The sequence below is a fragment of the Rhodospirillales bacterium genome (genome assembly GCA_014323865.1).
Taxonomy (GTDB): domain Bacteria; phylum Pseudomonadota; class Alphaproteobacteria; order SP197; family SP197; genus SP197.
The window spans coordinates 698,077-905,541 of record JACONG010000016.1 but is presented as its reverse complement, the minus strand read 5'-3'; the positions used below and the strand labels follow the sequence as shown (position 1 = coordinate 905,541).

The window sequence follows — 207,465 nt, the reverse complement described above, 5'->3', positions numbered from 1 at the left end:
AAAGACTGAGAGCATATCCCGTTCAGATTGAAGCAATCTGAACGGGATATGCTCCAGGGCCATTGAGCGCGGCGGACCGGGGAAGCGTGTCCGGTGGTGGAGGCCACGACCGGATACAGGTAAAGCGTTGCGCGACGTTACAAGATGTGCTATCGGAGACCATGAAGCGATAGCCACTCTATCCAAGGAGGAAACCAATATGGACATAGAGAAGAAATTCACGATGCGGGACAAGGACGGATTGACTCCACTGCACGTGGCGGCGCGTTACGGCAACATGAAAGAAATCAAGGCCCTTATCGAGGCTGAAGCCAACATCAAGGCTGAGTACGGCGACGGATATACACCGCTGCACGAGGCGGCGAGTAACGGCACAGCGGAGACCGTGAAGGCCCTGATCGACGCCGGAGCCAACATCAAGGCGCAGGACGGAAGCGGATGGACACCACTTCACTGGGCGGCGCATGACGGCACAGCGGAGACCGTGGAGGCCCTGATCGACAGAGGGGCCGAAATGCGGGCGCGGACCAAAGACGGCAAGCTCCCCGCCGGTCTTGCCGAAGACAACGAAGCGGTGCACAACCATCCCGTGTTCCAGAAGCTGAACGCCCAGAGATACGAATGAACCGGGACTCCATCGCCGTTCACGACTTGTGAACTGACCGTTACGACATAACGTCTGCCATCCGGTTCGTGTTCCGCATGGGTGCCCTGCTGTGCTAGTCAGGGCCGAAGCCCGACCACAAGGACAGACCATGGCCGAGACCCGTATCGAGACCGATTCGCTGGGTGCGATGGAGGTACCCGCCGACCGCTACTGGGGAGCACAGACCCAGCGGTCGCTGCACAATTTCAGGATCGGCGGCGAGCGTATGCCCGATCCGCTCATCCGGGCCTATGGCTACGTCAAGAAGGCAGCCGCGCGGGTCAACGAGAGCGCGGGCCGGCTCGACGGCGGGCTCTCCGAAGCGATCCAGAAGGCCGCCGGCGAGGTCATCAACGGCGCGCTGGCCGATCACTTCCCGCTGGTCGTCTGGCAGACCGGCTCGGGCACGCAGACCAACATGAACACCAATGAGGTGATCGCCAACCGGGCGATCGAGATCCTGGGCGGCGCGATCGGCTCGAAAGCGCCGGTCCATCCCAACGATCACGTCAACATGAGCCAGTCGTCGAACGACAGTTTCCCGACGGCCATGCACATCGCCGTCGCGCTGGAGGCCAACCAGGCGCTTCTGCCCGCGCTCGAACACCTGCACACCGCCCTCGACGCCAGGGCCGAAGCCTTTGCCGACATCATCAAGATCGGCCGCACCCACCTGCAGGACGCCACGCCCCTGACCCTGGGCCAGGAGTTTTCGGGCTACGCCAAGCAGGTCGAGCTCGGCATCGCGCGGGTGAAGGACACCCTGCCCCGGCTCTATCGCCTGGCCATGGGCGGGACGGCGGTGGGCACCGGGCTCAACAGCCCGGCGGGTTTCGATACCGGTTTCGCGGGCGAGGTCGCCGATCTGACGGGCCTTCCCTTCGTCACCGCCGACAACAAGTTCGAGGCGCTAGCGGCGCATGACGCGATGGTCGAGGTTTCGGGCGCGCTCAACGTGATCGCGGTGAGCCTCAACAAGATTGCCAATGACATACGCCTGCTGGGTTCGGGCCCGCGCAGCGGCATCGGCGAACTGGTGCTGCCGGCCAACGAACCGGGAAGCTCGATCATGCCGGGCAAGGTGAACCCGACCCAGTGCGAGGCCATGACCATGGTCTGCGCCGAGGTCATGGGCAACCACACCGCCGTCACCGTGGCCGGTGCCCAGGGCCATTTCGAGCTCAATGTCTTCAAGCCCGTCATGGTCTTCAACGTGCTGCGCTCGATCCGCCTGATCGCGGACGCTTCGGTGAGCTTCACCGACAACTGCGTGGTGGGGATCGAGGCGAACAACGACCAGATCGACCGGCTCATGCAGCGTTCGCTGATGCTGGTGACGGCGCTCAATCCGCATGTCGGCTATGACAATGCCGCCAGGATCGCCAAGAAGGCCCACGCCGAAGGCACCACGCTGAAGGAAGCCGCACTGGCGCTGGAGCTGATGACCGCAGACGCGTTCGACGCCTGGGTCCGGCCCGAGAACATGGTCAGGCCCGCGGGCTGACCGGAGCCGCTTGAGCGTCCGGACCGACACAGTGCCGGCCCGCCGCCCGACACGCGGTGGCGGGATGCTGCTGACTGCGGGCACGCTGCTGGTCGCGGCACTTGTCGCACTGCCCATTCTGGCGGTCGCCACAAACCTCCTCGCCGACTCCGGCGGCCTGTGGAACCGGCTCGCCGAGCGTGTGCTGTCGACCTATCTGATCAACACGGTGGCACTGCTCTTCGGCGTCGGCCTGCTCGCCGGTGCGATGGGGACCGGTGCGGCATGGCTGGTCACGATGTGCGCGTTCCCCGGCCGGCGGATCATGGAATGGGCACTGCTGCTGCCGTTTGCCGTGCCCGCCTATGTTCTGGCGTATGTCTACACCGACCTTCTGGAGTTCGCCGGGCCCGTGCAGACCTTCCTGCGCGACCTCTTCGACTGGACCCGGCACGACTACCGGTTCCCGCAGATCCGCTCCACGCCCGGTGCCGTCGTGATGCTCTCGCTGGTGCTCTACCCCTATGTCTATCTGTTGGGCCGGGCGGCGTTCCTGTCGCAGTCGGTCGCGGCGCTCGAGGTCTTACGGACACTCGGCCACGGCCCGTGGTCGAGCTTCTTCCGCGTTGCGCTTCCGATGGCACGGCCGGGGATTGCGGCGGGTCTCGCCCTGGCACTGATGGAAACGCTGGCCGACTTCGGGACCGTGGAGTTCTTCGGCGTCCAGACCTTCACCACCGGCATCTATCGCACCTGGTTCCTGCGCGGGTCGCCGGAGGTGGCAGCACAGCTCGCCAGCATTCTCATGCTCTTCGTGATCGCCGTGCTGGCGTTCGAACGCGCCACCCGGGGCAAGGCGCGCTTCGCCAGCAGCACCGGCCGTTTTCTTCCGCTGCCGCGCCACCCGCTCTCGGGCTTCAAGGCCGCCGCAGCGATCGCGGCCTGTGGCCTGCCCATCGTGTTCGGCTTCCTTCTGCCGGGTGCGGTCCTGCTCACGTTGAGCATCACGTCAGGCGATCCACTCTTCGGCAGCGCGTTCTTCCGCTTTGCCTTCAACACGATCATGGCGGCCAGCCTCGCCGCGTTCCTGGCCGTGGCCGCCGCGATGGTGCTGGGATACGGCTCGCGCATGGCCCACAGCCCCGTTCCGCGCTACGCCGCGCGCTTCGCCTCGACGGGCTACGCCATTCCCGGTTCGGTGATCGCTGTCGGCATCCTGATTCCGCTCGCCTGGTTCGACAACACGCTCGATGCCTTCATACGCGAGACCTTCGGCGTTTCGACAGGGCTTGTGCTGACGGGATCGATTGCAGCCCTGCTCTTTGCCTATGTCGTGCGCTTCCTCGCGGTCGCCTACAACGCGGTCGATGCCGGGCTGACCAGGATCACGCCGTCCATGGACGGCGCTTCGCGCACACTGGGCCACGGGCCGGGTTCGACCCTGCGTCGGGTTCACGCCCCCCTGCTCCGGGGCAGCCTGTTTTCGGGTGCTCTGCTCGTCTTCGTCGATGTCATGAAGGAACTGCCCGCCACACTCCTGGTGCGCCCCTTCAACTTCGAGACCCTGGCGACACGCGTCTACCGGCTGGCAGCCGACGAGCGCCTCGCCGAAGCCTCAACCGCCGCGCTCACCATCGTCGTGGTCGGAGTCGTGCCGGTCATCCTGCTCTCCAGGGCAATCGCGCGGTCCCGACCCGGAACCGCGCGATCGTCAACAGACTGAATTCAGGCTGTGGCTACTACTTCCAGCCGTTGTCTTCCATCAGGTCCTGAGCGGTCCCGCGGTTGGCACCGAAGATGGCCGTGCTGATGTCGTCCTGCCTGAAGTCGCCATAGAGGTCATCGAGCACCGTCGCGTGCGCGATCCCCGCGACCGCCGGCCATTCGTTGTTGCCCTCGGCGAATGCTGCCTGGGCCTTGTCGCTGGCGAGGAACTCGAGAAAGAGAACCGCATTCCCGGGATTCGGCGCATGGGCCGCGACACCGGCGCCGCTGATGTTCACATGGGTCCCGCGATCGTCCTGATTGGGCATGATCGGCACGATCATCCCGGCGACAGCGCGGTCGGCGGGATCGTCGGAGCGCGTGAGGCGGGCGAGGTAGTAGGTGTTGGCAACCGCGATGTCGCATTCGCCGGCAGCCACCGCCTTGATCTGGCCGGTGTCGTTGGACTCGGGCTCGCGCGCCATGTTGGCGACCAGACCCTGAACCCAGTTCGCAGTGGCCTCTTCGCCATGAGCGTCGAGCAACGAACCGACAAGAGACTGGTTGTAGATGTTGCCCGACGAGCGAATGCAGATCATGTCGTCATAGGCCGGGTCCGCGAGCTCTTCGTAAGTGTCGAGGCCGCCGATGTCGACGCCGTCACGAACCATGATGATACGGGCGCGCTTGGTGAAGGCGAACCAGTCGCCATCGGGATGGCGCAGGTTCTCAGGGATGCGGCTCTCCAGCAGGTCCGAGGACGTCGACTGCAACAGTCCTTCGGATGCTGCCATCATCAGGTTGCTCGCGTCGACGGTCATGAAGATGTCGACAGGGCTGTTCGCACCTTCGGCCTTCATGCGCTCCATAAGGGCGCCGGCCTTGTCTTCAATGACGTTGACCGTGATGCCGGTCTGCTCCGTGAACGCTTCATAGAGCGCCATGTCAGTGTCGTAGTGGCGGGACGTGTAGAGGTTGACCTCGCCTTCAGCGAAGGCAGGCAGAGTCAGCCCGCAAACCGCAGATGCGGCAAGCAGGCGAAGAGAGGTTGATCGGGTCATGTGTCGTCCTTTCGTTGCAATTGCGAATAATTTGCAATCGTGATTGCGTTGCGGACTTTAGGGGGTCCAGATTGCGAATGCAAGAGATTTGCAATGTCAATCTTGCCTCAGATCAACAGCCGGCAAATTCGGACGAGACGCTAGTTCCCAAAGCCCTCGATCAGGTCGTCGAGCAGCTGATCGGTGTCGAGACCACCACCGGACGGCTGGCGCGGCTCGGGCTCATTGCCCTGCCCACCGTCACCGCCACCCGACGATCCGCCGAGCAAATCCAGCAGGCTGCCTGAGCTGTTCCCCGACGATGTGCTTTCAGGTTCGACCGGCTGCGGGCCGGTCAGGACCTCAGGAAACTGCTGCATTACGCCGCCCGGCTCCGGCTCGCCATCGGTCGCAGCGTCAGGCGTTTCGAGCAGGGCGTCCGCCTCGTTCTTCGCTTCGGCCTCGTCACCCGTCGCATCACCGGACGAGGACACGCCCAAGGCACCGGGCAGCGCGCTGTCGTCACTGTCGGGCACCGCCCCGGACGACTCTGTCTGCGTGCCCGTAACGATACCGATCACGGCCTGCCGTGGCGCATTGCTTGGCACATTGCTCTGGGACCCCTTGTCTGACGTCCCGTCCGTATCGTCCGTGATGCCGCCGGTCAACGCATCGGCGTTGCCGCCGCGCCCGGTATCCTCAAGGGCGTCTGTCCCAGGCTTGCGAAGGACTGTCTCTGCAGCACGCTGAATCAGGAAGGCCTCCAGGGGCCGCGTGTCGACGACTTGCCGGGGATCGTCGATCGGCCCGTCGAGCGCGATCGGGATGGTCGGCGCGGAGGCGTGATCGGTGAGTCCGACCTCGCCCGCCATGTCGATCCACCAGCGCGGCAGATCGATGGTTGCGACAAGGTCGCTACGGCCGCCGTCGAGCACGACCGCAAGATCATCCGAACGAGCCACGCCCCGATTGATGTCGAAGCTTCCATCGGCCGCAACGATGGCGGTCTGACCGCCCGTGCCTGCATCGGCCAGCAGAGCGGCAATGGCGATGTCGTCGTCCGGATCGCCCAGGCGGTCGCTGAGCGCGCGCAGATCGAAGCCATGCACCACCCCGTCACGCAGATTGAGCGTTGCCTCGCCGTTGAGCGACTGCACGAGGTCGCGTTGGCTGAGCCCCGCTCCCGCAATGGCAAGATCCGCAAACAGCCGACCTGTCACGGCATCGCTCTCGGCAAGGTGCCGCATCAGCAGCGCCATATCGGCATCGGCCAGCGCGACATCGACGTCGAGTGTGTGCGGCAAACCCTTCGTCACGGTTCCGCTCAACGCCAGCTTGCCGTCAAAAAGGTCGCCATCGAGGCGCTCGATCGACAGTGTTCCGTCCTCGACCTCGGCGACGACGACGGGATCAAGTACGGCCATGTGCTGCACCGAGACGCTGCCGGCGACGAGCTCCAGACGGCCGTCGAAACGGTCGAGGACATCGAGGCCGATCTCTTCACGCGACCAGCGCTGGCCCCCGTCTGCACCGTCGTTGCCGAGCGTTCCGCCGGACGTTGCGGCGAGGAACGGATCGAGTGCGAGCGAATCGGCCTCGAGCCGGGCATTGATCTGCGGCTTCACCCCGGCCAGGGCGAGGCTGACCGATCCCTGCAACGTGGACGGACCGATCGTCGACGGGGCCAAAGCCACATCGACAAGGTCGGCCGTACCCGTTGCCGTCAGATGCAGCGCAACGGTGCCGAGTTCGGGGGCACCATCGACGCCGAGGTCACGCAGCAGGGTGGCAAGATCGCCGTGCCGGGTCTGCAACCTGACATCGAATCCGGGATCGCCATCCAGCCCGTCGGCTTCGCCGCTGGCACGCGCCACCAGGCCCAGAAACTCAAGAACGGCATCAAACTCCGCCTGTGTCGCATCGGTCGCGATATCGGTGGCGAAGGCAATCCCGGAATCCTCGGTATCGGGCAGATCGATATCGAATGCGGCGGCGAGTGTGCGGTAACTCGTGCTGCGCAGACCGAACCGGCCGTCAAACGACGGTGCGCCGAAGGGGTCGATCAGCGTGCCGTCGATGCTGGCCGCGCCCAGTGCGGTCTCCACCCGCTGGCGGACCACAGCCTGCCCTTCGTCGCCCGTCACATCACCGATCAGGGCAACGCGCCCGAGTGCGGCCGGGTCGATCGGCAGCCCGATCCCCATCAGGCGCAAGAGACCGCCGGCATCGTCGGCCTCGACGCCGAGCCGCAAGGCGACGGCTCCCTCGGCCAGGTCAATTGTCCCGGATGTCCGCAGGGCAGCGCCGGCCACATCCGACGCGCCGAGTGACGCGATGTCGAGACGGCCATCCAGGAGCGTACCGTTTGCCACGAAGCCGCTGACGGCGACGCCGTTCCAGGTCAGCGCATCAATCCGAGCGTTGAGATCGACGTTCACCGGAGACAGGAACATCGCCGCCGCACCCAGAACGTCATCGTTGCCGTCCCCGGTGTCCGTGGCGTCCGCGAGGTAGGCATCGAGGTTGAGCTGGTCGAGCACGAACCCGGCGGTGATCGTCGGCACCTGCCCGATTTTCGCCGCGACGTCGCCGGTCAAACGCGACGAATCGACGCTCAGATCCAGTCCGGTCAGCGCGGCGGTGTTTTCGGACAGGACGACGTCGGCAAAGACATCGACGCGACGCAGGCGATCCCGGGGAATGCTGTCGAGGTCGATGCCGAGCCACTGCAGCGTCGCCCGCAGGTTGTCGGATGTCGCCTCGATCGGCCCGCGGAAGATGGCGGTGTCCTCCTCGATACCGAGTGTCCCGTTCAGCGCGACCTGTGTGCCGCCGGGCAAGCGGGCCTGCAGCCGTTCGATGTCCCAGCGGCCCTCCTGCAGGGCGACATCGGCCTGAAACTGCCGGATGCGTTCACCGCGATAGTCTGCGGCATCCACGTTCAACGCCGCGGTCAGCGTCAGATCGTCGGGCCAAGGAGCCGCGTCGGCGGCCTGGCCCTCATCCGGGCGCGCGCCGGCCAGCAGGGCATCGAGATCGAGACGTGTGGACGCCAGTGTCAGATCGACGACACGCTCGTGGCCGAGCGAGGCAAAGGCTGAGCCCGTGGCCTGGCTGGAGCCGAGACCCAGGACGAGATCGCTGAGACGGACCGCCTGCGTCGAGAACGAGACGCCTGTGTCGAGCGTGAACGGCATGTCACCAAGGGCAGGCGGCACAGGTGCCGGATCGACAAGCTGCGTGAGAAGCCCCAGCCTAGCCGCCCTGGCCTCGATCTGACCGGAGAACGCAACGGGGTCGGCACCGGTGGCGATCGTGCCTGCAACCTTGAACCATAGGTCGTCGCCGGACGAGAGCGTGGCATTGAGCGGGAGCTGGGGCCGCGAGATACGGCCGACATCGGTCTCCAATGTCCACTCCCGGCCGCCGAGCAGGAAAACACCGCGGATTTCGAGGGGACCATCCGCCCCGAGTGCATCGATCCACAGGTCGACCTCGTCGAAGCGACGCCTGTCCGCGCCGTCGCGCCATTCGATCCGCGCGTCCTGAATGTCGACAAGTTCGATACTGGCCGCAGGCGCACCGCCGCCTGGGTGTTCGTCCGATGGCACGGGTTCGAGTGCCCAGCTTGCCGGGCCATTCTCCTGCTGTTCGAGAACGATGACGGGCTCGATCAGACGGATGCGCTCGACCACCACCTCGAGCGAGGCGAGCGGTGCCAGGGAGACAACGGCAAGGACGTCCGGCAGTTCAAGAAACGGGTCACCCGATCCACCCGGTGCGCCCGCCACGGTGATGTCACCGACAGAGACTGCGAGGCTGGGGATGAAGGTGACGCGCACGTCGCCCGCGATCGTGACCTCGCGGCCGGTCACGGCTTCGAGTTCGGCCTCAATCTGCGGCCTGTACGCGTTGAAGTCCAGCGTCAGCAGCACCACCACGGCACCAGCGACGGCCAGGATCGCAATGCCGAGCAGGATCAGAACGAATTTGTGCACCACAAGCCTCCGCACCGGGTCGTGGCGACCGCCCCCGCTCCTTGTCGTCGCCGAACCTTGCGTTAATCTAGTGGCGTTATCGCAACAGCGAAAACGCCGTCTGATGCAAATTGCATCCCGGCCAAGCCAAACTCAACGTTGCACGCAAGAAAACGCCCATGGCCGACATCATCGACCTCAATGAATACCGCAAACAGCACGCCGACGACGCCGACAAGCTGCGGCGACGGCGCCAAACACCCGGTGGACGGGGATTCGGCGACATGAGCCATCATCTGTCGACCGCTGTGCCGTCCGATCCGGGCGACGGCGCGGACGACAGCAACGATCCCCCCGAAGCGGGCTGATCGCAGCCGCGCGCGAGAGGCGGCATGGTGGCGATCTCCGATCGGCTGACCGGACTTGCAAAACACGAGCAGCTGCAGCTCGCCCTTCTTGCGATCCTGATCGGGGCGGCAGCCTCCGTCGGAGGCATCCTGTTCCGGGATGCCGTTGCGGAAATCCAGTTCGCCACCTTCGGCGCGGCAACCGAACGTCTCGCGAGCCGGGTCGCCAACCTGCCCTGGTGGCTGATTCTGATCGTCCCGACGCTTGGCGGCCTCGTGGTCGGCTTGTTGCGCCGTTATGTGGCGCGGGATCAGCGTTTCCACGGCGTGGCCGATGTCATGGAGGCCTCTGCACTTCGCGGCGGGCGCATCACGCTGCGCGACGGTCTGGTGGCGGCAACCGGATCAGCGCTGTCGTTGGGTGTCGGCGGCTCGGCGGGCCGCGAGGGGCCCGTGGTGCACCTCGGCGCGATGCTGGCTTCGCTCGCCGCCCGCAATCTGGGCCTGCGCCGCAGCGCCGTGATGACGCTGCTGGGCTGCGGCGTCGCCTCGGCCGTGTCGTCCTCGTTCAATGCACCGATCGCCGGCGTTTTCTTCGCGCTGGAGGTCGTCGTCGGCCACTACGGGCTCTCGGCCTTCGCCCCGGTGGTCCTCGCCTCGATCATCGGCACGATCATCACGCGCATTCACTATGGCGACTTTCCCGCCTTCATCATCGAAAGCCATGCCATCGTCTCGTTTTGGGAGATGCCGGCCTTCGCGATCCTGGGCCTGCTGTCGGCCGCGGTGGCGCTGGTCTTCATGCGCAGCATCTTCGCCGTTCAGGACATCGTCACGCACCTGCGGATCCCGGTAGCGCTGGCTCCCATGGGCGGCGGCCTGCTGGTCGGCATCATCGCGCTCTTCCTGCCCGAGATCCTGGGCGTGGGCTACGAGGCCACCGACCTCGCGCTCCACAACGCCATGGCGCTGCACCTGCTCATCGCTCTCGCCTTCGCCAAGACCATGGCAACGGCGATCACGATCGGTTCGGGCTTCGGCGGCGGCGTTTTCAGTCCATCGCTGTTTGTCGGCGCCATGGTGGGCGGTGCCTATGGCATCATCGCGACCAGCATGGGACCGGAGATATCGAGCCATGATTCCGTCTACGCCATCGTCGGCATGGCAGCGGTGGCCGGTGCGGTGCTCGGTGCCCCGATCTCGACCATCCTGATCGTCTTCGAACTCACGGCCAACTTCGGGCTCACCATCGCCGTCATGATCGGTGCGACTGCCGCATCCCTGGTGACCAATCATGTCTTCGGACGGTCGTTCTTCCGCCGGTCCCTGGAACGGCGCGGCATCGACATATCCGGCAGCCGGTCGATGCAGCTCCTGCAAACACGCACCGTCGACAGTATCATGTCGCATGCCTTCGAATCGCTGCGTGCCAACGATCCTCTCGCCACCGTGCGGCACAGCGTGCGAACCAACCCGATGGGCGACTTTGTCGTGGTCGACGAGACAGGGTGCCTGAGCGGCATCATCACCATTGAGGACCTGCATCCCTGGCTGCTCGGCGACCGGAAGATGCACGACGATGCTGCCAGGGCGCTCGCCCGAACCGCTGCGCGTACACTCTATCCATCCGACAGTCTCAGGAAGGCGCTTGATGTCATGGCCTCGACCGACGACGGGTTCGTCCCGGTCGTCCGCGGCGAGAACGACAGGATGGTGGTGGGCGTGCTGCGGCGCCACACGTTGATACTCGCGCACAACCGGGCTCTTGCCGAAGCAGCCCGGGAGCGCACCTGACCGGTCTGTCCACACGTCCCGTCGAACCCGCTCACGAACCGCTCGTCGGTGCCCGTGCCTATGTTAGGTTCGCGCCGGCATGGCGACAGTTTCCGAACACTCCGTTCCGCCCTCACCGGCCGGGCACCTGCTGGATCGGCTGAACGAGGCCCAGCGCGAAGCCGTCGAGGCGGTCGACGGACCCGTTCTTGTGCTCGCAGGGGCAGGCACCGGCAAAACGCGTGTCCTGACCGTGCGCCTGGCTCATATTCTGGCAACACGCCGCGCTGCCCCGGGTCAGATCCTTGCCGCCACCTTCACCAACAAGGCCGCCCGCGAGATGTCCGAGCGGGTCGCCGGCCTGATCGGCCGACCGACCGAGGGCATGTGGCTCGGAACCTTCCATGCCATCGGCGCGCGCATCCTGCGCCGCCATGCCGAGATGGTCGGCCTGCGTTCGAACTTCACGATCATCGACACCGACGATCAGCATCGCCTGATGAAGCAGGTGATCGAGGCCAGCCAGATCGACGAGAAACGCTGGCCGGGCCGGGTGCTGGCCGCAATCGTCTCGCGCTGGAAGGACAAGGGCTGGACGCCCGATCAGGTTCCGGCCGGAGACGTCGGGGACTTTGCCCATGGCAAGGGCGTCGAACTCTACCGCGACTACCAGCAGCGCCTGGGTGCGCTGAACGCCGTGGATTTCGGCGATCTCCTGCTACTCTGCCTCGATCTCTTCCTCAGGCACCCGGACGTTCTGGCCGACTATCACCGACGCTTCCGTTACATCCTGGTCGACGAGTACCAGGATACGAACGTGTCGCAGTATCTCTGGCTGCGCCTGCTGGCCCAGGGCTCGAACAACATCTGCTGTGTCGGCGATGACGACCAGTCGATTTACGGCTGGCGCGGCGCCGAGGTCGGCAACATCCTGCGGTTCGAACAGGATTTCCCCGGCGCGACGGTAGTCCGGCTCGAACGCAACTACCGTTCGACGCCTCACATTCTGGGCGCGGCATCAGGCCTGATTGCGAACAACCGGGGCCGGCTTGGCAAGACGCTGTGGACCGAGGCGCCCGACAACGAGATGGGTGAGCCTGTCAAGATCCGGGGCGTGTGGGACGAGGCCGAGGAAGCCCGCACCGTGGGCGAAACGATCGAGGATCTGCAGCGCACCGGTGACAGCCTCGACGAGATGGCGATCCTCGTGCGCGCCGGCTACCAGACACGCGCCTTCGAGGAACGGCTGATCACGATCGGCGTGCCCTACCGCGTGATCGGCGGTTTGCGATTCTACGAACGCCAGGAGATCCGCGACGCAAACGCCTACTTCCGGCTGATCCGCCAGGGTGACGACGATCTCGCCTTCCAGCGCATCGTCAATACGCCCAAGCGCGGCCTGGGCGACAAGTCGATCCAGACGCTCTACGCCATTGCACGGGGTCGGGGGCAATCGCTGCTTTCGGCTTCCGAGGGGGTCGTCACGACCGACGAGCTGCCGCCCCAGCGCCGCACGGCCCTGCGCGAATTCGTCGAGGCGATTGGCCGCTGGCGCGCCGAGGCGAGCCGCCTGCCGCCCTCGGAGCTGGCCAGAATCGTGCTCGACGAATCCGGCTACACGGCGATGTGGATGGCCGACAAGTCGGTCCATGCGCCCGGACGGCTTGAGAATCTCAAGGAGCTCGTGCGCGCCATGGCCGAATTCGAGAACCTCGAGGAGTTTCTCGACCACGTCAGCCTGGTGATGGACACCGACAACACGGCGGCCGATGCGATGGTCAACATCATGACGCTGCACGGCGCCAAGGGGCTGGAGTTCGACACGGTCTTCCTGCCGGGCTGGGAGGAAGGGGTCTTCCCCAACCAGATGGCGATCGACGAGAACGGCTACGCCGGCCTCGAGGAGGAGCGCCGTCTGGCCTATGTCGGCCTTACCCGCGCCAGGAAACGCGCCATCGTGCTCTACGCCGCCAACCGCACCGTGCACGGACAGTGGCAGTCCAACATCCCGTCGCGCTTCGTCGACGAGCTGCCCGAAGATCACACCGAACGAGCCGAGGCTGCGGGATACGGCTTCGTGCAGGATGATGGCACCCTGTGGCAGATCGCCATGAACAGGCCGGCCTACGGCGGACGCCAGAGCAACTATCACCGCGTGATCGCAGCGCGCAGCCAGCGGTTCGACGACGGCGGGGAGATCTTCGTGCCGGTCGGCAAGGGCCAGTCGATTCCGGAGATCGGAAGCCGCGTGTTCCACCAGAAGTTCGGCTACGGCGTGGTCAAGAGGATCGACGGCAGCAAGCTCGACATCGCCTTCGACAAGTCGGGACAAAAGAAGGTCATGGCCGATTTCGTGGAACCGGCGTGACCGGCACCTCCACCTGGCAGGTCTCCGTGACGTTGGCCAAGGAGATGGTCGCCGCGACCGACACGGCGTTCGAGGAGGCCGGTGCGCTGGCCCTGACGACCTTCGAGCTGGCGCCCGACGGCGACTGGACGGTGACCGCGCTGTTCGACAGCGAACCCACAACCGAAGGCTTGCAGGCCCAGATCGCCCAGGCGCTGGGGGCGACGGCGGCAATCATGCCGATTGCCATCGAGGAGGTCGCCGAGCGGGACTGGATTGCCGAGACGGTTGAGGCCTTTCCGCCCATTGCGATCGGTCCCTTCTGGGTCCATGGCAGCCATGCCGAACCGCCCGATCCCGATCGTGTACCGATCATGATGGACGCCGGCATCGCCTTCGGGTCCGGCGAGCACGCCACCACGGAGGGCTGCATGCTGGCGCTCGCCGCCCTGCGGGACCGGGGTTTTCAGCCGTCCAATGCGCTCGACATGGGGTGCGGCTCAGGCATTCTCGCAATCGCCGCGGTGAAGCTCCATGACTGCTTCGTGCTGGCCGTCGATATCGATCCGGCCTCCGCCGATTTCGCGGCCGACGCCGCCCGGGCCAACGGCGCATGGCAGCGCATCACCGCGATGACGGGCGACGGCTACACCATCGCCGAGGTAGGTGCCCGCGCGCCCTATGACCTGGTGCTGGCCAACATTCTCGCCAACCCGTTGATCGCCATGGCACCGGACCTTGCCGCGGTGCTGAAACCCGGCGGGGTCGCGATTCTCTCGGGCATGCTGGCAACCCAGGCCGATGACGTGCAGGCCGCCCATCAGCAGGTCGGCCTGACGCTGCTGGAGCGCATCGATCTGCGCGACTGGGCAACGCTCTCCATGATGAAGCCGTGAAACAGGCGCTGCTCGTGAACGGTATCTCCGGAACCGGCAAGGGCTGAGCATCACGTGTTCGGGCCGATGACATTCAGTAACGCCGTCAGGCCACAAGCGCTTCGGGCACCCAGACGACCTCCGTGTCGATGCTGCCGTCGTCATCGAGCCGCAGGCGGCGACAGGCAGGCGGTTCATCGGTGATCGTGAAGCCCATCTCCGGGCGCGAATCGAACTGCACGCAGGTCGACGGCGAGCCGATCAGGCGGACGCCGTTGCGTTCGCTCTCGTGGATATGGTGGATGTGCCCCCACAGCAGGCCGCGCACGCTGTCGTGGCGGTCAAGGACATCGTAGAGCGCATCGGCGTTGTCGAGCCCCATGCTATCGAGCGGGCTGCCGATGGGCGCGGGCTGGTGGTGCATGACGACCAGCGCATGTTCCTCTTCGGCATCCTGGAGGGCACGGTCCAGAGCATCGAGCCTGTCCTGCCCGAAATGGCCGTGGTGTTCGCCTTCCACCGTGCTGTCGAGCATGTGGATCGACCAGTTGCCGATGGTATGGACCGGGGCAAGCGAGATCGTCTCATCGGCCAGGTGTTCGGTCATCACGCCGATCAGATCGTGGTTGCCCGGGATCGCCGCCACGGGCCGCTCCAGGTCGTGCAGGACAGGCCGGAGGCGCCCATAGGCCACCGGGTTGCCATCGTCGACGAGATCGCCCGTGGCCAGCACCAGGTCCGGCGTCCAGGCACGAACGCGATCAACCACCGTCTTCAGCGTGGCAAGCGTATCCCGGCCCCCGGCACGCTTCTCGGGATCGGTGTAGATGTGGAGATCGGTGATCTGAATCAGCTGGACGGCGGTCATCGGCGTTCCTGTTGGTCTGTTGCCACGGCCCTGCTGCCGTCGCACTCTTGACCGCAAACGATAGGACGACACCATGACAAGCCCAACACCCGCTCCCGACTGTGCCTATCTCGGCGATGCCCGCCTTGCCGAATTGCTGGCCGAGGCGCGGACGGGCAAGTCGGTGGCCGATGTGCGCACCATCGTCGGCGGGGTGCTGGCAGCACCTGAGGGCTACGATCCCGACGCTTGGATGGTCATGGTCGCCGCACGTCCCGACGAGGCGCTGCGCGGCCAGCTCACTGCTCTCAGGCAGGCGATGGCGTCCGAAGCGGCCGACGGCCTCAATGCAGGCCCCCCTGCTCCAGCCTGGCGCCTGAAGGCGCTGCGGCGCGAGCTCAAGGCGCAGGGACTCCATGGCTTCATCGTGCCACGAGCCGACGAGCACCAGGGCGAGGCCGTACCCGCCGGTCGCGACCGGCTGCGCTGGTTGACCGGATTCAACGGCTCGGCGGGCGTCGCCGTCGTGCTGGCGGAGAAAGCCGCCATCTTCGTCGACGGGCGCTACACGCTTCAGGTCGAGGACCAGGTGCGCACCGACGACTGGGAGTGCAGACATCTCATGCAGAATCCGCCGCACGACTGGATCGCGGCCCACCTCGACGGCGGACGGCTGGGCTACGACCCCTGGCTCCATACGGCGAGCGGTCTCGCGACGATCGGGGCGGCCGTCGAGAAGGCCGGTGGCGAACTGGTCGCCTGCGACAACAATCCGCTGGATGCGGTCTGGTCGAACCGACCCGCCCAGCCACTCGCGCCGATGCGGGTTCAGACGCTGGAACATGCCGGTCGGCCCGCCGAGGAGAAGATTGCCGAGATTGTCACTGCCTTGCAGGAGAGTGGCCAGACCGCGGCGGTGCTGAGCGATCCGGCCTCCATCGCATGGCTGCTCAATGTTCGGGGTGGCGATGTGCCGGACACGCCCGTGAGCCTTTGCTTCGTGCTGATTGAGGCGACCGGTGCGGTCACGCTCTTCGTCGACCGGCGCAAGGTCACCGCCGCCGTTCGCGGCTGGCTCCCCGCCAATGTGACGATCAGGGAACCCGGCGCACTCGGAGCGGCAATCGACGCGGTCGCCGGCGAGGGCAACCGAATCCAGGTCGATTCGGAGACCGGATCGTCGTGGTTCCTCAACAGGATCAGCGCGGCCGGCGGCGAGCCGATCGTTGCCGCCGATCCCTGCACCCTGCCCAAGGCCTGCAAGACCGAGGCGGAGATCGCCGGCACCCGCGCCGCCCATATGCGCGACGGTGCTGCGCTTGCCACCTTCCTTGCCTGGCTCGATCACGCCACCCGACCGGGCAACAACATCGAGGTCGATGAACGCTCCGCCAGCGCTAGGCTGCGCGCATGCCGCGAGACAGCCGAGGACTTCCGGGGCGGCAGTTTCGAGACGATCTCCGGCTTCGGGCCCAACGGCGCGGTGGTGCACTACCGCGTCAGCGAACGAACGAACCGGCGGTTCGAGCCGGGCTCGCTCTATCTCGTGGATTCGGGCGGCCAGTACCCCGACGGGACCACGGACGTGACCAGAACCATCGCCATCGGCGAACCCGACGCCGACCAGAAGAAGTACTTCACCGCCGTTCTGAAGGGTCACATCGCGCTTGCGACGGCACGGTTCCCGGAGAATGCCACCGGCGCACAGCTCGACACCCTGGCCCGCGCACCGCTCTGGGCTCTGGGAGCCGACTTCGACCATGGCACAGGCCATGGCGTGGGAAGCCATCTCGGCGTCCACGAGGGCCCGCAACGCATTTCGAAGACAGGCTCACACCCGCTGAAGCCGGGCATGATCGTCTCCAACGAACCGGGCTACTACCGCACCGACGCCTGGGGCATCCGCATCGAGAACCTCGCGGTCGTCGAGGAGGATCGGCGCGACACGGAACGCCCCATGATGCGCCTGTCGACCATCACCAAAGCGCCGATCGACCGGCGCCTGGTCGAGGTCAACGACCTGACCGACGCCGAGGAACGCTGGCTTGATGCCTATCACGCCGACGTCCGGGAGACCCTGACACCCCTGGTCGATGCCGAGACCTCGACATGGCTGGCCAAGGCCACCCGCCCCATCCGCGAAGGAGCGTGACGACCCGACCCACCGTGTCATACCGGCAGACTGGGGCTGGCGGACCAGGGCAGCGGCCGGGGTGACACAAGGGACTGGGTGGCGCGATGAAACACGCCATGCCGGAGGCGCTCGACGCACCGGTCGCAAACCTTGCCGACAATCTCGAACGCCACACCTGACGGAGACCGCCATGCCGATCAATCCGCTCCTCGAAACGCCTTCGGGCAAACCGCGCGCCCGTGCGCTCGGCATCCCCTTCGAGGGCAACCCGGGCAGCTTCAACGCCATCACCGACGTGCCGGGCGTCGAGGTCGGCTATTGCACGCTGATCGAGGGCGAAGGGGGACCGTTGGAGGTCGGCAAGGGCCCGATCCGCACGGGCGTGACGGCCATTCTGCCCTGCGGCAAGGCGCGGCCAGCCGCGCCCGTCTGGGCCGGCCAGCACAGTCTGAACGGCAACGGCGAGCTGACGGGGAGCTGGTGGATCGAGGAAGCAGGCAAGGCCGACGGACCGATCACGATCACCAACACGCACTCCTGCGGCGTGACCCGCGACGCCACGATCGAGTGGCTTTACAAGAACGCCGACAGCTATGGCGACGGACCGAGCTGGGGCCTGCCGGTGGCGGGCGAGACCTATGACGGCTGGCTCAACGACATCAACGGCTTCCACGTGACCCGCGAGCACACCTTCCAGGCAATCGAGGGCGCGACATCCGGGCCGCTCGAGGAGGGCAGCGTCGGTGGCGGCACGGGCATGATGCTCTATGGCCACAAGGGTGGATCGGGCACCGCCTCGCGCCGGGTCGCCTGCAACGGCGCAACCTACACCGTGGGCAGCTTCGTGCAGGCCAACTTCGGTCTCAGGAGCCAGCTTACAATTGCCGGCATTCCCATGGCCGAGCACCTGCCGGGGCCGGAGCCCTATGGCTCGGACACCGGCTCGATCATCGCCGTCATCGGCACCGATGCGCCGCTGGTCGCGCACCAGTGCAAGCGTCTGGCCCGTCGTATTTCGCTTGGGGTCGGCAAGGGCGGCTCAATCTCGGGCCATGGCTCAGGCGACATCTTCATGGCATTCTCGACCGCCGGCTCCGAAGCACTCGACACCGACACGCCCTACACCGCGCTCGAGATCATCCCGGACCACCGGCTCGACCGCTTTTTCGAGGCGGTCATCCAGGCGACCGACGAAGCGATCATGAACGTGCTCGCCGTGAGCGAACGCATGGTCGGGGTCGACGGCAACACCGCCGAACCGCTCGACCGCGAGAAGGTCACCGCGGTCCTGAAACGGTTCGGCCGCTATCGCGAACCGCCGGGTATCTGATCCTCATCAAGTGTGTCGTTCCGGGCTCGGGAGCGAAGCGACACCGATCCCGGATCCCGACAGGCTGGTGCCGGTTGCTCGCGGTCCCGGCACCCCGCCCTTCAGGCTGCGACCAGGATGCAGGCATCAGGACGCCGCAACCCCGATGTGCTCCAGCCATTCCTCCTCGGTCATGGTAGTGACCCCGAGTTCGGTGGCCTTTCTGAGTTTGGAGCCGGCGCCGGGGCCGGCGACGACAATGTCGGTCCTGGCGGAGACGGAACCTGCGACCCTGGCGCCGAGCGCCTCGGCGCGAGCCTTGGCTTCCTGCCGTGTCATGGCTTCGAGCGAGCCTGTGAAGACGACCGTCTTGCCCGAGACCGGGGAGTCGCCGGCAGCCTGCTCGATCGCCGCGATGGTCAGCCGCTCCGCAAGCCCGTCGACGACGTCGCGGTTGTGGGGTTCATCAAAGAACGCGACGATCGCCTCGGCCACGGTTTCACCGATACCGTCAACATTGACCAGGTTCTCCCAGGCTGTCCCCTCACCGACCTCGGCCTCGCCCAGGTCCGTGCGGAACTCCGCGTAGGTCCCGTAGTGACGCGCCAGCGTGCGGGCAGTCGTTTCGCCGACGTGCCGAATGCCGAGCGCGTTGATGAAGCGGTCGAGACCGATCGTACGCCGCTCGTCGATGGCGTCGTAGAGATTGCGGACAGAAGTCTCGCCCCAGCCGTCGAACTCGGCGATCGCGGCGCCGGCCTTCTGTTCGAGATCGAAGATGTCGAGCGGACTGCGAATCAGCTCCCGCTCCCAGAAGAAGGTGATCTGCTTGTCGCCCAGGCCCTCGATGTCGAAAGCCAGCCGGCTGACGAAGTGACGGAGGCGTTCGACCGCCTGGGCCGGGCAGATCAGGCCACCTGTGCAGCGGCGCACCGCATCGGGATTGCCGGTCTTCGGGTTCATCTCGCGCACGGCATGACTGTCGCAGACCGGGCAGACCTCCGGAAAGACGAAGGGTTTGGCATCCTTCGGCCGCTTCGCGGGGATGTGGCCCAGGATCTGCGGGATGACATCGCCTGCACGCTGGACGATCACCGTATCGCCGATGCGCACATCCTTGCGCGCGATCTCTTCCTCGTGGTGGAGCGTGGCGTTCTGCACGACAACACCGCCCACCGTGACCGGTTCCAGCATGGCAACCGGTGTCAGACTGCCCGTGCGACCGACCTGAATGCGGATATCCTTGAGCACGGTCTGGGCCTTCTCGGCCGGGAACTTGTGGGCGATCGCCCAGCGCGGTGCGCGACTGACGAAACCGAGGCGCTCCTGCCAGTCGAGCCGGTCGACCTTGTAGACGACGCCGTCGATGTCATAGGGCAGATCCGCCCGCATGGTGCCAATGGCAGCGTAGCGCTCCAGAAGCCCGCTGAGATCGTCACACAGCCGGATTTCCTTGTTGACCGGGAGACCCCAGCGCTCGAACGCCTCCAGCACACCGTGGTGACTGTCGGACGGCAGGCTTGAGGCTTCGCCCCAGGCATAGAGGAAGATGCGCAGGGGACGTGATGCCGTCACCGTGACGTCGAGTTGACGCAGGGATCCTGCCGCCGCATTGCGCGGATTGGCGAAGCGCGCCTCGCCGGCGGCTTCCCGGGTCTCGTTCAGCGTGAAGAAATCGTCGCGCCGCAAGTAGATCTCACCCCTCACCTCGATCACGTCGGGCACGTTGTCACCGGCGAGCCATTCGGGCACCTCGGCAATGGTCGCGACATTCGCCGTGATATCCTCACCGGTCTGACCGTCGCCGCGAGTCGCAGCCCGGATGAAACGACCGTTCTCGTAACGGATAGAAACCGCAAGCCCGTCGATCTTCGGTTCGGCAACGACCGCAACCTGATGATCCTCGTTCAACCCGAGAAAACGCCTGATGCGTTCGATGAAATCACCGACGTCGTCGTCATCGAACGCGTTGCCGAGCGACAGCATCGGCACGCTGTGGCGTACTTGGGAGAACGCTTGAGCAGGCCGCGCCCCAACCGATCGGCTGGGGCTGTCGGCCCGAACCAGGTCGGGAAACCGGGTCTCGATGGCATCGTTGCGGCGGCGAAGCGCATCATAGTCGGCATCGCTGATCTCGGGCGTGTCCTTGCCGTGGTAGAGCTCATCGTGATGGGCGATATCAGCGGCCAGGGCCTCGAGCTCGGCAGATGCCTCCTCGATCGTCAGCGCGTCGACGTCACGTTCGCGCAGGCGGGCCTCGCTCATCAGCTACCCGTCTTCAGAAGGCTCTCGGCCGCCGCACGGGCGGCCTCCGTGATCTCCGCACCCGCCAGCATGCGCGCAAGCTCCTCGCGTCGCGCGTCGGCGTCGAGCAGCCTGGCGCTCGTCGAGACCGATATGTCGTCGCCCTGCTTGAGGAGGCGGATGTGGCTGTCGGCCCGGGCGGCAACCTGGGGCGCATGCGTGACGACAAGAACCTGACCGTCGGCAGCAAGGCGGTGGAGACGTTCACCCACAGCATCGGAGACCGCCCCGCCGATGCCCGCGTCGATTTCGTCGAAGATCAGCGTCCCGCCGGTCTGGCGCTTCTGTGCGGCCACCTTGAGCGCCAGCATGAATCGTGACAGCTCACCGCCCGAGGCGATCTTGCTGAGCGGACCCGGCGGCGCACCGGGATTGGTCACGACCTGGAACACCACGCGCTCGGCACCCATGGCCGAATGGTCCTCGGAATCAACCGGCTGCAGGCTGGTGGTGAAACGCGCCCGCGCCATGCGCAGCGGTTCCAGCTCGTCCGCGACCGCCCTGTCGAGCTCCTTCGCAGCCCGTGCCCGCCGTTTCGAAAGTCCAACACAGGCCTTGTCGAACGCCGACCGCGCCGCCTGTTCTGCAGCACGCAGGCGCTCCAGCGATCCCTCACCGTCCTGCATGTCCGCCAGTTCGCCAGCGAGCCGCGCCTGGAGATCGGGCAGTTCGTCGACGGTAACCTTGTGACGTCGCGCTGCCGCGCGCAGTGCGAAAAGGCGTTCCTCGATCCGCTCGAGCTCACCCGCATCCGCGTCGAGGTCATGGCCGGCGCGCGTCATGCACTCAAGCGCCTCGTTGGCTTCAAGCAAGGCGCGATCGAGAGCCGCCAGCGGCTCGTCGGCAGCGCCCGCCGCAACATCGCGAACCCGTTCCAGCTCGCCGGCCGCCCGACGCAGGCGTGCATCGACACCGTCGTCGTCGCCCAGTGCGTCCATCGCCGCTGTAAGGGCCTCGGCAATCTTCTGGGCATTGGCAAGTCGCATACGCTGGGCGGCCAGCCCCTCATCTTCCCCCGCGACGGGCACCAGTTCGTTGAGCTCGCCGACTTCACGGGCGAGCATCTCGCGCCGTTCACGGAGTGTCTCCTCGTCGGCGGTCAGACGGTCGAGGGCCGCCGCGGCATCCTGCCAGCCAAGGTAGGTTTGCGCGACAAGATCCAGTTCCGACACATGCCCGCCGAACGCATCCAACATGTTGCGATGAAACTCGGGCCGCAGAAGACCACGCTGGTCATGCTGTCCGTGCACCTCGACGAGCAGTTCGCCCAGGTCGGAGAGCAGGGCGACTCCGACAGGCTCGTCATTGACGAAGGCCTTGCTGCGACCGTCGGCATGAATCTCGCGCCGCACGATGATCTCGTCGGTCACGTCGATGCCTCGGTCGGCAAGAAGGAATTTTGCCTTGCTGTCGGGTGTGACGGAGAAGGTCGCGGCCACGGAGGCGCGATCGCGGCCCGGCCTGACAAGAGAGGCTTCGGCCCGCCTGCCCGTGGCCAGACCGAGCGCATCGAGCAGGATCGATTTACCCGCGCCGGTCTCGCCGGTCAGGACCGTGAGGCCCGCCGAGAGGTCGAGGTCGACCTGCTCGATAACCGCCAGATCGCGAATGCTGAGCGACAGCAGCATCGCGCGGTCTCCCTAGCCCTCCGCCTCTCCGACAATCAGGTCGGTGCCTTCGGAGCGTCGGGGAATCAGATTGTGCTTTCCAAGAAGAGCATAGGCATCCTCGTACCAGTCACTGCCCGGGAAGTTGTAGCCCAGCACAGCCGCGGCATTCTGGGCCTCACCGACGACGCCAAGCGCCAGATAGGACTCGACCAGACGCAGCAGCGCCTCGGGCACGTGAGAGGTGGTCTGGTAGGCGGTCACAACAGAGCGGAACCGATTGATGGCCGCGACATACTCCTCGCGGCTCTGGTACCAGCGGCCAATATCCATCTCCTTGCCCGCCAGATGATCCTCGGTCAGTTCCAGCTTCAGCTGGGCGTCGCGGCCGTACTCTGAATCCGGGAACAGCCGCAGGACCTCGCGAAAGGAAGCCTGGGCCAGTTCGGTCATGCGCTGGTCGCGTTTCACATCCGAGATGCGCTCGTAATAGGACTGACCGATCAGATAGTAGGCATAGACCACATCCTTGTGGCCCGGGTGAAGCTGGATGAAGCGGTCGGCGGCGAAGATCGCCTCGTCGTAGCTGGAGTTCTGGTAGTAGGCATAGGCGGCCATGATCTGGGCACGAGTCGCCCACTGCGAGTAGGGATGCTGGCGCTCGACTTCGTCAAACTCGCGCGCGGCCTCCTCGTAGTTGCCCGTCTGCAGCTGATCGACGGCATTGTTGTAAATGTCCTCGACCGAGCGTTCGACGTAAGGCTCCGGCTCGCTGCTGCAGGCTGCCAGCAGGACCATCGCAGTCACGGCCATCGCTTGCGCGACAGATCGCACCATAGTTTTCGCTCCGCAGGGAGAAACCACTCGAATCAGGCGCAGGATAACACTGCGGTCAGCCGAGTGCACCGACCAGTGAGGGTCGTTCACGCATCGCATCGAAGACGTGATGGGCACCCTGCGCCTTCAGGCGATCACCGTTGTGCACGAGATGATCTCGCTCTCCAGAATGACACCGTCGCAATCGAAAATGATGGGACCGGGCACCCGGGTCGCTCAGGCAATAGCGGCGAGACGCTCGCTCTCGGGCCCAGCCGTTTCCCAACACCAGGCGTCATCGTCTTCGAACAAGGCCTTGAGTAGCCGGTTGTTGAGCGCGTGGCCGGAGCAATAGCCCTCGAAGGCGCCCAGGATGGGCGCATCGGCCAGCGCCAGATCGCCGATGGCGTCGAGAACCTTGTGGCGCGCGAATTCGTTGTCATAGCGCAGGCCGCCCTCGTTGAGCACCTTGTCGCCATCGACGACCACGGCGTTGTCGAGCGATCCGCCCAGCGCCAGACCTTTGGCACGCAGACCTTCGACCTCTTCCATCAGGCCGAAAGTGCGGGCGCGGGCGACACCCGACTTGAAGGTCTCGCGATCAAGGTCGAGCGAGGCGCTCTGACGGTCAATCCGCGGGTTGTCGTAGACGATCTCACAGCGATAACTGCGACTCTCCGACGGGATGAGACGGGCGGTCTTGCCGCCATCGGTCACCGACACCTCGCGCAGCACCCGAACGACGCGGCGCGGCGTCCCGAGCAGCTTAACGCCGGCATACTCAATCAAGAGAACGAATGCTTCCGAGCTGCCGTCCATGATCGGGAGTTCGGGGCCGTTGACCTCGATGAGGGCATTGTCGATGCCACAGCCGGCAAGGGCCGCCATCACATGCTCCACCATCGACAGCGTCGCACCGGACGCGTTGCGAAGGGTCGTGCATAGAAAGGTGTCGGAGACGAAGTCGAAGCGGGCGGGGAAATGCCGCGCACCGTTGCTCAAATCGGTCCGCTCGAACACGATGCCGGTTCCGGCATCAGCCGGCTTCATCGTCATCAAGACCTTCTCACCCGAGTGGAGGCCAATGCCCTTGCAGGGGATCTGCGACTTGAGTGTGGTCTGATACACGTAACCCTCACCTCGTTCTTCTTGCGGGTCGCCCGATCCGGCACCGCATACGCCACTTGGTCGAAACAGGACCTGAAACCACAGCACCCCGTGCGGGCGAGCGTCCCGAGGACGTCTGTCTATGGGCAGCCCTCGGAACGCTCAAGTCACTCTTTGTTGCAGGATGTTTCAGGCCAAAAAACGCAGTAAATCAAAGGCTTGAGACATCCCAACAGAGACCTCCCTCAGTTCTGGCTTCAGTTCTGGCGACGGCGCAGGAAGGACGGAATATCCAACACGTCGTCCTCGACGTTCGAGGCCTCCGTGACGCTGTCCTGCGGCGGTGCCAGGAACGTCGGCTCGGGCCGAACCTCGGCCTTTTCGACGATTGGCGCGGACGCGGGAGCCGGGGCCTGAACCTCGACCGGCCTGGTCTCAACGGGCTCGGGCAAGACGGCCTTGGCTTCGACCGGTTTTGGGATCGTCGATTCGATCGCGGGCTCCTGCCTTGCGGTCTCGCGATGGCCCCTGGCGGCACCGGTTATCCGCTTGAAGAGCGACGGACGACGCTGCTCCTTCGGCGCATTGTTGGCCAGAGCGGCCGAACCGAAGGCGCTGGGCTGGGAGACAGGCTCAGCGGACTTCTTCGACACCTCGACCGGCGCGGGCGCGATGAAGGCATCGTTGCGCCCAGACCCGGCCGGCGGCGGTGTCGCCTCTTCAGCCGCGTCACCACGGCCCGGAAAGGAGAACGCACGGGACGGCTGCGCCTGCGGCGCGGGCTCCTGCTCCACCGTCACGGGCTCGGGCGCGAGGTCCTCGACCGGTTCGGACACAACGGCTCCCTCGGTCTGAGCTTGGGCATGGGTGTCGAGGGCCAGTGCATGCTGACCGGCCGAACGGGCCATCACAGGCGTTCCCGCCGGCACCTGCTGCCGTACGGACTGACCACCTTCGATCGCGGTGAGCGCCGGGCGACCCGACGGATTCGCCGCCGTGCCTTCGGCCTCGATGCCGGTCGCCACCAGCGAAACACGCATGCTGCCGCTCATGCTCTCGTCGAACGCCGCACCGAAGATGATATTGGCATCGGAGTCGACCTCATCGCGGATGCGGTTCGCGGCCTGGTCGACCTCGAACAGCGTCATATCGCTGCCACCGGTGATGTTGATGAGCACGCCGCGGGCACCCTTCATCGAGACCTCGTCGAGCAACGGGTTGGCTATGGCAGCCTCGGCAGATTCCACCGCCCGGCATTCGCCGTCCGCTTCGCCGGTGCCCATCATGGCCTTGCCCATCTCACTCATCACCGTACGGACGTCGGCGAAGTCGAGATTGATCAGGCCGGGCTGAACCATCAGGTCGGTCACGCCACGCACACCGGCATGCAGAACGTCATCGGCCATCTTGAAGGCCTCCGTGAAGGTCGTCTTGTCGTTGGCCACCCGGAACAGATTCTGGTTCGGGATCATGATAAGCGTGTCGACATACTGTTGCAGCTCGGCCATGCCCTCTTCGGCCAGACGCATGCGCTGCTGGCCTTCGAAGTGGAACGGCTTGGTCACGACGCCGACCGTAAGCATGCCCTGCTCACGCGCAGCGCGCGCCACCACGGACGTTGCACCCGTACCGGTGCCGCCGCCCATACCGGCGGTGATGAAGACCATGTGCGAGCCGATCAGCTGCTCCATGATCTGTTCCATGGCCTCTTCGGCCGCGGCCTTGCCGATGTCCGGGCGCGAACCGGCACCAAGACCCTGCGTGATCGAGACACCGAGCTGAATGCGACGCTCGGCCTGGGACTGTTCGAGAGCCTGCGCGTCCGTGTTGGCGACGACGAAGTCAACGCCCTGCAGTCCGCTCAGGATCATGTTGTTAACGGCGTTTCCGCCGGCGCCACCGACACCAATGACGGTGATGCGCGGCTTCAAGCATTGGTTTTCGGGCAACCCGAGTTGAATCGTCATAGAGAAGCCTCCAGAGCTAGAGTGACACCCGTATCCAGCAGCACATCTGCCGCCGGCACCTCAGGTCAGCCCGCCGGGTCGTGCGGGCTCCCATTACAAATTATCCCTCAACCAGTGACCGAGCCTGCCGAAGCGGCCCAGGAGGCCGCCTGACATCTGCCAGCCGCTGAATTCCAGTTCATTGCTGTCGTGGCCGCGCGCGCCGTAGCTCAGCAGGCCGGCACAGGCAGTGAATGCCGGCCCAGCCGTGGCCTGGGCCAGGCCCTTGAGCCAGAGCGGATGCCCCTGGCGAACCTGATTGCCGAGTACGTGACCGGCTATGTCGCGCACGCCGTGAAGCTGCGAGGCGCCGCCGGTGAGCACGAGGCGGCGGCCGCCGAGCTTATCGAGACCGGCCGTGGCGAGCTGGGTGCGAACCATTTCGAGCGTTTCCTCGAGCCGGGCACGTATGATGCTTGTCAGCATCGATCGTGGCACCTGGGTCACGTCGTTTTCGCCCTCACCAATGATCGGCACATTGATCAGTTCGCGGTCGTCGTCGGTGCAGCTGACGGCGCTGCCATAGAGCGTCTTGATGCGCTCGGCCTTCTCGGCCGGCGTAGAGAGCACCCGAGCAATGTCGTTGGTGACGTGCTGGCCGCCGACGGGCACCTGATCGACGTGGATGCAATCACCGTCGAAGAAGACCGCGACACTGGTGGTGCCGCCGCCCATGTCGACGACGGTGACGCCAAGATCCATTTCGTCCTTGACCAGGGCGGCCAACGCCGATGCGTAAGGCGTGCTCGCCCGGCCCGCAATGTCGAGATGACAGCGCGAAATGCATGTTTCCAGGTTCGCAAGCGGTCCGTCGGCGACCGTGACGAAATGGACGTTGACGCCCAGCCGCTCGCCGACCATGCCGCGCGGGTCGCGGATACCGCGGTGGCCGTCAATACTGCAGCCGACGGGCATGGCATGAAGAACCGCGCGATCATCGGTCTCGATCGCTTGGCGACTCTGCTGCATCATCCGGCGCAGGTCGGCATCGCCAACCTCGTGACCCGCGATGGTCACGTCGACGGCAACCTGGCGCGAACGCGGCTGTCCGCCCGAGACGTTGACCCAGGCGTGGCGCAGGATCTCACCCGCCATCTGTTCGGCGCCGTTGACCGCAGCGGCGATCGACTGCTCGGCCGCCTCCATGTTGACGATCGTGCCCGCCTGTACGCCGCGCGACGCCTGGCAACCGATACCGACGACACGAAGACCCCCGCCGTCGTCGCTGCGCGCGACGAAACAGACCGTCTTGGTGCTGCCGACATCGACGGCGGCGATCAGACCTGTACGCGGCGCCGTCATGTGTCTTCACCTTCACTGTCGTCGATATCCATGCGCGACCGGGCATCCGGCGTCAGACGGACGACAAGTCGGTCGGGAAAGCGCAGATCGACGGCCTGAACGTCGCGTGCCAGAAGCTGTTCGGTCCGATCCATGTCGGCCAGTGCGAACCAGGCCTCCTCAAGCCCGTCCTCGGGTAGCTGGACCTCGATGCCGTCGTCCAGCTTCAGGTTCCAGCGGCGCTCGCCGATGCGGACGGCCGCGGCCACCCGTGAACGAAGTCCGGGCTCGCCACCCATAACGTCGAGCAGCGCCGCGGCATGAATGGACGCGTCGGGACCAACGACGAGAAGGAGTTCGGTGAACTCGGCAGGCTTGGCACCGGCGATCTCACGGCCCTCGGCATCGACCACCGAAAGGCGCCCCTCGTTCTGCCACAACGCTAGGGGCCGGCGTTCGACCAGCGTCATGACCAGAGTTTCGGGCAGCATGCGCTTGATCGCGACGTTGCGAACCCAAGGCAGCACCGAAACGCGCTCGCGTGCGACCTCGAGATCAAGCGCCAGCATGGGATCGCCGATCTTGATCCCGAGCGCGTCCATCAGGGTCTGCCAGTCGGTCCGCTCGCGGCCGTCGACCGTGACGGTCTGGACCGAAAGGCCCATGCGTGCGGTGTAGTCGACGAAGTCGCCGCTCGTCTGGTGCCAGTTCTTCTCCGCCACACCGGTCACAACGATGAACACGACCAGCCCGGTGGCCAGCACAAGAGGAATGCCGAGCGGCAGGCAGCGCAGGACGATCTGCTTCCAGACCGGCCGCGGCTGGCGTTCGCGTTTCGTTGCGCACTGGGGAATCAGGCGTCGCACCGCGCCTCCTCCACCATCCAGGCAACCAGATCCCCGAACGAAATGCCGACATGGGCCGCCTGCTCGGGCACCAGCGACAGCGGTGTCATGCCCGGCTGCGTGTTGACCTCAAGCATGAAGAGCGCGCCGGGTTCGCCCCCGGTGTCGTCATAGCGGAAATCCGCACGGGTCACGCCACGGCAACCCAGCGCACGGTGCGCGCGCAGCGCCATGTCCTGGACCCTGGCGTAGGTCTCGTCATGCACCGGTGCCGGCACGATGTGCCGCGAACCGCCCTCGGTGTACTTGTTGTGGTAGTCGTAGAAGCCTTCCGTGATGCGGATCTCCGTCACGCCGAGCGGACGTTCGCCCATCACCGCTACGGTCAGTTCACGGCCGGGAATGAACGTTTCGACCAGAACTTCGTCGCCGTATCGGAAATCGTCCTTGATCAGGCGATCGTCGTTGTCGTTCTCCTCGACAATGCGAACGCCAACACTGGAACCTTCCTGGTTGGGTTTCACGACAAAGGGCCGGTCCATCCGTGCCGGCAGACCGATCTCGTCGCGTGTGGCGATACGGCCCTCGGGACAGCGAATACCGGCACCGGCGTAAAGGAGCTTCGCCGCATCCTTGTTCATGGCGAGCGCAGAGGCGAGCGGACCGGAGTGCGTGTAGGGCAGGCCGAGGATCTCGAGCAGGCCCTGGATGCAGCCATCCTCGCCGAAGCGGCCATGAAGCGCGTTGAACACAACATTCGGGCGCTCAGGCATCTCCGCCAGAACCTGGGCGATGTCGCGACCCGCATCGATACGGCTGACGCGATATCCCTTCTCCTCCAGCGCATCAGCGCAGTCGCGGCCAGAGACCAGCGAAACCTCACGCTCGGAGTTCCAGCCACCCATGAGAACAGCGACGTGCTTCGTCATGCCGTCCTCCCCGGTCGCCGGCCGATGCGGCGGATTTCCCATTCAAGCCGAACGCCCTGGCTTTCGAACACGCGCCGACGGACGTCTTCGCCGAGCTCCTCCAGTTCGGTCGCCGAGGCGTTGCCGGTGTTGATCAGGAAGTTGCAGTGCTGCTCGGACACCATGGCGGCACCGCGGCGCAGGCCACGGCAACCCGCGGCGTCGATCAGCTCCCAAGCCTTGCGGCCCATGGGGTTCCTAAACGTGCTGCCGCCCGTGCGCTCACGGATCGGCTGGCTTGCGGCCCGACTGCGCTGGATTGCCTCCATGCGCGCCGTGATCTCACCTGGCGCTCCGTCCGTGCCGCGTATCGAGCAGGCCGTGAAGACCCAGCCTTCCGGCACGCTGCTGTGACGATAGTTGTGCCCCAGATGATCGGGCCCCAGTTCGTGCACGACACCGCGAGGATCGACGGCACGCGCGCCGACAAGCACATCCTTCAGCTCGTGTTCGTAGGCACCGGCGTTCATGCGGACCGCACCGCCGATCGTGCCGGGAACACCGACGAGGAACTCAAGCCCGGCGACACCGGCCTGCGCGGCAACCTTGGCAACATTGAGGTCGAGCGCACCGGTACCTGCCGTGACGTCGCAGGCTTTCACGGCGATGTCGGTGAAGCCGCGCCCCAGACGGATCGTGACACCGGGAATTCCCCCGTCGCGGACCAGAAGGTTGGATCCGACGCCCAGCACCGTGACAGGCATATCGAGCGGCCGGTTCGTCATGAAGAACGCGAGATCGTCCTCGTCGGCGGGACGAAACAGGACGTCGGCGCGGCCGCCGGCGCGGAACCACGTGGTCTTCGCCAGGTCCGCTTCGAACCTGTAGCTGCCCCTGATCCTGGGCAGTCCGATCATCGGATCGGTCGCCACTACCGCCATCAGCCGACCTCCGGCATGTCGGCCTCGGCCAAAACGGCGCGGAGCTCTTCGGGCAGTGCGTTGGCCCAACGGGTGATCGTCCCGGCACCGAGACAGATCACGCCATCGCCAGGCTGCGTGACGCGGGCGACAAGAGCAGCAAGATCGGACGGGTCGTCGAGCGCCTCGACGTGCCGATGACCGCACTTGCGCAGGCCTTCGACCAGGTGGTCGCGATCCGCACCCTCGATCGGGTTCTCACCGGCAGGATAGACGTCTGAGACGACGACCACGTCAGCGTCGATAAAGCAGGAGCAGAAGTCCTCGAACAGGCCCGCCAGACGCGAGTAACGATGTGGCTGAATGACGGCGACGATCCGGCCCTGGAAGGCCTCGCGCGAGGCCTTCAGCACCGCCGCAATCTCGACCGGGTGGTGGCCGTAGTCGTCGATCACCGTGATGCCGCCTGCCTCGCCCGTGCGGGTGAAGCGGCGCTTGACGCCGGCGAAGCTGCCGAGCGCCTCGATCAGAGCATGATCGGGGATGCCGAGCTCCTGGGCGACAACCACACATGACAGCGCGTTGGTGACGTTGTGTTCGCCCCACATCGGCAGATACACGCCGCGAATGGTGCGCGCGGCGCGTGTCACGCGATCGGTCAGGACAACATCGAACCGATAGCCGCCGTTGCAGAGGCGCAAGTTCGTGCCGCGCACATCGGCTTGGGCACCGAGGCCATAGGTCACGATGCGGCGGTCGGTGACCCGGCCCACGAGCGCCTGCACCTCCGGATGGTCAATGCAGAGCGCCGCGAAACCGTAAAACGGGATGTTGCTGACGAAGGTTTCGTAGGCGTCGCGGACCTCGTCGAAGGACTCGTAGTTCTCCAAGTGCTCGGGATCGATGTTGGTAACGATCACCGATGTCGCCGGCAGGCGCAGGAAGCTTCCGTCAGACTCGTCGGCCTCCACGACCATCCAGTCGCCGTCACCGAGGCGCGTGTTCGTGCCGTAGGCATTGACGATACCGCCGTTGATCACGGTCGGATTCAGCTCGGCACATTCCAGAAGCCAGCCGATCATCGACGTCGTCGTGGTCTTGCCGTGCGTTCCACCGGCGGCGATCGCCTTTTTCAGGCGCATCAGTTCACCCAGCATCTCGGCGCGCCGCACAACGGGAATCCAGCGCCGGCGGGCTTCCTCGACCTCGGGGTTGTCGGCCTTGACCGCAGACGAGGTCACGACAACCGCAACGTCACCGACATGCCTTGCGTCATGGCCGATCTCGACGGCGATACCGAGTTCGCGAAGACGCAGCACGTTTGGGCTTTCGGCGATGTCACTGCCCTGCACGCGGTAGCCCTGGCTGTGCAGGATTTCGGCGATGCCGCTCATCCCGATGCCGCCGATGCCGACAAAGTGGATGGGTCCGAGGCTTGTAGGGGACTGTTTCATGCCGCCTGCTCCCTGATGACGGGACCATGGCCATTGCTGCCGCCGAGACGGTCGATGGCGTCGGCCAGTCGCATCGCCGCGTCCGCGCGTACCGATGCACGGGCCGCGGCTGCGCAATCGATCAGCGCCGACGGACAGGTCAGGAATGCCTCGAGGCGCGCCGCGACGGACTCGGGCGTGAAGGCCTCTTCTTGAATGAGCCATCCCGCCCCGGCCGCTTCAACGGCACGGGCGTTGGCGGTCTGATGATCATCAGTGGCATGGGTATAGGGGACCAGGATCGACGGGCGACCCGCGGCGGCAAGCTCCGCCACGGTCGATGCGCCTGCGCGACAGACCACGAGGTGGGCGTCACCGAACCGGCGATCCATGTCGTCAAAGAATGTTGCGACATCGGCCTCGATGCCGATGTCCCGATAGACCGCTCGGACACGGTCGAGGTCCTCACCGCGGCACTGCTGAGCAATGCGAAGACGCGACCGCACGCCTGCCGCCAAGGCGTGGATGGCTGCAGGCAGGACATCACTCATGACACGAGCGCCCTGGCTGCCGCCGAAGACCAGAAGTCGAAACGCGCCGTCCCGCCCCGGTGCGTCATAGTCCGCATCCGACAGCGCCGCGATCGCCGACCGCACGGGATTGCCCGTCACAAGGGCGTCAGCGGCGGCAAGCCCCTCGGTCTGCGCGAAGGAGGTCGCGACAGCGCTGACCCGCGGTGCCAAGAGCCGATTGGCTCGTCCGAGGATCGCATTCTGCTCATGGATCAGGGCGGGAAGCCCAAGCTGATAGGCAGCAAACAACGGCGGCACTGTGGGATAGCCGCCAAAGCCGACGACCGCTGACGGCGCGAGGCGACGCAGCAGACGACGGGCCTCAAATGTACCGCGCAACAGGTCAACCGCGCCACCGATCTTGCCTGCAAGCCCACGCCCACTGATCGCAGACGCGCGAAGACGATGAACCGGAACACCCTCCATCCGCTGCGCCAGATCACCGCCACGCCGATCGGTCACGGCGACAACGTCGCGGCCACGGCAGAGCAGTTCCTCGGCAACGGCAAGTGCGGGGAAGAGATGCCCGCCCGTGCCACCGGCAGCGATGACGACGGGGCCGGTCATGCCGACCTCCCGTGTTCGGGCCTTCGCCGGGTCAACGCCAGCATCATGCCCATGCCGATCGCCATGCCGAGAAGGGACGAACCGCCGTAGGAAACAAACGGCAGTGTCATGCCGGTGGACGGCAGCAGATGGAGCGACACGCCCATGTTGACGATCGCCTGCATCGTGAACTGGATGAGCAGGCCGGCCACCGCGAGCATGACAAAGAGGTCACGTTCGTTGGCCATGCGATAGAAACCGCGCAGCGCAACAAACGCGAAAAACGCGAGAAGCAGCAAACAGGCAAGCAAACCGAATTCCTCGCCCGCCACGGCAAAGATGAAATCGGAATGGGCGTCGGGCAGGACGTCCTTGACGACGCCCTCACCGGGACCACGCCCCAGGACACCACCAGACTCGAAGGCCCGCATGGCGGTATCGATCTGGTAACTGTCACCCGATGCCGGATCGAGGAAGCGATCAATCCGGTCGCGGACATGGGGCATGAAGCTGTAGCCGGCGACAAAACCCGCCACGACCATGGCAATAATGGCAAAGACAAAGATCCAGGGCAGGCCGGCCAGAAAGAGTTGGCCGCTCCAGATGGTCACCACTGTCGCGGCCATGCCGAAGTCGGGCTGCCAGACCAGCACTCCGACAACCAGGGCGGCGAGACCGGCCGAGACCCAATAACCGGGAAACCCGGGATTGCTCTTGGCTTCAGCAAAAAGCCAGGCCACCACGACGGCCAGCGCAGGCTTCACGAACTCGGAGGCCTGCAGCGAGAACATTCCCAGGGAAATCCACCGGCGCGCACCCTTGATCTCCGCGCCCACGAGCGGGGTGATCATGAGAAGGCCGATGGAAACAGCAAGCATGAGAACAGCAACACGGCGCACGCCCCTTGGCCCCAACAGCGACATCGCGAACATCGCAATGACCGCAAGCGCCAGGAACAAGAAGTGGCGACGGACGAAGTGGAACGCATCGGCTCCGATGCGGTCCGCAACCGGCGGGCTGGCGGCCATGATCAACATCACTCCGGAAAGGAGCAATGCGATCAGGACTGCCAAGGTCCATCGGTCGATGGTCCACCACCACCGCCCCAGAACACTTCGGTCTGTTCGGGCAAAGGACGTCATGCGTTACCGTCTCTCCCGCCTCAGCGCTTCTTGGCCGATGCCTTCTTCGGCGCGGCCTTCTTCTTGGCTGGTGCCTTCTTCACGGCAACCTTCTTCGGCACGGCCTTCTTCCTGGCTGGTGCCTTCTTCGCGGCAACCTTCTTCGGCGCGGCCTTCTTCTTGGCTGGTGCCTTCTTCGCGACAGCCTTCTTCGGCACGGCCTTCTTCTTGGCTGGTGCCTTCTTCGCGACAGCCTTCTTCGGCACGGCCTTCTTCTTGGCTGGTGTCTTCTTCACGGCAGCCTTCTTCGGCGCGGCCTTCTTCTTGGCTGGTGCCTTCTTCACGGCAGCCTTCTTCGGCGCGGCCTTCTTCTTGGCTGGTGTCTTCTTCACGGCAGCCTTCTTCGGCACGGCCTTCTTCTTGGCTGGTGCCTTCTTCGCGACAGCCTTCTTCGGCGCGGCCTTCTTCTTGGCTGGTGCCTTCTTCGCGGCAACCTTCTTCGGCACGGCCTTCTTCTTGGCTGGTGCCTTCTTCACGGCAGCCTTCTTCGGCACGGCCTTCTTCTTGGCTGGTGCCTTCTTCGCGGCAGACTTCTTAGGAGCAGGCTTTTTCATGTCTGCACCCCTCTTACCTTTCTTAGGTTGGACTTGGGTGGTGCTCTTGGTGTTCTCCGTGTCCCACCGTTTTTTCTCGGCTTGGACCAGATCTTTGAACCGGTTGCCCCGGTCTTCGAAGTCGTTGAACTGGTCAAATGAGGCGCAGGCCGGCGAGAGCAGGACGACCGGATGGGGTCGGCGCTCGGTCAGCGCTTTCTCGGCGGCTGCAGCGACCGCCTTGTCCATGTCACCGCAGACCGTGTAGCGCACACGGCCATCAAGGGTCTGAGCAAACGCGCCGGCGGCCTCTCCGATCAGAAAGACATGGGCCATGCGCGGGAAGTGCGGCGAGAGCGTCGCAATACCACCTTCCTTCGCGCGGCCACCGGCGATCCAGTAGATGTTGTCGTAGCAGGCCAGACCGCGCGCTGCCGCGGCAGCGTTCGTCGCCTTGCTGTCGTTGACGAAAATCACCTTGCCAATCCTGGCGATGACTTCCTGCCGATGCACCAGACCCGGGAACGACTTGAAGGCCTTCATGACCGACTGGCCGTCGAAACCCAGCGCACGAACGGCCGCGTAGGCGGCAGCGGCGTTTTGCCAGTTGTGCACGCCGAGCAGCGACTTGACCTTGCTGAGATCGGCCACCTCGAAAGGCTTCTTCGCAGTTTCGTCGATCAGAACGCCATCAAGCACATACACACCACCGGCGACCCGGCGCTGCACGGAGACCGGAATGATCGAACGGCCACGACGTCCTGCCAGTTCGGCGTGGATGCGGCGGCAGACATCGTCGTCGATTCCTATCACCGATGTCTGGGTCGATGCACGGCGCGAAAAGATGCGCGTCTTCGAGGCGATGTAGCTCGAGAAATCGCCATGACGTTCGATGTGGTCCGGCGACACGTTCAGGAGGACGGCCACATCGCTGACCAGCGAGCGGATGAGGTCGAGTTGGAAGGAGGAGAGCTCGAGCACATAGATGCCGTCGTCCTCCATCGGATCGAGATCGAGCACCGGCGTGCCGATGTTGCCGCCAAGCTGGACGTCCAGTCCGGCCGCACGCAGAAGATGCGTGATCAGCGCCGCCGTCGTGGACTTGCCGTTCGTGCCGGTCACACCGACGACACGGCCCTGCGGCCGCGAGCGCGCGAACAACTCCATGTCTCCAAGTATCTCGATCTTCGCCGCCAGCGCGCGGGCCACCAGCGGATGCGGCGCCGGATGGGTGAGCGGAACGCCGGGACTGAGAACAAGGCTGCGGAAGCCTTCCCATTCGATCCTGTAGAGATCGTTGAGCGTAACGCCCAGCTCGGCCGCATGCCGTCGCTGCGCTGGATCGTCGTCCCAGGCGCTGACTTCGCCCCCACCGGCCGCAAGCGCTAATGAAGCGGAAATGCCGGACCGTCCCAAACCAAAGACAGCCATCGAGCTTCCAGCGTGACGTGAGAGATCGATCATCGCTCTACCTCAGCTTCAGTGTGGCAAGGCCGATGAGCGCCAGGACGATCGCAATGATCCAGAAGCGGATCACGATCGTCGGCTCGGCCCAGCCCTTCTTTTCGAAGTGGTGATGGATCGGCGCCATGCGGAACACGCGGCGGCCCGTGAGTTTGAAGGAGGCGATCTGAACGATGACCGACACCGTCTCGAGCACGAAGAGCCCGCCGACAATCGCCAGCACCAGCTCGTGTTTCGTGACGACACTGATCGCGCCGAGCGCCGCACCGGCAGCGAGGCTTCCGGTGTCACCCATGAAGACCATCGCGGGCGGCGCGTTGAACCAGAGGAAGCCGAGACCGGCGCCCACCAGCGCGCCGCAGAAGACCGCAAGCTCACCCGCGCCACTGACGGCCGGGAGATGGAGGTACTCCGCATACACCACATGGCCGCTGAGATAGGCAACGATGCCGAAGGTCATCGCACAGACGATGATGGGAACGATCGCGAGGCCATCGAGACCATCGGTCAGGTTGACCGCGTTCGAGGCGCCGACAATGACAAGCACCGAAAACGCCATGAAGAACCAGCCGAGATCGATCAGCAGGTCTTTGAAGAACGGCAGGGCAAGCGAGGTTCCGATCTCCGGGCCCGAGAGTGTCGCGATGGCAAAGGCAGCCGCGAGCGCCAGCACAATCTCGACGACGATCCGGACGCGGCTCGAAAGGCCGCCACTTGTGTGCTGCGAGACCTTGATGTAGTCGTCGACAAGGCCGAGTGCTCCAAATCCAAGCGTCACCAGAAGCACGACCCAGACGAAGCCGTTGCCGAGGTCCGACCACAGAAGAGTGCTGAGCGTGACCGAGGTGAGAATGAGCAGGCCGCCCATGGTAGGCGTGCCCGCTTTGCTGACGATGTGGGACTCGGGACCGTCCTCGCGGATCGGCTGGCAGGCACCCTGGATCGATTTGAGCCAGTTGATCATCTGCCTGCCGAACACCAGGCAGATGAAGAGCGCGGTGAGGAGCGCACCGCCTGTGCGGAACGTGATGAACGAGAACAGGCGAAGAGCGCCGAATTCATCGGAGAGCGGCGGAAGCAGATAAAAGAGCATCGCCTACCTCCCCTCAGCCGCTTTCGCGGGCCCATCGTTGGCCAGCAGGGACTCGACAACGGCTTCCAGACCGATCCGGCGGGACCCCTTGACGAGGATGACGTCGCCGGGTCGAATGACCTGCTTGAGCAATATCGCCATGGTGCGGGCATCGCCGGCCGCTCCACCGCGACGGGACGGCGACATTTCGCCGTAGAGCCGGTTCATGAGGGGACCAACGGCAAAGAGCAGATCGACCTGGGCCGAGATGACATCGCTGGCGAGCCCGGCATGGGCATCACCCTCGGTCGGACCGAGTTCCAGCATGTCACCCAGAACGGCGAGGCGACGGCCTTCCGAGCCAAGCGGCATGTCGGCCAGCACCTTGAGCGCGGCCCGCACGGCCACCGGACTCGCATTGTAGCTTTCGTCGATCACGATCGCCGCGCCGGCAGGCAGGGCAACGCGATAGCGACGGCCACGGCCGGGCGATGGTTCGATCGCCGCGAGCGACCGAGACGCTTCAGCCACATCTGCACCGAGATGATGTACGACGGCAAGGATGGCCACGCTGTTGAGCGCGTGGTGATGGCCCGACAGGACGAGACGATAGGTGTGGAGCACGCCGTCGATGGCGGCCGTGACCGTCCCGCCCTCGACATCGGGCGCCCAGTCGATCAGGCGATGATCGCAGTCCTCGCCACTACCGAAGGTCGCGATCCGGCCGGCCGACGAAGCCATGGCACGGGCCGTCAGTCGATCCGCATGCCGGTTGTCAGCGTTGATCAGCGCGGTTCCGCCCTCTTCCAGCGCGTCGAAGATGGCCGCCTTCTCCTCGGCGACCGCGGTCTCGTCGGCGAAGTTGCCGAGGTGCACCGCCTCGACCGTCGTCACCAGCGCGACGTGCGGCGACACGAGACCCGAGAGGGGTGCAATCTCGCCCGGCGCATTGGTGCCGACCTCGAAGATACCGAACGACGTTTCGATCGGCATACGCGCCAGGCTCAGCGGCGTGCCGACATGGTTGTTGAAGCTCTTCTCGCTGACATGGGTGGCGCCCTGGGCGGCCAGCACGTGATGCAGGGCATCCTTGGTTCCCGTCTTGCCGACGCTGCCTGTGACGGCAGCGATGCGCGCCCTGGTCCTGCGCCGCGCCGCCCGGGCGAGGTCGCCGAGCCCGCGCGCGGTATCGACGACCAGAAGCAGAGGTCCCGTCGGTTCATCCGGCTGGCGCTCGACCATGGCCGCGGCCGCGCCCTTCTCGAAGGCCCGCGTCACGTAGTTGTGGCCGTCCGACTGCTCGCCCTTCAGTGCGACGAAGAGATCCCGATCGGCGACCTGGCGGCTGTCGAAGGCCACGCCATCGGCCTCGAAGGCTTCGGTCGCCTCACCGCTGGTCGCATCGGCGGCGGACTTGTCGGTCCAGAGCGTGTTCCGCGTCATACCCCGGCCTCCAGATTCGCAAGGACCCGACGTGCTTCCTCCGCATCGTCGAACGGCAGGGTCGTCCCCCCCACGGTTTGACCCGGTTCGTGGCCCTTGCCCGCAATCACCAGGACATCCCCCTGTCTCAGCGATGCGATGGCTGTCTCGATGGCCGCGCGCCGGTCACCGATGTCACGAGCATCCGGAACGGCGGCAAGAATCTCGCGACGGATCAATGCCGGATCCTCACCGCGCGGGTTGTCGTCGGTCACGACGATCGAATCCGCGAGGCGCCCTGCGATCTCACCCATGAGCGGCCGCTTCACCCTGTCGCGGTCGCCACCGCAACCGAAGACAACCACAAGGCGGCCCTCGACATCGTCGCGCAGCGTCGCGAGGACATTCTCCAAGGCATCGGGTGTGTGGGCATAGTCAACATACACCTGCGCGCCCGCGGGGTGACCGGGGACCGCCTCCAGACGGCCGCGCACACCACGCAGACCGGGCGCATGCTTGAGCACGTCGGCGACGGCACATTTCTCGACAGCAGCAACCATCGCCGCAGCACACAGTATGTTCATGGCCTGGAAACGTCCGGCGAGAGGCAAATCGACGTCGATTTCACGACTATCCGCGGCGATCGTCAGCGCCTGTCGTCCATCGGCTGCGCTCGCCTGGCGCAGCAGCCGCAGATGGGTGCCGGTGCGGCCATAGGACGCGATCGCGAGATCGCGCTGACGGCAGCGCTCGGCCAGCATGGCGAACTCGAGGATATCGGCGTTCAGAACCGCCGTACCGCCGGGCAGGACGAGATCGAAGAGATGCGCCTTGGCCTCGAGATAGGCTTCGACCGTGGGGTGATAGTCGAAGTGATCTTGGGTGAGGTTGGTGAAGCCGGCCGCCTTGAAGGCCATGCCGTCGAGCCGGCTCTGATCGAGGCCGTGGCTCGATGCCTCAATCGCCAGGCGGTCAATGCCGCGGTCGGCGAGCGCCTGCAGACTGGCGTGCAGCGTAACCGGATCGGGGGTCGTGTGAGCGAGCGACTCGGCACCGTCAGGTCCAACCACGCCCAGCGTCCCGACGGTCGCACTGTCGTGGCCGAGAAGCTGCCAGAACTGACGGCAAAATTCGGTGACTGAACTCTTGCCGTTGGTCCCGGTGACGGCGATCGATGTCCTAGGCTGACGTTCGTAGTACCGAGCGCATGCCAGCGCGAAGCTGCGACGCGGTTCCGTCGATGCCACAAGGGCGAGGCCTTCGGCGCTGATTTGATCCAAGCCGGATTCGTCGGTCAGCACCGCGACCGAGCCGCGCGCCGCCGCATCGGCAATGAAGCGGCGTCCGTCGACCTGCGTACCCGAAAGTGCGGCGAACAGATAACCGGCCTCGCAGGCACGCGAATCGGCGGAAAGGCCCTGGATATCGAGATCCTCGGGTCCGCTCACGATGCGCGTCTCCGCGGCGTCAACGAGAACTGAAAGCTGCAAGGATCGCCTCCAGTTGTTCGTCTGCGTTACCTTTGGCCTCGGGAAGGTCGGGAAACAGGCCTTCGCGCGGCGCGATACCAGCAAGCGGACCGATGCGGGAAATGATGCGACCCACGGTGGGCGCCGCGGTCCAGCCGCCGGTGGCGTAGCCGAAACTCTCTTCGATGCCCTGCGGCTCGTCGATCGAGACGAGGATCACGTATTCGGGGTTGTCGATCGGAAAAGCCGCCGCGAACGACGAGAGCAGAAGGTCTTCCGCGTAGCCGCCGGCAGAATCGAGTTTCTCGGCCGTGCCGGTCTTGCCGCCGATCAGATAGCCATCGACCTGTGCCTTCCGGCCACTGCCGTACTGCACCACGAGATGGGTCAGAAGCTTGAGCGTGTCGGAGGTTTCTTCGTCGATCACCTGCGTTCCGGACGGCGGAAGCTCCGACTGCCGGCGCAGGATAGTCGGCTGGTAAAGCGTACCGCCGTTGACCATAGACGCAAACGCTGCCGCGGCCTGCACCGGCGTCACCGCGATGCCGTGACCGAAGCCGATCGTCATCGTGTTGATCTCGCGCCAGGTCGACGGATACATGGGATCGCCGACTTCCGGCAGCTCTATTGCCACGGGATCCATGAGGCCGATCCTGCGCAGGAAGTGCTGCTGGCCCTCGGCGCCGACGTCGAGCGCCATGCGTGCCGAACCGATGTTGGACGAGTAGACGAGAATTTCGGGCAGAGAGAGCCAGCGCTTCTCGGGCTTGTAGTCACTTATGGTGAAACTCGCGACACTCAGCGGCTCGGATGCGTCATAGCCACTTGCGAGATCCACAAGACCGGAGTCGAGCGCCATTCCCGCAGTGAACACCTTGAAGATGGATCCGAGCTCATAGACACCCAGCGTGGTCCGGTTAAAGCGCATGTCGGCGTCAAAGTCTCCGGCATGATTGGGATCGAAATCGGGCAGCGAGACCATGGCCATGACCTCGCCGGTGTTGGCGTCGAGCACGATAGCCGATCCACCCAGGGCCTCGAACTTCTCGATGGTCGCAGCCAGTTCCTCGCGCACGATCTGCTGGAAACGGACATCGATCGAAAGCGCCAGCGGCAATCCGTCGCCGGCTACGCGTGCCTGCAGCTCACCCTCGAGCGCCATTTCGGCACCGGCGAGGCCGTGACGGTCGATGTCGGTGAAGCCGACGAGATGCGACGTGAGCTGACCCTGCGGATAGACCCGACGCTCCTCCCGCATGAAGCCCAGACCGGGAAGGCCCAGAGCGTGGATCTCAGCCTGCTGAACGGGTGTGATGCTGCGCTGAACCCAGACGAAGCCGCGATCGCTGGCAAGGTCTTCCTCGACCTCGGCGGCATCGATCTCGGGCAGAATTCCTGCGAGCGCTCGTGCCGCCTCGCCCGCATCGAGCACACGCCGAGGCTCGGCATAGAGCGACGCCGTCGGCAGGTTCGTCGCGAGCAGGACACCATTGCGGTCGACAAGATCGGCGCGACCAACCGGCACGGCCAAGCCGCCGTCCGCCAGCACCGCATCCGGCGACAACGGCACCGCCATGACCTCGACGAGCCGGCCACCGACAACAACGAAGGCCGCCAGGAAACACATCGCCAGAATGAACATGCGGGAGCGGCATACGTCAGCCGCCTGCTTGACCGCCCCCTCGAGACGGAGGGTGGCTGCAGCACCCTCGCCCGCGGGACGCACGCCGATCTGTGAAGGATACTGCGCGATGTCCGTCACGGCTGCTCAAACTCCAAGCTCACGCGCGAGCCTTCACGCAATAGCGTCGAGAAATCGTCCAGCGCCGGCTCGGGACGCAGCGGCACCTCCGCGAGTAGTCCTATCTGACCAGCAATCATGTGCTCGAGATCGAGATGGCGGTGGGCCAGCTCGGCCAACCGCTCGGGCCTGCTGAGATAGGCCCATTCGGCCCGCAGGACATGCGCGGTTTCGCGGCTCTCGACGATCTCGGTCTCGAGATGGGCCAGCTCGTCCTTGAGGTCGCGCATCTCGTACTGGATGGTGAACGACGCCACGGCCGAGGCCAAGGCAAGTCCTATCCAGATTGCTCCACCGCGCGCCATCATGCCGCATCCCTCCAGGCCGGCGCATCTGTCCGCACCGCCACACGAAGACGCGCGGAGCGCGCCCGTGGATTGTCCGCAATCTCATCGTCCGTCGGCCCCAGGGGCTTCCGGGAGACAACACGGAAGGTCGGTGCGGGACCCGATGTCGCGACCGGCATATGACGGCTGGGATTGGCCGCCGCACCACTGCGTTCGGTCAGAAAGCGTTTTACGATCCGGTCCTCCAGGGAATGGAAGGCAACGACGACAAGGCGCCCGCCCTCGCGCAGCACCGCCTCGGCCGCGACGAGGCCCTGCTCGAGCTCGCCGAGCTCGTCGTTGACCCACAGGCGCAGCGCCTGGAACGTCCGGGTTGCGGGATCAATCCCATCGGGGGAGCGCCGCACGACACCACGCACGATCTCCGCCAGCTCGGATGTCCGCGCGACCGGCGCGGCACGGCGCGCCGCGACGATGGCACGCGCAACGGCACGAGCCCGACGCTCCTCGCCAAGACGGCCGATCAGATCGGCAAGCTCGACTTCCGTCAGATGGTTGACGGCATCCGCGGCGCTTCGGCCGTCGCCGCCCATGCGCATGTCGAGCGGGCCGTCGTGACGGAACGAAAAACCGCGCTCCAGTTCGTCAAGCTGGAACGACGACACGCCGAGATCGAAGACGACACCGTCGACCGTACCCGCAACGTAACGGCTGACCGCATCGCCGAGGCCGGAAAACCGGCCTTCGACCACCGTCAGACGTCCGGGATAACGCGCCGCGATATCGCGACCCCGAACCACCGCCTCGGGATCGCGATCAAGCGCGAGGACACAGCAATCGGCCGCATCGAGCAGGCCGGCGCTATAGCCGCCACCGCCAAAGGTGGCATCGACCAAGGTCTCGCCAGCCCGAGGGCCCAAGGCGGCGATCACCTGATCGAGGAGAACGGAAACATGGCCGGGCGCGGTCATGCAGCCCCCCCCCCATTGACGGAGAGACGGAGCCGGATGGCACCACGGTTCTGAATGGCGCGCTCGAAAGCCTCCTCCTGCTGCGCCAGCCCGGCCTGCGGCTCCCACATCTGGAAGTAATTGCCACGTCCGATGAAGCAGACCTGGTCGGTAACACCGGCGAAGGCGCGGAACACGTCGGGAAGCATGGTACGACCCTCGGCATCGAAACTCAGGTGCTGCGATGCGCCGAAGATCGCGTTGGTGAAATCCTCATGCTCCTCAGCGAAGGGATTCTCGATCGAGGCGGCAAGCTGGGCGAAGGCATCAGGCGTGAAGACGTCCAGGGCTTGAGCGCCGCTGATCGAGCGCATGGCAAACGCGCCGGCGCTGATCGCCTCGCCGAACGACGCGCGAAACTGCGCCGGAACGGACACGCGGCCCTTCCTGTCGATCTTGTTGATATGCGTACCGACAAATACCGGCACGGTGCCACCTCTCTGGCTTATCCACGCCCCGTGGGATGACGATCTGGCAGGCGCGCCAGAGGATCAGCCCTATTTGGGATGGCGTGGGATAACATGGGTCAAATTGGGTGTCAATGGATATGATGTGTAAGTGTCCGGGATAACGACAAAATTCCGTCTGAGGTGTGGAAGACACCGACTTAACCAATCCTTAAGCCACAACATGTTGTAGTAGAAAACGAGCTTCATACCATATGAAGAGTATTGACAGATGTTCTTGTTTTGTTTTACAACTAGTCGCTGTCAATGTGTCAGCCAGACTGAATCCTTGGGTGCGGATGGGATCAGGCGGCCTGTAAGCCGGGTTCTGTGACCGACCACACGGGCCGGACGATGACCATTCATCTGGGACGCCCGTTGCCGGACGCCTCACGCGATCAACCCGGGCGGCTGGGCCGGGAACGGACCTGCCTGAGGCGCGCCACCCCTACTCGATCTTGCTCCCGGTGGGGTTTGCCCTGCCGCGACCGTTACCGGCCGCGCGGTGCGCTCTTGCCGCACCCTTTCACCCTTACCGTCCCACGCCGAGACGCAGGATGGCGGTTTGTTTTCTGTGGCACTTTCCCTGGGGTCGCCCCCGCCGGGTGTTACCCGGCACCGTGTTCCCGTGGAGCCCGGACTTTCCTCCAGCCGACGCAAGCGCCAGCCAGCGGCCATCCGGCCGCCTGATCCTCAGGGTTAGGTAGTCGGTTGCTCAGCCCGGGTCAACGCACTGGGCAAGCACGCCCGCCAGACGCGCGCGCGTCTGAGCGTCGGCGATGCCGTCGACCCGCTCCGGCCGAAAGTGCTGCTGGAATGCGACAACGACATCCTGCGTGGCCTGGCCGAAGCGGCCATCGGCCACAAGACCGTAGCCAAACGTAGCAAATGCCGCCTGCAGGCGCCCCACATCCTTACCCTCATCGCCACGGCGATAGTTACGGCCGTGGAAGCCGCCCTCCTGTCGGGCAAGGCCGATGCCGCTGCGAGCCAGGAGCTCCCAGTCGAACAGTTCACCCGGGTCGCTCTTCCTTCCCGGTGCGACATCGGAGTGCCCGAGAACATGGCGCGACGGGATCGCCTGACGCTCGAGGATATCGAGGCAGAGATCCCGCACGGCCGCCATCTGCTCCATGGGGAACGGCCGGTAGCCGAACTCGTGGCCCGGATTGACGATCTCGATGCCGATTGAAGCACTGTTGATGTCGGTGCGGCCGCGCCACGAGGCGACACCGGCATGCCAGGCCCGCCGCTCCTCCGGCACCAGGCGCACGACCGTGCCGTCTTCGTCGACCAGATAATGGGCGCTGACCTCGGCTGCAGGGTCGCACAGCTGCACGAGCGCGACTTCGGCGCTCGCCATGCCGGTGTAATGCAGGATCAGCATGTCGACGGGCGCACCGCCACAGCGCTCGCCATGATTGGGTGAAGGATGGTCCGTCAGGTCGAGGTCGGTCATCAAAGCTCCGCAAAGGCGTTGCAGGCCGCCTTCCATCACACTACCGTCACAAGGATACAAGAGGCGCCCGCCCCGCAGGCGCGCTCGCTTGCGGAGGTGGCGCAATCATGCGTGCGGGAGGACTCATGCCAAACGTTAGAAATGTTGCCATTGTGGGACCGTCGCTCAGCGGCAAGACGACGCTCCTGGAAAGCCTCTTGTTTGCGTCGGGGGCGATCGGCCGCAAGGGTTCGGTGAAGGAAGGAAACTCGGTCGGCGATTCCGCACCGGAGGCGCGCGAGCGCAACATGTCGACCGAGGTCAGTGCGGCCAACGCCGACTTCGAAGGCACGATCATCAACTTCCTCGATTGTCCGGGCTCCATCGAGTTCCTGGCCGAATCGCGCAACGCGCTAATGGGGGCCGATGCGGCGATCGTCGTTTACGAGCCCGTCGTCGAGCGCGCCTCGACCCTGGCCCCGATCTTTCGCTTCCTCGAAGACAACGCCATTCCGCATATGGTCTTCATCAACAAGATAGACCGCACGGCAACGCTGATGCGCGAACTGCTGCCCGAGATGCAGGAGGTGTCGCAGACGCCGCTGCTGATCACGCAGGTCCCCATCCGCAACGGCGAGGATGTCACGGGCTACGTCGACCTCATCACTGAGAAGTCCTACGAATACAACTCCGGCGCGGCCGCCGACACGATCGAGATGCCCGACAACGTCAAGGACCGCGAGGAAGAAGCGCGGCAGATGATGCTCGAGGCGCTCGCCGACTTCGACGACAACCTCATGATGAAGCTTCTGGAAGACGAGATTCCCTCGATCGAGGAGGTCGTCAGCGACCTGCGCGATGCTTTCGCAGAAGGCAAGATCGCCCCTGTTCTGATCGGTGCCGCCGAACAGGAGAACGGCGTTCGCCGCCTGTTGCAGGAGATCGTCGAGTGGACGCCAGAGCCTTCGGTGCGCGCCAATCTCCACGATCTCGATGGCCCGCCGGCTGCCCAGGTGCTCAAGACCTTCAACACCCAGCATGGCGGCAAGCTCTCGCTGGTGCGCATCTGGCGCGGCACAATCAAGGACGGCGAGACTGTCAATGGCGAGCGTATCGGCGGCATGTACCGCATGCAGGGTGCCGACCAGGTCAGGATTGATCATGCCGATACCGGTGACATCGTGGCCTTCGCACGTCTCGAGAACGCGCACACGGGCGACACGCTGATCGTGGGCGGCGATGCTCCGGAAGCCGATGCCGCCTATCCGTCGGCCAAGCCGATGCCACGCCTCTATGGCCTCTCGATCCATGCCGCACGGCGTGATGACGAGGTCAAGATGGCGACCGCCCTGCAACGCATCCACGAGGAAGATCCCTCGATCGAGCCCGAGCAGGACCAGGACCTGCACCAGCTCGTTCTGTGGGGCCAGGGCGACATGCATCTGCAGATCGCCTTCGCCAAGCTGCGCGGCCGCTACGGTGTCGAGGTGTCCTCGGGACGGCCGCGTGTGCCCTATCGCGAGGCGATCCGTAAACCGACCACCCAGCATGGCCGCTTCAAGCGCCAGACCGGCGGCAGCGGGATGTTCGGGGACGTTCAAATCAACATCAAACCCCTGCCCCGCGGCACCGGCTTCGAGTTCACCAACTCGGTGACCGGTGGCAATATTCCCAAGCAGTACATTCCGGCTGTCGAAGCGGGAGCGAAGGAGTACCTGGAGCAGGGACCGCTGGGCTTCCCGGTCGTCGACGTCGCGGTTGAGGTGTTCGACGGCAAGTATCATGACGTCGACTCGAACGAGATGGCCTTCAAGCTCGCCGCCAAGGTCGCCATGTCGGAAGGCATGCCGAGCTGCGGTCCGGTGCTGCTGGAGCCCATCATGCAGGTCAACATCCACGCCCCCAACACGGCGACGGCGCGGGTGCAGCAGCTTGTTACCGGTCGCCGCGGCCAGCTTCTGGGCTTCGAGGCCCGCGAAGGCTGGAAGGGCTGGGACACGGTGACAGCCAACATGCCTCAGGGTGAAATCCAGGACCTGATCAGCGAACTGCGCTCGCTGACCCAGGGCGTGGGTTACTTCAGCGCCGAGTTCGACCATCTGCAGGAACTCACCGGTCGCGAGGCCGACATCATCGTCGAGGATCGCAAGGGCGAGCTTGAGGCGGCCTAGAGACCAGCAAAGAGAGTGCGAGAGAAGGTCTCGCGTCCTTTCAAGGTCAAGTCAGCTGACGTTGTCGCGGTTGGTTCGGGTGCATCCTCAAGAAGATGAGAGCCCGGCCCTGCGGAATGGCGGGGCCGGCATCACTCAAATCAGGATGTAGAAGGCCCGGTCGCCGCGGCGGATGTGAAGCGCCACACGACCGGAGTTGTCGCCTTCGACCGCGGCCGTGAACTCTTCGGGCGTGGTCACCTTGTTGCGCGCGGCCTCGGTAACAATGTCGCCGGGACGCAGTCCCGCGACCCAGGCCGGGCTGTTGGGCAAGACATCGATCACCTCGACACCGTCGACCTTGCCGGCCATCCCGGAGTCGGGGGCGATGGCACCGAGCACCGCACCGGCGAATTTCACATCGTCGGTCCGAACCTGCTGCTGCTCGGTGTCGAGCGACGCAGTTTTCACCTGGTCGGGGCGGGCTGCGATAACAGCGTCGATGATCAGCGGCGAGCCGTTGCGCACGATCTCGAGGCTGGCCTTCTCGCCGACCCGCATGAGGCCAACGGCGTTGCGCAGATCGCTTGCATCAAGCACGGGATTGCCATTGATCGACATCACGATGTCACCGCCGAGCACGCCAGCTTCGTGCGCCGCCGAGCCCTCGAAGACATTCGAGACCAGGGCGCCTTCGGCGACCGGCAGGCCGAGCGCGTCGGCGAGGTCCGGCGTGAGGTCCTGGATGTTGATGCCGAGCAGGCCGCGCTGCACCGAACCGTGCTCGATGATCTGGTCCATGATCGCGCTCGCCATGTTGATCGGGATGGCAAAGCCGATGCCGATGTTGCCCTGGTTGCCCAAGATGGCGGTGTTGATGCCGATCACGTCACCGGACAGCGAGATGAGTGCGCCGCCGGAGTTGCCGGGGTTGATCGAAGCGTCGGTCTGGATGAAGTCCTCATAGCCCTCGATACCCAGTCCGCTGCGTCCCTTGGCGCTGACGATGCCGAGCGTCACGGTCTGACCGAGCCCGAAGGGATTGCCTATCGCGACAACGAAGTCGCCGACCTCAAGCGCGTCCGAATTGCCGCGGTCGATCGCGACCAGATTGTCGGCCTGGACCTGCAGAACCGCGACATCGGCCTCGGGATCGGAGCCGATCAGCGTCGCCGGCAGCTGACGGCGATCGGTCAGCGTGACCAGGATCTCTTCGGCATGCGCGATGACGTGATGATTGGTGATGATGTAGCCGTTCCCGGCGTCGACGATCACGCCGGAACCGACGCTGTGGGACGGCTGGCCGTTGCCGTCAGGCATCTGGGGCAGCAGATCGCCGAAGAGTGGATTATCGAACAGCGGATTGTCGCCGCCGTTCACGGTGCCGCGGGTCGCGATGTTGACGACGGCGGGACCGACCTCCCTGATGACAGGAGCGAGTGTCGCCTCGCCTTCTTCATTAACGAAGAAGGCTCCTGTGGCGGCCTGGGCCATGTGTGCAGCCGCAATCGCCGTGGCAAACACCATAGCAGCAATGGATGACTTGAATCTCAATCGAACCTCCTCATGGTCCTGCTCCGGAACCGGTCATATCTCCGACCGTCTGAATCCGGAAGCAAATGACACCTTGATGAGAAGGAATTTTGGCCCGCAAGATGGCCAGACTTGGGCAAGCATGTTCACAAACCCGTGTCGCCGCAATGCCAGGTTTGCGCACTGTCGCGGCCGGAGGATTCCGTCACCTGACGAACTCCACTAGATTGCGCCGGTGAGCACATCCGATCCCCCCAAAGCCGACTGGTTGGCCGGGCTGGCGGTCTATGTCCAGCCCCGCGTTCTGGCCGTCCTGTTCCTAGGCTTTTCCAGCGGCCTGCCGCTCGCGCTGACCGGCGCAACCCTGTCGGCCTGGATGACCGACGTCGGCGTCGACCTGACGGTGATCGGCTTCTTTGCACTGGCGGGCCTGCCCTACACCTTCAAGTACGTCTGGGCTCCGCTGATCGACCGGCTCCGTGTGCCAATCCTCGCGAACCGGATGGGCCACAGGCGCGCCTGGCTGATCACGATTCAGGTGCTTCTTGCGGGCGCGATCCTGCTGCTCTCGGGCCTCGATCCGCTGGCGCAGCCGGCGGCAACAGCCGTCCTGGCCGTGCTGGTGACCTTTCTTTCGGCCAGCCAGGACATCGTGATCGATGCGTTCCGAATCGAGTCGCTGGGAGAGAACCAACAGGGTGCGGGTGCCGCCGTCTACATCGGCGGCTACCGGGTCGCCATGCTGATATCAGGCGCCGGGGCACTTTATCTCGCCGAGTTCTATGGCTGGAGCATCAGCTACATCGGCATGGCCGCGCTGATGGCCGTCGGCATCGCAACCGTGATCATCTCGCGCGAACCCGAACAAGCCGCCGAACGCGACCGGGAAGAAAAGCGCCGCAGGGCCCAGTTCGAGAAGCTGACCGGTAGCGAGGCAAAGGGTGGACTCGGTGTGGCAGGCGCCTGGCTCTACACCGCGATCGTCGCGCCGTTCCTGGAGTTCTTTACCCGCAGGTTCGCCATCCCGATCCTGCTTTTCGCCCTGCTCTACAAGCTGGGCGATGCGCTCGCAGGCAACATGACCACACCGTTCATCCTGAAGACAGGCTTCAGCAAGGTCGAGCTGGCCGAGGTTGCCAAACTCTACGGTTTCGCAGCCACCATGATCGGTGTGGCGCTGGGCGGCCTTCTGATCCGTGCGGTCGGGCTTCTGCGCGGCCTGTGGATTGCCGGCCTTCTCCAACTCGCCAGCAACCTGATGTTCGCGGTGCAAGCCTGGTACGGCTACGACTACACCGTCCTGGTGCTGACGATCTCCGCCGAGAACCTGGCTGGCGGGATGGGGACGGCCGCCTTCGTGGCCTATCTCTCGTCGCTCTGCAACGCGGCCTACACGGCGACACAGTACGCCTTGCTGAGCTCGTTCATGGCAGGAGGCCGGACACTTCTGTCCTCGCCAGCCGGCTGGCTGGTCGAACATGTCAACTGGGCAGGTGCCTGGACCTGGGTCACAGGCACGGCGCCCCCCCAGGCCGTGGCCCTGCAGGTCAACTGGATCGGATTTTTCGTGCTCACAACCCTTGCCGCCATACCGGGCCTTGTGGTTCTAGTGTGGTTGATGCGGCGGAAAACCATGACGGACACCGGATAGGCACCCGCCACCTAAAATATCCGCCCAGGAGCCGGAGAGCTTGGCGGAACCAGACAATTGCGACGGCGTCCCTGGCAGGCGCCGCAGCAGGGGGAACCAGGACCATGACATCCAACGCGCTCGTTTCAGTGATCTGTCAGGATCACACTGGCCTTGTGGCCGATGTCGCAGGGCTTCTGTTCGATCTCAACATCAACCTGGGCGACACGACCTTCGCCGTGCTGGGCGAAGCCGCCGAGCTGACCTGTCTGGCGGAGGTGCCCGACGATCTCTCGCTCGATCGCGTGAGTGACGAAATCGAGAAGCTCCTGGTCATGGATGACGCCCAGGTCTCGGTGACGCCGTTCGAGATGGCGCCGATCCACGACGAGAGCGCTCATATCACGCATCGCATCGAGCTCGACGGGCGCGACCGTCCGGGCGTGATCGCCCGACTTGCCGAAGTTTTCGGTCAGCACGGAGCGAACATTGTTCGGATGAACTGCGAACGTGTTCCCGAGAAGGGGCACGATCGTTATGTCACCCGTTTCTCGCTGTACATCCCGGAACGGCGGGTCGAAAGCTGCCTGGCCACCGTGGCCAACACGGCCGGCGAGATGCAGATGAGCTTCGAGTACATTGCCGTCGACGACTGATCCCGGGGCCGACCACCCCAGGCCCGTTGCAGATCCTCCAACCCCGCCATAGTGGTGGCACGGTAACGTTCGCTTGCGGCGGGATCGGCGGCCGTCAGCGCTGATCTGGCATGCCGCCGCGGCGACGCCACCGTGGTGAGCGGTCATGCACGCTTTGCGCTCCAGGCGATCGGACGAGTAATGAAGTAGGAGAACGTGGCGCACCCCGGAGGATTCGAACCCCCAACCTCCTGATCCGTAGTCAGGTGCTCTATCCAGTTGAGCTAGGGGTGCGCACTGCCATCGGAGAACCCCGAAAGGGGCTGTCCGATGTGAGGCGCGGAACCTAGTCGATAGGGCAAGGGACCGCAAGACCCTGAACCCGCCTGCGAATCGTCCAGATTTCGACCTTGTGACAGTGAGGGCCGTCGCGTACTATCTATCCTCGCCGCTGGCAAGGGGGCTTCCTTACCAGTTGGGGGGGCTTCTCGCGGGCTGCGAGACCGTGGACGATATTCTGTAGCCGCCGCTTTCCGGCGGAGCCGCCGCAAGCGAGAGTTCAGCCGCCCAAGTCGAGGTCGCCTCCGTCATGGTGTCGTCGCTCAACGACAGCCTCAGCCTGCCGACGATCAATGCCCAGTCCTATGGCAACACCGGCACCGCGGTCAGCGAGACGGTGCGCGATGTCGCTGGTGAGGCGCAGGTCCTCCAGCGGGCGGTGCAGCAGAACGAAGCGGCCTACGCCAACCAGCGCGCACGCACCGAGCAGAACGCCCAGCGCTACTAAGCCACGAGCGCGTCGAATGCAGCGACATCGGCCTGCATATCGGATGCCATCGACGCCACGCTTCGCCTCACGGGCGCGGTCGAGGAAGACCATGGCCAGCTCCATGAGCTGCGGGATGTGAACAACCGCACCGCGGTCAACGAGGTCTGCATCTTCGTCCGCTGATCGGTCACGCCGCTTCCGACGTATCAGGTTGTCAGGCTGGACTTACCAGAGGCTTGGGATGCACTCATGCGTCATATTCTTTTCGCTCTTGTTCTCGCAATCTCGTCCGCGGCGCTCGCCCAAGGCGACGTGTCCGACGGAGACTCTGCCGCGATCAAGGCGGTCATCCTCGACCAGCTCGATGCCTTCAATCGCGACGACGGCAATCGCGCCTTCAGCCACGCCTCACCCTCGATTCAGGACAAGTTCCGGAGCGTTGATGTCTTTATGACGATGGTGCGGCAGGCCTATCTGCCGGTCTATCGTTCGGCGGCCGCCAAGTTCGGCCAGGTGCACCTGGTCGACGGCATTCCCTACCAGCAGGTCTATGTGACCGGCCAGAACGGCGAAGCAGTCCTTGCGGTCTACACGATGGAGCAGCAGGACGACGGCTCCTGGCGGATCAACGGCTGCACCCTCTACCCGACACCCGACCTTAGCGCCTGACCGCTACCAAGGCAGTTCGCGACGATCGTGGTTGAAGAACCGGCCGCTCCGATCGGGTCCGCTGGCAGGAATCGTGGCCCGCATGGCGGCCACGCTGTCGGTCACCGTCACCATCGCGTACGGCCCCCCATATCGGTCTGCACCCGTCCCGGATGGAACGCGAGGACCGTGATGCCCCGGTTGGTGCCTGTGATCACGGCTGTGGCCATATCGATCTCCTTCCTCAAAAAAGGCCAGGCCAGGTCAGCAAACCAACCAATCCTTGTAGGCAACCAGTTCGCCGATGCTCTCTGCGGCGACCATCGCCCTGCCGACCGCACGGGTCATGCAGTCGGCTGCCAAGGCACCGATTCCACCCAGAATCGCAGGCTCGACCGGGTTCTCCAGAGTCCCCGTAGCGAGGCAGAAGACGGTATCGCCGTCGAACGGCGTATGAATCGGTCGGATCGCGCGAGCCAGTCCATCGTGCGCCATGATTGCGACCCGTCGCGCCTGGGCGCGATCCAGGGCAGCGTTCGTCGTAACCACGCCGATTGTCGTGTTCTCGGCAGGGAACCCCTTCACCGACGCATCAAGTTCCATATCGCCGGCCTGCAGATCGCGCGGTGGTGACCCCATTTCCTGTTGCTGCTCGAAGAGCGATGCCCAGAGCGTGCGGGTTCCGGGAATGATCGCAGAGCCGGCCGCGTTCACGGCAACCAGCGCACCAACCTGCAAGCCGTCGTCGGTTATTGCCGAAGCGCTTCCGAGCCCACCCTTCAGAGCGCCGGCGGTTGCACCGATACCGGCTCCGGCGTTGCCCAGTGCCACGTCCGAACCAGCGGACTGTGCCGCAGAACGGCCGAGTTCACGATAGGGCGGCGTATCGCGCCAGCTCTTGTCGCCGCCGTTGGCGAGATCGTACAGGATGGCCGCCGGCACGATGGGAACGATATGACCGCCAGCTGCGAAGCCGCGCTCCTGATCGACCAGCCAGGCCATCACGCCGCTCGCCGCGTCCAGACCGAAGGCCGAGCCGCCCGACAGCACGATGGCGTCAACCGCATCCACCAGACAGGTCGGGTCGAGCGCCTCGACATCGCGTGTTCCCGGTGCACCGCCACGCACATCCGCACCGGCGACACAGCGCCGCTCGGGGAGGACCACGGTGGTTCCGGTTCGCGCGGATCGGTCCTCGGCCTGGCCGACCAGAATGCCATCGACGTCCGTGATCAGGTTCCTCGGGCCGGGTGCGACAGCCATTGGCCGTTCCTTTGTTGCATGCGGGTTGCGGCCTCTGACGCCGCAATGAACAATAGCGCGACCGTCTCGGAGAACCAGACCATGCGCTGCCTTCTCTTGCCCGCTGTCGCGACCCTTCTGCTCTCGGGACCGGCCACAGCCGGCGAACCGGTCGTGTCCGAGGACTTCATGGTCTCGACCGCCAACCCGCATGCGACCATGGCGGCGCGCAACGTCATCCTGGCAGGTGGCAGTGCGGTCGATGCGGCAATTGCGGCTCAGCTCGTGCTGACACTGACGGAACCCCAGTCGTCCGGCATCGGCGGCGGCGCTTTCATGCTGTACTACGACGCGGCGACCGGCACCGTGACCTCCTACGACGGCCGCGAAACTGCCCCCGCGGCCGCGACCGGCGATCTCTTCCGCCATGGCGACGGCACGCTGATGGGTTGGACCGAAGCGGCCGAAGGCGGCCTGCCGGTCGGTGTTCCCGGCGTCGTGCGGATGATGGAGCTGGCCCACGGGAAGCACGGCAATCTGCCATGGGATCAGCTGTTCGCCGAACCGACCGCCCTGGCCGAGGGCGGCTTCGAGATCTCCCCGCGGCTGCATGAGGTCCTCAGCCGGGTCGAGGGCCCGGAGCGGTTTCCCGTGTTCTACGATCTCTACTTCACCGAATCAGGCGAACGCAAAGCCGTCGGCACCGTGCTGACCAATCCTGCTCTTGGCCTGAGCTTCCGCATGATCGCCCAGAGCGGCGCGGACGCCTTCTACGAGGGTCCGCTCGCCCAGGCGATCGTCGATGCCGTGACAACGACCGAGGTCAACACGGCCGCGATGACGGTCGATGATATCGCCGCCTATGAGGCCATTGAGCGCCCGGCCATCTGTGTCGAGTATCGCGTCTGGACGGTCTGCGGCATGGGGCCGCCTTCCAGTGGCGGTGTGACGGTTGCGCAGATTCTGCTTCTGCTCGAGGGGTTCGACATGGCGGCGGTCAAGCCGGGCTCCGTCGAGGCCGTGCACCTCATCTCGGAGGCCCAGCGCCTAGCCTATGCCGACCGCAATCTCTATCTCGCCGACAGCGACTTCGTCGCCATTCCGGTCGAGGCCTTGCTGGACGAGGACTACCTTGCCGAGCGCGCCTCGCTGATCGACCCGGAGGCGTCGATGGGCACGGCGGAGGCCGGAGCGATCGACGGCTGGGACCACGCCGCGCTCGCGCTGGACGACGGCCATCACGGCTATTCCACAAGCCACATCAGCATCGTCGACCGCGAGGGCAACGCCGTGTCGATGACCACCAGCATCGAACGCGGCTTCGGTAGCCGGCTGGTGGCGGGCGGATTCATGCTCAACAACGAACTGACCGATTTCTCGTTTGAAGCCGAGCGCGACGGGGTGCCGATCGCCAACCGCGTCGAACCCAACAAACGTCCGCGTTCGTCGATGGCACCCTCGCTCGTGTTCGATACCGAGGGCAACCTCGTCATGGCGGTCGGCACCGTCGGTGGCTCACGCATCATCTGCTACGTCACCAAGACCCTGATCGCGGTACTCGACTGGCAGCTCGACATTCAGGCCGCGCTCGAACTGCCCCATCACGTCAATCGCAACACCGCAACCGAGCTTGAGGACGGCACCGGGCTGACGGCGCATGTCGACGCTCTGGAAGAGCTCGGGCACAAGGTCACGACCCGGTCGATGACGACAGGCCTTGCCGGCTTTTACATCGAAGACGGAATCATCTATGGCGGCACCGATCCGAGGCGCGAGGGAACCGCGCTTGGCGAATAGCCCGGAGTACGTCAGTGTCCCAAGGTCTACCCGAGGTACGGCTGAAGCCCGGTGCCCACAAGCGTGCCGTTCAGGGGCACCCCTGGATCTTTTCCAACGAGATCGCCATGGATGCGACCGCCAGGGCGCTGGAACCGGGTAGACAGGTGCGGATTGCCGGTGCCAACGGCACAGGTTTCGGAACCGCCTTCTTCAACCCTCATTCGCTCATCGCCGCGCGCCTGGTTTCCCGCGACGCGGGGGTCATGCTCGATCGAAAGGAGCTGGAACGGCGTCTGGTCGCGGCCGCTGCCCTGCGCGACCGCCTGTTCGACGTGCCGCACTACCGTCTCGTCCACGCCGAGGCCGACGGCCTGCCCGGCTGCGCAATCGACCGTTATGGCGACATCGCGGTCTGCCAGATCAACAGCGCCGGGATGGATCGGCTGGCGGACGACCTCGCCCAGGCGCTGATGGCGGAGATCGGCGTGACCAGCGTCGTGCTGCGTGGTGACAGCCCGGTGCGCAAGCTCGAGGGTCTGGACGAGTCGTTCCGTGTCGTCGGGCCGGAGCCGGACGCCATCGTGAGCGTTCTTGAGAACGGCCTTGCCTATAACGCCGCACCGGTGAGCGGCCAGAAGACCGGCTGGTTCTTCGACCAGCGCGACAACCGGGCGTTCATGGCCCGGCTCGCCAAAGGCGCAACGGTGCTCGATGTCTACAGCCACACTGGCGGCTTCGGCATTGCCTGTGCCGCAGCCGGCGCGAGTCGCGCAACGATGGTGGATCGGTCGGAGTCAGGCCTCGAACTGGCGCGCGCGGCGGCCGAGGCCAACGGCGTTGCCGGGCGGTGCGACTTTGAAGCGGCCGATGCCTTTGCGGAGCTCGGCCTCTTGCGCGACCGGGGCAAACAGTTCGATATCGTGATTTGCGATCCTCCGGCCTTCGTCCGCACGAAGAAGGACCTGGGCGCTGGCCAGAAAGGCTATCGCAAACTCACCCGGCTGGCCGCGCGCCTCGTTGCACCCAGCGGTATTCTGGCGATGGCGAGTTGCTCCCACCACGTCGACACCCAGAGCTTCCTGTTTCAGGTGCACCGCGGTCTGCAGGATTCCGAACGCAGCGGCGCGATGCTCCGGGTTACGGGTGCAGGGCCCGATCACCCGATTCATCCCAGCCTGCCGCAATCGGCCTATCTGAAGTTCGCGGCCCTCAGCCTCGATCGGGAAGGCTGAGCCGGAAGCGCGTCCCCTCGGGACCGGTCGTCGCCAGTTCCAGATCGCCGCCATGGGCCCGGGTCAGTTCGCGCGCTATGGCCAGACCCAGCCCGGTGCCGCGAGAACCCTCGGCGAAGGCCTCGAACAGCTGGTTCTGTACCCGCTCGGGAATACCGGGCCCGGAGTCGGCGATGTCGATATTGGTGACGCCGTCGCCGCGCTCCACCGCAACCGTGATCGCGCCACCCTCGTCGCCCATGGCCTCGGCGGCGTTGCGTGTCAGATTCAGCAGCACACGAAACATCTGGTCGCGATCGGCGTTGACCACGACCGATGGGCTGACGCGGTTGTCCCACACGACCGCGCCCATGCCGCTGCCGGTCAACGCATTGGCGACGTCATCGACCAGCGGAGAGAATTCGAAGCGGCCTAAATGAAGGTCCGGCTCGTCGGCCCGGGCATAGCGCAAAGTGTCCTGGCAGAGCTTCACGGCACGATCGATCGAGGCCAGCACCACCGGCACCTGGCGCTGCACCTCGGGATCGCCCGACATGCTCAGCCGATCGGACACCAGCGCAGCGGTCGTCAGGATGTTGCGCAGGTCGTGGCTGATCTTGCTCACCGCCGAACCGACCGCTGCGAGCCGGGTGCGCTGCTGCAACGCCTGCCGCAGGCCGCGTTCCATCTCCGCCAGCTCACGCTGGGCAATACCGATCTCGTCGCTCCGGTTGCTGACCTTGATCGAGCGGGACATGTCCTCGGGCGCCTCCCGAAACGCGATCAGATTCTCGGTCATCCGCTGCACGGGCCGGACCATGATGCGCTGCAGGGCGAAGAAAACGAGGCCGGCCGTGATCACCGAAATCACGATCGAGAGGCCCAGAATGCGCCAGCCGAAGTCGATCATCGCGGTCTTGAGCGGATCGGCGGGAACGACGAGTTCAACAAGCGCGTCGCTATCGGTGCCGCGCGGCTTTCCGGTGACCAGAATGATCGCCTCGTCGCGCCCCAGCAGCATCGTGAAGGTATCGACAATGAGACGGGGAATGCTGCGCTGGGCAAGATCGTAGCTCGCGCCGACCTGCTCCGGGCGACCGAGCATGAGATAGGACGCCTCCTCCATTTTCAGTGCGATGGAGCTCACGCCGACATAACTCAGCAATTTGTCCTCGAGTTCCGGCGAGACCTGACCACCGGGTGCCGCACGCACCGTCAGCGTGGCCTGATAGGCGGCATCAATCTTCTCTTGCAGGTAGTCGACCCGGAAGCGTGAGACCGACGGCACGAAGATAAGCACCTCGGCGATCATCACGAACACGATGGTCAGCACGACAAGGCGCGCCGAAAGACCGCGCCAGAAATACGGCATCTCGATGGTTGCACCTGCCATGCCCGAAACTATACGGGCAACGGCCCCGCGCGCCCATCGCCTTCGGTGGCCGACTAGCCGAACCTGGCCAGCATCCGGACAACTCGCTTCATGCCGTCGCCGAACACCTTGGGCACGTAGTAGGAGCCCGCGGCACGCTTGTTGATCTCGCCCATGGTCGGATAGGGCACGATGATCGAGGTCATTGCACCGATCTTCATGCCCTGCGAGATCGCGAGAATCCAGGGCTGGAGCAACTCGCCCGCGTTGGCACCGACAATCGAGGCGCCCAGCACCTTGCCCTTCCTGGTCGTCACGACCTTGACCAGGCCCTCTGTCCGGCGCTCGGCAATCGCCCTGTCGTTGTCGTGATAGGGGTGACGCAGGACCGTAACGTCGCCATGCTCCTTGCGGGCCTGCTCCTCGGTCAAGCCGACATGGCCCATCTCGGGATCGGTGTAGGTCACCCAGGGCAGAGCCTTCAGGTTGACCTTCGAGGGCACACGCAGCAGCAGGTTCCGGATCACGATGCCGGCGTGATAGTTCGCGAGATGGGTGAACTGGAAGCCGCCGGCACAGTCGCCGATGGCGTAGATCCTGGCGTTGGACGAACGCAGGCGGTCATCGACCTTGATGCCACGGCGGTCGAAGTCGACACCGGCCTTGTCAAACCCCATGTCGTCGACATTGGGGATTCGTCCGGCAGCGATCAGAAGATGGCTGCCTTCCACCTCGCACCTTGCACCGTCGCTCTCGTAGGTGATCACGATCCGTCCGGCCTCACCCGCGATGCCCTCGAGCGCCACCTTCTCCAGAAGCTCGACGCCGTCGTCGACCAGGCTCTGTTTCACGACGGCAACCAGTTCCTGATCGTCCTTGGGCAGGATCGTACCCCTGTCGAGGATCGTGACCCGGCAGCCGAGCTGGCGATGGGCCTGGGCCATCTCGGAGCCGATCGGACCGCCACCGATCACCAACAGGTGCTCGGGCTTCTCGGTGTTCTCGAAGATCGTCTCGTTGGTGAAGAACGGCACCGTGTCGAGTCCGGGCACCGGCGGAACCGCCGCCCGGCTGCCGGTCGCCACGACGAATCGCCGTGCCCGGATCGTACGTCCGCCCGCCTCGACGGTATCGCGCCCCGTGAAGCGCCCGCGCGCCGAGACCACATCGACACCGAAACCGCTGTAGCGTTCAACCGAATCGTTAGGTTCGATGGTCGCGATGACATCGCGGATGTGCGCGTTGACCGCTGCGAAGTCGATCTCCGGCTCGACGGACTTCACGCCGAACTGTCCGGCGTGCCGCATGTTGTGCGCTGCATGGCCGGCGGCCAGCAGAGCCTTCGAGGGCACGCAGCCGAAGTTGAGGCAGTCGCCACCCATCTTGTGGCCTTCGATCAGCGCCACCCTGGCGCCCATGTGGCTGGCGGCGTAGGCCACCGACAATCCGCCGGAACCGGCACCTATGACGCAGACATCGAACCGCTCGTCGGCCATGGAACTCTCCTGGTCGTATGAAACAGAGTATAGGGGTGAAGGGTACGAACGGACAGCGCCTCAGGACCCCGTGGCGTTGCCCGCTCTGCCCTTGATCTTGCGCCACACAATGGGCGCCAGCGCCACGATCGCCAGACCTGCGAGACCGATGATGATCTCCCGGTTGACCGCGTTCTCCAGCGAGAACTCCTCGCCCGAGACGAGGATGTCGCCCAGTCCACTGCCGATGAAGTTGAAGACGGCGCTGCCGGGGATGATCCCGATGAAGGTCGTCATGATGAACAGCCGGGTCGACACACCGAGGAAGGCGGGAACCAGGTTGACCACGACGAAGGGGAAAACGGGCATCAGGCGGAGGAAGAGCAGATAGCTGAAGGCGTCGCGATGGAAACCTTCCTCCATGCGCCCGAGATAAGGCTTCACCTTTTCGCGCAGGGCCTCACCGAATGACGTGCGGGCGGCGATGAAGAGGATCGTTGCGCCCGTCGTGGCACCGATCACCGTAAACAGCGTCCCGAGCAGCCAGCCGAACAGAAAGCCACCGATCAGCGTCAGCAGCGATGCAACCGGCAGAGACGCCGCCGCCGCAATGGCGTAGACCACGACGAACAAGATGGCCGCCACGACAAAGTTGCTTTTGACGAAGGCCCGAAGCTCCTCATAGTTCTCCTGAAGTGTCGCGAATGTCGCGTGCTCCTGAGCACCCGAAGCGAAGAACGCCACCATGATCGCCGCAATTGCGGCGATCGGCAGCAGCCTCTTCATGAGGCTGTTCTTCGGCTTCGTTTCGACAGTCTCGTCCTGGGTCATGGATGGTCGCCCTGCTCGTTTCTCTCATCTACGATCCCGGCCCCGAGGGAAGAGATCGCCCCGTCACGCATGAGACTATGGGGAACGCCCGGCCCGACAAAAAGGCGGCGTCACCCGTTCGTGAAGACTGGTGACGGCACGGCGTTGACACCCTCGGGCCCGTCACCTATACAGCGCCGCTCGCGCAGTTTGACCTGTTGCGCGGCAAGAGTCATGGAGAATTGACGGTGAAGCGCACCTTTCAGCCCAGTCGGATCATCCGGAAGCGCCGACACGGCTTTCGCGCCCGCATGAAGACCGTAGGCGGCCGCCTCGTGCTTGCACGCCGGCGTGCCAAGGGTCGCAAGCGTCTGTCAGCCTGACGTTCATGCCCGAGGCCGTTGCGCGTCTGAAGCGGAGGCGTGACTACCTTCGCGTTGCGGCCGCACGGCGCAAGGCTGTGACGCCCGGCATGGTCGTTCAGGCCTGCGCGCGCAGCAACGACGACAACAACGAGATCCGGGCCGGATTCACGGCCAGCCGCAAGGTGGGTAACGCCGTCGTGCGCAACCGCGCCCGCCGGCGCCTGAAGGCCCTGGCCGACGAGCTCCTGCCCGAGGGCGGCCTTCCTGCGACCGATTACGTCCTGATCGCCCGCCAGGCCACGGCGCAGCGCGATTTCCCGGCCCTGCGCCACGATCTCGAATCGGCGCTTGGCCGACTTGCCAGGGGACGCTCATGAACCGGATCGCCGCAGCCCTCATGAACGCCCTGATCGCGGTTTACCGCTACGGCATTTCGCCGTTCACGCCGATGTCATGCCGCTACATGCCGACCTGCTCGGCCTATGCCGAGGAGGCGATTCGCCGGCACGGACCGTGGCGCGGCGGCGGGCTTGCGCTGCGTCGCGTATCGCGTTGCCACCCGCTGGGCGGACATGGCTACGATCCCGTCCCTGAAACCGCATCGGGCTCCGGGCCCGGACGTTTAAGGAGTCCCTGATGCAATCGGAACAGAGAAACGTCTGGCTCGCGATGGCGATCATCGTCCTGATGTTCGTCTGCTATCAGGTGTTCTACGAGATCCCGCGTATCGAACGGGAGCAGCGGGCGATCGAGCAGCAGCGCGAACTGGCCCGGCAGGAGCGCGACACGCTGCCCGAAGTCGCCTCGCCCGACGGGGTGAGTGTCACGGAACCCGAAGAGTTCGTTGCGGTTCAATTGACGCGTGGCGAAGCCCTGGCGCTTTCGGCCCGCGTGCCGATCGAGACGCCGAGCCTGCATGGTTCGGTCGCGCTGACGGGCGGCCACCTCGACGACCTCACGCTGGTCCGCTACCGCACCGGGATCGATCCCGAGTCGCCCGAGGTGATCCTGTTCTCCCCGGTCGGCGGTCCCTCTCCCTACTTTGCCGATTTCGGCTGGCTCTCCGAAACGGGCGCGCAGGTGACACTGCCCGACAAGGACACGGTCTGGCAGGCCTCAGGCAGCAAACTGACGCCCGAGACACCGGTGACGCTGACCTGGGACAACGGCGAGGGACTGGTCTTCACACGCACGTTCGCGATCGACGACAAGTACATGTTCACCGTCGAGCAGAGCGTTGCGAACAATGGCGGTACGCCCGTGACCCTGCTGCCCTACGGGCGGGTGAAGCGCTACAACACGCCCGAGACCCTGGGCTTCTACATCCTTCACGAAGGTCTGATCGGCGTCTTCAACGAGACCCTGGAAGAGGTCGACTATGACGACCTCTCCGATCCCGACGAGACCGCCGAGGTCGGATACCAGAGCCCAAACGGCTGGCTCGGCATTACCGACAAGTACTGGCTCACCGCGCTGATCCCCGACCAGTCCGATTCGTTCAACGGTCGTTTCCTGCAACATCTCCAGAGCGGACCGATTGACACCTACCAGGCCGACTTCTACCGCAGCGCGATCACCATCGAGCCGGGTCAGGCAACCACTGCGACCGATCGTCTGTTCGCCGGTGCCAAGGTCGTCACCGAGCTCGACACCTATGCGGAGCAGCTCGGCATTCCGCTGTTCGACCGCGCGGTCGACTTCGGCTGGTTCTACTTCATGACCAAGCCGATCTTCTTCGTCCTGCTCTGGCTGGCAAACCTCTGCGGCAACTTCGGGGTCGCCATCCTGCTTCTGACCGTCGCGATCAAGCTGATTTTCTTCCCGCTCGCCAACAAGTCCTACAAGGCGATGAGCAAGATGCGCAAGCTTGCGCCGGAAATGAAGGAGATGCGCGAGCGCTACAAGGAGGACAAGCAGAAGATGCAGCAGGAGATGATGGCCATGTACAAGCGGGAGAAGGTCAATCCCGCGTCGGGCTGTCTGCCGATCCTGATCCAGATTCCGGTCTTCTTCGCGCTCTACAAGGTGCTGTTCGTCACGATCGAGATGCGCCACGCGCCATTCTATGGCTGGATCGACGATCTCAGCGCGCCGGACCCGACCGTCATCTGGAACCTCTTCGGCCTGCTGCCGTTCGATCCGACCGCGTTCCTGCCCGGCTTCCTGCTGATCGGCGCATGGCCGTTCCTGATGGCCTGCACCATGTGGCTGCAACAGAAGATCAGCCCGCAGCCGCCCGATCCGATGCAGGCGCGCATCTTCATGTTCATGCCGCTGATCTTCCTCTTCATCTTCGCCACGTTCCCCGCGGGTCTGGTGATCTACTGGACCTGGAACAACCTGCTCTCGATCGTGCAGCAGTGGTTCATCATGAAGAAGGAAGGCGTCGATTAGCGTATCGTCCTCCAGCCCGTGAGGCAGCGGGTGCCCGCCACGCCATCGAAGCCGCCGATGCCGAGCTGCAACGTTCGCCTCCAATGGCGGTGCAGATCATCCCTGTCTCACGGTGCAGGTCGGGTGCCTCTGCATATCGGGTAACGTTCACAGCCCAGAAAGGGGTCGCCGGTTGATCTGTTCGTCCGCATCACCATCGGGCTTCCACAACGGGGACAGCCCGATGATCGCCGATGGGCTCCGGCCTGAACGTTTCGGAGATGTAAGCGTTCGGTCTCTCGACCAGGCTCTAGTCGCTGGGCTCTGATCTCAGCAATCACACGGAGAACTTCTTCTTGTGACATCACACGTTCAATCTTCGATCGTACGAACTGGCGAAGCTGTCGGATACCCGAAACGACATTCGTTGGCATCACAGTCTTGAATTTAGAGTTTCCGACAAATACAACGACATCATGTATCTGGTCAGATCGAAGTTTCAGTAGTCGCTTCACCGCTAACATGTGATGGTTATTTTGCCTTATGGGATTGAAGAATCTGTATTTTTTCTTGTGAAGGATCTGCGTCCAGTTCTGCTGATCTTCACGGCCGAAGATCCATCCAGACAGGTTCTTGGTCTCCACAACAAAGACCCCGTAGGGTGACACGATCAGATGGTCGATTTGGGTCGTCCCGGTCCTCGTCGGCAATGTCACGTTGTCGATGACCTGATATCCAGCGTTGCCAAACGAGCGGCTAATGCTTGTGCTGACCCTCCTCTCGGCACGATCGCCCTTGGCCTTGGCCGTAGGGGACGTGGCGAAACGGACAAGAAAAACCGCGGCCAAGACGAAAAAAGCGGCCAGAGATATGATGGGCGCGATTTCGATTTTTCTTGTCCCTGCTAAGTGGCGTGTGTTTCACGACTATTTGATTGCAATATGCCGATCAACCCCTGTCGAGCTGCGGTTGGTCGGCCCTGAGAAGATCGGGGCGGGCTCTCAAGACCGTCACCTCGTCGAGTCGATGCCTTCCGGGCCTCCTGCGGACAGCCGCTGAACAGAGTCGGGACCAGAACCGGGTCTGATCAAGATGTAGGTTGTATCAGAAAATCCACGAGCCACAGACCCAAGCCGCTGGCCAGTTGTTCTATGACGTGGTCGGTTGCTGTTCCGATCTGACGGGACTGGTTCAGTCTGGCCGGGTCAATACCGGTGCTGTCAACAATACGTGACGTCACCATGATCAAAACAACGACACAGAACTGCCGATAGCGGACCGATTCCCCCTAGCGTGCGTCCCCCCGATAGCCTCTGAGTCCGCGCACCATATGTGTGCTCGCCGAGTGTGAACAAACCGACAGACACGGCGCTACCAATGACGCCGAACCCTGTGTGGTATCGCGAACCAACCCGCCGACGAACAGCAATCATAAGTTGTTGAGACGGCCTATCGACGAATGTTCGTGACCTTGGGATGCCAGCCGCCTTTGCGCTGTTGTCGGAACGTGGGGACAGTCGAGCGGCGCGGGTTATCCTGCTTGCGATTGGCCTGCAGGCGTCGAGGTTCGCGCACCGTCACAAGGTCGGCGACCCGGCCCATGGCTTCTGGCAGTTTGAGTCGAGTGGCAGTACACGCGGTTTATGATGCGATTGAGCACGACAACACGCTGGCACACACCTCTCCCGCTTGCCACTCTGGACGCATCCGAGTATAGTGTCAATGGATTCTGAATCCCGCTTGGTCAAAGCAACCCCCGATTTCTTGCTTCGAGCGAAACCCAAGGAACGGGCACAAAGAAAAGGAGGGCTTACCCATGCGCAATCTGATCGTCAGTTGTGACGGCACATGGAACACACCGGATCAGATGAAGGACGGCGTACCCACGCCGACGAATGTGGTTCTTCTGCATAATGTACTGGCCGAGAACGATGCAGAAGGGCGTATGCAGCTCACTTACTATCATCCCGGTGTCGGCACCGACGGAACCTGGCATAACAAGGTCTTGGGCGGCGGGACCGGCGATGGCCTCAACAAGAACATCCAGAGCGCCTATAAGTGGCTGTGTGACAACTACCGGGCTGGAGACCGCATCTATCTGTTCGGTTACAGCCGCGGAGCCTATACCGTTCGCAGCCTGTCGGGCCTCGTCGTGTCCTGTGGTCTGCTGAACCCGAACGGGCTCAGCGACGGAGAAATCTGGCAAGGTGTCGAGAACGTATTCTCTAAAGCGTATCGTCGGCAGACGACACCCGATCAGGTTGCCTCAATAGCAGGCTACGCGTTCACGACAGGGGTAGATATCCACTTCCTGGGCGTCTGGGATACGGTTGGTGCCCTCGGGATCCCCGACAACCTTGTGATCCTGAACCTGCTTGAGGATCGTGACTCCCACACGTTCCACAATACGAGCCTGAGCGCGCACGTCCTGCACGCCCGCCATGCCGTCGCGCTCGACGAGATGCGTGCCAACTTCGTGCCGACACTCTGGACTGAGACGAACGACCACCCGGATGCGAAGCAGGTCTGGTTTCCCGGCGGTCACGGCGATGTCGGTGGTGGCTGGCCTGAGCGCGGTCTCTCTGATGGCGCACTCAGCTGGATGATTGACGAGGCGCAGAAACAGGGCCTTGGAATCCAGGAAGACCTGATCGGTCAGATCGAACCGGACCCGAGGGACGTTCTCCACAACACGCTTGATGGTATGTACGCCATGCTTCGTACCCAGCCGCGCCCGTCGCCGGAGATTCTGGAGGAACATGTGGGGGAGACCTTGCATGAATCGGCATGGGAGCGGCATGTGCGGCCGCCGATCACCCAAGCGCCCTATCGCAAGACGAAGCACCTCAAGATCAACGATTCCGTCACACTCGACATCTTCTCAAGGGACCCATGGAACGAAACTGGCGTCTTCCTGAACGCCGGAGCGACCTACACGTTCGAGGCACACGGTGAGTGGCTCGACGGCAACATTCCAAGTGGCCCCGGCGGGGCCGACGACGATCAGTTCTACCTAGGTGAATTCGTTACAGCGATCGGAACGCTTATTGGCAAGGTCGAAGGCATTTTAAAGGAGATCACCAAGAACGAGCAGGCTGACCTCAAAGGCTCGAAACGGTACGAGAAGGCTCCCTGGTTCTGCTTGATGGGGGCGATCGCGAATGCTGGTGACGAATCGCTGCATGAGGTGTTCAAGATCGGCACGGCAACCGAACTCGCCATTCCCTACAACGAAACGCATCGCGCCGGATACCTCTACTGCTTTGCGAACGATGCCTGGCACTTCTATGGCAACAATCGGGGTAAGGTGACGCTCAAGGTCACGCGGACAGCCTGACGCGGGGGGTCGGTCTGCGCTGGTGCCGGGGGGTAGGAGCGGGTGCTTCGTAAAAGGATGATGTTGTTGTTGGAGAGCAACGAACGCTGGACAAGTGGCTCGGGTGAGTCTCTACGCTCACGAGGCCAACGACGGCGCAAAGACCGAACGGCAGGCTGTCGACGACCCTTCATTTCCTTACGGTGGAATGGCTGTGGGTACCAAGGTATGCGCAGACATGACTTATGTTCTTTTTGGCCACCGGTGGTCCGGTTCCCTAACCGTAAAGATGGTGCTTGCGGAGATCGGCGCGCGCTATGAGGTCCGCGATGTGGACAGGGAGGACAAAGCACAGCGCGACGATGCCTATGCCATTGTCAATCTGCAGCGTAAGATTGCCGCTTTCCTCACTCCCGACGGAGCGACGCTCACGGAATCGGTTGCGATCCTGCTGACGCTTGTCGGACGCCATCCCGGGACGATGCTCTTGCCCGAGGACGCAGCGGAACGGGTGCGGAACCTTGCCCGTTCCATCCGGCACCGACGCTGGCTGCGTGTCGAACGCGCGATTGCAGGGAGAGAGGCACCCTAGGAGAAAAACACCCTGTACTTCTACCTTCAGGGCCCTGTCTCACCGACATCCATATCGCCGTGGCGAGCAGATGGGCGGAGCAGGATGCATGGCGACCGCAGACCGCCCCGGTTTGGTCCTGCCACTCTCCAAGGCCCCGAGGCCACAACGGATCGTTTGGGCCAGAGCGGTTTACTTCTCGGGCCGGGAACCCTTGAGGAACTCGCCCTTGCTGTCGTACTTGCCAGCCAGTGCATCGGCTTTTGTCCGGGACCACATCGGTACCCCTGCGAGGTAAGCCGCGCGACCAAGAAGATGCGCGCCGATCGGGGCGGTGATCATCAGGAAGACGATGCCTGAGAGGACCCAGGCGATGACCTCCAATTCCTGAGAGTGAACGCCGGCAGCCAGCAGCATCAGCCCGCTGCCCAGGGTGCCGGCCTTCGTCGCCGCATGCATCCGAAGGTAGACATCCGGCAGCCGGAACAAACCGATCCCGGCAACAAGAGAGAACAGGGCGCCGACCAGGATCAGGACGCCTGCAATCAGGTCGATCATGGCTCACCGCCCTGGCCCGAACGGCTTGCCGTTCGTATCCCGCCACTCGAATGCAGCGGAACCTCTTCCAGGTCTTCGTTCGGCTCGGCATCGGTGGCCCTCGCCCGTCGATGGATATAACGCGCAAACGCAACCGTTGCGAGGAAACCCACCAGAGCCATCGCGATCGCCACGTCGATATAGCTGAACTCGCTGGAAGCCAACGCCTTGACGGCGATGAAGCCGATGCCGATGAGCATCAGAAAGTCGAGAGACAGAACGCGGTCTGCGAAGCTGGGTCCACGCAACAAGCGGTAGACGGTAAACGCGAATGCGACCAACAGGGAGGCAAAGGCAACCGTCGTTGCAAACTCGAGAAAGGTCTGACCGAACGCGTCCATCATTCTACTCCATTGCATTCCTGATCAGGTTCTCGAACCCATCCTTGATCTCGCGGCAGAGTTCGTCCGGATCGTCCACATCCATGGCGTGAATGTAGAGAGTCGATCTGTCGCTCGACACATCGACGCTGAGGGTTCCGGGCGTCAAGCTGATCAGATTGGCCAGCAGCATGATTTCCGCGTCCTGCCTTAGGTGGAGCGGCACGGCGATGGTCGACGGTTGGAACGTCATCCGAGGGCTCAGCGTGTCCCGTGCCACCCGGACGGATGAAAGACAAAGCTCCTTCAGGAACTCCCAGATCAACAGCGCAACCCGTGCAGGGCGATAGAAATTCCGACGATCGACACGGTCGCGGACCAACCAAAGCGAGAGGAAACCCAGGATGAAGCCGAAAATCAGGTTGCCGGGAGCAAAACTTCCCGTCACGGCCCCCCAGACCAGGGCCAGAACAAGATTGAGCAGAAAGAGGTTCATTGCATCGCCTCCACCGCACCGGAAGGCGTGACTGTCGGCGTGCCGTCCATTCGGGCTGCCTCCGGCTGGCCAAGCACCGTAAAGATGTAAGGATCGGGGCTCAGGAGCTCTGCTGCGGAACGGCCTGACACCTCCACCAGCGGGGCGCAATAGAGGCCGAACGCGAAGGTCATCGCGGCAAGGGCACCGAGGCTGCCCTTCACAAGCAGTCCGGCGTCCTGCGCCGGCGTTTCATCGTCGCCCGGCCTCCAGAAGATCAGGCAAAAGGCCCGGCCGAACGCGACCAGCATCAGGAAACCGGACAGCAGAATACCGACCACCAGAACAGTCGAGTCGGCTTCGAGCCCCGCCTGCACGAGATAAACCTTCGGCCAGAACCCGGCGAGTGGCGGAACACCGGCCAGTGAGAGACCGACAACAAGGAAGGCGACAGCGAGAAAGGGCGCTCTCCTGTAGAGACCGGCCAGATCCTCAATTCCCGTCGCCTTGCTGGCCGTGGCGATCATGCCGACGGCGATAAAGAGGGCCGCTGAAATGACGATCGAGTGGACGAAGTAGAAGATCGTGCCGAGAAACGCCAACTCGGTGCCGATCGCGATGCCGCCCACCATCACACCAACGCCGCTCACCACGGTGAACGAGACGAAACGTCGGATGTCCGACTCTGCCAGTGTTCCCAGTGCACCGAGCACCATCGTCGCGACGGCGACCCAGATCATGGCGTCGCGGACCATATCGCTGTTCTCCGGGAAGACCAGTGAGAACACGCGGATCAGCGCGTAGACGCCCACCTTGGTCAACAGGGCCGCGAAGATGGCGGACACCGTCGGCAGCGGCGTGTGGTAAGCCGCCGGCAGCCAGAAATGGAGCGGGAACAGGGCCGCCTTCATTCCGAGCGACACGAGGAAGAGCAGGGCCACGGTCTCAAGCGTCGAGTCCTGCGGCAGCAACGCCACCTTGCCCGAGAGATCGGCTATGTTGAGGGTGCCCGTCAGGCCGTAGAGCAAGCCGATCGCGATCAGAAGCAACGTTGTCGCAATCAGATTGAGGAACGCGTACTTGACCGCACCGTCAATCTGCTCACGCCGGCCACCGAGAACCATGAGCCCGAAGGACGAAATCAGGGTGACCTCGAACCAAACGTAGAGATTGAAGATATCGCTGGTCAGGAACGCCCCGGCGACGCCGGCCATCAGCGCAAGCAGCAAGGGAAAGAACCCGGCCCGGCGATGCCCGGTATCCGTCGATCCGATGCTGTGCAGAGCGACGATGAGGCCGACAAGACTGCCCACCAGGGTGAAGCCAGCACCCAGCGTGTCCGCCGCCAGCGCGATACCGAAGGGAGCCTGCCAGCCGCCAATCGACATGGCGACCACGCCATGGCTCCAGACATGCTCGAACAGCGCGATGCTGGCGATGAACTGGGCACCGAGACCAGCGACCCCGATAACGGATTGTGCACGTTCATTGCCCCATGCGGCCGCAGCCAGCGCGGCACCCAGGATCGGAATGAGGACGGGCCAGACGATCAGCCAACCGGCACCCTCAAACATCGCGGCCCCTCAAGACATTCGGGGCGACTATGGGCTCGGCGTCCCGCATCTCGTCAGTGTTGACCGTGTCGAGGCACTGGTAGGCGCGATAGGCGAGCACCAGGAGGAAGGAGAACAAAGAGAAGCTGATCACGATGGCTGTCAGGATCAGGGCCTGTGGCAGAGGGTTGGCGATCACCGTGTCAGCAACCTCCAGACCGTCAGGGATCAACGGCGGCGCGTGTCGCACCAGGCGACCGGCGACAAAGATCAGCAGATGGGTCGCATTGCCGAGGACGAAGATTCCCAGTAGCAGGCGGATCAACGAACCCGACAGCAGCAGGTAGACGCTGATGGCAAACAGCGTCCCGACGACGATGGAGAACGCAGCTTCCATCAGCCGTTCTCCTCAAGGCCCATGATGATGGCAACGATGGCGCCGACAACGACGAGATAGACCCCGATATCGAACAGGACGACGGTCGACAGGTACTTCAGGTCCGGCGCGAAGTCGGGGAACCACCACTGTCCGGTCATGAAGGCGTCCCCGAAAAACAGGGAGGCAACGCCGCTCAGCCCGGCGATGAAAAGGCCGAACCCGGCAATCGCCACCGGGTGGGCAATCATCGCCCGGCGTGTCGCCGCAACGCCTTCGTTGATGGTGTAGATCGCGAATGCCGAGGCACCGACGAGACCACCGATAAAGCCGCCGCCCGGCACGTTGTGTCCGCGGAGCAGAACAAAGATCGAGAACAGAACCGTCAAACCAACCAGGAACGGCGTGGCCGTCCTCAGAATGAGGGAATTCATCGCGCGTCCTCCTCGTCGTTCGCACCTGGGCCCCTCCGGACCGAGGCGGCGGCGGGAGCGGTCGTCGTGGCGGTTCGGTCCGGTCGTCGCCCTCCCATCGCCAACAGGCTCAGAACGGCAACACCGGCAATCACCACCACGGCGATCTCTCCGAAGGTATCGAGAGCGCGGAAGTCCACCAGGATCACGTTGACGATGTTGCGGCCATAGGCCTCCGTGTAGCTGCGTGCGGCGAAGAACTCGCTGAGCACGGGATCGAGGGGCCGACCGGTGATCGTCAGCAGCAGAAGTGTGAACCCGACTCCGACGACCACGGCGATGGCCGAGTCGCGGATTGCCCTGGGCCACCCACGCCAATCAGATCGGTAGATCGGCAACCGTGTGATGACCAGCGCCAGGATCACGACGGATAGAGTCTCCACCATCAACTGCGTGAAAGCGAGATCCGGGGCGCTGAACAACACAAAGATCAGAGCAACGGCCATGCCGAGCACGCCCATGGACAGGATGGCGATCAGCCGCGAGCGCGCAATGGCAATGGCGAAGCCACCGGCCAGAGCCAGCAGGGCGATACCCCAGATGTAGAAGTCGGTTCGTGGCAGGGTGACGGAGACCGAAAGGTCGCCCATGGCGATCATCGGCGCGACCAGGATGGTGGCAACGACCGTCATCGTCACCAGAAGGTAGTGCCGCAGAGTGCCGGTCTGGAGCTTGGCCGTCACGGCCCGCGCGATCCCGATGAGAGCGTCGAGAAACTGATCATAGCCCTGATCAGGACCCCAGAGCCTGTCCAGGGCGGCCGCCATCGCACGGCTGAGCGCACGCGCTTTCCACAAGAGCAGCGCCCCGAGCGCGATGGTCACCATGCTGAGGAGGAGCGGAGTCTTGAAGCCCCCCCACAGGTAGAGATACACCGGAACCTGTGACCCTGCGACCGCCCAAACAGCCGGGCCGACCAGATAGGTCTCGGGCACGCCGGCGAACAGACCCGCCAGCAGTCCAAGCACCGCCAGGGTGAGCGGTCCGAGCCACAGGCCGGGACCGCCTTCATGGGCAGGCTTTGGCGATTGTAAGGGCGCACCCAGGAATGGTTTGAAGCCGACCAGGAAGGCGACCGCGAACATCAGGGCGTTGCCAACAATGGCGATGCCCGTGACAAGCAGCGGCCAGAATTCGCCCAGCGTGCCCTTGTAGACGAACTCCTTGGCAATGAAGCCGATGAAGGGCGGCAGGCCCGACATGGAGAGTGCCGCCAGTGCCGCCGCACCGAAGGTGATCGGCATCGCGCTTCGCAGGCCGGACAGCTTCCAGACGTCGCGTGTGCCAGTCCCGTGATCGATGCAGCCGGCAGCCATGAAGAGCGCACCTTTGAACATCGCGTGCGCAAAGAGGTAGACCATCGCCGCCTCCAGCGCCAGTTCATGGCCGAGGCCGATCAGGAAGACCAGGAGTCCCAGGCTCGCAACCGTGGTCTGGGCCAGCATCAGTTTCAGGTCGGTGTTGCGCAGGGCCAGGATCGCACCGATCAGGAAGGTCGTGGCTCCGAAGGCGACCAGGGTGATCTGCCAGACCTCCGTTCCCCCGAGGCCGGGATGAACACGGGCCAGAAGATAGACGCCCGCCTTCACCATGGTGGCGGAATGCAGATAGGCGCTGACCGGTGTCGGCGCTTCCATGGCATTCGGCAACCAGAAATGAAACGGCACCTGGGCCGACTTGGTGAAGGCCCCGATCAGCACAAGGATCAGGATGGAGATGTAGTGCGGGTGGTCGCGCAACAGGTCGCCGCTTTGCAGAAGGGTCGACAACTCCATCGCACCGCCCGCCTGCGCCATGAGCAACAGGCCCGCCAGCAGCGCAAGACCGCCGCCGCCGGTGACGACCAGCGCCTGCAGGGCCGCCCGCCGGGACCGTGCGCTCTTGTGGTTGAAGCCGATCAGCAGGAAGGAGGTGATCGAGGTCAGCTCCCAGAACACGAACAGGGTGACAACATTGTCGGCCAGCACGAGACCCAGCATCGAACCCATGAACATCAGGATGAACATGAGGAAACGGCCGAGATCGGCATGCCCGGAAAGATAGGTCGCCGCATAGAGGACGATGAAGGTGCCGATCCCGCTGATCAGCAGGGCGAACATCACGCTCAGCCCGTCCACGTGAAACGACAGATGAATGCCGAGCGTGGGAACCCAGGGGACCGAAAAACTTATCGGATCGCCCGCCGCGATCGGCCCCGGGAATCCGGCGAAGTAGACGGTCAGAGCCGCCGGCAGCAGCGCCAAAAGCCAGCCTGTCGCCGGCCCGGCGACACGCCGAACGGCCGGCGCGAAGACGGCAAGGACAAATGGTGCGAGCACAGCCGCAAGCAGCATTTCGCGAATTCCCCTGACGAACGGCCACGCAGGTTGGATGCAGACGCTCAAGGACGGAGTATGGACAAACGACCCCAGGCGGGATCAACCTCGATAAAACAGTCTCTGATATAGAGAAAATTACAAGAACTTCAATATGTAGACATAAACCGATATAAGCGATAAATGGCTCAACCTGCACCATCGTATCGTTGCGCCGGAGCCGATGATCATGCTGTCGAAACCCCTGCTGACCGTTCATGAGGTCGCCGAACTCCTGAAGATGCGCGAGAGCACCGTTCGTTCGTGGATCAACGACGGCCAACTCCGCGCCATCAAGTTCGGTCGCGATTGGCGTGTCTCGCAGCGTGACCTTGAGGCCTATCTGAATTCCCACGCGAACCGCGCGCCCGACGATATCGAAGATGACGATATCGAAGATCCGGTGAAGACGCCGCACCAGGCATCCGATGACGGCGGTTGAACGCAAGGAAGGAATGGCGGAGGGAACGGGACTGGTGTCGAACGTTCTCCGCTTCAAGTCATTGAATTAGCCCAGACCGATGAACTGTGCGAACAGGCTGACCCGTGCTTTCGCTCCGGGGCGACGTGGGAGAGCCCGGCGAAGACCTGCGCATCGTGCGGCTGTGGGGCGGTCAGCGAAACCTTGAGGGTCGTTCGTGAGCGGCTGGCTCTTTCTTGCCGCACGCGCTACCCGCAGGGATGTAGACGCTCAATGCGTAATGTATCATGAGGTTTCCACCTCGGCCCGAAGGTCGGCGACGGGCACCGACAGGCACCGACAAGCACCGACAGGCACCGACTCCGGGGCAGCATACAACACGGTCTTTCCGACGAGTCATGCCGATGCCACAGTTCATGCCGATGCCATAGTGGCTTTTTCGTTCAGCGAAACACAGTTGATGGTATCCCCCAGGGTAGACTTCGCGATTTCCACGAGATGACGATGGTGCGTGAAGAAGAGTACCTGGGTTTTCCTTGCCAACTGTCCCAACAACTCAAACCCAGCAGCCGCCCTGCTGTCATCGAAGTTGATGAACAGGTCGTCGGCCACAAACGGCAGCGCCTCCGCCCGCTCAAGATAGTCTTCAATCGAGGCAACCCGCAGCGCCAAGTATAGCTGATCGGCTGTGCCGGTGCTCATGCCGGACACCGGCACAACCTTCTCATCCGGTCGTACCCCGGTCAGGTGGGCGTTGTCCTGGTCATCAAAGTCCACGCGCAGGCTGGTGAACGAGCCCGCGGTCATGACCTGAAACAGCTGTCCCGCGCGTTTGAGCAGCGGCGCTTGCTTCTCCCGACGATAGCGGTCGATGGCCCATTGCAGCAGAATGGCGGATGTCTTCACCCGAACGTACCGCTCGGCCACTTCGCCCATTTCAGCCAGCGCCTCTGCCCGGGCTGCCCCAGCCTGTGCGGCCGCATCATCGCCGCCGATGGCCTGATACGCTTGGCGTGCCTGCGATCGGACATCGCCTGCCTCGCCCTGCTGCTTTCTCAAGTCCTCCAGTTCCGCCTGAAGCGACTCTTCCCGAGCCGCGACGTCATCGATGGCCAGCCCGTCGCACTCGGTTTCCAGTTCGTCATCAGTCTTGCCATCACCGTCCTGCTGAAGCTTTCCTATGATCTCGTCCCGTTCCTCCTGAAGCTCCCGCTGCTTGTCGGATCGCTCGATAGCGGCCTTCAGTTTGTCATTGTTATCGACGCCTGCGGTCTGCATAAGGTGGGTTATGGAGGCGGCCCACTCCCGCCGCTGACCTTCAAGCGTTTTGATCTGCTCTTTCAGGTCTTCAACGGCCTCGTCCTGATTCTCCCGCAGTCCCTGGATCCTCTCGGCCTCGTTAAGCCGCGTCTTCAGCGCCGCAACAGCGTCGTCCGCCGCCTTGTCAGAAAGGTCCGGTGCAACAACCCGCACAAGCTGACTGGCAACATTTTCGAAGTCAGCGAGGTCCCTTTGAATCTTCTCGATGCGGTCGTGTCGCAACGAGCTGATCCGACCGACCGCCTCCCGCATTTGATCGATAATGCCGATCTGAGCATCAACAGCCTCAGCGGCGGTATCTGCAGCAAGGCCAAAATCGTCAAGCGCAGCAGTCCATTTATCCCGCCATTCGGCCCGCGCCTTCTTTGCCGTCTCAAGGTCCCGCTGCCGACGCGCAACAAGCTTACTGGCTTCAGCGACATCCTTTTCGAGCTGAGACTTCCTCTCGGCTTTGGCCTCGCGAAGCCGTAGCTCTTCCGCCGCCCGTTCAACGACGATGGTCAGGCCGTCAGATTCCAGTGTGACAACATCGACACCCAGCGCAGCCAACTCACCAATCAACTGCTGCCTTGCCGCCTGCTCCTCGCCACGAACAGCCTCTAGCGCGCTGTCAGCTTCTTCCCGCGCTTCAATGGCCTCCAGCACCCCGTCGCGGGCTACAAGCCATTCCAGCATGGTCTCAGGCGCTTCCGGCTCAAACGGTGCCCCGGTCCACAGCGCGGCCCAATCGGCTTTCAGCTGCTTGCCTTCCTCCACGAGTTTCTGTTCGTTGTCCTGCAACTGGACGAAAAGCGTTTCCTGCTTCTCGATCTTGCGCTTGATCTCGGCGATGCGCCCAGCGGCTTCAGCATGGTCAAAGCGCCGATCAGCCAGCTTATCGGCCCTGACGACGGCAGGCTCAAAGGCACCTGCCAGATCCTCGATTTCGTCCTTGTACTGCGCGGCCTGGTCCGGCGGGATCTGCTGTCCCTCGACGTGCTTGAGCTTCACCAGCTGCCACACGACGTCGCGGCGACCACGAGCGTCCTTCAGTTTTTCGGCTGTGACCACTTGCTCATCGCGTATAACCCGCTCAAGGGCTTTAACGTCACTGTCCAGCTCCTGCTGAACGGATGTAGCCTGTCGCCGCGTTTCCGTCAGCCGCCGCTGCCAGTTATCTTGGGCTTTTCGTTGCGACTCTACTTTCGCCCTTGCCGGCACACTCATGCCGGTCAGTGCATCTTCATCTGCAACACCCGGGTCAAGTGCACCAAGCTGCAGGGCGACCCTGCTTCTGGCTTTCTTCAGCTCCTCTGCGGCAGAACGCACTCGACCGGCAATGTCACCCTGTTCGCGCACACTCTTCAACACGATGGCCATCCGTGATGCGTCAACAGGCTCACCGGCCTTGGCAAGCTTGTCCTTCAGTACGGCATGCTCTTCCTTCGCTTCTTCCAGTAACCGTGCCTTGCCGGAAACATCGATCTCGAGCTCGCCTTTTTGGTTGAGCAGCGATCGCACGACACTAACTTTCGGCCGCGGCGGAATGCGCTCGATCAGCGCGGCTGAGTTTCCATCCTGCCAGCCAAGCTCAGCGGCAGCGCCCTTCAGTTCCTTTTCGGCCGCTTGCAGCTCGGCCTCACGCTTGGGCAGGTCGGCTTTTTCACTGCGAACCTCGATGCGACGTTCGCAGGCTTGGTTTACATCCGCCGCTCTCTGGATAATCGTCTCGTCGTAAGTAAGCCTTTGCAGCCCCTCTTCGGCGCGCTGAAGCTGTTCTGTCAGCGTGCCGATACTCGCGGCCGCTGCAGCATCCCCGCGCTCAGACTCAGCAACAAGCTCGTCAGCTTCCGCGGGAAGAGCAATCACGTCGCCGAGTTCCTCCAGATGACTGTCCAGCTCTTGCTTTCGCCGCACATCCCGAAACACCCGCCGAATCCGGCTCAGACGGTTTCGGGTGGTTGTCGCCTTGCTGATCGCCTTGTCGATGGCACCATAGGCCTCTTCTGCATTTTCGTACGCATTCTTCAACTCCCGCCATTTTGCAGCGCTGAGGGTCTGCTCGCGCAGATCCCGCCGGGCGGTATCCAGCTTGTCTTTGGCGATGGAGAACTTGCGGCCCCGGGCGCGCCGCCCCGGGCTCCACAAGCTATCCGCCTCTTTGGAAAGCTGGGTCAACTGCTCCCGCAGACCTCCGATACCGGCACCGGCGGAGAACAGCATCTGACCGACGTCGTCCCTGGCCTCCAGGATTGCCCGGCCGCCAGCTTCAAGGCGAGTGTGGTCAAGGCTGAACATGCGCTCGAAAAAGGTTCGGTCCGCGCCGGCAAGGTAGGGGCTAAGTACCGCTTCCCCACCGGGCACCGGCAAAGCGTTCGGTCCCAGCAGCGTGTCCCTATTGCCTTTTCTCCGCAGCACCTCCAGCCCATCACTGCCGTTCTCAAGCACAGCACCGATACGCATGCTGCCGTAATCATGCAGAAACCCGTACCGCGTCTGCCCGTGAATGCCGAATAGAAGATCTTCGATAGCGGACAGCGCCGTGGACTTACCGGCCTCATTCGGGCCGAAGATGATGTGGAAGTCCGATGTGCCATCAGGCAGCTCAAGCGACACTTCGGTGAAGTGGCCGTAGCGCAGCAGATCGAGCCGTTTTATCCGCACACTCATCCCCCCTTCGCCGTGAGCCGTGCGGAGAGATAAGGCGAGACCTGGCCAATCAGCGCCGCAAAATTGCCGTCTACTGCGGCCTTCAGCATGCAATCTTCGATGTCGCCGCGCACCTCGTTAGGCAGCTGGCGCACCAACTTGCCGATATCTTCCTCGATTTGTGCCAGCAGTGAATCGTCCCCGGTGGCTTCCTGCAACAGGCGCCGAAGCTCTCCAATGGCGTCTTCGCGCTCGGCCAGCGTCTCTGCATCGACCTCAGGCTGGGTGTCAATGACCACCTTTTCCACCCAAGCGACTTCGTCGCCCAGTCCAAGTGCGCCGGCGCGGGCTTCAGCCAGAATCTGGTCCTCGGAAGCAATAAGCTGATCGTGAACAGCGGTGCGCCCTTGCAGGACAATGCGGCAGGCTAGTAGCCGCCCGTCAGCCTGAGCCACGGCCGCCTCCACGGCATCGTGGATACCATCAATCACGTTGCCGAAGAGCTCCGCATCGACCAACGATACGGGCAGCACTGCCCAGCGCACCACATCACAAGGGATCTTCGTCAATTCGACGACGTCACCTTCTTCTACGGTGACGAGGCTTGCGCCCTTGGGACCGGTCTCGCGGGCATGGCGGCCCTGAAGGTTGCCTGGGAAGACAATGTAAGGCTTTTCGTGCAGCACCTTTGCCTGGTGTACGTGGCCGAGCGCCCAGTAGTCGTAGCCTTTGTTGGTGAGGTCTTCGATGGCGCAAGGGGCGTAGTTCGCGTGGCCGCCCATGCCCCCGAGGCCTGTGTGCAGGACTCCGATGTTGAATGCACCAGAAACTGGCCTAGGGTAGCCGGGTACAAGATTGTCCGTTAAGGCACGCTGGCGAAAGCTCTGCCCGTGCAGTGCGACCTTCAGCTCATCAAGCGCAAACGTCTCTGGCCTGCGCGTGCCAAAGACATGGACGTTTTCGGGCAGTTCAAGTCGCCGGGTGATCTGGCTTTCAGAGTCGTGGTTGCCGTGGAGCAAATAGACCGGGATGCCCTCCTTGTTGAGCCGCCCCATCTGTGCTGCGAAGAAAAGCCCAGTGTTGTAGTCCCGCCAGTCGCCGTCATAAAGGTCTCCGGCGATAACAAGAAAATTGGCCTTCTCCTCCATGGCCAATCCGACCAGTGTATCAAGCGCCTCGCGAGTCGCGGTACGCACCCGCGCGACGGCGTTACCTTCCTGGCGTGCAAGGCCCCTTAGCGGGCTGTCGAGATGAATGTCGGCAGAATGGATAAAGCGAAAGGAAGTCATGGGGACCTGTCCGTAACCTGACTTCTCGAATTCCCAATCGAGCGCTGGCCATGAATGGTAAGTGCGCGGTGGGCAGCGAGTCCACCGGAAACATCGCCTTCAGAGGGCTGCAAGAAATTCACCAAAGCGGCGCAGTCATCAGCCTCACAGAACATCGCGCCGAAGAGAACGATTTTGGCCGTTTCACGACGAGTCCGGTGCTCAGCACCTCCTGCATAACCCTCGAAAACAACGCAGAAGTCCGGCCGCAGCCGGATCGTGGGAACTGTCTTTCCGGGACAAGTGGCGGAGAGGGAGGGATTCGAACCCTCGGTACGCAAGGCGCACAACGGTTTTCGAGACCGCCCCGTTCGACCACTCCGGCACCTCTCCGCAGGTCTGGCATTCCCTCGGGGGAACGGACAGTGGACCATACTCGCGGGCGCCGCGCTGGGCAAGGGGTACGCAGGTGACACGCGGGTCGTTCATGCTGCGCATCGAGTACAGCTCAATCCTGCACGGCGAGCCGATCCGGCGCATGGCGGAGCTCGGCGTGCAGCCGAGCTTTCTCAATCAACCACTGTGCACGACTGGGGTCACGTCATGCGCGACAAGGTCTTCGGGCCCGAAAAGGTGCAGCGGCTCGACCGTTGCGCCTCCGCCGAGCAGGCGATCCGTTCGGTCACGGCCAATGCGGCCTGGCAATGACATTCCGAGGATGAGACAAGCACCCTGGAAGCCGGCAAGTTCGCTGATCCGGTAATTCCGGGGAGGACCCCGGGGCGGTCGAGCCGACTCACATCTCCGATATCGCCGTCAGTGAGACATGATGGATGAACGGCATGTAAGGTCCATGACGCTTGGCCACGTCGGTTGACTCCCGCGCGGAAGGCTGACCCAATGTCTGCGGCGAGACGGAGAAGCGGCGAGAAAGCCGCGCGTCGGAGCGGTTGTCAGGGGAGCATATGCCCGAGTTTCTGAAGCGATACGTTTGCTTCGTGGAGGCGATCAGCCGTCGCGTCGGGCGAGCGGCGATGTATCTGATCTTTGTCCTGATGGCGATTCTGATCTACTCGAGCGTCTCCAAGGCGCTGGGCGACATCGTGCTCCTGCCTGCTCAGTGGACGCTTGAGATGGCCCAGTTCGTCATGGTTGCCTACTACATCCTCGGCGGTCCCTATTCGATGCAGCAGGGCGAACATGTCCGAATGGACCTCGTCTATGCCAACTGGTCGCCGCGCACCAAGGCGATTGTCGACTGCCTCACGGTCGGCTTCCTGCTTTTCTACCTCGGTGTGCTGCTCTACGGCGGCGTCGTCAGCACGACCTACGCCATCGAATACAACGAGCGCAGCTATTCGGCCTGGGCACCCTACATGGCACCGATCAAGATCATCATGTGCATCGGCGTCGTGCTGATGATCCTGCAGACCACTGCGGTCATGCTGAAGGACTTCGCCAGAGCGCGGGGGCTCGAAAGCTGATGGATTTCCCTGCGCTCTTCGACGACTACAACTTCATCGCGATTCTGATGTTCTCGTCGATGATGGTCATGCTGATCACGGGCAAGCGTGTGTTCGGCGCCATCGGGTTCGTCGCCGTCGCGTCATCCGTCCTGCTTTACGGTACGGGTGGCGGCGAGTTCGGCTTCAACGCTGCGATGAAGCTGATGAAATGGTACCCGCTTATTACGCTGCCGCTCTTCATCTACATGGGATTCATCCTCTCGGAATCCCGCATCGCCGACGACCTCTATTCCATGTTCCACGTCTGGATGGGTCCGGTCCGGGGCGGCTTGGCGATTGGCACCATCCTCCTGATGGTCGTGATCTCGGCCATGAACGGGCTGTCGGTCGCCGGTATGGCGATCGGCGCGACCATCGCGCTGCCCGAGCTTCTGCGCCGTGGTTACGACAAGATCATGGTGACCGGCGTGATCCAGGCGGGCTCATCGCTCGGCATCCTCGTGCCGCCCAGTGTCGTGCTCGTGCTCTACGGCATGATTGCGCGCCAGCCCGTGGGCCAGCTCTGGCTCGCCGGTGCCCTGCCGGGTCTGATGATGGCGACGCTGTTCATCGTCTACATCGCCATGCGCTGCCGGTTCCAGGCGCATCTCGGGCCCATCCTGCCCGCCGAGGAGCGACAGGTCACTTGGGCCGAGAAGCTGCGCCACCTGCGCGCGGGCATCCTGCCCTTCCTGATCTTCCTGTCGATGACGGGGCTTTTCCTCATGGGAGTGACCAGCCTCGTCGAGAGTTCGGCTGTGGGTGCGATCTCGGCCACCATCGCGGCCTGGTACCGCAAGCGGCTGACGCGTCAGGTCATGGAGACCACGCTCAGGAAGACGCTGGGCGTCACCTGCATGTTCATGTGGATCATCATGGCGGCTCTGGCCTTCGGTGCCGTGTTCGATGGGCTCGGTGCCAAGCGGGCGCTGGAGGGCTTCTTCCTCGATCAGCTCGGTCTGGGGCCCTGGGAGGTGCTGATCCTGATGCAGCTCAGCTTCATCCTGATGGGCACTTTCCTCGACGACACCGCCATGCTGGTGATCGTGGCGCCCCTCTACGTGCCGCTGGTCAAGGCGCTGGGCTTCGACCTCATCTGGTATGGCGTGCTCTACACCATCACCTGCCAGATCGCCTACATGACCCCGCCCTTTGGTTACAACCTCTTCCTGATGCGCGCGATGGCGCCGCCCGAGATCACCATCATCGACATCTACCGGTCGATCCTGCCCTTTGTCATGGTGATGGTGCTGGCGCTGGCGCTTGTGATGGCCTTCCCCGGCATCGCCCTGTGGCTGCCGGGCCTGGTCTACGGGAACTGACCGCCCATGACGTGACGGCCGGTTTCCGCCTTGTGTGTTCGTCAAAGCCAACAAAGAGGAGACACTTATGACGAAATCCAGACGTTCATTCCTGAAGAATGCCGGTGTGGCAACGGTCGGTGCGGGGGCATCGGCACTTGCGGCACCTGCTGTCCACGCGCAGTCGGCGATCCGCTGGCGCATGCAGACCTATGCGGGGCCTGCGCTCGCCGAGCACGTCGTCGTGCCGGCGGTCGAGGCTTTCAACCAGGCCGCCAATGGTGAGATGGAGATCGAGCTCTTCTTCGCCGATCAGTTGGTGCCCACGGGCGAACTCTTCCGCGCCATGCAGTCGGGCACGATCGATGCCGTGCAGTCCGACGACGATTCCATGGCGGCACCCACCGAGGTCACCCAGTTCGGCGGCTACTTCCCGCTCGCCCTGCGCTACAGCCTGGATGTGCCCGTGGTCTTCAACCAGTACGGCCTGGGCGAGATCTGGGAGCAGGCCTATGCCGATGTCGGCGTACAGTGGATCAGTGCGGGTGCCTGGGATCCCTGCCACTTCGCCACAAAGGACCCGATCTGGAGCCTTGAGGACCTCAAGGGCAAACGTGTCTTCACCTTCCCCACCGCTGGCCGCTTCCTGAGCCAGTTCGGCGTGGTGCCGGTAACGCTGCCGTGGGAGGACATCGAGGTCGCCGTGCAGACCGGCGAGCTCGACGGCATCGCCTGGTCGGGCATCACCGAGGATTACACGGTGGGCTGGGCCGACGTGACCAACTACTTCCTCACCAACAACATCTCGGGCGCCTGGATCGGCCATTTCTTCGCCAACCAGGATCGCTGGAACGAGCTGCCCGATCACCTCAAGACCCTGTTCCGTCTGGCGACCGACAGCTCCCACTACTATCGCCAGTGGTGGTACTGGGGCGGCGAGGCGCACCTGAGGACCCAGGGCACCAAGATGGAGCTCACCACCATCCCGGACGAGGAATGGGCCCAGGTCGAGGCAGCCGCCCTCACCTTCTGGGACGAAATCGCGGCCACCAGCGACACCGCCGCCAAGATCGTGTCGATCTTCCGCGAGTACAACAAGGTCATGGCGGCAGCGGGTAAACCCTACCGCTACTCCTGATCGCCTGACGTGCTCCCCGGCTTCGGCCGGGGAGCGTCGTCTTCCGTGTCTCCGGGCACCCTGCGTCGCGTATGGTCCGATTCTTTCGTGCGCCTGACCGGCGCCGATGATGAGATCAGGGGTTGGAGAGGCTCTCCAGGTTGCTGGCCATGATCGTTGCTCGTTTCGGCGGATCAGGTCCCGATCGCTTGGAGCCCGCGCAAAGTGACATCGAGCCCGAAGTTGAATTCGGTGTCGGGGTCGACATCGGTGATATGGTCGGCTACGGCGCTGACCTCTCCGAAGTTGCCGCAGGAGAGATGGTGGCACCTTGCGGCCGCATGAAACGTGAGCGCAAAGTCGCACACGCTGTCCTGCCATGGGCCGCCACGGTCGACGACCTCAATCCCATCCAGGAAGACCCGGACCATCTCCTGCATCAGTGCCGCCGTGGTACGTGGTGATAGAGCGCCATGGGATCCGCGCCGAGCTTGCACATGCTGAAGGCGTCGAGGCTCTCGCGGTCGACCATGACGACCGCGGCATCGACGATCTTTTCAACGGAAAGACTGCCACATTGAACCATGAGGAGGCCTCTATCCCAATCTGTGACGGCCTGTCCAACACCGAAACGACACGGCGTTGACTTGATTTCTCTGCGTCGTAGAGGGATAATGATGAGATGGATTCGCAACAGACCGAGGACTCCACCATGCTGCCCCATCATGCGATCGCCAATCTCAACCGCCGTCATTTCGTGGCGCTGATCGCTTCCGGGGTTGTCGCATCGGCTGGCGTGCGGTCGTCAGCCACCGCCGATTACTACGATGTGGTGATCATCGGTGCCGGTGCCGCCGGGCTCGGCGCGGCCAGGAAGCTGATGGCGGACGGCAAGTCCGTCATGGTGCTTGAGGCGAAAGACCGCATCGGTGGTCGCGCCTACACCGAAAGCGAGACCTTCGGCATCCCCTTCGACCACGGGTGCTCATGGCTTCAGACGGCCATGACCGACAAGTTCGTCGATGCGGCCGAAGCGTTCGGACTGCATCTGATGTCGCACGACAGTGCCGGCAAACTGCTCTACGTCGGCGACCGTGAGGCGAGTGATGTCGAGTACGGCCAGTACTGGGATGCCCATGCCGCGGTCAAGGGCGCGATCGCCGACGCAGGTCGGGCCGGCAAGGACGTCGCCGCCTCCACAGTGGTGCCCGACATGCCTTTTTCGGCCACGGCCCAGACCTGGATGACGATGGGCATGAGCGTCGATTTCGATCGGATGTCGACGCTCGACTGGCGGTCGGGTGCCTCGATGGGGCCGCGCTACATGGTCGAACAGGGCTACGGCACCCTGATCTCGATGATGGGCGCGGACGTGCCGGTGAGGCGGTCGTCGCCGGTGTCGAAGATTGCCTGGGGTGGCGACGGCGTTACGGTGACCACGCCGTCGGGTGATATCAGCGCGAAGACCTGCATCGTGACCGTCTCGACCGGCGTGCTGAACGCCGGCTCGATCGCCTTCGATCCGGTGCTGCCTGTCGAGAAGCAGCAGGCGATCGCCGACCTGCCGATGAGTCTGCTGGTGAAGGTCGGTCTGCAGTTCGACGACACGCGCCTGGGCTTCCGCCCCAACGAATGGCTGGTCTACCACGTGCCCGAGCAGATGCCCGCCGAAGCCTGCTACTTCCTGACATGGCCCTTCGGCCAGGACCTTATGGTCGGCTTCATGGGCGGTCAGTTCGCTTGGGAGATGTCGGCGGAAGGCACCGACGCTGCTGTCGACTTTGCGCTGGGCGAGGTCGTGGAGATGGTCGGCAGCAAGGCGCGCGATCACTTCGTCAAGGGCACGCTGAGCCCATGGGCGAGCGATCCCTACACGCTGGGTGCTTATGCCGGTCTGCGCCCTGGCGCCCATGGTGCGCGCCAGATCCTCGCCCAGCCGCTCGATGATCGTCTGTTCTTCGCGGGCGAAGCGGCGGCGGGCTCGTTCTATGCCACCTGCGGCGGTGCATGGTGGAGCGGTGAACGCGCGGCGCGCGAGGTCAGCAGCGCCCTGGGTTGAGCTGGATCAGCCGCCGGATCAACCTTAGCCCTTCGGCACGACCTCGTAACCCGGCTCCTCGGGTTCGTCGTCGATCATTTCGGCGGGAAAGCCGGGGGCGGTGATCGAGACGTCGCAGGCTTCTTCCAAGCGCTTGATGATGTCGTCGGACCAGGCGCGGGGACCGTAGCGTTCCTGGCCGTCCTCGAAGATCTCTATCATGAGCGGCGAGATCTCCAGCGGGACGTCGTTGTCCTCGGCGATCTTCTGGAAGAGGCCGATGTCCTTGAGCACCAGGTCCATGGTGAAGCTGATGTCGCGGCTGCCGTTGAGGATCACCTGACTCTCGGTCTCGTGCACGAAGCTGTTGCCCGAACTGATGCGGATTGCCTCGTAGGTTGTGTTGAGGTCGATGCCCGCCATCTTCATCGTCGTCAGCGCTTCGCAGAGCGTCAGCAGGTTGGCGGTCGCGAGATAGTTGGTCATCACCTTGAGCACGGAGGCGCTGCCGATGGGACCGGTATGGAGCACCCGGCGCCCCAGCGTGACGAGCACGGGCAGCATGCGGTCGAAGGTGGCGCGCTCGCAGCCTGCGAAGATCGAGATGTTGCCGGTCGCGGCGCGATGACAGCCGCCGGAAACCGGGCATTCGATCGCTTCGGCGCCGGTCGCAATGACAAGCTCCGAGAGACGCTTGATCACGCTTTCATCGTTCGTGCTCATCTCGGCCCAGATCTTGCCGGGCGTGAGGCCGGCGATCACGCCATCCTCGGCCTCCATCACCGCGGCACTGGCGGCGGGCGAAGGCAGGCAGGTGATGATGAGGTCGCAGGCCTCGGCCATCTCCTTCGGGCTCTCGGCCCAGTGGGCACCCTGATCCAGGAAACGCTGCGCCGCCTCCCTGTCGAGGTCGCGCACGGTGAGATCGAAGCCGTTGCGCAGGATGGAGCCTGCGAGTTTGCCGCCGACATTGCCGAGGCCGATGAAACCGATCTTCATGGTGGTTGTTCCGGTCAGGTGGAATGGGAACGGGCGCGGAGACGAAGCAGGGCATGGCGCTCGTGTGTGCTCCGCACCGGACATCATGGTGCCTTTTTGCGACGCTTGCCGCTCGGCCAGAACGCCTGGAACGCGACGGCGCCCAGCACGATCGTGCCGCCGTAGACCGTCAGCTCGGCCGGAATCTCGCCCAGGAAGACAAGAACCCACAACGGCGAAAGCACCGACTCCACCATCGAGAGGACCGTGAGCTCGGCCGCGGGAATGTGGCGGGCACAGAGCGTGAAGAGACCATTGCACAACGCGCTGACGAAGATACCCTGCAGCGCGCAGAGCATGAAGTCGTGCCAGGTGATTGTGAGCCGTTCGGCGAGTAATGCCGCGGCGGTCGCGGCAATCAGGCCAGAGACCGCAACGGTCGGGATCATGTCGCGGCCCCGGCCCAGACGCACACCCACCGTGTAGAACGCCGCAAGGAAGGCGCAGGCCAGGGCCAGAAGATTGCCGCTCAGGCTCCCGCCCGAAAGTCCCTCCCAAACCATCACGGCCACGCCCACCATGGCGATCATCGTGGCGATCATGGTGCGTTGCGACATCGGCTCCCGCATCACGAGCCAGGCCAGGCTGCCCGCCCAGAAGGGGCCGGATGCGATGAGAAAGCTGATGTTGGCGATTGTGGTGCGTTCGATCGCCATGACGAAGGTCACGCTGGCGAGCCCCAAGCCCGCCGCTGCCATCAGGCCCTCCCAGCCGATCGCGCGGAAGGCACGTGGTGTGTTGATGCGATAGCGCGAGAAGACGAACGTGCTGACGGCAAAGCTGAGGCAGAGGCCACGATAGAAGATGATCTCTTCGGCGCTCGCCTCTTCGATTTGGCGAAAGATCAGGCCCGAGGTGCTCCAGCCCGTGGCGAGCAGGAGAGCCGTGATCACCCAGGGCAGGCGGCTGTCTGAACGGAACCAGCGAAACACGACGACGGACACTCCACCACCGCGGGGTCGCTCCGCCGGTCCGGATCGTTCGCCCCTCCCGCCCGGGATGGGCGGTGAAGAACGTTGCGTCCGTTTTCATCGGCGTGTCCAGTCCGATTTGTGGCGCGCGAAAGGGTGCGTTCCGTGCGAACCGGGGCACACGCGTCCCGCGTGGCGGCGCTGCCCGTCAGCGCGATGACGGGGAGGCTGCGAGACAGGGGTCCTTCAGCGCGGCGGCCAGACTCCCGGATGCTGACTGAAGGCCGCCGGAGCCATGGGCGATGCCGAGTGCGGCAAGCCCGATTTCGATCACGCCCAGTGTGCCCAGCATCATCGGTGCGTTGACGTGGCCCATGTGGGCGATGCGGAAGGCCTTGCCGGAAAGCTGCGGGCCGATGCCGATACCGACGACAACACCGCACTCATTCTTGCAGAAGTCGAGCAGGCAGGCGGGATCGAACCCTTCGGCGAGAACCGTCGTCACCGAGTTGGACCGCTCGGCGGGTTCGGTGATGTTGAACGCGATCGCGCCGCCGTCGGCCCATCGAGCGACTGCTGCGCGGGTCGCGTCGGCCAGCAGGGCATGGCGGCGGATCGTGTTGTCGAGGCCTTCCTCGGTCATCATGTCGAGCGCTTCACGCAGACCGAACAGCAGATGCTCCGGACAGGTGCCGCAATACTTCATGTAGTGCTCGGGTCCCTCGCGCATGGTCCAGTCCCAATAGCGTGTCACCATGTCGGCCGACCGATGCCGCGCCCGTGCCTTGTCGCTGGCCGCCAGAAAACACAGCCCCGGCGGAACCATCAGGCCCTTCTGGGAACCCGCCACAGCCACATCGACCTTCCAGTCGTCCATCTCGAACGGCATGCAGGCCAGCGAGGCAATGGTGTCGACGAGGTAGAGGGCGTCGTGGCCCGCCGCATCAATCGCCTGGCGCAGGGCAGGCACGTCATTCACCACACCCGAGGCCGTGTCGATCTGCACCGTCATGACAGCCTTGATCTCTCCGGCCGAGTCCTGCCGCAGCCGATCTTCAAGAGCGCCAGGATCGACCGCCCGTCCCGGAAGACAGGGCAGGACCTCGACCTCGAGACCGAGCTTCGTTGCCATCTCGCCCCAGACGACGGCGAACAGGCCGCTTTCCAGCACCAGCACCTTCTCGCCGCGGCTCAGACAGTTGGTCAGGGCCGCTTCCCATGCGCCGTGGCCATTTGCGGCGTAGATGAAGGTCTCTCCGGAGGTCCGAAAGATTGCCTTGAGATCGCCCAGACAACTCATGGTCGTCTGGAACAGTGCATCGGCGTAGATGTCCCCGGCGGGCCGGTGCATGGCCGACAGCACACGGTCGGGCACATTGGTGGGACCGGGAATACTGAGGAACTCGCGCCCCTGACGAACAGTCATCTGCAAAAGTCCCTTGACATGAGTTGCCTGGCACGAATCCTGAGGGGTTTCGGGCGGAAGCCCATCGCGCTGGAATCAGTGTATCATTTTCGAGCCTCCGGTCATGCGCCTTGCACAACCTTCGTGCCTTGCACAGGATGGAGTGTCATGGCGCACCAGCTGGCCCGCCGTTTTTCTTTTCCGGGGTCGTGACAACCCTGTCGGACCGGCCTAGATGCAACCAGAGACCATTCAGGGAGTGAACGGCATGGCCCGGACGTGGGACGCCATTGTGATCGGGGCGGGCATCATCGGTGCGAGCGTGGCGCGCGAACTCGCTGCCAAAGGCTACAGGGCGCTGTCGGTCGACCGTCTTCCTGCCGCCAGTTACGGCTCGACCTCGAACTCCTGCGCCATCATCCGGCCGTACTATTCGACCGTTCACGGCTCGGCGATCGCCTACGAGGGCCATTTCTACTGGAAAGACTGGGACGCCTTCTGCGGCGTGACCGACGAACTCGGCATGGCGAGCTACAACAACTGTGGCTGCATGATCACCAAGACCGAGCACAATGGCTTCCTCAAGGGCATCCTTGAGATCATGGACGAGATCGGTTGCCCCTATGAGGAGCTGACCGCCGAGGAGATGCGCGAGCGTGTGCCGCCCATGGCGACCGATGCCTACGACAACCCCCGCACGACCGACGATCCGCTGTTCGGCCAGCCGACGGGTCAGCAGGTGGTCGGTGCCGCCTGCTTCCCCTGCGGCGGCTATATCTCCGATCCCCAGCTTGCCGGCCACAATGTGCAGCGAGCGGCCGAAGCCAGGGGGGCGACCTTCCGCTTCAACACCACGGTGACGGCGATCCGCCAGGAGGGTGGCCGCGTGATCGGCGTGACGCTTGATGACGGCGAGGAGCTTGACGCCCCGATCGTCGTCAATGTTGCGGGTCCGCACAGCTCGAAGATCAACGAGATGGCGGGCCTTACTGGCACGATGCGGATCACGACGCGCGCCCTGCGTCACGAGGTGGCGCATGTGCCGGCGCCCGAAGGCTTCGACATCGAGAAGCAGGGCTATGTCTTTTCCGACAGCCAGATCGGCGCCTACAGCCGGCCCGAGACCGGCAACCACATGCTGATCGGCAGCGAAGACCCGGCATGCGATGAAAAGGAGTGGGTCGATCCCGACGACTACCTCACCGAGTTCACCGGCATGTGGACCACGCTGGTGATGCGTCAGGCCCAGCGCTTCCCGGAGCTCAGGATCCCCAACACGGCCAAGGGTGCGGTCGATCTCTACGACGTCACCGAGGACTGGGGTCCGATCTACGACAAGTCCGATCTCGGCGGCTTCTATCTCGCCATCGGCACCAGCGGGAACCAGTTCAAGAACGCTCCGATTGCCGGTGAGATGATGGCCGACCTGATCGAGGCCTGCGAAAACGGTCGCGACCACGACACCGATCCGGTCAGCTATCGCCTGAGGAACATCGACCGCACCGTCGACATGGCCTTCTTCTCGCGCAACCGCGCGATCAACGAGAACAGCAGCTTCTCGGTGTTGGGTTAGTCAAGCCGTCGCTGAACGCTCATGCGGCGGCATGGATGCCCCGGTCGAACCGGGGCATGACGGGTCTGGTTGGCGTGTCCTTCCTTTTCCGTCATCGCCCGGCTTGACCGGGCGATCCATACCGTGAACGGAAAGGATTCGGACGATGGCGATGAAGTCGCATGTGAAGGTGGCAGTGATCGGCGGCGGGGTCGTCGGCTGCTCGGTGCTTTATCATCTGACCAGGGGCGGCTGGACCGACGTCGTTCTGATCGAGCGCTCGGAGCTGACCTCCGGCTCGACCTGGCATGCGGCGGGCGGTTTCCACACACTCAATGCCGACCCCAACATGGCCGCGTTGCAGGGCTACACGATCCGGCTCTATCGCGAACTCGAAGAGATCACCGGCATGTCCTGCGGGCTCCATCACGTTGGCGGCCTGACCATTGCCGACACGCCCGAGCGGCTCGATTTTCTGAAGGCCGAGCGCGCCAAGCATCGCCACATGGGTCTTCACACCGAGATCGTCGGGCCCGACGAGATCAGCGAGATCAGCCCGATCACCAACACCGACGGCCTGCTGGGCGCACTCTACGACCCGCTCGACGGTCATCTCGATCCCTCGGGCACGACACATGCCTACGCCAGGGCCGCACGCATGGCGGGTGCGGAGATCTATCTTCAGAACCGCGTGCTGGAGCTGAACCAGCGGCCCGACGACCACTGGGAGATCGTGACCGAGGAAGGCACGATGATCGCCGAGCACGTCGTCAACGCCGCCGGGCTCTGGGCCCGCGAGGTTGGTTGCATGGCGGGTGTCTATCTGCCGCTCCATCCGCTGGAGCATCAGTATCTCGTCACCGACGACATCCCCGAGGTTTATGAGCGCGGCGAGGAGCTGCCCCATGTGATGGACCCGACGGGCGAGAGTTATCTGCGCCAGGAGGGCCGCGGCATCGTCATCGGTATGTACGAGCAGAACTGCGAGCACTGGGGCGTCGACGGCACGCCCTGGGCGTTCGGCCACGAGTTGCTTCCCGACAAGCTGGATCGGGTCTCCGACAAGCTCGACATCGCCTTCAGGCGTTATCCGATCCTTGCCGAGGCCGGCATCAAGCGCATCATCAACGGCCCCTTCACCTTTGCCGGCGACGGCAACCCGCTGGTCGGCAGCCTCCCCGGTCTCAAGGGTTTCTGGGCGGCCTGCGGTGTGATGGCGGGCTTCAGCCAGGGCGGTGGTGTGGGCCTCGCACTGGCCCAGTGGATGATCGACGGCGAGCCCGACCGCGATCTCTTCGCCATGGATGTCGCGCGCTTCGGCGACTACTGCACGCCGGCCCTCACCCGCGCCAGGACGAAGGAGAACTACCAGCGCCGCTTCGCCATCGGCTACCCCAATGAGGAGCTGCCGGCGGGTCGGCCCTTCCACACCACCCCGGCCTACGCCATCTGGGACAGGCAGAACGCGGTGTTCGGTGCTGCCTTCGGCATGGAACACGTCAACTACTTCGCGCCCGAGGGCGAACCACGCCGGGAGACCCCGAGCTTCCGCCGCTCCAATGCCTTCGACGCGGTCGGCGAGGAGTGCCGCAACGTGCGCACGAACGTGGGCATCAACGAGGTCCACAACTTCTCGAAGTTCCTGATCGAGGGCCCCGGCGCCGAGGTCTGGCTGAGCCGCATCATGGCCGGACGCATGCCCAGGGAGGGGCGTCTCACGCTCGCGCCGATGCTGAACAGCCACGGCAAGCTGGTCGGCGACTTCACGCTCGCCAGGGTCGGGCCCGAGAGCTTCCGCGTGAACGCGAGTTACGCCTCGCAGGACTATCACATGCGGCTCTTCCTCGATCTCCTGCCCGAGAGCGGCGTCAGCGTGACGAACGTTTCGCGCAGCCAGATCGGCTTCCAGATCGCCGGGCCCAATGCGCGCAAGGTGCTGGAGAAGGTCACGCGCGAGGACGTCTCGACCGAGGCGTTGCCGTTCCGTGGCGTACGGCGCATGAACGTCGGCCTGACCGGCGCGCTGGTCTGCCGCGTCACCTACACCGGCGACCTGGGCTATGAGATATATGTCAGCCCGCACGAGCAGGCCGCGCTCTACCATGCGCTCGCCGAGGCCGGCGAGGAGTTCGGCATGCGACCCTTCGGCATGCGCGCGATGATGAGCCTCAGGCTCGAGAAGTCTTTCGGTTCCTGGCTGCGCGAGTACCGGCCCGACTACACCCCTGCCGAGACCGGCATGGACCGCTTCATCAGCTTCCGGAAGAACGACTTCATCGGCCGGGATGCCGCGCTGAAGGAGCGGGATGAAGGGCCGACGCGCCTGCTGTGCACGTTCAAGGTCGAGGCCGACGACGCCGACTGCGTCGCCGACGAGCCGATCTGGAAGGACGGCGAGGTCGTTGGGTTCGTCACCTCGGGCGGCTACGCCCACTTCTGCGAGACCTCCGTCGCGATCGGCTTCGTGCCCGTCGCGATGGTCGAAGAGGGCGCCGAGTTCGAGATCGAGATCCTCGGCGACATGCGCAAGGCCACCCTCTACACCGACCCGCTCTTCGATCCGCAAGGCGAACGCATGCGGATGTGACCGCCCCTCACCCTCACACGGCCCCGGACAAAGGTCTCCCCAAAGGTCCCCCCAAAGGTCCCCTCGCCCCGCCGGAAAGCGGGGAACCGCAACCGCCGGAAAGCGAGAGGGTCGATACGAGGGGGGAATGTCAATCGCGTCGCATGCATATCCTGGCCGTCAAGCCGGGCGACGAAGGGGATGCTTCCAAGCGCATCGCACTCAAATGCGATCCGCTCTGCATCTCAAGACCCAGAGCATCGTCACCCGTTCAGATCGATTCAATCTGAACGGGATATGCTCTAGGATGCCGCCGCGTTTCGTCGTCCCCGGGGGGTCCCATGGCCGCAGCACTCGACGGCATCGTCGTTCTCGATCTCTCACGCATTCTCGCCGGGCCCTGGTGCGGGCAGATCCTGGCCGATCTCGGTGCCACGGTGATCAAGGTCGAGCGGCCCGGCTCGGGTGACGACACGCGCAGCTGGGGCCCGCCGTTCCTCAAGGACGCGGACGGCAACGACACCACGGAGGCCGCCTATTACCTCGCCGCCAACCGGGGCAAGCAGTCGGTCACGCTCAACATCGCGAGCGAGGATGGGGCCCGGATCGCCCGTGAGCTTGCCGCCAGGGCCGATATCGTGATCGAGAACTACAAGCTTGGCGGTCTCGTGAAGTACGGCCTCGACTACGACAGCCTGAAGGCCGTGAACCCGTCGCTGATCTATTGTTCAATCACCGGCTTCGGCCAGACCGGGCCCTACGCCCACCGCGCGGGCTACGACTTCGTGCTGCAGGGCTTCTGCGGCTTCATGTCGATCACCGGTGAGCGCGACGACTACCCCGGCGGCGGGCCGCAGAAGGCGGGTGTGGCGATCACCGATCTCACCACCGGCCTCTACAGCACCATCGCGATCCTCGCCGCGCTCAACCATCGCAACATGACGGGCGAGGGCCAGTCCATCGACATGGCGCTGGCCGACAGCGCAATCGCGCTGATGGCCAACATGAACATGAACTACCTGACCAGCGGCACACCGCCCAGGCGCATGGGCAACGCGCATCCCAACCTGCTGCCCTACCAGGTGTTCGAGACCGCCGACGACCCCATCATCATCGCCATCGGCAACGACGGCCAGTTCCGCCGCTGGTGCGAACTCGCCGAGGTGCCCGAACTGGCCGACGACGAGCGCTTCCACACCAACCCCCAGCGCATCCGCAACCGCGAGGCGCTGATCGGGATCGTCATCGAACGCATGAAGGCGAAGCCGCGCAGCTTCTGGGTTGAGAACCTGGAGAAGCTCGGCGTGCCCTGTGGCGTGGTGAACAACTTCGAGCAGGTCTTCGCCGACCCCCAGGTCGAGGCCCGCGGCATGAAGTTCGAGCTGCCGCATCCCGCCGCCGGCACCATCCCGCTGGTCAGGAGCCCGGTGAACCTCCAGGGTTCGCCCCCGGTCTACAACCGCCCGCCGCCCATGCTCGGCGAGCATACCGACGAGATCCTGCGCGACATGCTGGGCAAGTCCGATGACGACATCGCCGCCCTGAAAGAGGCCGGGGTGGTGTAGTCGTGCGAGGCTTCTCCACCGTTGGCTGAGAGGTTCCGATAACCCTGGCGATGGGAGCATGCGACGCGTGACGCCGGGGCCTTGCGGATTGGCGACCCCGGCGTTCGGGACGACTGCGCCCGGGCGACCCCGGCGTTCGGGACGACTGCGCCCGGGCGACCCGATTCTATTCTGCTGGCTGGACTCGCAAGCGCCATCCGCATCGTCGCCTTTCTGATTCAGGTCACAGCGATCACGCTTGTCCATGAGAGCATCTGGTCCGGGACTGTGAAGATGCTGTCGCTGGCGTCTGTCGATGCTGCGGTCTGCGACTGACACCCCGTTCAGGTCCGGCTAACGTCCGATCGGGGCTTTGGGAACCGAGCAGGTCAGGCGGAGGCCAGCACAGCCATGAAGACGACGCAAAGCGCGCCGGGCGCAGGCGAGATGCTGCGCGAGGGGCTGCGCGCCACATTGGCCGACCGGCGCGGGCTGCTCATCTACGGCCTGCCGGCGGGCCTCCTTCTTGCGGGAACCTGGACGCTCTTCGCGCTCGACGGCACTGCGCGTTCGAGTGCGGTCAACTTCGGCCTCGAGTTCGTGTTGGCGATCGTCGCCTTCCGCTGGCAGCGCCGCTATCTGCTGGGGCCGGGCAGCGAGAACACGGCGGTCTCAAGCGATCAGCGGTCGATTGCCCGCCTGCTCTTCGCCTACGTCTTTCGCGCCGGCCTGCTCTACATCGTGCTGGCGATCGCGACGATGGGACTGACCATTCCGATCGTTCAGACCCTGGCCGCGAGTGACAACACGGGCCTCATCATGGCCGTTGCAATCGCCGCGTTGTCGGCCCTGACGCTGATTGCGGCGCGCTTCTTCCTCGTCTTCCCGTCGATCGCCGCGGGCCATGTCCTGCGCTGGACCGAGTCCGCGGCGCTGGCCAGCGACCGCCCGATGTCGCTCGCCTTCGCGATCATCGCCTCCTACCTGCCCATCCTGATTGTGGCGTTGATTTTCCTCGCCCTGCCTGAGGCCTTCCGGGACAGCACACCTGGCACGGTCCTGCTGAATGTGGTTCTTGCGGCCGCCCGCATCGGCGGCATGTTCGTGGCGCTGCTCGCGGTCGCTCACTGTTTCCGCTGTGTCGTCACGGCACCGGGCCGGGCCGCATTGGACTGAATCCCGCCCGAGTGCGTCTGGGGACAGGGCGGCGCATTCCTGCGCCGCCCCATGCTGTTCCCGGCCCAGGCGCTCTTGACACGGGGGCCGGGATCGTCTAACTGTTGGGGCGTCGGTCTTTCTCACCGCCGCTCCACAAAGCAGAATGGACCTGCACCAGTGACCAGGGATGTAGACCCCACCTCGCCGGATTGCAAGACGCAGGTCTTGACCTATCGCTACCGGTTGTTGCCCCGGCAGGTGCAACATCGGAAGTTTGAGGCGGCGGTCGCGCATACCTGCGAGCTTTGGAACGCTGCGCTCGAAGAGCGTGAGTCCTGCTTCAGGAAGACAGGCAAAGGGCTTAGCTGGCAAGACCAGTCCAAGTCTTTGACCGAACTCCGCAAAGATAAGGAATGGGCGCAGTATTCCGTCAGCTTGCAGCGCTGGCCGCTCAAGCGCCTCGACACTACATTCAAAATGTTCTTCAAGAAACAAGGCGGATACCCGAAATTCAAGAGTCGGTTTGTGGCGCAGTCGTTCGGGGTCGTGGACGCCGACGGCTGGAAAGTCACGGACAACAAGCTCTACATACAGAACATTGGCACCATCCGGTTCATCAAACATCGTGACTTGCCGTCCGCACCCAAGACATTCACCATCACCAAAGAGGGCGGCCAGTGGTATGTTGGCTTTTCGGTCGAATGCCCGTGTGCCGAGGCTGACGACACCCGCCTGGTGATTGGCCTTGACATGGGTGTTGCCAACCAAATCACGACATCGACCGGCGAGTTTATCAGCGTCCCCGCCGATCATTACGCCGAGAAGATACTGGACGCTGAACGCGCCCTGTCGCGGACCAGGAAGCGTTCAAAGCGACGCCGCAAGGTTCGGGATCGCATGGCGCGGCTCAAAGCCAAACGAGCGCGGGTTCGCAAGACCCACAACAATCAGGTCACGGCCAAGCTTGCGCGTGAGAACCGCGCGGTCGTGATCGAGGACTTGAAGATCAAGAACATGACCCGTTCGGCGAAGGGCACCGTCGAAGAGCCCGGCAAGAACGTGTCGGCCAAGTCTGGCTTGAACCGTGGCATCCTTGAGTCTTCCTGGGGTCAGATCAAAGAGATGCTGGCTTACAAAATGGTTAGGGAAGGCGGTCAACTGATCAAGGTTGACCCGCACCACACGTCGCAGACCTGCGCTGAGTGCGGCCACAGGCACAAAGACAACCGAGAGGATCAGGCCACCTTCATATGCCGCGCCTGCGGCCACACTGCGAACGCCGACGTGAACGCGGCAAAGAATATCAGAAACAAGGGTGTACGGACCCTTGGGGGCTCTGCCCCGGAAACCTCTGCTGGAAACGGCATGAGACCGTGTTCCTGCCCTGTTTCCAAATCGGGGTCAGGAAACAAAACCCAAGTAACTTCGTGGACTTACGGTGCCGTCGGTTCGTCCGCCCCCGGAAGCGGCGACTTGGGTGGACGGCTGGATCAAGGTCCATGCGGTGTTCTCCGTTCGTCCGCCCCCGGAAGCGGCGACTTGGGTGGACCGCAGGGTCTGGTGGTGGAGGACGTGGGCGGTTCGTCCGCCCCCGGAAGCGGCGACTTGGGTGGACGCCCAATCATCCTCGACGCCGACGGCAAGCGTTCGTCCGCCCCCGGAAGCGGCGACTTGGGTGGACCACCCCACTAGCTGGGACGGCCCCCACTACGGTTCGTCCGCCCCCGGAAGCGGCGACTTGGGTGGACCCCGACGGGCGAGCGCATCGTCGGCGATGTGTTCGTCCGCCCCCGGAAGCGGCGACTTGGGTGGACTTCCGGGACAGTTCGGGCGCTCATGACGCGGTTCTCCGGGCTCCGGAAACGGGTGCTTGGGTGGACTGCTAGGTCTCTTACAGCTCATGTTCATGCTGGAAGGCTCGGCGAGCTCCTCCGGCAGGTCTACATTCGATGATCTCGCCCAGGATCACGCCCTGCGCGCCTCGCGGAAGGTATTCGTGAGGAAACCGGCGGCCGCGTCCAGCGCGCCGGGATCGATGCCATGGCCGACGCCGGGACAGGTGTGCCACTGCGCCGGGACCTCGTGCCGGGCAAGGCCGGCCACCGCAGTATGGAGCGACTGGCAGGGCACCACCGGATCCTGATCGCCGTGGCAGAGCAGCACCGGCGGGCGGCTCCGGATATCCGCGCCAAGGTTCTCCTCGTCGATCAACATGCCGGAGAAACCGACCACGCCGGCAATCGGCTCGGGCCGCCGCAGCGCAACGTAGAGCGCCATCATGCAGCCCTGGCTGAACCCGACCAGCGCCAGCCGTTCGGGTCCAAGCCTGAGGCGTTCGAGCTCGGCGTCGACATAGCCGTTGATCAGGCCTGCCGCGCGCTCGAAGCCGGGCTTCATGACCTCGGGCCTGTCGTCCATGAAACTGTACCACTGCCGGCCCATTGGGTTCTGGTCGCACGGATCCGGCGCATTCGGGCTGGCGAAGCGGGCCTGCGGCAGGACGGACTGCAACGTCGGTGCAAGCCCGATCAGATCGTTGCCATCCGCACCCCAGCCGTGCAGCAGCACGACAAGCTGACGCGGATCGCCGCTTCGGGGCGGCACGACGGGACCGGACAACTGCATGGCCTGACTCATCTCTCGATTTCACGAATGTGCCACAAACACGGCCCTGTGACCCGTCTGCGGCCTTGATCACCGTACATGTCCCGGATCGTGTTGGCCTGTCCAGCGCCCGCAAGGGCCTTTGTTGCGGAGGGACCCGGTGTTGCGGTTTCCAGGGTGCCTTCGGGTGCCGCTCAGGTTGCCGATCCGGCACTGCCGCTCGTCTGGCCCGAGCCTGAGACGGTCGCCGGCGTCGAGGGCGAGGTTCTGACCATTCCCGGCAGCACCCCGCTCACGCTTTCGGATGTCGGCGATCCCGATGACGCGCCACCGCGGGATGCGCGGGTCTCGCTCTTCCTCAACGCGGCGTTGCACGCGGCGTGAGGCGGCTTGCGGCCTGCAGAGCCGGGGCGTAACAGGAGCGTATGGTCCTTCTGTTCCTCAAGAGTCTGGCGATCGGTCTGGCCGTCGCGCTGCCCATGGGGCCGATCGGCGTGCTGATCGTGCGGCGCACGCTCGTTCTCGGCCTTGCCCGGGGTCTTGAGGGCGGTGTGGGAGTCGCCGTCGCGGACGGTCTCCATGCGGCCATGGCTGCTTTCGGCGTGACCGCCGTGACGGCGCTCCTCGCCGAGCAGCAGACCTGGTTCCAGGCGATCGGCGGTGCGGCGCTTCTCTGGATCGGCGTCGCGATCATGCGTAAGCCCGCGCCGGTGCAGGACGGCGGGAAGCGTGGCGATGTCGGCGGCGGATTCGGCGTGATGTTCGGGCTGACGCTCGCCAACCCGGCGACCATCCTCTCCTTTGCGGCCATCTTCGCGAGTCTCGGGCCGATCGCGGACGGCGGGGTGGCGTCGGCCATCGCCATGACGCTGGGTGTCTTTCTGGGCTCGCTCGGCTGGTGGGTCGTGCTGACCGGCGCGGTCGGTGCGTTGCGAACGCATATCACGGCAAGCGTGATGCTCTGGCTCAGCCGGGGCGCGGGTGCGCTGATCGTCTGTTTCGGCCTTGCCGCACTCGCGGCTGCAGTATGGGCATGACAGTCGTCACCCGATTCGCGCCCAGCCCGACGGGTCTGCTGCACCTCGGCCACGCCTGTTCGGCGCTCGTGACGTGGCGTGTTGCGGGTGAGCATGGCGGTCGCGTCCTGCTCCGCCTCGAAGACATCGACACCGCCCGCTGCCGCCCGGAATTCGACGCGGCGATCCTCGATGACCTCCCATGGCTCGGTCTCGACTGGGATGGTCCGGTGCGCCGTCAGTCCGAACACTTCGACGATTACGCCGCGACCCTCGACCGGCTTCGCGAGGACGGCCTGGTCTACCCCTGCTTCTGCACACGCAGGCAGATCGAAGCCGAGATCGCCGCCGCCGGCTCGGCGCCGCATGGTCCCCTGGGCGCGATCTACCCCGGTACCTGCCGCAATCTCTCGATGTCGGAACGCGAAGACCGTATCGCCACAGGCGAGAACCATGCCTTGCGCCTCGATGTTGCGAAGGCGGCCAGGCGCACCGGCCCGCTGTCCTGGCACGAGGCGGATGAAGGCCGGTTGCCCGTCGATCCCATGATCGGCGGCGACGTCGTGCTCGCGCGCAAGGATACGCCGACCAGCTACCACCTCGCCGTCACCCACGACGATCATCTGCAGCGTGTTTCGCTCGTCACACGCGGCGAGGATCTCAAACCCTCGACCCACATTCACCGCCTGCTGCAGGCACTGCTCGACTGGGACGAACCCCGCTATGCCCATCACGGCCTGCTCGTGGGCGACGACGGCAAACGCTTCGCCAAGCGCGACAGGTCGCTGACACTGCGCGCGCTCAGGGAAGCGGGAAAGACACCCGACGAGGTGATCGCGATGGCGGAGGGGATGGCTCCCTAAATCCCGGTGTCAGCCCGGTGTCATCCCGGCTCTGCGGTCGCCCGCGCCCTTCGCCGCGATGAAACAAACGATGAGCCGAACGGGTCGCCCTGGGCTTTCGGCAGCGCCTTCTCCGGCTCCAGAACGGATCGCGTCGGGGACCGGGCACCATCCGGGAGCAGTCGGGTCTGGTGCGGCGCGCGCCGCCGGGGGCAAATGGCTTCTTGCGAGCGACCATCCGGCGTGGGACGATGTTCCCTGGCCGAGCGACGCCGAGCGACGCCGAAATCGTCGGAGAGAGCCGGTGGATGGCCAGGAGCCTGGGATGAGGGAGGAGAGAACCATGGTGCGCTCACGGCTGTTGGCATCTGCCGTTCTGGCGTTGGGTCTGATCGCGGGGCCCTCGGCCCGATTGTCCAGCAGCGCGAAGCGCACGGCATGAGCGCAAACTTTGCCAGCGGAACGGTCTGGACGGGCGATAACCTGCCCGTCCTCCGCGGCATGAACGATGCTTGCGTTGACCTGATTTATCTTGACCCGCCCTTCAACTCCAATCGGAACTACGAAGCGCCCATCGGCTCGAAAGCCGCCGGTGCTGCCTTCAAGGATGCCTGGACGCTGGATGACGTCGATGTCCATGAACACGGTGAACTGGCAGATCGGAATCCTGCAGCCTATGCGGTGATTGAAGCAGCACGTCAGGCACACGGCAAGGGGATGCAATCCTACCTTATCTTCATGGCCGTGCGGCTGATGGAGATGCGGCGCGTCCTGAAACCGACGGGCTCAATCTATCTGCACTGCGACCCGACGGCCAGCCACTATCTGAAATTGCTGATGGACGGTGTGTTTGGGCAATCCGCTTTTCGGTGTGAAATCACATGGAGGCGAACCAACACACATAATGACGCCAAGCACACTTTTCCCAATGTTGCTGACGTGATCCTGTTCTACGGTCCCGAGGATTCACGGTTCAACCCCATCTACGAACCGCATTCATCGGAGTACATTGCGAAATTCTACAGACATGACGACCAGGATGGACGAGGCCTGTACAGGCTTGATAATATGGCCAGCCCAAATCCGCGTCCAAACATGATGTATAAATGGAAAGGCTATCCGTGTCCTGAAAAAGGCTGGCGTTATCAGACTGAACGTATGCAGGAATTGCACGATCAAAAGCGCATCCATTATCCTGTGCACAAAGATGGTTCACCGGATTTCACAAGAAGGCCATGCCTGAAACGGTATTTGAAAGAACAAAAAGGTGCGGTGGTTGGCAATGTCTGGGACAACATCAAGCCAATCGGCACGCACGCCAAAGAGCGCACAGGCTACCCCACGCAAAAGCCCCTGGCCCTTCTGGAACGCATCATTCAAGCCAGTTCCAGCAAGGGCGATATGGTGTTTGACCCCTTCTGCGGCTGCGCCACATCTCTCGTTGCAGCCGATCGGTTGCAAAGGGGCTGGGCAGGCGTGGATTTGTCGCCGTTGGCCGTCAAACTGGTCAATGACCGGATTAAACAGGATCGAGGCTTATGGGGTGGCGTAACCGCCTTGACAGAACCCCCAAAGCGCACGGACCTTGGCAAGCTTCCAAACTATCGCACGCACAGACACAGGCTCTACGGCGAACAGGAAGGCGTATGCGTTGGGTGCGAGACGCATTTCCCGTTTCGCGTGATGGACGTGGATCATATCCTGCCGCGCTCAAAAGGCGGAACCGACCATCCCGACAACCTGCAACTGCTGTGTTCGGGGTGCAATCGCAGCAAGGGAGGAAGAACCATGGCAGAATGGAAAGCATCACAATGAGCGGCAGACCAGGCGTCGGTTTGCGGCCCGAAAAATCTGATTGACCTGCATGAGGCGAGCACGCACCGCAAACGACCAGCCGGTGTTGCCGGGACACCCGCCTGCAACAGCGGCGACGGCACGGGCGGCCAGCGAACCGGAAGCGTCGAGCGACCGGCCTGCTACTGCGCGGCCTCCGGCATCGGTAAACCCGCCACGTCGGCGATGTCACGGATGATACCGGTGATCCCGAAGTCCTTGGGCGTATAGACCCGCGCGACCCCGGCGGATTTCAGGGCGTCGATGTCCTCGGGCGGGATGATGCCACCGACCACGATCGGAATGTCGTCGCAGCCCTCCGAATCCATCAGGCGGCGAACCTCGGCAACCAGCCGGATATGCGCGCCCGACAGGATCGAGAGCCCGACCACATGCACGCTCTCCTCGAGCGCTGAGGCGGCGATCTGCTCGGGGCTGAGCCGGATGCCCTGGTAGACGACCTCCATGCCGCAGTCCCGGGCGCGAAGCGCGATCTGCTCGGCACCGTTGGAGTGACCGTCGAGACCGGGTTTGCCGACCAGCAGCTTCACGCGGCGGCCCAGCCGTGCCGTGGCGCTTTCGACATGCTGGCGGGCCTCGGCCATGGCCTCGGCCGGCGCGACGGCGCTGGCGGCGGCCAGCCCCGTCGGCGCGCGGTACTCGCCGAACGCCTCGCGCAGGGCGCGGCCCCATTCGCCTGTTGTCACGCCCGCCTTCGCACACGCGATGGAGGGCTCCATGATGTTGCGGCCCTCGCGCGCGGCCTGCTTCAGGACGGCGACCGCCTGTTCGGCGGCTGCGCCGTCGCGGGCCTCGCGCCAGGCCTTCAGATTGGCAATCTGCTCGTCCTCGGCGGCCGCATCGACCGTCATGAAGCCGCCGTCGGCACCTTCGGTCAGCGGCGAGGGTGCCGATTCGGTGAAGATGTTGACGCCGATGACGGGCTTTTCGCCGGCCTCGATGGCGGCGATGCGCGCGCTGTTCGACTCGACCAGGGCTTGCTTCATATAGCCTGTCTCGACCGCCTGGGTCGCGCCGCCAAGCCGCTCGATCGCCGCGAGTTCCGATTGCGCGGCGTCCTTGAGCTCTGCGACCTTGGACGCGATCTCGCTGCTGCCGTCGAAGATGTCGCCGAACTCCAGGAGGTCGGTCTCGTACGCCACGATCTGCTGCAGGCGCAGGCTCCACTGCTGGTCCCAGGGACGGGGCAGGCCGAGCGCCTCGTTCCAGGCCGGCAGCTGCACGGCCCGCGCCCGTGCGCCCTTCGAGAGCGTGACGGCCAGCATCTCGAGCAGGATGCGGTAGACATTGTTCTCGGGCTGCTGCTCGGTCAGGCCCAGGGAGTTCACCTGCACGCCATAACGAAAGCGGCGCAGCCTGGGATCGTCGACACCATAACGCTCGGCGCAGATCGCGTCCCACAGCTCGGTGAACGCGCGCATCTTGCACATCTCGGTCACGAACCGGATGCCGGCATTCACGAAGAAGCTGATACGGCCCACGATCCGGGCGAAACCTTCCTCGCTGACGGTCCCGGAGGCCTTCACGTCATCGAGGATCTGGATCGCGTTGGCGAGCGAGAAGGCGATCTCCTGCACCGGCGTCGCGCCGGCTTCCTGCAGATGATAGGGGCAGACGTTGATCGGGTTCCACTTCGGCACCTCGGCGACCGAGAAGACGATCGTGTCGGTCGTCAGCTTCAGCGAGGGCGACGGCGGGAAGATGTAGGTGCCGCGGCTGAGGTACTCCTTCACGATGTCGTTCTGGATCGTGCCCGAGAGTGCGCTCCTGTCGATGCCGCGCTTGTCGGCCAGCGCGATGTAGAGCGCGAAGAGCCAGGCCGCCGTCGCGTTGATCGTCATCGAGGTGTTCATCTTCTCGATGGGGATCCGGTCGAACAGCACCTCCATGTCGCCCAGATGGCTCACCGGCACGCCGACACGGCCGACCTCGCCCCTGGCGATCGCCTCGTCGGCGTCATAGCCGGTCTGGGTCGGCAGATCGAAGGCGATGGAGAGGCCGGTCTGCCCGCGCTCCAGGTTGGTGCGGTAAAGCGCATTGGACGCCCTGGCCGTGCTGTGGCCCGAATAGGTCCGCATCAGCCACGGGCGGTCCCTGATTGGTCCGGAATTGGTTGCGCCGCCGGTCATGACGTTATCCCGTCTGCATCCCGTTTGCTCAGTTCGATTTCCATGATGCTGCAATGCAAAAAAAGTTGCAAACGCCGTAAGGTGGAAAAACAATGGGGTTCAGGGCGGGAACCCGACCGCGGTGTTGCATCGCAACATCGGAATCTCACAACAGACGACGATTTCCGGAGACGAACAATGGCTCAGCCGGCCGAGGCGCTGCCTGTCGATTACGAAGCACCGGTGAAGGACCTTTACGAGATGGGCGAGATTCCGCCCCTCGGTCATGTACCGGCCAGGATGTACGCATGGGCGATTCGCCGGGAGCGCCATGGCGAGCCCGAGCAGGCCATGCAGGTCGAGGTGCTGCCGACCCACGAGATCGACAGCAACGAGGTTCTGGTGCTTGTGATGGCCGCGGGCGTGAACTACAACGGTGTCTGGGCCTCGCTTGGCATTCCGATCAGCCCGTTCGACGTCCACAAGGGCGATGTCCACATCGCCGGCTCCGATGCCTCGGGCATCGTCTGGGCCGTTGGCTCCAAAGTGAAGCGCTGGAAGGTCGGTGACGAGGTCGTCATCCACTGCAACCAGGACGACGGCGACGACGAGGAGTGCAACGGCGGCGACCCGATGTATTCGCCGACCCAGCGCATCTGGGGCTACGAGACCGGCGACGGCAGCTTCGCGCAGTTCTGCCGCGTCCAGGCCCAGCAGCTCATGCCGCGTCCCAGGCACCTGACCTGGGAAGAGTCGGCCTGCTACACGCTGACGCTGGCGACCACCTACCGCATGCTCTTCGGCCATCGCCCGCACGTTCTGCGGCCGGGCCACAACGTCCTTGTCTGGGGTGCCTCGGGCGGTCTGGGCAGCTTCGCGGTGCAGCTTGCCGCCACGGCGGGGGCCAACGCGATCGGCGTCATCAGCGAGGACGACAAGGCCGACTTCGTCATGTCCCTCGGCGCCAGGGGTGTCATCAACCGGCGCGACTTCGACTGCTGGGGCCGTCTGCCCGAGGTGAACGACGCCGAGGGTTATGCCGCCTACATGAAGAAGTGCCGCGCGTTCGGCAAGGCGATCTGGAACATCACCGGCAAGGGCAACGATGTCGACATCGTCTTCGAGCACCCCGGCGAGGCGACCTTCCCGGTCTCCTGCTTCGTCGTGAAGCGCGGGGGCATGGTCGTCTTCTGCGCCGGCACCACGGGCTACAACATCACCTTCGACGCCCGTTTCGTGTGGATGCGCCAGAAGCGCATCCAGGGCAGCCATTTCGCCAACCTCGCCCAGGCGAGCCAGGCCAACAAGCTGGTCATCGAGCGCCGCATCGATCCCTGCATGTCCGAGGTGTTCTCGTGGGAGGACATCCCGCGCGCCCATACCAAGATGCGCAACAACGAGCACAAGCCCGGCAACATGGCCGTGCTGGTGCAGTCGCCGCGCCCGGGCCTGCGCACGCTCGAGGACGTTCTGGAGGGCTGATCCGCGCGGCGAACCGCCACGTAGCCGACTCCGGAAAGTGAGGTGTCATGACCGTTCCTGACGACCTGTTGGAGCACTGTTCGGGCGCGCTTGCGGCCTCCGAGGGCCTTTATGATGCGGCGCGCCGGGGTGTGCGGGAGCTGGTGGTCGATGCCGACAAGGGTGTCGACGCCAGGCTGGTGGACCGGCATCAGCATGCCGCCCACGGTCTGGCCTGGCTTGCGACCTATGTCGAGGGCCTGCGCCAGATGCTGCGCTGGGCCCGTGCGCTCGATGAGACCGGCAAACTCGGCGAGGTCGAGACGCTGACCCTGCAGATCGGCACCGGCGAGTATCTCGCCCAGCTTGCAGGCGGCATCGCCATGAGCCAGGTCGAGGTCGTCCGCCCCCACGATCTCGGCATCTCCGACCACGACCTCCACGCCTTCTGGACCGGGGATGTTTCGGTCCTGATGAAAGCCTCGGGTGACGCCCCGCGCCAGCGACTGGCCGCGATCCTGGCGGCCGACTGGAAGAACAGCGGCTTCGGCGAAGACGGGCTGGACGAGGATCTCGTCATGGTGCGCGACCAGTTCCGCCGCTATGCCGAGGAGAAGGTCAGGCCGTTCGCCCACGAATGGCACCTGAAGGACGACGTCATCCCGCTTGAGGTGTTGCAGGAGCTGGCGGAACTCGGTGTCTTCGGCCTCTCGATCCCCGAGGAGCACGGCGGCCTCGGCATGACCAAGGTCGCCATGTGCGTGGTGACCGAGGCGTTGAGCCGCGGCTACATCGGTGTCGGTTCGCTCGGCACGCGGACCGAAATCGCCTCCGAACTCATCATCAACGGCGGCACCGAGGACCAGAAGAAACGCTTTCTGCCCGGCATCGTCTCGGGCAGGATCATCCCCACAGCCGTTTTCACCGAACCCGGCACCGGCTCCGACCTCGGCAGCCTGAAGACGCGCGCCGTGAAGAATGGCGGCTCCTATCATGTGACCGGGAACAAGACCTGGATCACGCACGCGGCGCGCGCCGACGTGATGACACTGCTGGCCCGCACCGATCCGGACGAGAAGGGCTACCGCGGTCTTTCCATGTTCCTGGCCGAAAAGCCGCGTGGCGACGATGCCAACCCGTTTCCTGCCGACGGCATGTCGGGCGGCGAGATCGCGGTGCTGGGCTACCGCGGCATGAAAGAATACGAGATCGGCTTCGACGGTTTCGAGGTGAAGGAAGAGAACCTGCTCGGCGGCGAAGAGGGCAAGGGCTTCAAGCAACTCATGGCGACCTTCGAATCGGCGCGCATCCAGACCGGCGCGCGCGCCGTGGGTGTCGCCCAGGCCGCCCTGGAGCTCGGCCTCAACTACGCCTGCGAGCGCCAGCAGTTCGGCCGCTCGATTGCCGAATTCCCGCGCGTCGCCAACAAGATCGCCTGGATGGCGGTCGAGACCATGATTGCCCGCCAGCTCTGCTGGTTCTCCGCCCGCGAGAAAGACGCTGGCCGCCGCTGCGACCTCGAGGCCGGCATGGCCAAGCTGCTCGGCGCACGTGTCGCCTGGGCCAATGCCGACAATGCGCTCCAGATCCACGGCGGCAACGGTTACGCTCAGGAGTACGAGATCAGTCGCGTCCTGTGCGACGCCCGTATCCTCAACATCTTCGAGGGTGCCGCCGAGATCCAGGCCCAAGTCATCGCCCGCCGGTTGTTGTCGGATACGAACTGAGGGAGCGTTCTCCCGCGAAGCGGGACGCCATGGCTGACTTGAGGATGCCGCCCTGCGGGCTGCCTGGAATCACGCATCCGATCATGCAGGCACCGGTCTCGGCCTGTTGCAGGCGACCGGGCTGGGCCGCGAGGGCAGGCACGGGAGGCTTGCGGCCTCCCGAACCCGATGAAAGTTCCTCTCTCATCTTCCGCATCAACACGAGAGCGGGGCCACTCGGTCTACTCTGTCCGGATTCCTGATACCTCACTGTTCGACCGGGGGACCGATACCCTGGTGCTTCCCCAAATTGTCGCCCATATAACTGCTCATGAAGGGCGGGAAACTGGTAGTGAGTGTGCTACATCCTTCCAGTTACTCCGAGATCAGGGTGATATTCACAGGGCTTTCGTACTTGTTGTCAGCGCCTGTAGCGGAATCGATGGCGCTGCTGAGGCCCGCCGTGAGCAGAACATCTACAGCAATTCCAACTGCACCAGTCCCGCTTTCCCAACCGCTTTGGTTCCAGTAAGTCGCTGTCTGGTAACCGGGCTTGTTACAAACAATCCTGATGTCGTCCCTGGTCTTGGTAACGGTAACCGTGGCAGGTGTTGAATCAATCGTTTCAATACGGTTGCCCAGTCGCTCCAGGTAGCAACTTGCACCTACCGGGTTCGTGTTTATAGTGATATTTTGCGTGACTCCCTGTGTGATGGTTGAGCAACCAGCAAGCACCAAGGCACAGGCAGGCAGGCAGGCAGGAAGGAAGGAAGGAAGGAAGGAAGAGAGAGACAAACTTGTTCATGGGTCGTTACCACTCCCTGGTTATTGGGTACACATGGGAAACTCGTGTATAGGCCGACTTATGTCAAAGGAAAAGTCATGGGTAAGCCTGATTTAACCAGCCGTTACGATTCTCCCGGATGGGCGCGGGCGAACACGCCGATTCTGACCATGTTCTGGCCTCAGGCGTGCCGGTGATCCCGACCTTCCGGGGCGAGGACTTCCGGGGCGAGGACTTCCGGGACTGGGGCCTCGAAGCCGGCTTCGCCCTCGACCTCCTCTTCGAAAGAGATCGGCAGGGTCTCGCGGTATCCCTGGCTCATGCCACATCTCCCGTGCGCAGCCCGCTCCGGGCGCTCTTGCCGCGATAGTACACGGCCGAGGCATCCTTCACGGGCTGAAAGTCCCATGCCGCGACGATGCCTTCGGCCAGGGGACCTCGGATCGCGAGACGACGCTGTTGGCTCGTCAGGATTCGACGGGTCAGCACGTCGAAGTCCCAACCCTCTGCCACCTCGGCCGCCAGGCTCGCCTCGACCTCCTCCACGGCGGCATCGCCGGCGCGGTTCACCAGTTCGTCGGGGTCGTTCGCGAGGTCGTAGAGGCGGGCGGGATAGGCGCTGGACGCGATGTACTTCCACCGGTCCCGCCGCAGCATCACGATCGGTCCGGCGGTGCCTTCCGACATCAGTTCGCTGGCGATCGTACGGTCCGGCACCGCAGGCGCGCCCCTGACGACCGGCATCAGGCTATCGCCGTCGACGCCGTCGGGCAGCGGATCGAGCGAGGCCCCGCCGATCTCGGCGAGGCTCGGCATCAGGTCGAGCAGGGAGACCGGTCCTGTGACCCGCCGCGGTGTCCCGCCGGGTTCGGCGATCACGAGCGGAACGCGCGCCGCGGGTTCGAAGAAGGTCTTCTTGTACCACTGTCCGCGCTCGCCCAGCATCTCGCCATGGTCGGCCGTGAAGACGATCGCCGTGGTCCCGGCCATGCCGCAGTCATCGAGTGCGCCAAGCAGCCGCCCGACCCATTCGTCCACCATCGTGATGTTGGCGTAGTAGGCGTGCCGTGTTCGGCGCAGGTCCTCCTCGGTCGGGCGGTAGAGGTCCATGCCGTGGTGGATACTGATGTCGCGGCTGTGCGGGTCGCGCGCGTCGATCTCGATGAAGGGCACCCGCGGCAGGTCGATGTCGGCGGGATCGTACCGATCCCAGGCGCGCTTGCGTGCGATATAGGGGTCGTGCGGGTGGGTGAACGACACGGTCAGGAAGAGCGGCCGGTCATCGCTGCTGCGCGCGTGGTCGAAGATCAGGCGCTCGGCCTCGAAGACGACCTCCTCGTCATAATCGATCTGGACCGAACGTTTGCACAGGCCGGATTCGCGAACCGGCGTGAGATCGATGAAGCGCTGGTCGACGCCCAGCCGCCAGTCCGGCGTCCAGAGGAAGTCGGCGGGGTAGATGTCCGTCGTCAGGCGTTCCTCGAAGCCGTGGAACTGGTCGGGGCCGACGAAGTGCATCTTGCCCGAGAGCGCCGTGCGGTAGCCGGCGCCGCGCAGCAGATGTGCGAAGGTCGGGATGCTGGCGGGAAACTCGCAGGCGTTGTCGAAGGCATCGATCGTCGAAGCCAGCCGGCCCGCCATCATCGAGAAGCGCGAGGGCGCGCAGAGCGGCACGTTGCAATAGGCCGACTCGAACACCGTGCCGCACGCGGCCAACGCTGCAAGATGCGGTGCCTGAACGACAGGGTGGCCATGGAACGGCAGACAGGCTGCGGCCATCTGATCGGCCTGGATCAGCAGAATGTGCGGCCTGGCGACCATCGGCACCCCCTTTCACGATCCCCGGCCCGTCTCCTGGCAGACATGCCCTGACATCGCGGCTTCAAGGATTGCAGCACGAACGACGCGGCGCAATGATGCACATCGACACGATGGTGAAGGACAGGGCCGGTTCCAGCCATGTGGCCCGGAATGGACTGGCGTCTTTGTCCGGCAATATGGCGGGCGGTCCGGCTTCTGGATTCCGGTTGGCGGGCACGGTCATCGCAATTTTTCACGAAACCCTGTTCAACCACGTTGCGAGAGTGCCTATAGTCGGAATTGGTCAGCATGGTATGTTTGGAGGAATGAATTGACCACTCTCCTGGTTCCAGCTTACGCGCTCACACTCTTTCTGGCGGTGGGCATCTCAGGCTATCTTTCCTATGGAGGCCTGTTGCGCACAGCAGGCGAGATTACATTGCCCCTGGTGGTTCTGCTGATGATGATCATCCTGATGATGGATGCCACGATCAGCTATTTCCGGTCCACCGAGCGGCGCTTCCTTCTGCCTCTGTTCATCTGGATGGTGGCGGCATTCTTCTCGATCGCGTCCAACTTCAACTTCCTCTATTCCAATTTCATGCGCGAAGACGTGACGGAGAGCACGGTCACCGAGAAACTCGCGGTCTTCCGGGACGACCTCGTCATGACACGGGCATCCCTCGATGGCATGGAAGAACTGTCTTTCGCCCGTGCTCTGGAAACGGATCTCCGGGTCGAGATCGAGAACCTCCGGGATCAAATCAACGATCCGCTACGCCCCGGCTGCGGCCAGGAATGTCGCTTGCATATGGAGCGAATTGAGCGCATTCTCGGGCGTGAGATCACCAATCTGGCCGTTCCGGGGATCGGATCAGACATGGCCTTGGTCAATGATTGGTATGCCCGTTACAGCGCGGCCGCTGAGGATATCCTGAGTGTTACGCTCGAAACGACCGCAGCCCCGGCAATCGAAAACCTTGTTCGCCTCATTGATGCGACACTTCTCGAATACGACAGCCCGGAGCGGGTTCTCTTGACAAAAGGCGGGCTGGATGCTCTCGGCGAGATATCCACGATTTCCCTTGACGTCGAGCGCGCGGCGAACGCCCTTCTGCCTGAAGATGAGGCCGTCTCCCATCAGAAGATTGATCCGGGCCTCGGTCGCTTGGGTGAAATTGTTTATGCCTTCCAGAATGGCTTCGGCGAAATGCCGAACCCGCTTGCGACATGGGTTTCCCTCGTCCTTGCTTCTGTCACCGACGTTCTGCCCCTGCTTCTGTCTTTTGCCCTCTTCGGCCGCGGTCGGCTCGAACGTGACGCAAAGCCCGCCACACCGCGTGGCGGCGGCAAGCGCCGCGTCATCGACGGCTAGGACAAGTGACGACCATGGACCAGAAAATGAACCAGGGCACCTCTTTCCCCAATCGTATCGATGAAATCAAGCGCTACCGTCCCAAGCAGAGGGATGGCCTTGCGATTGACGATATCAGAGCGAAGAAGTCCGGCAATTACATTTTCTCTTTCGGGTTCCCCGGTTCCGGAAAAACCACCTTTCAATGGATGTTGATGAACTACTTGATGAATGAAGGTCCCTTCCGGACGGAAATATCGGTTCCTGATGGGCCTGAAGGTCAGGACTGGGAAGGCAGGGCCATCATCAATATGTGGAAAGACCAGTGGATCGAAGGCCGGTTGCCGGACCCGAATGCCACTGGCGAAAACGCCGTGCGCGAGGTCATGATCGATACCCGTACAACAAACGGGAGGAAAATACATTCAAAGTTCGGCTTTCTCGAGATGTCGGGAGAGCTATTGCAGGAGGTTCTGGTAAAACCCGGCGCTCCGCCACCGGTCATGGCGCCTCTTCTGCACGCTTATCTGGACAATCCCAACCTCAGGTTTTGTGTCGTTCTGATGCTGAGCCCCGATATCGAGGAAAACGACAAGCTCTTCGCGTCCTTCATGACATACCTGAAAAAAAATTTCCGGGGCTTGCTGGACCGCATCTCGCTTGCGGTCGTCATCTCTAAACCGAAAGAGTCCCTTGAGCGTCTGCGGGAGTTTGGAGCAAGCGACGGGCAAACCGTCTATGACAAGCTTGACAAAGATGCGCTGCTGGACTACTTGAACAGATTCTGTGGTGAGACCTACCAGATCTGGGATCATTGGCCGGAGCCCAAAAAGACACTCCTGTCGCCCCTCCATCTTGGCGAGCTTGACATGAGCGGCGGAGAACTGCGACTCGTTAAGCCGTCTTTCAGGCATATTGAAGAGATATTGTTCTGGCTGATCGAACAATTCGAGGGCAAGCGGCCGGGGCCAACCCTGTTTCAGCGGATTCTGGGGCGTGTCAATCGTTGGAAATGATGGCCACCGAGACAACAATCCAGGGAGAAGTCATATTCGGGACGGAGCGTGGCCTCAAGGTGCAGGGCAACGGCATTCTCTCCAGGGTGCCTGTTCACTGTTATGAATTTGACCGTCAGCACGACGGCGTAATCCATCATCATATCCGCGAAGGTGAAACCGCGTTCTTCGCCCGCAGACTTCAGAACGTCCGGCTCCGCAAGGCAATCAATCTGTTCGGTGCCATCTCTCCGTGCCGTGATGTGCAGAGTCGACCAGGCTTTTTCGGCGTGGCGGTTGCGGTCCAGATTGATAATCCCCGCGACAGTGTCATCTGTACTGACTGGTCCAAGATCGAGGGGCCCGTCAACACCCTCATGGACCATGCGAGGGAACTCGTTACGGACAACAGGATTCTTGAATGGCGGAGCATCATCCAGCAGGATGTGCAGGAGCGCCCGGCACAATGGCAGGTCGTCGAAGGGCAGGTTCTGGAGTTTCACCTGTCCTGTGCCGAGCAGGAAGACGAGGTGCCGAAAATACTTCAGGCGCTTACGTTCGAGTATGCCGGCTCTCACGAAACGCTTCTGGTCTTCAAAGAACCGACCCCAAACTCGGTGCCTCTTGATGACGAAAGGGTGCTCCGGTCCATCTCCGCCTTCGATAAGGCGAGGAGTCAGGCATCATCCACCGCAAGCTCCCCAGCGAAAACACCGCAGGGATCCGGGACGGGGAACCTCCGGGACCGGATCAATGCATTGGAGGAGATAGTGGAGGACTTGGTGAAAGAGATCGACAACGTCAATGACCGACTTGATCACGTTGATCACGTCGATGGTCATCTTGATCGTTTCGCATACACATCAAGGCATGGCGATGTGACACCGGATGACGCGGATGAGCAAAATCAGCCCCATGTGTTCGACGAATTTTTGCGCTCATTCCGCAATTTTTGGCGAAAGAGAAAGAGAAAACCCTGGATGCGCGCCATTCTCATTTTTGCCATGGTAATGTTCGTCGTGGTGGGCATGATTCTTGTGGTGGACTGGGTATTGTAGTATGAGGGTAAAACGGTGCGGGCCCATGATCACCGTGCCGCCCCGCGTGTCTTGGAGCCGTCCGGCGTCGGTGACAGAACCGACCGGGCTCCATGACGATGCCAAGCGTTACCCCTGCACCGTCGAGCCCGACGACCACGACAAGCTCTCGGAGGCTTCGATCCACACCATGTCGCTTCAGGGAGGCATCATGGAGAAGGGCGAGGCGGAGCGGTTCGCCGCGCACCCCCACTGTGCCGACGCGGCGCAATGATGCCACACCAACCCGATGGGGAGAGACGCCATGGTCGGACTCGCCCGGTTTCACAACAACGGTGACCATCTGGACCTGCAGTGGGACGACGGACGTCGCGATCGCGTGTTCGCCATCTGGCTGCGCGACAATTCGCCGTCGCCAGAGGCGCGCCATGCCAACGGCCAGAAGCTGTTCGACATCACCGATCTGCCGTCCGACATCGCAATCGGCGAGGTCACCAGCGAATACGGCGCGCTCCAGGTGCGGTTCGTACCCGACGGCCACCATGCGGCCTACGGTCTCGAATGGCTGCGCGAGCACGCTGCAGGACAGAAAGGCTCGGAACGCCGATTGTGGGGCGCGGACCTTGCCGAGGCGATGCCGGTCCACGACTGGCCCGCGACCCTTGCCGACAGCGCGTCCAGGCGGGCCTGGCTGGTCGATCAGCGCGATCTCGGCTTCACCCTGCTGAAGAACGTTCCGACCGAGCCCGGCACGCTGCTGAAGGTCGTCCGCAGTTTCGGATACGTGCGCGAGACGAACTACGGGCCCTGCTTCGAGGTCCGCACGGAACCGCAGCCGATCAACCTCGCCTACACGCCGATGGGTCTCTCATGTCACACCGACAACCCCTATCGCGACCCGGTGCCGGGCATGCAGTTCTTGCATTGCCTGGTGAGCGAGAACGACGGCGGTGAATCGGTCGTGGTCGACGGTTTCCAGGCGGCGCGGCTGCTGGCCGAGGAAGCGCCCGCCGACTTCGCGCTGCTGACCGGCCATGCGGTGCCGTTCCGCTTCACAAGCGCCGACACCCATCTCGAAACCCGCGCCCGGCTTATCAGCCTCGACGACCGTGGCGACGTCCGCGAGGTTCGCTTCAACAACCGTTCGATTGGCACTTTCGACCTCGATCCCGGGATCATGCCGGCATTCTATCGCGCCTATCGGCGGTTCGCGGAGGTGCTGCAACGCCCGGCGCTCGAGGTGACGTTCAAGGCAGGTCCCGGCGATCTCTTCATCGTCGACAACCAGCGTGTGCTGCACGGCCGCAAGACCGTCGGCGGATCGGGCCGCCGCCACCTGCAGGGTTGCTACGCCGACAAGGACTCGTTGCTGAGCACGCTGCGCGTTCTGGAACGGGAAACGGCATGACCGGGGCGCTTCTTTCCGATCTCACCCGCGACAACGTGATCGATCGGCTCGGCGACCTCTTCGCGGCGATCATGGAGTCGAGCTATCTGGGCGAGAAGGTGACGATCGGCGAACACATGCTGCAGTGCGCTGCCTGCGCCCGGCGCGACGGCGCGCCCGATGCGCTGGTGGCCGCGGCGCTGCTCCACGACGTCGGTTACTACGTCGATCCCGATCCCGACAATCTCAACGAAACCGTCGCCGACAAGCGGCATGACCGTGCTGCCCCGCGTGCCCTGGAACCGTTTTTCCCGGCGGCGGTGACAGAACCGATCGGGCTCCATGTCGATGCCAAGCGCTATCTCTGCAGCGTCGAGCCCGACTACCGCGACAAGCTCTCGGAGGCCTCGATCCACACCATGTCGCTTCAGGGGGGCATGATGGAGAAGGACGAGGCGGAGCGGTTCGCCGCGCACCCCCACTGTGCCGACGCCGTGCGCGTGCGGCGCTGGGACGAAGAGGGCAAGGCCCCCGACGCCAATGTCCCCGGCTTCAATCGCTACCGCGCCATGCTTGCGGCGCTCGTGAACGCGCACACGCGATGAGCAAATGGCATGTGGCGCAGATCAACATCGGGCGCATGCGTGACGAGAGCCTCGAAACGGCGCAAGGCGTGGTTCGACGATCATGCGGGAATGCGCCTCGCCCTCCGGTGAATCCCGGCGGGTACGCTTCCGAGCGTTGAGGACAGCAAGGCCGCGCTGCAAGGCCTGGCTGACCATGGTCCGATCGCATCGGGATTCAACATTTGCGCAGATCGCCGATTCGCCGGATTGAGTCGCCCTCTGGTCTGGCGTAGGACAGCGAACGTACCTAATCTCTGCAACCATCGTCCTTCATGCCGGGTTCCCGGTCGGAAAGGCTCGCTCATGAGCTGGCTCTTCTTTGTCGTTCTGACCTTTGTCATCCTCACCGCCGCGGCGCTCTTCATGGGCATCGGCAGCTTCGTGAAGGGCGGCGCGTTCAACCGCAAGCACGGCAACAGGCTGATGCGCTTCCGCGTCATCTTCCAGTTCGCTGCGATCATCCTTCTCGCCCTGATGTTCCTGCTTGCGGATCGGCACTGACGCCATGGTGAAACTTGACAGGATCTACACGCGCGGCGGGGACAACGGCGAGACGTCGCTGGGTGACGGCAAGCGGGTGCCCAAGCACGACACCCGCGTGGCCGCCTATGGCACGGCCGACGAGGCCAATGCGATCCTGGGTCTCGCTCGGCTCCATACAGACAGCGATGACGACGCCATGCTGGCCCGCATCCAGAACGACCTGTTCGATCTCGGTGCCGACCTCTGCACGCCGCATGACGGTCGCCGCGCGTCGGGTGCGCTGCGTATCACGCCTGAACAGGTCCAGCGTCTGGAGGACGAGATCGACACCATGAACGGCGATCTGGCACCGCTTGCCTCGTTCATCCTGCCCGGCGGATCGCCGGCCTCGGCCCGGCTCCATCATGCCCGCACCGTGATCCGACGCGCCGAGCGCCTGATGACCGAGCTATCGGTCTCCGAGAAGGTCAATCCCGAGGCGGTGAAATACGCCAACCGGCTCTCCGACCACCTCTTCGTCATGGCCCGCTGGCTCAACGACAAGGGGGCCACCGATGTGCTCTGGGAACCCGGCGCAACGCGCCAGTCGGCCTGATTGATCGCCTTGATCGCTGCAGCCGCGAACATGGCCGGTTCTGACGCAAATGCGACGATTTTGCACACTTGGTGCGTTGACACGGACCTTGGCGCGGTCCTAGTTTTCGCACCTGCGAAATGGGCCGTCTTTCAGCGACCCGGTTCCCTGTAATCCCTGAAACAGCAGTCGCCTGGAGTCGGATGCGATGAAGGTACTCGTCCCGGTCAAGCGGGTCATCGACTACAACGTGAAGGTCCGCGTCAAACCGGACCGGAGCGGCGTCGATCTCGCCAACGTCAAGATGTCGATGAACCCCTTCGACGAAATCGCGGTCGAAGAGGCCGTGCGCATGAAGGAAGCCGGCACGGCCACGGAAGTCGTTGCGATCTCTCTCGGTCCGGACCAGAGCCAGGAAACTCTGCGTACCGCGCTGGCCATGGGTGCGGACCGCGCCATCCATGTCGTCCACGACGGCGACCTGGAGCCGCTCGCGGTCGCCAGAATGCTGGCCAGGGTGGTCGCTGAAGAGACCCCCGATATCGTCATCCTGGGCAAGCAGGCGATCGACGATGACGCCAACCAGACCGGCCAGATGCTGTCGGGCCTGCTGGGCTGGTCCCAAGGCACCTTCGTTTCCAGGATCGAGGCCGGCGGCGACAGCATCAAAGTGACCCGCGAGGTCGACGGCGGTCTCGAGACCGTGGCGCTCAGGATGCCGGCGATCCTGACGGTCGACCTGCGCCTGAACGAGCCGCGCTATGCGTCGCTGCCGAACATCATGAAGGCGCGCAAGAAGGAGATCGCCAGGAAGACGCCGGACGAGCTTGGCGTCGACACGACCCCGCGCCTCAACACGCTGAAGGTGGAAGAGCCACCGAAGCGTCAGGGTGGCATCAAGGTGGGTTCGGTCGCCGAACTCATCGACAAGCTTCACACCGATTCCGGAGTAATCTGACGATGGCGATCCTCGTTTATGCCGATCATGACAACAGCGAGCTCTCCTCGGCGACGCTGAATGCGGTCACGGCCGCGAACCGGATGGGTGGCGATGTCACCGTGCTCGTGGCCGGTTCCGGCTGCGGTGCCGTCGGTGAGGCCGCGGCCAGGATCCAGGGCGTCTCGAAGGTCCTTGTGGCCGACGATACCGCGCTGGGTGCCCAGCTTGCCGAGAATGTTGCGCCGCTGATCGCGGGCATGGCCTCGGGCTACAGCCACATCGTCGCCGCGGCGACCACCACCGGCAAGAACGTCATGCCGCGTGCCGCCGCCCTGATCGATACCCAGCAGGTCTCCGACATCACCGAGGTCGTCTCGGCCGACACCTTCGTGCGTCCGATCTACGCCGGCAACGCGATGGCGACCGTGCAGTCGACCGACGAGACGAAGATCGTCACCGTGCGCACCACGGCGTTCGAGCCGGCCGAGGCCGAGGGCGGATCCGCCGCCGTCGAAGCCGTCTCGGGTGCTGCCGATGCCGGCCTTTCGAGCTTCGAAGGTGCCGCACTCAGTGAAAACGAGCGTCCGGAGCTGACCACGGCGCGCGTCGTGATCTCCGGTGGTCGTGGCATGCAATCGGGCGAGAACTTCGCCATGCTCGAGGAGGTCGCCGATATCCTCGGCGCCGCCGTCGGTGCGTCGCGTGCGGCGGTTGATGCCGGCTACGTGCCGAACGACTACCAGGTCGGCCAGACCGGCAAGGTCGTCGCGCCCGAGCTCTACATCGCCGTCGGTATCTCCGGCGCGATTCAGCATCTGGCGGGCATGAAGGACAGCAAGGTCATCGCCTGCATCAACAAGGATGAAGAGGCGCCGATCTTCCAGGTCGCCGACTTCGGCCTCGTGGCCGACCTTTTCGCGGCTGTGCCGGAGTTGAAGACCGAGTTGCAGAACCAGGGCATTCAGGCCCGCTGATCAGGACAGGCAGCGGGTGCCCAGGCCTCCGCCGCAAGTCCAAACCTCCGCTGCAAGTCTTTGAAGGGAAGTGTTCCTCATGGAGATCAAGAGCATTGGCGTGATCGGTGCGGGCGCGATGGGATCGGGCATTGCCCATGTCTGCGCGCTGGCCGGTTATGACGTGTCTCTTGTCGATGTGAACCGGGCCTGTGCCGACGCCGCGCTCGAGGTGATCGGCGGCAACATGGAACGCCAGGTGCGCCGCGGCCGCATCTCGGACGAGGACATGACGGCGGGCCTCTCCCGCATTTCGGTCGTCGACGGCTATCACGACCTCAGGGATTGCGACTGCGTGATCGAGGCTGCCACGGAGAACGAGGCGGTCAAGAAGGATATCTTCGCCAGGCTCACGGAGACGCTGAAAGCCGACGCGATCATTTGCTCGAACACCTCCTCGATCCCGATCACCAGGCTCGCTGCCGCGACCGACCGGCCCGGGAAGTTCATGGGCATGCACTTCATGAACCCGGTGCCGGTCATGAAGCTGGTCGAGCTGATCCGCGGTCTGGCGACCGATGCCGAGACCTTCGACACGATCCGCGAGCTGACGCTGACGCTCGAGAAGGTGCCGGCGAACGCCGAGGACTTCCCCGCCTTCATCGTGAACCGCATCCTGCTGCCGATGATCAACGAGGCGGTCTATGCCCTCTACGAGGGCGTGGGCACGGTCGAATCGATCGATACGGCGATGAAGCTCGGTGCGAACCACCCGATGGGCCCGCTTGAGCTGGCCGATTTCATCGGACTCGATGTCTGCTATTCGGTGATGCAGGTGCTCTACGACGGTCTGGCCGACACGAAGTACCGGCCGTGTCCGTTGCTCGCCAAGTACGTCGAGGCGGGCTGGCTTGGTCGCAAGTCCGGTAAGGGCTTCTATGATTACGCCGGCGACGAGCCCGTCCCGACCCGCTAGGCCCGCCCTGGCCGTCGCCCGCAACAGCCGGGTTCTCGTTCTCGCGGCACTGCTCGTTGTCTGCTCCGCCTCGGCGTTGATCGTGTCGCGGATCGTGGTCGACGATCGTATGGTCGTTTCGGTCGGCTCGATCAAGGATGTCACCGCTCTCTTCAAACGCCTCGACTACAGCCGCGACAACTGGTCTGCGCCGAAGCCGGGCGTGCCCCGTCTCCTGCTCTCGGAGATATCGCCCTCCCTGGGGGCGGCGCTGGCCGACTCCATCACGGTCGACCAGAAGAAATCCGTCTTCCTTATGTTCATGGCCCCGCTGGGCCTGGTCGCCAACGAACATATCCTCAAGGACCGCGAACGACTGCTCGAACTCAGGAACCTGGCCCGGCTGAGCAGCGATGAGCAAAGCTGGCTCGCCGACCTTGCCGTGCGCTACCGCGTGTCCGACGACACCGATGCGCCCGTCACCGACGATGTGCTCGATGCGCTTGTCGACCGGGTCGACGCCCTGCCGCTCTCGCTCATCCTGGCCCAGGGGGCGGAGGAGAGCGGGTGGGGCACGTCGCGCTTTGCGACAGAGGGCAATGCACTCTTCGGCCAATGGACCTGGGGTCGTGACGGCATCACGCCCGGCGAGCAGCGCAGCAGCCTGGGCGACTACAAGATCGCCGCCTTCGACACGCCGCTCGATTCCGTCGAGGCCTATCTTCTGAACGTCAACAGCCACAACGCCTACAGCGCCCTGCGCGACCTTCGCAGCAAGGCACGCGAAAGTGGTGACCTGCCGTCGGGCACCAACCTCGCCGCCGGTCTCTCGTCCTATTCCGAACGCGGCGAGGGTTATGTCGAAAGCCTGCGCAGCATCATCCGCACCAACGATCTCCGTCCGATGGACGGCGCTGGGCTGCGCGAGGACAATCCGACGATCATCGTGAAGATATCGGAGGACCGGAGCATATCCCGTTGACACCGCCACAACAACACTCTGATCCCAACCCCGGCGCGGTGCTGAAACAATCAACACGTCCCTGAAAAACCCGGATAAACCCGGATCATCCCACCGTTTGCACAAAGAGTTTCGCATCACTCCGCATTGTCGGGAAGACGACGACAGAGCGCTGTTTGCGTACCAACCCACCGGCGACAATCTGGCCGGTTTCGCCCGTTTCATCCACGCACGATTGGATCGACGGCATGACACAGCCAACCCGCCAGCAGACGGAGACGATCATCCAGGCGGCGACGATTTCTTGCTGGGTGCGCTCGGCGTTTCGGGTGATGCGGGTCATCAGGATGAAGCCCTGGCGCTTCTGGGTATTGAGGCCGCCGGACTTGTGGCGCAGACGGAGTAGACCATGACCGACGAATCGCTTCTCTATCTGCGCCGGCTGAACGTTCAGGCGCTCGGCATCACGACCCACGACATCGTTGCGACGATCGGGAATCTTCTGCGGCAGGTCGATGCAGGAACCGCCTGGAACACCCCCAAGGCGCAGATCCTGCCGGGCCAGAGCCGGCTCTACATGTCGATGCTGGCATCCGCGACGGAGCCGCCGTTGATGGCGGTCAAGTCGCTTGGCAAGAACCCCGCCAACCCCGAGAAGGGGCAGGAGACCATCGGTGCGCTGATCACGGTGCCCGACAGCGAAAGCGGCCTGCCGCTCGGCATCATGGACAGCGACCGGACCACCGGTGTGCGTACGGCGGCCCTCTCGGCCACAGAGGCGCACCACTTGGGGCGCAAGAACGCCGAGACCATCGCGCGGACCGACCGTGTCGTGATCGACGATGCCAAGCAGGAAAAGACCATGGCCGACCTCATGGTCCCGCAAGAGCTGATCGCGGGCGATCTCAAGGGCCTGGCGACGGGCACCATCCCCGATCGGCAGAGCGATCAGGAATGCGGAGTCAGCGATGGGACCGGACGTCTCTGCGACGTCGGTCAGTTGATGGACTCAACCGCGTATATCAGGTCAGGAGCGCGCCTTGTCGAGATGACGTCGAACGGCGCGCAAGGACGGGAGCACGCTCCCCAGGTCATCCGATCCGATCACCGACCAGACGTCCGCAATTGGAGGGGCGACGGCCGCCACGGCCCGATCGTGCGCCTCGCGGCCCGCAGGTGTGATCCGAACCAGCTTACCCCGTCTGCCCTTCGAATCGGGTGGGACGGTTACGTAACCCCTTCCTTCCATGAGCCGGAGAGGCGACGACTCGGGATGCACCCTGATCAGGTTGTTGAGGACACCGAACTGGGACAGCGTCAGATCGTCCCCCATGGCATGTTCTAATATCCGGCTCGCGAGCAGGTTGATGATGGCGATCTCGTTGTTGAAGAAGACGAAGGCACCCGGCAGGTTGTCCCCGGACATCTCAGGCGAACAAACCTGGTGTGGCAGATCAGCTTCCGCACGAGCCGGAAGGGCGGCTGGGATCGCGGGCCGTCGTCGGCTGAACGCGATGGCCGTCACACGTCTCGAACACACTCTTCGGCGGTCAGGCGTTGCGCCGGGCCAGGAACCAGACGAAGCACACCGCCTGCACCAGCGCCCAGCCGCCAAACGCGACAAGGTAACCGGTGGACGTGTAACCGCCGCTGTCGGCCGGGAAGAAATCGAGCACCGCGCCCATGGCGAGCTGCAAGAGTCCAGCCAGCGTGAAGGTAAAGAGTGCCAGCGACGTGTTGACCCTCCCGGCCATGGCGACCGGGAACTTCTGGGTCAGGCCAGCGTAGAAGATCGTCGGGGCCCCGCCCGTGTACGCGAAGGCAGCCGTCAGCAGCCAGGCGGGCAGAAGGGTGCCCGTCGCCAGCAGGACCTGGACCGCGATGAACACGGCCGTCGCGACGCCGGCCACCATGCCGACACCGATGCCGATCCGGCTAAGCCGCTCGGTCAGCCAGCCGAGCGAGGCATAACCCAGAACCATGCCGACACCGCCGATGAAGAGCACCTCGGCGGCCGCCTGGGGCGAGAGTCCCGCCATGTCGCGCAGCCAGGGGCCGAACCACAGAGCCTGGGTCGACATCCAGGCGGCCTGGGCCGTCATCACCAGCGGTGCGATTGACCAGAACAGGCGCGAGCGGAAGATGAAGCCGAGACCGCTGAGCTGCTCCCGCAGGTTCCTCGGCTCCCCCTCGGCGCGCCGTTCGGGTACGACGAAGAAGATGATGCAAGCCACCGCCATGGTGATCGCCGCGATCAGCTGGAACATGCCGCGCCAGCCGATGGCCTCGACCGCCGCCTGGACCGGTGACGATGACGCCATCACACCCGCTCCGCCGCAGGCCATCAGAAGACCGTTGACCAGCGGCAGCTTCTGCTTGGGCATCCAGAGCGCGAAGATCTTGAACGAGGCTAGCAGGCAGCCCGAGACCCCGGCGCCGATGATGCCGCGCGCGATGGCGAGCGAGAGCGTGTCGTCGCCCAGCCCGAACAGGAAGGCGCCGATCGCTGCAACGGCCAGCAGCACAACCTGGGTCCGCCGTGGGCCGAACTTGTCGAGCGCCATGCCGAGCGGGATCTGCACCGCCGCAAAGGCGAAAAAGTAGGCACCGGTCAGCAGGCCGACCGCTGCCGCGTCGATCCCCAGCTCTTCGCCCAGAACCGGTCCCAGAACGGCGTTCACCGTGCGGTAGAGGTAGGACAGGAAGTAGCCCAGCGCGAACGGCAGGAAGATCCTGCCAGCGACGAAGACGAAACCCGGTGCGGGCATGGTGGAGGCCGATTGGGTCACGGGAAGATCGGACAATTGGAAAGTCGCCGCCTCTCTAGCCCCGATTGGCGGTGCGTCAAGGCTTCCATCCGGGCACGCTTTGCTCTAAGGCCCGCGCCATGACGTCATCGAACGACAGCAAGGCCGCTGCGAACCCGCTGTGGGGCGGGCGTTTCGTCGAGGGGCCATCGGAGATCATGGAACGCATCAACGCGTCCGTGACCTTCGACCATCGCCTGGCCCTGCACGATATCCGTGGCTCCAAGGCGCATGCCGCCATGCTCGCGGCGAGCGGCATCATCAGCGACGCCGACAACGCGGCGATCCAGGACGGACTCGACCGGATCGCGGGTGAAATCGAGGCCGGCAGCTTCACCTTCGATCCGGCGCTCGAGGACGTTCACATGAACGTCGAGGCACGCCTGAAGGCCTTGATCGGCGAGCCGGCCGGCAGGCTTCACACAGGGCGTTCGCGCAACGACCAGGTCGCGACTGACATGCGTCTCTGGCTGCGCGACACATTGGATGCGGTCGAGGTCGGTCTGCGCGACCTCCAGGAAGCGCTCATCGGACAGGCCGAACAGCATGCCGGCACGGTGATGCCGGGCTTCACACACCTTCAGCCCGCACAGCCGGTCACCTTCGGTCATCACCTGTTAGCCTATGTCGAGATGCTCGGCCGGGATCGCGGTCGCTTGGCCGATTGCCGCGCGCGCATGAACGAATCGCCGCTGGGTGCGGCTGCGCTGGCCGGAACGTCCTTCCCCATCGACCGGGCGATGACCGCTGAAGCGCTCGATTTCGACCGCCCCGCCGCGAACTCGATGGATGCCGTCTCCGATCGCGATTTCTGCCTGGAGTTCCTCTCCGCGGGTTCCATCACCGCGGTCCATCTCTCGCGTCTGGCCGAGGAACTCGTGCTCTGGACCAGTCCGGCCTATGGCCTGATGCGCCTGCCTGACGGGTTGACCACCGGTTCGTCGATCATGCCGCAGAAGCGCAATGCCGATGCCGCCGAACTGGTGCGCGGCAAGGCCGGTCGTGTCACCGGTGCACTGGTCGCACTGCTCACCATGCTGAAGGGTCTTCCGATGACCTATGGAAAGGACATGCAGGAGGACAAGGAACCGGTCTTCGATGCCGCTGAAACCCTGATGCTGGCAATCCCCGCCACGACCGCGATGATCGCGGGGCTCACGGTTGATGCCGCCGCCATGCGCGCCATGACGTCGAAGGGCTTCCTGACAGCAACCGATCTGGCCGACTGGCTGGTGCGCGAATTCGGCCTGCCGTTTCGGGAAGCCCATCATGTCTCCGGTAGCCTTGTGAAGGCGGCAGAGGATGCGGGTTGCGATCTCGCTGATCTGTCGCTCCAGGCCATGCAGGCGGTTGAGCCGCGCATGCACGCCGGCGTCTATGATGTGCTGGCCGTGGAGGCCTCGGTGTCCAGTCGCACGAGTTTCGGCGGGACCGCACCGGATCGAGTCGCCGAGGCGGCCGCCGAGGCGCGCAGGAGGTATCTGGGATGACACGCCGCGTGGTCCTGATGATGGCGCTGGCGGCCACCATGGCGGCCTGCGGACGCAAGGGCCCGCTTGAGTCGCCGTCGCAGGATGACGACGAGGACGAGGGGCGAAACTATTGAGCGCCTTCGATAATGAGAACGGACGGCTCCATTGTGAGAGTGTCTGCCTGACCGACCTTGCGCACGAGGTCGGCACGCCCTTCTATTGCTACAGCGCAGCGGCGCTCGAGGCGCGCTACAACCGGCTCGCCGATGCCATCGCCGCAAGCGGCACCGAGATCGCCTATGCCGTGAAGGCCAACAGCAATCTCGCCGTGATCGCACTCTTCCGTGCGCTCGGTGCCGGCGCCGACGTGGTCTCCGAAGGCGAGATTCGCCGCGCGCTCGCCGCCGGTGTGCCGGCCGATCGCATCGTCTTTTCCGGTGTCGGTAAGTCACCTGCCGAACTCGCCTTCGCGATCAAGGCGGGCCTGCACCAGATCAATATCGAGAGCGAAGCCGAACTTGGCCGTATCGCCGCGATCTCTTCGGAAATGGGCAGGAACGTCCGGGTTGCCTTCCGGGTCAATCCCGACGTCTCCGCCGGCGGGCACGAGAAGATCAGTACCGGGCGCAAAACCGACAAGTTCGGCCTCGCGCCCGATGAGGTCGAGCAACTCTACCACGCCGCTGCTGAGTCTTCGCATGTCGAGCCGGTCGGCCTGGCAGTTCACATCGGCTCCCAGATCAAGGATGTCAGCGCTTTCGCCGCGGCTTACGAACGGTTGATCGACCTCATGAACCGGTTACTCGCCGAGGGACGCGAGGTCAGCCGTCTCGATCTCGGCGGTGGCTTGGGTATCGCCTATCACGACAACGAACAGGAACTGCCCGTGGAGTCCTACGGCGACCTGCTGGCCGATATCGGCCGCCGCTCGGGTGCCGCACTCACCATCGAGCCGGGCCGCTGGCTGGTGGCAGGCGCGGGCGTGCTCGTCTGCGCCGTGAACACCGTCAAGCAGGCCGGTGATCGGCGAATCGTGATCGTCGATGCCGCCATGAACGATCTGATCCGCCCGACCCTCTACGATGCCCATCATCCGGTCTGGCCGGTTGTTTGTAGCAACGAGTCGTCGGTTCATCCGTCCACGGTGGCCGGTCCGATCTGCGAATCCGGCGATATCCTGGCGATCGATGCTCCGCTGCCCGATCTGGCGGCTGGCGATCTTGTGACCATCGGTCATGCCGGTGCCTATGGCGCGGTGATGTCGTCGGGCTACAATGGCAGGCTGCTGGTGCCCGAGGTGCTGGTGCGAGGTTCGCAACACGCCGTCATCCGCCGCAGGCCCAGCCACGGTGAAGCGATGGCGCTGGAGAGTCTTCCAACCTGGAGCTCAGCCGCCGACGCCGCATGAGGTTTCGGTACAGGTGCCGGAGCCTGGGAGCCCGAAGCATGGCCTTACCCGAGCCGGGACAGAACAAGCGGCCTGCCGCCATTGAGCGGCGCATCTCCCTCGCCCGTATGGCGATCTTCTGGGAAGACATGTTGACGCGCCTGTGGCGCGGCGTCTCCCTTATCGGTTTTTTTGTCGGCCTTACGCTGCTGGGCCTCTGGACCTGGCTGCCCGGTGTCCTGCACGTGGTGCTGCTGGTGGCCTTTGCAATTGCGATCCCGGTCATCTTGTGGCGCGATCTTCGCGGGCTCTCATGGCCCGACGAAGCGGCCGCCCAGCGCCGTCTGGAACTCAAGAGCGGCTTTGATCATCGTCCCCTGCTCGCAATCGACGATGATTTCGCGGGCGACCGCATGGACAGTGGTAGCCAGGCGCTCTTCGAGGCGCATCGCAAGCGCATGGTCGAGCGCATTCGTGCGGTTCGTGTCGGGCGGCCGCTGTCGGACGTTTCGCACCACGACCGGCTGGCGCTGCGCAGTATCGCGGTCCTGATCCTCGCCGCCGGTCTCGTTGTCGGCTGGTCCGTGGCACGCGAGAGCTTCGCGGCGATCCTGGCCCCCGATTTCTCTGTCGCCGCCGTCGAAGGCGAGACCGGTAAGCTAACGCTCTGGATCACGCCCCCGGCCTACACCGGCATTCCGCCGCTCTGGCTTGATGCCCTGCGCGAGAATACTGACGGCACGCCGATTGCGATCCCGGCTGGCAGCGAGCTTGTGGCGCAGGTCCGCGGCGGTACCGAGCCACCGGTTCTGGTGGTCGACGAGGACGCCATCGCCTTCGAGCCTGCCGGTCCGGGCAGCTACCAGATCGTGCACACCTTCAAGGCCGGTGACCATTTCGCCGTCGTGCAGTCCAGCCGCGAGATCGCCGGGTGGCCGATCGATGTCATCGGCGACAACGAACCCATCATCACGCTGACCGACGATCCCACAGAGACGCTCAGGACCAGCCTGCGGCTCGATGTGCTGGCGCAGGATGACTACGGCATCGCCACGATCACCGGCTCGATCAAGCGGACCGGCGATACCTCGGGCGAGTCGCTCGACATCAGCTTCCCGCTTGCGCAGAGCGGCGTGCGTGAGGTCAGGGCGCCGGCCTTCTACAACTTCATGGCACACCCTTGGGCCGGCATGGACGTCAGTCTCGTCCTGATGGCGACGGACGTAATCGGCCAGGAGACCGTGAGCCAGGAGTATTTCTTCAAGATGCCGGAGCGCTACTTCATGCATCCGGTGGCGCGCCATCTGAACGATCAGCGCAAGCTGCTCGTCCAGACCCCTGACATGGCCGAAATGACGGCTGTCATGCTTGAGGCGCTCACGCTCGATCCCTCGGCCTATCTTGATGATGCCGGCGTTCATCTGGCGCTGGTGAGCGGTGCCAAGCGGCTGTTCTACTCCCATGATCCCGAGCGGGCGCGGACCGACGTCGTCGAGCTGATGTGGGATACCGCGCTCGCCATTGAGGAAGGCCCACTCGCCTTTGCTGAACAGCGCGTCCGGGAACTGCAGGACGAGTTGCTGCAGGCTCTGTCGGACGGTGCCTCCGAGGAGGAGATCGAACGCCTGCTTGAGGAGCTGCGGGTCGCGATGGACGACTACATGCGCGCGCTCTCCAACCGGCTGCGCACCGATCCGGGCGACCTCTTCGACCCGACCGATGCGCTCAAGGCGGTCGGCAGCCGCGAGTTGACCAGTCTCGTCGAACAGATTCGAGAACTGGTCCGTACGGGTTCGACGGACCAGGCCCAGACCCTGCTGACACGTCTGCAGGAGATCATGGAGAACATCTCGGTCGGCAACCTCTCAGACCTGACCGGTAGCGTCAGCGCCGAGGCGGCCGAAGTGATCCACACGATCCGTCAGCTCATGGCCAACCAGCAGGAATTGCTCGACGAGACGTTCGAGATGCTGCGCGAGAACGACACCGGCGCATTCGAAACGGCCAAACAGGCGCTCAGCCAAGGTGAAATCCAGGGCGTCCTGCAGACCCTGATGGATCGCATGGAGGAGTTCGGCTTCGGCACCGTGCGCGCGTTCTCCCGCGCCGACCGTTCGATGGGACGGGCCGTGCGTCAGCTCGATGCGGATCGTCCGAGCCAGGCGGTCGACCACCAGACCGAGGCGATCGAGTATCTTCGCGCCGGCGCCGATTCGGTGATGCAGGAGATGCTGGAGCAGGCCGGCGAGGATGCGACGGCCGGGCAGAACTACTTCTCGGCGCCGCGTGATCCCATCGGTCGCCAGCTCGGTGGTCAGGGCGAGGTCGATAACACCGATTTCTCGCTGCCTGATCGCGGTGCGATCATCAAGGCGCGGGAGATCCTCGACGAGCTCTACAAGCGTGCCGGCGAACAGCACCGTCCGCTTGACGAACAGGAGTATCTGCAAAGGCTTCTGCGCCGCTTCTGAACCGGGCAAGGTGCCGATGTTGGTCAGGGATTCCACGCCGGATGACGTTCCGGCGATCACGACAATTTACGCCCACAGCGTGCTGCACGGCCTGGCCTCGTTCGAGGTCGAGCCGCCGACAAAGTCCGAAATGGCGGGGCGGCGCGAGGCCATCCTTGCCGCGGGCCTGCCGTATCTGGTTGCCGAAGCGGACGGCAAGATCGCCGGCTACGCCTATGCCGGCCCCTACCGGACCCGGCCCGCCTACCGCCACACGGTGGAGAACTCGGTCTACGTCGACGGGCGGTTTCAGGGCCGGGGTGCAGGCCGGCTTTTGCTCGCGGCCCTGATCGAGCGCTGCGAAGCCGCCGGGCGGCACGAGATGGTGGCCATCATCGGCGATTCCGGCAATCAGGCTTCGATCGCGCTTCACGCCGCGCTCGGTTTCGTGATGGTCGGCACCCTGCGGAATGTCGGATTCAAGCACGAACGCTGGCTCGACAGTGTCATCATGCAGCGTTCTCTGGACCCGCGCTGACGCGTCCTTCTCGCTACCGCTGATCCTCGAAGGTGAGGAACAGGTTGGTCGTATCGTGCGAAAGGGGCGGGTTCGGGTAGCTGTTCCGAAACAGCGTCCAGTCACCGGGGCCAAGCACGATCGCGTTGGCCAAAAACTCCAGTCTCGAAGGGTGCGATACGCGGGATCGAGGATCTCGGCGCGTAGCGACGGCATCCGAACGATCTCATCGCTGATGTTGACCACCTGTCCGCTGACGATGAACAACGTATGGCCGTTCTGCTGCTCGACCGAGAAGGCGACATCCCGATAGTCGAGTCTGGCCGAAGTCCGTGGCCCACGAGGCCCGCTGTCTCGTAGACCGGGATCATCCATGTCGCCATTTTCATGACCGCCGTTCGCCACTCGAACCCGGCAAAGAGGATGCTGCCGATGACAAGCAGCAGGAAGATCTTGAGACCCCAGCTTCCACCCGATTGCGGTTCAGGCTCTTCCGGCGCGGGTGCCTACGGCATGGGATAGGCCTCAAGGGGTTTATCAAGCGGTTCCTGGAACCAGACGTACTTGCACATGGCGCAACGCAGCTTGCGCCCCTTATCCCCCAATACTCCCCCAATACGCCCTCGGGCAGCCAGAATGTGGTTCCACAGGACGGACAATCGAGATTCATGCCCCTTCGCGTGGCGTCACGCGCCCTAGCTGTTATGTTCAACAGGCGGGGACGGTGAACGTGGCGAGGGAGGCCGGACCTGCCCGTCAGACTGCGCTGGAACGGGATCGGCAGGCGTGATTCGCTTCGAAAACGTCGGACTTCGCTATGGCAGCGGACCGGAGGTCCTGAAGGACGTCGGGCTGTTGCTTGAGTCGGGGTCGTATCATTTCCTGGTCGGGCAGAGCGGTGCCGGCAAGTCATCGCTTCTGAGCCTGCTCTATCTCGCACGGCGACCGACGCGCGGGTTGGTGACCATGTTCGGTGAGGACATCGTCAGCGCGCCGCGCAGCCGCTTTCCCGGTTTGCGGCGCAAGATCGGTGTCGTCTTCCAAGACTACCACCTGCTCGACCACCTCACCGCCTTCGACAATGTGGCCCTGCCGTTGCGCGTGGCCGGGGCGGGGCCCGGCCGGATTCGTTCCCACGTGCTGGAATTGCTCAACTGGGTCGGTCTCGGCGACAAGGTCGACGCCCAGCCGCCCTTCATGTCGGGTGGCGAAAAGCAGCGGGTTGCAGTCGCGCGTGCGGTGATAGGCCAGCCCGATCTGTTGCTCGCCGACGAACCCACCGGCAACCTCGACGAAGCGATGGCGGAACGTCTGATGCGGCTCTTCGAGGAGCTCAACCGTCAGGGCACGACGCTGATGATCGCCACCCACGACACCAGCCTGCCCCAGCGCTTTCCCCATTCTGTTCTGCGACTGGAAGAAGGACGGCTCTGGCCGGTGGCGTCGTCGTGAGGTTCTGGAGTGGATCGAACGATGTCCCGCTGGCATCCGATTCCTCGGCGCGGTTCGTGCCCTGGATCATCGGCACCATGGTGTTCCTCTCGGCGCTCGTGCTGGCGGTCGCCCTGGTGCTCGACAGTGCCATTGAGCACTGGCGCCTGAGTCACAGCGTGCGGTTGACCGTGGAGATACCCGCCGCCCGCAATCACGATGAAGCGGTCGATGCGGTGATCATGCGCCTGTCGGGCCTTTCCGGGGTCGTCTCCGTCGCACCGGTCGACGACGCACAGATGAACGCGTTGCTTGCGCCCTGGGTCGGCGACGATCTCGACCTTTCGGTGTTGCCGCTGCCGCGCCTGCTGGATGTGGAAATCGTCACGCCCGGCGCGCTCGATCCCGTGGCGACCGAACGCCTGCTGTACGAGATCGTGCCTGGCGTCCGGGTCGACGATGGCCGGCGCTGGCTCGAGCCGGTCCGTACGACCGCAGGATCGCTGCAGCTCATTGCCGGTGTGATCCTTATCCTGATCGGCCTGGCATCCATCGCGACCGTGATCTTCATGACGCGAACCGGCCTTGCGGTGCACAAGGACACGATCGCGGTCCTGCACCAGGTCGGCGCGCGCGACCGCTACGTCGCGAGCCTGTTCCAGAACCAGGCCTTTGTCCTAGCCCTGCTGGGCGGGGTCCCCGGCCTCGGGCTGGCGGCCATCTGTCTGACCATCGTGAGTTCGCTGGCGGCGCGGCTCGAAGCGCCGCTCCTGCCTCAGGTCGCGTTCGGTGCCGATGACTGGATTCCGCTTCTGATTCTGCCGCTGGTGGCGGCCGTCATCGCCATGCTGACCGCCCGCATCACGGTCCTCGCCACGCTGGCGCGCATGCCATGAAGCGGCGCAAACGCTCGACGATTCGCCGGCTCGGCGGGCTGCTCGGCCTGTTGTTCCTGGCCTGGGCGGCCGGGTTCCTGTGGTTCGTCGACCGCATTCCCGAGGCGGTTGAGGATGAAACGACGCGGACCGACGCCATCGTTGTCCTGACCGGCGGCAGCGAACGTCTGCCGGTCGGCCTGGCTCTGCTCGAAGCCGATCTTGCAGAGCGTCTGTTCGTCTCTGGCGTCTACTCCAGGGTCGATGTGGCGACGATCCTCGACGTCAACGACCAGGCGCGGACGACGCTGGCTTGCTGCATCGACCTCGGCCACGATGCCCGCCACACGATCGGCAATGCGCGCGAGACGGCGATCTGGATAGCCTCGGGCGACCGCACGTCGATGCGGCTCGTCACGGCCAACTACCACATGCCGCGCAGCCTGAACCTGTTTCGGCGTGCCATGCCGGAGATCGAGATCGTGCCCCACCCCGTCTTTCCGGATTCGGTCCGGATCGATTCGTGGTGGAGCCACCCCCGCACTTTCGCCCTGCTGGCCGACGAGTACACGAAGTACCTCGTCAGTCTGATCTGGCCGCCGCCATGATCCTGCTGCGCTCCCTGTTGTTCCTGGTCGCGTCCATCACCGCGCTCCTGGTGATCAGTATTCCCGGGTTGCCCCTCCTGCTTGTGGCGCGTGACCGGGCCGGTGATCTGACCCGCTGGTTCGCGGGCTTCCAGCTCCGCCTGCTCCGGGCGACGACGGGCCTTGATCACGAACTGCGCGGTCTCGATACCCTGCCTGACAAGCCGGTCATCCTTGCGGTAAAGCACCAGTCCTCGCTGGAGACCTATGCGCTCTGTTCGTGCCTTCCGATGGCGCGGTTCGTGCTAAAGTGCGAGCTTGTGCTGATCCCGATCGTCGGCTGGTACATCGCGGCGATGGGGCCGATCACCGTCGACCGTTCGGCCGGCGCCTCGGCCCTGAAGGACATGCTGAAACGGGCACAAGCCGCCGTCGCGCAGGGTCACTCCGTGGTGATCTTCCCGGAAGGTACCCGCACGTCGCCGGGCGAGCAGCGCCGCTATCACCCCGGTGTGGCCGCGCTCTATAGCGACCTCGGGCTGCCTGTGGTTCCGGTCGCGGTCAACACCGGCGTCTTCTGGCAGCGGCGCGGTCTGCGCAAGCGGCCCGGCACCGCGGTGATCGCGTTGCTGGAGCCGATCCCGCCGGGCATGAACCGCAAGGCGTTCATGGATGCGCTGTCGCAACGCATCGAAACGGCGTCCACAGCGTTGCTGGAAGAGGCCGGGAAAGCCTGAATTACGGGGATTTCCCGGCTGCCTACCACCTGTCCTTGCGAAACAAAATGGGAACAGGCGCTTTCGTCTCCAGGTCCGTTGCGGTAACATGATCCTTTCCCGAATGCAGGACCATTGGACGACCACCATGACCGAGTCGCCTTCTCCGGTTGCGCTTCAAATCTGGGATATGAAGTATCGCCTGAAGGACGCCGATAGGGCACCTGTGGATGGTGATGTCGAGGCGAGCCAGTAGCGTATTGCCGCTTTCCCTGGCCTCCGTGGAGGATGAGAGCGTCTGCCCTGAGCAGGAGGCGGCGTTCTTCGAGGCCATGTCGGGCCACAAATTCATCCCCGCAGGCCGCATCCTCGCAGGCGCGGGGACCGGACGGAACGTCACGCTCTTCAACTGCTTCGTCATGGGCACGATCCCCGATGACATGAGCGGCATCTTCGAGCACCTGAAGGAAGCCGCCCTCACCATGCAGGCGGGCGGTGGTATCGGTTATGACTTCTCGACGCTCCGCCCCAAGGGTGCCCCGGCCCGGGGCGTCGGTGCTGACGCCTCCGGCCCCCTGACCTTCATGGACGTGTGGGACAGCATGTGCCGCACGGTCATGAGTGCCGGCCACCGGCGCGGCGCGATGATGGCCACCATGCGCCGCTCCACCGACTATTTCGTCACCGCGCAAACGCTGCAACCTGCCGATCACGTTCGGATGCAGGCAGCCGCGCAGCCGGACAGCGACAGCGCCATATCGAAGACAATCAACGTGCCTGAGAACATCAACTTCGAGGCGTTCAAGGACGTGCACATGCAGGCCTGGAACATAGGCTGCACAACGTACCGCCTGAACGACGTGACCGGATCGGTGCTGTCGGTCGAGCCCGCGAAGCCCGCCGACACGGCAGCGCCAATCGACAGGCCAGAAGCCTTGCCCGGCCAGACATAACAAGCTACGCTGGCTCGAGAGCGCTCACGCGATTTACCTGACCGTGCACGACGGCCAGCGTCGGCCTCACGCGCATGATCAGCGCCGTGTTTCGGCGAGGCGGGGACGTGAGCTTCGTGGTCGAGCAACTGAAGGCCGTATTCGACCCGCGCGGCGGCCAGTGGATGGGCGGCCAGTACGTGCCATCCCTGCTTGCGGCCATCGGCGAGGTGCTGGAAGAGCATATGGTGTCGATTGGCTTTCTGGAGGCGCAGAGGCAAGAACGTCGAGGTCTTTGCCCGCGCCGGGGGCCGCGCGCCGGACAATTGCCCGCGCTGTGGTCAGCCCAGCCTGATCCACCAGGAGGGCTGCAACCTCCGCACATCCTGCGGCTTCTCCAAGTGCGCGTGATCGGGTAAACGCCTTTCAGCGCTGGAAACGAGGTCGCCATGGCCAACAACGACAACACCGGTATCGAGCCGCCCGAGGAGCTGCTCCGCCTGCGAGCCAGCATCGACAATCTCGATGCGGCGATCATTCATCTGCTCGCCGAGCGCTTCAAACTGACTCGTGAGGTCGGGCACTTGAAGGCCGAGCAGACCCTGCCGCCGTCGGACCCCGGACGTGAGGCGCGCCAGGTCGAGCGCATACGCAAGCTTGCCGCCGATGCGGGCCTGGAGCCCGAGTTCGCGGAGAAATTTCTCGCCTTCGTCATCGCCGAGGTCATCCGCCACCACGAGGCCATCGCGGAATCTAAGGCGGGGGGCGTCTGACCACCCGACCGATGTGGATCATGATTGCCGGTCCCTACACTTCCGGCAGTGCGGACTCTTCCCGACGTCAACGCAATCCCGACGCCATGAACAGCGCGGCGCTTGCCGTCTGGAGCAAAGGTCATATGCCCGTGATCGGTGTGAACATGACGTTGCCCATGATCGCGGCGGCGGGCACGGACAAGTTTGACGCCCTCATGAATGCCGGTCTCGTTGGCGCTTGCAGAATGCTGCGATGCCTTGCTCCGCATTGGTGGCCCATCGCCGATCGCGAGATTGCCACGTTCGCGCAGCGGGGCTGGCAGGTCTTCCGTTCGCTCGACGATACTCCCACCGCCGCAGGCTAGGCGCCCCCTCTGATCGCGCGCACCCGATCACGCAGCTCCAGGAGATGCGAATCGTGGATGCCTTCATCGAGCAGATGGGCGACGGTGTTTTCGAGGTACTCCCAGCCTTCACCCGAATTGCCCTTGCCGTGGGCCAGCAGTTGGGCGGCGGTCTCGGGAGGGAGCTTGCCGGCGAACTGTATGTGTCCCTTCGGTCCCGGAACGTAGGTTATGGCGGTGACCTCGCTGTCCTCGGTCCGGGCTGTCACCCAATGAGGGCTGTAGATATCGGTCACCCGCTCGCGAGCGTCGAGATAGTCGACCACGGCGCGGGCCTTGCCGGCGGCGATCCGATAGGCCGCCCCCCGGCACGAGCCACCGGGATGCAGGCCCAGCACAAGACCCGGCTCTTCGGGCGATCCCCTGTGCCAGTGGGAATAGACGCAGAAGGCGCGGTGAAAGCCGTGGATGCAGGCGGAACGGCGCTTCAGCACCGCGAAGCCGGGCTTCCACATGAGTGAACCGTAGCCGAAGACCCAGATGTCTCCATTGGCTTCGGTGTGCAGGATGGGGGAGGGCGGACCGACGGCCTTCATGGCTCCGTGATGTACGCACCCGCGCCAAGCGATTCAATGGTGCTGAACGCCATTTCCGCGCCCCGATTGGAGGGCTATAACCTCGGTCATGCGCCGCATCCTGATTGCCGCTATCGCCGTCTTCGTGCTCGTCGTCGCCTACTCGGCTTACTGGCACGTCATGGCCTCGCGCTCGGGAGAATGGGTCGCCTACTGGGCGGCACCGCAGCCGGGCAAGTCCTGGCACGGGTCCTTTGGCGAGAGCGAGGTCTCGGGGTTCCCTTTCTCGCTCGACATCCGCATCACCGACCCCACCGTGACCTGGCAGGGCAGCGCGGGTGCGGCCGTTTGGCGCGGACCCTGGCTGGTCGCCAGCTTCAAGCCCTGGACCTTCGCCTCGCTCGATTTCGATCTGCCGCCAGAGCAGACGGTGCTGATCGACGACGGCGTCCTGGTCCGCAGCATCGGTGTCAGCATGGCCTCGGGCACCGCAACGGTCACGATGGACGACGGGCAGGCGGACGGTCTCGCGGGCCTCTTCCGGCGCGTGGTCGTGCACTACGAAGACGGCCGGCCGCCGGTCACCGCCGACCAGCTCGATATCTCCGTCACCGCGCTCGACGACAGCAGTGCTTTCGAAGCCGGGGTCGTGATCCACAACCTCGGTCTCGCGGGCCAGGTTGTGCCGCCGTTCGACGCCGTGGTGCCCAGGGTCGAAACTTCGTTGCGCTGGAACGGCGCCCTGATGGGAAGCGGATCGCTGGCCCAGCGTCTGGAAGCGTGGCGCGTTGCGGGTGGCACCGTCGACGTCACCGCGTTCGCCGTCGATTGGCCACCGCTGGATGTCACGGCCGCCGGCACTCTGGCACTCGACGGCGAACTGCGGCCGATCGGTGCCTTTCGCACGGAGATCATCGGCTACAGAGATCTGCTCGATGCCATGGGAAAAGGCGGTGGTCTCGATCGCGGCCAAGCGACCGTCGCCGGCGCAGCGCTCGACTTCATGGCCGTACGCCAGGCGGACGGCCGCATGCAGCTGGCCGTCGATGTCTCGATCCAGCACGGCCTGTTGTCCGTGGGACCGATCCCGGTGATGCCGGTTGCCCCGGTGCTGCCCGCAGAAGCTGGGTTCTAGGCCTGACCGGCGTCGATGACGCCGCTGCGGACGTCGCGGCTGCGGCGGAAGAGATCCTCCAGCACCTCACCCTCGCCCCAGCGAATGGCCCGTTGCAGGCGGGTCAGGTCCTCGCTGAAGCGCTGCAGCATCTCCAGCACGGCTTCGCGGTTGTTGAGGTAGACGTCGCGCCACATGATCGGGTCCTGCGCGGCCAGCCGCGTCATGTCGCGGAAGCCGGTGGCCGAATACTTGATGACCTCCTGCCGAGTGCTGCTCTCGAGTTCGTCGACCGTGCCGACGATGTTGAAGGCGATCAGCGTGGGCAAGTGCGATGTGATCGCGAGGATCCAGTCGTGGTGCGCGGGATCGAGTACATCGACGGTCGAACCGGCCGCTTCCCAGAGCTTGGTCACCCGGGCAATCGCCGTCTCATCGGTGCCCTCGGGCGGCGTCAGGACGGTCCAGCGGTCCTCGAACAGCGTGTCGAATCCGTTCTCGGGACCGTTCTTCTCGGTACCAGCCAGCGGATGGGCCGGCACGAAATGGACGCCTTCGGGCATGTGCGGAACAACGGCATTGATCACAGCCTGCTTGACCGAGCCGACGTCCGTCACGATCTGGCCGGGCTTGAGCACGGGTGCGATAGCCTGAGCGATGGCGCCGTTGGTGCCGATCGGCGTGCAGATCAACGTGATATCGGCGCCGTCGGCGGTTTCTGCCGGATCCTTGGTAACGTGATCGGCGATCCCGAGATCCATCACGGTCTTGAGTGTCTCATCACGGCGGGCGCAGGCGACGACGCGTTCGGCAAGGTTGTCGCGCTTGATCACACGCGCCAGCGAGGAGCCGATGAGGCCGATGCCGATGAAGGCGATCGTGCCGAAGGGACGGTCTGTGCTCATGGCCGCCCCATGAACCGCGCCAGGCATTCGGTCAGCGCATCCATCTCGTGACCGAGTCCGATGTTGATGCGCAGACCGTCCAGAATGCCGTAGGCCTCGAGATTGCGCACGAAGATGCGGTTCTCGATGAGGAAGCGCTCGGCCGCCTTCGCCTGCTCCGCGCCACCCGGGAACCGCACCAGAAGGAAGTTCACCACGCTGTCGTGCACGGTGAGCCCCATGCTGCGCAGGGACTGGGTCAGGCGCGGTAGCCAGTGTTCGTTGTGCTCGCGTGCGCGGGCGACATGGTCGTCGTCCTCAATGGCTGCACCGGCCGCCGCGAGTGCGATGCTGTTGACGTTGAAAGGACCGCGCACCCGGTTGATCGCGTCGACCACGCCTTCGGGGCCGTAGAGCCAGCCCACCCGCAGACCCGCGAGCGAATAGATCTTCGAGAAGGTCCGCGTCATGACCGTGTTGTTACAGTCGTGGACCAGCTCCGCCCCGGCGCTGTAGTCGTCCCGGCTGACGAACTCGGCATAGGCGGAATCGATCACCAGCAGGACGTGCTTGGGCAGGCCCGCGCGCAGGCGCGCGATCTCCGAGGTCGGGATGTAGCTGCCGGTCGGGTTGTTCGGGTTGGCGACGAAGACCAGCTTGGTCCGCCCCGTCACGGCCGCAAGCAGGGCATCGACGTCCGTCCGGTAGGCAGCCTCGGGGGCGGTCACCGGTGTGGCGCCTGCCGCTCTGGTGGCGATGGGATAGATCGCGAAACCGTACTGGCTGTAGAGCACCTCATCGCCCTCTCCGCAGTAGAGCGAGGGCAGCATCTCCAGAAGCTCGTCCGAACCGTTGCCGCAGACAATGCGCGCGGGATCGATGCCCCAGCGCCGTCCGATCGCCTCGCGCAGGTCGCTGGCACTGCCGTCGGGATAGCGCACGACCGTCTCGGTCGCTGCCTTGGCCGCCGCGACGGCGAGCGAGCTGGGCCCGAGCGCCGACTCGTTCGACGACAGCTTGATGACCGGTCGGTCGCCGCCGTCGCTTGTCCCGTTCTTACCGGGCACATAGGGCTTGATATCGAGAATCCCCGAGCGGGGAACGGGCACGGTCATGGTCTGCTGCTGTCCGTGGAAAGCTCGGATGTTTAGGTGACGGGCCCGGGAAAGGCAAAGAAAACATTGACATAGAATGTCCCTTTCCCTACCCAAGGCGTGCTCCGCCTGAACAACGACCTTTAGAAAACCCAATTGCAGCGGGGCCCTTGCACGATGACGCTCGCGGGCAAGTCCGTACATGAGATGCAGGAGGCGCTTCCCGGGCCGCGGGAAGTGCTCGCCGGCGGTGCGCCGATCACGCTGGAATCGGGCGCGACGCTTGGCCCGGTCACCGTAGCCTACCAGACATGGGGCGAGCTCAACGCCGACCGGACCAATGCGGTGCTAATCTGCCATGCGTTGACCGGCGATCAGTACGCCTTGGGCAATCATCCGGTGACAGGCAAGCCGGGCTGGTGGGAGCGCATGGTCGGTCCCGGTAAGCCGCTCGACGCCGACCGTTTCTTCGTGATCTGCCCGAATTGCCTAGGCGGATGCATGGGGACAACCGGCCCGGCCGCTGTCGATCCCGAAACCGGCGAGCTCTACGGCACGTCGTTTCCGGTGATCACCATCCGCGACATGGTGGAGGTTCAGGCGCGTCTTCTCGATCAGCTCGGGATCGAGAAGATCATGTGCGTCGTGGGCGGTTCCATGGGCGGCATGCAGGTTCTGGAGTGGGCGGCCCGCCACAGCGATCGTGTCGTCAGCGCGGTTCCGATTGCGGGTGCTGCCCGTCACTCCGCCCAGAACATCGCGTTCCACGAGGTCGGACGCCAGGCGATCATGGCCGATCCCGACTGGTGCGGCGGCTTCTACTACAAGGAAGGCAAGAGGCCCGAGGCAGGGCTCTCGGTCGCCCGCATGGCGGCCCACATCACCTACCTCTCCGAACCTGCCCTGTGGCGCAAGTTCGGCCGTTCGCTGCAGGACCGCTACGCCAAGTCGTTCGGCTTCGAGGCCGATTTCCAGGTCGAGAGTTACCTTCGCTATCAGGGTGCCAGCTTCGTCGAGCGCTTTGATGCCAACGCTTACCTCTACATCACCCGGGCGATGGACTACTTCGACTTGGAGGCGGAGTACGACGGCGACCTCGCGAATGCCTGGAAGAACACGTCGACCCGCTTCCTCCTGGTCAGCTTCACAAGCGACTGGCTGTTCCCGACCTCCGAGAGCAAGGAGGTCGTGCGCTCGCTGAACCGTGCCGGCGCGAACGTGAGTTTCGTCGAAATCGAGAGCGACAAGGGCCACGACGCCTTCCTGCTCGAGGAACCCGATCTCTTCGCAACAACGGGCGGCTTCCTCGACAGCGTCGCGCGCGAGCAGGGAATATAGGCTCATGTCTCTGCTCTCCGGCGCCCGTGATCGCTTCAACCTCGGCGACAACGCCTTCGGCCTCCGACCCGATCTGGCGCTGGTCGCCAGCATGATCGAGCCGGGTTCGCGGCTGCTCGATATCGGCTGCGACGACGGCGCGCTGCTCGAATACCTCGACAAGGAGCAGGGCTGCGACGGGCGTGGCATGGAGATAAGTCAGGCCGGCGCGAACGCCTGCGTGGCCCGGGGCCTTCCGGTGGTCCAAGGCGATGCCGACCGCCATCTCGTGGACTACCCCGACGAAACCTTCGATTACGCGATTCTGAGCCATACGTTGCAGGCCGTGCACAAGCCGCAGGAGGTCCTGCACCAGATGTTGCGGATCGCCGATACGGCCATCGTCTCGATCCAGAACTACGGCCACTGGCGGGCACGCTGGTCGATGGTGACGCGCGGCCGGATGCCACATACGAGGACCCTCTCGCAGCCTTGGTTCCAGACCACCAGAATTCGACCCTGCACCGTGTGCGACTTTCTCGATCTTGTCCGTATCGAAGGCCTGAAGATTGATCGCGCCTACGGCATTGCCAAGGAGCGTGAGGTCACCGTCATCAAGTCGGGGTTCGAGGGCCAGGCGAACCTGTTCGCCGAGCAGGCGGTGTTCGAGCTCTACCGTCCCGCCGATCCGAAATTGCGTCGTCGTCGTCGTTCCTGAACGATTCGACGGCCGAAGGATGGCCGGGCACGAAAATCCGTTGTCGCAGGCTCCGTCGGCCGGCCGTGGGCAGGGCGCCATACATCTGCTTTGACGCTTCGACCAGCACCACGCCTGGAAGGGGCAGGCCCCAGCGCCGGCCGATGCGTTCCCATGCTGGCGCGGACCAGAGAGAAAGCCCGCGTTGGGTCGGCGGTACGTAGAGAGTGAACTCGGTGGCCAGCGGTGTGAACATGCTGTCGCGCAATAGCTTGTCGATCTGCCCTTCGTTGAAGGGATAGCCATGGCCGAACGGGGTGTGATCGGCGCGTGCCCACAGGCCGCGCCGATTGCCGACGGCGACGAGTAGCCGGCCGCGGGCGGCGAGAACGCGCCAGGCCTCGCGCAGCAGGGCCGAGCGCGTCTCGCTGTGCTCAAGGGCATGGACCATGAGAATGCGTTCGACCGACTCGTCGGGCAGCGGCAGGGCGAAATCGTCGGTCAGGCAGACCTGTGCCGGCTCGTCATCGGGCCAGCGGATCACGCCCTGCGGCGCCGGCGCAAACGACATCACGCGATCGGCCTCGTCCTGAAAGACCCTCAGATAGGGCGTGGCGTAACCGAGACCCATGATCCGCTGGCCCTTTACGTCTGGCCACATCGACCGGACGCGGGCGAGCATCACCCGGCGCGCAACCTGGCCCAGCCGGGTGCGATAAAACGCGTTGAGATCGGCGACATCCTGGTACATCAATCCCATCCTAACGATCTTACCCAAGGACCTGATAGACTCATGAAACTGCACCAGAGCCCGACCTCGCCCTTTGTCCGCAAGGTGCTGGTCGCCGCCCACGAACGCGGCCTTGCCAACCGGATCGAACTGCTGCCAACGTCGACGATGGCATCGGGCGAACTGGCGACCGACAATCCGCTGGCCAAGGTACCGGCGCTTGTCACCGACGACGGCGAAGCGATCTACGACAGCCTTGTGATCGTGACCCTGCTCGACACCATGGGCAGTGGCCCCCGCATGATGCCCGTTGATGCCGCAACCCGTGTCGCAGTCTTGCGTCGACACGCTCTGGCGGACGGCATGATGCAGGCTGCGGTCGCCAGCGTGATGGAGACGCGCCGCCCGGACGACAAGATCTGGAGCGATTTCATCCATAAGGAACATGGCCGGGTCAGCCGCGGTCTGGCGGTGATCGAAGGCGAGATCGATGTCATCGGCGGGCACGTCGATCTCGCGACGATCTCGATCGGTGTGGCCCTGGGCTACATTGACTTCCGTCTTGGCGATTTCGGTTGGCGTGAGACCTGCCCGAAGCTGGCCGCTTGGTATGCGGAGTTCTCGCAGCGGCCGTCGATGGTCGGCACTGCCCCGCCAGCCTGAGCACGCGCTTGCACTACAGCGACATCGAGACTGCGCTCGCATCCCACGGGTTGCTGGCGCGCGGCGCCTTCGCTGCCGATGCCGAAGACGGTCTCGGCGATGCGGCGCGGTGCTTGGTCATGGTGGGCAACGTCGGTTCCGGCCTCTGGCGTTTCTTTGCCGACCAGCGCCGCGACGAGCCAGACGCCATGAACCGCTGGAGCAGGCGGGTGATCGACCCGATCGCCGAGCGATTCGCCGCGCGCGCCATCTATCCCTTCGACGGACCGCCGTGGTTCCCGTTCCAGCGCTGGGCGCAACGCGCCGAGCCGGTGTATCCGTCGCCCATCGGCATGCTGATCCATCCGGACTATGGCCTCTGGCACGCCTATCGTGGCGCACTCGTGTTCGATCGTGCCGTCGAGGGACTGCCCCGACCCGACGACCGCCCGAGCCCCTGTGAGATATGCGCCGACAAGCCGTGTCTCGTGACCTGTCCCGTTAACGCCTTTTCAGGCGAGCGCTATGACGTTCCGACATGTGCCGATCACTTGAGCACACCGGAGGGGGCTGATTGCATGGCGCTCGGATGTCGCGCGCGCCGTTCCTGTCCCGCCGGACAGGACACGGACTATCTGCCGGAGCAGGCCGCGTTCCACATGACGGCGTTTCTCGGGTCGCGCTGACCGGTTTCAGCCAACGGGCGCAGGACCGCTTCAGATGCGCCGTTGCGGGGTGCCGTCGTTGAGAACCTGGTCGAATACCCGGTTGTTGAAGCGGTAGACCGCCTGTTCGTTGGCCGAAAACCGGCCCTGGCGGTGGAGCCGCGACGACAGGCCAGCCTGCTGCGCCTCGCAGATAGCTTTGTCCTCGTCGATCCCGGTGTCCCAACGGTGGAAGTAGGGCACCGCTCCGGTTTCGAAGTCGTCGCGTTCGGTGGTTGCGCGCGGGAAGCACTGGCCGACCTTGAGCACAGTGTGGTCGGACACGACCGGTCGGTAGGTCATCCACCACATGCAGTCCCGGACACAGGCGAGCTGAGTGTTGGGGTGCAGCGTGGTGAAGAAGGTGCCCGCACGAGCCTCCTCGCTCAGGCCCTTGACCGGAGCGAAGGGGATGGTCTCGCCCGGCAGCACGGCGATCGAGGTTTTCTGCAAAACCTGAATCGCATCCCAGTGACCCCGTATCGCGAGCTCGCGGGTAGCCTGCTGGCCCAGCGAAGCACCGTGCACGGTGCCGGTGTGGTAGGCCTCCATGGCATTTTCGGCGATCAGCTTCCAGTTCTCGGGAACTTGGCACTCGAGACGACGCACACAAACGAAATCCACGAAGCGGTGGCTAGCGAGCCGTTCGGTCAAGGTCGCCGAGACAGTCGGTGAGCGGCGGCGTTTCGTGGCTGTAGCAGATGAAGACGAATCCGGCCCAAGTCTCCATGCGAATCGGGATCAGTCCGTTCTCATCAGGTGAGAAGTCAGCTGTCGCCTCCATGCCGGGCGCACCGGCCAAGGCGTCGTCCAAGCGATAATTCCAAGCATGATAGGAGCAGACGATACGCGCGCAGGTGCAGGTTCCCGTGGCAAGGTGCGCACCGCGATGGCGGCAGGTGTTGGTGAAGGCACACGGGAAACCGTCGCGCGATTCCGGACCAGAAGAACTGGCCCTCCGACGCTCTCGACGGCATGGTAGCCGCCTTCTGGCATCTCTTCGACGCGGCCGACGAACTGCCAGCCTCGGGCGAAGATCGTTCCTTCTCGCGGGCGAAGAAGGCCCAGGCCGTGTAGCACCGCGCCGGCAGTGTCGCCGCCTCCATCACGGGACGGCGCACGGCCTCGTAGTGCCGGGGGTCGAACAGACCATCCATGGCGCGCGGGGGATGCGAGCTCGCACGCCTTGGCAAGGCGGCATGTTGCGTCTTATGATGTGATACGCAACACGTACTTTCGATGATTCGATCGTTCGCAGACCAGGATACAGAACGGCTGTTCAACCGGCAGTCCGTCCGACGCTACCGCGCGTCCGAGCGGCAGGCGCTAATCAAGCTGCGCTATCTCGACGCCGCAACGATGCTCCATGATCTGGCGTCACCACCGGGCAACCGGCTCGAAGCCCTCAGGGGAGACCGTCAAGGTAGCTGCTCGATTCGAGTCAACAGGCAGCGGCGTGTGTGTTTTCGGTGGCACGAGAACGAAGCATGGGACGTCGAGATCGTCGACTACCACGACTAGGAGAAGGACATGATGCTGGTTCCGATTCACCCAGGCGAGGTCCTGGAAGCCGAGTTCCTTGAACCGCTCGGATTGAGCGCGCGATCGCTGGCCCGGTCGCTGGGAGTCCCGGCCAATCGCATCAGCGATCTGGTGCGTGCACGCCGCGGCATGACAGGCGATACGGCGCTGCGGCTGGCACGTTACTTCGGGACGACGCCTGAACTGTGGCTGAACCTTCAGGCGCGCTATGAACTCGACCTGGCGCGCGATCGCGCTGGCGACGAGATCGAACGAATCACGCCACGTGCAGCGTGACCCTCACGCCATGTAGGCGCCGCCGTTGACCGAGAGGGTCGAGCCGGTGATGAAGCCGGCGTCATCGGCCGTCAGGAAGGTCACGCAGCGGGCGATTTCCTCGGGCTCGCCGATGCGGCCCACGGGGATACCCTTCACGATGCTGGCCATGACCTCGTCGCTGACGTGCGCGATAAGGTCGGTCTTCACGTAGCCTGGGCAGATTGCGTTGACGGTAATGCCCTTGAAGGCGTTCTCAAGCGCCAGCGCCTTGGTGAAGCCCAGCATGCCGGCCTTTGCGGCAGCATAGTTTACCACACCCATCATGCCGGCTTGGCCGTTGATCGAGCTGATGTTGACGATCCGCCCGAAGCCGCGGCCGCGCATGCCGTTCAGCACCGCATGGCTCATGTGGAAGCAGGAGTTGAGATCGACGTCGATCACCTGGTTCCAGTTCTCTTCGGACATCTTGTGCAGGAAGCCGTCGCGGCTGATGCCGGCGTTGTTGATCAGCACCTCGATCGGGCCGACCTTCTCTTCGACCTGGGCGACACCCGCGGCGCAGGCGGCGTGATCGGAGACGTCCCACTTGAACACAGGAATGCCGGTTTCCGCACTGAAGGCGCGGGCGGCCTCGTCGTTGCCGGCGTAGTTCGCGGCAACGTTATAGCCGGCATCCTTGAGGCCGGTTGAAATGGCGGCACCAATTCCACGGCTGCCTCCGGTGACAAGGGCGATACGACCCATAGTCTGATTCTCCGATCGAACGTAATGAAAGATGAGGCGACCGTTGTGCCGCTCCGTTTAACCGCTCCCCTATGTCGAGAAGGTCACGGGCGTGTATCGATTCGCGGACGACGAGTCCAGAGAGACTGGCCGAAAATCGGGCTCTGGCACCAAGAAAACCGATCCGATGGGACGATCAGCGCCTGCCGCCAGCCGGACGCTTTCGGGATGGGTACGCAGCCGCACCATAGGACGACACCGGCGATGGGGCCAAGCGTGAGCACGGAGAACGCCAGGGGCCAGCCGCGGCTTTCCACCAGCACAGACATAAGATGAATGGTCACCACGGTCAGCAGGAAACCCAGACAGGTCTGCAACGTCAGCATGGTGCCGACGGTGTTCTTTTCGGAGAGTTCGGTGATCGAGGCGGAGAACTGGGTAGAATCGGCAATGACCGTGATGCCCCAGATCGTGCAGAGCACAAGCAGCAACCATGGTACGCCGCCGAACAGGAACCCGGCCGCGACCGCATAGGTTCTGCTCGCCGCCATCGCGGTCATGGTTCAGTGTCGTGTGGCCCCACCGGTCGGCCAGCATTCCGCCCGCAAGACACCAGACGAAGCCGCACAGGCCCCATGGTCAGGAAGGTGCCGAAGCGCACCCAGAACCAAGCCTCGCTTCCGGTCATTGAGAGCCGGAGGCTGACATCCAGAAAGACCCCCAGCCGGTCCCACACGGACACTGGAAGACAACCATCTTCACCACCGGCACCTTCACCGCCGGTCTGCGGTTGGGCGGTATGGCCGCGCCGATGTTCCTCGACGGACCGATGAACGGCACCGCCTTGCGCACCTGTGTGGAGCAGGTCCCGGTGCCGGAGTTGAGCCCCGGCGATATCGTGGTGATGGACAATCTTCCGGCCCATGAGGCAGCGGGTGTCCGCCACGCCATCGAAGCCGCCTGTACCAGGCTGCTTGACCTGCCGCCCCAGAGCCCGGACTTGAACCCCATCGGGATGTCGTTCGGGATGTCGTTCTCCGGGCTCAAGGCCCTGCTCCGAAAGGTCGCTGCCAGAACCGTCGATGACCTCTGGGACGCCATCGCAACGATCATCGATAGCTTCACGCCAGAGTACTGCACGAACGTCTTCGCCGCCGCAGAATATCGTCCCGATGAAATTGATTACGCTCTAGCTGCCGGAACCACCCTTCCAGGGCCAGAGTTCGGTCTCCGGATGGAACTGCGACCAGGCGAACCAGAACGCCTGATGGCTGCCGAGATCGGAGCCGTCCGCATCGACCGCCCTGATTCCACCGGCATCGAGCTCCAGGCGCACGTTCTCGAAGTTGATCTCCTCGCCGTTCTGCAACGCAATGAAGGCCGTGCTTCGCTGGAACGCTATCGGCGTACCTGATGCCGTGATCACGCCGACGATGTCTTCGTGAACCGGCAGACGCGGATCGACATCGCCGACTGGAAAGATCGGGCCGTCGGCGTCCCGGTTGTTGCGAAAGTCGAAGTCACGGCCAAGCGCGAGGGCCTCCACCAGGACGGTTGTTTCGGGGTGCGCTTCCTTCCAGGAACCCCAGTCGGTGGTGATGACGCTGGCCTGATCGAGCTGAAAGTCGATGTCCGCCAGCGGTCCGGTCACGGCATGGCCCTTGAAGGTGTCGAAGACCGACAGGGTGGTGATGTCATACATCACCTTGTTGGAACGGATAAGCAGGCCGGAGGTGCGCAGGACCGGGCGCTCGACGCCTGCGGGCAGAACGTCGGTGTAGTAGGCCTGCGCAGCTCCGCAGAGCGTGCAGTAGGGAATGGCCAGGTCACGCCCGCCCAGCGTGTCGTTGACCATCTCGCGAACCTCCATGATGCGGCGCGGATAGGCACGCGCCTCGCCGTTGATCGCGATGCCGAAGACAATGTCGTCATCCTGAAGCCAGGTGGCATCTTCGATGCTGCTCACCTCCGGATTGTCTGCTGCCGGGATGCAATTGCACATGCGATCGGTCGTGTCGTAGGCGCGGTCGTCGACCAGCACGCCACCCCAGGACACCAGCCGCCAGTCGATGTCGCCCTCGACGAAAATGCCGTCCCAGCCGGGGATCACGCTGGTGAAGATGGCGCGTTTGGCCTCGAGGTAATCGGGTGGAGCGGGGATGTTCCAGGCGATGAGACGATTGGTGATCGTGCCCCAGTCGTTCTGTCCATTGGTCTCGATGCCAAGCAGAGTGGCGGCCACGTCGCCCAGTCTCAGATGGAGCTCCCATCCGGTCACGAACCGCATCATGTCGCTGATAATCCACGCGATGCGCGGATCGCCCGACGCTGCGATCTGTTCGAGCGCCGCCAGTTGTTCGTCTCCCCACTTGCTCTCAACCAAACTGTCGACCAGGGCCACCTGCACCGCCGTTGCGAGGTCCTCCGGGAGTGGTCCCTCGGAAATGGCCGGCGGTTCACCAAACTGGGCGATCGCGTAGTCGGAGAGGATCGGTGTCTCCTCGGCCGACAAGGGGCCGACCCACAGGAATGTCACCGAGACCAGCAGGGCGATCGCCAGATTGCGAGGGTTCAAGCTCTCGGCAGGCGCCATGGTGAAGCCTTTCGGTGCGTGACGATGTTGGGAAACGCAAAGGCCAGAGGAAACGGCACCCGAGCGAATCCACTGCCGCCAACGTGGCCTGTTCACGCAGTGATGCAAATCACGATGATCTCAGTGTTCGGTGAGGCCGGCTTGCGATCGGACGCAAAGTCCTCAGATGTAGATCCACGCCAGAAGGCCCAGTCCCAAGGCGATCCGGTAGATGACGAAGGGTGTGAACGTGGCGCGCTTGAGCCAGGCCATCATGAGCCAGATGGCCACGATGGCGGAGAGGAAGGCCAGGAAACCGGCGATCAGCATGGATCGCGACAGCTCGACATCACTGGCTTCGTAAACATCCAGTCCCTTGAGCAGAGTAGCCGCGGAGATCAGCGGGATGGAGAGCAGGAGCGAGAACCTCGCAGCCGCGTCGCGTTCGAAGCCCATGAAGCGTGCTGCGGTCATCGTGATGCCTGATCGGCTGGTGCCCGGGATCAAGGAGAGGATCTGAGCAAGCCCGATCATGATGGCCGCGGTCCAGGTCATGTGCTCGAGCCGCCGCAGCGTCATGCCGAAGAGATCCGCCACCAGAAGAAGCAAGCCGAAGCCGAGCGTGGCCCAGGCGATCACCGCGGGATCGCGGAACATGTTTTCGTCGATCGCGTGGAGCGCATAGCCGGCAGCGCCGGCCGGAATGGTGGCGACGACGATCATGCCGGCCAGCGGCCGTGTGCTCGCACTGCCGCTTTCGGTGAGTCCACCCAGGATCCGTATGATGTCGCGCCAGAAGTAGACGATGACGGCAAGCAGCGTGCCGGCATGGACCGCCACGTCGACGGCGAGACCCTGGTCGGGCCAGTCGAGAACCTGGGAGGTCAGGATGAGATGGCCGGAGGAACTGATGGGCAGAAACTCGGTGATGCCCTGAACCAGGGCCAGTACGGCCAGCTGCAACAGCGTCACGTGAACGATACTCCGGCGTGGTGTCGTGATATTACCACGGTCATCCGGTTAGCCCTTGCTAAATTTAGCCAAATTTAGGTCAAAAAAGCTTACATTGTTTTCCGTGACACACCGTCTGCAGACGCATGAATGATCGGTCTCAAAGCAACTTGATTCAAGATTGATCATGAATACTGACCTTTCGTGTCGATTTCGCTCGCCCTCACCGGGCCTTTCGGCTATGGGTCCTGCCCCCGCATGTGCGAGGTGGGTGGGAAACAGTCATGACAGCGAATCTTCTGACCTTCGTTGATGTGCCTCAGCGTCGTCCCGAGAAGCGGGCGGCTGACATGCGCAGTCAGGACTTCGAAGAGATTTTCAACGAGTACATCGCCGACCATGCGCGCGAGCAGGCCTCGCGCTGTTCGCAGTGCGGCATTCCGTTCTGCCAAGTCCATTGTCCGCTCCACAACAACATCCCGGATTGGCTGAAGCTGACGGCCGAAGGCCGCATGCAAGAGGCCTACGAACTCTCGTCGGCGACCAACACGTTCCCGGAAATCTGCGGGCGTATCTGTCCACAGGACCGGCTCTGCGAAGGCAACTGCGTGATCGAGAAGGGGTTCGAGTCCGTCACGATCGGGGCGGTCGAGCGCTACATCACCGAGACGGCATTCGAGAACGGCTGGGTCACCGGACCCAACCCGGCGATCGAACGGTCCCAGTCGATCGGCATCGTCGGCGGTGGACCGGCCGGCCTTGCGGCCGCCGATCTGCTGCGGCGCTACGGCTACAAGATTGAGGTCTATGACCGGCACGATCGGATCGGCGGTCTGTTGATCTACGGCATTCCCGGTTTCAAGCTCAAGAAGAGCATCGTCGAGCGGCGCTCCGAGCTCATGGTCGAGAGCGGTGTGGTCTTCCACACGTCGACGGACGTCGGTCGCGACATCTCCTTCGCGGACCTGCGTGCACGCCACGACGCCGTCCTGATTGCGACGGGCGTCTACGGAGTGCGTGACATTAAGGTGCCGGGCGTCGGCCTCGACGGCATCGTCCCCGCGCTCGATTACCTCATCGCCAGCAACCGCCACGGTCTCGGCGACCAGGTTCCCGCCTTTGAGTCCGGCGAACTCAATGCACACGACAAGCACGTCGTCGTGTTGGGCGGCGGTGACACGGCCATGGACTGCGTCCGCACCGCTGTGCGTCAGGGCGCGAAGGCCGTGACCTGCCTCTATCGCCGCGACCGCAACAACATGCCGGGTAGTCAACGTGAGGTCTCCTATGCCATGGAAGAGGGTGCCCGCTTCGAGTTCCTGTTGGCGCCCAAGGCGTTCCTCGGCGACGACCGTGTCGAGGCCGTCCGTTCGGTAAAGATGCGTCTCGGGGAACCTGATGGAACCGGCCGCCTGACGCCGCAGGTCGTGCCCGGCTCCGAGCACCGCATCAAGGCTGATCTCGTGCTCAAGGCGCTCGGCTTCGATCCCGAGCCGATTGCCGAGCACTTCGCGCTGTCCGACATCGCCATGACGCGCTGGGGCACGCTCAAGGCCGACATGCTGACCGGTCGCACCAACCTGCCCGGCATCTACGCAGCAGGCGACATCGTGCGCGGCGCATCGCTTGTCGTCTGGGCCATCCGTGATGGGCGCGACGCGGCCGAGGCGATCCACCGTGAGCTGGAAATCGGGGCGGTCGAACCGCTGCGGGCTGTGAGCTGAGGAGGGGACGATGACCGCACAGGACCTCCGCAACCGCATTGTCGACGCCCGCCGGCTCGACCGTGACGGTATGTACGATCCGGCCTTCGAGCACGATGCCTGCGGCGTCGGTCTTGTCGCTGCGCTCGATGGCCGTCCGCGCCGCGAGGTGGTTGTCGCCGGCGTCGATGCGCTGAAGGCGGTCTGGCACCGCGGCGCCGTCGATGCCGATGGCAAGACCGGTGACGGTGCGGGCATCCAGGTTCAGATTCCGCAGGACTTCTTCAAAAAGCACGTCGAGCGCACCGGCCACGAGCCGGACAGGGGGCGGCTGGCCGTGGGCATGATCTTCCTGCCGAAGACCGATCTCGGTGCGGCTGAGGTCTGCCGTGCGATCGTCGAGTCCGAGATCCTGAACTTCGGCTACAGAATCTTCGGCTGGCGCCAGGTGCCGATCGACAGCTCGATCATCGGCGAGAAGGCGAACGCGACCCGGCCCGAGATCGAGCAGATCATGATCGCCGACGAGCGCTCGGCCGACGAGCGCTTCGAATGCGATCTCTACATCATCCGACGCAAGATCGAGGCGCGGGTGCGAGAGGCCCAGGTCGCGGACTTCTTCATCTGCTCTCTGAGCTGCCGTTCGATCGTCTACAAGGGCATGTTTCTCGCAGAGCAGCTCTCGGCGTTCTATCCTGATCTGCTCGACGAGCGTTTCGTCTCGAGCTTCGCGATCTTCCATCAGCGTTATTCGACCAACACCTTCCCGACCTGGAAGCTGGCCCAGCCGTTCCGCATGCTCGCCCACAACGGCGAGATCAACACTGTGCGCGGCAACACGAACTGGATGAAAAGCCACGAGGCGCGCATCGACCACGATGCCTTTGCCGACCACCTCGACGTCATCAAGCCTGTTATTCCCTCGGGCAGTTCGGATTCGGCGGCGCTCGATGCGGTGTTCGAACTGCTCGTTCAGGGCAATCGTTCGGTGCCGCTGGTCAAGTGCATGCTGATCCCCGAGGCTTGGGGCGGCAATGCCGACCTCTCCGAGGAGGTGCGCGCGCTCTATCTCTATTGCAACACGGTGATGGAGCCGTGGGACGGGCCGGCCGCCATCGCGGCGTCCGACGGACGCTGGGTGCTCGCTGGTATGGACCGCAACGGCCTTCGCCCCATGCGCTACTCGGAGACCCGCGACGGCCTGCTCTTCGTTGGCTCGGAGACGGGCATGGTGCCCCTGTCCGAACAGAATCTGCGTCACAGCGGGCGGCTTGGTCCGGGCGAGATGATCGCCGTCGATCTCGCCGAGGGCCGTCTCTACAAGGACGTTGAGATCAAGGAGATGCTGGCCGCCGAACAGCCCTACAGCAACTGGGTCGGTAACATCACCCATCTCGACGATCTGGTCGAAGCGAACGACGGGGCCGACCGCATGTTCGAGCTCGCTGCGCTCAAGACGGCGCAGCGTGCCGCGAGCTATTCGATCGAGGACCTCGAACTGATCCTCCAGCCAATGGTCGAGGAGGCCAAGGAAGCGATCGGTTCGATGGGCGACGACACGCCGCTTGCCGTGCTGTCGAACCACTATCGCGGCCTGCATCACTTCTTCCGGCAGAACTTCAGCCAAGTCACGAACCCGCCGATCGACTCGCTGCGTGAGCGGCGGGTGATGACGCTCGCCACGCGCCTGGGCAACCTCTCGAACATTCTCGATCAGGACGAGAGCCAGACGCGCATTCTGCAGCTCCAGTCACCGGTGCTGACCAACGCCCAGTACGCCGCGATGCGGCGCTACCTCGGCACATCGGCAACCGAGATCGATTGCACCTATGCGGCGTCCGGTGCCGGTCCTGACGCCCTGAACGAGGCGATCACCCGGGTCAGGTGCGAGACCGAGGACGCTGTGCGTGGCGGCTGTGAGCACATCATCCTGACCGACGAGTCCCAGGGTCGGGGGCGTGTCGCGATCCCCATGATTCTGGCGGTCGGCGCGGTGCACAGCCATCTCGTGCGGCAGTCCCTGCGCACCTTCATCTCGCTCCATGCACGCACGGCCGAGTGCCTGGACGTGCACTTTTTCGCCGTTCTGGTCGGTGTCGGCGCAACGGCGATCAACGCCTATCTCGCCGAGGAGAGCATCGCCGAACGCCACCACAAGGGCCTGTTCGGCGACCGCCCGCTCACCGAATGTGTGGCGCGCTACAAGAAGGCAGTCGACGACGGCCTGCTCAAGATCATGTCCAAGATGGGCATCTCGGTGATCTCTTCCTATCGCGGCGGCTACAATTTCGAGACCATCGGACTCTCCCGCACGCTCGTCGCCGAGTTCTTCCCCGGGATGCCGTCGCGTATCTCAGGCATCGGCCTCACGGGTATCCAGCGCCGTTCGCTGAGTCTCCATGCCGAGGCCTTTGCCAAGGAGGTCATCGCGCTGCCGATCGGCGGCATCTACCGCTATCGCCGAGGCGGCGAGTCCCATGCCTACGAGGCGGGCCTGATCCATACGCTCCAGACCGCTGTGGCAACCGACAGCTATCAGCTCTACAAGCGGTACGCTCAGGGCATGGACAGGCGGCCGCCGTTCGACCTGCGCGATCTGCTCGACTTCACGCCACGCCACGAGCCCGTCGGCATCGACGAAGTCGAATCGATCACGGAGATCCGCAAGCGCTTCGTGACGCCGGGCATGTCGATGGGCGCACTCTCCCCCGAGGCTCATGAGACACTGACCATCGCCATGAACCGGATCGGCGCACTGTCGGATTCCGGCGAGGGCGGCGAGGACCCCGAGCGGTTCCAGCCCCGACCCAACGGCGATAATCCGAACTCGCCGATCAAGCAGGTCGCCTCGGGCCGCTTCGGCGTCACGGCGCAGTACCTGACCAACTGCCGCGAACTCGAGATCAAGATCGCCCAAGGCGCCAAGCCGGGCGAGGGCGGTCAGCTGCCGGGCTTCAAGGTGACCGAGATGATCGCGAAGCTACGCCACGCCACGCCGGGTGTGATGCTGATCTCGCCGCCGCCGCACCACGACATCTATTCCATTGAGGACCTGGCGCAGCTGATTTACGACCTCAAGCAGATCAATCCGACGGCGCGTGTCTGCGTCAAGCTGGTCAGCCAGGCCGGCGTCGGCACCGTGGCGGCTGGTGTCGCCAAGGCCAAGGCCGATGTGATCCTGATCTCCGGCCATGTCGGCGGCACGGGCGCCAGTCCGCAGACCAGCATCAAGTTCGCCGGGTCGCCGTGGGAGATGGGGCTCGCCGAAGCCAATCAGGTGCTCACGCTCAACCGCCTCCGCCATACCGTCCGTCTGCGCACCGACGGCGGCATCCGCACCGGTCGCGATGTCGTCATCGCCGCCATGATGGGTGCCGAGGAGTTCGGCGTCGGCACGGCCTCGCTGGTCGCGATGGGCTGCATCCTGGTGCGGCAGTGCCACTCCAACACCTGTCCGGTCGGGATTTGCACGCAGAAGGATTCGCTGCGCGCGAAGTTCGACGGCACGCCCGAGAAGGTCGTGAACCTGTTCTCCTTCATCGCCGAAGAGGTGCGCGAAATTCTGGCCTCGCTCGGCGTGCGTTCACTCAACGAGATCATCGGGCGCACCGACCTCCTGACCCAGATCAGTCGCGGCAGTGACGACCTCGACGATCTTGATCTCAACCCTTTGCTCGTCCAGGCCGATTCCGGGGATGCGCCGCGTTACTGCATCACCGAGGGGCGCAACGAGGTGCCCGATACGCTCGATGCCCGGATGATCGCCGATGCGCGTGCCGCGCTGGACGAGCGCGAGAAGATGCAGCTCGCCTACAACGTCCGGAACACGCACCGGGCTGTGGGCACACGGCTCTCGTCGGAGATCACCCGGCGTTTCGGCATGAAGGGGTTGGCGCCCGGTCACATCACGGTGCGTCTGCGCGGCTCGGCCGGACAGTCACTTGGTGCCTTCGCGGTTCAGGGCCTGAAACTCGAGGTCTTCGGTGACGCTAACGACTATGTCGGCAAGGGGCTCTCGGGCGGCTCCATCGTGATCCGTCCGCCAGCCTCGAGCGAACGCCAGTCGCAGCACAACACGATCATCGGCAACACTGTCCTTTACGGTGCGACGGCCGGGCAGCTCTTCGCCGCTGGTCAGGCAGGCGAGCGCTTCGCCGTGCGCAACTCGGGCGCCGACGTCGTTGTCGAGGGCTGCGGTTCCAACGGTTGCGAATACATGACCGGCGGCACTGCGGTGATCCTGGGCGGTGTCGGGGCGAACTTTGGTGCCGGCATGACTGGCGGCATGGCCTTCGTCATCGATCCCGATAACCTCCTGCCGGGTTACATCAACGCCGACAGCGTGATCCATCAGCGGCTCGCGAGCGCCTATTGGGAGAGTGTGGTGAACTCGCTGGTGGCGCTTCATGCACGCGAGACGCAATCGGCCTACGCCGCGCGCATTTTGCGCGAATGGGACCTGCAGGTCGGTCACGTCTGGCAGGTCTGCCCGAAGGAGATGATCGAGCGCCTGGCACACCCGCTCGACGACGGTCAGAGCCGAAAAACCGCCTGAGACCCGCCGTGTCGGCGATTCCGGCGCTCCCACCCGCGGAGTTGTCCCGCACCGTGCTGACCGTCACGTGCTTTGTTGTCCACATGCGATCATCTGGCCACGTCGAGCGCTGTGTCGCGCCCGGGACCTGGGCATAGGCGATCGCAGTGTTGAACTTGAGGACCGATTGCGTGGATGGTCCAGTTTCGCCGTGACGCTGACCAGGTCCGAACCCGACGAGCGCCTGAAGATGGTCGAGCTACCGGTGCGCGCCCGGCGGACCGTCATCGCCGATATGGCGCGGTGATCGTCTGTCATCGCGCTGAGCGATGCCGGCCACGACTTCGTTCTGCGGGACGAGTCCGGTGCCGCGGTGCCCTGCACCGTTGCACTCGGCGTCGGTGTCGATCGTGCCAGGGGGCACCCAGCGTCTGCGCCTCGACGTCGACCATATGGACCTCAAGGCGGTGCCGGCGGCCCACGACCGAGACACGCTCTGCATCGCCTTGGGGTCATGGCGTGAGGATTCGTGCATCCCGGATAAGGCCGTATGCGGTTCCATTCGGGTACGATCCGCTCTAAACGCGTCCCATGCGCGAGCTCTATCACGTCCCTCTCTCTCCCTTCTGTCGCAAGGTTCGCATCGTCCTCAAGGAGAAGGGGCTGCCCTTCGCGTTGACAGTCGAGAACGTGTGGGAGCGGCGTGAGGAGTTCCTGGCGATCAATCCGGCCGGAACTGTGCCGGTGCTGATCGAGGCCGACGGCACAGAGCTCGCCGACAGCCGCGCGATTGTTGAATATCTGCAGGAGATTCAGCCGCAGCCTGACTTGCTGGGCGGCACGCCCGCGCAGCGTGCGGAGACCCGTCGCCTGATGGCCTGGTTCGACGAGAAGATGTACCGCGAGGCGACGGTCAACATCTTCGGCGAGAAGGTTCGGAAGCGTTTCCTGGGCCTCGGCGAACCGGACTCGGCAACGGTGCGAGCGGGCCTCGCGAACGTCCGCGTTCACCTGAACTACATTGCCTGGCTTGTGGAACGGCGAACCTGGCTCGCCGGTGACCGCTTCGGCCTCGCCGACATCGCGGCGGCAGCGCAGTTCTCCTGCATCGACTACATTGGCGACGTACCCTGGTCCCACCAGGAGGGTGCGCGCGACTGGTACGCCCGGGTCAAGTCCCGGCCATCTTTCCAATCCATCCTGGACGACCGCTTGCCGGGCCTGCGCCCGGTCAGGCTCTACGACGACCTCGACTTCTGATCAACCGACGCAGACACCTACGGCAGCGGCTGGGGTTACGTCGGTGCGCAGTGTGCTGTCACCGACTCTGAATTCATTGTATTGAGATCGTTGACGACTGCCTCGTCGCTCCGCTTGCGGACCTCCTCGCAAGGCTCCGGCAGTGTGCTCTCGTCGCGGTCGACCCGGGAGAAAATCAGCCAGAGTGTGGAGCAGTCGCGGGCAACCTCCGGGGGCAGGCCGACGACGACCAAGCCTTGCGGATTCTTCGGTCCGAACCCGTCGGAACGGTCGATCTGACCGCAGGCGCAGGCCGACAGGACGAGGCAGGTCATGACAAGGCCTGTGATCCTGCGCAAGAGTGGCGACATGAGGGCTCCAACCGGCACATCCAACGCTTCTCATGACGGCGCGGCGACGTGACATCCACAACGCATACGAGCCCGCACCGAGAAGCTCTCACGTCCAATGGTCTCCATCAGAAGGCTGAGGAACTCGGCCTTTCGGCGCTTGGAGTCGTTTCGGCCGAGACCGATCCGGTGCTGCGGGCCCGTCTGGACCAATTCCTCGCCGCGGAGTTTCAGGGCGACATGGGCTGGCTCGCCGATCGTGTCGCGGCGCGCAGCAGCCCCAAGGACCTGTGGCCGGATGCGCGAAGCGCGATCGTCGCCGGAATGAGCTATGGCCCCGCGCACGATCCGCTCGACGATCTTGCACGATCCGACTGCGGCACGATCTCGGTCTACGCACGCGGCCGCGATTACCACGATGTCTTCAAGAAGCGCCTCAAGCAGCTGGCCCGCTGGCTGGTCGAGACCGCAAGCGGTGAGATGAAGGTCTTTGTCGACACCGCGCCTGTGATGGAAAAGCCGCTGGCCCAGCGTGCCGGGATCGGCTGGCAGGGGAAACACACCAACCTGGTGTCGCGTGACCACGGCTCCTGGCTCTTTCTCGGTGTGATCTACACCACGCTCGATCTGGAACCGTCCACGGCCGAGGTCGACCACTGTGGTTCCTGCCGGGCGTGCCAGGACATCTGCCCCACCGACGCGTTCCCGGAGTCCTACAGGCTCGATCCCCGGCGCTGCATCTCCTACCTCACGATCGAGCACAAGGGTCATATCGATCGCACGTTCCGGGTGCCGATGGGCAACCGCATCTACGGCTGCGACGATTGCCTCGCCGTCTGCCCGTGGAACAAGTTCGCCGCGGTAACGCGGGAAACCGCCTTTCTCCCGCGCGCTGAACTGACAGCCCCCCGCCTCGCCAACCTGGCTGAACTGGACGACGCGGCGTTCCGATCCTTCTTCAGCGGCAGCCCGATCAAGCGGACCGGGCGCGACCGCTTCGTCCGCAACGTCATGATCGCGCTCGGCAATAGCCATGGTGAGGTGGCACGCGAGGCCGTCGTCGCGCGTCTCGACGACACCTCGGCGCTTGTGCGCGCCATGGCGGTCTGGGCGCTTGACCGGCTGGTCGACGAATCGACCTTTGCGGCGCACCGTGCGAGGCATTATGACGGGGAAACCGACGCCGCCGTGCGGCGCGAATGGGACCGGGAGGCTGCGTGACGAGGTTGTTTTGTTTTGGACTGGGCTTCAGCGCGTTGGCGCTGGCCAGAACGCTCCAGAGCGAAGGCTGGGATGTCAGGGGCACGGTGCGCTCCGCCGACAAGGCCGACGCACTCCGCAAGGACGGCATACATACCGTCGTGTTCGATGGTGCGCAGGCCGGCGCCGAGGTTGCTGCCGCTCTTGATGGCGTGACCCATGTGATGGATTCGATCCCACCGCGCGATGAGAGCATCTGCCCGCCGCTCGACCATTTTGCCAGCGTTCTGTCGCGCTCCGAGAATCTGGAATGGGCCGGTTATCTTTCCACCACCGGCGTCTACGGCGATCACGGCGGTGCCTGGATCGACGAGTCGACACCGCTGGTGCCCAACCTGGAACGCAGCGCTCGCCGCGTGGCGGCCGAAGAGGCCTGGCTGGTCATGCACGAACGCTACGGCCTGCCGATCCACATCTTCCGCCTGGCAGGCATTTACGGACCCGGTCGTGGCGTGCTGGAGCAGGTGCGCGAGGGCCGCGCCCGGCGCATCGTCAAGCCGGGCCAGGTTTTCTCGCGTATCCATGTCGACGACATCGTCCAGGTCCTGCGCGCCTCGATGGACCGGCCCAATCCCGGTGCCGCCTACAACCTCTGCGACGACGAACCCGAAGCGCCCGACAAGGTGGTCGGTTATGCCTGCGAGCTGCTGGGTGTGAAACCGCCCGAGCCGATCCCGTTCGAGGAGGCCGAGCTGTCAGACATGGCGAAGAGCTTCTATGCCGACAGCAAGCGGGTGCGGAACGACCGCATCAAGGACGAGCTGGGCGTGGTGCTGAGGCATCCGAGCTACCGCTTGGGCATGGCCGCTGACCTGGCCGCTCAGGATTCTTGACGGTCGAGCGTTTCCGCGATCGTCCGTCCCAGCCGCGCCAGATCCTCATCCCTCGACAGACGGTGGTCGCCGTCCTTGACTAGATCGACGACGACATCGTCGGTCGTCAGGCAGCGGGCGATTGTGAGAGCGGTCTCCCACGGCACGGCGTCGTCCCGCATGCCCTGGAGCAGGCGGACAGGGGAATCGAGGGCGAGCGGGCCCTGCAGGCGCAGGTGGTCGCGGCCGTCCTCGAAGAAGGCGCGGCTGAAGCCGTAGTTGCTGCCGCCCTCATCGAGCGTGATTCCGCCCTCGCGCATGACGGTCTCACGCTGTTCGTCGCTGAGATTCCACCAGATACCCTGGCTGAAATCAGGGGCCGCGGCGATCCCGACCAGACCCGCGATACGCTCGGGCCGCTTCAGCGCCAGATTGAGCATGATCCATCCGCCCATGCTGGAGCCGACCAGCACCTGCGGCCCTTCGGTCATGGCATCGAACACGGCCAGTGCATCATCGGACCAGGCACCGATGGTGCCATCCTCGAAGGTGCCGTCGGACTGGCCGTGGCCGCGGTAGTCGAAACGCAGATAGGGGCAGCCGCGCTCCCGGCACCACTGATCGAGGAAGGTCGCCTTGGTGCCGGTCATGTCCGAGGCATAGCCGCCCAGAAATACCACGCCCGTTCCGCTGCCCGGAACGACATTGCAGGCGAGCCGGTAGCCCGAGGGGTGGTCGAACCATTGTGCGGTCGTGTCGGCCTGAGACATGGAGTATAGGGTCCATGAAGGTGGAAGGATGAACCTCTCATACCATGAATGACGAAGCGGAAGTCCGCGGTCCTGCGATCCTCCAGGTGATCCCACGTCTCGAGATGGGCGGTGCCGAACGCGCGGTGATCGATGTGTCACGTGCGATCATCGCTGCCGGCGGCCGCGCCCTTGCGGTTTCCGAGGGCGGCGATCTGGAACCGGAGTTGCTGCGCACCAAGGCGACCCACATTCCGATGGGTGTGGCCTCGAAGTCCCCGCTGACGATCCAACGCAACGCCAGTCGCCTCGCCGACATCATCCGGGACCAGGGCGTCGATCTGATCCATGTCCGCTCGCGCGCGCCCGCATGGTCGGCACTGAAGGCCGCGCGGCGCACCGGCATTCCCTTCGTCACGACCTTCCACGCGCCCTACAACATCTCGAACGGCATCAAGAAGGCCTACAACGCGGTCATGGCCAAGGGCGATCGTGTCATCGCGATCTCCGACTACGTCGCGACCCATGTGCGAGAGAACTATGGTATCGGCGACGATCGCCTGCGTCGCATCCATCGTGGCATTGATGTCGTGACCTTCAACCCCGCCGCGGTCAGTTCCGAGCGCATCGCGAGTCTCGCGGCGCGCTGGAACCTGCCCGACGGCGTGCCGATCGTCATGCTGCCGGGCCGTCTGGCACGCTGGAAGGGCCAGCACGTCATGATCGAGGCGATGGCGCTGCTGGAACGGGATGCGATCTGCCTTCTGGTGGGCGTCGGTGCCGGGCGCAAAGGCCTCCGGCGCCAGCTTGAGAAGGCGATCACCGAACGCGGGCTTGAGGGCCGTGTCGTCCTGATCGACGGCGCCCAGGACATGCCGGCGGCCTATCGTCTCGCAGATGTCGTCGTCTCCGCCTCGATCGAACCGGAGGGGTTCGGGCGCACCGTCGTCGAGGCCCAGGCCATGGGCGTTCCGGTGGTTGCGACCAATCACGGCGGTGCACAGGAAACCGTGGAGCCGGGCGCGACCGGCTGGCTCGTCCGGCCCAACGATCCCTCCGCACTCGCCCAGGCGGTTGCGGCCGGTCTCGATCTCGACGAGGAGGCCCGCGTCAAGCTGGCGGCCGTGGCGCGCGCCCGCGCGGTCGAACGCTTCAGCCGGACCGCCATGTGCGCGGCAACTCTCGATGTCTATCGGGAGTTGGTTGCCTGGCGATGATCGCCCGGGTGCTCGTGATCCGGCTCGGTGCGCTGGGCGACGTCGTCCTGTCCTCGGGCCCGTTTCGGGCGATCCGCGAGCACCACGGGGATGCCCATATCGTCCTCCTGACCACGGCACCCTATGAGAGCCTGGCGCGGGCGGGAGGTTGGTTCGATGAGATCTGGCTCGACGAGAAGCCGGGCTGGTGGCAGGTCGGCGCCGTTCGGGAGCTCGGCCGGCGGCTCAACGAGGGCCGCTTCGATCGCGTCTACGACCTGCAGACCTCGGACCGTTCATGCGCCTACCACCGCCTCTTCAAGCGGCCGCGACCGCAGTGGTCGGGCATCGCGCGGGGCTGTTCCCACCCCCAGGCCAACCCGAAGCGCGATGCCATGCACACGGTCGAGCGGCAGGCCGATCAGCTCCGCATGGCAGGCATCGATGACGTCCCGCCGCCCGATCTCTCGATGGTGACGGCCGATGTCTCCGGTTTCGACCTGCCGCAGGACCATGCGCTGGTCGTCCCCGGCAGCGCGCCGCACAGGACGGAAAAACGCTGGCCTGCCGAACGCTACGGCGAGTTGTGCCATCGCCTGAAGGGGCTGGGCCTTCGATCGGTCGTGATCGGAGGCCCCGCCGAGCGCGAGGTGGTCGAGGTGATCAAGACAATCTGCGGCGATGTCGTCGATCTCTGCGGCCAGACCGGCTTCGAGCAGATTGCGGAGCTCGCCCGGGGCGCGCGACTGGCCGTGGGTAATGACACCGGACCGATGCACCTCGCCGCCACGGCGGGATGTCCGTCGGTGGTGCTGTTCTCCCGCGTGTCCGACCCGGCGCTGAGCGCGCCTCGTGGTCGATCGGTCGCGGTGCTGCAACGTCACGACCTTGGCGACCTCAGCGTGGATGAGGTGGCACATGCCACACGGCAGGCGCTGGCTTGACACCGGACCACGCCTCACTAGGTTGCGCGCGCCCGAGACGGGCCTCTATCCAAACCCGACCCCAAACTGGAGTTGACCGATCATGAGCGCCGAAGCGCAAGCCGCCACTGTGGCGATCACACTGCCCGATGGCTCCGTGCGTGTGTTTCACGCCACGACCACCGGTGCGGATGTGGCTGCCTCGATCGGTGCCGGGCTCGCCAAGGCCGCGCTCGCGGTCAAGGTCGACGGCGAATTGTGGGATCTCGATCGCGAGATCGAACACGACGCCAACCTCGAAATCATCACGGCAAGGTCGGATGAAGCGCTGGAGCTCGTCCGGCACGATGCCGCCCATGTCCTGGCCCAGGCCACCAAGGAACTCTTTCCCGACGTTGAGATCACGATCGGCCCGGTAATCGAGGACGGCTTCTATTACGATTTCTCGCGTTCCAAGCCGTTCACGCCCGATGACCTCGAGGCTATGGAAAAGCGCATGGCCGAGATCGTCCAGCGCGACGAGCCGATCACGCGCGAGGTCTGGGACCGCGACGAGGCTGCAGCCTTCTTCGAGAGCATCGGCGAGCACTACAAGGCCGAGATCATCCGCGATCTGCCGGCGGGCGAGACGATCACGCTCTATCGCCAGGGCGACTGGATCGACCTCTGCCGCGGACCGCACCTGCCGTCCACGGGCAAGCTGCCTCAGGCCTTCAAACTCATGAAGCTGGCCGGTGCCTACTGGCGCGGCGACAGCCGCAACGAGATGCTGCAACGCGTCTACGGCACGGCCTGGCTCGACAAGAAGCAGTTGCAGGCCCACCTGACGCGGCTGGAGGAGGCCGAGAAGCGCGACCACCGCCGGCTCGGCCGCGAGATGGACCTGTTCCATTTCCAGGACGAGGCCGTCGGCTCGACGTTTTGGCACCCAAACGGCTGGCGTCTCTACCAGACGGTACAGAATTACATGCGCCGCCGGCTTGATGCGGCGGACTACAAGGAGGTCAACACGCCTCAGATGGTCGACCGCAGCCTTTGGGAGGCCTCGGGCCACTGGGAGAAGTTCCGCGAGAACATGTTTACGGCCCAGACCGAGGACGAGCGCATCTGGGCGATGAAGCCGATGAACTGTCCCTGCCACGTGCAGATCTTCCGGCAGGGTATCAAGAGCTACCGCGACCTGCCGCTACGCATGGCCGAGTTCGGTTCGTGCCTGCGCTACGAGCCCTCGGGCGCGCTCCACGGCCTGATGCGCGTGCGCTCGTTCACGCAGGACGATGCCCACATCTTCTGCACCGAGGAACAGATCACGTCGGAGACGATTCGTTTCTGCGAGCTTCTGGCCTCAATCTATCGCGATCTCGGTTTCGACGACTTTGTCGTGAAGTTTTCCGACCGGCCCGAGGTGCGCGCCGGCGACGATTCGGTTTGGGATCAGTCCGAAGGCGCACTCAAGGCGGCGGCCGATGCTGCGGGTCTCAATCTCGAGCTCAATCCGGGTGAGGGCGCCTTCTACGGGCCGAAGCTGGAGTTCGTACTGCGCGACGCGATCGGTCGTGACTGGCAGTGCGGCACCCTGCAGGTCGACTTCGTGCTGCCTGAGCGACTCGATGCGAGCTACGTCGCCGAGAGCGGCGACAGGAAGCGCCCGGTCATGCTGCATCGCGCGATCCTCGGCTCGTTCGAGCGGTTTCTGGCGGTGCTGATCGAGCATTACGCCGGAAACTTCCCGCTCTGGCTGGCACCGGTGCAGTTCGCCGTGGCGACGGTCACGAACGAGGCCGACGCCTATGCCACCGAAGTCCATGCAAAGCTGGCCAAGGCCGGATTGCATGGTGTCCTTGACACGAGCGCCGACAAGATTGGCTACAAGGTGCGTCTGCACTCGATGGCGAAGGTCCCCGTGATCATCGCCGTAGGGAAGAGAGAGGCCGAGGAAGAGACGGTGTCGATTCGCCGCCTCGGCAGCAAGGAACAGCAATCCCTTGCACTTGACGACGCCATTCATAGACTCGCAACCGAATCGCAGCCGCCGGCGTGATACGTCTCGGCTGCCAGCAAAAGGAGGTCAGTACATAGCCCGTCCAAGACAAAGCATGGCGCCGCCCGAGAAGACCGGGCCGCGCGCCAACGAGGACATCCATGTACCGCAGGTGCGCCTGATCGGCGCCGACGGTTCGCAGGTCGGAGTTGTCAACATCCAGGCCGCACTTCGCGCGGCCGAGGATTCGGGTCTCGATCTGGTCGAGGTCTCGCCCAACGCCGACCCGCCGGTCTGCAAGCTGCTTGATTACGGCAAGTACAAGTACGAGGCGCAGAAGAAGGCGAACGAGGCGCGCAAGCGCCAGAAGACCTTCGACGTCAAGGAGGTCAAGATGCGGCCGAGCATCGACGATCACGACTACGACGTGAAAATGCGTGCGATGAACAAGTTTCTGGGTGAGGGCGACAAGGTGAAGGTCACGATCCGCTTCCGCGGGCGCGAACTGGCCCATCCCGAGATAGGCCGGCGGCTCCTGGAGCGTATCCGGGACGATTCTGATGAGATCGCCAAGGTCGAATCGATGCCCAAGATGGAAGGCCGTCAGATGATCATGGTGATGGCACCGAAGTAGCCATGTCCGGTCGTACGCCCCCTTGCATAGCGGCCCTTGCATAACGGTTGGGGCACGGATATAACGCACGCCCTGTTCCGGGCGGTGACGCCCGGTGCCCATTCCTGGTGCCGATTTTTGTCAACAATGACGTTCGGATGGATCCATGCCGAAGCTGAAATCAAAGAGTTCGGTGAAGAAGCGCTTTTCCTTCACCGGCAGCGGCAAGCTGAAGCGCAACCATGCCGGCAAGCGCCACTTCATGCGCCGCCGCACCAAGCGTTTCATCCGCGGCACCCGTGGTACGACCACGGTGGCGGCAGTGGATACCCCGATGATCAAGCGTCTGCTGCCGAACGGCTGACGCCCCAAACGTGAGTTGAAACGATGGCGCGAGTGAAACGCGGGACCACGTCTCGAGCCCGTCACAAGAAGGTGCTGAAGCTGGCCAAGGGTTACCGCGGCCGTGCCAACAGCTGCTACACGATCGCCCTGGAGCGGGTCGAGAAGGCGCTTCAGTACGCCTATCGCGATCGCCGCACCCGCAAGCGCGACTTCCGCAGCCTGTGGATCCAGAGGATCAATGCCGGTGCACGCCTGAACGGCCTCACCTACTCCCAGTTCATGCATGGGATGAAGCTCGCGGAGGTTGGGCTCGATCGCAAGATCCTCGCGGATCTCGCGGCGCGCGAGCCCGCCACATTTGCGCAGCTTTGCGACCAGGCCCGCTCGGCTGTCGAGAAGGCTGCGTAAGACGTTTCCGTCGCGCCGCTGATCTCGACCGACTTTAAGACCGACGAGGGGGGCCTTGAGCCCCCCTTTGTCATGTTTGGACCCCTGAGATGCAGGAACAGATCAACACCATCAAGAACGACACGCTGGCCGCCGTGGCTGGCGCTGCCAACCTCGAGAGCCTCGACGACATCCGTGTCGGCGCGCTCGGCAAGAAGGGCGCGATCACCGGGCTGATGAAGCAGCTCGGCGGGCTCGATCCCGACCAGCGCCGCGACGTCGGTCAGAAACTCAACCTTGTGAAGGATGCCGTGCAGGCCGCGATCGAGGCGCGCAAGACGGACCTCGAACGCGCCGAGATGGAGCGCCGGCTTGAGGCGGAGCGGATCGATATCTCGCTGCCGCCGAGGCCTGAGATGCAGGGCACCGTGCATCCGGTCAGCCAGGTCATGGACGAGATCATCGCTGTCTTCTGCGAGATGGGCTTCGCCGTGGCCGAGGGGCCCGACATCGAGGACGACTGGTACAACTTCGGCGCTCTCAACATTCCCGACGAGCACCCGGCGCGCCAGGAGCATGACACCTTCTACCTGCCGGCCACGCGTGAGCAGAGCGGGCGACCGGTGCTGCGCACGCACACCTCGCCGGTGCAGATACGCCACATGCTGGATTCGGAACCGCCGCTGCGCATCATCGCACCGGGCCGAACCTATCGCTCCGACAGCGACATGACACATACGCCCATGTTCCATCAGGTCGAGGGCCTGGTGATCGACGAGACGACACACCTCGGCCACCTCAAGGGTTGCCTGCGCGACTTTGTCGAGGCCTTCTTCCAGGTCGACAACGTGCCGATGCGCTTCCGGCCGAGCTACTTCCCGTTCACGTCGCCGTCGATGGAGGTCGATATCGGCTGCTCCTTCGAAGGCGGTGAGCTGAAGATCGGTGCCGGCGACGAGTGGCTCGAGATTCTCGGCAGCGGCATGGTTCATCCCAATGTGCTCAGGAACGGCGGCATCGATCCCGACAGGTACCAGGGCTTCGCATTCGGTCTCGGTATCGACCGGGTCGCCATGCTGAAGTACGGCATCCCCGATCTCCGCAGCTTCTTCGACGCCGACCTGCGCTGGCTGCGTCACTACGGATTCCGCGCGCTTGATGTGCCGACGCTCTACGGAGGGCTGGCGCGATGAAGATCACGCTCGATTGGCTCAAGCGCCATCTGGAGACCGAGGCCTCACTCGGTGAGATCGTCGATGCGCTTAACCGTATCGGTCTCGAGGTCGAGGAGGTCGAGGACCGAAGCGAGGAGCTCGCGCCCTTCACGGTCGGCTACGTCGTGAAGGCCGAACAGCATCCCAATGCCGACCGCCTGCGCGTCTGCATGGTCGAGACCGGCTCCGGCGAGGTGCAGGTTGTCTGTGGTGCCCCCAACGCGCGGACCGGCATGAAGGGCGTCTTCGCACCGTCCGGAAGCCACATCCCGGGCACCGGGGTCGATCTCAAGGAGAGCGAGATTCGCGGCGTCGCCAGCCGCGGCATGCTCTGTTCCGAGCGTGAGATGGGTCTCTCCGACGATCATGAAGGCATCATCGACCTGCCCGCGGATGCTGAAGTCGGTTCGTCCTACGCCGCTCTGGCGGGGCTCGACGATCCCGTGCTCGATATGGGTATCACGCCCGATCGCGGGGACTGTTTCAGTATCCGTGGCATCGCGCGCGACCTTGCCGCGGCCGGTCTCGGCACGCTCAAGCCGCTTGACACGTCGCCTGTCAAGGGTGGCCACGAGAGCCCGATCACCATCGAGTTGCGCTTCGACGAGGCGCACGGGAATGCCTGTCCGGCGTTTCTCGGCCGCCACTTCAAGGGCCTCAGGAACGGTCCGAGCCCCGTCTGGATGCAACAGAAGCTGAAGGCGGTGGGCCTGCGGCCGATCTCGGCGCTGGTCGACATCACCAACTGGCTGACCATGGATCTCGGCCGTCCGGCGCACATCTATGACGCCGACAAGGTCAAGGGCACGATCGGTGCACGCATCGCCGAACCCGGCGAGACCTTCGATGCACTCAACGACAAGACCTACGAAACCGACGGCGAGATGACGGTTATCTTCGATGACTCCGGTATGCTGGGTCTGGGCGGCGTGATCGGCGGCGAGTCCACGGGTGCTGACGAGGGGACGACGAACGGTTTCCTCGAAATCGCGCTGTTCGATCCCATTCGCACCGCAGCCACGGGCCGCAAGCTGGAGCTTGTCACCGATGCGCGGCAGCGCTTCGAGCGCGGCATCGACAACGCCTTCGCACCCGAAGGCATGGAGATCGCCACTCGCCTGGTGCTGGAGATCTGCGGCGGTGAGGCGAGCGATGTCGTCGGCGACGGCGAGATCCCGACCGAGCGTCAGACCATGGCGGTGCGCCCCTCGCGAGTCGAGAGCCTCGGCGGCATTGCGATCGGGAAGGTGCGCGCCGAGGCCATTCTCGCCGACCTCGGTTACGAAACGTCGGACGCCGGTGACGACAGCTGGACCGTCACGGTGCCGACATGGCGCCACGACATGCAGTGCGAGGCTGACGTCATCGAGGAGGTCCTGCGCATCCACGGCTTCGACGCGGTGTCGATGGTTTCGTTGCCGCGCGAGATCGCGGTCACGCGCCCCGTCCTGACCACGCGGCAGAAGCGGTCGCGCTGGGCTCGTCGTACCCTGGCGGCGCGCGGTCTGAACGAAGCGGTCACGTACTCGTTCATTTCATCGGACGCCGCATGGGATTTCGGTGGCGGCAATCAGGGCCTCACGCTTGTCAATCCGATCTCGTCGGACATGGACATGATGCGTCCCTCGGGCCTTCCGTCACTGCTGCAGGCCGCTGCGCGCAACCAAGCGCGTGACATGGCCGACTTCGGACTGTTCGAGATCGGCCCGGTCTACGGCGGCATTGGGTCAGAGGACCAGAAGACGTCGGTTGCCGGGTTGCGGGTCGGCCGTTCCGGTCCGCGTCACTGGAACCAGGCAGACCGTCCGGCCGATGTCTTCGACGCCAAGGCCGATGCCCTGGCCGTGCTGGAAGCGATCGGAGCGCCGATCGACAACCTGCAGGCATTGCCGGATGCGCCGGGCTGGTACCACCCCGGCCGTTCGGGTGTTCTGTGTCTCGGGCCAAAGGTGCTCGCTACCTTCGGCGAACTGCACCCCCAGGTCGTCGCCGACATGGAAGCCCGGGGGCCGGTGGCGGCTTTCGAGATCCTGTTCGAGGACGTGCCTGAACCCAAGGCGAAGACCGTCGCGCGTCCGCGACTCGATGTCTCGCCCTACCAGCCGGTCCACCGCGATTTCGCCTTCGTGCTCGACGCCGATGTGCCTGCCGGGAAGCTGGTGCGCGCCGTGAAGGGTGCCGACAAGGCGCTGATCCGCGAGGTCAGCGTCTTCGACCTCTATGAAGGTGCCAACCTTGGCGAGAACCGCAAGTCGCTCGCCGTTGCGGTGACGTTGCAGCCGACCAGGGCGACCATGACCGACGAAGAACTCGAGGCTGTCTCCGCCAGGATCGTTGCCGCGGTCACGAAGCAGACGGGCGGCGAGCTCCGGGGCTGACCGCAAGTCATTGCTTGCAGGGGGCGCTCTCCATTAGGGTCCGGGTCCTGCTCCGAGAGGACCTGTTGACCGAGCCATGATCGCTCTTGATCACATTCGCAACGTCGCCATCGTTGCCCATATCGACCACGGCAAGTCGACCCTGGCCGACCGGCTGATCGAGCTGTGCGGCGGGCTCGATCAGCGCGAGATGCGCGGCCAGGTGCTCGATGCCATGGATATCGAGCGCGAGCGCGGCATCACGATCAAGGCGCAGACCGTGCGTCTGAACTTCATGGCCGGGGACGGTGAGACCTATCTGATCAACATCATCGACACGCCCGGCCATGTCGACTTCACCTACGAGGTCAGCCGCAGCCTGCGCGCCTGCGAGGGGTCGCTGCTGATTGTCGATGCGACCCAGGGTGTCGAGGCGCAAACCGTGGCCAACGCCTATCTCGCGGTCGAGGCCGATCACGAGATCCTGCCGGTGCTCAACAAGATCGATCTGGTCGCTGCCGAGGCCGACAAGGCGCGCGAGGACATTGAGGAATCGGTCGGCATCGATGCGACTGAGGCCATCGGCGTCTCCGCCAAGACCGGCGAGAATGTTCCGGCCGTGCTGCAGGGCATCGTTGACCTGCTGCCGCCGCCCGAGAGCAAGGGCGACGACGCACCGCTCAAGGCGCTACTCGTCGATTCCTGGTACGACCCCTATCTCGGTGTCGTGATTCTGATGCGTGTCATCGACGGGCGGATCCGCAAGGGCCAGCGCGTGCGCATGATGGGCACGGGCGCGGTGCGCGAGATCGACCGGGTCGGCATCATGACACCCAAGGCCGTGCTGGTGGACGAGCTGGGGCCGGGCGAGATCGGCTTCTTCACCGGCGCCATCAAGGACATTGCCGAGTGCCGTGTCGGCGACACGATCACCGATGACCGCAACCGCACTGAAGACGTGATGCCGGGCTTCAAGCCCAGCGTGCCAGTGGTCTTCTGTGGCCTCTATCCGACCGATGCGGCCGACTACAACGATCTGCGCGAGAGCCTCGGCAAGCTGCGCCTGAACGACGCCAGCTTCCACTTCGAGCCCGAGAACTCGGTAGCGCTGGGCCTCGGTTTCCGCTGCGGTTTCCTCGGTCTGCTGCATCTCGAGATCATCCAGGAGCGGCTCGAACGTGAGTTCAACCTCGATCTCCTGGCGACCGCACCCAGCGTGGTCTATCGCATCACGAAGAAGGGCGGCGAGCCATTCGAGCTCCACAATCCCGCCGATCTGCCCGATCCCAGCCAGATCGAGACGATCGAGGAGCCGTGGATCCGCGCGACCATCCTGGTGCCCGGCGAATATCTCGGCGCTGTGCTGCAGCTCTGTACCGACAAGCGCGGTGCGCAGATCGAGCTGACCTATGTCGGCGGGCGTGCCATGGTGGTCTACCGCCTGCCCCTTGCCGAGGTGGTGTTCGACTTTTATGACCGCCTGAAATCGGCCACCCGCGGCTACGCCAGCTTCGACTACCAGATGGATGGCTTCATGGCCGGCGATCTGGTGCGCCTCGACATCCTCGTGAACGCCGAGATGGTCGACGGCCTCAGCCTGATCGTCGAACGTTCGTTCTCCGAAAGCCGGGGCCGGGCGGTGTGCGAGAAGCTCAAGGATGCAATCCCGCGCCAGCTCTTCAAGATTCCGATCCAGGCCGCGATCGGCGGCAAGATCGTCGCCCGCGAGACGCTCTCGGCCCTGCGCAAGGACGTGCTCGCCAAGTGCTATGGCGGCGACGTCAGCCGCAAGCGCAAGCTGCTCGACAAGCAGAAGAAGGGCAAGAAACGCATGCGCCAGTTCGGCAATGTCGAGATTCCGCAGGACGCGTTTCTGGCCGCGCTGAAGCTTGGCGACTGACGCGGGCAAGGTTGCTTCCGTGCGATCCCGCCGTTAGGGTCTCGCCCTTCCGGAGGGATGGCCGAGCGGTTTAAGGCGCACGCTTGGAAAGCGTGTTGGGTGCAAGCCCTCGCGGGTTCGAATCCCGCTCCCTCCGCCATTCCGTTGTCCATCATTGTCTGGAGTTGTCCAGGAATCCCCTATGCTGTGAGAATTGTGCGCACGGTATTGTCCTCTGAGGCGCACTGTCATCCAGCACCATCCCGACTGTTTTGTGTGATGAATTGAGGGATGGCATGAAACCGCGCAACCAACGCCCCGATCAGGCGCTTTCGGCGGTCAAGGGCCGGAATCTCAAGAAGCCAGACCGATATACTGACGACAACGGGCTCCATCTCGTCGTCAATTCGTCCGGAGCAAGGCGCCGGGTGCTCAGAAGGGTCGTTCGGGGCAGGCACCGAGACACGGGGCTTGGCAGTGTAAAACTCGTCTCACTTGCAGACGCGCGGGAAAAGGCGGCGTCCGACCGGCGTGTTGCGCACAACGGTGGCGACCCTTTGGCGCAGCGTCGTGCCAAGCAGGCAAGGCCGACGTTTCGAGAAGCGGCCGAGCGCGTTCATGCAGGACACGGCAAGGGCTGGCGTTGTTCGTTCACTGGGAGCGGCTCGTTTCCGAACTGGAGTCAAAATGACCATCAGGACATCCTCGACTGACCCACTCCAGATTGCAGAGGTTCGGGCCTCTCCGTCCCATGGGAGAATCGGGATAACCTTCTGCCCGGGCAAGCATGACGACCACGCCTTGACTGGGGCATGGCATCGAGATCTTGCCATCGATCTTGATGCCATTTCCGATTGGGGTGCCTCGGCGGTCGTAACCCTCGTCGAACAGCATGAACTGGTAACCCTGCGGGTCGAGTCCCTTGGGGCGGAAGTGGCCCGACAGGGCATGACATGGTTCCACCTCCCGATCGTCGATGGCTCGGTGCCAGACGAGCGTTTCGAGGCCGAATGGCGATCGTCGGGCAGCACGTTGCACGCGATGTTGCATAACGGGAAGGACATCGTCGTCCACTGCAGGGGCGGCCTCGGCCGCGCCGGTATGATTGGAGCCCGACTCCTGATCGAACTCGGCACGGTTCCTGAAACCGCGATACGACAAGTGCGAGAGGCTCGAAGGAACGCGATCGAGACGATGGAGCAGGAGGAATACCTCCTCTCCATGACCGTCGGGCGGGGCTGAAGGGGGAGAATGTCATGGACTGGTTTGAACGGCTCACGGGGTTCCAGGAGACGACTTACGAGGCGACCCGCGCCAGGCTGGAGGTCTCTGGCAATCGCCTGTGCTCACGCGTGAACGGTGCGTCCTACGGAATAGGAACACTCGAACTGGTTTCGCTGTCGGAGTTGCGCGCCCGAGCCATGGAACAACCGGTTCCTTCCGGCCAGTTGCGCCTTGGCGTCGTATCGGGCGACGTCGGACAGATGCATCGGGATGTGGCAAACGCCGGCGCCATCTTCCAGGTCGCATCGCAGTTCAACCTGCTCGAGATGACATCGGACAGCATAACACCCGAGGACGGCGTGGCCCGTTACCAGTGGGATCACACAACAGAGTCCGGCCTGTGCCATCGCGGCGGGCACGGCGACGATCTACCGCAACCACTTTGCCGAGGTGAACGGCCAAACGGGACAGACCGCCACGTCCCAGCTGGACGGCCTTCGCGATCTCGGAACCGCATTGAGCAAGGCTCTCGACATGCAGGTCGGGGAACTCTGGTCAATGCGGAATGGCTACGCGATGTGCAGCCAGGCTGGTCTCGATGCCATATCGCGACACCTCAACGGCTTGCCGGAAGGGCAGGTTGACGCTCTTCGGGCACAGCTTCGCATCGGATTGCACTGGGACGTCGAGGTCACGCAAGCAGAGGAAGGCCAACGTCCGCATGTCTCTCAGGCGTTCTGTTCCGCGCTCCCCGTAAGCTACGTCCACGACGTTGCTCGTGATAGCTGGCAGGCGTTTGCAAGGCTCGTGCTGGAGGCTGCCTACGAGGCCACGCTCTGGGCGGCAGCGATCAACGCGCCGCGCGGCACCTCGAACCTGGTTTTTCTCACACTGCCGGGTGGTGGTGCTTTCGGCAACCGAGGCGATTGGATCCTAGATGCCTTGCGTCGAGCCCTGACGATCACATCCAGTTCCGATTTGGATGTTCGTGTTGTCAGCTACGGTGCCCCATCCAGAGGCCTTCTTGAACTCGCAGATTGCTGCAAGCAGATAGCCTTGGCGGCCAGCAGGTGAATTGTCGACTTTTCGCGCAAAGCCCGAGTTATTGACGATAAGAACTGGCTGAATTAGCATCAAATGATGACCCTATGTCGATTGCGAGACTTGTTTGATGCGACAATATCTTCATCAACGAGGAGATTGCCATGCACACCCCGATCAAATCTGACCCGATCAATCCTGAAACGCTCCAAACCCTGCGCAAGCGGCGCCGCCTTACCCAGCAGCAGCTCGCAGACCGTATCCGGTGCAGGAAAGACACCGTCAGCCGCTGGGAGCGCGGCGAAAGCGGCAACGTGCGGAGCCACCTTCGAGAGCCATTGGCCAGGGCACTCGGCGTTTCCTGGGACGACCTGACCCGACCGATGTCGGGGGACCCTGCACCCAGGGATCCTGGGACGACCAGGCTCAACGAACGCGTTTCGTCATCCACCAAGAACAATCTCGACCTTGTTTGCCAGCGATTTGATGTGGAGCGCTCTCAGGTCCTGGATATGGCACCGCTCCTGTTTTGGCTGCTTGCTGAAACAAGCTTGGCATCGCGGCAACGGCAGCTTGACAAGTTCGAAGAGGCGTTCGATCAGGCTGAGCAGACCGCCAGTTCTCAGCTCTCACATCTTGAGGTTGGGCTGAAGGTGATAGACTCCGACGGCGATCCACTGGTATGCGAATATGACTCCCTGGAGAAGCGCGACGTGTTCGGCCGGCTTCTGCCTGCAACGTATGCCGATCTCCCTGGTCCGTTTGTCACCTGGCTTCGCGAGTTCTGCATTCAGCTGCCCAAAGAACGAAGGCCAGCTTTGGCTGATTTTGGTCCCGGCGAGGTCTCCTATAGCCTGCCTGACGCCGCGCTCTGCGAGTTGACGGGGCTTGAGGAAGGGCACGATGCAATCAAGTGGATCCAGTCTGGCGATATCGACTTGGAGGAGTGTTGCCGAAAGCGCCGTGAACACGATGAGCCGACTTACAAAGCGTGGCTCTCGGATCGAGCCGCTGAGGTGATGCGCCTAGCTCGTATGGAGCTTGACCAGCTGCTTGGGCTTGGAGGCGATGATGATGGGGAGATCGACTGATGTCCAATCTCACCATCACCAATCACGCCTCCAGGCGACTGCAGCAGCGAGGCATGAAGCAGGCGGATATCGACTTCATTCTCACGCAAGGCACAGAGGTGGATGCCGAGAAGATCATGCTGACAGACCGGGACGCACGACGGGTGATCAAGGGACTCAAGGAGCCGCGCGCCGGGCTGGGGATCAAGAAACGCAAGCTCATGATCGCCACGGCCGAACGGCTGAGGGGCAAGGCGATCATCATTGCAGACGGGCGGGTCATTACCGCCTATCACAACACGAGGAGGCGTCCGATACGGCACCAGAGGTCGAGATAGACCAAAGGCGAAGGTCAAGTAACTGGCCCCCGTTCGGTTGCTGACCTGTGTGGTCCTACAGCCCAAGCAGTGCCAACGTGTTCAATCTGGAAGTCAATCATGGCCAACAAATCGAGCCTTAGCCGAGTCTTTGAACGGGCGGATCCCTGAGATCAATTGGGACGGCCCATCAAACTCCATCCCTGACTCAGTGTGGTACAAAATGTGGGATGAAAAATGTGTCGATCGGTGTTTCTAAATCTTGAAGCATCCAGTTGATATTCTTTGGCGACGGACGCTCACTCCGCCATCATTCCACCGATGCGCCTTGCAGCTTCACCCCGCCTTCCGTGCCGCATGTGTCCCGGGCGCAGTTCACGGTTGTCGATGACGGCGAGAAGCTGGCGCCAGTTTTCACGGTGTTTGTCAGTGGCGTCGGCGCCCGCGAGCGCGCGGAGATGGCGGCCCGGCGCTGATCGGCGTCGGCCACGGTCAGGGCGCTCCCGTGTCGGTGCGGACGGCGGACTCCAGGGTGACGAGGGCGTCGAGCAGGCCGCCGATGAGGCTGGTGGGGTGGCCGCGCAGGGCGGGGTCGGCGGGCGGCGCGATCGGTGCGGCGGCTGTGCCGGGGGTGAGGTCGTCGCCGGGGTCGCGGGCCATGTGGCGCTGGAGGTCGGTGAGGCGGGCACCGGCGCGCAGGGCGAGTGAGATCAGGACGGCGGCATCGTCGAGCATTCCGTCGCGGTCGGAGTTGGGCTTGCCGGAGCGGGCGAAGCACTCGCAGGCGCGACCGGTGCGCGGGTCGAAATTCAGCGTGGCGTAGATCGGCACCGGCTCGGCGCTGAGCGGCAGCGGGACCATGACGCGCTCGGTGATGCCGGGCCGACGGGTCGGCAGGCGGGCGGTCACTCCATCGCCTCGATCTGGTCGGCGGGCGGCGGGGTGAAGAGGTCGTGGCAGGCGGCGCGGGCGCGGGTGCGGGCGAGGATGCCGGCGCGGCGCATGGGTGCGTCGTAGCGGTTGTGGCAGCGCTGGCACAGCGCGGCCAGATTGTCGTCGCCGCAGTGCTCCGGCGTGTGGTCGAGATGGGCGACGGTGAGGACGACGCGCGAGCCGGTGACGGGGTGGGGCTCGCCATGGGCTGCGCCGCAGTGCTCGCAGCGACCGGCGGCGCGCTCGAAACGGATGCGGCGCGAGATGGCGGGCCAGTCGGGCGGGTAGCGGTGGCGGTTCTCGGGGCGGATCGGCATGGCGGGGCTGCTCGGGGGGGCGGGTCAGAACAGGCCGAAGCGGAGGCTGCGGCCGTCGGTCGTGAGCGATAGTCCGTCCTCGTCCTTTTCACCGGTCATGGTGAACTCGGAGCCCTGCGGGGCGCGGGTCCCCTTGCCGTTTTCGTAGACCCAAGTCGGCAAATGAGTTGTTTCCCCATCGGGCCAGGTGATCATGGCGCCGCCGGGGATGACGGGCGTGGGCTCGACGCCGTCGAACACCGGGGGGAGCTCGACGGTGAGGTCCAGATAGGTTTTGCCAGGCGGGTAGGCACCCTGCCAGATGAGCGTCAGGAGCCGGAGAAGGTCGGCGGGATCGTGGCCAGGGTCCTGAACCACGATGCTGCAATCGTCGAGGACGAAGGGTTCGGGTTCGGCCCGGCTGGCTTCCTTGTTGAGCCATGGCACGGCGCGGTGGTCGCCGGAGAAGGTTCCGGCGACATCGTCCCAGACGATGGACCTGAACGTGTCGTCCTGCGTGCTGGGCAGCATGATGGTGTGTGTGGCCATGTCAGGGATCGTAGCGGAACAGGACGCCGAGGACCAGATTGAGCATCTCCGGGTCCTTGCGGACGAGGGTGGCGATGTCGAGGGTTTTGTTCTTCAGTAGCCTGACGGACAGGATCGACACGACGACCGCAGGCGGGCGGCTGGTGTTTCACATCATGGGGGCGCTGGCCGGGTTCGAGCGCGACCTGATCCAGGAACGGACCAAGGCAGGTCTGCGCGCCGCGAGGAAGCGCGGTAAACGCCTGGGCAGGCCCCTTCCCTTGCCCTCACTGACGCCCAGATCGCTCATGCGAGGACCGACATCGAGGCTAAGCGCGAGACAGTTTCCGGTATGGCCGAAATCCCGGGTGTGAACCGCACCACGCTCCAGCGGGCGATGAATCGGAAAGCCGGAGTTTCGATCTGATGCCGGAAGCGATGCCGATCACGCCAGAAGTCATGACATGGGCGCGGGAGCATGCCGGGTTTTCCATCGATACTGCGGCAGCCGACTTCCCCAAGATCGCGCAGTGGGAAGCAGGTAAGGTCTTTCCCAGCTATCCCCAGCTCGAAAAAATGGCGAAGACATTCAAGGTTCCGGTTGCCGTGTTTTTCTTTCCGGAACCGGCTGACCTCCCCCATCGAAAAAACCTTCCGCACGCCTGGACCCGAACAGATCGCGGAGATACCGCCGCGCATACGCTTGGTTGCCGTCTTGCGGGAGTGGGCGAAGGGTCAACGCGCTCTGTTTCCAATGCCGAATGCGGTCGAGGGAGATTTTGTCAGACAGAGCCGCTCGACATGCCCGACCGCAGCCATGACGCCATGGTGTCGTCGGGCGTCTTCACCTGCGGCCATATCGGTCGCGAGCCCTTCGACGAGCTTGTCCGTGTGCCTCGGCCCAACGGGTTCTTCTCGTTCCCGATCCACGTTGACATCCGGGAGGCCCGGGGGTTTGAAGGCAGCTCTTGATCGTCTGCTCGAACACGGTCAGCCTGTACCGGTCGAAAAGGAGCGCGACAGGTTCTTCGAGCCGCTGGAACCCAGCGGCTGATTTCTCGTCTATCGCTGGATCCAGGAGGTCATCATCATGCAAGCCAACATGCGCGGCGCGCCCGGTCGCTACAACGCACCCTATCAGGGAGTACCGACCTTCCTGCGGCAGGACTATTGCGACGACATCTCCACCATGGATGCCGATATCGCGATCCTGGGCGTGCCGACAGACGAGGGTTCACCCTTCATGGGAGGGTCCCGCTTCGCACCGCGTTCGATCCGCGAGCACTCGCTGCGATTCGGCTCCGAGGGTTACTACAACGTCCGGACCGACAAGGATTACCTGAGGTGGGAGACCGCCAACCGGCGCATCGTGGATGTCGGTGACTCGGATGTGCTGGGTACGGGAATCGAGCAGACCTTCGGGAACATCACCGACGATGTCGCGGCCATCCTCGAGCGCGGTGCCATGCCCGTGACCATCGGCGGCGATCACGCCATCACCTATCCCGTCGTGCGCGCCTTCAGGGAGCCTATTCATGTGCTGCATTTCGATGCACACATGGACTATCAGCCCTTCGTCCACGGCCTGCAGTACACCAACGGCCACCCGTTCCGGCAGATCAAGCCGCTGGAGCATGTTCTGTCGCTGACCCAGATCGGCATCCGCAGCCTGAGGAGCGGAGCGCAGGAGTTCAGCGATGCGCGCGCCGATGGCAGCCGGATCGTCACCATGGGCGAGCTCGACCGGCTGGGCCCCGAAGGATTCGTGTTCGATACACTGCCCAGGGGCGAAAAGGCGTATGTGTCGATCGACGTCGATGTCTACGACATGACGCTGGTTCCGGGCTGTGTCTCGGCCGAACCCGGCGGGGTGACCTACCAGCAACTCCGCGACATGCTGCAAGCCGTCAGCCGGCACATGGAGATCGTGGGCTTCGACTTCGTCGAGGTGAACCCGCAGCTCGATGTCGGTACTGGCGTCACCAGCTACCTGGGCGCCCACACCGTCGTGGAGTTCCTCGGCGCGATCTGCGAACAACCCTGGTGGCACAAGCGCACAGGCCGGGGCTGACGCTCAACGGCCACAGGTCTCAACGGCCATGGGGCACGGCGGGTCTCACGCTCTCCATGTGCACTCCGGAAACGCCACGGGAGACAGGATATGCATACGCTCTACGGATAGTCGCGGCGCGGCCAGCTTCGTGCCGCATTGCCTGCTTGAGCAAGCCGGGGGCGACTACGAGATTCGTCGAGATCCTCATCGACTCCGGTGCAGACGATACCGCGTACCGCAAGCTGAATCCCCGTGGTCGCGTGCCGCCCCTGGTCATAGACGGTCGACCGATGTTCGAGTCCGTCGCCATATGCCTGCACCTTCTTGAGACCCATTCCGACATCGATCTTGCACCGGTGCCGGGCAATCCGGCACCGCCGGACTTTGCACGCGCCCAAGCCACAGGCGGCACAGTCGTAACACTTGAGGGCGGACCTCCCATCTGACACCAGCTTGTGCGTTAACTGTCTATTAGAACAAACTATGAACAAAAATCAGAAACAGGGTTCCCAAAGCCGCTGTGACGGATTATGACATGTTGTCAATAACAGACACAGAGCAGGGGCAGGCAGATGAACGCACATCCACGGACAGAATTTGCGGAACTGATGGAACGGGCCGGACTCGACATCAACACGGCAGCCGAGCTTTTGGACGTGAGTACCCGAACTGTCCGGCGCAACATGAAGGGCGAAGGGAAGCGGGTCGACCAGCTCCGGCTTGAGAAGCTGCGCGAGGCGGCCGATGCCCGCTGCACCGTCAAGCGACCCGACGGATTCCGCTTCATTGACCTCTTCGCAGGGATTGGCGGGCTTCGCCTGCCGTTCGAGGCCATCGGCGGGCAATGCGTGTTCACGGCCGAGTGGGACCGGTTCAGCCGGGAGACCTACAGCGCCAACTTTCCCGAGCCTGCCGATAGCGATCACGTCTTCGCCGAGGACGTGCGGCCCTACGCAGAAGCACCAGTGACGATCCCACCCCATGATCTGCTGCTGGCCGGGTTTCCCTGCCAGCCATTCTCGATTGCGGGGGTGAGCAAGAAGAACGCCCTTGGCCGCCCCCACGGTTTCCTGTGCAACACGCAGGGAACGCTCTTTTATGATCTGGCCAGGATCATCGACCATCACCGGCCCCCCGCCTTTCTGCTGGAGAACGTGAAAAACCTTGAGCGCCATGACGGCGGTAAGACATTCGTCACGATCATGCACGTTCTTGAAAACAAGCTAGGCTACCGGGTCTTCCACAGGGTCATTAGCTCGACACCTTGGGTGCCGCAGAAGCGCGAGCGCATCTTCATCGTTGGTTTCAAGGACCACAGCATGGAGTTCGACTTTGACCAACTCGCCGTGCCGGAGGGTGATGGCCCTGTCCTTGGCGCGATCCTCGATACCGAGGTCGATCCGAAGTACACGCTTACCGACCACATGTGGACCTATCTGAAGGGCTACAAGGAGAAGCACCGCAGCGCCGGGAACGGGTTCGGCTATTCGCTGTTCGGTCCCGGTGACGTGGCCCGAACCCTGTCCGCGCGCTATTACAAAGACGGTTCTGAAATCCTGATCGAGCAGAAGGGCAATCGCCCCCGCCGCCTGACGCCACGCGAATGCGCCCGGCTCATGGGGTTTGAGAAGCCCGGGCGGACCGACTGGAAAATTCCCGTCTCTGATACGCAGGCCTATCGCCAGTTCGGCAACGCCGTTGTCGTGCCGGTCGTGAAAGCGGTCGCGCGGCTCATGCAGATGCGGATCGCCGAGGCGATGGAGCTGGATGGCCGGGAGGTTTCTGCCGCTATCCAGCCGCAACTGCCACTGGACGAAAGACGCGCCTGCGCCACCAGAGAAATGCCCGCCGAATACCTTGAAATTCCGGAGACGGCACTAGCAGGAGCATAATGCCCGACGACATCGTTTCCGCCAGCATCCGAAGCCGGATGATGGCGGGCATCAGAGGCAAGAACACCGGACCCGAGATGGCAATCCGATCCGCGCTTCACAGGCGCGGATTCCGGTTTCGGCTTCATCGCAAAGACCTCCCCGGAAAGCCCGACCTCGTGTTCCCCGGTCGCAACGCCGTCCTCTTTGTGCATGGCTGCTTCTGGCACGGCCATGACTGCCATCTGTTCCGCTGGCCGAAAAGCCGCGAGGCCTTCTGGTGCGAGAAGATCGGCGCGAACACCGAGCGCGACCGGCAGCAACGCGCGGCACTGGCAGAGGCTGGCTGGCGTATCGGCACGGTCTGGGAATGCGCCCTGAAGGGCAAGACCCGCCTGCCCTTCGAGAGCGTTGTCGATCGGTGCGCCATATGGTTGAAATCGGACATAAAAACACTGGAGGTGAGCGGAGATGAAGCGCGGGCAACTGTCTGACTATTTCGAGGGTGTCGGGGTGAAACGCTTGTCAGCCGTAGATGCCGAACCAGAAACGTCGAACCAACACGAGGTCGGCACAACCGTGAAGATGCGCAAGGACTTCCTTGGTAAGACGCATCAGCAGAAGTTCTCCGCGATCTACATCTGGCTTGGCGGAGAACAGGAAGGCTTTATTGAGGAAGGCTGGGCTACGCACTACGACGCCCGGATCAACAAGCCTCGCGCTTCCGAATGGCGGCTCTACTATCCCTCGAACTCCGTCACTGAAGCCATGAAAGCCGGGGATACGCTGTTCCTTGCCAAAGACCGGGAGGATGTCCTGTGGTTCATCGTGGCACCTGAAGGATCGACCAGCGAGCAGCAGCTGTTCTGGCTGTTTGGCCTGCAGCCCAAGGGCAAATCCTTCGTGTCCCGCGAGTTCTCCGACGAGGAGCCGGAGCTGGATTTTGCAGCCCGCTTCATTCTGGACGAAATCGGCATAGAGTTCGAGGAGCCGGACGCCGACAAGCTGGACAGCATCATTGAGATATTCGGCACTACATTTCCGAAGACGGCCGAGTTCTCTGATCTGACTCGCCTCACCCTCCCCGAGGTTCGCGCCGAGGACGATCCCGACGCCGCGCTTATTGCATGGCTGGACCACGAAGAGGCCCTTTTCCGGCGGCTTGAGCGCCGGATCGTATCTTCGCGGATCGAAGCCGGGTTCACCAATGAGGAGGGCACGGACGTGGACGGGTTCATCAGCTTTGCCCTGAGCGTTCTGAACCGACGCAAGTCACGCATGGGGCATTCACTGGAAAACCACCTGGCCGCCGTTCTAAGGGCGCACAATATCCGACACGTCCGGGGAGCCGTGACCGAGCATAACCAAAGGCCCGATTTCCTCTTTCCCGATCTGGAAACCTACCGGGCAGCTCCGGCCGAAGGGGATTCGCGCCTGACGATGCTGGGGGTGAAGTCCACCTGCAAGGATCGCTGGCGGCAGGTTCTGGCAGAAGCCGGGAAGATCAACGATAAGCACCTTCTGACGCTCGAACCGGGGATTTCGGAGCCGCAGACGGACCAGATGGAAGCTTCCAGCCTTCAGCTCGTGGTGCCCTCTCCTGTTCACGGCAGCTACACCGCTGCGCAACGCGGCTGGCTCTGGTCTGTCGGCGATTTCATCGGAGACGTGCGCAGACGCCAAGGATAGTCGCGGCGTCGCGGGTATTGCTGTCTTCGGCGGTTTCGGTCTATGAGCGCCGCCAGGGTCGGCCCGCGATCGCGAGCGCCAGCCCGGGAACCAGCGGCACGAGCCATGCGGGCCACTGCAACGCCGGCAGGATGACGTCGACCCAGAGACCGGGATCGACCTGCTTCTCGATCAGCGCGCCGAAGCCGACAAGACTGTTGGGATGCAACGAGCGCCAGACCTCTCCGGCGACCTCGCCGGGCCGGAACACGGCCAGACCGAGCGCCGCCACCAAGAGCAGACCACCCAGCACAAGGACTGTCTTGCGCATCGCATATCTCCCGCCCCACATCTGTGGCGCAGGATAACGCGTTCGGGCCGCCGGGCAAGCCTCGATGGCGAACCCGCGATTGCCCACGGTTGCTTCCGATTCGGCGCCCACGGCCCTGGAACCGGTGTGAAAGAACCGGGAACCGTGTCATGGTGCCGCGCGATCCTCGTACGGTCGACAGCATGGGAAGGGTTCAGGCGGAGGCCTCTTCCAGAAGCCAGTCGTGCACGGCCCTGAGGTCGGGATCGCGCAGCGCACCGCGCGGAAAGATCAGATAGTACGCCCGCTGCGAGGGCACCGCGAGATCGAACGGCTGGACCAGTCGCCCCGACAGAAGGCCGTCCCCGATGAAGGGGACGTGGCCCAGCGCGACGCCCTGACCGGCTATTGCCGATTGCAGCAGCACGTTCGAGTCCTCGATCACCGTGCCGTGGCGAATCCCGGGGGCCGTCACGCCGGCTGCCCTGAACCAGTCGACCCAGGACTGATGGTCGCGCTGATGCAGCAGGCGCATCGACAGAAGATCGGACGGGCTCGTGAAAGGGCCGTGTTCGTTGGCCAGTTCCGGGCTCAGGACCGGTGTGGTGCCGATCGCGAGGAGGTGATTGGCCTCGATGTCGGGCCAGTCGCCGAACCCCCATGCGATTCCGAGATCGATGGCGGAGGTACGGAAATCGACCGCGAACGAGGTGTGATGCAGCCTGAGGTCGATATCGGGAAAGCGCGACCAGAAGGCGGGCAGGCGCGGTGAGAGCCAGCGGGCACCGACCAGCGGTCCCAGTCCGATGGTCACGGCGGTCCGCCCGTCGCCGTCGCGGCAACGGGCGACCGCATCGAGAATCGTCCCGAAGGCGTTGTGGCATGCATCGAACAGCATGTGGCCCGTTTCGGTCAGCCGGACCTCCCGGGTCGTCCGGGTGAAGAGCGCACGCCCGAGGTCCTGTTCCAGCAGCTTGATCTGATGGCTGACGGCCGCGGGAGTCACGAACAATTCCTCGGCCGCACGCTTGAAGCTCTCGTGGCGCGCGGCGGCCTCAAAGGCGCGCAAGGCAATCGGGGAGGGCAAGCAGGGCTGTCTCGACATGTTGGCAGCTGACGCCTTGAGGAAGCAGGAAGATGAATGCAGTTTGATAATCACTGCAAGCAAAGATGGTTGCCCAGGCTACGTGACTGGATGCAGGATTGCCTGTCGAGAAACTGCCCTGGAGCATATCCCGTTCAGATTGAATCACCCTGAGCGGGTGACGATGCTCCAGGTTTTCGGATGCAGAGCGGATTCACGCACCCGGTTGGAACCGCAGGCGGTTCCCAGCCAGGTACGATCCGCTCCAGGCCTGCGTTTTGGAGATCACCATGCAGAATGCCGCCGAGTATGACGCCCGCTGCGACCTTGCGGCCGCACACCGCCTTGCGGTCCGTGACGGCCTGAACGAGGGCGTGTGGAACCACCTCTCGCTGGTTTCACCCGACGATCCCGAGGTCATGCTGATCACACCGGGTTACACCCACTGGTCGATGGTGAACGCCACGAACCTGGCGGCGGTCGGTCGTGACGGGATCTCCACCGTTGACGGCGGCACCGAGCCGACGGTCGCCGGGTTCATCATCCATGCTCCCGTGCATCAGGCGATACCGGGCGCCATGTGCCTGATGCACGTCCATGCGCCTTACATTACCGCGCTGTCGATGCGTCAGGACGTCCGGCTCGACACGTGCTCGTCGCAGCAGGCCGCCCAGTTCCACGACGATATTGCCTATTACGATGTCTACGACGGCTTGCTCGACAGCGAGGACGAGGGTCGGCACATGGCCGAGGTGATGGGTGAGAAGCGCGTCCTGATGATGCGCAACCACGGCGCGATGGTGGCCGGTGAGACGGTCGGGCAGGCCTATATCGACCTCTACCAGCTCGAACGCGCCTGCATGTATCAGGTGCTTGCCACGGGTGAAGACTGCACGCTCAACCGGATTCCCACGCCGATCGCGGCCGATATGGCTGCCGGCGCGCGCGGCAGCCAGAGCGCCGACATGTTCTTCCGCGCGCTGCGCGACCTGCTCGACCGGGACGAGCCCGACTACATCACCTAGAGCGGAATCACTTTCATCGGGACGATATCCTGCGGCGAGGAAGGCGCTCGTGCCGTGGCGTGAAGGTCTCGATGAAGCCCTTCCGGATCGTCGATCAGGGCCTTCGGGTGGATTTTCTCCCGGATGAACGAGAGCGTGGAACCTTGACGACGACATGCTTCACACACAGCTTCTTGGCCACCTTTTGCAACCTCTCGGGCAGTGAACTTTCCGTGACAAGGACAGCAGTCACGCTTGGGCTTTTGCCCTGCGGAACCCAATGCAACTCTTCATCTCTCTCTATGTCTCTGGCCTCAATCCACGACTCCAGAAGGGCACGATATTTCACGCACTGATAGATGCCTCGCCGGAGGTCATGATAATCGGAAATGGATGACTTGACCTCAATGACCACCGGTTTCTTCGGATCGATGTAGACGACATCTGCCTTATCGAGAGAGGGAAACTGATACTCGGCAATCCGGGCCGGACGGTTGTTAATCCGGGCCCGGTAGTTGTACTGTTTGAGGAGGGATTTCAAATGCTTCGGATATTTAAGAACATATTTTTTGAGGGCTTCATGCTCCGGGCCTTCCCCACCACCTCCATAGTTCCCTGCGGAATTGCGGTCCTTATCGTATTTCAGGGGAATGTTGCGTGGGATTGATTTTCCGGTTTGATTCTCATAGTATTCAGACAGAACATTGTCCCAATCAGGATAATTATAGACCTTCGGCCAGATGGGTTGCTCATTAAATAGCTCCTTCCTCTCCTTCCAAGTCAACTCTGCGTATTCACATTCTTTCTGAAAATGTTTCTTGATATAGCGCCTGATACCCACAGCCTCATCACTTGGGACACCTTCTTTTTTTCTCACGACAAGAGAATTCAACGGCGGCAGTTTCTTTCCGTACTGTGCATGCAGAGCTTCCATGAGTGTTCCGAGCGCATTTCCGATATTGTAGAATGCGCTAGGCCGCTTGTCCACGAGACCGAGCTGGAACACCGCTTCGGCGGCATCCCCGTAGGTGATTCGTTGCCGATCCTTGGCACATTGCAGAAGGATCGGAGCCAGGGCAACGGCTATTTCAGGGATGGTGCTCATGCTGTCTCTCGTCCGATCAAGCTATTCTTCATCATCAAAAGTCTCCGGGAGCGGTCTCGAAGGCATTTTGTATACATCCGATCAGGCGGCGAGGCAAGGGATATGGGTTCGACCGGTTGCGCGAGGGTCCCGAGTCATCGGGATCGAGCCTGACAGGGAAACCGGCACGGTGGCAGGCAGGGCCGTGGAGGAACGGGCAACCATACGGTTGTCATCCCATCGGTGCGCGATTGCGCGCCGCCGCGCCAGCATTTTTGCCGGCATTTTTGTTGTCGGCGGACTCGCATACGGTGCCGGTGTCTGGAACACTCCGGGCAGGCGGCCACAGGCAGGCAGGAATGGGCGCGTTCGACTATCCCGACTGGGAAACCTTCATGAAGACCAGCTTCGCGGCACGGCGGGAGTTCCCGCTGATCGCACCGGAGACCCCGAGTTTCATGTCGCAGCCCGTGGCCGGGACGGCGGCCGATCTCGAGGGTGCCGATGTCGTCATCATCGGCGCACCTTATGTCGCGGCCGAGGACGGCAGCTATGCCGGCGTGCCGATGGAGGACTGGATTGCGGCGCCCAAGCGCGTGCGTCAGCAGTCGGCCCGCTACCCTTCAGGCTATATCCAAGACTTCGACATGGACCTCTTCGAACATATCCGGATGGTCGACTATGGCGATGCCGACATTCCGCCCGAGGTCATGCACAACCAGTCGCCCGAACTGATTCTTCAGGCCCAGGCCGCGGTCGAGGCCAGGTGCAACGACGCGATCAAGGCGGGTGCGGTGCCCGTGGTGATCGGCCAGAACAGTCCCTGCGGCAGCTTCGCCATCGCCAAGGCGTGCTCGGAGAATGTCGACGGCATGGTCGGCTGTGTCAGCCTCGACACCCACTGGGACGCCCGGCCGCTCGATCCGCTGACCAACGATCCGCGCATCGCCGGCGCATCGTCGTGGAAGCACAAGATGTACGAGTTCCTCGACAACATGCACCCGCGCCACCTGGTCGAAATCGGCGAGCGCGGCATGCTTGAGGACAGGGACATCATCCGCCGCTACCTCAACGACGGCGCGCGCTTCATCAGCTCCTGGGAGCTGCGCTCCGGCCTCGGTATCGAGGGCCTCGTCAGGGAACTCGACCGCGCATGGGACGGCACCGAGGGGGTCTACGCCCATTTCGACATGGACGTGATGGGCGGCGCCGGGCCGGCACCGGGCGATATTCTGGGCGAACTGGTCGAACCGATCGCCATGACCGACTACGAGTGCATCCGCATTGCGCATGAGATCGGACGCCGCGGGCTGACCGGCTTCAGCTTCATCTGCATCCCGCCGGGCTCGGCCGCGGTCTACCGGGTGATCGTCTCGATCATCGTCTACATGGCGGCGGGCCTTGCCATGCGGAAGATCGGCAAGGGTCACGGATGACGGAGAACCGGGAGGGCTGGACCGGCACCGAAGCCGCGCTGACCCGCTTCCAGCGCGCGATCCTGGACCGGCGTGCCCAAGGCCGGGACCGGCCTCAGGACTGCGGCGGAGTAACCAAAACATGGAGTAGCCGAAACATGTTTACCGCCGGTTCGGGCACACCGCCGCGCATGACCGACGCATCGCTCTCCATCGCCATCGAAAACCCCGACACGCCCGAGACGCGCGCCATGCTTGAGGCGTCCGACGCCTACATGGCCGAGCGTTATCCGCCCGCGAACAACTACATGCTTGACGTCAGCGCGCTGCAGGGCCGCGACATCACCTTCCTTGTCGCCCGCAAGGACGGTGCGGCGATCGGCTGCGGCGCGATCGTGCGCAAGGCGGGCTATGCCGAGATCAAGCGCATGTGGGTCGCACCCGAAGCCCGCGGCCTGAAGCTCGGTCGCCGCCTGCTCGACGAACTCGAGGCGGTCGCCCGTGCCGAAGCGATTCCCGCACTCATGCTGGAAGCGGGCGACGAACAGCCCGAAGCCATGGGTCTCTACGCCGCCGCAGGGTTTACCCGGCGCGGCGCCTTCGGCGACTATCCCGAAGGCCCACCCAGCGTCTTCATGGAAAAACGGCTGGGGTGAACCGCCCATGACGTGTCATCGTCCCGATGTGTCATCCCGGCCGACCAACGGGAGAGCCGGAACCCCAGGAGAGTTGCGATGTCCTGTCGGGGTCCCGAATCGGCGGCCTTGTCCGGGACACACGAAGGCAGCATCGGGTCAGAGCCTCATCCCCAGCTCGCGGGCTTCGAAGAAGGCCATGCTCGCCGTGCGGGCGGCGACGGTGTCGCCGATGCTGTAGACCTCAAGGTCATCGTCGGCCAGTTCGCGGGTCAGGCGGTCGTTCACGGTGTTGGTCGTCGCGGTGACCAGCGTGTCGAAGACCCGCTCCCCGGTGTCGCCGGTATAGAGGTTCATGATCGTGGCCTTGCCGTTCTGCCAGTCGGTCAGGGCATGGCCGCAGATCACCTCAACCCCCATCTTCCAGAAGCGTTCGCGGGTGGTGTCGCCGGTGACCGAGAAGTCGAGCTGGGCGGCCGGTTTCTCGGCGGCGGTCACGACAGTCACCATGTGGCGCTGTTCGGCGAGGTGGAGCGCGGTGCCCGAGGCGGGCCACCAGCCGTTGATGTCGTCGAGCAGCAGCACGTTGGTGCCGGGCACGACCGAGCCATCGAGAACGTCATGCACGGTGCAAACGTTCTCGGCGTCGACACCGGGCAGCGCGGGCACATGCGGGAAGGCACGCTGGAACCCGGTGCGGCTGGGAACCGACCCCGTGGTCAGAACGATGACGTCGGCATCCGACGCGCGAATCCCGTCAGCCGATATCTCGGTGCGAAGCCGGACGCGGACCTGCAGCTTTTCGAGCTGTGTCCGGTACCAGGTCAGCAGTTCGCCGATCTCCCCGCGCTCGGGCTGACCGGCGGCGAGGCGGAACTGGCCGCCGAGTTCGTCGGTCTTCTCGACCAGCGTCACCCGGTGGCCGCGCTCGGCAGCAACACGGGCGGTTTCGAGCCCGGCCGGCCCGCCGCCCACGACCAGGACATGGCGCGGCCGTTCGGAGGCCGCGGGACGGTCGCCGTCCCACGGGTGTTCACGCCCGACCGAGGGATTGACCAGGCACGAGATGTGATAGTCGCGCATGCGCCGGCCGATGCAGAGCTGGTTGCACGAGATGCAGGGCCGGATGTCCCCGGCCCTGTTCTCACGCGCCTTGTTGGCGAGATGCGGATCGGCGATCTGGCCGCGCACGATCGAAACGAGATCGCACGTGCCGTCCGCCAGGGCGGCCTCGGCGCGCGCCGGTGTCTTCACCCGCGCTTCTGCGGTGACCAGCGCGTGTTTGACGACCTTCCTGATCTCCGCCGCGTCGGGCGTGCCGAGCGGCGTGCCGAAATGCATGCTCGGCACGATCCTGGAGAAGTTGTTGAGGTAGCTGCCGGTGCCGCAACTCATGTAGTCGGCCAGGCCGCGCTCATCAAGCAGCGCAAAGATCTCCTGCTTGTCGGCCATGGTCAGGCCGCCCGGGCAGGGTTCGGCACCGGAGACCGTCATGCCGACGATGAAATCGGGCCCGCAGGCCTTGCGGATGCCCTCGACGATCTCGGTTACGAAGCGCAGCCGGTTGTCAAGGCTGCCGCCCCACTTGTCGGTGCGGTGGTTGGCGAGCGGCGACCAGAACTGATCGATCAGGCAGGAGTAGCCGGCAAAGAGGTCGACCCCGTCGAACCCGCCCTTCCGGTCGCGCACCGCTTGCTCGACGAAGGCACCGACAAGCTCCTCGATCTCGCCCTCGGTCATGGCGTGGCTGCCCCAGGGGTCGTGGTAGCTGACCTGGCCCGAGGGCGACCAGTAGGGCGTCCAGGAGTTGTCCTGATCGCCATGCGCGCCGACGTGATAGATCTGATGGCACATGACCGTGCCGTGGCTGTGGCACTCGTCGGTGATCCGTTTCCAGTAGGGAATGACGCTGTCGTCGTGGCGCAGGTTGCCGCGTGTCAGGATCGCGGTGTCGTGCGGCGGCGTCGGCTCGCAGACGATCATGCCCGCGCCGCCCCGGGCCCGCTCCCGGTAGTAGCCGAAGTGGCGCTCGGTCGGCAGGCCGTCCGCCGACATGTTGGGCGTGTGTGCGCCGAAGACGATGCGGCACCTGAGCGCGTGGCCGCGCAACTTCACCGGCGAAAAGAGATGCGGAAACGGATGGTCGGTCATGGCAACAGCCCTTCTTTCCCGACGAGTCTACAACGTGTTATCCCGGCCGACCATCGGGCGCGAAGGCGCCAACCTGGCCAGACCGGGGGAGGAACTGCGCATGAAACAGTGATGAACCGTACGGTCCGCAATGATGGCATTCCAAGGAACCCGGGCGCAGGATATCCTTGAGGGAACCTGGTACGATGCCCCGGTTTGTCGTGGGTTTGTCGTGGACCATGCTGGCAGCCGTGTCTTTTCGGTCGAGGCCACCGAGGCCGATGAGGCGCGCCGAGAGGTCGTCGGCGTGGCTGGCGTCGTCGGGATCGTCGAAGCGGGATGATGACAGGGCCGGCGTCCTCTCTACAATGACACCATGGCACATCGGATGCGGTCATGACGCGCGGCGGCCGGGACATCCGAGGAGGCAGGCAGCCGATGCCGATGTCCGAGGCCACGCCCGGGGAAGCGGAGACGCTGGCGACCGCGCCGCCGGCCGGTGAGGCCGAGCGGATCACGCTACGCGCGATCGCGACCGTGTTCTGCGCGACGCTGTGCACGGCGATGTACGCGTTCACCTGGAACTCGGTCTCGGTCGCGCTGCCCTATATGCAGGGCACGTTCTCGGCTACCACCGACCAGATCGCCTGGGTCATCATCGCCTATGTCATCGGCGCGTCGGTCGTCACCGGTTGTTCGGGCTGGCTCTCGGCGCGGTTCGGGCGCAAGCAGGTTTTCCTGTTCGCCATCGCCGGCTTCATCGTCACGCTGGTCGGCTGCGCCCAGGCGACGACGCTCTGGGAAGAGGTCTTCTGGCGCTTCGCCCAGGGCATGATGGCCGCACCCATGCTGCCGCTCGGTCAGTCGATCGCGGTCGCCGCCTTCCCCCGCTCGCGCTACGGCCAGGCGACCAGCCTGTGGGCCCTGGGCTTCGTCTCGGCGAATGTCGTCTCGCCGGTGATCGGCGGCATCCTGATCGAGAACTGGGGCTGGCAGTACATCTTCCATTTCTCGATCCCGTTCGGCGTTCTGGGTTTCGTCATGGCCTGGTTCCTGGTGCCCTGGACCCCGGCCGAGAAGACCCGGCTCGAATGGCTCGGGTTCACCAGCCTGGTGGTCGGCGTCGGCGTGCTGCAATTGATGCTGGCGCGCGGCGAGCGGCTGGAGTGGTTCGCCTCGGGTGAAGTCCTGATCGAGACGGCGATCGCCGCTGTCGCGCTCTACATCTTCATCTTCCACACGATCACCGGCAGGAACACCTTCATCGACGGTAGCCTGTTCCTGAACCGGAACTTCGCGATGGGCCAGATCATGATCTTCCTGATCGGCTCGGTGATGTTCCTGCCGCTCATCCTGTTGCCGCTGCAGCTGCAGCAGATCGGCGGTTACCCGGCGATCGAGACCGGCTATCTCATGCTGCCGCGCGGCCTCGGCTCAATCGTCGGGCTGACGCTGATGGCCTACCTGCGCGACCGGGTCGATCCCCGGCCGCTCCTGATCATCGGCATCGTCTTCATCGCCTGGCCGGCCTGGGAGATGGGTCACTGGACGCCCGATATCAGGCCCCGGGACGTCACCTGGACGACCTTCATCCAGGGCCTGGCGGCCGGCTTCATCTGGGCACCGCTCAACACGCTGACGCTGAGCCGCCTGGACCGCCGCGTTCAGGACCAGGGTTTTGCGCTCTTCTATCTGCTGTTCGATGTCGGCAGCGCAATCGGCACCGCGGTCGTGATCGGTCTGCTGGCCCACTACAGCCAGATCAACCACGAAGAACTCAACGCCTTCATCCACCCGTTCAACGAACTGCTGCGCTACCCCGGCCTCGAGTCCGTCTGGGACACGTCGACCACCACGGGCCTCGCCATCCTGCAGGAGCAGATCGGTCGGCAGGCGCTGATGATCGGCTACAACAACGCCTTCATGGTCGTCGGCGGTATCATGGCCATCTGCCTCCCCCTGGTCTTCGTGTTCCGCAACCCGCGCGACGACGACGCGCTGCGACGGCGGCAAGGCGGGTGACCTTCCCGGCTCCGCTCAGCCGCAACGCCCTTGCGGAAAGCTCAATCCAGGTCTTCACCTGGTCGGGCCACGACGAACCTGCGCGCAAAGGCGGGCAAGCGGGCGGGTAAGGCTGGCGCGGCGGTGGAAGCGCAGGACACCCGGAACCTTCGCGTGTCATCCCCGCCGGAGCGCAGAGGGCCGAGAGCCGGGACCTCGACCGGTCGGCACATGTCTCCCGAACTCCCGGACAGCCGCTCGGCAGCTTCCCGGATGACACTCCGAGGGAATCAGCCGATCCCCAATCCACCACCACCCGGCAGTTCGAGAATCAGCCGATCCCCGGCGGGCACGATCTGTTTGCCCTTGCCCTTCAGCGTCTTGCCGCTGGCCAGCCGGATGGCACCCGGTGCCGCGGTGCCACCGCCGTCGCGGCCGCGCGCCGGATGGTCGATGCGGTCGAACAACGCGAGGATGGCGAACGGTGCGCCCTCGCCGTGCTCGAGTTCGATGACCTGACCGTCGCCGCCGGCATAAGTGCCGGAGCCGCCCGAGTCCGGACGCAGTTCCTTGCGGGTAAAGATGACCGGCGCGATCGACTCGGTGATCTCGACCGGCGTGTTCCTCACGCCCGACGGGAAGGCTGTGGCCGAGAGCCCCGGCTTGCCCGGCCGCGCGCCGGTGCCGCCGGAGTGGAAGATGGTGACCGAGAACGGCGTGGCGTCACCATAGTCGTGATCCCCGGTGACGCCGTGACCGCCGAGCAGCGAGGGGTTCCAGAGGCTGGAGCTGCCCTCAGCCGGCACACTGCCCGGCACCGCCTGACCGAGACAACCGAGCACGACGTCGGGCAGCATCTGACCGATGACATGGCGCACGGTGACCGCGGCAGGCCGCAGAGCATTGAGGATCGAGCCCTCGGGTGCCGTCACCCGGACCGGCCCGAGCGAACCGGTGTTGTTCGGCACCTCGCGGCCGACAATGCCACGCACGCCGAAGCTGGCATAGGCCTGGGTGTAGGTCAGCGGCACGTTGATGCCGAAGGGCGAGACGCCGGAGGTGCCGGTGAAGTCGATGTCGATACCGTCGTCGCCCACGGTCAACGTGGCCTTGAGCGTGACGGCGCGGTCATAGCCGTCGCACGCCATCTCCTGCTGCCAGGCGCCGCGCGGCAGCCGGCGAATCTCCTCCAGCATGGCCTGTCGCGAGGTGTCGATGATATGGTCGGCGATCTCGTCGAGCCCGTTCATGCCGAACGCGTCCATCAGTTCGAGCAAGCGGCGACAGCCGACGTCGTTGGATGTCGTCAGCGAATAGAGATCGCCGACGACCTGCACGGGCTCGCGCACATTGGCCTTCACGATGTCGAAGACGCTCTCGTTCGCCTCACCGCCGTCGAACAGCCGCATGATCGGGATGCAGAGACCTTCCTCGTAGACCTGCCCGGCGTCGGGCCCGAAGCCGGGTCCGCCGATATCGACAACATGCACGGTCGAGGCGAAGAGCCCGATCGGCGCGCCCTTGCGGAAACAGGGCGTGACGACCGTGAAGTCGAACAGGTGGCCCGTACCGAGCCAGGGATCGTTGGTGACGTAGACGTCTCCTTCCTTCATCGAGGCGGGGTCGTACTTCTCCATGAAGAAGTTGACCGAGGCAGCCATGGCATTGACGTGGCCCGGTGTGCCCGTGACCGCCTGGGCCAGCATGCGGCCTTTCATGTCGAAGACCCCGGCCGAGAGGTCGCCCGCCTCGCGCACCGTGGTCGAAAACGCCGTGCGGATGATGGCCTGGGCCTGCTCCTCGACGATCGCGATCAACCGGTCCCACAGCACCTGATGGCGCAGCCCGGCGGCGAGATCGTCCACCGCTTCCACGGCCCCGGCCTCGCGGATCAGCGTGAGGTTGCCGTCGCCGTCGATAGCGCCACGCCAGCCGGGCGGCACGATGGTGGTGGTCTGCTTCTCGGCGATCGCGGCAGGACCCTGCAGGCGCTCGCCCGCATCGAGCCCGTCGCGCTGATGGATCGACGCGGCGCGCATATTGGCGTGGCCGGGGAAGACAATCGCGCGCTGGGTGTCACTGGCGACATCCCGTGTCGTGGGCGACACGGCGTTGTCCGGGGCGGCGTCCTCGCGCTCGGCGCAGGCGGTGACCGACCAGGTCAGCACCTCGACCTCGAGCCCCGGCACCGAACGGCCGAACTGCTGACGGTAGGCGGTCTCGAAGGCCTCGGCGATCCAGGCCGCATCGTCGCCGGCAAGCGCGCGGTCGGGCAGGTCGATCTTCACCTCGTGGCCCTGTCCGATGTAGCGGGCATAGGCGTGGCGACGTTCGATAACCGGTGCGCCGGGCGCTCCGAGTGCCACGACCTCGCGCGCTTCGGCACGCATCTCCGCGAACAGCGCGTTGAGGCCCCCGGCATCGAAAGCCGACAGGCGGACATAGCGACTGCGCACGATCTCGTAGGCCACCGGGGCCAACAGGAAGCCGACGGCCGAGCCGACGCCGGCGTTCGCCGGGATGACGATCTTGTCGATCTCCAGCTTCTCGGCCAGCCGGGCCGCGTGCAACGGCGCGGCACCGCCGAAGGCGATCATGGTGCGGCGGCGAATCTCCTTGCCGCGCTCGACGGCATGGACCCGGGCGGCCGAGGCCATGTTCTCGTCGACGATCTCGATCACGCCGAGCGCAGCCGCATCGGCATCAAGCGACAGGGGCGTGCCGACGTGGTTCGTGAGTGCTGCTTTCGCCGCGTCCGTGTCGAGCGAGAGGGCGCCACCGGCAAACGCGTTGGGGTCGAGACGGCCGAGCATCAGGTTGGCATCGGTCACCGCCGGCTTCGTGCCGCCCTGGCCGTAGCAGGCCGGTCCGGGGTCGGCACCGGCGCTTTCGGGTCCGACGTGAATGCGCTCCAGATGATCGACCGAGGCGAGCGAACCGCCACCCGCACCGATCTCGACCATCTCGACCACCGGAATCTTCAGCGGCATGCCGCTGCCCTTCATGAAGCGGTGGGCGCGGTCGACCTCGAAGACGCGGCCGAGCAGGGGTTCGCCCCGGTCGATCAGGCAGATCTTCGCCGTCGTCCCGCCCATGTCGAAGCTGACGACCTCGTCTTCGCCCAGCCGCTTGGCGAGATGGCCGGCGAGGATCGCACCGCCGGCGGGACCGGACTCGATCAGCCGCACCGGGAACGCGCGCGCCGTGGCGATCGTGACGAGGCTGCCGCCCGAGGTCATCAGCAGGCAGGGACAACCGAAGCCGGTGTCGGCCAGGCGCTGTTCCACATCGGTCAGGTAACGGCCCATGATCGGCTTCACATAGGCGTTGGCGACCGTCGTGGTCTGGCGTTCGTATTCGCGGATCTCCGGGCAGACATCGGACGAGAGCGAGATCGCGATGTCGGGGAACCGCTCACGCACCATCGCACCGATACGACGCTCGTGGTCCGGATTGGCATAGGCATGCAGCAGGCCGACGGCCACGCTGCCGACCTCCATGCCCTCCAGCCTGTCGAGCCAGGCCGTGACGGCGTCTTCGTCGAGCGCGGTCAACACCTCGCCGCGTGCATTGACCCGCTCGGCCACCGGCAGGCGCAGGTCGCGCGGCACCAGCACGGCCGTGCGATCGGCCATGATGTCGTACTGATCGAAGCGGTTCTCATAGGCGATCTCGATGGAGTCGCGATGACCCTCGGTGACAAAGAGCGCGATCACCGCGCCCTTGCGCTCAATCAGCGCATTGGTCGCGAGCGTCGTGCCGTGAAGAATGAGATCGACGTCACCGGGTGCGGTGCCCGAGCGTTCCATGACCTCCATGACACCCGCCATGAAACCGTCGGCCGGCGCACTCGGCGTGGTCAGCACCTTGCCGGTGAACTCGTCACCGTTCCGGTCGAGCACGATGTCGGTGAAGGTGCCGCCGATGTCGACGGCGAGACGGACGGTCATGACCACTCCAATCGGAAGTCGAACCCGGCTTCCAGCCTGGCCTTGAGCGCACGGCCCTTGTCGTCGGGCAGGGCGTCGAGCGGCGGACGCACGGTCTTCCATCGGGCATCGCCCGAGGCATCGGCCAGCAGCCACTTCATGGCCGGGATCGGCGCATAGGGCTGGACGGCGAGGCGGAAGGCTTTCACGTGGGCCTGACGTTCGTCGGCGTCGTCGGCCTGCCAGCTCGTGAAGATGTCGTGGATCGCCACGGCGTTGATATTGGCCGTGGCGGTGATGCAACCCGAGGCACCGATACGCAGCGCCTCCAGCAACGGCACCTCCGAACCCGGGAAGGTGTGGAGCGCCGGCACGCCGTCGAGGATTGCCCTGGTGTTGTCCCAGTCGCCGGAGCTGTCCTTCAGCCCCACGACATGCTCGGGGAAGTCGGCCTGCAGCCGCTTGATCAGGGCGAGGCCGAAACCGACCACCGCCACCGGCGGAATGTGATAGAGGTAGATGCGGATGTCGGGCACCGCCTCGATCAACGCCGTGAAGTAGGCGTGGATGCCGTCGTCACTGACTCCCTTGAAGTAGAACGGCGGCAGGACCATCACACCAATGCAGCCGAGCGCCATGGCGTGGCGCGAAAGCTCGGCCGTATCAGGCAGGTTGGTCAGGCCCGTGCCGACCATCAGCCGGTCGGCGGGGATGCCGTTCTCGACCAGCAGTTCCAGCAGGTGTTTGCGTTCGTTCATGCCGACCGAGAGCGCCTCGCCCGTTGTGCCGAAGGGCGTGATCGCTGCGCAGCCGTGGTCGAGCAGCCAGCGCGCGTGGCGCAGATAGAGGTCCTCGGCGACCGAGAGGTCGTCGTTGAACGGTGTCAGGTTGGGCGAAACGATGCCCCGGAGCTTGTCGGTCATGGCGCACTTTCGTGTCGGATGAAGGTCGCGATTTGTGGACCATTGCACCGGTCTCGTCCAGTCTTGGGCAACCATAATCGGATCAGGCTGGATTCAATGGGATGTTTCTCCGTCGGGCCAGGCGATCAGGGCACCGCAGGGGATGACGGGTGTGGGTTCGATGCCGTCGAGAAAGTCGAGAAACGGGGCCGAATGCTGTTCGTTTCTGGCGGCATCGCATGTGCCACGCCTTCAGAATCGTCTTTTGGCCAGAATGCCGCTCGATTTACAGTTTTTCCTTTGACATGAAGCGGTCTTTCCTGATCTATAGGCTATCTTCGATCAACCACGGGAACATGAACATGTCCGATGAAGCTCTCAACGTCACGAACAATGACCTGAACACGGCCGGACCCAGCAAGCGAAAAAAGTTCGTCAAACTTGCCGAAAGCCGCACCGTGAATGCGCTCAAGGCCATCCGGGTGATCGGCAAGTTGAGCAACCGCAACTCCTACGAATACGGAGATGGGGATGTCAACAAGATCGTGAAGGCGTTGAGCGATGAAGTTGAAAAACTGAAAAGCCGCATGAAGTCGACGGACTCATCGGATGGCATTGACTTCAAGCTGTAAATCGCCATCACCTGTCCAGGTGTTCTGGAAGCTGCCGGGCCGGCTTCCTGAACCCGACCTGACCTGACTTGACCTGACAGAGGCCAACGGGAAAACGGCCGGCTGTCCGATCAAATCAGGCTACGGCAAGCGAACCCACGACAGATCAGGATCGAGCGACATGGAATTACCCCAACCGACGCACCGGAACTACACCACACTGATCAGCAACATCGAGGAAGGCGAGATCAAAATCCCTCAATTTCAGAGGGATTTCGTTTGGACGCTTCAGCGTTCAGCCGAGCTTCTCGATAGTGTAGTCAAAGGCTACCCAATCGGTACATTTATCTTCTGGCTTACACGCGAACGCCTTCACAGTGTGAGGGAGCTTGGAAACGCAGAGCTTCCTCCTGCGAAGGAAGGGGAGACCGTTTCCTACGTGCTGGACGGACAGCAACGGCTTACCAGTCTGTTCGCCGCGATGAGGGGCTTGCCGGATGTCTATGTAGACAGGCAAAGCACGGATTTCTCTGAAATCTACATTGACCTCAATGCTGGCAAGTCGGATACAATCGTCACCCCGAACATCGAAGGGAGGCCCGAGAAAACGGTCATCAAGCTTACTGCACTTCTCTATGGTGATTTGGAGACCCTCACCGCATTTCCCAAAGAATACCACAAAAAGATCGATGAATACAAACGTCGGATCCAAGCCTATGACTTTCCAATCATTGAGGTGCGCGACACACCAATCGACATTGCGACTGAAATTTTCACGCGGATCAATGTCGGTGGCAAGTCGCTAACTGTGTTCGAGATCATGGTCGCCAAGACTTACGATGAAAAACGAGACTTCGATCTATCCGTAAAATATTCAGAACTGATCGAATGCCTGGATCCAATCGGATATGATACGATTTCCGATCAGACGATCCTTCAACTCATCGCCCTGATACTCAAGAAGGATTGCAAGCGCCAAACAATCCTGAAGCTAGAAAAGGACGATTTCATCGAAACTTGGCAAAAGGCCGTTTATAGTGTCAAGGGAGCGGTCGAGTATTTCCGAAACGTGATGCGGATACCCGTTTCACAGCTCTTGCCATATCTGACTTTGATCGTGCCTTTCGCTTATTTCTTCTATCACAACGACAACAAGAAGCCATCGTCATCACAAAAGGCCGAGCTCGACAATTTCTTCTGGCGCTGTTCTCTCGGTGACCGTTACTCGTCCGCCGTTGAAAGCAAGCTCGCACAAGATGTTAATCGTATCGAACTTATCTGGAACGACAAGTCGCCAGATTATGACTGGGACGTCGATATTTCGTCAAAATCCCTGATTGAGAACGGTTCATTTAACACTGGTCGAGCCTTCATAAAAGCAATCTTGTGCATCATGGCATATCAGGGTCCGCTGTCTTTCAATAATGGTGCGGATGTCAATATCAGCAATAACTGGCTGCAGCGGGCCAACAGCAAAAACTATCACCACTTCTTCCCGCGCAAGTTTCTGGAAAACAATGGTTTCTCCAAAGATAAAGCCAACAATGTCTTCAACATCACAATCGTGGACGATTATCTGAACAAGCGGTTGATCGGTACAAAGCCTCCTTCGAAGTATATGGAGACGTTCAAAGACGATAATCCTGACCTCGTCGAAACAATGAAAACCCATCTGATCGGGGATCTGGATACGTTCGGCATCTGGGAAGACGACTACGAAACCTTCATCCGTGAACGCTCGAAAGCCATAAGTAAAAAACTGAAAAAGCGTATCATCAGACATTAAAGGTGTATCATCGATCGGCGTACTGATCGGGTCTCCGTTTCACCGGATCTTTTGGCCAGATCAACCGTAACAACAGTGTCGTTCTATTTCGTGCCGCCGATGCCCGGCGCATGGTCCCCTGTCGGTGGTGTCGGCCGTGGCCTGCGCCGTCCGCCGAACCAGCGGCGGCGCGGGCGCGTCCTGCCGGCAGGCTCTGGCCCGCGACGCTTGTGCCACCAGCCCTGCACGTTCTCGCGCAGCATCAGCGCGCTCGGCGTGACGATCAGGGTCAGCATGGTGGCAAAGGCCAAGCCGAAGACGATGGCGCTGGAAAGCTGAACCCACCACTGGGTTGAGGGAGCGCCAACCGCGACATGGCGGCTGAAGAAGTCGATGTTGACCTGCATGACCATCGGCATCAGGCCCAGGATCGTTGTGATCGTGGTCAGCATCACCGGCCGGAGACGCTGGGCACCCGTTCGCAGGATCGCCTCCATCGGATCCCTGATGGTTTGACGCAGGCGATCATAGGTGTCGATCAGCACAATGTTGTTGTTCACCACGATGCCAGCGAGCGCGATCACGCCGATGCCCGACATGACGATACTGAAGGGCTGGCCGGTGACCAGAAGGCCGATCATCACACCGATGGTCGACATGATGACCGCCGACAGGATCAGAAAGGCGAAATAGAAGCTGTTGAACTGGGTGACCAGGATGATCGTCATCAAGAAGAGTGCAACGCCGAACGCTTTCATGAGGAACTGGGCGGCTTCCGCCTGATCTTCGTTCTCACCGCGGAACTCCACGTTGACGCGCGGGTCAAGGCCTGCGGTCTCGATCCAGGCAGAGAGCTCCTGAACCATGGCGTCTGCCAGAACGCCCTCTTCGATGTCGGACTTGATTGTCATCACCCGAACACCGTCGGTGCGGTTGATCGTGTCGACCTGGGGTGCGGCAGAGCGCGTCACGAAATTCGCCAGCGGGACATGCCCTATGGGCGTCTGTATACGCAGATTGTCGAGCTGGTCGAGGGTACGCCAGCTGTCGGAAAAACGAGCGCGGACTTCGATCTCGTCCTTGGAGTCGTCGGGCCGAATGGTCGAGATCAGAAGGCCGTTGGTGACGAGCTGCACCATGCCGCCGACCGAGGAGACATCGGTGCCAAACTTGGCGGCCTGGGCACGGTCGACCTCGATCTCCCACTGAATGCCGGGCAGCGGACGGCTGTCCTCAATGTCGCGCAGGCCCTCGACCGTGTCCATGTGCTCGCGGATCGTCGCGACCGCGTCCTCGATCAGGTCCGGATCGATCGCCAAGACTTTAATCTCGATCGGCTTGCCCTCGGCGGGGCCACGCTGCTGGCCCGTGGGTTCGACGATGATGCCGGCAAGATCGGAGGTGCGTTCCAGCACCTCGGCAAAAATCTGTTCGGCCGGACGGCGGTACTCCCAGTCGATCAACTCGACGGAGATCGAACCGATCACGTCTTCGGCGACATCCTGTCCGCCGCCGCCCTCATCACCGCCGACCGTGGCGTAGATTGTCTCGAACTCCCTCATGTCGAGGATGCGGTCCTCGACCTCGCGCACGAGCGTGTCCTTCTCCCAGACCGAGAGGTTGCCGCGCGCGTGAATCTGGAAGAGCGCCTGCTCTGGCTCGATGTTGGGGAAGAACTCGACGCCCTTTCCGAAGGTGCCGTAGGCCATCATCACGCCGATCAGGACCGCCACCGCAAGACCTAGGACCTTCGCAGGATGACGCAGCGCGCGATGGAGAACGCCGAGATAGACGCCGGTGAAGCCGGGCACGTCGTTGACATTGCCCTCGGCGCCCGCCGCCAGAGCCCTGGCGCGCTCCGGATCGGCCGCACCGGATTTGCCGACTAGCGAGCCGAGCGTCGGGACAAAAACGAGCGCCATTGTGAGCGAGGCCAAGAGCGTTGCGATCAGCGTGAGCGGCAGGAACTTCATGAACTCGCCGACGACACCGGGCCAGAACATCAGCGGCAGGAAGGCGGCCAGCGTGGTCATGGTCGAGGCCGTGATCGGCCAGGCCATGCGCGTGGCAGCCGAGAGATAGGCGTCGCCCCGGTGCAGGCCTTCGGCCATCTTCCGGTCGGCGTATTCGGTGACCACGATGGCGCCGTCGACCAGCATGCCGACCGCCAGGATCAGGCTGAACAAAACGACAATGTTCATGGTGAGCCCAGCTGCCCAGAGAACCAGAATGCCGGTCAGGAACGAACCGGGGATCGCCACGCCCACGAGCGCCGCCGTACGCCAGCCGAGGGCCCAGACGATAACGATCATGACCAGCAGAATGGCCGAGAGCACATTGTTCTGCAGATCGGTCAGCATGTTGCGGATGTCGTTCGACTGGTCATGGGAAAATGCGATCTCGACGCCGGCCGGCCAGTCCACGCTGACCCGGTCGACCACCGCGCGCACGTTCTCGATCGTCGCGATGATGTTCTCGCCCGTCCGCTTGGAGACCTCAATGGCGAGCGCCGGGTCGCCCGAGACCCGGGCGAAGCTCTCGGGATCCTTGAAGGTGCGGCGCACCTCGGCGATGTCGGAGACGGCGGTGATCGCATCGCCCTCGACCTTGACCGGAAGCGCCAGAAGGTCTGCGGCGCCCTCCAGCAATCCGGGCACCTTGACGCTGAAGCGGCCGGCACCGGTGTCAAGCGAACCCGCCGCGACAAGACGGTTGGAGCGACCGACGAAGTCGATCAGTTCGGCGGCTTCGAGCCCGTAGCTTTCGACCAGCATGGGATCGATCACGATCTCGACCAGCTCGTCACGCTCGCCCTGGATGTTGGCCTCCAGGACCTCGGAGAGCCCTTCGATCTCATCCTGCAGATCGCGCGCCAGACGCAGCAGGGTGCGCTCGGGGACGTCGCCCGAAAGCGTGACCACCAGAATCGGGAACAGCGAGAGGTTGACCTCGTGCACCGAGGGTTCGTCGGTCTCCTCGGGAAGCTCGGGCTTGGCCAGATCGACTTTGGCGCGCACGTCGTCGATCGCGATGTCGGGATCGAAGCCGGCGTCAAACTCCAGCGTCACGTTGGCGCCGCCTTCATAGGCTTTCGACGTGATCTCCTTGACCCCGTCGATGCCGCGCAGCTCCTGCTCCATCGGTCGCACCAACAGCCGCTCGGCGTCGCCGGGCGAAATGCCCTCATGCGTCATCAAGACATAGATGATGGGGATGTCGATGTCGGGGTCCGACTCCTTCGGAATCGTCATATAGGAGTAGGTCCCCGCGATCAGGATCAGCGCGAGCAGAAGCAGGACCGTGCGCGGACGCGAGAACGCCGCGTTGATGATCCCGATCATGAGGCCCCGGAAAAGGCCGAGCCTTCGACGCGAACGGGCTCGACGACCTCACCCGCCGCGACAAAATCGTGGCCCACGGTGATCAACGTGACCTCATCGGGCAGACCTGTGATCCAGAGCCCGCCGTCACTGTTGGCCACGACCTGGACCGGCACGAATCGCACGATGTTGTCGGGATCCACGACCTTGACACCGAGGTCCCCGTTGTCGGCAAGCGACAGTGCCGAAGGCGAGATGAAGTGGCTTGGAATCGTCAGGAGCGGAAGGATCACTTGGGTCGTCAAGCCCGCCGCGATTCTGAGATCGGGATTCGGCACTTCAAGCTCGATGCGAAAGGTGCGGGTCTCCGGCTCGGCGACCTGTCCAATATAGCGCAGCACGCCGCTGACAGTCTCGCCGGTGATGAGATGCGCCTCACCGACATCGCCGACCGTGAGCAGGCCGACGTCGCGTTCGCTGACCGCGGCAACCACAATGAACGGGTCAAGATCGAAGATATGACCGATGGCATCGCTCTCGCCGAAGCCCTCCTCCACGACCTCGCCCACCTCAATGCCTATGGCGTCGAGAACGCCCCGAAACGGCGCGGTGATTTCGGTGCGTTCGATATCGAGCATGATGGCGGCGAGTTCGGCCTGGGCGCCGCGCAGATTGGCAAGAGCCTCGGCGTTGGCAGTCTCTGCCCGCCAGCCGCTTGCGGCGAGTTCGGCCGAGGCATTGAAGGCGATGCGGAACTGCTCGACCAGCGCCTCGGCACGCGACAGGCGCTGGCTCCGGTCGTCCATCGCGATGCGGGTAATGACCTGGCCCTCTTCGACGACCTCGCCTTCCTCGGCCTCGATCGTCTCAATCCGGCCCGAGGTCTGCACGCGCAGGCTGATGTCACGGTTGGCCTCGGTCCGACCGGTCACCGAAAGGGTCAGGACATAGGGTTGGGCCGTGCTGGTCGCAACCCGCACCTTTGTCGGCGCGCGGGCATCAACGTGCGCCTGGTGCGATTCCGCCGCGGAAACCGGTGCATCTTCAGTCGACGCCCCCTCGCCGCCAAAATGTCCGGACATAACCCAGACAATGGCGCCAACCGCAAGCGCGATCGCGAGGACATGGGACGACTTCATCGGTCTGCGTTCCGTTTTGTGGACGGTGATTGGACAAACGTCCGACGCGCGGACGTACCTCTACACCACCCTTATACCATATATGCGCGGCGGAAAGAGTAACCCGACGCGTCAGCGGGACGATACACAGACTTGAGACAGGTGCGGCGATCCGCTCTAGTGGGCGTTCCACATGCGCGACCGGTAGATCGGATCGTTGATAACGGTGACGCGCTCGAGGTTGATATCACGCAGCTGACGCGACGACAGCATGCCGAGCTCTTGGCGAGCAATCGCACGTGTGTGGACCTTCTTCAGGCTCGAAAGAATTCTGGACATCGGGGCACCTCCGCCTTCATGGCGTCGGCGGTCCGTTTGCGGGCCGTCGGCGCGTGGTTGACAAAGAGCATATGCGCCTTCCGGGGCCCCGTCACAAGCGATGCCGCTGCATTCCTGATATTCGGGAATCGCATGGGCTCAGGGCTGCAAACGACAAGGAAAAGGGGAGGCGGCCGAACCGAAACGGGCCGCCTCCCCGAAGGGGCAAGCCGTGCCGGAAAAGGCTAGGAGCCGCCCCCTCCCTTCTTCTGCCTGGTCATGTGTTGCCTGCACTTCTCCTCGGCCTCGTTCTCGGCCTTGATCGAGACGATGATCGTGCCGATGCAGAGAAGCACCGCAATGATGAAGAAGATGTAGACCCAGGAGGTGCCGGCGTAGCTGTAGACGACGCTCGCGCCCTCCCAGGTTTCGATGGGACTTGATCCGAACATGATTTCAGTTCCTTTCCAACATGTCGTTTGGGTTCGGGGTTCAGACCGGCGTCAGCCGTGCCAGTGCATCCTGGAGGTGATTTCCTCGGGATAGGCCGGCGAGGGAATCTCCATGTCCATGCCAAGCTCCTGGAGCTCGTCGCTGGCGCGGAGAATGCCGAACATCTTGAGGATCCACGACACCACGTAGCCGGGCAGGAAGCCAAGCAGGAACATGACGACGCAACCGATCGCCTGGCCCTGGATCGTGATGCCCGGAATGCTCTCGCTGACCGGCGGATAGCCGTGCAGGAGAACGCCGCAGGCCATGACGCCCAGGATGCCGCAGAAGCCGTGCACCGAAACGGCGCCGACCGCATCGTCAATGCCGCGGCTTTCCAGGAAGCGCTGACCATAGGGGATGATCACACCACCCAGGAAGCCGAGACCGAAGGCCACCGGCGGGTAGTAGAGATCGAGACCGGCAGCAGCGGCGAAGATGCCGCCCAGCGCACCCGACATCATCCAGAACGGATCACGGGTCACCGCATAGGCACCGATGATGCCGCCGGCAAAGCCCATGAGCGTGTTGAATGCAAACGACGAAAGCGTTGTGGGACCGCCATAGATGTTCACCCACTGGCCCGTGCCGTTGTAGAGCAGGCAGGCGCCGAGGAAGCCGAAGAAACCGATGATGATCACCATCAGGCCGGCGATGGTCATCGGCGTGCTGTGGCCCTGCAGATTGTTGATCTCGCCGTTGGGTCCGAACTTGCCGATGCGCGGACCGAGATTGATCAGCACACCGAGCGCGAAGAAGCCGGAGATCATGTGGACCACGCCGGCCGCGCCGACGTCGTGATAACCGAAGCCCGTGACGAGCCAGCCTTCCGGGTGCCAGCCCCAGGAGGCCGCGACCAGCCAGACGAACGATCCCAGGACCACCGCGAGGATGATGAAGGCGCCCATCCGGATGCGCTCGATCACCGCGCCCGACATGATCGAGGCGGTCGTCGCCGAGAACAGGGTGAAGGCCGCCCAGAACACACCGCTGGCGTTGTCGCCCAGGTTCGGGCCCATGGCCTCGTTCCACGGCTCACCATAGAGGCCGTACTCGAGGTTGGGGATGATGCCGAACGGGAAGGCGAGATAGACCCACCAACCGAACATGAACATCGTCGGAATGATGAAGGCGAAGGCAAGGATGTTCTTGCAGCCCGACGCCAGCGTGTTCTTCACGCGTGACGCGCCCATCTCGTACATCAGGAAACCCGCGTGGATCGCAATCATCAGACCGACGGCCCACCAGTAGTAGATTTCCAGGTTGATTCGCGTCGACCATTCTATGGCCGATTGCAGCTCTTCAGGTGTCATCGTGAACTAGCCTCCAATTCAGCTTTAGGCGTTGGTTGATCCCGGTGTTTGTTGTGTTGTCCGGGCTGACGAAAAGGCGGGAACGATACCGCCTCAGAAGAACTTCAGATAGCGTGCACGCTCCCAGTCGCTCACATGATTGAGGTAACACAGCCATTCGTCCCGCTTGTAGGCGAGCCAGGCCTCGAACATGTCCGCGCCGAACGTGGCGCGGGCAAGATCGCTTGCCGCAAAGGCGTCGAGCGCCTCGCCCAGCGTGCGCGGCAGCATGGTGACGCCCAGCGCGCGCAGTTCCTCGTCGGATTTGATGTAGAGGTTTTCGGTGTGCGGCGCACCCGGGTCGCGCTCCTGCTCGATGCCCTCGAGCCCTGCGGCCAGAACCATCGCGGCCCCGAGATAGGGATTGCATGACGAATCGGCGAGCCGCAGCTCGACCCTGCCGCCGCCCAGCGGGATGCGCACTGTGTTGGTGCGGTTGTTGTCGCCGTAGCTGCAGAACACCGGTGCCCAGGTGAAGCCGGAGTTGCTGCCCTTCAGGATCAGGCGCTTGTAGCTGTTGACCGTGGGCGCGACGACCGCCGAGATGGTCGGCATGTGGTGCAACAGGCCGGCGATGAACCTGTAGCCCAGCGCCGAAAGGCCGCAGCCGCGCGGATCGTTGTTGTCCTCGAACAGATTGGTGCCACGCGCAGCATCGAAGAGAGATATGTTGTAGTGTGCGCCGCTGCCTGCGTAATGGCCCATGGGTTTGGGCATGAAGCTCGCATAACCGCCGTGCTTGCGGGCGATCTCATTGGCCAGGCGGCGGAAGAAGACGAACCGGTCGGCCGTGGTCAGGACATCGGAATAGGAGAAATCGATCTCGAACTGGCCGATGCCGTCCTCATGGTCGAAGGAATAGACGTCCCAGCCGAGATCGTTCATGGCCGTGACGAGCTCGCCGATCCATGGCGCGTTGTCGAGCAGGCGCGCGGCGTCGTAGGCCGGCTTGTCGAGATTGTGCCGCGGACTCATGGGCTGGCAGCCGTCGGTCCCGGGATCGTCCCGAAAGACAAAAAACTCGGCTTCGACGCCGAGATTCATGCCGAAGCCATGACCGTTCGCGCTTGCGATCACACGGTTCAGGATGTTGCGGCTGCAGGCCTCGAAGGGTTTGCCCTTGCAATGAAGGTCGCTCGCGAACCACGCGACCTCCGGCATCCAGGGCTGGATCGTGCAGGACCCGGGATCGGGATGGGCTGCGACTTCGTCGTCATGAATCGACTGCGGGACGCCGTCAAGCGCCGCGCCGGTGCAGAGTTCCGAACCCGCCATGGCGCGATCAAAGTGCTCGATCGGTACCATCTTCGATTTCGAGACGCCGTGCATATCGACGTATGACGGCAACAGGAAGCGCACGCCGCCGGAGATCAGACTCTCCCTGAGCGCCGCGAGATCAGACCTGATCGACGGGTTCCCGGTCTTCCTCATACCCCCAGACACCTTTCCGCCCCGGCAACGACACAAACCCACTTCGCGTACCGCGCTCTCTGGCGCATTCACCGGAATGAACGATCATTCATCAGAATGAACGATGTCGTCAACCATGTCGTCGCGAGCGGACGTGTGTCAACAAGGATGACGTAACGTCATGGGTTACGCCATGGGATATGGATGCGACGTGCTTTCAGGCCGAGGCGTCAAAGACACATCCGGTCAGCCGCTCGAAGGCCTCGACATAGCGGGCGCGGGTCCTGGCGACGATCTCGTCCGGCAATGCCGGGCCGGGTGGCGTCTTGTCCCAGTCGGGCAGGGTTTCGAGCCAATCGCGGACGAACTGCTTGTCGAAGCTGGGCGGCGACATGCCGACCGCATACTGAGCGGCCGGCCAGTAGCGCGAGCTGTCGGATGTCAGGCATTCGTCAACCAGGATCAGCGCACCGTCGACCAGCCCCAGCTCGAACTTGGTGTCGGCCAGGATGATGCCGCGTTCGGCGGCATAGGTGGCGGCTTCCGTATAGAGCGCCAGGGTCACGTCGCGTGCCCGTTCGGCGTGCGCCACGCCGACCGTGTCGATCATCCGGTCGAAGGTGATGGTCTCGTCGTGGTCGCACCGCTCCGCCTTGGTCGAGGGCGTGAAGATCGGTTCGGGCAGCCTTTCGGCCAGCCGGAGGCCTTCGGGCAGCGTGATGCCCGAGATCGCACCGGTCGCCTGATACTCCTTCCAGCCGCTGCCGATGACATAGCCGCGCACGATGCACTCGACCGGCATCACGGTCGCCTTCTTCACGATCACGGCGCGACCCTCAAGCCAGGCCCGTTCGTCGGGCTCGAGATCAAGGCCGGAGAGGTCGGTCGTCAGGATATGGTTGGGGGCGATATGACCCAGCATATCGAACCAGAAGAGCGAAAGCTGGTTCAACAGCCGTCCCTTGTCGGGAATCGGTGTGGGCATCACCACGTCGAACGCGCTGATGCGGTCGGACGCGATCAGAAGCAGGCAGTCGCCGAGATCGTAGACGTCGCGGACCTTGCCGCGCGCCGCCAACGGGATGGTCTTGAGAAGCGGGGTGTCCATGGCCGCGCTCTGTGGCGGGCCATGGCCCCCGTTGTCAATGGTTCAGGAGCGGCCGTGGCGCTCGTTGAAGAGCTTCCGGCTCGTCCGGACGGGCTTGCCGAACGGCGGCAGACCGATGTCGGCCCGCAGATGCGGGTCCAGGTGGCTCAGCTCGCGCTCGGTGCGAACACGGCGGTGCCAGGCGCGGATATCGTCGATCAGATTCGTCAGCATTGTTCCATACCTTCGTCTTGGTGTTGTCCTGGCGATCCCGGTCTGCCCGATTCAAGTCGGCGCGCGAACGCATGGCGCGGCACATCCGGCAGGGGGCGTGGGAATACAAACCAGGGTGTCGGAGGCGCCAAGGCGGCGTGGCTGTCGCGCGATGCGCGTACAGGGGGCTCCAGAGCCGTCGTCGTCAAGGGAGGAGGCGACAGCGCCTCCGACACGGATTGATTTGGTGGCGGGCGCTGCCGTGAACAATTGACATGCCTGCATCTGAGCCCTGCACAGATTGCATGGCTTGCGCGATCAACAGCTTCTTGCCAGTGTCCCGCATCGTCTCGTCGGAGAGCGCCATGGCCCGTATCCTGACCCTTGAGTTCTGGCCCACCTGCCACCTGGGCGAAATCGCCAGGACCTTCGACGCGCGCGGCGCCTTTGCCGACTATCGCCGCATTGAGGAGGGCGATCAGATCCCCGACAGCACCGACGGCTGGGACGGGCTGGTCATGCTGGGCGGCCCCCAGTATGCCGAGGACGACGCCGGCTACCCCTATCTCGCCGCCGCCGTGACGCTCGCCCGTGCGTTTCACGACTTGGGCAAGCCGGTTCTGGGCGTCTGCCTGGGCAGCCAGATTCTGGCCCGCGCGCTTGACGCCCGGGTCCGCAAGCAGGGCTGGACCGAGCTGGGCTTCATTGAGCTCAGCCCGACCGAAGCCGCCGCAACCGATCCCGTGCTCGCGGGCATCGCGCCGACCAGGCTGGTGCAGTTCCACGAAGACACTTTCGACATTCCGCCCGGTGCCGTTCACCTGATGACCGGCACCGATTGTGCCAACCAGGCCTATCGCATGGGCGCGAGCTACGGCTTTCAGTGCCACATCGAGTGTTCGACCGAACTCTGGAAGGAATGGCTGACCAACATCGACCAGTACCTCTACGACACCTCGCCCGAGTATCACGCCAACTGGCCCAGGGATTTCGCCGAGAACGAAGCGGGCTCGCTGGAGTTCTGCGCAACCATCTCGGGCCGTTGGCTGGACCTGGTCGAGGCCCGGCGCCTGAGGCTGACGAACCGAACAACTGACGCCTTCGGCATCAGTCTGGCCGGATGATGTCCCTGTGGTCGAGGTCGAAGAGCGCGTCGTCGAGATCGGTGCCATAGATGATGTCGACCAGGGTGACGCGGGTGACATGGCTCTGCGCGTCGCGCACGAACCAGTGGCGCAGGTTCATCGGGTCTTCCTCGAAGGCCAGCGTCAGAAGACCGGCACCCGGTTCGTCCGACGGCACCAGCGTGATCATGAGGTAATCCTTGTCGCGCCGGATATCGACGACGTTGGCGGCCTCCTCGAGTTTGATGTCGGGATGCAGCAGGACACTCGCCGGCGATGCGCTGACGGGCCCCTCGTAGAACTGACCAATTTCCGCATCCCAGAAGAGATACTTCTGGCCGCGGGCGATCAGC

General features: G+C 63.9%; 183 protein-coding genes, 3 tRNA genes, 1 other RNA gene, 5 pseudogenes and 1 CRISPR repeat array (1 of these 193 only partly in view). Of the genes and pseudogenes, 107 read left to right on the top strand and 85 right to left on the bottom strand.

Features of this window, described 5'->3' with window-relative positions; genetic code table 11:
* Positions 1 to 127 precede the first annotated feature (127 nt).
* The 3 genes from GDA49_13365 to GDA49_13355 all read left to right on the top strand — a co-directional run bounded on the left by GDA49_13365 (position 128) and on the right by GDA49_13355 (position 3,852).
* Positions 128 to 625 (top strand): ankyrin repeat domain-containing protein, encoded by a 498-nt coding sequence (locus GDA49_13365; GenBank protein MBC6441364.1) that lies wholly within the window; start codon positions 128 to 130, stop codon positions 623 to 625.
* A gap of 130 nt (positions 626 to 755) precedes the next feature.
* On the top strand, positions 756 to 2,150 hold the full coding sequence (gene fumC / locus GDA49_13360; GenBank protein ID MBC6441363.1) for a class II fumarate hydratase: 1,395 nt from the start codon (positions 756 to 758) through the stop codon (positions 2,148 to 2,150).
* A 64-nt stretch (positions 2,151 to 2,214) separates the two neighbouring features.
* Complete coding sequence (locus tag GDA49_13355; protein MBC6441362.1) at positions 2,215 to 3,852, top strand: iron ABC transporter permease; 1,638 nt, start codon at positions 2,215 to 2,217, stop codon at positions 3,850 to 3,852.
* A gap of 16 nt (positions 3,853 to 3,868) precedes the next feature.
* Here GDA49_13355 and GDA49_13350 read toward each other — a convergent pair whose 3' ends face one another.
* Both GDA49_13350 and GDA49_13345 read right to left on the bottom strand, forming a co-directional pair.
* Complete coding sequence (locus GDA49_13350; GenBank protein MBC6441361.1) at positions 3,869 to 4,894, bottom strand: extracellular solute-binding protein; 1,026 nt, start codon at positions 4,892 to 4,894, stop codon at positions 3,869 to 3,871.
* A 140-nt stretch (positions 4,895 to 5,034) separates the two neighbouring features.
* A complete protein-coding gene (locus tag GDA49_13345) occupies positions 5,035 to 8,871 on the bottom strand; it encodes an AsmA family protein (protein MBC6441360.1) in 3,837 nt (1,278 codons plus the stop codon).
* A gap of 158 nt (positions 8,872 to 9,029) precedes the next feature.
* Between GDA49_13345 and GDA49_13340 the strand changes: the two genes are divergently transcribed.
* The 4 genes from GDA49_13340 (at position 9,030) to GDA49_13325 (ending at position 14,213) form a co-directional block, all read left to right on the top strand.
* On the top strand, positions 9,030 to 9,218 hold the full coding sequence (locus tag GDA49_13340) for a hypothetical protein (GenBank protein MBC6441359.1): 189 nt from the start codon (positions 9,030 to 9,032) through the stop codon (positions 9,216 to 9,218).
* Positions 9,219 to 9,242: 24 nt separating this feature from the next.
* On the top strand, positions 9,243 to 10,991 hold the full coding sequence (locus GDA49_13335) for a chloride channel protein (GenBank protein MBC6441358.1): 1,749 nt from the start codon (positions 9,243 to 9,245) through the stop codon (positions 10,989 to 10,991).
* Positions 10,992 to 11,070: 79 nt separating this feature from the next.
* Positions 11,071 to 13,338, top strand: a complete 2,268-nt coding sequence (locus GDA49_13330) for a UvrD-helicase domain-containing protein (protein ID MBC6441357.1) — start codon at positions 11,071 to 11,073, stop codon at positions 13,336 to 13,338.
* Positions 13,335 to 14,213 carry a 50S ribosomal protein L11 methyltransferase gene (locus GDA49_13325; protein ID MBC6441356.1) on the top strand — a complete coding sequence of 293 codons (879 nt, stop codon included), beginning with the start codon at positions 13,335 to 13,337 and terminating at the stop codon, positions 14,211 to 14,213. Before GDA49_13330 ends, GDA49_13325 begins: the two co-directional genes overlap by 4 nt.
* A gap of 85 nt (positions 14,214 to 14,298) precedes the next feature.
* Here GDA49_13325 and GDA49_13320 read toward each other — a convergent pair whose 3' ends face one another.
* Positions 14,299 to 15,060, bottom strand: a complete 762-nt coding sequence (locus tag GDA49_13320) for a phosphodiesterase (protein ID MBC6441355.1) — start codon at positions 15,058 to 15,060, stop codon at positions 14,299 to 14,301.
* 73 nt (positions 15,061 to 15,133) lie between these two features.
* Here GDA49_13320 and GDA49_13315 point away from each other — a divergent pair, with 73 nt between their 5' ends.
* Both GDA49_13315 and GDA49_13310 read left to right on the top strand, forming a co-directional pair.
* Positions 15,134 to 17,191 (top strand): aminopeptidase P family protein, encoded by a 2,058-nt coding sequence (locus GDA49_13315; protein ID MBC6441354.1) that lies wholly within the window; start codon positions 15,134 to 15,136, stop codon positions 17,189 to 17,191.
* A gap of 172 nt (positions 17,192 to 17,363) precedes the next feature.
* Positions 17,364 to 18,503 (top strand): P1 family peptidase, encoded by a 1,140-nt coding sequence (locus tag GDA49_13310; protein MBC6441353.1) that lies wholly within the window; start codon positions 17,364 to 17,366, stop codon positions 18,501 to 18,503.
* A 126-nt stretch (positions 18,504 to 18,629) separates the two neighbouring features.
* Here GDA49_13310 and ligA read toward each other — a convergent pair whose 3' ends face one another.
* The 22 genes and pseudogenes from ligA to GDA49_13200 form a co-directional block, all read right to left on the bottom strand.
* Entirely contained in the window at positions 18,630 to 20,747 is a 2,118-nt protein-coding gene (gene ligA, locus GDA49_13305; protein ID MBC6441352.1) for an NAD-dependent DNA ligase LigA, read from the bottom strand.
* Positions 20,747 to 22,414, bottom strand: a complete 1,668-nt coding sequence (recN, locus tag GDA49_13300; protein MBC6441351.1) for a DNA repair protein RecN — start codon at positions 22,412 to 22,414, stop codon at positions 20,747 to 20,749. The genes ligA and recN overlap by 1 nt, the downstream gene beginning before the upstream one ends.
* Before the next feature lie 12 nt (positions 22,415 to 22,426).
* The gene (locus tag GDA49_13295; GenBank protein MBC6441350.1) at positions 22,427 to 23,230 is read right to left on the bottom strand and encodes an outer membrane protein assembly factor BamD; all 804 of its coding nucleotides are present in this window, start codon (positions 23,228 to 23,230) and stop codon (positions 22,427 to 22,429) included.
* A 216-nt stretch (positions 23,231 to 23,446) separates the two neighbouring features.
* Positions 23,447 to 24,337 carry a UDP-3-O-acyl-N-acetylglucosamine deacetylase gene (locus GDA49_13290; protein ID MBC6441349.1) on the bottom strand — a complete coding sequence of 297 codons (891 nt, stop codon included), beginning with the start codon at positions 24,335 to 24,337 and terminating at the stop codon, positions 23,447 to 23,449.
* 236 nt (positions 24,338 to 24,573) lie between these two features.
* Positions 24,574 to 26,283: a cell division protein FtsZ gene (gene ftsZ / locus GDA49_13285; protein ID MBC6441348.1), complete on the bottom strand. Its 1,710-nt coding sequence runs from the start codon at positions 26,281 to 26,283 to the stop codon at positions 24,574 to 24,576.
* Positions 26,284 to 26,376: 93 nt separating this feature from the next.
* Positions 26,377 to 27,624: a cell division protein FtsA gene (gene ftsA / locus GDA49_13280; protein ID MBC6441347.1), complete on the bottom strand. Its 1,248-nt coding sequence runs from the start codon at positions 27,622 to 27,624 to the stop codon at positions 26,377 to 26,379.
* Positions 27,621 to 28,469: an FtsQ-type POTRA domain-containing protein gene (locus GDA49_13275; GenBank protein ID MBC6441346.1), complete on the bottom strand. Its 849-nt coding sequence runs from the start codon at positions 28,467 to 28,469 to the stop codon at positions 27,621 to 27,623. The genes ftsA and GDA49_13275 overlap by 4 nt, the downstream gene beginning before the upstream one ends.
* Positions 28,457 to 29,377, bottom strand: a complete 921-nt coding sequence (locus GDA49_13270; GenBank protein ID MBC6441345.1) for a D-alanine--D-alanine ligase — start codon at positions 29,375 to 29,377, stop codon at positions 28,457 to 28,459. Before GDA49_13270 ends, GDA49_13275 begins: the two co-directional genes overlap by 13 nt.
* Complete coding sequence (murB, locus tag GDA49_13265; GenBank protein ID MBC6441344.1) at positions 29,374 to 30,297, bottom strand: UDP-N-acetylmuramate dehydrogenase; 924 nt, start codon at positions 30,295 to 30,297, stop codon at positions 29,374 to 29,376. Before murB ends, GDA49_13270 begins: the two co-directional genes overlap by 4 nt.
* On the bottom strand, positions 30,297 to 31,730 hold the full coding sequence (locus GDA49_13260) for a UDP-N-acetylmuramate--L-alanine ligase (protein ID MBC6441343.1): 1,434 nt from the start codon (positions 31,728 to 31,730) through the stop codon (positions 30,297 to 30,299). Before GDA49_13260 ends, murB begins: the two co-directional genes overlap by 1 nt.
* Positions 31,727 to 32,848: an undecaprenyldiphospho-muramoylpentapeptide beta-N-acetylglucosaminyltransferase gene (gene murG / locus GDA49_13255; protein ID MBC6441342.1), complete on the bottom strand. Its 1,122-nt coding sequence runs from the start codon at positions 32,846 to 32,848 to the stop codon at positions 31,727 to 31,729. The genes GDA49_13260 and murG overlap by 4 nt, the downstream gene beginning before the upstream one ends.
* Positions 32,845 to 33,969, bottom strand: coding sequence for a cell division protein FtsW (locus GDA49_13250; protein ID MBC6441341.1), 1,125 nt, complete (start codon positions 33,967 to 33,969; stop codon positions 32,845 to 32,847). Before GDA49_13250 ends, murG begins: the two co-directional genes overlap by 4 nt.
* Positions 33,970 to 34,643: 674 nt before the next feature.
* A pseudogene (locus GDA49_13245) lies at positions 34,644 to 36,005 on the bottom strand (UDP-N-acetylmuramoyl-L-alanine--D-glutamate ligase).
* Positions 36,006 to 36,009: 4 nt separating this feature from the next.
* On the bottom strand, positions 36,010 to 37,098 hold the full coding sequence (locus tag GDA49_13240) for a phospho-N-acetylmuramoyl-pentapeptide-transferase (GenBank protein MBC6441340.1): 1,089 nt from the start codon (positions 37,096 to 37,098) through the stop codon (positions 36,010 to 36,012).
* 3 nt (positions 37,099 to 37,101) lie between these two features.
* Positions 37,102 to 38,520 carry a UDP-N-acetylmuramoyl-tripeptide--D-alanyl-D-alanine ligase gene (gene murF / locus GDA49_13235; protein ID MBC6441339.1) on the bottom strand — a complete coding sequence of 473 codons (1,419 nt, stop codon included), beginning with the start codon at positions 38,518 to 38,520 and terminating at the stop codon, positions 37,102 to 37,104.
* Positions 38,517 to 39,989: a UDP-N-acetylmuramoyl-L-alanyl-D-glutamate--2,6-diaminopimelate ligase gene (locus GDA49_13230; GenBank protein MBC6441338.1), complete on the bottom strand. Its 1,473-nt coding sequence runs from the start codon at positions 39,987 to 39,989 to the stop codon at positions 38,517 to 38,519. Before GDA49_13230 ends, murF begins: the two co-directional genes overlap by 4 nt.
* Positions 39,967 to 41,610, bottom strand: coding sequence for a penicillin-binding protein 2 (locus GDA49_13225; GenBank protein ID MBC6441337.1), 1,644 nt, complete (start codon positions 41,608 to 41,610; stop codon positions 39,967 to 39,969). The genes GDA49_13230 and GDA49_13225 overlap by 23 nt, the downstream gene beginning before the upstream one ends.
* A gap of 116 nt (positions 41,611 to 41,726) precedes the next feature.
* Positions 41,727 to 42,077, bottom strand: coding sequence for a hypothetical protein (locus GDA49_13220; GenBank protein ID MBC6441336.1), 351 nt, complete (start codon positions 42,075 to 42,077; stop codon positions 41,727 to 41,729).
* The gene (gene rsmH, locus GDA49_13215; protein ID MBC6441335.1) at positions 42,074 to 43,027 is read right to left on the bottom strand and encodes a 16S rRNA (cytosine(1402)-N(4))-methyltransferase RsmH; all 954 of its coding nucleotides are present in this window, start codon (positions 43,025 to 43,027) and stop codon (positions 42,074 to 42,076) included. Before rsmH ends, GDA49_13220 begins: the two co-directional genes overlap by 4 nt.
* Positions 43,024 to 43,494: a division/cell wall cluster transcriptional repressor MraZ gene (locus GDA49_13210; protein ID MBC6441334.1), complete on the bottom strand. Its 471-nt coding sequence runs from the start codon at positions 43,492 to 43,494 to the stop codon at positions 43,024 to 43,026. Before GDA49_13210 ends, rsmH begins: the two co-directional genes overlap by 4 nt.
* Before the next feature lie 319 nt (positions 43,495 to 43,813).
* An RNA gene (gene rnpB, locus GDA49_13205) (RNase P RNA component class A) lies at positions 43,814 to 44,202 on the bottom strand.
* A gap of 25 nt (positions 44,203 to 44,227) precedes the next feature.
* On the bottom strand, positions 44,228 to 44,971 hold the full coding sequence (locus tag GDA49_13200; protein ID MBC6441333.1) for an N-acetylmuramoyl-L-alanine amidase: 744 nt from the start codon (positions 44,969 to 44,971) through the stop codon (positions 44,228 to 44,230).
* Between the two features lie 125 nt (positions 44,972 to 45,096).
* On the opposite strand from GDA49_13200, the gene GDA49_13195 reads away from it, so the two are divergent.
* On the top strand, positions 45,097 to 47,121 hold the full coding sequence (locus GDA49_13195; protein ID MBC6441332.1) for an elongation factor G: 2,025 nt from the start codon (positions 45,097 to 45,099) through the stop codon (positions 47,119 to 47,121).
* Between the two features lie 135 nt (positions 47,122 to 47,256).
* On the opposite strand, the gene GDA49_13190 is transcribed toward GDA49_13195, so the two are convergent.
* Complete coding sequence (locus GDA49_13190) at positions 47,257 to 48,627, bottom strand: Do family serine endopeptidase (GenBank protein ID MBC6441331.1); 1,371 nt, start codon at positions 48,625 to 48,627, stop codon at positions 47,257 to 47,259.
* 232 nt (positions 48,628 to 48,859) lie between these two features.
* On the opposite strand from GDA49_13190, the gene GDA49_13185 reads away from it, so the two are divergent.
* Together GDA49_13185 and GDA49_13180 are read left to right on the top strand one after the other, a co-directional pair.
* Positions 48,860 to 50,284, top strand: a complete 1,425-nt coding sequence (locus GDA49_13185) for an AmpG family muropeptide MFS transporter (GenBank protein MBC6441330.1) — start codon at positions 48,860 to 48,862, stop codon at positions 50,282 to 50,284.
* A 104-nt stretch (positions 50,285 to 50,388) separates the two neighbouring features.
* On the top strand, positions 50,389 to 50,919 hold the full coding sequence (locus GDA49_13180; GenBank protein ID MBC6441329.1) for an ACT domain-containing protein: 531 nt from the start codon (positions 50,389 to 50,391) through the stop codon (positions 50,917 to 50,919).
* A 196-nt stretch (positions 50,920 to 51,115) separates the two neighbouring features.
* On the opposite strand, the gene GDA49_13175 is transcribed toward GDA49_13180, so the two are convergent.
* Positions 51,116 to 51,192: transfer RNA gene (locus GDA49_13175), tRNA-Arg, on the bottom strand.
* A 295-nt stretch (positions 51,193 to 51,487) separates the two neighbouring features.
* On the opposite strand from GDA49_13175, the gene GDA49_13170 reads away from it, so the two are divergent.
* Together GDA49_13170 and GDA49_13165 are read left to right on the top strand one after the other, a co-directional pair.
* Entirely contained in the window at positions 51,488 to 51,685 is a 198-nt protein-coding gene (locus tag GDA49_13170) for a hypothetical protein (GenBank protein MBC6441328.1), read from the top strand.
* A gap of 231 nt (positions 51,686 to 51,916) precedes the next feature.
* Positions 51,917 to 52,336 (top strand): DUF4864 domain-containing protein, encoded by a 420-nt coding sequence (locus GDA49_13165; GenBank protein MBC6441327.1) that lies wholly within the window; start codon positions 51,917 to 51,919, stop codon positions 52,334 to 52,336.
* A gap of 243 nt (positions 52,337 to 52,579) precedes the next feature.
* Here the strand turns inward: GDA49_13165 and GDA49_13160 are convergent, their stop codons facing one another.
* A complete protein-coding gene (locus GDA49_13160; GenBank protein MBC6441326.1) occupies positions 52,580 to 53,578 on the bottom strand; it encodes a P1 family peptidase in 999 nt (332 codons plus the stop codon).
* An 81-nt stretch (positions 53,579 to 53,659) separates the two neighbouring features.
* Between GDA49_13160 and ggt the strand changes: the two genes are divergently transcribed.
* Both ggt and GDA49_13150 read left to right on the top strand, forming a co-directional pair.
* A complete protein-coding gene (ggt, locus tag GDA49_13155; protein MBC6441325.1) occupies positions 53,660 to 55,354 on the top strand; it encodes a gamma-glutamyltransferase in 1,695 nt (564 codons plus the stop codon).
* Between the two features lie 14 nt (positions 55,355 to 55,368).
* Positions 55,369 to 56,568: a class I SAM-dependent rRNA methyltransferase gene (locus GDA49_13150; protein MBC6441324.1), complete on the top strand. Its 1,200-nt coding sequence runs from the start codon at positions 55,369 to 55,371 to the stop codon at positions 56,566 to 56,568.
* Here GDA49_13150 and GDA49_13145 read toward each other — a convergent pair.
* From GDA49_13145 to GDA49_13135, 3 genes are read right to left on the bottom strand one after another with little or no spacing between them, the layout of a single operon-like run.
* Positions 56,546 to 57,940, bottom strand: coding sequence for a HAMP domain-containing histidine kinase (locus GDA49_13145; protein ID MBC6441323.1), 1,395 nt, complete (start codon positions 57,938 to 57,940; stop codon positions 56,546 to 56,548). The two genes, GDA49_13150 and GDA49_13145, sit on opposite strands and share 23 nt — an antisense overlap.
* 53 nt (positions 57,941 to 57,993) lie before the next feature.
* On the bottom strand, positions 57,994 to 59,415 hold the full coding sequence (locus tag GDA49_13140) for an FAD-dependent oxidoreductase (GenBank protein MBC6441322.1): 1,422 nt from the start codon (positions 59,413 to 59,415) through the stop codon (positions 57,994 to 57,996).
* Positions 59,416 to 59,475: 60 nt separating this feature from the next.
* Positions 59,476 to 60,225 (bottom strand): TVP38/TMEM64 family protein, encoded by a 750-nt coding sequence (locus GDA49_13135; GenBank protein ID MBC6441321.1) that lies wholly within the window; start codon positions 60,223 to 60,225, stop codon positions 59,476 to 59,478.
* A 227-nt stretch (positions 60,226 to 60,452) separates the two neighbouring features.
* Here GDA49_13135 and rpmH point away from each other — a divergent pair, with 227 nt between their 5' ends.
* From rpmH to yidC, 4 genes are read left to right on the top strand one after another with little or no spacing between them, the layout of a single operon-like run.
* Positions 60,453 to 60,587, top strand: a complete 135-nt coding sequence (gene rpmH / locus GDA49_13130) for a 50S ribosomal protein L34 (GenBank protein MBC6441320.1) — start codon at positions 60,453 to 60,455, stop codon at positions 60,585 to 60,587.
* A gap of 5 nt (positions 60,588 to 60,592) precedes the next feature.
* A complete protein-coding gene (rnpA, locus tag GDA49_13125) occupies positions 60,593 to 60,946 on the top strand; it encodes a ribonuclease P protein component (GenBank protein MBC6441319.1) in 354 nt (117 codons plus the stop codon).
* The gene (gene yidD / locus GDA49_13120; GenBank protein ID MBC6441318.1) at positions 60,943 to 61,206 is read left to right on the top strand and encodes a membrane protein insertion efficiency factor YidD; all 264 of its coding nucleotides are present in this window, start codon (positions 60,943 to 60,945) and stop codon (positions 61,204 to 61,206) included. The genes rnpA and yidD overlap by 4 nt, the downstream gene beginning before the upstream one ends.
* Positions 61,206 to 62,963, top strand: a complete 1,758-nt coding sequence (gene yidC / locus GDA49_13115) for a membrane protein insertase YidC (GenBank protein MBC6441317.1) — start codon at positions 61,206 to 61,208, stop codon at positions 62,961 to 62,963. The genes yidD and yidC overlap by 1 nt, the downstream gene beginning before the upstream one ends.
* Before the next feature lie 107 nt (positions 62,964 to 63,070).
* Here yidC and GDA49_13110 read toward each other — a convergent pair whose 3' ends face one another.
* Positions 63,071 to 63,790, bottom strand: a complete 720-nt coding sequence (locus GDA49_13110; protein ID MBC6441316.1) for an NERD domain-containing protein — start codon at positions 63,788 to 63,790, stop codon at positions 63,071 to 63,073.
* A gap of 968 nt (positions 63,791 to 64,758) precedes the next feature.
* Between GDA49_13110 and GDA49_13105 the strand changes: the two genes are divergently transcribed.
* Complete coding sequence (locus tag GDA49_13105; GenBank protein ID MBC6441315.1) at positions 64,759 to 66,279, top strand: DUF2235 domain-containing protein; 1,521 nt, start codon at positions 64,759 to 64,761, stop codon at positions 66,277 to 66,279.
* 217 nt (positions 66,280 to 66,496) lie between these two features.
* The gene (locus GDA49_13100) at positions 66,497 to 66,850 is read left to right on the top strand and encodes a glutathione S-transferase N-terminal domain-containing protein (protein MBC6441314.1); all 354 of its coding nucleotides are present in this window, start codon (positions 66,497 to 66,499) and stop codon (positions 66,848 to 66,850) included.
* A 171-nt stretch (positions 66,851 to 67,021) separates the two neighbouring features.
* On the opposite strand, the gene GDA49_13095 is transcribed toward GDA49_13100, so the two are convergent.
* From GDA49_13095 to GDA49_13065, 7 genes are read right to left on the bottom strand one after another with little or no spacing between them, the layout of a single operon-like run.
* The gene (locus GDA49_13095) at positions 67,022 to 67,387 is read right to left on the bottom strand and encodes a monovalent cation/H(+) antiporter subunit G (GenBank protein ID MBC6441313.1); all 366 of its coding nucleotides are present in this window, start codon (positions 67,385 to 67,387) and stop codon (positions 67,022 to 67,024) included.
* Positions 67,384 to 67,767: a cation:proton antiporter gene (locus tag GDA49_13090; protein ID MBC6441312.1), complete on the bottom strand. Its 384-nt coding sequence runs from the start codon at positions 67,765 to 67,767 to the stop codon at positions 67,384 to 67,386. Before GDA49_13090 ends, GDA49_13095 begins: the two co-directional genes overlap by 4 nt.
* Positions 67,768 to 67,771: 4 nt before the next feature.
* Positions 67,772 to 68,242, bottom strand: a complete 471-nt coding sequence (locus GDA49_13085; GenBank protein ID MBC6441311.1) for a Na+/H+ antiporter subunit E — start codon at positions 68,240 to 68,242, stop codon at positions 67,772 to 67,774.
* Positions 68,239 to 69,795 (bottom strand): Na+/H+ antiporter subunit D, encoded by a 1,557-nt coding sequence (locus GDA49_13080; GenBank protein MBC6441310.1) that lies wholly within the window; start codon positions 69,793 to 69,795, stop codon positions 68,239 to 68,241. Before GDA49_13080 ends, GDA49_13085 begins: the two co-directional genes overlap by 4 nt.
* Positions 69,788 to 70,171 carry a Na+/H+ antiporter subunit C gene (locus GDA49_13075; GenBank protein ID MBC6441309.1) on the bottom strand — a complete coding sequence of 128 codons (384 nt, stop codon included), beginning with the start codon at positions 70,169 to 70,171 and terminating at the stop codon, positions 69,788 to 69,790. The genes GDA49_13080 and GDA49_13075 overlap by 8 nt, the downstream gene beginning before the upstream one ends.
* Positions 70,171 to 70,584: a Na+/H+ antiporter subunit B gene (locus GDA49_13070; GenBank protein MBC6441308.1), complete on the bottom strand. Its 414-nt coding sequence runs from the start codon at positions 70,582 to 70,584 to the stop codon at positions 70,171 to 70,173. The genes GDA49_13075 and GDA49_13070 overlap by 1 nt, the downstream gene beginning before the upstream one ends.
* Positions 70,581 to 72,956, bottom strand: a complete 2,376-nt coding sequence (locus tag GDA49_13065) for a putative monovalent cation/H+ antiporter subunit A (protein ID MBC6441307.1) — start codon at positions 72,954 to 72,956, stop codon at positions 70,581 to 70,583. Before GDA49_13065 ends, GDA49_13070 begins: the two co-directional genes overlap by 4 nt.
* 211 nt (positions 72,957 to 73,167) lie before the next feature.
* On the opposite strand from GDA49_13065, the gene GDA49_13060 reads away from it, so the two are divergent.
* Complete coding sequence (locus GDA49_13060; GenBank protein ID MBC6441306.1) at positions 73,168 to 73,419, top strand: helix-turn-helix domain-containing protein; 252 nt, start codon at positions 73,168 to 73,170, stop codon at positions 73,417 to 73,419.
* Between the two features lie 393 nt (positions 73,420 to 73,812).
* Here the strand turns inward: GDA49_13060 and GDA49_13055 are convergent, their stop codons facing one another.
* The 3 genes from GDA49_13055 to GDA49_13045 all read right to left on the bottom strand — a co-directional run bounded on the left by GDA49_13055 (position 73,813) and on the right by GDA49_13045 (position 79,007).
* Positions 73,813 to 77,361, bottom strand: a complete 3,549-nt coding sequence (locus tag GDA49_13055; protein MBC6441305.1) for an AAA family ATPase — start codon at positions 77,359 to 77,361, stop codon at positions 73,813 to 73,815.
* A gap of 2 nt (positions 77,362 to 77,363) precedes the next feature.
* The gene (locus tag GDA49_13050) at positions 77,364 to 78,635 is read right to left on the bottom strand and encodes a DNA repair exonuclease (GenBank protein ID MBC6441304.1); all 1,272 of its coding nucleotides are present in this window, start codon (positions 78,633 to 78,635) and stop codon (positions 77,364 to 77,366) included.
* A 283-nt stretch (positions 78,636 to 78,918) separates the two neighbouring features.
* Positions 78,919 to 79,007, bottom strand: a tRNA-Ser gene (locus GDA49_13045).
* A 572-nt stretch (positions 79,008 to 79,579) separates the two neighbouring features.
* Here GDA49_13045 and GDA49_13040 point away from each other — a divergent pair.
* The 3 genes from GDA49_13040 (at position 79,580) to dctP (ending at position 82,558) form a co-directional block, all read left to right on the top strand.
* Positions 79,580 to 80,098, top strand: a complete 519-nt coding sequence (locus GDA49_13040) for a TRAP transporter small permease subunit (protein MBC6441303.1) — start codon at positions 79,580 to 79,582, stop codon at positions 80,096 to 80,098.
* Positions 80,098 to 81,441, top strand: coding sequence for a TRAP transporter large permease subunit (locus tag GDA49_13035; GenBank protein MBC6441302.1), 1,344 nt, complete (start codon positions 80,098 to 80,100; stop codon positions 81,439 to 81,441). Before GDA49_13040 ends, GDA49_13035 begins: the two co-directional genes overlap by 1 nt.
* Positions 81,442 to 81,508: 67 nt before the next feature.
* Positions 81,509 to 82,558: a TRAP transporter substrate-binding protein DctP gene (gene dctP / locus GDA49_13030; protein ID MBC6441301.1), complete on the top strand. Its 1,050-nt coding sequence runs from the start codon at positions 81,509 to 81,511 to the stop codon at positions 82,556 to 82,558.
* Between the two features lie 173 nt (positions 82,559 to 82,731).
* On the opposite strand, the gene GDA49_13025 is transcribed toward dctP, so the two are convergent.
* Both GDA49_13025 and GDA49_13020 read right to left on the bottom strand, forming a co-directional pair.
* Positions 82,732 to 82,977 (bottom strand): hypothetical protein, encoded by a 246-nt coding sequence (locus tag GDA49_13025; GenBank protein MBC6441300.1) that lies wholly within the window; start codon positions 82,975 to 82,977, stop codon positions 82,732 to 82,734.
* Positions 82,977 to 83,123 (bottom strand): hypothetical protein, encoded by a 147-nt coding sequence (locus tag GDA49_13020; GenBank protein MBC6441299.1) that lies wholly within the window; start codon positions 83,121 to 83,123, stop codon positions 82,977 to 82,979. The genes GDA49_13025 and GDA49_13020 overlap by 1 nt, the downstream gene beginning before the upstream one ends.
* A gap of 96 nt (positions 83,124 to 83,219) precedes the next feature.
* On the opposite strand from GDA49_13020, the gene GDA49_13015 reads away from it, so the two are divergent.
* Positions 83,220 to 84,596 carry an FAD-dependent oxidoreductase gene (locus GDA49_13015; GenBank protein MBC6441298.1) on the top strand — a complete coding sequence of 459 codons (1,377 nt, stop codon included), beginning with the start codon at positions 83,220 to 83,222 and terminating at the stop codon, positions 84,594 to 84,596.
* A 24-nt stretch (positions 84,597 to 84,620) separates the two neighbouring features.
* Here the strand turns inward: GDA49_13015 and GDA49_13010 are convergent, their stop codons facing one another.
* The 3 genes from GDA49_13010 to GDA49_13000 all read right to left on the bottom strand — a co-directional run bounded on the left by GDA49_13010 (position 84,621) and on the right by GDA49_13000 (position 87,950).
* On the bottom strand, positions 84,621 to 85,574 hold the full coding sequence (locus GDA49_13010) for an NAD(P)-dependent oxidoreductase (GenBank protein MBC6441297.1): 954 nt from the start codon (positions 85,572 to 85,574) through the stop codon (positions 84,621 to 84,623).
* An 83-nt stretch (positions 85,575 to 85,657) separates the two neighbouring features.
* On the bottom strand, positions 85,658 to 86,545 hold the full coding sequence (locus tag GDA49_13005) for a DMT family transporter (GenBank protein MBC6441296.1): 888 nt from the start codon (positions 86,543 to 86,545) through the stop codon (positions 85,658 to 85,660).
* Between the two features lie 187 nt (positions 86,546 to 86,732).
* Complete coding sequence (locus GDA49_13000; GenBank protein MBC6441295.1) at positions 86,733 to 87,950, bottom strand: aminotransferase class V-fold PLP-dependent enzyme; 1,218 nt, start codon at positions 87,948 to 87,950, stop codon at positions 86,733 to 86,735.
* A gap of 247 nt (positions 87,951 to 88,197) precedes the next feature.
* Between GDA49_13000 and GDA49_12995 the strand changes: the two genes are divergently transcribed.
* From GDA49_12995 to GDA49_12970, 6 genes and pseudogenes are all read left to right on the top strand, one after another.
* Positions 88,198 to 89,502, top strand: a complete 1,305-nt coding sequence (locus tag GDA49_12995) for an FAD-binding oxidoreductase (GenBank protein ID MBC6441294.1) — start codon at positions 88,198 to 88,200, stop codon at positions 89,500 to 89,502.
* 151 nt (positions 89,503 to 89,653) lie between these two features.
* Entirely contained in the window at positions 89,654 to 92,068 is a 2,415-nt protein-coding gene (locus GDA49_12990) for an FAD-dependent oxidoreductase (protein ID MBC6441293.1), read from the top strand.
* Between the two features lie 320 nt (positions 92,069 to 92,388).
* A complete protein-coding gene (locus GDA49_12985; protein ID MBC6441292.1) occupies positions 92,389 to 93,612 on the top strand; it encodes a CoA transferase in 1,224 nt (407 codons plus the stop codon).
* Between the two features lie 390 nt (positions 93,613 to 94,002).
* Positions 94,003 to 94,767, top strand: a complete 765-nt coding sequence (locus GDA49_12980) for a hypothetical protein (GenBank protein ID MBC6441291.1) — start codon at positions 94,003 to 94,005, stop codon at positions 94,765 to 94,767.
* 51 nt (positions 94,768 to 94,818) lie between these two features.
* Positions 94,819 to 95,772 (top strand): annotated as a pseudogene (locus GDA49_12975) (transposase).
* Positions 95,764 to 96,063 (top strand): annotated as a pseudogene (locus GDA49_12970) (transposase). Before GDA49_12975 ends, GDA49_12970 begins: the two co-directional pseudogenes overlap by 9 nt.
* A 133-nt stretch (positions 96,064 to 96,196) precedes the next feature.
* Positions 96,197 to 96,629: a CRISPR direct-repeat array (repeat unit 36 nt; unit sequence GTTCGTCCGCCCCCGGAAGCGGCGACTTGGGTGGAC).
* Positions 96,630 to 96,714: 85 nt separating this feature from the next.
* On the opposite strand, the gene GDA49_12965 reads toward GDA49_12970, so the two are convergent.
* On the bottom strand, positions 96,715 to 97,386 hold the full coding sequence (locus tag GDA49_12965; protein MBC6441290.1) for an alpha/beta fold hydrolase: 672 nt from the start codon (positions 97,384 to 97,386) through the stop codon (positions 96,715 to 96,717).
* Positions 97,387 to 97,452: 66 nt separating this feature from the next.
* Between GDA49_12965 and GDA49_12960 the strand changes: the two genes are divergently transcribed.
* From GDA49_12960 to GDA49_12945, 4 genes are all read left to right on the top strand, one after another.
* Positions 97,453 to 97,737: a hypothetical protein gene (locus GDA49_12960; GenBank protein ID MBC6441289.1), complete on the top strand. Its 285-nt coding sequence runs from the start codon at positions 97,453 to 97,455 to the stop codon at positions 97,735 to 97,737.
* Positions 97,738 to 97,778: 41 nt separating this feature from the next.
* Positions 97,779 to 98,390: a LysE family transporter gene (locus GDA49_12955; GenBank protein ID MBC6441288.1), complete on the top strand. Its 612-nt coding sequence runs from the start codon at positions 97,779 to 97,781 to the stop codon at positions 98,388 to 98,390.
* The gene (gluQRS, locus tag GDA49_12950) at positions 98,387 to 99,232 is read left to right on the top strand and encodes a tRNA glutamyl-Q(34) synthetase GluQRS (protein ID MBC6441287.1); all 846 of its coding nucleotides are present in this window, start codon (positions 98,387 to 98,389) and stop codon (positions 99,230 to 99,232) included. The genes GDA49_12955 and gluQRS overlap by 4 nt, the downstream gene beginning before the upstream one ends.
* Before the next feature lie 417 nt (positions 99,233 to 99,649).
* Entirely contained in the window at positions 99,650 to 101,026 is a 1,377-nt protein-coding gene (locus GDA49_12945) for an HNH endonuclease (GenBank protein MBC6441286.1), read from the top strand.
* A gap of 161 nt (positions 101,027 to 101,187) precedes the next feature.
* On the opposite strand, the gene GDA49_12940 is transcribed toward GDA49_12945, so the two are convergent.
* Positions 101,188 to 103,194, bottom strand: a complete 2,007-nt coding sequence (locus GDA49_12940) for a protein meaA (protein ID MBC6441285.1) — start codon at positions 103,192 to 103,194, stop codon at positions 101,188 to 101,190.
* 177 nt (positions 103,195 to 103,371) lie between these two features.
* Here GDA49_12940 and ccrA point away from each other — a divergent pair, with 177 nt between their 5' ends.
* Together ccrA and GDA49_12930 are read left to right on the top strand one after the other, a co-directional pair.
* Positions 103,372 to 104,655, top strand: coding sequence for a crotonyl-CoA carboxylase/reductase (gene ccrA / locus GDA49_12935; protein ID MBC6441284.1), 1,284 nt, complete (start codon positions 103,372 to 103,374; stop codon positions 104,653 to 104,655).
* Between the two features lie 47 nt (positions 104,656 to 104,702).
* Positions 104,703 to 106,361 (top strand): acyl-CoA/acyl-ACP dehydrogenase, encoded by a 1,659-nt coding sequence (locus GDA49_12930; protein ID MBC6441283.1) that lies wholly within the window; start codon positions 104,703 to 104,705, stop codon positions 106,359 to 106,361.
* Between the two features lie 354 nt (positions 106,362 to 106,715).
* On the opposite strand, the gene GDA49_12925 is transcribed toward GDA49_12930, so the two are convergent.
* The 3 genes from GDA49_12925 to betC all read right to left on the bottom strand — a co-directional run bounded on the left by GDA49_12925 (position 106,716) and on the right by betC (position 108,945).
* Entirely contained in the window at positions 106,716 to 107,135 is a 420-nt protein-coding gene (locus GDA49_12925) for a PEGA domain-containing protein (protein MBC6441282.1), read from the bottom strand.
* Between the two features lie 170 nt (positions 107,136 to 107,305).
* Positions 107,306 to 107,446, bottom strand: a complete 141-nt coding sequence (locus tag GDA49_12920; GenBank protein MBC6441281.1) for a hypothetical protein — start codon at positions 107,444 to 107,446, stop codon at positions 107,306 to 107,308.
* Positions 107,443 to 108,945 carry a choline-sulfatase gene (betC, locus tag GDA49_12915; protein ID MBC6441280.1) on the bottom strand — a complete coding sequence of 501 codons (1,503 nt, stop codon included), beginning with the start codon at positions 108,943 to 108,945 and terminating at the stop codon, positions 107,443 to 107,445. The genes GDA49_12920 and betC overlap by 4 nt, the downstream gene beginning before the upstream one ends.
* 92 nt (positions 108,946 to 109,037) lie before the next feature.
* Here betC and GDA49_12910 point away from each other — a divergent pair, with 92 nt between their 5' ends.
* The 13 genes from GDA49_12910 (at position 109,038) to GDA49_12850 (ending at position 119,210) form a co-directional block, all read left to right on the top strand.
* On the top strand, positions 109,038 to 109,259 hold the full coding sequence (locus GDA49_12910; protein ID MBC6441279.1) for a hypothetical protein: 222 nt from the start codon (positions 109,038 to 109,040) through the stop codon (positions 109,257 to 109,259).
* On the top strand, positions 109,256 to 110,299 hold the full coding sequence (locus tag GDA49_12905; GenBank protein MBC6441278.1) for a hypothetical protein: 1,044 nt from the start codon (positions 109,256 to 109,258) through the stop codon (positions 110,297 to 110,299). Before GDA49_12910 ends, GDA49_12905 begins: the two co-directional genes overlap by 4 nt.
* Positions 110,300 to 110,325: 26 nt before the next feature.
* Positions 110,326 to 111,294 carry a hypothetical protein gene (locus tag GDA49_12900; protein ID MBC6441277.1) on the top strand — a complete coding sequence of 323 codons (969 nt, stop codon included), beginning with the start codon at positions 110,326 to 110,328 and terminating at the stop codon, positions 111,292 to 111,294.
* A complete protein-coding gene (locus GDA49_12895) occupies positions 111,294 to 112,331 on the top strand; it encodes a hypothetical protein (protein MBC6441276.1) in 1,038 nt (345 codons plus the stop codon). The genes GDA49_12900 and GDA49_12895 overlap by 1 nt, the downstream gene beginning before the upstream one ends.
* 70 nt (positions 112,332 to 112,401) lie before the next feature.
* Positions 112,402 to 112,584: a hypothetical protein gene (locus GDA49_12890; protein ID MBC6441275.1), complete on the top strand. Its 183-nt coding sequence runs from the start codon at positions 112,402 to 112,404 to the stop codon at positions 112,582 to 112,584.
* A 30-nt stretch (positions 112,585 to 112,614) separates the two neighbouring features.
* Positions 112,615 to 113,718 (top strand): TauD/TfdA family dioxygenase, encoded by a 1,104-nt coding sequence (locus GDA49_12885; GenBank protein ID MBC6441274.1) that lies wholly within the window; start codon positions 112,615 to 112,617, stop codon positions 113,716 to 113,718.
* Complete coding sequence (locus GDA49_12880; GenBank protein ID MBC6441273.1) at positions 113,715 to 114,302, top strand: hypothetical protein; 588 nt, start codon at positions 113,715 to 113,717, stop codon at positions 114,300 to 114,302. The genes GDA49_12885 and GDA49_12880 overlap by 4 nt, the downstream gene beginning before the upstream one ends.
* A gap of 324 nt (positions 114,303 to 114,626) precedes the next feature.
* Positions 114,627 to 114,824: a twin transmembrane helix small protein gene (locus tag GDA49_12875; GenBank protein ID MBC6441272.1), complete on the top strand. Its 198-nt coding sequence runs from the start codon at positions 114,627 to 114,629 to the stop codon at positions 114,822 to 114,824.
* Positions 114,825 to 114,828: 4 nt separating this feature from the next.
* A complete protein-coding gene (locus tag GDA49_12870) occupies positions 114,829 to 115,401 on the top strand; it encodes a cob(I)yrinic acid a,c-diamide adenosyltransferase (protein MBC6441271.1) in 573 nt (190 codons plus the stop codon).
* A 187-nt stretch (positions 115,402 to 115,588) separates the two neighbouring features.
* A complete protein-coding gene (locus GDA49_12865; GenBank protein MBC6441270.1) occupies positions 115,589 to 116,338 on the top strand; it encodes an electron transfer flavoprotein subunit beta/FixA family protein in 750 nt (249 codons plus the stop codon).
* A 2-nt stretch (positions 116,339 to 116,340) separates the two neighbouring features.
* Positions 116,341 to 117,294, top strand: coding sequence for an electron transfer flavoprotein subunit alpha/FixB family protein (locus GDA49_12860; protein ID MBC6441269.1), 954 nt, complete (start codon positions 116,341 to 116,343; stop codon positions 117,292 to 117,294).
* Between the two features lie 79 nt (positions 117,295 to 117,373).
* Positions 117,374 to 118,249, top strand: coding sequence for a 3-hydroxybutyryl-CoA dehydrogenase (locus tag GDA49_12855; protein ID MBC6441268.1), 876 nt, complete (start codon positions 117,374 to 117,376; stop codon positions 118,247 to 118,249).
* Positions 118,212 to 119,210, top strand: coding sequence for a glucosaminidase domain-containing protein (locus tag GDA49_12850; GenBank protein MBC6441267.1), 999 nt, complete (start codon positions 118,212 to 118,214; stop codon positions 119,208 to 119,210). Before GDA49_12855 ends, GDA49_12850 begins: the two co-directional genes overlap by 38 nt.
* Before the next feature lie 85 nt (positions 119,211 to 119,295).
* Here the strand turns inward: GDA49_12850 and GDA49_12845 are convergent, their stop codons facing one another.
* A complete protein-coding gene (locus tag GDA49_12845; protein MBC6441266.1) occupies positions 119,296 to 119,532 on the bottom strand; it encodes a hypothetical protein in 237 nt (78 codons plus the stop codon).
* Between the two features lie 66 nt (positions 119,533 to 119,598).
* Here GDA49_12845 and GDA49_12840 point away from each other — a divergent pair, with 66 nt between their 5' ends.
* Positions 119,599 to 120,534: a hypothetical protein gene (locus tag GDA49_12840; GenBank protein ID MBC6441265.1), complete on the top strand. Its 936-nt coding sequence runs from the start codon at positions 119,599 to 119,601 to the stop codon at positions 120,532 to 120,534.
* 205 nt (positions 120,535 to 120,739) lie between these two features.
* Here the strand turns inward: GDA49_12840 and GDA49_12835 are convergent, their stop codons facing one another.
* On the bottom strand, positions 120,740 to 121,993 hold the full coding sequence (locus GDA49_12835) for an MFS transporter (GenBank protein ID MBC6441264.1): 1,254 nt from the start codon (positions 121,991 to 121,993) through the stop codon (positions 120,740 to 120,742).
* An 83-nt stretch (positions 121,994 to 122,076) separates the two neighbouring features.
* On the opposite strand from GDA49_12835, the gene argH reads away from it, so the two are divergent.
* The 12 genes and pseudogenes from argH (at position 122,077) to GDA49_12775 (ending at position 133,483) form a co-directional block, all read left to right on the top strand.
* Positions 122,077 to 123,486 carry an argininosuccinate lyase gene (argH, locus tag GDA49_12830; GenBank protein MBC6441263.1) on the top strand — a complete coding sequence of 470 codons (1,410 nt, stop codon included), beginning with the start codon at positions 122,077 to 122,079 and terminating at the stop codon, positions 123,484 to 123,486.
* Positions 123,483 to 123,602, top strand: a complete 120-nt coding sequence (locus GDA49_12825) for a lipoprotein (GenBank protein ID MBC6441262.1) — start codon at positions 123,483 to 123,485, stop codon at positions 123,600 to 123,602. Before argH ends, GDA49_12825 begins: the two co-directional genes overlap by 4 nt.
* On the top strand, positions 123,599 to 124,876 hold the full coding sequence (gene lysA, locus GDA49_12820; protein ID MBC6441261.1) for a diaminopimelate decarboxylase: 1,278 nt from the start codon (positions 123,599 to 123,601) through the stop codon (positions 124,874 to 124,876). The genes GDA49_12825 and lysA overlap by 4 nt, the downstream gene beginning before the upstream one ends.
* A gap of 38 nt (positions 124,877 to 124,914) precedes the next feature.
* Positions 124,915 to 127,326 (top strand): DUF4175 family protein, encoded by a 2,412-nt coding sequence (locus tag GDA49_12815; protein ID MBC6441260.1) that lies wholly within the window; start codon positions 124,915 to 124,917, stop codon positions 127,324 to 127,326.
* 16 nt (positions 127,327 to 127,342) lie between these two features.
* Complete coding sequence (locus GDA49_12810) at positions 127,343 to 127,843, top strand: N-acetyltransferase (GenBank protein MBC6441259.1); 501 nt, start codon at positions 127,343 to 127,345, stop codon at positions 127,841 to 127,843.
* A gap of 768 nt (positions 127,844 to 128,611) precedes the next feature.
* Positions 128,612 to 129,274, top strand: coding sequence for a cell division ATP-binding protein FtsE (gene ftsE, locus GDA49_12805; protein MBC6441258.1), 663 nt, complete (start codon positions 128,612 to 128,614; stop codon positions 129,272 to 129,274).
* On the top strand, positions 129,271 to 130,149 hold the full coding sequence (locus GDA49_12800; GenBank protein ID MBC6441257.1) for an FtsX-like permease family protein: 879 nt from the start codon (positions 129,271 to 129,273) through the stop codon (positions 130,147 to 130,149). Before ftsE ends, GDA49_12800 begins: the two co-directional genes overlap by 4 nt.
* Positions 130,146 to 130,736 carry a YdcF family protein gene (locus tag GDA49_12795; GenBank protein MBC6441256.1) on the top strand — a complete coding sequence of 197 codons (591 nt, stop codon included), beginning with the start codon at positions 130,146 to 130,148 and terminating at the stop codon, positions 130,734 to 130,736. The genes GDA49_12800 and GDA49_12795 overlap by 4 nt, the downstream gene beginning before the upstream one ends.
* Positions 130,733 to 131,452 carry a 1-acyl-sn-glycerol-3-phosphate acyltransferase gene (locus GDA49_12790; GenBank protein ID MBC6441255.1) on the top strand — a complete coding sequence of 240 codons (720 nt, stop codon included), beginning with the start codon at positions 130,733 to 130,735 and terminating at the stop codon, positions 131,450 to 131,452. Before GDA49_12795 ends, GDA49_12790 begins: the two co-directional genes overlap by 4 nt.
* A 311-nt stretch (positions 131,453 to 131,763) precedes the next feature.
* Positions 131,764 to 132,774: pseudogene (locus GDA49_12785) on the top strand (hypothetical protein).
* A gap of 38 nt (positions 132,775 to 132,812) precedes the next feature.
* Positions 132,813 to 133,136, top strand: a complete 324-nt coding sequence (locus GDA49_12780; protein MBC6441254.1) for a chorismate mutase — start codon at positions 132,813 to 132,815, stop codon at positions 133,134 to 133,136.
* 20 nt (positions 133,137 to 133,156) lie between these two features.
* Positions 133,157 to 133,483 (top strand): hypothetical protein, encoded by a 327-nt coding sequence (locus GDA49_12775; protein ID MBC6441253.1) that lies wholly within the window; start codon positions 133,157 to 133,159, stop codon positions 133,481 to 133,483.
* Here GDA49_12775 and GDA49_12770 read toward each other — a convergent pair.
* Complete coding sequence (locus GDA49_12770; GenBank protein ID MBC6441252.1) at positions 133,480 to 134,058, bottom strand: gamma-glutamylcyclotransferase; 579 nt, start codon at positions 134,056 to 134,058, stop codon at positions 133,480 to 133,482. The genes GDA49_12775 and GDA49_12770 overlap by 4 nt on opposite strands.
* An 88-nt stretch (positions 134,059 to 134,146) precedes the next feature.
* Here GDA49_12770 and GDA49_12765 point away from each other — a divergent pair, with 88 nt between their 5' ends.
* Positions 134,147 to 135,172, top strand: coding sequence for a DUF2125 domain-containing protein (locus tag GDA49_12765; protein MBC6441251.1), 1,026 nt, complete (start codon positions 134,147 to 134,149; stop codon positions 135,170 to 135,172).
* Here the strand turns inward: GDA49_12765 and GDA49_12760 are convergent.
* Together GDA49_12760 and GDA49_12755 are read right to left on the bottom strand one after the other, a co-directional pair.
* Positions 135,169 to 136,056: a prephenate/arogenate dehydrogenase family protein gene (locus GDA49_12760; protein ID MBC6441250.1), complete on the bottom strand. Its 888-nt coding sequence runs from the start codon at positions 136,054 to 136,056 to the stop codon at positions 135,169 to 135,171. The two genes, GDA49_12765 and GDA49_12760, sit on opposite strands and share 4 nt — an antisense overlap.
* Positions 136,053 to 137,150: a histidinol-phosphate transaminase gene (locus GDA49_12755; GenBank protein MBC6441249.1), complete on the bottom strand. Its 1,098-nt coding sequence runs from the start codon at positions 137,148 to 137,150 to the stop codon at positions 136,053 to 136,055. Before GDA49_12755 ends, GDA49_12760 begins: the two co-directional genes overlap by 4 nt.
* Positions 137,151 to 137,306: 156 nt before the next feature.
* Between GDA49_12755 and GDA49_12750 the strand changes: the two genes are divergently transcribed.
* Together GDA49_12750 and metW are read left to right on the top strand one after the other, a co-directional pair.
* Positions 137,307 to 138,467, top strand: a complete 1,161-nt coding sequence (locus GDA49_12750) for a homoserine O-acetyltransferase (GenBank protein MBC6441248.1) — start codon at positions 137,307 to 137,309, stop codon at positions 138,465 to 138,467.
* A 4-nt stretch (positions 138,468 to 138,471) separates the two neighbouring features.
* Complete coding sequence (metW, locus tag GDA49_12745) at positions 138,472 to 139,164, top strand: methionine biosynthesis protein MetW (GenBank protein ID MBC6441247.1); 693 nt, start codon at positions 138,472 to 138,474, stop codon at positions 139,162 to 139,164.
* Here metW and GDA49_12740 read toward each other — a convergent pair.
* Positions 139,061 to 139,894 (bottom strand): methyltransferase domain-containing protein, encoded by an 834-nt coding sequence (locus GDA49_12740; GenBank protein MBC6441246.1) that lies wholly within the window; start codon positions 139,892 to 139,894, stop codon positions 139,061 to 139,063. The two genes, metW and GDA49_12740, sit on opposite strands and share 104 nt — an antisense overlap.
* A 42-nt stretch (positions 139,895 to 139,936) precedes the next feature.
* On the opposite strand from GDA49_12740, the gene GDA49_12735 reads away from it, so the two are divergent.
* The gene (locus GDA49_12735) at positions 139,937 to 140,536 is read left to right on the top strand and encodes a glutathione S-transferase N-terminal domain-containing protein (GenBank protein ID MBC6441245.1); all 600 of its coding nucleotides are present in this window, start codon (positions 139,937 to 139,939) and stop codon (positions 140,534 to 140,536) included.
* A gap of 8 nt (positions 140,537 to 140,544) precedes the next feature.
* Complete coding sequence (locus GDA49_12730) at positions 140,545 to 141,201, top strand: ferredoxin (GenBank protein ID MBC6441244.1); 657 nt, start codon at positions 140,545 to 140,547, stop codon at positions 141,199 to 141,201.
* A gap of 30 nt (positions 141,202 to 141,231) precedes the next feature.
* Here GDA49_12730 and GDA49_12725 read toward each other — a convergent pair whose 3' ends face one another.
* Positions 141,232 to 141,828 (bottom strand): hypothetical protein, encoded by a 597-nt coding sequence (locus tag GDA49_12725; protein ID MBC6441243.1) that lies wholly within the window; start codon positions 141,826 to 141,828, stop codon positions 141,232 to 141,234.
* A 25-nt stretch (positions 141,829 to 141,853) separates the two neighbouring features.
* Positions 141,854 to 142,243, bottom strand: coding sequence for a Rieske (2Fe-2S) protein (locus GDA49_12720; GenBank protein ID MBC6441242.1), 390 nt, complete (start codon positions 142,241 to 142,243; stop codon positions 141,854 to 141,856).
* A gap of 215 nt (positions 142,244 to 142,458) precedes the next feature.
* On the opposite strand from GDA49_12720, the gene GDA49_12715 reads away from it, so the two are divergent.
* Positions 142,459 to 142,740, top strand: coding sequence for a type II toxin-antitoxin system RelE/ParE family toxin (locus GDA49_12715; protein MBC6441241.1), 282 nt, complete (start codon positions 142,459 to 142,461; stop codon positions 142,738 to 142,740).
* Between the two features lie 12 nt (positions 142,741 to 142,752).
* A complete protein-coding gene (locus tag GDA49_12710) occupies positions 142,753 to 143,037 on the top strand; it encodes a HigA family addiction module antidote protein (protein MBC6441240.1) in 285 nt (94 codons plus the stop codon).
* A 3-nt stretch (positions 143,038 to 143,040) separates the two neighbouring features.
* Here the strand turns inward: GDA49_12710 and phbB are convergent, their stop codons facing one another.
* The 4 genes from phbB to GDA49_12690 form a co-directional block, all read right to left on the bottom strand.
* Positions 143,041 to 143,763, bottom strand: coding sequence for an acetoacetyl-CoA reductase (gene phbB, locus GDA49_12705; protein MBC6441239.1), 723 nt, complete (start codon positions 143,761 to 143,763; stop codon positions 143,041 to 143,043).
* A gap of 83 nt (positions 143,764 to 143,846) precedes the next feature.
* Positions 143,847 to 144,302, bottom strand: a complete 456-nt coding sequence (locus GDA49_12700) for a hypothetical protein (GenBank protein ID MBC6441238.1) — start codon at positions 144,300 to 144,302, stop codon at positions 143,847 to 143,849.
* Between the two features lie 629 nt (positions 144,303 to 144,931).
* Entirely contained in the window at positions 144,932 to 146,335 is a 1,404-nt protein-coding gene (locus GDA49_12695; protein ID MBC6441237.1) for a DUF3179 domain-containing protein, read from the bottom strand.
* Between the two features lie 162 nt (positions 146,336 to 146,497).
* Positions 146,498 to 147,286, bottom strand: coding sequence for an undecaprenyl-diphosphate phosphatase (locus GDA49_12690; GenBank protein ID MBC6441236.1), 789 nt, complete (start codon positions 147,284 to 147,286; stop codon positions 146,498 to 146,500).
* A 263-nt stretch (positions 147,287 to 147,549) separates the two neighbouring features.
* Here GDA49_12690 and GDA49_12685 point away from each other — a divergent pair, with 263 nt between their 5' ends.
* The 3 genes from GDA49_12685 to GDA49_12675 all read left to right on the top strand — a co-directional run bounded on the left by GDA49_12685 (position 147,550) and on the right by GDA49_12675 (position 154,762).
* The gene (locus GDA49_12685) at positions 147,550 to 148,989 is read left to right on the top strand and encodes an NAD(P)-dependent oxidoreductase (GenBank protein MBC6441235.1); all 1,440 of its coding nucleotides are present in this window, start codon (positions 147,550 to 147,552) and stop codon (positions 148,987 to 148,989) included.
* A gap of 10 nt (positions 148,990 to 148,999) precedes the next feature.
* The gene (gltB, locus tag GDA49_12680; GenBank protein MBC6441234.1) at positions 149,000 to 153,523 is read left to right on the top strand and encodes a glutamate synthase large subunit; all 4,524 of its coding nucleotides are present in this window, start codon (positions 149,000 to 149,002) and stop codon (positions 153,521 to 153,523) included.
* A 570-nt stretch (positions 153,524 to 154,093) separates the two neighbouring features.
* Entirely contained in the window at positions 154,094 to 154,762 is a 669-nt protein-coding gene (locus GDA49_12675) for a glutathione S-transferase family protein (protein ID MBC6441233.1), read from the top strand.
* A gap of 35 nt (positions 154,763 to 154,797) precedes the next feature.
* On the opposite strand, the gene GDA49_12670 is transcribed toward GDA49_12675, so the two are convergent.
* Positions 154,798 to 155,112 carry a hypothetical protein gene (locus GDA49_12670; GenBank protein ID MBC6441232.1) on the bottom strand — a complete coding sequence of 105 codons (315 nt, stop codon included), beginning with the start codon at positions 155,110 to 155,112 and terminating at the stop codon, positions 154,798 to 154,800.
* Positions 155,113 to 155,160: 48 nt separating this feature from the next.
* Between GDA49_12670 and queG the strand changes: the two genes are divergently transcribed.
* Positions 155,161 to 156,312 carry a tRNA epoxyqueuosine(34) reductase QueG gene (queG, locus tag GDA49_12665; protein ID MBC6441231.1) on the top strand — a complete coding sequence of 384 codons (1,152 nt, stop codon included), beginning with the start codon at positions 155,161 to 155,163 and terminating at the stop codon, positions 156,310 to 156,312.
* A complete protein-coding gene (locus GDA49_12660) occupies positions 156,291 to 157,184 on the top strand; it encodes an SDR family oxidoreductase (GenBank protein MBC6441230.1) in 894 nt (297 codons plus the stop codon). Before queG ends, GDA49_12660 begins: the two co-directional genes overlap by 22 nt.
* Here GDA49_12660 and GDA49_12655 read toward each other — a convergent pair.
* Positions 157,172 to 157,933, bottom strand: coding sequence for an alpha/beta hydrolase (locus GDA49_12655; GenBank protein MBC6441229.1), 762 nt, complete (start codon positions 157,931 to 157,933; stop codon positions 157,172 to 157,174). The genes GDA49_12660 and GDA49_12655 overlap by 13 nt on opposite strands.
* A 44-nt stretch (positions 157,934 to 157,977) precedes the next feature.
* Between GDA49_12655 and GDA49_12650 the strand changes: the two genes are divergently transcribed.
* From GDA49_12650 to GDA49_12580, 15 genes and pseudogenes are all read left to right on the top strand, one after another.
* Positions 157,978 to 159,129 (top strand): glycosyltransferase family 4 protein, encoded by a 1,152-nt coding sequence (locus GDA49_12650; GenBank protein ID MBC6441228.1) that lies wholly within the window; start codon positions 157,978 to 157,980, stop codon positions 159,127 to 159,129.
* Complete coding sequence (locus GDA49_12645; protein MBC6441227.1) at positions 159,126 to 160,052, top strand: glycosyltransferase family 9 protein; 927 nt, start codon at positions 159,126 to 159,128, stop codon at positions 160,050 to 160,052. Before GDA49_12650 ends, GDA49_12645 begins: the two co-directional genes overlap by 4 nt.
* Before the next feature lie 82 nt (positions 160,053 to 160,134).
* Positions 160,135 to 162,072, top strand: a complete 1,938-nt coding sequence (gene thrS, locus GDA49_12640) for a threonine--tRNA ligase (protein ID MBC6441226.1) — start codon at positions 160,135 to 160,137, stop codon at positions 162,070 to 162,072.
* Positions 162,073 to 162,127: 55 nt separating this feature from the next.
* On the top strand, positions 162,128 to 162,646 hold the full coding sequence (locus tag GDA49_12635) for a translation initiation factor IF-3 (GenBank protein ID MBC6441225.1): 519 nt from the start codon (positions 162,128 to 162,130) through the stop codon (positions 162,644 to 162,646).
* A 145-nt stretch (positions 162,647 to 162,791) separates the two neighbouring features.
* Positions 162,792 to 162,989 (top strand): 50S ribosomal protein L35, encoded by a 198-nt coding sequence (gene rpmI, locus GDA49_12630; GenBank protein MBC6441224.1) that lies wholly within the window; start codon positions 162,792 to 162,794, stop codon positions 162,987 to 162,989.
* 23 nt (positions 162,990 to 163,012) lie between these two features.
* On the top strand, positions 163,013 to 163,378 hold the full coding sequence (rplT, locus tag GDA49_12625; GenBank protein ID MBC6441223.1) for a 50S ribosomal protein L20: 366 nt from the start codon (positions 163,013 to 163,015) through the stop codon (positions 163,376 to 163,378).
* Between the two features lie 89 nt (positions 163,379 to 163,467).
* On the top strand, positions 163,468 to 164,550 hold the full coding sequence (gene pheS / locus GDA49_12620) for a phenylalanine--tRNA ligase subunit alpha (protein ID MBC6441222.1): 1,083 nt from the start codon (positions 163,468 to 163,470) through the stop codon (positions 164,548 to 164,550).
* Positions 164,547 to 166,949 carry a phenylalanine--tRNA ligase subunit beta gene (locus GDA49_12615; protein MBC6441221.1) on the top strand — a complete coding sequence of 801 codons (2,403 nt, stop codon included), beginning with the start codon at positions 164,547 to 164,549 and terminating at the stop codon, positions 166,947 to 166,949. Before pheS ends, GDA49_12615 begins: the two co-directional genes overlap by 4 nt.
* Before the next feature lie 76 nt (positions 166,950 to 167,025).
* Entirely contained in the window at positions 167,026 to 168,828 is a 1,803-nt protein-coding gene (lepA, locus tag GDA49_12610; GenBank protein ID MBC6441220.1) for an elongation factor 4, read from the top strand.
* Between the two features lie 51 nt (positions 168,829 to 168,879).
* Positions 168,880 to 168,967, top strand: a tRNA-Ser gene (locus GDA49_12605).
* A 136-nt stretch (positions 168,968 to 169,103) separates the two neighbouring features.
* The gene (locus tag GDA49_12600) at positions 169,104 to 169,520 is read left to right on the top strand and encodes a DUF4102 domain-containing protein (protein MBC6441219.1); all 417 of its coding nucleotides are present in this window, start codon (positions 169,104 to 169,106) and stop codon (positions 169,518 to 169,520) included.
* Complete coding sequence (locus GDA49_12595; GenBank protein ID MBC6441218.1) at positions 169,495 to 170,049, top strand: cyclin-dependent kinase inhibitor 3 family protein; 555 nt, start codon at positions 169,495 to 169,497, stop codon at positions 170,047 to 170,049. Before GDA49_12600 ends, GDA49_12595 begins: the two co-directional genes overlap by 26 nt.
* 14 nt (positions 170,050 to 170,063) lie before the next feature.
* Positions 170,064 to 171,105 (top strand): annotated as a pseudogene (locus tag GDA49_12590) (hypothetical protein).
* Positions 171,106 to 171,236: 131 nt separating this feature from the next.
* Positions 171,237 to 172,163 carry a helix-turn-helix transcriptional regulator gene (locus GDA49_12585; GenBank protein MBC6441217.1) on the top strand — a complete coding sequence of 309 codons (927 nt, stop codon included), beginning with the start codon at positions 171,237 to 171,239 and terminating at the stop codon, positions 172,161 to 172,163.
* Positions 172,163 to 172,480, top strand: a complete 318-nt coding sequence (locus GDA49_12580) for a DUF4258 domain-containing protein (protein ID MBC6441216.1) — start codon at positions 172,163 to 172,165, stop codon at positions 172,478 to 172,480. The genes GDA49_12585 and GDA49_12580 overlap by 1 nt, the downstream gene beginning before the upstream one ends.
* Before the next feature lie 289 nt (positions 172,481 to 172,769).
* Here GDA49_12580 and GDA49_12575 read toward each other — a convergent pair whose 3' ends face one another.
* The 4 genes from GDA49_12575 to GDA49_12560 are packed head-to-tail and all read right to left on the bottom strand — an operon-like array spanning position 172,770 to position 174,237.
* Positions 172,770 to 172,949: a hypothetical protein gene (locus tag GDA49_12575; GenBank protein MBC6441215.1), complete on the bottom strand. Its 180-nt coding sequence runs from the start codon at positions 172,947 to 172,949 to the stop codon at positions 172,770 to 172,772.
* 2 nt (positions 172,950 to 172,951) lie between these two features.
* Complete coding sequence (locus GDA49_12570; protein ID MBC6441214.1) at positions 172,952 to 173,368, bottom strand: hypothetical protein; 417 nt, start codon at positions 173,366 to 173,368, stop codon at positions 172,952 to 172,954.
* The gene (locus GDA49_12565; GenBank protein ID MBC6441213.1) at positions 173,365 to 173,709 is read right to left on the bottom strand and encodes a hypothetical protein; all 345 of its coding nucleotides are present in this window, start codon (positions 173,707 to 173,709) and stop codon (positions 173,365 to 173,367) included. The genes GDA49_12570 and GDA49_12565 overlap by 4 nt, the downstream gene beginning before the upstream one ends.
* A gap of 24 nt (positions 173,710 to 173,733) precedes the next feature.
* The gene (locus tag GDA49_12560) at positions 173,734 to 174,237 is read right to left on the bottom strand and encodes a hypothetical protein (protein ID MBC6441212.1); all 504 of its coding nucleotides are present in this window, start codon (positions 174,235 to 174,237) and stop codon (positions 173,734 to 173,736) included.
* A 74-nt stretch (positions 174,238 to 174,311) separates the two neighbouring features.
* Here GDA49_12560 and GDA49_12555 point away from each other — a divergent pair, with 74 nt between their 5' ends.
* From GDA49_12555 to GDA49_12525, 7 genes are all read left to right on the top strand, one after another.
* On the top strand, positions 174,312 to 174,590 hold the full coding sequence (locus GDA49_12555) for a recombinase family protein (GenBank protein ID MBC6441211.1): 279 nt from the start codon (positions 174,312 to 174,314) through the stop codon (positions 174,588 to 174,590).
* Positions 174,591 to 174,642: 52 nt separating this feature from the next.
* Positions 174,643 to 175,188: a helix-turn-helix transcriptional regulator gene (locus GDA49_12550; protein ID MBC6441210.1), complete on the top strand. Its 546-nt coding sequence runs from the start codon at positions 174,643 to 174,645 to the stop codon at positions 175,186 to 175,188.
* 118 nt (positions 175,189 to 175,306) lie between these two features.
* Positions 175,307 to 176,287 (top strand): agmatinase, encoded by a 981-nt coding sequence (locus GDA49_12545; protein MBC6441209.1) that lies wholly within the window; start codon positions 175,307 to 175,309, stop codon positions 176,285 to 176,287.
* Positions 176,288 to 176,343: 56 nt separating this feature from the next.
* Entirely contained in the window at positions 176,344 to 176,715 is a 372-nt protein-coding gene (locus GDA49_12540; protein MBC6441208.1) for a glutathione S-transferase, read from the top strand.
* Positions 176,716 to 176,841: 126 nt separating this feature from the next.
* Positions 176,842 to 178,161 carry a DNA (cytosine-5-)-methyltransferase gene (gene dcm, locus GDA49_12535; protein ID MBC6441207.1) on the top strand — a complete coding sequence of 440 codons (1,320 nt, stop codon included), beginning with the start codon at positions 176,842 to 176,844 and terminating at the stop codon, positions 178,159 to 178,161.
* Positions 178,161 to 178,634, top strand: a complete 474-nt coding sequence (gene vsr, locus GDA49_12530) for a DNA mismatch endonuclease Vsr (GenBank protein MBC6441206.1) — start codon at positions 178,161 to 178,163, stop codon at positions 178,632 to 178,634. Before dcm ends, vsr begins: the two co-directional genes overlap by 1 nt.
* Complete coding sequence (locus GDA49_12525) at positions 178,612 to 179,829, top strand: restriction endonuclease (GenBank protein ID MBC6441205.1); 1,218 nt, start codon at positions 178,612 to 178,614, stop codon at positions 179,827 to 179,829. Before vsr ends, GDA49_12525 begins: the two co-directional genes overlap by 23 nt.
* A 40-nt stretch (positions 179,830 to 179,869) precedes the next feature.
* On the opposite strand, the gene GDA49_12520 is transcribed toward GDA49_12525, so the two are convergent.
* Both GDA49_12520 and gcvA read right to left on the bottom strand, forming a co-directional pair.
* On the bottom strand, positions 179,870 to 180,139 hold the full coding sequence (locus GDA49_12520; protein MBC6441204.1) for a hypothetical protein: 270 nt from the start codon (positions 180,137 to 180,139) through the stop codon (positions 179,870 to 179,872).
* A gap of 193 nt (positions 180,140 to 180,332) precedes the next feature.
* A complete protein-coding gene (gene gcvA / locus GDA49_12515; protein ID MBC6441203.1) occupies positions 180,333 to 181,205 on the bottom strand; it encodes a transcriptional regulator GcvA in 873 nt (290 codons plus the stop codon).
* Between the two features lie 287 nt (positions 181,206 to 181,492).
* Here gcvA and GDA49_12510 point away from each other — a divergent pair, with 287 nt between their 5' ends.
* Entirely contained in the window at positions 181,493 to 182,227 is a 735-nt protein-coding gene (locus tag GDA49_12510) for a class II aldolase/adducin family protein (GenBank protein MBC6441202.1), read from the top strand.
* Positions 182,228 to 182,321: 94 nt separating this feature from the next.
* Here the strand turns inward: GDA49_12510 and GDA49_12505 are convergent, their stop codons facing one another.
* On the bottom strand, positions 182,322 to 183,311 hold the full coding sequence (locus GDA49_12505) for a hypothetical protein (GenBank protein ID MBC6441201.1): 990 nt from the start codon (positions 183,309 to 183,311) through the stop codon (positions 182,322 to 182,324).
* A gap of 374 nt (positions 183,312 to 183,685) precedes the next feature.
* Between GDA49_12505 and GDA49_12500 the strand changes: the two genes are divergently transcribed.
* Positions 183,686 to 184,726, top strand: a complete 1,041-nt coding sequence (locus tag GDA49_12500; protein MBC6441200.1) for an arginase family protein — start codon at positions 183,686 to 183,688, stop codon at positions 184,724 to 184,726.
* Positions 184,727 to 184,896: 170 nt separating this feature from the next.
* On the top strand, positions 184,897 to 185,361 hold the full coding sequence (locus GDA49_12495) for a GNAT family N-acetyltransferase (GenBank protein ID MBC6441199.1): 465 nt from the start codon (positions 184,897 to 184,899) through the stop codon (positions 185,359 to 185,361).
* A gap of 138 nt (positions 185,362 to 185,499) precedes the next feature.
* Here GDA49_12495 and GDA49_12490 read toward each other — a convergent pair whose 3' ends face one another.
* Positions 185,500 to 187,491 (bottom strand): FAD-dependent oxidoreductase, encoded by a 1,992-nt coding sequence (locus tag GDA49_12490; protein MBC6441198.1) that lies wholly within the window; start codon positions 187,489 to 187,491, stop codon positions 185,500 to 185,502.
* A 133-nt stretch (positions 187,492 to 187,624) separates the two neighbouring features.
* On the opposite strand from GDA49_12490, the gene GDA49_12485 reads away from it, so the two are divergent.
* Both GDA49_12485 and GDA49_12480 read left to right on the top strand, forming a co-directional pair.
* Positions 187,625 to 187,813: a hypothetical protein gene (locus tag GDA49_12485; protein MBC6441197.1), complete on the top strand. Its 189-nt coding sequence runs from the start codon at positions 187,625 to 187,627 to the stop codon at positions 187,811 to 187,813.
* Between the two features lie 95 nt (positions 187,814 to 187,908).
* Positions 187,909 to 189,492: a DHA2 family efflux MFS transporter permease subunit gene (locus GDA49_12480; protein MBC6441196.1), complete on the top strand. Its 1,584-nt coding sequence runs from the start codon at positions 187,909 to 187,911 to the stop codon at positions 189,490 to 189,492.
* A gap of 269 nt (positions 189,493 to 189,761) precedes the next feature.
* On the opposite strand, the gene GDA49_12475 is transcribed toward GDA49_12480, so the two are convergent.
* Positions 189,762 to 193,421 carry a hydantoinase B/oxoprolinase family protein gene (locus GDA49_12475; protein MBC6441195.1) on the bottom strand — a complete coding sequence of 1,220 codons (3,660 nt, stop codon included), beginning with the start codon at positions 193,419 to 193,421 and terminating at the stop codon, positions 189,762 to 189,764.
* The gene (locus GDA49_12470) at positions 193,418 to 194,323 is read right to left on the bottom strand and encodes a dihydrodipicolinate synthase family protein (GenBank protein MBC6441194.1); all 906 of its coding nucleotides are present in this window, start codon (positions 194,321 to 194,323) and stop codon (positions 193,418 to 193,420) included. The genes GDA49_12475 and GDA49_12470 overlap by 4 nt, the downstream gene beginning before the upstream one ends.
* 341 nt (positions 194,324 to 194,664) lie before the next feature.
* Between GDA49_12470 and GDA49_12465 the strand changes: the two genes are divergently transcribed.
* Complete coding sequence (locus tag GDA49_12465) at positions 194,665 to 194,934, top strand: hypothetical protein (GenBank protein ID MBC6441193.1); 270 nt, start codon at positions 194,665 to 194,667, stop codon at positions 194,932 to 194,934.
* Positions 194,935 to 195,094: 160 nt separating this feature from the next.
* Positions 195,095 to 196,699, top strand: a complete 1,605-nt coding sequence (locus GDA49_12460; protein ID MBC6441192.1) for a DUF262 domain-containing protein — start codon at positions 195,095 to 195,097, stop codon at positions 196,697 to 196,699.
* An 83-nt stretch (positions 196,700 to 196,782) separates the two neighbouring features.
* Here GDA49_12460 and GDA49_12455 read toward each other — a convergent pair whose 3' ends face one another.
* The 8 genes from GDA49_12455 to GDA49_12420 form a co-directional block, all read right to left on the bottom strand.
* Positions 196,783 to 200,019, bottom strand: coding sequence for an efflux RND transporter permease subunit (locus tag GDA49_12455; GenBank protein MBC6441191.1), 3,237 nt, complete (start codon positions 200,017 to 200,019; stop codon positions 196,783 to 196,785).
* Positions 200,016 to 201,137: an efflux RND transporter periplasmic adaptor subunit gene (locus GDA49_12450; protein ID MBC6441190.1), complete on the bottom strand. Its 1,122-nt coding sequence runs from the start codon at positions 201,135 to 201,137 to the stop codon at positions 200,016 to 200,018. Before GDA49_12450 ends, GDA49_12455 begins: the two co-directional genes overlap by 4 nt.
* 156 nt (positions 201,138 to 201,293) lie before the next feature.
* Entirely contained in the window at positions 201,294 to 201,455 is a 162-nt protein-coding gene (locus GDA49_12445; protein MBC6441189.1) for a hypothetical protein, read from the bottom strand.
* Between the two features lie 224 nt (positions 201,456 to 201,679).
* Positions 201,680 to 201,886 carry a hypothetical protein gene (locus tag GDA49_12440; protein ID MBC6441188.1) on the bottom strand — a complete coding sequence of 69 codons (207 nt, stop codon included), beginning with the start codon at positions 201,884 to 201,886 and terminating at the stop codon, positions 201,680 to 201,682.
* Positions 201,887 to 201,937: 51 nt separating this feature from the next.
* Entirely contained in the window at positions 201,938 to 203,239 is a 1,302-nt protein-coding gene (locus tag GDA49_12435) for an ammonium transporter (GenBank protein MBC6441187.1), read from the bottom strand.
* Between the two features lie 93 nt (positions 203,240 to 203,332).
* Positions 203,333 to 204,709, bottom strand: coding sequence for a type III glutamate--ammonia ligase (gene glnT, locus GDA49_12430; protein ID MBC6441186.1), 1,377 nt, complete (start codon positions 204,707 to 204,709; stop codon positions 203,333 to 203,335).
* Between the two features lie 196 nt (positions 204,710 to 204,905).
* Complete coding sequence (locus GDA49_12425) at positions 204,906 to 205,796, bottom strand: phosphoribosylaminoimidazolesuccinocarboxamide synthase (protein ID MBC6441185.1); 891 nt, start codon at positions 205,794 to 205,796, stop codon at positions 204,906 to 204,908.
* A gap of 42 nt (positions 205,797 to 205,838) precedes the next feature.
* A complete protein-coding gene (locus GDA49_12420) occupies positions 205,839 to 206,009 on the bottom strand; it encodes a DUF1127 domain-containing protein (GenBank protein MBC6441184.1) in 171 nt (56 codons plus the stop codon).
* Positions 206,010 to 206,353: 344 nt separating this feature from the next.
* Between GDA49_12420 and GDA49_12415 the strand changes: the two genes are divergently transcribed.
* Complete coding sequence (locus GDA49_12415; GenBank protein ID MBC6441183.1) at positions 206,354 to 207,112, top strand: type 1 glutamine amidotransferase; 759 nt, start codon at positions 206,354 to 206,356, stop codon at positions 207,110 to 207,112.
* On the opposite strand, the gene GDA49_12410 is transcribed toward GDA49_12415, so the two are convergent.
* A protein-coding gene (locus GDA49_12410; protein MBC6441182.1) for an outer membrane lipoprotein carrier protein LolA crosses the window boundary here: on the bottom strand, positions 207,096 to 207,465 show its 3' portion. 245 nt of this gene lie beyond the right edge of the window; 370 of the gene's 615 nt are visible here — the last part of the coding sequence; its start codon lies off the right edge, out of view; the stop codon is at positions 207,096 to 207,098. The genes GDA49_12415 and GDA49_12410 overlap by 17 nt on opposite strands.

Excerpts from the sequence above, each read along its gene's own strand:
- ftsZ (MBC6441348.1), bottom strand. The coding sequence starts at position 26,283 with ATGACGATTCAACTCGGGTTGCCCGAAAACCAATGCTTGAAGCCGCGC.
- gluQRS (MBC6441287.1), top strand. The coding sequence starts at position 98,387 with ATGACAGTCGTCACCCGATTCGCGCCCAGCCCGACGGGTCTGCTGCAC.
- gltB (MBC6441234.1), top strand. The coding sequence starts at position 149,000 with ATGACCGCACAGGACCTCCGCAACCGCATTGTCGACGCCCGCCGGCTC.
- GDA49_13160 (MBC6441326.1), bottom strand. The coding sequence starts at position 53,578 with ATGGCTGTCGCACCCGGCCCGAGGAACCTGATCACGGACGTCGATGGC.
- GDA49_13295 (MBC6441350.1), bottom strand. The coding sequence starts at position 23,230 with ATGGTGCGATCTGTCGCGCAAGCGATGGCCGTGACTGCGATGGTCCTG.
- GDA49_13015 (MBC6441298.1), top strand. The coding sequence starts at position 83,220 with ATGGATTCGCAACAGACCGAGGACTCCACCATGCTGCCCCATCATGCG.
- phbB (MBC6441239.1), bottom strand. The coding sequence starts at position 143,763 with ATGGGTCGTATCGCCCTTGTCACCGGAGGCAGCCGTGGAATTGGTGCC.
- GDA49_12910 (MBC6441279.1), top strand. The coding sequence starts at position 109,038 with ATGATGCACATCGACACGATGGTGAAGGACAGGGCCGGTTCCAGCCAT.
- ccrA (MBC6441284.1), top strand. The coding sequence starts at position 103,372 with ATGGCTCAGCCGGCCGAGGCGCTGCCTGTCGATTACGAAGCACCGGTG.
- GDA49_13085 (MBC6441311.1), bottom strand. The coding sequence starts at position 68,242 with ATGAACCTCTTTCTGCTCAATCTTGTTCTGGCCCTGGTCTGGGGGGCC.
- pheS (MBC6441222.1), top strand. The coding sequence starts at position 163,468 with ATGCAGGAACAGATCAACACCATCAAGAACGACACGCTGGCCGCCGTG.
- glnT (MBC6441186.1), bottom strand. The coding sequence starts at position 204,709 with ATGAGGAAGACCGGGAACCCGTCGATCAGGTCTGATCTCGCGGCGCTC.
- GDA49_12775 (MBC6441253.1), top strand. The coding sequence starts at position 133,157 with ATGATTGCCGGTCCCTACACTTCCGGCAGTGCGGACTCTTCCCGACGT.
- GDA49_12540 (MBC6441208.1), top strand. The coding sequence starts at position 176,344 with ATGTGCACTCCGGAAACGCCACGGGAGACAGGATATGCATACGCTCTA.
- GDA49_12885 (MBC6441274.1), top strand. The coding sequence starts at position 112,615 with ATGGTCGGACTCGCCCGGTTTCACAACAACGGTGACCATCTGGACCTG.
- GDA49_12520 (MBC6441204.1), bottom strand. The coding sequence starts at position 180,139 with ATGCGCAAGACAGTCCTTGTGCTGGGTGGTCTGCTCTTGGTGGCGGCG.
- GDA49_13065 (MBC6441307.1), bottom strand. The coding sequence starts at position 72,956 with ATGCTGCTTGCGGCTGTGCTCGCACCATTTGTCCTTGCCGTCTTCGCG.
- fumC (MBC6441363.1), top strand. The coding sequence starts at position 756 with ATGGCCGAGACCCGTATCGAGACCGATTCGCTGGGTGCGATGGAGGTA.
- rpmI (MBC6441224.1), top strand. The coding sequence starts at position 162,792 with ATGCCGAAGCTGAAATCAAAGAGTTCGGTGAAGAAGCGCTTTTCCTTC.
- GDA49_13095 (MBC6441313.1), bottom strand. The coding sequence starts at position 67,387 with ATGATCGACCTGATTGCAGGCGTCCTGATCCTGGTCGGCGCCCTGTTC.
- dctP (MBC6441301.1), top strand. The coding sequence starts at position 81,509 with ATGACGAAATCCAGACGTTCATTCCTGAAGAATGCCGGTGTGGCAACG.
- GDA49_12670 (MBC6441232.1), bottom strand. The coding sequence starts at position 155,112 with ATGTCGCCACTCTTGCGCAGGATCACAGGCCTTGTCATGACCTGCCTC.
- GDA49_12525 (MBC6441205.1), top strand. The coding sequence starts at position 178,612 with ATGAAGCGCGGGCAACTGTCTGACTATTTCGAGGGTGTCGGGGTGAAA.
- GDA49_13135 (MBC6441321.1), bottom strand. The coding sequence starts at position 60,225 with ATGACCCAGGACGAGACTGTCGAAACGAAGCCGAAGAACAGCCTCATG.
- murF (MBC6441339.1), bottom strand. The coding sequence starts at position 38,520 with ATGACGCGGAACACGCTCTGGACCGACAAGTCCGCCGCCGATGCGACC.
- GDA49_12985 (MBC6441292.1), top strand. The coding sequence starts at position 92,389 with ATGGCCGCAGCACTCGACGGCATCGTCGTTCTCGATCTCTCACGCATT.
- GDA49_12945 (MBC6441286.1), top strand. The coding sequence starts at position 99,650 with ATGAGCGCAAACTTTGCCAGCGGAACGGTCTGGACGGGCGATAACCTG.
- GDA49_12655 (MBC6441229.1), bottom strand. The coding sequence starts at position 157,933 with ATGTCTCAGGCCGACACGACCGCACAATGGTTCGACCACCCCTCGGGC.
- GDA49_12795 (MBC6441256.1), top strand. The coding sequence starts at position 130,146 with ATGAAGCGGCGCAAACGCTCGACGATTCGCCGGCTCGGCGGGCTGCTC.
- GDA49_13145 (MBC6441323.1), bottom strand. The coding sequence starts at position 57,940 with ATGGCAGGTGCAACCATCGAGATGCCGTATTTCTGGCGCGGTCTTTCG.
- GDA49_12735 (MBC6441245.1), top strand. The coding sequence starts at position 139,937 with ATGAAACTGCACCAGAGCCCGACCTCGCCCTTTGTCCGCAAGGTGCTG.
- GDA49_13010 (MBC6441297.1), bottom strand. The coding sequence starts at position 85,574 with ATGAAGATCGGTTTCATCGGCCTCGGCAATGTCGGCGGCAAACTCGCA.
- GDA49_12750 (MBC6441248.1), top strand. The coding sequence starts at position 137,307 with ATGACGCTCGCGGGCAAGTCCGTACATGAGATGCAGGAGGCGCTTCCC.
- GDA49_13260 (MBC6441343.1), bottom strand. The coding sequence starts at position 31,730 with ATGAAACAGTCCCCTACAAGCCTCGGACCCATCCACTTTGTCGGCATC.
- GDA49_12495 (MBC6441199.1), top strand. The coding sequence starts at position 184,897 with ATGACCGACGCATCGCTCTCCATCGCCATCGAAAACCCCGACACGCCC.
- GDA49_12635 (MBC6441225.1), top strand. The coding sequence starts at position 162,128 with ATGGCGCCGCCCGAGAAGACCGGGCCGCGCGCCAACGAGGACATCCAT.
- dcm (MBC6441207.1), top strand. The coding sequence starts at position 176,842 with ATGAACGCACATCCACGGACAGAATTTGCGGAACTGATGGAACGGGCC.
- GDA49_12685 (MBC6441235.1), top strand. The coding sequence starts at position 147,550 with ATGACAGCGAATCTTCTGACCTTCGTTGATGTGCCTCAGCGTCGTCCC.
- argH (MBC6441263.1), top strand. The coding sequence starts at position 122,077 with ATGACGTCATCGAACGACAGCAAGGCCGCTGCGAACCCGCTGTGGGGC.
- GDA49_13195 (MBC6441332.1), top strand. The coding sequence starts at position 45,097 with ATGCCAAACGTTAGAAATGTTGCCATTGTGGGACCGTCGCTCAGCGGC.
- GDA49_12450 (MBC6441190.1), bottom strand. The coding sequence starts at position 201,137 with ATGAAGTCGTCCCATGTCCTCGCGATCGCGCTTGCGGTTGGCGCCATT.
- lepA (MBC6441220.1), top strand. The coding sequence starts at position 167,026 with ATGATCGCTCTTGATCACATTCGCAACGTCGCCATCGTTGCCCATATC.
- GDA49_12740 (MBC6441246.1), bottom strand. The coding sequence starts at position 139,894 with ATGTACCAGGATGTCGCCGATCTCAACGCGTTTTATCGCACCCGGCTG.
- GDA49_12500 (MBC6441200.1), top strand. The coding sequence starts at position 183,686 with ATGAAGACCAGCTTCGCGGCACGGCGGGAGTTCCCGCTGATCGCACCG.
- thrS (MBC6441226.1), top strand. The coding sequence starts at position 160,135 with ATGAGCGCCGAAGCGCAAGCCGCCACTGTGGCGATCACACTGCCCGAT.
- GDA49_12855 (MBC6441268.1), top strand. The coding sequence starts at position 117,374 with ATGGAGATCAAGAGCATTGGCGTGATCGGTGCGGGCGCGATGGGATCG.
- GDA49_12810 (MBC6441259.1), top strand. The coding sequence starts at position 127,343 with ATGTTGGTCAGGGATTCCACGCCGGATGACGTTCCGGCGATCACGACA.
- GDA49_12875 (MBC6441272.1), top strand. The coding sequence starts at position 114,627 with ATGAGCTGGCTCTTCTTTGTCGTTCTGACCTTTGTCATCCTCACCGCC.
- GDA49_13355 (MBC6441362.1), top strand. The coding sequence starts at position 2,215 with ATGCTGCTGACTGCGGGCACGCTGCTGGTCGCGGCACTTGTCGCACTG.
- GDA49_12995 (MBC6441294.1), top strand. The coding sequence starts at position 88,198 with ATGGCCCGGACGTGGGACGCCATTGTGATCGGGGCGGGCATCATCGGT.
- GDA49_12560 (MBC6441212.1), bottom strand. The coding sequence starts at position 174,237 with ATGGCCACACACACCATCATGCTGCCCAGCACGCAGGACGACACGTTC.
- GDA49_12860 (MBC6441269.1), top strand. The coding sequence starts at position 116,341 with ATGGCGATCCTCGTTTATGCCGATCATGACAACAGCGAGCTCTCCTCG.
- GDA49_13310 (MBC6441353.1), top strand. The coding sequence starts at position 17,364 with ATGCCGATCAATCCGCTCCTCGAAACGCCTTCGGGCAAACCGCGCGCC.
- betC (MBC6441280.1), bottom strand. The coding sequence starts at position 108,945 with ATGGTCGCCAGGCCGCACATTCTGCTGATCCAGGCCGATCAGATGGCC.
- GDA49_13025 (MBC6441300.1), bottom strand. The coding sequence starts at position 82,977 with ATGCAGGAGATGGTCCGGGTCTTCCTGGATGGGATTGAGGTCGTCGAC.
- yidC (MBC6441317.1), top strand. The coding sequence starts at position 61,206 with ATGCAATCGGAACAGAGAAACGTCTGGCTCGCGATGGCGATCATCGTC.
- GDA49_12595 (MBC6441218.1), top strand. The coding sequence starts at position 169,495 with ATGACCATCAGGACATCCTCGACTGACCCACTCCAGATTGCAGAGGTT.
- GDA49_13060 (MBC6441306.1), top strand. The coding sequence starts at position 73,168 with ATGCTGTCGAAACCCCTGCTGACCGTTCATGAGGTCGCCGAACTCCTG.
- GDA49_13315 (MBC6441354.1), top strand. The coding sequence starts at position 15,134 with ATGACAAGCCCAACACCCGCTCCCGACTGTGCCTATCTCGGCGATGCC.
- GDA49_13000 (MBC6441295.1), bottom strand. The coding sequence starts at position 87,950 with ATGACTGTTCGTCAGGGGCGCGAGTTCCTCAGTATTCCCGGTCCCACC.
- GDA49_12600 (MBC6441219.1), top strand. The coding sequence starts at position 169,104 with ATGAAACCGCGCAACCAACGCCCCGATCAGGCGCTTTCGGCGGTCAAG.
- GDA49_12780 (MBC6441254.1), top strand. The coding sequence starts at position 132,813 with ATGGCCAACAACGACAACACCGGTATCGAGCCGCCCGAGGAGCTGCTC.
- GDA49_12955 (MBC6441288.1), top strand. The coding sequence starts at position 97,779 with ATGGTCCTTCTGTTCCTCAAGAGTCTGGCGATCGGTCTGGCCGTCGCG.
- GDA49_12545 (MBC6441209.1), top strand. The coding sequence starts at position 175,307 with ATGCAAGCCAACATGCGCGGCGCGCCCGGTCGCTACAACGCACCCTAT.
- GDA49_12715 (MBC6441241.1), top strand. The coding sequence starts at position 142,459 with ATGATTCGATCGTTCGCAGACCAGGATACAGAACGGCTGTTCAACCGG.
- GDA49_12700 (MBC6441238.1), bottom strand. The coding sequence starts at position 144,302 with ATGACCGCGATGGCGGCGAGCAGAACCTATGCGGTCGCGGCCGGGTTC.
- GDA49_12695 (MBC6441237.1), bottom strand. The coding sequence starts at position 146,335 with ATGGCGCCTGCCGAGAGCTTGAACCCTCGCAATCTGGCGATCGCCCTG.
- GDA49_12435 (MBC6441187.1), bottom strand. The coding sequence starts at position 203,239 with ATGACACCTGAAGAGCTGCAATCGGCCATAGAATGGTCGACGCGAATC.
- GDA49_12790 (MBC6441255.1), top strand. The coding sequence starts at position 130,733 with ATGATCCTGCTGCGCTCCCTGTTGTTCCTGGTCGCGTCCATCACCGCG.
- GDA49_12475 (MBC6441195.1), bottom strand. The coding sequence starts at position 193,421 with ATGACCGTCCGTCTCGCCGTCGACATCGGCGGCACCTTCACCGACATC.
- ggt (MBC6441325.1), top strand. The coding sequence starts at position 53,660 with ATGCGCTGCCTTCTCTTGCCCGCTGTCGCGACCCTTCTGCTCTCGGGA.
- GDA49_12980 (MBC6441291.1), top strand. The coding sequence starts at position 94,003 with ATGAAGACGACGCAAAGCGCGCCGGGCGCAGGCGAGATGCTGCGCGAG.
- GDA49_13140 (MBC6441322.1), bottom strand. The coding sequence starts at position 59,415 with ATGGCCGACGAGCGGTTCGATGTCTGCGTCATAGGTGCCGGTTCCGGC.
- GDA49_13220 (MBC6441336.1), bottom strand. The coding sequence starts at position 42,077 with ATGATGGCGCGCGGTGGAGCAATCTGGATAGGACTTGCCTTGGCCTCG.
- GDA49_12440 (MBC6441188.1), bottom strand. The coding sequence starts at position 201,886 with ATGTTCGGATCAAGTCCCATCGAAACCTGGGAGGGCGCGAGCGTCGTC.
- GDA49_13240 (MBC6441340.1), bottom strand. The coding sequence starts at position 37,098 with ATGCTCTTTTATCTGCTTCCGCCGCTCTCCGATGAATTCGGCGCTCTT.
- GDA49_13330 (MBC6441357.1), top strand. The coding sequence starts at position 11,071 with ATGGCGACAGTTTCCGAACACTCCGTTCCGCCCTCACCGGCCGGGCAC.
- GDA49_13020 (MBC6441299.1), bottom strand. The coding sequence starts at position 83,123 with ATGGTTCAATGTGGCAGTCTTTCCGTTGAAAAGATCGTCGATGCCGCG.
- GDA49_12960 (MBC6441289.1), top strand. The coding sequence starts at position 97,453 with ATGTCCCGGATCGTGTTGGCCTGTCCAGCGCCCGCAAGGGCCTTTGTT.
- GDA49_12930 (MBC6441283.1), top strand. The coding sequence starts at position 104,703 with ATGACCGTTCCTGACGACCTGTTGGAGCACTGTTCGGGCGCGCTTGCG.
- GDA49_13080 (MBC6441310.1), bottom strand. The coding sequence starts at position 69,795 with ATGTTTGAGGGTGCCGGTTGGCTGATCGTCTGGCCCGTCCTCATTCCG.
- GDA49_12825 (MBC6441262.1), top strand. The coding sequence starts at position 123,483 with ATGACACGCCGCGTGGTCCTGATGATGGCGCTGGCGGCCACCATGGCG.
- GDA49_13165 (MBC6441327.1), top strand. The coding sequence starts at position 51,917 with ATGCGTCATATTCTTTTCGCTCTTGTTCTCGCAATCTCGTCCGCGGCG.
- GDA49_12880 (MBC6441273.1), top strand. The coding sequence starts at position 113,715 with ATGACCGGGGCGCTTCTTTCCGATCTCACCCGCGACAACGTGATCGAT.
- GDA49_13270 (MBC6441345.1), bottom strand. The coding sequence starts at position 29,377 with ATGACGAAGCACGTCGCTGTTCTCATGGGTGGCTGGAACTCCGAGCGT.
- rplT (MBC6441223.1), top strand. The coding sequence starts at position 163,013 with ATGGCGCGAGTGAAACGCGGGACCACGTCTCGAGCCCGTCACAAGAAG.
- GDA49_13170 (MBC6441328.1), top strand. The coding sequence starts at position 51,488 with ATGGTGTCGTCGCTCAACGACAGCCTCAGCCTGCCGACGATCAATGCC.
- GDA49_13340 (MBC6441359.1), top strand. The coding sequence starts at position 9,030 with ATGGCCGACATCATCGACCTCAATGAATACCGCAAACAGCACGCCGAC.
- GDA49_12650 (MBC6441228.1), top strand. The coding sequence starts at position 157,978 with ATGAATGACGAAGCGGAAGTCCGCGGTCCTGCGATCCTCCAGGTGATC.
- GDA49_12770 (MBC6441252.1), bottom strand. The coding sequence starts at position 134,058 with ATGAAGGCCGTCGGTCCGCCCTCCCCCATCCTGCACACCGAAGCCAAT.
- GDA49_12480 (MBC6441196.1), top strand. The coding sequence starts at position 187,909 with ATGCCGATGTCCGAGGCCACGCCCGGGGAAGCGGAGACGCTGGCGACC.
- GDA49_12760 (MBC6441250.1), bottom strand. The coding sequence starts at position 136,056 with ATGAGCACAGACCGTCCCTTCGGCACGATCGCCTTCATCGGCATCGGC.
- vsr (MBC6441206.1), top strand. The coding sequence starts at position 178,161 with ATGCCCGACGACATCGTTTCCGCCAGCATCCGAAGCCGGATGATGGCG.
- GDA49_13250 (MBC6441341.1), bottom strand. The coding sequence starts at position 33,969 with ATGACGTCCTTTGCCCGAACAGACCGAAGTGTTCTGGGGCGGTGGTGG.
- GDA49_12510 (MBC6441202.1), top strand. The coding sequence starts at position 181,493 with ATGCAGAATGCCGCCGAGTATGACGCCCGCTGCGACCTTGCGGCCGCA.
- yidD (MBC6441318.1), top strand. The coding sequence starts at position 60,943 with ATGAACCGGATCGCCGCAGCCCTCATGAACGCCCTGATCGCGGTTTAC.
- GDA49_12565 (MBC6441213.1), bottom strand. The coding sequence starts at position 173,709 with ATGCCGATCCGCCCCGAGAACCGCCACCGCTACCCGCCCGACTGGCCC.
- GDA49_13035 (MBC6441302.1), top strand. The coding sequence starts at position 80,098 with ATGGATTTCCCTGCGCTCTTCGACGACTACAACTTCATCGCGATTCTG.
- GDA49_12550 (MBC6441210.1), top strand. The coding sequence starts at position 174,643 with ATGCCGGAAGCGATGCCGATCACGCCAGAAGTCATGACATGGGCGCGG.
- GDA49_12490 (MBC6441198.1), bottom strand. The coding sequence starts at position 187,491 with ATGACCGACCATCCGTTTCCGCATCTCTTTTCGCCGGTGAAGTTGCGC.
- GDA49_12455 (MBC6441191.1), bottom strand. The coding sequence starts at position 200,019 with ATGATCGGGATCATCAACGCGGCGTTCTCGCGTCCGCGCACGGTCCTG.
- GDA49_13105 (MBC6441315.1), top strand. The coding sequence starts at position 64,759 with ATGCGCAATCTGATCGTCAGTTGTGACGGCACATGGAACACACCGGAT.
- GDA49_12425 (MBC6441185.1), bottom strand. The coding sequence starts at position 205,796 with ATGGACACCCCGCTTCTCAAGACCATCCCGTTGGCGGCGCGCGGCAAG.
- metW (MBC6441247.1), top strand. The coding sequence starts at position 138,472 with ATGTCTCTGCTCTCCGGCGCCCGTGATCGCTTCAACCTCGGCGACAAC.
- ftsA (MBC6441347.1), bottom strand. The coding sequence starts at position 27,624 with ATGACGGCGCCGCGTACAGGTCTGATCGCCGCCGTCGATGTCGGCAGC.
- GDA49_12850 (MBC6441267.1), top strand. The coding sequence starts at position 118,212 with ATGATTACGCCGGCGACGAGCCCGTCCCGACCCGCTAGGCCCGCCCTG.
- GDA49_12465 (MBC6441193.1), top strand. The coding sequence starts at position 194,665 with ATGTCCGATGAAGCTCTCAACGTCACGAACAATGACCTGAACACGGCC.
- GDA49_12840 (MBC6441265.1), top strand. The coding sequence starts at position 119,599 with ATGACCGACGAATCGCTTCTCTATCTGCGCCGGCTGAACGTTCAGGCG.
- GDA49_12485 (MBC6441197.1), top strand. The coding sequence starts at position 187,625 with ATGGCATTCCAAGGAACCCGGGCGCAGGATATCCTTGAGGGAACCTGG.
- GDA49_12755 (MBC6441249.1), bottom strand. The coding sequence starts at position 137,150 with ATGACCGTGCCCGTTCCCCGCTCGGGGATTCTCGATATCAAGCCCTAT.
- GDA49_13075 (MBC6441309.1), bottom strand. The coding sequence starts at position 70,171 with ATGGAAGCTGCGTTCTCCATCGTCGTCGGGACGCTGTTTGCCATCAGC.
- GDA49_12585 (MBC6441217.1), top strand. The coding sequence starts at position 171,237 with ATGCACACCCCGATCAAATCTGACCCGATCAATCCTGAAACGCTCCAA.
- GDA49_12900 (MBC6441277.1), top strand. The coding sequence starts at position 110,326 with ATGAACCAGGGCACCTCTTTCCCCAATCGTATCGATGAAATCAAGCGC.
- GDA49_12920 (MBC6441281.1), bottom strand. The coding sequence starts at position 107,446 with ATGAGCCAGGGATACCGCGAGACCCTGCCGATCTCTTTCGAAGAGGAG.
- GDA49_13100 (MBC6441314.1), top strand. The coding sequence starts at position 66,497 with ATGACTTATGTTCTTTTTGGCCACCGGTGGTCCGGTTCCCTAACCGTA.
- GDA49_12870 (MBC6441271.1), top strand. The coding sequence starts at position 114,829 with ATGGTGAAACTTGACAGGATCTACACGCGCGGCGGGGACAACGGCGAG.
- GDA49_12675 (MBC6441233.1), top strand. The coding sequence starts at position 154,094 with ATGCGCGAGCTCTATCACGTCCCTCTCTCTCCCTTCTGTCGCAAGGTT.
- GDA49_12415 (MBC6441183.1), top strand. The coding sequence starts at position 206,354 with ATGGCCCGTATCCTGACCCTTGAGTTCTGGCCCACCTGCCACCTGGGC.
- GDA49_13320 (MBC6441355.1), bottom strand. The coding sequence starts at position 15,060 with ATGACCGCCGTCCAGCTGATTCAGATCACCGATCTCCACATCTACACC.
- GDA49_12555 (MBC6441211.1), top strand. The coding sequence starts at position 174,312 with ATGTCGAGGGTTTTGTTCTTCAGTAGCCTGACGGACAGGATCGACACG.
- GDA49_12815 (MBC6441260.1), top strand. The coding sequence starts at position 124,915 with ATGGCCTTACCCGAGCCGGGACAGAACAAGCGGCCTGCCGCCATTGAG.
- murB (MBC6441344.1), bottom strand. The coding sequence starts at position 30,297 with ATGGCGGTAGTGGCGACCGATCCGATGATCGGACTGCCCAGGATCAGG.
- GDA49_13200 (MBC6441333.1), bottom strand. The coding sequence starts at position 44,971 with ATGACCGACCTCGACCTGACGGACCATCCTTCACCCAATCATGGCGAG.
- GDA49_13180 (MBC6441329.1), top strand. The coding sequence starts at position 50,389 with ATGACATCCAACGCGCTCGTTTCAGTGATCTGTCAGGATCACACTGGC.
- recN (MBC6441351.1), bottom strand. The coding sequence starts at position 22,414 with ATGCTGCTGTCGCTCAGCATTCGCGATCTGGCGGTTATCGAGCAGGTC.
- GDA49_12445 (MBC6441189.1), bottom strand. The coding sequence starts at position 201,455 with ATGTCCAGAATTCTTTCGAGCCTGAAGAAGGTCCACACACGTGCGATT.
- murG (MBC6441342.1), bottom strand. The coding sequence starts at position 32,848 with ATGACCGGCCCCGTCGTCATCGCTGCCGGTGGCACGGGCGGGCATCTC.
- GDA49_12965 (MBC6441290.1), bottom strand. The coding sequence starts at position 97,386 with ATGAGTCAGGCCATGCAGTTGTCCGGTCCCGTCGTGCCGCCCCGAAGC.
- GDA49_12615 (MBC6441221.1), top strand. The coding sequence starts at position 164,547 with ATGAAGATCACGCTCGATTGGCTCAAGCGCCATCTGGAGACCGAGGCC.
- GDA49_13350 (MBC6441361.1), bottom strand. The coding sequence starts at position 4,894 with ATGACCCGATCAACCTCTCTTCGCCTGCTTGCCGCATCTGCGGTTTGC.
- GDA49_12845 (MBC6441266.1), bottom strand. The coding sequence starts at position 119,532 with ATGACCCGCATCACCCGAAACGCCGAGCGCACCCAGCAAGAAATCGTC.
- GDA49_12470 (MBC6441194.1), bottom strand. The coding sequence starts at position 194,323 with ATGACCGACAAGCTCCGGGGCATCGTTTCGCCCAACCTGACACCGTTC.
- GDA49_13070 (MBC6441308.1), bottom strand. The coding sequence starts at position 70,584 with ATGAATTCCCTCATTCTGAGGACGGCCACGCCGTTCCTGGTTGGTTTG.
- GDA49_12580 (MBC6441216.1), top strand. The coding sequence starts at position 172,163 with ATGTCCAATCTCACCATCACCAATCACGCCTCCAGGCGACTGCAGCAG.
- GDA49_12940 (MBC6441285.1), bottom strand. The coding sequence starts at position 103,194 with ATGACCGGCGGCGCAACCAATTCCGGACCAATCAGGGACCGCCCGTGG.
- GDA49_13190 (MBC6441331.1), bottom strand. The coding sequence starts at position 48,627 with ATGGTGTTTGCCACGGCGATTGCGGCTGCACACATGGCCCAGGCCGCC.
- ligA (MBC6441352.1), bottom strand. The coding sequence starts at position 20,747 with ATGAGCGAGGCCCGCCTGCGCGAACGTGACGTCGACGCGCTGACGATC.
- GDA49_12990 (MBC6441293.1), top strand. The coding sequence starts at position 89,654 with ATGAAGTCGCATGTGAAGGTGGCAGTGATCGGCGGCGGGGTCGTCGGC.
- GDA49_13040 (MBC6441303.1), top strand. The coding sequence starts at position 79,580 with ATGCCCGAGTTTCTGAAGCGATACGTTTGCTTCGTGGAGGCGATCAGC.
- GDA49_12460 (MBC6441192.1), top strand. The coding sequence starts at position 195,095 with ATGGAATTACCCCAACCGACGCACCGGAACTACACCACACTGATCAGC.
- GDA49_12660 (MBC6441230.1), top strand. The coding sequence starts at position 156,291 with ATGGGACCGGGAGGCTGCGTGACGAGGTTGTTTTGTTTTGGACTGGGC.
- GDA49_12420 (MBC6441184.1), bottom strand. The coding sequence starts at position 206,009 with ATGCTGACGAATCTGATCGACGATATCCGCGCCTGGCACCGCCGTGTT.
- GDA49_12865 (MBC6441270.1), top strand. The coding sequence starts at position 115,589 with ATGAAGGTACTCGTCCCGGTCAAGCGGGTCATCGACTACAACGTGAAG.
- GDA49_12505 (MBC6441201.1), bottom strand. The coding sequence starts at position 183,311 with ATGAGCACCATCCCTGAAATAGCCGTTGCCCTGGCTCCGATCCTTCTG.
- GDA49_13050 (MBC6441304.1), bottom strand. The coding sequence starts at position 78,635 with ATGACTTCCTTTCGCTTTATCCATTCTGCCGACATTCATCTCGACAGC.
- GDA49_12765 (MBC6441251.1), top strand. The coding sequence starts at position 134,147 with ATGCGCCGCATCCTGATTGCCGCTATCGCCGTCTTCGTGCTCGTCGTC.
- GDA49_13335 (MBC6441358.1), top strand. The coding sequence starts at position 9,243 with ATGGTGGCGATCTCCGATCGGCTGACCGGACTTGCAAAACACGAGCAG.
- rsmH (MBC6441335.1), bottom strand. The coding sequence starts at position 43,027 with ATGACCGCGCCCGGCCATGTTTCCGTTCTCCTCGATCAGGTGATCGCC.
- rnpA (MBC6441319.1), top strand. The coding sequence starts at position 60,593 with ATGCCCGAGGCCGTTGCGCGTCTGAAGCGGAGGCGTGACTACCTTCGC.
- GDA49_12645 (MBC6441227.1), top strand. The coding sequence starts at position 159,126 with ATGATCGCCCGGGTGCTCGTGATCCGGCTCGGTGCGCTGGGCGACGTC.
- GDA49_12895 (MBC6441276.1), top strand. The coding sequence starts at position 111,294 with ATGGCCACCGAGACAACAATCCAGGGAGAAGTCATATTCGGGACGGAG.
- GDA49_13090 (MBC6441312.1), bottom strand. The coding sequence starts at position 67,767 with ATGGACGCGTTCGGTCAGACCTTTCTCGAGTTTGCAACGACGGTTGCC.
- GDA49_12710 (MBC6441240.1), top strand. The coding sequence starts at position 142,753 with ATGCTGGTTCCGATTCACCCAGGCGAGGTCCTGGAAGCCGAGTTCCTT.
- GDA49_13225 (MBC6441337.1), bottom strand. The coding sequence starts at position 41,610 with ATGTTCATTCTGGCGATGTGTTTCCTGGCGGCCTTCGTTGTTGTCGGT.